This is a genomic window from Georgenia halophila, from assembly GCF_039541595.1.
Genome location: NZ_BAABGN010000011.1, coordinates 171,032 through 398,327 on the forward strand (window position 1 = coordinate 171,032; position 227,296 = coordinate 398,327).

General features: G+C 70.7%; 219 protein-coding genes and 3 pseudogenes (2 of these 222 cut by a window edge). 99 read left to right on the forward strand and 123 right to left on the reverse strand.

The features are described from left to right. The 4 genes from ABD907_RS12410 to ABD907_RS12425 all read left to right on the forward strand — a co-directional run. On the forward strand, positions 1-625 hold the 3' portion of the coding sequence (locus ABD907_RS12410; protein ID WP_345216568.1) for a DNA alkylation repair protein. Its footprint begins 101 nt before the window's first position; only the last 625 of its 726 coding nucleotides appear in the window; its start codon lies off the left edge, out of view; its stop codon occupies positions 623-625. Between the two features lie 160 nt (positions 626-785). Then, a complete protein-coding gene (locus ABD907_RS12415; protein WP_345216569.1) occupies positions 786-1,547 on the forward strand; it encodes a class E sortase in 762 nt (253 codons plus the stop codon). After that, positions 1,547-1,714 carry a hypothetical protein gene (locus tag ABD907_RS12420; RefSeq protein ID WP_345216570.1) on the forward strand — a complete coding sequence of 56 codons (168 nt, stop codon included), beginning with the start codon at positions 1,547-1,549 and terminating at the stop codon, positions 1,712-1,714. The genes ABD907_RS12415 and ABD907_RS12420 overlap by 1 nt, the downstream gene beginning before the upstream one ends. Before the next feature lie 196 nt (positions 1,715-1,910). Next, a complete protein-coding gene (locus ABD907_RS12425) occupies positions 1,911-2,534 on the forward strand; it encodes a hypothetical protein (protein ID WP_345216571.1) in 624 nt (207 codons plus the stop codon). A gap of 75 nt (positions 2,535-2,609) precedes the next feature. On the opposite strand, the gene ABD907_RS12430 is transcribed toward ABD907_RS12425, so the two are convergent. Further along, entirely contained in the window at positions 2,610-3,956 is a 1,347-nt protein-coding gene (locus tag ABD907_RS12430) for an FAD-binding oxidoreductase (protein WP_345216572.1), read from the reverse strand. Positions 3,957-4,061: 105 nt separating this feature from the next. Between ABD907_RS12430 and ABD907_RS12435 the strand changes: the two genes are divergently transcribed. Next, complete coding sequence (locus ABD907_RS12435; RefSeq protein WP_345216573.1) at positions 4,062-4,517, forward strand: MarR family winged helix-turn-helix transcriptional regulator; 456 nt, start codon at positions 4,062-4,064, stop codon at positions 4,515-4,517. A gap of 40 nt (positions 4,518-4,557) precedes the next feature. Here the strand turns inward: ABD907_RS12435 and ABD907_RS12440 are convergent. From ABD907_RS12440 to ABD907_RS12465, 6 genes and pseudogenes are all read right to left on the reverse strand, one after another. Then, positions 4,558-4,755 (reverse strand): annotated as a pseudogene (locus ABD907_RS12440) (mycothiol transferase); the annotation flags it as partial. A gap of 49 nt (positions 4,756-4,804) precedes the next feature. Further along, positions 4,805-5,380: a dihydrofolate reductase family protein gene (locus ABD907_RS12445; protein ID WP_345216574.1), complete on the reverse strand. Its 576-nt coding sequence runs from the start codon at positions 5,378-5,380 to the stop codon at positions 4,805-4,807. A gap of 120 nt (positions 5,381-5,500) precedes the next feature. Beyond that, complete coding sequence (locus ABD907_RS12450) at positions 5,501-6,004, reverse strand: SRPBCC family protein (protein ID WP_345216575.1); 504 nt, start codon at positions 6,002-6,004, stop codon at positions 5,501-5,503. Next, complete coding sequence (locus tag ABD907_RS12455) at positions 6,001-6,336, reverse strand: ArsR/SmtB family transcription factor (protein ID WP_345216576.1); 336 nt, start codon at positions 6,334-6,336, stop codon at positions 6,001-6,003. The genes ABD907_RS12450 and ABD907_RS12455 overlap by 4 nt, the downstream gene beginning before the upstream one ends. A gap of 189 nt (positions 6,337-6,525) precedes the next feature. After that, positions 6,526-7,746: an RNA polymerase sigma factor gene (locus tag ABD907_RS12460; RefSeq protein ID WP_345216577.1), complete on the reverse strand. Its 1,221-nt coding sequence runs from the start codon at positions 7,744-7,746 to the stop codon at positions 6,526-6,528. A 4-nt stretch (positions 7,747-7,750) separates the two neighbouring features. Further along, a complete protein-coding gene (locus ABD907_RS12465) occupies positions 7,751-8,170 on the reverse strand; it encodes a YciI family protein (protein ID WP_345216578.1) in 420 nt (139 codons plus the stop codon). A 204-nt stretch (positions 8,171-8,374) separates the two neighbouring features. On the opposite strand from ABD907_RS12465, the gene ABD907_RS12470 reads away from it, so the two are divergent. The 6 genes from ABD907_RS12470 (at position 8,375) to ABD907_RS12495 (ending at position 13,624) form a co-directional block, all read left to right on the forward strand. Continuing rightward, positions 8,375-8,992 (forward strand): ClpP family protease, encoded by a 618-nt coding sequence (locus ABD907_RS12470; RefSeq protein ID WP_345216579.1) that lies wholly within the window; start codon positions 8,375-8,377, stop codon positions 8,990-8,992. Then, complete coding sequence (locus ABD907_RS12475) at positions 8,989-9,597, forward strand: ClpP family protease (protein WP_345216580.1); 609 nt, start codon at positions 8,989-8,991, stop codon at positions 9,595-9,597. Before ABD907_RS12470 ends, ABD907_RS12475 begins: the two co-directional genes overlap by 4 nt. 177 nt (positions 9,598-9,774) lie before the next feature. After that, positions 9,775-10,239, forward strand: coding sequence for a MerR family transcriptional regulator (locus ABD907_RS12480; RefSeq protein WP_486334087.1), 465 nt, complete (start codon positions 9,775-9,777; stop codon positions 10,237-10,239). Positions 10,240-10,273: 34 nt separating this feature from the next. Next, complete coding sequence (locus ABD907_RS12485; RefSeq protein WP_486334088.1) at positions 10,274-11,269, forward strand: aldo/keto reductase; 996 nt, start codon at positions 10,274-10,276, stop codon at positions 11,267-11,269. 94 nt (positions 11,270-11,363) lie between these two features. After that, complete coding sequence (locus ABD907_RS12490; RefSeq protein WP_345216582.1) at positions 11,364-12,530, forward strand: Gfo/Idh/MocA family protein; 1,167 nt, start codon at positions 11,364-11,366, stop codon at positions 12,528-12,530. After that, a complete protein-coding gene (locus ABD907_RS12495) occupies positions 12,527-13,624 on the forward strand; it encodes a Gfo/Idh/MocA family protein (protein WP_345216583.1) in 1,098 nt (365 codons plus the stop codon). Before ABD907_RS12490 ends, ABD907_RS12495 begins: the two co-directional genes overlap by 4 nt. Before the next feature lie 49 nt (positions 13,625-13,673). Here ABD907_RS12495 and ABD907_RS12500 read toward each other — a convergent pair whose 3' ends face one another. Further along, complete coding sequence (locus tag ABD907_RS12500; RefSeq protein ID WP_345216584.1) at positions 13,674-14,849, reverse strand: epoxide hydrolase family protein; 1,176 nt, start codon at positions 14,847-14,849, stop codon at positions 13,674-13,676. An 88-nt stretch (positions 14,850-14,937) separates the two neighbouring features. Here ABD907_RS12500 and ABD907_RS12505 point away from each other — a divergent pair. Next, positions 14,938-15,162, forward strand: a pseudogene (locus tag ABD907_RS12505) (CGNR zinc finger domain-containing protein); the annotation flags it as partial. A 63-nt stretch (positions 15,163-15,225) separates the two neighbouring features. Here ABD907_RS12505 and ABD907_RS12510 read toward each other — a convergent pair. Beyond that, entirely contained in the window at positions 15,226-15,606 is a 381-nt protein-coding gene (locus tag ABD907_RS12510; RefSeq protein WP_345216586.1) for a VOC family protein, read from the reverse strand. 167 nt (positions 15,607-15,773) lie between these two features. Continuing rightward, complete coding sequence (locus ABD907_RS12515) at positions 15,774-16,142, reverse strand: helix-turn-helix domain-containing protein (RefSeq protein WP_345216587.1); 369 nt, start codon at positions 16,140-16,142, stop codon at positions 15,774-15,776. Between the two features lie 108 nt (positions 16,143-16,250). On the opposite strand from ABD907_RS12515, the gene ABD907_RS12520 reads away from it, so the two are divergent. Next, positions 16,251-16,637 carry a VOC family protein gene (locus ABD907_RS12520; protein WP_345216588.1) on the forward strand — a complete coding sequence of 129 codons (387 nt, stop codon included), beginning with the start codon at positions 16,251-16,253 and terminating at the stop codon, positions 16,635-16,637. Between the two features lie 177 nt (positions 16,638-16,814). Here ABD907_RS12520 and ABD907_RS12525 read toward each other — a convergent pair whose 3' ends face one another. Next, positions 16,815-17,459 (reverse strand): SRPBCC family protein, encoded by a 645-nt coding sequence (locus ABD907_RS12525; protein ID WP_345216589.1) that lies wholly within the window; start codon positions 17,457-17,459, stop codon positions 16,815-16,817. A gap of 132 nt (positions 17,460-17,591) precedes the next feature. On the opposite strand from ABD907_RS12525, the gene ABD907_RS12530 reads away from it, so the two are divergent. Both ABD907_RS12530 and ABD907_RS12535 read left to right on the forward strand, forming a co-directional pair. Then, a complete protein-coding gene (locus tag ABD907_RS12530; protein WP_486334096.1) occupies positions 17,592-18,065 on the forward strand; it encodes a GNAT family N-acetyltransferase in 474 nt (157 codons plus the stop codon). Between the two features lie 26 nt (positions 18,066-18,091). Further along, positions 18,092-18,634: a DinB family protein gene (locus ABD907_RS12535; RefSeq protein ID WP_345216591.1), complete on the forward strand. Its 543-nt coding sequence runs from the start codon at positions 18,092-18,094 to the stop codon at positions 18,632-18,634. A gap of 44 nt (positions 18,635-18,678) precedes the next feature. Here ABD907_RS12535 and ABD907_RS12540 read toward each other — a convergent pair whose 3' ends face one another. Beyond that, the gene (locus ABD907_RS12540) at positions 18,679-19,236 is read right to left on the reverse strand and encodes a glyoxalase superfamily protein (RefSeq protein ID WP_345216592.1); all 558 of its coding nucleotides are present in this window, start codon (positions 19,234-19,236) and stop codon (positions 18,679-18,681) included. A 342-nt stretch (positions 19,237-19,578) separates the two neighbouring features. Between ABD907_RS12540 and thrS the strand changes: the two genes are divergently transcribed. Beyond that, positions 19,579-20,838 carry a threonine--tRNA ligase gene (gene thrS / locus ABD907_RS12545; RefSeq protein ID WP_345216593.1) on the forward strand — a complete coding sequence of 420 codons (1,260 nt, stop codon included), beginning with the start codon at positions 19,579-19,581 and terminating at the stop codon, positions 20,836-20,838. A gap of 77 nt (positions 20,839-20,915) precedes the next feature. Here thrS and ABD907_RS12550 read toward each other — a convergent pair whose 3' ends face one another. The 4 genes from ABD907_RS12550 to ABD907_RS12565 all read right to left on the reverse strand — a co-directional run bounded on the left by ABD907_RS12550 (position 20,916) and on the right by ABD907_RS12565 (position 23,696). Beyond that, positions 20,916-21,287 carry a hypothetical protein gene (locus ABD907_RS12550; protein WP_345216594.1) on the reverse strand — a complete coding sequence of 124 codons (372 nt, stop codon included), beginning with the start codon at positions 21,285-21,287 and terminating at the stop codon, positions 20,916-20,918. Between the two features lie 321 nt (positions 21,288-21,608). Further along, entirely contained in the window at positions 21,609-22,241 is a 633-nt protein-coding gene (locus ABD907_RS12555) for an alpha/beta fold hydrolase (protein WP_345216595.1), read from the reverse strand. 53 nt (positions 22,242-22,294) lie between these two features. After that, positions 22,295-22,903: a GrpB family protein gene (locus tag ABD907_RS12560; RefSeq protein ID WP_345216596.1), complete on the reverse strand. Its 609-nt coding sequence runs from the start codon at positions 22,901-22,903 to the stop codon at positions 22,295-22,297. Positions 22,904-22,991: 88 nt separating this feature from the next. Then, on the reverse strand, positions 22,992-23,696 hold the full coding sequence (locus tag ABD907_RS12565) for a GntR family transcriptional regulator (RefSeq protein ID WP_345216597.1): 705 nt from the start codon (positions 23,694-23,696) through the stop codon (positions 22,992-22,994). A 142-nt stretch (positions 23,697-23,838) separates the two neighbouring features. Here ABD907_RS12565 and ABD907_RS12570 point away from each other — a divergent pair, with 142 nt between their 5' ends. Beyond that, positions 23,839-24,690: a fumarylacetoacetate hydrolase family protein gene (locus ABD907_RS12570; protein ID WP_345216598.1), complete on the forward strand. Its 852-nt coding sequence runs from the start codon at positions 23,839-23,841 to the stop codon at positions 24,688-24,690. Between the two features lie 41 nt (positions 24,691-24,731). Beyond that, on the forward strand, positions 24,732-26,273 hold the full coding sequence (locus ABD907_RS12575) for a Na+/H+ antiporter NhaC family protein (protein ID WP_345216599.1): 1,542 nt from the start codon (positions 24,732-24,734) through the stop codon (positions 26,271-26,273). A gap of 45 nt (positions 26,274-26,318) precedes the next feature. On the opposite strand, the gene ABD907_RS12580 is transcribed toward ABD907_RS12575, so the two are convergent. Then, complete coding sequence (locus tag ABD907_RS12580; RefSeq protein WP_345216600.1) at positions 26,319-26,969, reverse strand: cysteine hydrolase family protein; 651 nt, start codon at positions 26,967-26,969, stop codon at positions 26,319-26,321. 129 nt (positions 26,970-27,098) lie between these two features. After that, complete coding sequence (locus tag ABD907_RS12585) at positions 27,099-27,446, reverse strand: hypothetical protein (protein ID WP_345216601.1); 348 nt, start codon at positions 27,444-27,446, stop codon at positions 27,099-27,101. Between the two features lie 280 nt (positions 27,447-27,726). On the opposite strand from ABD907_RS12585, the gene ABD907_RS21280 reads away from it, so the two are divergent. Next, positions 27,727-27,858, forward strand: a complete 132-nt coding sequence (locus ABD907_RS21280) for a hypothetical protein (protein WP_486334089.1) — start codon at positions 27,727-27,729, stop codon at positions 27,856-27,858. A gap of 10 nt (positions 27,859-27,868) precedes the next feature. Here ABD907_RS21280 and ABD907_RS12595 read toward each other — a convergent pair whose 3' ends face one another. From ABD907_RS12595 to ABD907_RS12610, 4 genes are all read right to left on the reverse strand, one after another. After that, complete coding sequence (locus ABD907_RS12595) at positions 27,869-28,738, reverse strand: EamA family transporter (protein WP_345216602.1); 870 nt, start codon at positions 28,736-28,738, stop codon at positions 27,869-27,871. A gap of 34 nt (positions 28,739-28,772) precedes the next feature. Beyond that, a complete protein-coding gene (locus ABD907_RS12600) occupies positions 28,773-30,356 on the reverse strand; it encodes an MDR family MFS transporter (RefSeq protein WP_345216603.1) in 1,584 nt (527 codons plus the stop codon). A gap of 72 nt (positions 30,357-30,428) precedes the next feature. Next, on the reverse strand, positions 30,429-31,046 hold the full coding sequence (locus ABD907_RS12605; RefSeq protein ID WP_345216604.1) for a TetR/AcrR family transcriptional regulator: 618 nt from the start codon (positions 31,044-31,046) through the stop codon (positions 30,429-30,431). Positions 31,047-31,098: 52 nt separating this feature from the next. Then, entirely contained in the window at positions 31,099-31,347 is a 249-nt protein-coding gene (locus ABD907_RS12610; protein ID WP_345216605.1) for a hypothetical protein, read from the reverse strand. Between the two features lie 223 nt (positions 31,348-31,570). On the opposite strand from ABD907_RS12610, the gene ABD907_RS12615 reads away from it, so the two are divergent. The 3 genes from ABD907_RS12615 to ABD907_RS12625 are packed head-to-tail and all read left to right on the forward strand — an operon-like array spanning position 31,571 to position 34,862. Then, positions 31,571-32,278, forward strand: a complete 708-nt coding sequence (locus tag ABD907_RS12615) for a TetR/AcrR family transcriptional regulator (protein ID WP_345216606.1) — start codon at positions 31,571-31,573, stop codon at positions 32,276-32,278. Positions 32,279-32,286: 8 nt separating this feature from the next. Beyond that, the gene (locus tag ABD907_RS12620; protein WP_345216607.1) at positions 32,287-33,213 is read left to right on the forward strand and encodes an ABC transporter ATP-binding protein; all 927 of its coding nucleotides are present in this window, start codon (positions 32,287-32,289) and stop codon (positions 33,211-33,213) included. Further along, positions 33,210-34,862, forward strand: coding sequence for an ABC transporter permease (locus ABD907_RS12625; RefSeq protein WP_345216608.1), 1,653 nt, complete (start codon positions 33,210-33,212; stop codon positions 34,860-34,862). Before ABD907_RS12620 ends, ABD907_RS12625 begins: the two co-directional genes overlap by 4 nt. Here ABD907_RS12625 and ABD907_RS12630 read toward each other — a convergent pair. Further along, on the reverse strand, positions 34,852-36,462 hold the full coding sequence (locus ABD907_RS12630; protein ID WP_345216609.1) for a hypothetical protein: 1,611 nt from the start codon (positions 36,460-36,462) through the stop codon (positions 34,852-34,854). The genes ABD907_RS12625 and ABD907_RS12630 overlap by 11 nt on opposite strands. Before the next feature lie 139 nt (positions 36,463-36,601). On the opposite strand from ABD907_RS12630, the gene ABD907_RS12635 reads away from it, so the two are divergent. Beyond that, positions 36,602-41,584 (forward strand): NAD-glutamate dehydrogenase, encoded by a 4,983-nt coding sequence (locus tag ABD907_RS12635; RefSeq protein WP_345216610.1) that lies wholly within the window; start codon positions 36,602-36,604, stop codon positions 41,582-41,584. Positions 41,585-41,736: 152 nt separating this feature from the next. Here ABD907_RS12635 and ABD907_RS12640 read toward each other — a convergent pair whose 3' ends face one another. From ABD907_RS12640 to ABD907_RS12650, 3 genes are all read right to left on the reverse strand, one after another. Then, entirely contained in the window at positions 41,737-42,405 is a 669-nt protein-coding gene (locus ABD907_RS12640; RefSeq protein ID WP_345216611.1) for an arsenate-mycothiol transferase ArsC, read from the reverse strand. Then, the gene (locus ABD907_RS12645; protein WP_345216612.1) at positions 42,402-42,833 is read right to left on the reverse strand and encodes an arsenate reductase ArsC; all 432 of its coding nucleotides are present in this window, start codon (positions 42,831-42,833) and stop codon (positions 42,402-42,404) included. The genes ABD907_RS12640 and ABD907_RS12645 overlap by 4 nt, the downstream gene beginning before the upstream one ends. 62 nt (positions 42,834-42,895) lie before the next feature. After that, entirely contained in the window at positions 42,896-43,582 is a 687-nt protein-coding gene (locus ABD907_RS12650; protein WP_345216613.1) for an arsenate reductase/protein-tyrosine-phosphatase family protein, read from the reverse strand. Positions 43,583-43,809: 227 nt separating this feature from the next. On the opposite strand from ABD907_RS12650, the gene ABD907_RS12655 reads away from it, so the two are divergent. The 6 genes from ABD907_RS12655 to ABD907_RS12680 all read left to right on the forward strand — a co-directional run bounded on the left by ABD907_RS12655 (position 43,810) and on the right by ABD907_RS12680 (position 50,288). Next, positions 43,810-45,180, forward strand: coding sequence for an NAD(P)H-dependent oxidoreductase (locus ABD907_RS12655; RefSeq protein ID WP_345216614.1), 1,371 nt, complete (start codon positions 43,810-43,812; stop codon positions 45,178-45,180). A 17-nt stretch (positions 45,181-45,197) separates the two neighbouring features. Next, complete coding sequence (locus ABD907_RS12660) at positions 45,198-45,926, forward strand: FadR/GntR family transcriptional regulator (protein WP_345216615.1); 729 nt, start codon at positions 45,198-45,200, stop codon at positions 45,924-45,926. A 129-nt stretch (positions 45,927-46,055) separates the two neighbouring features. Beyond that, a complete protein-coding gene (locus tag ABD907_RS12665; RefSeq protein ID WP_345216616.1) occupies positions 46,056-46,553 on the forward strand; it encodes a GntT/GntP/DsdX family permease in 498 nt (165 codons plus the stop codon). Next, on the forward strand, positions 46,514-47,440 hold the full coding sequence (locus ABD907_RS12670) for a GntP family permease (protein WP_345216617.1): 927 nt from the start codon (positions 46,514-46,516) through the stop codon (positions 47,438-47,440). Before ABD907_RS12665 ends, ABD907_RS12670 begins: the two co-directional genes overlap by 40 nt. Positions 47,441-47,457: 17 nt before the next feature. Next, the gene (locus ABD907_RS12675; RefSeq protein ID WP_345216618.1) at positions 47,458-48,915 is read left to right on the forward strand and encodes a four-carbon acid sugar kinase family protein; all 1,458 of its coding nucleotides are present in this window, start codon (positions 47,458-47,460) and stop codon (positions 48,913-48,915) included. Between the two features lie 125 nt (positions 48,916-49,040). After that, positions 49,041-50,288 carry an MFS transporter gene (locus tag ABD907_RS12680; RefSeq protein WP_345216619.1) on the forward strand — a complete coding sequence of 416 codons (1,248 nt, stop codon included), beginning with the start codon at positions 49,041-49,043 and terminating at the stop codon, positions 50,286-50,288. 38 nt (positions 50,289-50,326) lie between these two features. Here the strand turns inward: ABD907_RS12680 and arsB are convergent, their stop codons facing one another. Both arsB and ABD907_RS12690 read right to left on the reverse strand, forming a co-directional pair. After that, the gene (arsB, locus tag ABD907_RS12685; RefSeq protein WP_425555767.1) at positions 50,327-51,349 is read right to left on the reverse strand and encodes an ACR3 family arsenite efflux transporter; all 1,023 of its coding nucleotides are present in this window, start codon (positions 51,347-51,349) and stop codon (positions 50,327-50,329) included. Positions 51,350-51,459: 110 nt separating this feature from the next. Beyond that, the gene (locus ABD907_RS12690) at positions 51,460-52,989 is read right to left on the reverse strand and encodes an FAD-dependent oxidoreductase (protein ID WP_425555762.1); all 1,530 of its coding nucleotides are present in this window, start codon (positions 52,987-52,989) and stop codon (positions 51,460-51,462) included. Between the two features lie 9 nt (positions 52,990-52,998). Here ABD907_RS12690 and ABD907_RS12695 point away from each other — a divergent pair, with 9 nt between their 5' ends. After that, the gene (locus ABD907_RS12695) at positions 52,999-53,370 is read left to right on the forward strand and encodes an ArsR/SmtB family transcription factor (protein WP_345216622.1); all 372 of its coding nucleotides are present in this window, start codon (positions 52,999-53,001) and stop codon (positions 53,368-53,370) included. Between the two features lie 72 nt (positions 53,371-53,442). Here ABD907_RS12695 and ABD907_RS12700 read toward each other — a convergent pair whose 3' ends face one another. Then, on the reverse strand, positions 53,443-53,808 hold the full coding sequence (locus tag ABD907_RS12700) for a hypothetical protein (protein ID WP_345216623.1): 366 nt from the start codon (positions 53,806-53,808) through the stop codon (positions 53,443-53,445). A 215-nt stretch (positions 53,809-54,023) separates the two neighbouring features. Further along, a complete protein-coding gene (locus tag ABD907_RS12705; RefSeq protein ID WP_345216624.1) occupies positions 54,024-56,396 on the reverse strand; it encodes a LamG-like jellyroll fold domain-containing protein in 2,373 nt (790 codons plus the stop codon). 124 nt (positions 56,397-56,520) lie between these two features. On the opposite strand from ABD907_RS12705, the gene lpdA reads away from it, so the two are divergent. After that, positions 56,521-57,921, forward strand: coding sequence for a dihydrolipoyl dehydrogenase (gene lpdA / locus ABD907_RS12710; protein ID WP_345216625.1), 1,401 nt, complete (start codon positions 56,521-56,523; stop codon positions 57,919-57,921). Between the two features lie 297 nt (positions 57,922-58,218). Beyond that, a complete protein-coding gene (locus ABD907_RS12715; protein WP_345216626.1) occupies positions 58,219-58,863 on the forward strand; it encodes a spermine/spermidine synthase domain-containing protein in 645 nt (214 codons plus the stop codon). 30 nt (positions 58,864-58,893) lie between these two features. On the opposite strand, the gene ABD907_RS12720 is transcribed toward ABD907_RS12715, so the two are convergent. Continuing rightward, positions 58,894-59,292, reverse strand: a complete 399-nt coding sequence (locus tag ABD907_RS12720; RefSeq protein WP_345216627.1) for a TFIIB-type zinc ribbon-containing protein — start codon at positions 59,290-59,292, stop codon at positions 58,894-58,896. A 247-nt stretch (positions 59,293-59,539) separates the two neighbouring features. On the opposite strand from ABD907_RS12720, the gene ABD907_RS12725 reads away from it, so the two are divergent. From ABD907_RS12725 to ABD907_RS12735, 3 genes are read left to right on the forward strand one after another with little or no spacing between them, the layout of a single operon-like run. Continuing rightward, positions 59,540-59,974 (forward strand): hypothetical protein, encoded by a 435-nt coding sequence (locus ABD907_RS12725; RefSeq protein ID WP_345216628.1) that lies wholly within the window; start codon positions 59,540-59,542, stop codon positions 59,972-59,974. 32 nt (positions 59,975-60,006) lie between these two features. Next, entirely contained in the window at positions 60,007-60,906 is a 900-nt protein-coding gene (locus ABD907_RS12730; RefSeq protein ID WP_345216629.1) for a sulfurtransferase, read from the forward strand. Next, complete coding sequence (locus ABD907_RS12735; protein ID WP_345216630.1) at positions 60,903-61,361, forward strand: SufE family protein; 459 nt, start codon at positions 60,903-60,905, stop codon at positions 61,359-61,361. The genes ABD907_RS12730 and ABD907_RS12735 overlap by 4 nt, the downstream gene beginning before the upstream one ends. A gap of 110 nt (positions 61,362-61,471) precedes the next feature. Here ABD907_RS12735 and ABD907_RS12740 read toward each other — a convergent pair whose 3' ends face one another. Beyond that, the gene (locus ABD907_RS12740) at positions 61,472-62,383 is read right to left on the reverse strand and encodes a ribonuclease Z (RefSeq protein ID WP_345216631.1); all 912 of its coding nucleotides are present in this window, start codon (positions 62,381-62,383) and stop codon (positions 61,472-61,474) included. A gap of 87 nt (positions 62,384-62,470) precedes the next feature. On the opposite strand from ABD907_RS12740, the gene ABD907_RS12745 reads away from it, so the two are divergent. Together ABD907_RS12745 and ABD907_RS12750 are read left to right on the forward strand one after the other, a co-directional pair. Next, positions 62,471-62,623 carry a zinc ribbon-containing protein gene (locus ABD907_RS12745; RefSeq protein WP_345216632.1) on the forward strand — a complete coding sequence of 51 codons (153 nt, stop codon included), beginning with the start codon at positions 62,471-62,473 and terminating at the stop codon, positions 62,621-62,623. Between the two features lie 97 nt (positions 62,624-62,720). After that, a complete protein-coding gene (locus ABD907_RS12750) occupies positions 62,721-63,650 on the forward strand; it encodes a metallophosphoesterase (protein WP_345216633.1) in 930 nt (309 codons plus the stop codon). A 32-nt stretch (positions 63,651-63,682) separates the two neighbouring features. Here the strand turns inward: ABD907_RS12750 and ABD907_RS12755 are convergent, their stop codons facing one another. The 4 genes from ABD907_RS12755 to ABD907_RS12770 form a co-directional block, all read right to left on the reverse strand. Continuing rightward, complete coding sequence (locus ABD907_RS12755; RefSeq protein WP_345216634.1) at positions 63,683-64,384, reverse strand: M23 family metallopeptidase; 702 nt, start codon at positions 64,382-64,384, stop codon at positions 63,683-63,685. A 396-nt stretch (positions 64,385-64,780) separates the two neighbouring features. Further along, on the reverse strand, positions 64,781-65,107 hold the full coding sequence (locus ABD907_RS12760) for a DUF6343 family protein (protein WP_345216635.1): 327 nt from the start codon (positions 65,105-65,107) through the stop codon (positions 64,781-64,783). A gap of 412 nt (positions 65,108-65,519) precedes the next feature. Next, positions 65,520-66,350, reverse strand: coding sequence for a phosphoenolpyruvate hydrolase family protein (locus ABD907_RS12765; protein ID WP_345216636.1), 831 nt, complete (start codon positions 66,348-66,350; stop codon positions 65,520-65,522). Positions 66,351-66,375: 25 nt separating this feature from the next. Beyond that, a complete protein-coding gene (locus tag ABD907_RS12770; protein WP_345216637.1) occupies positions 66,376-67,602 on the reverse strand; it encodes a Tm-1-like ATP-binding domain-containing protein in 1,227 nt (408 codons plus the stop codon). A 60-nt stretch (positions 67,603-67,662) separates the two neighbouring features. On the opposite strand from ABD907_RS12770, the gene ABD907_RS12775 reads away from it, so the two are divergent. The 6 genes from ABD907_RS12775 to ABD907_RS12800 all read left to right on the forward strand — a co-directional run bounded on the left by ABD907_RS12775 (position 67,663) and on the right by ABD907_RS12800 (position 73,928). Continuing rightward, a complete protein-coding gene (locus ABD907_RS12775; RefSeq protein ID WP_345216638.1) occupies positions 67,663-69,096 on the forward strand; it encodes an aminotransferase-like domain-containing protein in 1,434 nt (477 codons plus the stop codon). Between the two features lie 388 nt (positions 69,097-69,484). Beyond that, positions 69,485-70,651: an ABC transporter substrate-binding protein gene (locus ABD907_RS12780; RefSeq protein ID WP_345216639.1), complete on the forward strand. Its 1,167-nt coding sequence runs from the start codon at positions 69,485-69,487 to the stop codon at positions 70,649-70,651. A 102-nt stretch (positions 70,652-70,753) separates the two neighbouring features. Beyond that, a complete protein-coding gene (locus ABD907_RS12785) occupies positions 70,754-71,620 on the forward strand; it encodes a carbohydrate ABC transporter permease (protein ID WP_345216640.1) in 867 nt (288 codons plus the stop codon). Between the two features lie 4 nt (positions 71,621-71,624). Beyond that, entirely contained in the window at positions 71,625-72,449 is an 825-nt protein-coding gene (locus tag ABD907_RS12790; RefSeq protein WP_345216641.1) for a carbohydrate ABC transporter permease, read from the forward strand. Between the two features lie 7 nt (positions 72,450-72,456). Next, entirely contained in the window at positions 72,457-73,545 is a 1,089-nt protein-coding gene (locus tag ABD907_RS12795; protein ID WP_345216642.1) for a Gfo/Idh/MocA family oxidoreductase, read from the forward strand. Positions 73,546-73,553: 8 nt separating this feature from the next. Further along, on the forward strand, positions 73,554-73,928 hold the full coding sequence (locus tag ABD907_RS12800; RefSeq protein WP_345216643.1) for a cupin domain-containing protein: 375 nt from the start codon (positions 73,554-73,556) through the stop codon (positions 73,926-73,928). Between the two features lie 48 nt (positions 73,929-73,976). On the opposite strand, the gene ABD907_RS12805 is transcribed toward ABD907_RS12800, so the two are convergent. From ABD907_RS12805 to ABD907_RS12815, 3 genes are all read right to left on the reverse strand, one after another. Next, positions 73,977-74,396: a hypothetical protein gene (locus tag ABD907_RS12805; RefSeq protein WP_345216644.1), complete on the reverse strand. Its 420-nt coding sequence runs from the start codon at positions 74,394-74,396 to the stop codon at positions 73,977-73,979. A 314-nt stretch (positions 74,397-74,710) separates the two neighbouring features. Then, on the reverse strand, positions 74,711-76,366 hold the full coding sequence (locus ABD907_RS12810; protein WP_345216645.1) for an FAD-binding dehydrogenase: 1,656 nt from the start codon (positions 76,364-76,366) through the stop codon (positions 74,711-74,713). Positions 76,367-76,552: 186 nt separating this feature from the next. Continuing rightward, positions 76,553-77,698, reverse strand: coding sequence for an ROK family protein (locus tag ABD907_RS12815; RefSeq protein ID WP_345216646.1), 1,146 nt, complete (start codon positions 77,696-77,698; stop codon positions 76,553-76,555). Positions 77,699-77,844: 146 nt separating this feature from the next. Between ABD907_RS12815 and ABD907_RS12820 the strand changes: the two genes are divergently transcribed. The 4 genes from ABD907_RS12820 to ABD907_RS12835 are packed head-to-tail and all read left to right on the forward strand — an operon-like array spanning position 77,845 to position 83,283. Beyond that, a complete protein-coding gene (locus ABD907_RS12820; RefSeq protein ID WP_345216647.1) occupies positions 77,845-80,010 on the forward strand; it encodes an alpha-galactosidase in 2,166 nt (721 codons plus the stop codon). A 19-nt stretch (positions 80,011-80,029) separates the two neighbouring features. Then, complete coding sequence (locus ABD907_RS12825; protein WP_345216648.1) at positions 80,030-80,962, forward strand: carbohydrate ABC transporter permease; 933 nt, start codon at positions 80,030-80,032, stop codon at positions 80,960-80,962. A 7-nt stretch (positions 80,963-80,969) separates the two neighbouring features. Next, the gene (locus ABD907_RS12830) at positions 80,970-81,929 is read left to right on the forward strand and encodes a carbohydrate ABC transporter permease (RefSeq protein ID WP_345216649.1); all 960 of its coding nucleotides are present in this window, start codon (positions 80,970-80,972) and stop codon (positions 81,927-81,929) included. A gap of 7 nt (positions 81,930-81,936) precedes the next feature. Beyond that, entirely contained in the window at positions 81,937-83,283 is a 1,347-nt protein-coding gene (locus ABD907_RS12835; protein WP_345216650.1) for an ABC transporter substrate-binding protein, read from the forward strand. 126 nt (positions 83,284-83,409) lie between these two features. Here ABD907_RS12835 and ABD907_RS12840 read toward each other — a convergent pair whose 3' ends face one another. Beyond that, on the reverse strand, positions 83,410-84,243 hold the full coding sequence (locus ABD907_RS12840) for an LLM class F420-dependent oxidoreductase (RefSeq protein WP_345216651.1): 834 nt from the start codon (positions 84,241-84,243) through the stop codon (positions 83,410-83,412). 141 nt (positions 84,244-84,384) lie between these two features. On the opposite strand from ABD907_RS12840, the gene ABD907_RS12845 reads away from it, so the two are divergent. The 3 genes from ABD907_RS12845 (at position 84,385) to ABD907_RS12855 (ending at position 86,472) form a co-directional block, all read left to right on the forward strand. Next, a complete protein-coding gene (locus tag ABD907_RS12845) occupies positions 84,385-85,254 on the forward strand; it encodes an aldo/keto reductase (RefSeq protein WP_345216652.1) in 870 nt (289 codons plus the stop codon). A 114-nt stretch (positions 85,255-85,368) separates the two neighbouring features. Next, positions 85,369-86,001, forward strand: a complete 633-nt coding sequence (locus ABD907_RS12850; RefSeq protein ID WP_345216653.1) for a CYTH domain-containing protein — start codon at positions 85,369-85,371, stop codon at positions 85,999-86,001. Positions 86,002-86,130: 129 nt separating this feature from the next. Further along, complete coding sequence (locus tag ABD907_RS12855) at positions 86,131-86,472, forward strand: hypothetical protein (RefSeq protein WP_345216654.1); 342 nt, start codon at positions 86,131-86,133, stop codon at positions 86,470-86,472. A 134-nt stretch (positions 86,473-86,606) separates the two neighbouring features. Here the strand turns inward: ABD907_RS12855 and ABD907_RS12860 are convergent, their stop codons facing one another. The 11 genes from ABD907_RS12860 to ABD907_RS12910 all read right to left on the reverse strand — a co-directional run bounded on the left by ABD907_RS12860 (position 86,607) and on the right by ABD907_RS12910 (position 95,146). After that, positions 86,607-87,431 carry a DUF4097 family beta strand repeat-containing protein gene (locus ABD907_RS12860; protein WP_345216655.1) on the reverse strand — a complete coding sequence of 275 codons (825 nt, stop codon included), beginning with the start codon at positions 87,429-87,431 and terminating at the stop codon, positions 86,607-86,609. Positions 87,432-87,441: 10 nt separating this feature from the next. After that, a complete protein-coding gene (locus ABD907_RS12865) occupies positions 87,442-87,588 on the reverse strand; it encodes a hypothetical protein (protein ID WP_345216656.1) in 147 nt (48 codons plus the stop codon). After that, a complete protein-coding gene (locus tag ABD907_RS12870; RefSeq protein ID WP_345216657.1) occupies positions 87,588-87,740 on the reverse strand; it encodes a hypothetical protein in 153 nt (50 codons plus the stop codon). The genes ABD907_RS12865 and ABD907_RS12870 overlap by 1 nt, the downstream gene beginning before the upstream one ends. Before the next feature lie 11 nt (positions 87,741-87,751). After that, positions 87,752-88,252 (reverse strand): histidine kinase, encoded by a 501-nt coding sequence (locus ABD907_RS12875; RefSeq protein WP_345216658.1) that lies wholly within the window; start codon positions 88,250-88,252, stop codon positions 87,752-87,754. A gap of 155 nt (positions 88,253-88,407) precedes the next feature. Next, a complete protein-coding gene (locus ABD907_RS12880; protein ID WP_345216659.1) occupies positions 88,408-88,551 on the reverse strand; it encodes a hypothetical protein in 144 nt (47 codons plus the stop codon). Then, complete coding sequence (locus ABD907_RS12885) at positions 88,548-88,685, reverse strand: hypothetical protein (protein WP_345216660.1); 138 nt, start codon at positions 88,683-88,685, stop codon at positions 88,548-88,550. The genes ABD907_RS12880 and ABD907_RS12885 overlap by 4 nt, the downstream gene beginning before the upstream one ends. 332 nt (positions 88,686-89,017) lie before the next feature. Further along, positions 89,018-90,619 carry a patatin-like phospholipase family protein gene (locus tag ABD907_RS12890; RefSeq protein WP_345216661.1) on the reverse strand — a complete coding sequence of 534 codons (1,602 nt, stop codon included), beginning with the start codon at positions 90,617-90,619 and terminating at the stop codon, positions 89,018-89,020. A 159-nt stretch (positions 90,620-90,778) separates the two neighbouring features. Continuing rightward, positions 90,779-91,960 carry a carboxylate-amine ligase gene (locus tag ABD907_RS12895; RefSeq protein ID WP_345216662.1) on the reverse strand — a complete coding sequence of 394 codons (1,182 nt, stop codon included), beginning with the start codon at positions 91,958-91,960 and terminating at the stop codon, positions 90,779-90,781. Positions 91,961-92,137: 177 nt separating this feature from the next. Continuing rightward, positions 92,138-93,745 carry an NAD-dependent epimerase/dehydratase family protein gene (locus ABD907_RS12900; protein ID WP_345216663.1) on the reverse strand — a complete coding sequence of 536 codons (1,608 nt, stop codon included), beginning with the start codon at positions 93,743-93,745 and terminating at the stop codon, positions 92,138-92,140. Further along, positions 93,742-94,980: a zinc-dependent alcohol dehydrogenase gene (locus ABD907_RS12905; RefSeq protein ID WP_345216664.1), complete on the reverse strand. Its 1,239-nt coding sequence runs from the start codon at positions 94,978-94,980 to the stop codon at positions 93,742-93,744. Before ABD907_RS12905 ends, ABD907_RS12900 begins: the two co-directional genes overlap by 4 nt. A gap of 19 nt (positions 94,981-94,999) precedes the next feature. Next, entirely contained in the window at positions 95,000-95,146 is a 147-nt protein-coding gene (locus ABD907_RS12910; RefSeq protein WP_345216665.1) for a hypothetical protein, read from the reverse strand. 304 nt (positions 95,147-95,450) lie between these two features. On the opposite strand from ABD907_RS12910, the gene ABD907_RS12915 reads away from it, so the two are divergent. Beyond that, on the forward strand, positions 95,451-96,404 hold the full coding sequence (locus tag ABD907_RS12915; RefSeq protein ID WP_345216666.1) for a glycosyltransferase family 2 protein: 954 nt from the start codon (positions 95,451-95,453) through the stop codon (positions 96,402-96,404). Further along, positions 96,401-97,390, forward strand: coding sequence for a UDP-glucuronic acid decarboxylase family protein (locus ABD907_RS12920; RefSeq protein WP_345216667.1), 990 nt, complete (start codon positions 96,401-96,403; stop codon positions 97,388-97,390). Before ABD907_RS12915 ends, ABD907_RS12920 begins: the two co-directional genes overlap by 4 nt. A 120-nt stretch (positions 97,391-97,510) precedes the next feature. Here the strand turns inward: ABD907_RS12920 and ABD907_RS12925 are convergent, their stop codons facing one another. The 9 genes from ABD907_RS12925 to ABD907_RS12965 form a co-directional block, all read right to left on the reverse strand. Further along, a complete protein-coding gene (locus ABD907_RS12925) occupies positions 97,511-98,551 on the reverse strand; it encodes a glycosyltransferase family 9 protein (protein ID WP_345216668.1) in 1,041 nt (346 codons plus the stop codon). Positions 98,552-98,571: 20 nt separating this feature from the next. Beyond that, on the reverse strand, positions 98,572-99,288 hold the full coding sequence (locus ABD907_RS12930; protein ID WP_345216669.1) for an SDR family oxidoreductase: 717 nt from the start codon (positions 99,286-99,288) through the stop codon (positions 98,572-98,574). Beyond that, positions 99,285-100,856, reverse strand: coding sequence for a PfkB family carbohydrate kinase (locus tag ABD907_RS12935; protein WP_345216670.1), 1,572 nt, complete (start codon positions 100,854-100,856; stop codon positions 99,285-99,287). Before ABD907_RS12935 ends, ABD907_RS12930 begins: the two co-directional genes overlap by 4 nt. After that, complete coding sequence (locus ABD907_RS12940) at positions 100,853-101,524, reverse strand: D-sedoheptulose-7-phosphate isomerase (protein ID WP_345216671.1); 672 nt, start codon at positions 101,522-101,524, stop codon at positions 100,853-100,855. Before ABD907_RS12940 ends, ABD907_RS12935 begins: the two co-directional genes overlap by 4 nt. Further along, the gene (locus tag ABD907_RS12945; protein WP_345216672.1) at positions 101,521-102,747 is read right to left on the reverse strand and encodes a glycosyltransferase; all 1,227 of its coding nucleotides are present in this window, start codon (positions 102,745-102,747) and stop codon (positions 101,521-101,523) included. The genes ABD907_RS12940 and ABD907_RS12945 overlap by 4 nt, the downstream gene beginning before the upstream one ends. After that, on the reverse strand, positions 102,744-103,700 hold the full coding sequence (locus ABD907_RS12950; protein WP_486334097.1) for a glycosyltransferase: 957 nt from the start codon (positions 103,698-103,700) through the stop codon (positions 102,744-102,746). The genes ABD907_RS12945 and ABD907_RS12950 overlap by 4 nt, the downstream gene beginning before the upstream one ends. Before the next feature lie 5 nt (positions 103,701-103,705). Then, a complete protein-coding gene (locus tag ABD907_RS12955) occupies positions 103,706-104,728 on the reverse strand; it encodes a glycosyltransferase family 9 protein (protein ID WP_345216674.1) in 1,023 nt (340 codons plus the stop codon). Beyond that, a complete protein-coding gene (locus ABD907_RS12960) occupies positions 104,725-106,302 on the reverse strand; it encodes an HAD-IIIA family hydrolase (protein WP_486334098.1) in 1,578 nt (525 codons plus the stop codon). Before ABD907_RS12960 ends, ABD907_RS12955 begins: the two co-directional genes overlap by 4 nt. Before the next feature lie 95 nt (positions 106,303-106,397). Next, positions 106,398-108,077 (reverse strand): carbamoyltransferase family protein, encoded by a 1,680-nt coding sequence (locus tag ABD907_RS12965; RefSeq protein WP_345216676.1) that lies wholly within the window; start codon positions 108,075-108,077, stop codon positions 106,398-106,400. A 364-nt stretch (positions 108,078-108,441) separates the two neighbouring features. Between ABD907_RS12965 and ABD907_RS12970 the strand changes: the two genes are divergently transcribed. Beyond that, positions 108,442-110,094 carry an alpha-amylase family protein gene (locus tag ABD907_RS12970; RefSeq protein ID WP_486334099.1) on the forward strand — a complete coding sequence of 551 codons (1,653 nt, stop codon included), beginning with the start codon at positions 108,442-108,444 and terminating at the stop codon, positions 110,092-110,094. Positions 110,095-110,097: 3 nt separating this feature from the next. Next, positions 110,098-111,288, forward strand: coding sequence for a PQQ-dependent sugar dehydrogenase (locus ABD907_RS12975; protein ID WP_345216678.1), 1,191 nt, complete (start codon positions 110,098-110,100; stop codon positions 111,286-111,288). Between the two features lie 12 nt (positions 111,289-111,300). Here ABD907_RS12975 and ABD907_RS12980 read toward each other — a convergent pair whose 3' ends face one another. Beyond that, positions 111,301-111,702: a MerR family transcriptional regulator gene (locus ABD907_RS12980; protein WP_345216679.1), complete on the reverse strand. Its 402-nt coding sequence runs from the start codon at positions 111,700-111,702 to the stop codon at positions 111,301-111,303. 320 nt (positions 111,703-112,022) lie between these two features. Between ABD907_RS12980 and ABD907_RS12985 the strand changes: the two genes are divergently transcribed. Next, positions 112,023-113,624, forward strand: a complete 1,602-nt coding sequence (locus ABD907_RS12985) for a peptide chain release factor 3 (RefSeq protein ID WP_345216680.1) — start codon at positions 112,023-112,025, stop codon at positions 113,622-113,624. A 275-nt stretch (positions 113,625-113,899) separates the two neighbouring features. Next, the gene (locus tag ABD907_RS12990; RefSeq protein WP_345216864.1) at positions 113,900-115,360 is read left to right on the forward strand and encodes a SulP family inorganic anion transporter; all 1,461 of its coding nucleotides are present in this window, start codon (positions 113,900-113,902) and stop codon (positions 115,358-115,360) included. 55 nt (positions 115,361-115,415) lie between these two features. On the opposite strand, the gene ABD907_RS12995 is transcribed toward ABD907_RS12990, so the two are convergent. Further along, positions 115,416-117,002, reverse strand: coding sequence for a ribonuclease J (locus ABD907_RS12995; protein ID WP_425555770.1), 1,587 nt, complete (start codon positions 117,000-117,002; stop codon positions 115,416-115,418). 386 nt (positions 117,003-117,388) lie between these two features. Here ABD907_RS12995 and ABD907_RS13000 point away from each other — a divergent pair, with 386 nt between their 5' ends. After that, positions 117,389-118,288, forward strand: coding sequence for a hypothetical protein (locus ABD907_RS13000; RefSeq protein WP_345216682.1), 900 nt, complete (start codon positions 117,389-117,391; stop codon positions 118,286-118,288). Between the two features lie 57 nt (positions 118,289-118,345). Here the strand turns inward: ABD907_RS13000 and ABD907_RS13005 are convergent, their stop codons facing one another. The 4 genes from ABD907_RS13005 to ABD907_RS13020 form a co-directional block, all read right to left on the reverse strand. Further along, entirely contained in the window at positions 118,346-119,437 is a 1,092-nt protein-coding gene (locus tag ABD907_RS13005; protein ID WP_345216683.1) for a YihY/virulence factor BrkB family protein, read from the reverse strand. Positions 119,438-119,562: 125 nt separating this feature from the next. Continuing rightward, entirely contained in the window at positions 119,563-120,435 is an 873-nt protein-coding gene (locus ABD907_RS13010) for a hypothetical protein (protein ID WP_345216684.1), read from the reverse strand. Then, the gene (locus tag ABD907_RS13015) at positions 120,419-122,206 is read right to left on the reverse strand and encodes an NAD(P)/FAD-dependent oxidoreductase (protein ID WP_345216685.1); all 1,788 of its coding nucleotides are present in this window, start codon (positions 122,204-122,206) and stop codon (positions 120,419-120,421) included. The genes ABD907_RS13010 and ABD907_RS13015 overlap by 17 nt, the downstream gene beginning before the upstream one ends. 168 nt (positions 122,207-122,374) lie before the next feature. Further along, positions 122,375-123,952: a phosphatase PAP2 family protein gene (locus ABD907_RS13020; protein WP_345216686.1), complete on the reverse strand. Its 1,578-nt coding sequence runs from the start codon at positions 123,950-123,952 to the stop codon at positions 122,375-122,377. Between the two features lie 236 nt (positions 123,953-124,188). On the opposite strand from ABD907_RS13020, the gene ABD907_RS13025 reads away from it, so the two are divergent. Continuing rightward, positions 124,189-125,091 carry a metallophosphoesterase gene (locus tag ABD907_RS13025; protein WP_345216687.1) on the forward strand — a complete coding sequence of 301 codons (903 nt, stop codon included), beginning with the start codon at positions 124,189-124,191 and terminating at the stop codon, positions 125,089-125,091. On the opposite strand, the gene ABD907_RS13030 is transcribed toward ABD907_RS13025, so the two are convergent. Further along, entirely contained in the window at positions 125,088-125,876 is a 789-nt protein-coding gene (locus ABD907_RS13030; RefSeq protein ID WP_345216688.1) for an HAD-IIA family hydrolase, read from the reverse strand. The genes ABD907_RS13025 and ABD907_RS13030 overlap by 4 nt on opposite strands. A gap of 441 nt (positions 125,877-126,317) precedes the next feature. Between ABD907_RS13030 and ABD907_RS13035 the strand changes: the two genes are divergently transcribed. After that, complete coding sequence (locus ABD907_RS13035; RefSeq protein WP_345216865.1) at positions 126,318-127,724, forward strand: flotillin family protein; 1,407 nt, start codon at positions 126,318-126,320, stop codon at positions 127,722-127,724. 211 nt (positions 127,725-127,935) lie between these two features. Here ABD907_RS13035 and ABD907_RS13040 read toward each other — a convergent pair whose 3' ends face one another. The 3 genes from ABD907_RS13040 to ABD907_RS13050 all read right to left on the reverse strand — a co-directional run bounded on the left by ABD907_RS13040 (position 127,936) and on the right by ABD907_RS13050 (position 131,079). Next, entirely contained in the window at positions 127,936-128,292 is a 357-nt protein-coding gene (locus ABD907_RS13040) for a nuclear transport factor 2 family protein (protein WP_345216689.1), read from the reverse strand. Between the two features lie 26 nt (positions 128,293-128,318). Beyond that, positions 128,319-130,301, reverse strand: a complete 1,983-nt coding sequence (locus tag ABD907_RS13045) for a thioredoxin domain-containing protein (RefSeq protein ID WP_345216690.1) — start codon at positions 130,299-130,301, stop codon at positions 128,319-128,321. 109 nt (positions 130,302-130,410) lie between these two features. Continuing rightward, complete coding sequence (locus ABD907_RS13050) at positions 130,411-131,079, reverse strand: spermidine synthase (RefSeq protein WP_345216691.1); 669 nt, start codon at positions 131,077-131,079, stop codon at positions 130,411-130,413. A gap of 489 nt (positions 131,080-131,568) precedes the next feature. On the opposite strand from ABD907_RS13050, the gene ABD907_RS13055 reads away from it, so the two are divergent. Continuing rightward, on the forward strand, positions 131,569-133,413 hold the full coding sequence (locus ABD907_RS13055) for an HNH endonuclease signature motif containing protein (protein WP_345216692.1): 1,845 nt from the start codon (positions 131,569-131,571) through the stop codon (positions 133,411-133,413). A gap of 27 nt (positions 133,414-133,440) precedes the next feature. Here the strand turns inward: ABD907_RS13055 and ABD907_RS13060 are convergent, their stop codons facing one another. Then, entirely contained in the window at positions 133,441-134,520 is a 1,080-nt protein-coding gene (locus ABD907_RS13060; protein ID WP_345216693.1) for a zinc-dependent alcohol dehydrogenase family protein, read from the reverse strand. A gap of 199 nt (positions 134,521-134,719) precedes the next feature. Between ABD907_RS13060 and ABD907_RS13065 the strand changes: the two genes are divergently transcribed. The 6 genes from ABD907_RS13065 (at position 134,720) to ABD907_RS13090 (ending at position 139,351) form a co-directional block, all read left to right on the forward strand. Then, on the forward strand, positions 134,720-135,427 hold the full coding sequence (locus ABD907_RS13065; RefSeq protein ID WP_345216694.1) for a DUF4129 domain-containing protein: 708 nt from the start codon (positions 134,720-134,722) through the stop codon (positions 135,425-135,427). Further along, positions 135,424-135,939: a hypothetical protein gene (locus ABD907_RS13070; RefSeq protein WP_345216695.1), complete on the forward strand. Its 516-nt coding sequence runs from the start codon at positions 135,424-135,426 to the stop codon at positions 135,937-135,939. Before ABD907_RS13065 ends, ABD907_RS13070 begins: the two co-directional genes overlap by 4 nt. A gap of 5 nt (positions 135,940-135,944) precedes the next feature. Next, positions 135,945-136,940, forward strand: coding sequence for an AAA family ATPase (locus ABD907_RS13075; protein WP_345216866.1), 996 nt, complete (start codon positions 135,945-135,947; stop codon positions 136,938-136,940). Next, positions 136,937-138,295: a DUF58 domain-containing protein gene (locus tag ABD907_RS13080; protein ID WP_345216696.1), complete on the forward strand. Its 1,359-nt coding sequence runs from the start codon at positions 136,937-136,939 to the stop codon at positions 138,293-138,295. The genes ABD907_RS13075 and ABD907_RS13080 overlap by 4 nt, the downstream gene beginning before the upstream one ends. Continuing rightward, positions 138,292-138,840 carry a hypothetical protein gene (locus tag ABD907_RS13085; RefSeq protein WP_345216697.1) on the forward strand — a complete coding sequence of 183 codons (549 nt, stop codon included), beginning with the start codon at positions 138,292-138,294 and terminating at the stop codon, positions 138,838-138,840. Before ABD907_RS13080 ends, ABD907_RS13085 begins: the two co-directional genes overlap by 4 nt. A 73-nt stretch (positions 138,841-138,913) precedes the next feature. Further along, on the forward strand, positions 138,914-139,351 hold the full coding sequence (locus tag ABD907_RS13090) for a methyltransferase domain-containing protein (protein WP_345216698.1): 438 nt from the start codon (positions 138,914-138,916) through the stop codon (positions 139,349-139,351). On the opposite strand, the gene ABD907_RS13095 is transcribed toward ABD907_RS13090, so the two are convergent. Genes ABD907_RS13095 through ABD907_RS13105 form a run of 3 tightly spaced genes read right to left on the reverse strand, consistent with a single transcriptional unit; the run spans position 139,296 to position 141,381 of the window. After that, on the reverse strand, positions 139,296-139,871 hold the full coding sequence (locus ABD907_RS13095; RefSeq protein WP_345216699.1) for a hypothetical protein: 576 nt from the start codon (positions 139,869-139,871) through the stop codon (positions 139,296-139,298). The genes ABD907_RS13090 and ABD907_RS13095 overlap by 56 nt on opposite strands. Beyond that, positions 139,865-140,617: a formylglycine-generating enzyme family protein gene (locus ABD907_RS13100; protein ID WP_345216700.1), complete on the reverse strand. Its 753-nt coding sequence runs from the start codon at positions 140,615-140,617 to the stop codon at positions 139,865-139,867. The genes ABD907_RS13095 and ABD907_RS13100 overlap by 7 nt, the downstream gene beginning before the upstream one ends. Next, complete coding sequence (locus ABD907_RS13105; RefSeq protein WP_345216701.1) at positions 140,614-141,381, reverse strand: DUF1353 domain-containing protein; 768 nt, start codon at positions 141,379-141,381, stop codon at positions 140,614-140,616. The genes ABD907_RS13100 and ABD907_RS13105 overlap by 4 nt, the downstream gene beginning before the upstream one ends. A gap of 132 nt (positions 141,382-141,513) precedes the next feature. On the opposite strand from ABD907_RS13105, the gene ABD907_RS13110 reads away from it, so the two are divergent. After that, on the forward strand, positions 141,514-142,131 hold the full coding sequence (locus ABD907_RS13110) for a maleylpyruvate isomerase family mycothiol-dependent enzyme (protein WP_486334100.1): 618 nt from the start codon (positions 141,514-141,516) through the stop codon (positions 142,129-142,131). 86 nt (positions 142,132-142,217) lie between these two features. Continuing rightward, on the forward strand, positions 142,218-142,712 hold the full coding sequence (locus tag ABD907_RS13115) for a MarR family winged helix-turn-helix transcriptional regulator (protein ID WP_345216703.1): 495 nt from the start codon (positions 142,218-142,220) through the stop codon (positions 142,710-142,712). Between the two features lie 68 nt (positions 142,713-142,780). On the opposite strand, the gene ABD907_RS13120 is transcribed toward ABD907_RS13115, so the two are convergent. From ABD907_RS13120 to ABD907_RS13140, 5 genes are all read right to left on the reverse strand, one after another. Then, positions 142,781-143,218, reverse strand: coding sequence for a nitroreductase/quinone reductase family protein (locus ABD907_RS13120; RefSeq protein WP_345216704.1), 438 nt, complete (start codon positions 143,216-143,218; stop codon positions 142,781-142,783). A 53-nt stretch (positions 143,219-143,271) separates the two neighbouring features. Then, positions 143,272-144,372 carry an alkene reductase gene (locus tag ABD907_RS13125; RefSeq protein ID WP_345216705.1) on the reverse strand — a complete coding sequence of 367 codons (1,101 nt, stop codon included), beginning with the start codon at positions 144,370-144,372 and terminating at the stop codon, positions 143,272-143,274. Positions 144,373-144,517: 145 nt separating this feature from the next. Beyond that, positions 144,518-144,739 (reverse strand): hypothetical protein, encoded by a 222-nt coding sequence (locus tag ABD907_RS13130; protein ID WP_345216706.1) that lies wholly within the window; start codon positions 144,737-144,739, stop codon positions 144,518-144,520. A 58-nt stretch (positions 144,740-144,797) separates the two neighbouring features. Next, positions 144,798-145,226: an MmcQ/YjbR family DNA-binding protein gene (locus ABD907_RS13135; protein WP_345216707.1), complete on the reverse strand. Its 429-nt coding sequence runs from the start codon at positions 145,224-145,226 to the stop codon at positions 144,798-144,800. 119 nt (positions 145,227-145,345) lie between these two features. Continuing rightward, a complete protein-coding gene (locus ABD907_RS13140) occupies positions 145,346-146,176 on the reverse strand; it encodes an aldo/keto reductase (RefSeq protein ID WP_345216708.1) in 831 nt (276 codons plus the stop codon). A gap of 100 nt (positions 146,177-146,276) precedes the next feature. Between ABD907_RS13140 and ABD907_RS13145 the strand changes: the two genes are divergently transcribed. Further along, positions 146,277-146,852, forward strand: a complete 576-nt coding sequence (locus ABD907_RS13145) for a DUF1697 domain-containing protein (RefSeq protein WP_345216709.1) — start codon at positions 146,277-146,279, stop codon at positions 146,850-146,852. 173 nt (positions 146,853-147,025) lie between these two features. Here the strand turns inward: ABD907_RS13145 and ABD907_RS13150 are convergent, their stop codons facing one another. Next, positions 147,026-147,856, reverse strand: a complete 831-nt coding sequence (locus tag ABD907_RS13150; protein ID WP_345216710.1) for an aldo/keto reductase — start codon at positions 147,854-147,856, stop codon at positions 147,026-147,028. 111 nt (positions 147,857-147,967) lie between these two features. Between ABD907_RS13150 and ABD907_RS13155 the strand changes: the two genes are divergently transcribed. Then, entirely contained in the window at positions 147,968-148,804 is an 837-nt protein-coding gene (locus ABD907_RS13155; protein WP_486334090.1) for a metalloregulator ArsR/SmtB family transcription factor, read from the forward strand. A gap of 12 nt (positions 148,805-148,816) precedes the next feature. Further along, positions 148,817-149,416, forward strand: a complete 600-nt coding sequence (locus ABD907_RS13160; protein ID WP_345216712.1) for a dihydrofolate reductase family protein — start codon at positions 148,817-148,819, stop codon at positions 149,414-149,416. A gap of 31 nt (positions 149,417-149,447) precedes the next feature. Here ABD907_RS13160 and ABD907_RS13165 read toward each other — a convergent pair whose 3' ends face one another. Next, a complete protein-coding gene (locus ABD907_RS13165; protein WP_345216713.1) occupies positions 149,448-150,095 on the reverse strand; it encodes a GNAT family N-acetyltransferase in 648 nt (215 codons plus the stop codon). A gap of 101 nt (positions 150,096-150,196) precedes the next feature. Between ABD907_RS13165 and ABD907_RS13170 the strand changes: the two genes are divergently transcribed. Continuing rightward, a complete protein-coding gene (locus ABD907_RS13170; protein ID WP_345216867.1) occupies positions 150,197-151,105 on the forward strand; it encodes an NAD(P)H-binding protein in 909 nt (302 codons plus the stop codon). A 55-nt stretch (positions 151,106-151,160) separates the two neighbouring features. Continuing rightward, positions 151,161-151,529, forward strand: coding sequence for a RidA family protein (locus ABD907_RS13175; RefSeq protein ID WP_486334101.1), 369 nt, complete (start codon positions 151,161-151,163; stop codon positions 151,527-151,529). Here ABD907_RS13175 and ABD907_RS13180 read toward each other — a convergent pair. The 9 genes from ABD907_RS13180 to ABD907_RS13220 all read right to left on the reverse strand — a co-directional run bounded on the left by ABD907_RS13180 (position 151,490) and on the right by ABD907_RS13220 (position 161,792). Next, positions 151,490-152,761, reverse strand: coding sequence for an acyltransferase family protein (locus ABD907_RS13180; protein WP_345216715.1), 1,272 nt, complete (start codon positions 152,759-152,761; stop codon positions 151,490-151,492). The genes ABD907_RS13175 and ABD907_RS13180 overlap by 40 nt on opposite strands. A gap of 125 nt (positions 152,762-152,886) precedes the next feature. After that, positions 152,887-153,552 (reverse strand): response regulator, encoded by a 666-nt coding sequence (locus ABD907_RS13185; protein ID WP_345216868.1) that lies wholly within the window; start codon positions 153,550-153,552, stop codon positions 152,887-152,889. 62 nt (positions 153,553-153,614) lie between these two features. Further along, a complete protein-coding gene (locus ABD907_RS13190; RefSeq protein ID WP_345216716.1) occupies positions 153,615-155,006 on the reverse strand; it encodes a sensor histidine kinase in 1,392 nt (463 codons plus the stop codon). Positions 155,007-155,369: 363 nt separating this feature from the next. After that, positions 155,370-157,097, reverse strand: a complete 1,728-nt coding sequence (locus tag ABD907_RS13195) for a D-apionate lactonase family protein (RefSeq protein WP_345216717.1) — start codon at positions 157,095-157,097, stop codon at positions 155,370-155,372. A gap of 14 nt (positions 157,098-157,111) precedes the next feature. Beyond that, positions 157,112-157,864: an SDR family NAD(P)-dependent oxidoreductase gene (locus ABD907_RS13200; protein WP_345216718.1), complete on the reverse strand. Its 753-nt coding sequence runs from the start codon at positions 157,862-157,864 to the stop codon at positions 157,112-157,114. Positions 157,865-157,895: 31 nt separating this feature from the next. After that, on the reverse strand, positions 157,896-158,720 hold the full coding sequence (locus tag ABD907_RS13205) for a carbohydrate ABC transporter permease (RefSeq protein ID WP_345216719.1): 825 nt from the start codon (positions 158,718-158,720) through the stop codon (positions 157,896-157,898). Further along, complete coding sequence (locus ABD907_RS13210) at positions 158,717-159,565, reverse strand: carbohydrate ABC transporter permease (protein ID WP_345216720.1); 849 nt, start codon at positions 159,563-159,565, stop codon at positions 158,717-158,719. The genes ABD907_RS13205 and ABD907_RS13210 overlap by 4 nt, the downstream gene beginning before the upstream one ends. A gap of 44 nt (positions 159,566-159,609) precedes the next feature. After that, on the reverse strand, positions 159,610-160,908 hold the full coding sequence (locus tag ABD907_RS13215; protein WP_345216721.1) for an ABC transporter substrate-binding protein: 1,299 nt from the start codon (positions 160,906-160,908) through the stop codon (positions 159,610-159,612). After that, complete coding sequence (locus tag ABD907_RS13220; protein ID WP_345216722.1) at positions 160,905-161,792, reverse strand: nucleoside hydrolase; 888 nt, start codon at positions 161,790-161,792, stop codon at positions 160,905-160,907. Before ABD907_RS13220 ends, ABD907_RS13215 begins: the two co-directional genes overlap by 4 nt. Before the next feature lie 345 nt (positions 161,793-162,137). On the opposite strand from ABD907_RS13220, the gene ABD907_RS13225 reads away from it, so the two are divergent. Next, on the forward strand, positions 162,138-163,154 hold the full coding sequence (locus ABD907_RS13225) for a LacI family DNA-binding transcriptional regulator (RefSeq protein WP_345216723.1): 1,017 nt from the start codon (positions 162,138-162,140) through the stop codon (positions 163,152-163,154). A 106-nt stretch (positions 163,155-163,260) separates the two neighbouring features. Here the strand turns inward: ABD907_RS13225 and ABD907_RS13230 are convergent, their stop codons facing one another. The 8 genes from ABD907_RS13230 to ABD907_RS13265 form a co-directional block, all read right to left on the reverse strand. Then, on the reverse strand, positions 163,261-164,838 hold the full coding sequence (locus ABD907_RS13230; RefSeq protein ID WP_486334102.1) for an ABC transporter permease: 1,578 nt from the start codon (positions 164,836-164,838) through the stop codon (positions 163,261-163,263). Between the two features lie 89 nt (positions 164,839-164,927). Further along, positions 164,928-165,872 (reverse strand): ABC transporter ATP-binding protein, encoded by a 945-nt coding sequence (locus ABD907_RS13235; protein ID WP_345216725.1) that lies wholly within the window; start codon positions 165,870-165,872, stop codon positions 164,928-164,930. 137 nt (positions 165,873-166,009) lie between these two features. After that, positions 166,010-166,675 (reverse strand): TetR/AcrR family transcriptional regulator, encoded by a 666-nt coding sequence (locus ABD907_RS13240; RefSeq protein ID WP_345216726.1) that lies wholly within the window; start codon positions 166,673-166,675, stop codon positions 166,010-166,012. Positions 166,676-166,751: 76 nt separating this feature from the next. Beyond that, the gene (locus ABD907_RS13245; protein WP_486334103.1) at positions 166,752-166,955 is read right to left on the reverse strand and encodes a helix-turn-helix transcriptional regulator; all 204 of its coding nucleotides are present in this window, start codon (positions 166,953-166,955) and stop codon (positions 166,752-166,754) included. 76 nt (positions 166,956-167,031) lie between these two features. After that, positions 167,032-167,907 (reverse strand): ABC transporter permease, encoded by an 876-nt coding sequence (locus tag ABD907_RS13250; RefSeq protein WP_345216728.1) that lies wholly within the window; start codon positions 167,905-167,907, stop codon positions 167,032-167,034. Next, positions 167,904-168,794, reverse strand: a complete 891-nt coding sequence (locus ABD907_RS13255; RefSeq protein WP_486334104.1) for an ABC transporter ATP-binding protein — start codon at positions 168,792-168,794, stop codon at positions 167,904-167,906. Before ABD907_RS13255 ends, ABD907_RS13250 begins: the two co-directional genes overlap by 4 nt. A gap of 168 nt (positions 168,795-168,962) precedes the next feature. After that, positions 168,963-170,285 carry a cytochrome P450 gene (locus ABD907_RS13260; RefSeq protein WP_345216730.1) on the reverse strand — a complete coding sequence of 441 codons (1,323 nt, stop codon included), beginning with the start codon at positions 170,283-170,285 and terminating at the stop codon, positions 168,963-168,965. Further along, the gene (locus ABD907_RS13265) at positions 170,285-171,199 is read right to left on the reverse strand and encodes a PfkB family carbohydrate kinase (protein WP_345216731.1); all 915 of its coding nucleotides are present in this window, start codon (positions 171,197-171,199) and stop codon (positions 170,285-170,287) included. The genes ABD907_RS13260 and ABD907_RS13265 overlap by 1 nt, the downstream gene beginning before the upstream one ends. Positions 171,200-171,346: 147 nt before the next feature. On the opposite strand from ABD907_RS13265, the gene ABD907_RS13270 reads away from it, so the two are divergent. Both ABD907_RS13270 and ABD907_RS13275 read left to right on the forward strand, forming a co-directional pair. Beyond that, on the forward strand, positions 171,347-172,123 hold the full coding sequence (locus tag ABD907_RS13270) for a YqjF family protein (RefSeq protein WP_345216869.1): 777 nt from the start codon (positions 171,347-171,349) through the stop codon (positions 172,121-172,123). Continuing rightward, on the forward strand, positions 172,116-173,330 hold the full coding sequence (locus ABD907_RS13275) for an aminotransferase class I/II-fold pyridoxal phosphate-dependent enzyme (RefSeq protein ID WP_345216732.1): 1,215 nt from the start codon (positions 172,116-172,118) through the stop codon (positions 173,328-173,330). Before ABD907_RS13270 ends, ABD907_RS13275 begins: the two co-directional genes overlap by 8 nt. An 89-nt stretch (positions 173,331-173,419) precedes the next feature. Here the strand turns inward: ABD907_RS13275 and ABD907_RS13280 are convergent, their stop codons facing one another. Then, positions 173,420-174,442 (reverse strand): ABC transporter ATP-binding protein, encoded by a 1,023-nt coding sequence (locus tag ABD907_RS13280; protein WP_345216733.1) that lies wholly within the window; start codon positions 174,440-174,442, stop codon positions 173,420-173,422. A gap of 77 nt (positions 174,443-174,519) precedes the next feature. On the opposite strand from ABD907_RS13280, the gene ABD907_RS13285 reads away from it, so the two are divergent. From ABD907_RS13285 to ABD907_RS13295, 3 genes are all read left to right on the forward strand, one after another. Beyond that, positions 174,520-175,167 carry an ABC transporter permease gene (locus ABD907_RS13285; protein ID WP_345216734.1) on the forward strand — a complete coding sequence of 216 codons (648 nt, stop codon included), beginning with the start codon at positions 174,520-174,522 and terminating at the stop codon, positions 175,165-175,167. Then, positions 175,164-175,853, forward strand: coding sequence for an ABC transporter permease (locus ABD907_RS13290; RefSeq protein WP_345216735.1), 690 nt, complete (start codon positions 175,164-175,166; stop codon positions 175,851-175,853). The genes ABD907_RS13285 and ABD907_RS13290 overlap by 4 nt, the downstream gene beginning before the upstream one ends. 118 nt (positions 175,854-175,971) lie before the next feature. Further along, entirely contained in the window at positions 175,972-176,982 is a 1,011-nt protein-coding gene (locus ABD907_RS13295; protein WP_345216736.1) for a glycine betaine ABC transporter substrate-binding protein, read from the forward strand. A 59-nt stretch (positions 176,983-177,041) separates the two neighbouring features. On the opposite strand, the gene ABD907_RS13300 is transcribed toward ABD907_RS13295, so the two are convergent. Continuing rightward, on the reverse strand, positions 177,042-177,800 hold the full coding sequence (locus ABD907_RS13300; RefSeq protein ID WP_345216737.1) for a MerR family transcriptional regulator: 759 nt from the start codon (positions 177,798-177,800) through the stop codon (positions 177,042-177,044). Positions 177,801-177,888: 88 nt separating this feature from the next. On the opposite strand from ABD907_RS13300, the pseudogene ABD907_RS13305 reads away from it, so the two are divergent. Both ABD907_RS13305 and ABD907_RS13310 read left to right on the forward strand, forming a co-directional pair. Further along, positions 177,889-178,502: pseudogene (locus ABD907_RS13305) on the forward strand (putative immunity protein). Beyond that, positions 178,499-179,014: a putative immunity protein gene (locus ABD907_RS13310; RefSeq protein ID WP_345216739.1), complete on the forward strand. Its 516-nt coding sequence runs from the start codon at positions 178,499-178,501 to the stop codon at positions 179,012-179,014. The pseudogene ABD907_RS13305 and the gene ABD907_RS13310 overlap by 4 nt, the downstream one beginning before the upstream one ends. 33 nt (positions 179,015-179,047) lie before the next feature. Here the strand turns inward: ABD907_RS13310 and ABD907_RS13315 are convergent, their stop codons facing one another. Next, positions 179,048-179,815: a TetR/AcrR family transcriptional regulator C-terminal domain-containing protein gene (locus tag ABD907_RS13315; RefSeq protein ID WP_345216740.1), complete on the reverse strand. Its 768-nt coding sequence runs from the start codon at positions 179,813-179,815 to the stop codon at positions 179,048-179,050. An 81-nt stretch (positions 179,816-179,896) separates the two neighbouring features. Here ABD907_RS13315 and ABD907_RS13320 point away from each other — a divergent pair, with 81 nt between their 5' ends. Further along, positions 179,897-180,274: a VOC family protein gene (locus ABD907_RS13320; protein ID WP_345216741.1), complete on the forward strand. Its 378-nt coding sequence runs from the start codon at positions 179,897-179,899 to the stop codon at positions 180,272-180,274. 96 nt (positions 180,275-180,370) lie between these two features. Here ABD907_RS13320 and ABD907_RS13325 read toward each other — a convergent pair whose 3' ends face one another. Both ABD907_RS13325 and ABD907_RS13330 read right to left on the reverse strand, forming a co-directional pair. Further along, positions 180,371-181,165: an ABC transporter permease gene (locus ABD907_RS13325; RefSeq protein WP_345216742.1), complete on the reverse strand. Its 795-nt coding sequence runs from the start codon at positions 181,163-181,165 to the stop codon at positions 180,371-180,373. Further along, positions 181,162-182,205 (reverse strand): ATP-binding cassette domain-containing protein, encoded by a 1,044-nt coding sequence (locus tag ABD907_RS13330; RefSeq protein ID WP_345216743.1) that lies wholly within the window; start codon positions 182,203-182,205, stop codon positions 181,162-181,164. Before ABD907_RS13330 ends, ABD907_RS13325 begins: the two co-directional genes overlap by 4 nt. A 63-nt stretch (positions 182,206-182,268) precedes the next feature. Here ABD907_RS13330 and ABD907_RS13335 point away from each other — a divergent pair, with 63 nt between their 5' ends. Next, positions 182,269-183,273 (forward strand): helix-turn-helix transcriptional regulator, encoded by a 1,005-nt coding sequence (locus tag ABD907_RS13335; protein ID WP_345216744.1) that lies wholly within the window; start codon positions 182,269-182,271, stop codon positions 183,271-183,273. Here ABD907_RS13335 and pcm read toward each other — a convergent pair. Further along, positions 183,242-183,868 (reverse strand): protein-L-isoaspartate O-methyltransferase, encoded by a 627-nt coding sequence (gene pcm / locus ABD907_RS13340; RefSeq protein ID WP_345216745.1) that lies wholly within the window; start codon positions 183,866-183,868, stop codon positions 183,242-183,244. The two genes, ABD907_RS13335 and pcm, sit on opposite strands and share 32 nt — an antisense overlap. Positions 183,869-184,025: 157 nt before the next feature. On the opposite strand from pcm, the gene ABD907_RS13345 reads away from it, so the two are divergent. Then, on the forward strand, positions 184,026-184,820 hold the full coding sequence (locus tag ABD907_RS13345; RefSeq protein WP_345216746.1) for a 2,3-bisphosphoglycerate-dependent phosphoglycerate mutase: 795 nt from the start codon (positions 184,026-184,028) through the stop codon (positions 184,818-184,820). Between the two features lie 132 nt (positions 184,821-184,952). On the opposite strand, the gene ABD907_RS13350 is transcribed toward ABD907_RS13345, so the two are convergent. Beyond that, positions 184,953-185,426 carry a VOC family protein gene (locus ABD907_RS13350; protein ID WP_345216747.1) on the reverse strand — a complete coding sequence of 158 codons (474 nt, stop codon included), beginning with the start codon at positions 185,424-185,426 and terminating at the stop codon, positions 184,953-184,955. 146 nt (positions 185,427-185,572) lie between these two features. Between ABD907_RS13350 and ABD907_RS13355 the strand changes: the two genes are divergently transcribed. Beyond that, positions 185,573-186,289: a DUF3800 domain-containing protein gene (locus ABD907_RS13355; RefSeq protein WP_345216748.1), complete on the forward strand. Its 717-nt coding sequence runs from the start codon at positions 185,573-185,575 to the stop codon at positions 186,287-186,289. Positions 186,290-186,710: 421 nt separating this feature from the next. Here the strand turns inward: ABD907_RS13355 and ABD907_RS13360 are convergent, their stop codons facing one another. Both ABD907_RS13360 and ABD907_RS13365 read right to left on the reverse strand, forming a co-directional pair. Next, positions 186,711-187,274: a dihydrofolate reductase family protein gene (locus ABD907_RS13360; protein ID WP_345216870.1), complete on the reverse strand. Its 564-nt coding sequence runs from the start codon at positions 187,272-187,274 to the stop codon at positions 186,711-186,713. 246 nt (positions 187,275-187,520) lie between these two features. Continuing rightward, positions 187,521-187,808 carry a hypothetical protein gene (locus ABD907_RS13365; RefSeq protein ID WP_345216749.1) on the reverse strand — a complete coding sequence of 96 codons (288 nt, stop codon included), beginning with the start codon at positions 187,806-187,808 and terminating at the stop codon, positions 187,521-187,523. Between the two features lie 438 nt (positions 187,809-188,246). On the opposite strand from ABD907_RS13365, the gene ABD907_RS13370 reads away from it, so the two are divergent. The 3 genes from ABD907_RS13370 to ABD907_RS13380 all read left to right on the forward strand — a co-directional run bounded on the left by ABD907_RS13370 (position 188,247) and on the right by ABD907_RS13380 (position 190,945). Next, complete coding sequence (locus ABD907_RS13370; RefSeq protein WP_345216750.1) at positions 188,247-189,641, forward strand: hypothetical protein; 1,395 nt, start codon at positions 188,247-188,249, stop codon at positions 189,639-189,641. Positions 189,642-189,694: 53 nt separating this feature from the next. Next, complete coding sequence (locus ABD907_RS13375) at positions 189,695-190,213, forward strand: gluconokinase (RefSeq protein WP_345216751.1); 519 nt, start codon at positions 189,695-189,697, stop codon at positions 190,211-190,213. Positions 190,214-190,276: 63 nt separating this feature from the next. After that, positions 190,277-190,945: a histidine phosphatase family protein gene (locus tag ABD907_RS13380; RefSeq protein WP_345216752.1), complete on the forward strand. Its 669-nt coding sequence runs from the start codon at positions 190,277-190,279 to the stop codon at positions 190,943-190,945. 130 nt (positions 190,946-191,075) lie between these two features. On the opposite strand, the gene ABD907_RS13385 is transcribed toward ABD907_RS13380, so the two are convergent. Next, positions 191,076-192,017, reverse strand: a complete 942-nt coding sequence (locus ABD907_RS13385) for a phosphoglycerate dehydrogenase (protein WP_345216753.1) — start codon at positions 192,015-192,017, stop codon at positions 191,076-191,078. Positions 192,018-192,055: 38 nt separating this feature from the next. On the opposite strand from ABD907_RS13385, the gene ABD907_RS13390 reads away from it, so the two are divergent. Further along, positions 192,056-192,499, forward strand: coding sequence for a PPC domain-containing DNA-binding protein (locus tag ABD907_RS13390; protein WP_345216754.1), 444 nt, complete (start codon positions 192,056-192,058; stop codon positions 192,497-192,499). Positions 192,500-192,511: 12 nt separating this feature from the next. Here the strand turns inward: ABD907_RS13390 and ABD907_RS13395 are convergent, their stop codons facing one another. Together ABD907_RS13395 and ABD907_RS13400 are read right to left on the reverse strand one after the other, a co-directional pair. Then, positions 192,512-193,135: a copper resistance CopC family protein gene (locus tag ABD907_RS13395; protein WP_345216755.1), complete on the reverse strand. Its 624-nt coding sequence runs from the start codon at positions 193,133-193,135 to the stop codon at positions 192,512-192,514. 52 nt (positions 193,136-193,187) lie between these two features. Then, a complete protein-coding gene (locus ABD907_RS13400; protein ID WP_345216756.1) occupies positions 193,188-194,687 on the reverse strand; it encodes an MFS transporter in 1,500 nt (499 codons plus the stop codon). An 84-nt stretch (positions 194,688-194,771) separates the two neighbouring features. Here ABD907_RS13400 and ABD907_RS13405 point away from each other — a divergent pair, with 84 nt between their 5' ends. Then, complete coding sequence (locus ABD907_RS13405; RefSeq protein ID WP_486334091.1) at positions 194,772-195,164, forward strand: winged helix-turn-helix transcriptional regulator; 393 nt, start codon at positions 194,772-194,774, stop codon at positions 195,162-195,164. A gap of 2 nt (positions 195,165-195,166) precedes the next feature. On the opposite strand, the gene ABD907_RS13410 is transcribed toward ABD907_RS13405, so the two are convergent. From ABD907_RS13410 to ABD907_RS13465, 12 genes are all read right to left on the reverse strand, one after another. Beyond that, on the reverse strand, positions 195,167-196,609 hold the full coding sequence (locus ABD907_RS13410) for a DUF2079 domain-containing protein (protein ID WP_345216758.1): 1,443 nt from the start codon (positions 196,607-196,609) through the stop codon (positions 195,167-195,169). After that, complete coding sequence (locus ABD907_RS13415; RefSeq protein ID WP_345216759.1) at positions 196,606-197,394, reverse strand: DUF4352 domain-containing protein; 789 nt, start codon at positions 197,392-197,394, stop codon at positions 196,606-196,608. Before ABD907_RS13415 ends, ABD907_RS13410 begins: the two co-directional genes overlap by 4 nt. Continuing rightward, positions 197,391-200,072, reverse strand: a complete 2,682-nt coding sequence (locus ABD907_RS13420) for a lysylphosphatidylglycerol synthase domain-containing protein (RefSeq protein ID WP_345216760.1) — start codon at positions 200,070-200,072, stop codon at positions 197,391-197,393. Before ABD907_RS13420 ends, ABD907_RS13415 begins: the two co-directional genes overlap by 4 nt. 97 nt (positions 200,073-200,169) lie before the next feature. Beyond that, positions 200,170-200,952, reverse strand: a complete 783-nt coding sequence (locus tag ABD907_RS13425) for a CPBP family intramembrane glutamic endopeptidase (protein WP_345216871.1) — start codon at positions 200,950-200,952, stop codon at positions 200,170-200,172. A gap of 111 nt (positions 200,953-201,063) precedes the next feature. Further along, entirely contained in the window at positions 201,064-202,197 is a 1,134-nt protein-coding gene (locus ABD907_RS13430; RefSeq protein WP_345216761.1) for a glycosyltransferase family 9 protein, read from the reverse strand. 91 nt (positions 202,198-202,288) lie between these two features. Further along, the gene (locus tag ABD907_RS13435; RefSeq protein ID WP_345216762.1) at positions 202,289-202,963 is read right to left on the reverse strand and encodes an HAD family hydrolase; all 675 of its coding nucleotides are present in this window, start codon (positions 202,961-202,963) and stop codon (positions 202,289-202,291) included. Between the two features lie 36 nt (positions 202,964-202,999). Further along, positions 203,000-203,269, reverse strand: coding sequence for a hypothetical protein (locus tag ABD907_RS13440; RefSeq protein WP_345216763.1), 270 nt, complete (start codon positions 203,267-203,269; stop codon positions 203,000-203,002). A gap of 89 nt (positions 203,270-203,358) precedes the next feature. Then, positions 203,359-204,675 (reverse strand): alkaline phosphatase family protein, encoded by a 1,317-nt coding sequence (locus ABD907_RS13445; RefSeq protein ID WP_345216764.1) that lies wholly within the window; start codon positions 204,673-204,675, stop codon positions 203,359-203,361. After that, complete coding sequence (locus ABD907_RS13450; protein ID WP_345216765.1) at positions 204,672-205,412, reverse strand: glycerophosphodiester phosphodiesterase; 741 nt, start codon at positions 205,410-205,412, stop codon at positions 204,672-204,674. The genes ABD907_RS13445 and ABD907_RS13450 overlap by 4 nt, the downstream gene beginning before the upstream one ends. Positions 205,413-205,414: 2 nt before the next feature. Then, positions 205,415-206,800, reverse strand: a complete 1,386-nt coding sequence (locus ABD907_RS13455) for an extracellular solute-binding protein (protein WP_345216766.1) — start codon at positions 206,798-206,800, stop codon at positions 205,415-205,417. A 69-nt stretch (positions 206,801-206,869) separates the two neighbouring features. After that, on the reverse strand, positions 206,870-207,811 hold the full coding sequence (locus tag ABD907_RS13460) for a carbohydrate ABC transporter permease (RefSeq protein WP_345216767.1): 942 nt from the start codon (positions 207,809-207,811) through the stop codon (positions 206,870-206,872). After that, a complete protein-coding gene (locus ABD907_RS13465) occupies positions 207,808-208,782 on the reverse strand; it encodes a carbohydrate ABC transporter permease (protein WP_345216768.1) in 975 nt (324 codons plus the stop codon). Before ABD907_RS13465 ends, ABD907_RS13460 begins: the two co-directional genes overlap by 4 nt. A gap of 335 nt (positions 208,783-209,117) precedes the next feature. Here ABD907_RS13465 and ABD907_RS13470 point away from each other — a divergent pair, with 335 nt between their 5' ends. The 9 genes from ABD907_RS13470 to ABD907_RS13510 all read left to right on the forward strand — a co-directional run bounded on the left by ABD907_RS13470 (position 209,118) and on the right by ABD907_RS13510 (position 226,742). Beyond that, positions 209,118-209,330 (forward strand): hypothetical protein, encoded by a 213-nt coding sequence (locus tag ABD907_RS13470; protein WP_345216769.1) that lies wholly within the window; start codon positions 209,118-209,120, stop codon positions 209,328-209,330. Beyond that, entirely contained in the window at positions 209,324-209,650 is a 327-nt protein-coding gene (locus tag ABD907_RS13475; RefSeq protein WP_345216770.1) for a hypothetical protein, read from the forward strand. The genes ABD907_RS13470 and ABD907_RS13475 overlap by 7 nt, the downstream gene beginning before the upstream one ends. A gap of 25 nt (positions 209,651-209,675) precedes the next feature. Continuing rightward, entirely contained in the window at positions 209,676-210,371 is a 696-nt protein-coding gene (locus ABD907_RS13480; RefSeq protein WP_345216771.1) for a hypothetical protein, read from the forward strand. A 3-nt stretch (positions 210,372-210,374) separates the two neighbouring features. Next, the gene (locus tag ABD907_RS13485; RefSeq protein ID WP_345216772.1) at positions 210,375-211,772 is read left to right on the forward strand and encodes a type IV secretion system protein; all 1,398 of its coding nucleotides are present in this window, start codon (positions 210,375-210,377) and stop codon (positions 211,770-211,772) included. Then, a complete protein-coding gene (locus ABD907_RS13490; RefSeq protein ID WP_345216773.1) occupies positions 211,757-213,400 on the forward strand; it encodes an SCO6880 family protein in 1,644 nt (547 codons plus the stop codon). The genes ABD907_RS13485 and ABD907_RS13490 overlap by 16 nt, the downstream gene beginning before the upstream one ends. Then, positions 213,397-214,938, forward strand: a complete 1,542-nt coding sequence (locus tag ABD907_RS13495; protein WP_345216774.1) for an ATP/GTP-binding protein — start codon at positions 213,397-213,399, stop codon at positions 214,936-214,938. The genes ABD907_RS13490 and ABD907_RS13495 overlap by 4 nt, the downstream gene beginning before the upstream one ends. A gap of 50 nt (positions 214,939-214,988) precedes the next feature. After that, positions 214,989-215,564, forward strand: coding sequence for a hypothetical protein (locus tag ABD907_RS13500; protein WP_345216775.1), 576 nt, complete (start codon positions 214,989-214,991; stop codon positions 215,562-215,564). A gap of 27 nt (positions 215,565-215,591) precedes the next feature. Then, positions 215,592-217,025 (forward strand): M23 family metallopeptidase, encoded by a 1,434-nt coding sequence (locus tag ABD907_RS13505; protein ID WP_345216776.1) that lies wholly within the window; start codon positions 215,592-215,594, stop codon positions 217,023-217,025. Between the two features lie 336 nt (positions 217,026-217,361). Further along, on the forward strand, positions 217,362-226,742 hold the full coding sequence (locus ABD907_RS13510) for a DUF7927 domain-containing protein (RefSeq protein WP_345216777.1): 9,381 nt from the start codon (positions 217,362-217,364) through the stop codon (positions 226,740-226,742). Positions 226,743-226,829: 87 nt separating this feature from the next. Here ABD907_RS13510 and ABD907_RS13515 read toward each other — a convergent pair whose 3' ends face one another. Then, positions 226,830-227,296: the final stretch of a heavy metal translocating P-type ATPase gene (locus tag ABD907_RS13515; RefSeq protein ID WP_345216778.1), read on the reverse strand. Its footprint extends 1,948 nt past the window's final position; 467 of the gene's 2,415 nt are visible here — the last part of the coding sequence; its start codon lies off the right edge, out of view; the stop codon is at positions 226,830-226,832.

Below are 227,296 nucleotides of genomic sequence, written 5' to 3' on the forward strand. Positions count from 1 at the left end.
GATGCCTTTCCACGGCCTCACCTCCGCCGAGCTGACCAGGACCGTCCGGTCCGTCTACGCCGAGCACCGGCTCACCGAGCGCGCCAGGTGGGAGGCCACCGTTCGTGCGCTGTGGGACGAGGCCGGCCATCGGGAGGAGCGGTACGCGGCCATCGCACTCGCGGGTCACCGCCACTACCGGCCGTGGCAGGATCCGGACGCCCTCGAGCTGTACCGCCACCTCGTGGTCACCGGCGCCTGGTGGGACTACGTCGACGACGTCGCCACCCACCGTGTCGCGCCGATCCTCGCCGCCCACCGTGACGCCGTCACGCCGGTCATGGCCTCCTGGGCCCGCGACGATCACATGTGGTTGCGCCGGACGGCCGTGCTGTCACAGCTCAACCACAAGGGCGACACCGACGTCGCCCTCCTCGAGGACGTCGTCCGTGCCAACCTGCTCGACTCGCGGCACGGCCGCGAGTTCTTCGTCCGCAAGGCGGTCGGATGGGCGCTGCGCGAGTACGCCAAGACGGACCCGGAGTGGGTGCGCGGGCTGCTGGCCACCCTGGACGACCGGCTCAGCCCGCTGAGCCGACGGGAGGCCACCAAGCACCTGGCGGCGTCCGGCTCGGGAGGTTCGTGACCGGCACGGCGCACGCCGACCGAAACCGCGGCTACCGTCGACTCATGGACGTCGGCAGCGTGTGGGGTCGGGTCGCGAGGATCTCTGCGATGGCCGCCACGAACGGCCCGGCACGCCGGCCGTGTCGCCGGGGCACGCGCCGCCGACCTGGTGGCGTGGCATGACCCCCGGCGTGGCGACCCGGCGGGTGGCGCACGGGTCCTCGCCCCGGCGCCGTCCGTTGTACGTGAGATGGACCGGTTTCGTCGGCGAGCTCCTCCTGACAGCGGGAGTTCTGCTGGGCCTGTTCGTCGTGTGGCAGCTCTTCTGGACGGACGTCGAGGCGTCCCAGGACCAGCAGGAAGCCGTGGAGCAGATCCAGGAGTCGTTCACGCCCCCACCAGCAGAGCCGGACCCCGGCCCGCGGACCGGTGCCCCACCAGTCATGAATGCTCCCGCACACGGGGAGGACCTCGGCCTGCTGTACGTCCCGCGCTGGGGCGAGGACTACCAGCTACCGATCGCCGAGGGTGACGACCTGCCGGTGCTGAACGAGGGAGCGGCCGGCCACCGACAGGGCACGGCCATGCCGGGCGAGGTCGGCAACTTCGCGCTGGCGGCGCACCGGCAGACGTACGGCGCCGCGTTCCACCACATCGACCAGCTGGAGACGAGCGATCGGATCATCGTCTGGACGAAGGAGGCGTGGCTCGTCTACCGCGTGACGGACAGCTACATCGTGGCGTCCGACCAGACCGAGGTCGTGGCACCGGTCCCGGGCGAACCCGGCGCGGAGGCGACCGACCGGATGATCACCCTGATCACGTGCCACCCCCTGTGGAGCACGGCCGAGCGGTGGATCGTGCACGGCGAGCTCGTCGAGTGGTACCCGCCCAGCGACCCCAGGGACGGGCTGCCGGAGCCGCTCAGGGAGGGAGGCTGATGTACGCAGGTTTGTGGCGCATGCTGCCGGGGCCGCGCTGGTTCAAGGCGATCGAGGCCCTGGTGCTGGTGCTCGCCATGATCGCGGTCCTCTTCGAATGGGTCTTCCCGTGGGCGGCCGAGCAGCTGAACCTCCTCGACACCACGGTGGGTGGTGTCGGCCGGTAGCCAGGTGCACCTGGCCGCAGGAAACACATGGCCCGGGCGCCCGCGGTCCGGATACGGTCGCGGCCATGCAGTACTTCTTCCCGCTCCGCTGACACGCTCCCGGACCGGCGAACGCCGGTCCGTCCGTCAGCCATCCCGGACCCGACCGCACGGCATGCCGTGCGGCGGTCCGGCCTGCCAGTGAAGGAAGAACCGTATGTTGCTGCTCGTCTCCGGCGCCTCCGGCGTCGGCAAGACCACCGCTCGTCTACGCGTGCGCCACGTGCTCGGCGAGGACTTCGAGACCGCTGAGCTGTTCACTCTCGGCCCCATCCCCGCCGTGCCGACCGGTGCGTGGCGCCACGAGCAGGCGGAGAAGGCCGTCCGCATTGCGATCCAGCTGGAGGCAGAAGGACGGCACCTCCTGTTCGCCGGTGACCCCGTCCCGGCGGGGGAGGTCCTTGCCGCGCCGTCGGCGAACCGGGTCGACGTGGCCGTCTGTCTCCTCGACGCCGACCCGGACGCGCACAACGCACGCCTCGACGCTCGCCGGGACCCGCCGGAGCTTCGGGATCGCCATCTCGCGTTCGCGGACTGGATGCGACGCCACGCGACCGACCCCACGCACATGCCGGAGGTCGTCACGACGGACGGGTGGGACCAAATGGCGTGGGAGCGTTGGGTCGGCCGTGAGCTCGGCGAGGCGTGGGCGATGACGGTCGTCGACACCAGCGGTCGCGACCCGGACGAGGTCGCCGGGATGGTCGCCGAGTGGTGCCGATCCGCCGTGCGTGGTGAGGTCCCCGTCTTCCGCCGAGGCTGGCACCTCGGGCACGGCTGACGCGCCTGCAGCGGCCACGGCGAGCGCCACCGAACCGTGGCGCTCGCCGTGGCACGAGGTGGCCGACGCCGAGGTTCAGCCCGGCGTGATGTTGTGGTTCGAGCGGAAGACGTTGTCCGGGTCGTACGTGCGCTTGACCTGCCGGAGCCGATCGAGGGTGGCGCCGGGGTAAGCGGCGTCGACGTCGGCCTGGGTCGCCGTCGACATGAAGTTCACGTAGCCGCCACCGCCGATGCCCAGCGCGCCGGCCGTCCGGGTGGCCCAGTCGTTGACGTCAGGGGCGAGCGTCGCGTCGGGGAACACGCCCGCCACCGACGCCATGACGTCATGGTCGCGGTGGGCGAATGCTGTGGAGTCGCCGGCGACCCGGCCGATGGCACCACCCATCGGTCGGATGTTCACGGCCGCCACCGGGCTGACCGCTGCCGCGATGCCATCGATAGCGGCGGCGCCCCACGCCGCGTCCGGGCGGTCGACGAATCCCGTCCGCATGACCGGGTGGGCGACCTCCCCGGTGCTGGGCGGGCCCTCGAGCATCTCCGGGTACGGCCGCTCGGCGACCTGGTCGACGAGGGCGGGGCCCAACGCCCGCATCGGTGCGATGGCCGCCTCGGCCTCCTCGGGCGGGCCGGACCAGCACAGCAGCACGAGTACGAGCGGCTCACCGTGCATGGCCTCGGGCAGGAACGGCGCGGGCGGCGCCTTCATGACGTTGATCATCGCGGAGAGCCCGTCGGGGGCGTCCACCACCGCGTTCACCGCGCCGGCCACCAGCTCCGGCGTGGGCGGGAATGCCAGCATCCCGCCCGTGACCTGCTTCGTCGGCCGCAGGTGCAGGCCGAGGCGCGTCACGACGCCGAAGTTCCCGCCGCCGCCGCGCAGCGCCCAGAACAGGTCCCGGTGCTGCTCGCTGTCGGCGACGACGACGCGGCCATCTGCCAGCACCACCTCGGCGGACACGATGTTGTCGACCGTCAGGCCGTCCCGGCGGCTCAGGAAGCCGATGCCCCCGCCGAGCGCGACGCCCGCGACGCCGACCGTCGGCGCGTCCCCGAAGCCGGTGGCCAGACCGTGCGCGCCCGCCGTCCGCGTGTAGGCGCCGGCGGTCACCCCCGCCTGCGCCCACCCGGTCTGTGCCGCGGCGTCGATGTCGACGCCGTCCATGCGGCGCGTGTCGATGACGAGCGCGCCGTCGGCGAGCCCGTGCCGGGCGTAGCTGTGTCCGCCGGAGCGCACGGCGACCGGCATCCCGCCGTCGCGCGCGGCCCTGACGGTGGCCGCCACCTCTTCCGTGTCCGCCACCTGCACGACGGCGGCCGGCACCCGTTGCTCACCGGCGAACTCGACCTGGACGGCGGCGTCGAAAACGTCGGAGCTGGGCCGCAGCAGGCGCTCTCCGAGCTGGCTTTCCAGTACCTGCATGGTTGCCCCTCGTGTCCGTGTGGATCTGACGCCTAGAACCGTAGACGTCGAAGCGTTCGATGTCTAACGATTTGCGGTCGAAGTGTTTCCCGTAGTGTGCGAAGCATGGATCTTGGGCCCAACGCGCCGATCGCCGTCTGGCTCTGGCACACGGTGCAGCGGATGACGCGTGCCTTCGACGAGCTGCTCGCCGAGCACGGCGGCAGCCGACCGGTCTGGCACATCCTGCTGGCCCTGCAGTCCAACACTCACGCGACGCAGCGGGACCTGGCCGCCGAGGTCGGCATTCGCGAGGCGACACTGACGCATCACCTGCGCGCCATGGAGGAGCGCGGCCTGATCATTCGCTACCGCGCCGCGTCGAACCGCCGGGTTCAGCAGATCGAGGTGACGCCGGACGGGGTGGCGCTCTTCAAGGAGCTGAGGAAAGAGGCAATGGCGTTCGACCGGCAGCTGCGCAAGGTGCTCGGGTCCGAGGCCGACGTGGCCACCTTCCGTGACGCCCTCGACCGGATCGCCACTGCCCTCGACGACGGCCGGCCCGTCCCGCCGCTCGGGTGAGCGAACGGCGGAGGAGTCGCGCGGGAACATCGCCGGCTCGCTAGTCCTCGAGGATCTGCTCGCGCAGGATGTCCGCGTGCCCGCCGTGCTGGGCCAGCTCGCGGAGCACGTGGAGGTAGATCCACCGCAGCGGCAGCGGGCCGCGACGGTTGCCGCGGACGACGCTATCCAGCCCGAGCTCCGACGTCGCCCGGCGGGAGGCAGCGCACGCATCGCGGTGAGCCTGCTGGACGGAGGCAGGTGGGGCATGCTGTGAATCCTTCTCCGGCTAGTCTCCTGCTCGGTCGCTACCGCCCGGCCGGGACGTACGTGGCGAGGGTGACGCCGGCGCCGAACGGACGGCTGGCGACCGGCCTCAGGCGGACGCCCACGCCGTTGCCCGCCAGCAGCGGGATGCCCTCGCCGAGCAGGACCGGGTTGACCTTGAGGTGGTACTCGTCGATCTCCTCCACGAGCTGGCCCGCGAGGTTTCCGCCGCCGGCCAGCCAGATGTCCTTCCCGGGCCGCTGCTTGAGATCGCGTACGAGTGCTTGGGGATCGTCCCGGACAAAGGTGACCGCAGCGTCGGCGGGCCAGTCGGTCCGGTGCGTGACGACGTAGTGGTCGAGGTGCGGGTATGCGCTGGTCAGCCCGGCTTCGATGGCGGGCTCGTGGGTGCGGGCACCCATGATGACCGTGTCGAAGTGCTTGGGCTCGCCGGTGATGCCCAGGGCGTCGCGGGCGTGCGCCGGACAGGCCTCCGGGTACTCACCGAAGAAGGTGGCGAGCGTGTCGGGATGGTTGGGAAAGTCCTCGAAGGAGCCGTCCGTGCGCGCGATGAAGCCGTCCACGCTGGTCGCGATGAGATAGATCAGCTTGCGCACGGCTCTCCTTGGGGTCTTTGGGGCCGAGGTGAACCTATGGGGGAGCCGGCTCCGCCGTCGACCCGTTTTATGGGCTTTGCCGGACCGGCTCCCCGATCGTGGTGCGGTGATGACGCGGAGTCAGTGCGCGAGCTCGACCGCCAGCTCCTCGGCGGCGTCGTAGCTCTCCTGCATGCCGCTCTCCATGCCGGAGTCGATGATGGCGTCCCGGGTCTCCTTCGAGTCGCACGCGGTGAGCACCTCGAGCGTGGTGCGCCCGTCGTGCTCGGTGAACGTGTAGGTGTTCACCGTGGGCGGGGAGTCGCCCTCCGGCATGCCCTCGAAGATTTCCGTGCAGACGAGCCGTTCGTCGGGCGTGACCTCGCGGTACTCGCCGTGGAAGGCGACCTCGAAGCCCTTGTTGGCCACCATGACGTAGCGCCAGGTGCCGCCGACCCGCAGGTCGACCTCGGCGCTCGTCACCGTGCCGCGCTGCCCGCCCCACCAGCGCTTGATGAGCTCCGGCTCGGTCAGAACGCGGTAGACGAGGTGGCGCGGTGCGTTGAACTCGCGCGTGATCAGGATCTCGGTGTCGCTCGGCAGCGCGAGAACGGCGCTGCCCTTGGTTGTTGCGGTGCTGCTCATGATTCCCTCTCCTTCAGCTCCTCGAGGACGGCGTCGACCGCCTCGAACCGGTCGTTCCACATCTGCTCGTACCTGCTGACCCACTGGTGGATCGGTTCCAGCGGCCGCCCGTTCGTCCGGTACAGGCGCTGGCGCCCTTCGTCGCGCACGTCGACCAACCCCACCTCGCGGAGCACCCGCAGGTGCTTGGAGACCTGCGGCTGGGCGAGGCCGAGCAGCTCGACGAGCTCGCCCACCGGCCGTTCCCGGTCCGCGAGGGCGTCCAAGATCTCTCGACGTCGAGGCTCGGCGATGGCGTTGAACGCGTCCGTCGTCGTTGCTGCTCGTGCCATACGCACAATATATACCTATATGGGCATGTGGCAACGGTCCTGCGCCCTCGTCCTCCCCGCGCCGAGCAAGCCCTAAGTGGTCGAACCGGCGCCGAGACGGGCACGTAGAGCTTGGTCGGCGGACCTGCAGCGCCGTCGGCGGGCCTGCGCCGCGGGGTCAGCGGTCCTTCACTGCGCGGGTGGCCGTGCCTACCGGACGACGGCGGCGCGGCGCCGGGTCAGGTAGTCGCGCTGGGCGGCATCTTGGGTGAGGGAGATGGCCTTGTCGTAGGCCGCGACGGCGTCGTCGCTACGTCCCAGAAGGGCGAGCAGGTGTGCGCGGGTGGCCCAGGCGGGTTGGAAGCGATGGGTCTCATCGGCGACCTCGTCGAGGAGCTCCAGGGCGGCGGCGGGTCCGTCGGTCTCGGCGCGCACCGCGGCCAGCGCCGTGGCGCCACCGTTCGACGGCGCGAGGTGCTGCAGCGAGGTGTGCAGCGTCTTGAGGGTCTGCCAGTCGATTCCTGAGCCGTCGGTCCGTGCGCAGTGCACGGCCTGGATGGCGGCCTCCAGCTGGAACCGGCCCAGCGCGCGGCGGGCGTACGCGGCGCGCAGGTGCTCGTGCGCGCGCTCGATCCGCGCACGGTCCCACCGCTGCGGGTCCTGCTCGTCCAGCGGGACGAACTCGCCGCCGGGGCCGGTGCGCGCCTCCGCCCGCGCCGCCGAGAGCTGTACGAGCGCGGCGAGCCCACGCACCTCGGGGTCCTCGGGCACCAGGTCGGCGAGAATCTCCGCCAGCCGGAGCGCTTCCGGCGGCAGCGGCCGGGGCTGGGCCTCCGCCGTCGACCACTCGATGACGTAGGCGCCGTAGACCGCCTCGAGCACCGCGGTCATCCGGCCGGGCAGGTCCGCGCGGTCCGGCACGTGGAAGGGCAGGCGGATGTCTTTGATGCGGCGCTTCGCGCGCACCAGCCGGGTGGCCATCGTGGCGCTCGGCACGGTGAACGCCCGGGCGATCTGCTCGGCGGTGAAGCCGAGCACGGTGTTGAGCATCAGGGGAGTGCGCGCGGTCGGGGAGATGGCCGGGTGGGCACACACCAGCATGAGCTCGAGCCGCTTGTCCGGGATCGCGTCCGGGTCGATGTCGTCGAGATGGACGGGGGAGTGCTGGTCGACGTCCAGCGGCCCGGTCCGGCGGATCTCGGCGGACTTCCAGCGGTCGCGGAGTCGGTTGCGCGCCACGGTGAGCAGCCAGCCGTGGGGGTTGTCCGGGACGCCACGGTCGGGCCAGGACAGCAGGGCTCGCTCCAGGGCGTCGGCCAGCGCGTCGTCGGCGGCGTCGATGTCGCCGTCGGCGGCCGCGAGCAGCGCCACGAGGCGGCCGTAGCCGTCCCGGGCGGCCGCGGCCGCCGCCGATGCGACGTCGTCGGGCATGGGGTCAGGACGACGGCTGGTCGGCGTGCGTGGGCCGGCACTCGACCGGGCCCGCCGCGGTCCAGGTACCGCCGACGAACGACGTCGCTACGGGCCGGACCTCGACGGACCCGTAGGTCGCCCCGGGGCACTTCTCCGCCCAGGCGATGGCGGCGTCGCCGTCGGGCACATCGATGAGGAAGACGCCGGCGAGCGCCTCCCTGGTCTCGGCGAACGGCCCGTCCTGGATCTGCGTGTCACCGGTCCGACGGGTGACCGTGGTCGTGGTGTGGGAGAGGTTGAGGACGTCGGCGCCGACGAGGACGCCGGCGCTGTCGAGCGCCTTGCCGTACTCGTCGAACATCCGCTCCATCTCCTGCAGGCCCTCCTCGGGGATCTCGCCCGGCCCGGGCTCGGCGTTGTGCAGCAGCAGTGCGTATCGCATCGTCGTCTCCTTCGTCGTACCTCAAGTGTGGCCACCCGGATGGCGACCTGTACCTATGACGACCGTGCGACGTCGAGATCGTCACGTTCCGCGAACGTGTTCGCGGCTCACTGCTGCTGGCGACGAGATCGTCTCTGCTCACGGCAGATCTGCCACCAGCAGCATCGCTGGTCCGGCACGTACGCGCGGCAGCAGGCTCGAGACATGGCAGATGAGAGAACGAATCAGTACTTCACCGACCGGATGCGCGAGGAGCTCGCGCACCGCCGGGTCCTCGTCCTCGACGGCCCGCTCGACGACGACAACGGCAGCCAGCTGATGACCCGGCTGCTCACCCTGGCCTCCGACGACCCCAAGGCCGACATCTCGCTGTGGATCCACTCCCCGGGTGGTTCGGTGCCCGCGATGCTGGCAATCCGTGATCTCATGCGGCTGGTGCCGTGCGACGTCTCGACGCTGGCACTCGGGCTGGCGTGCAGCGCCGGACAGTTCCTGCTCTCGGCGGGCGAGCCGGGCAAGCGCTTCGCCCTCCCGCACGCCCGGATCCTCATGCACCAGGGCTCGGCCGGGATCGGTGGCTCCGCAGTCGAGGTGGAGCTGCAGGCGGACGACCTGCGCCACACTCGCGACACGGTCCTCGGGATCGTCGCCGAGGACACGGGGCAGCCCTTCGGCCGGGTCTTCGAGGACTCCCAGCACGACCGCTGGTACACGGCCGAGGAGGCTCGGGAGTTCGGGTTCGTCGACAAGCTCGTCGAAGGGTTCGACGAGGTCATGGCGCCGGCAAAGCGTCACCCGGTCGGCCTGGGGGCGCAGTCATGAGCAGCTACACGATCCCCAACGTCATCGCCCAGCACCCGCGCGGCGAACGGATCATGGACGTCTACTCGCAGCTGCTCACCGAGCGGATCATCTACCTCGGCACCGGCATCGATTCCGGGGTGGCCAACACGGTGATCGCGCAGCTGCTGCACCTCGAGTCGGAGTCGCAGGAGATCCCGATCAACCTCTACGTGAACTGCGAGGGTGGCGACCCGTCGGCAATGCTGGCGATCTACGACACCATGCAGTACATCAACGCACCAGTGGCCACCACGTGCGTGGGCCAGGCGTTCGCCGCCGGGGCCGTGCTGCTCGCCGGCGGCGCACCCGGGCACCGGTCCGTGCTGCCGCACACACGCATCGTCCTGCACCAGCCTGCCGTGCGCGGTCAGGGGACGATCCCGGACCTGATCCTCCACGCGGACGAGCTGGTCCGGGTGCGCGCCGAGATCGAGTCCGTCCTCTCCCAGCACACCGGCCAGCCGGTCGAGACGCTCCGGCGCGACACCGACCGCGACCGGGTGTTCACGGCGGAGGCCGCGCGGGAGTACGGGCTCGTCGACCAGGTCCTCAACCGGCGGGCGAGCCGGGCGCTGGCCGGCTGATCGGAGAGTGACCGACAAAGGATCCTTGGGGCGACTTCGGCAGGAAACACCTGCCGAAGTCGCTCCACGGTTGCCGAGGTGGCGAGCCACCGTTGCCGAGCCCGGCAAGTCACCGTTGCCCGGGCCCGCGAACGACCGCCCCCAGCCCCGCCAGCCGCACGACGCCGGAGCTAGACTTTGCGCGTGAGCGCACTGAGCATCGCGGAGGCCTCCGCGGTCACCGGCCTGACCGCTGACACGCTCCGCTACTACGAGCGAGACGGCCTGATGCTGTGGCCGGTGGACCGATCGCCGTCGGGGCACCGGCGCTACGGCGACCGGGACATCGACTGGATCACGATGCTCACGCGCCTGCGTGCCACCGGCATGCCGATCCGCGACCTGCGCCGGTACGCGGACCTGGTCAGGGCCGGTGAGGGGAACGAGGCCGAGAGGCTGGAGCTGCTCGAACGTCACCGCGGCCAGGTCCTCGCCCGGCTCGCCGAGGTCACGGAGCATCTCGACGCGGTCGACCACAAGATCGGCATCTACGTCGACTGTCTGGCATCCGGGGCGTCGTCGGCCGCCTCTGACAAGGCCGACACCCCTGACGCGTCCGCCCGCGACGTCACCGCCGGTGCCGGCCGCACGGTGACCGCTTGACCTGGAGCGCACTCCAAGGAGTTCGCTGAGCGTCATGAGCATCGAACGACGCACACTTGGCACGCAAAGCCCCCTCGAGGTCTCCACCATGGGCCTCGGCTGCATGGGGATGTCGGAGTTCTACGGCACGGGCGACGAGCCCGACGCCATCGCCACGATCGACCGGGCCCTCGACCTCGGCGTGACGTTCCTGGACACCGCCGACATGTACGGCCCCTTCACCAACGAGCAGCTGGTCGGCAAGGCGATCGCCCGCCGCCGCGACGAGGTTCAGCTCGCCACCAAGTTCGGCAACGAGCGCCTCCCCGACGGGACCATGGTCGGCATCAACGGCAGGCCCGAGTACGTCCGCCGAGCCGCTGACGCGTCCCTGCAGCGGCTCGGCGTCGACCACATCGACCTCTACTACCAGCACCGGGTGGACAAGACCGTCCCGATCGAGGACACCGTCGGCGCGATGGCCGAGCTCGTCCAGGCCGGCAAGGTCCGCCACCTCGGACTCTCCGAGGCCTCCGCGGAGAACATCCGCCGCGCCCACGCCGTCCACCCGATCACCGCGCTGCAGACCGAGTACTCGCTGTTCACCCGTGACCTCGAGGACGAGATCCTCCCGACGATCCGCGAGCTCCGCATCGGCCTGGTCCCGTACTCGCCGCTCGGCCGTGGCATGCTCACCGGCGCGATCACCTCGCCGAGCTCCCTGGACGACGGCGACGCGCGCCGTTCCGGCTACTTCCCGCGATTCGTCGGTGACGCCCTCGACGCGAACCTGTCGCTGGTCGCCAAGGTCCGCGAGCTCGCTGAGACCAAGGGCTGCGCCCCCGGTCAGCTCGCTCTGGCCTGGGTGCTCGCTCAGGGCGACGACGTGGTGCCCATCCCGGGCACCAAGCGGGTGCGGTACCTCGAGGAGAACATCGCCGCCGCGGACGTCACACTCACGACGCAGGACCTGGCCGCCCTCGAGGCCGCCGTGCCGAAGGGTGCCGTCGCCGGTGAGCGGTACGGCGACATGAGCAGCATCGACGACTGAGCGCCCTCCTGCTCGGCGCACGAGACGCCCGGACGTGACGCGGCGCACACCCGGTAGGTTGAGTCCTCGTGCCACACCGCAGAGCAGGAGGAACATGATCAGGGTCGCCATCGTCGGCACCGGCAACATCTCCCCGTCCCACATCAGCTCCTACCAGGCATTCGGGGAGCGCTGCGAGATCGTCGCGCTGTGCGACATCGCCCCCGAGAAGGCCGAGGCCGTCAAGCGTCAGCACGGTCTCGACGGCGCAAAGGTCTACTCCTCGCACGCCGACCTGCTGGACGCCGGCGGCGTCGACCTGGTGAGCGTGTGCACCCCGCCCGCCACGCACGAGCCGATCAGCGTCGACTTCCTCGAGGCCGGCGTCAACGTGCTGTGCGAGAAGCCCATGGCGCCCTCGCTCGCCGCCTGCGACGCGATCCTGCGCGCCGAGGAGGGCGGCGGGGCCGTCTTCTCCTCCATCGCGCAGAACCGGTACCGCGACGACGTGACGCGGCTCAAGGCCGCCGTCGACTCGGGTCTCGCCGGACCGGTCGCCCACGTCCAGGTCGACTCCGCCTGGTGGCGGGGCCTGAGCTACTACGACCTGTGGTGGCGCGGCACCTGGGAGCAGGAGGGCGGCGGCTGCACCCTCAACCACGCGGTGCACCACGTCGACCTGCTGCTATGGCTCCTCGGCGCCCCGCAGTCCGTGACGGCCGTGCTGACCAACGCCGGGCACGAGAATGCGGAGGTCGAGGACCTCTCCGTGGCGGTCCTGTCCTACGACCGCGCCATCGCCACGCTGACCAGCTCCGCCGTGCACCACGGCGAGAAGCAGCACATGGTCGTGCAGGGGCGCGACGCCAGCATCAACCTCAAGGGCGAGGCCATTGCCGAGGTCTCCCAGCCCAACGGCTTCCCCGCGCCGGGCGGCAACCGCGAGCTCGTCGAGGAGCTGGAGTCGCTGGCCCGAGGGGTCGAGCCGCTCGCGTACACCGGGCACAAAGGCCAGGTCGACGACGTCCTGACGGCGATCGAGGCCGGCCGCCGGCCCGCCATCGATGGTCACGACGGGCGCCGCACGATCGAGCTGATCACGGCGATCTACAAGGCGGGGATCGAGCGCCGCGCGATCGACCTGCCCGTGCCCCCCGACGACCCCTACTACGAGGCCGGCACCCTCATGGAGCGAGCACCACGCTTCTTCGAGAAGTCCGCCTCCGTCACCGAGCAGGCCGGCCCGATCAGCGTCTCCGGCGCCCAGGAGGAAAATCGATGACAGCGACGACCTCGTCAGATGGCGGAACCTACGCACCGGCAGCGATGCCCGATCCCGTGGTCGAGGAGGGTGAGTTCACCTTCGCCGCCATCGGCCTGGACCACGGGCACATCTTCGGGATGTGCCAAGGGCTCATCGGTGCCGGGGCCACGCTGAAGTCGGTCTACGACCCCGATCCGGCGAAGGTGGAGCGGTTCCTGGAGCGCTTCCCGCAGGCGCGGCGGGCCGCGTCCGAGGCGGAGATTCTCGACGACCAGGACGTGTGCCTGGTCGCCGGCGCGGCCGTCACGAGCGAGCGGTGCGCCCTCGGGATACGCGTGATGGAGGCCGGCAAGGACTACTTCACCGACAAGGCGCCACTGACCACCCTGGAGCAACTCGCGGACGCCAAGGAAGCGGTGCGACGCACCGGCCGCAAGTACGCCGTCTACTACTCCGAGCGCATCCACGTCGAGACGGCCGTGTTCGCCGACCAGCTCATCGAGCAGGGTGCGATCGGCAAGGTCATCCAGGTCGTCGGGTTCGGCCCGCACCGCCTCAACGCGCCGAGCCGGCCGGCATGGTTCTTCGACAAGGAGAAGTACGGCGGCATCCTCTGCGACATCGGCAGCCACAACGTCGACCAGGTGCTGCACTACACCCGCGCCACCGACGCGCAGGTCGCGCTGAGCCAGATCGCGAACTACGCGCATCCCGAGTACCCCGGACTCGACGACTTCGGTGACGCCAACCTCGTCACGAACACCGGTGCCACCGGCTACTTCCGCTGCGACTGGTTCACCCCGGACGGGCTGCAGAACTGGGGTGACGGGCGCACGTTCATCCTCGGCACCGAGGGGTTCATCGAGCAGCGCAAGTACATGAACATCGGTACCCAGGACGGCCCCGGGCACCTGTTCCTCGCCAACGGCGAGCGAGAGACGCACTTCCAGGTGGCCGGCAAGGTCGGCTACCCGTACTTCGGGCAGCTCGTCCTCGACTGCCTCGAGCGCACGGAGAACGCGATGACCCAGGACCACGCGTTCAAGGCCATCGAGATCGCCGTCCGGGCGCAGAACGAGGCGCGGGTCCTCACCGCATCGGCGGCCGGCTAGCGGCTGTCCCGGAGTCGCACCGGACCCTCGCCGGCACGCCGAGTCGCGCTCACCGATCAGCGGCCAGCACGGCCGCGAGGCCTTCTTGCAGGTCTTTGACGAAATGCTCGGGAACCTCGAGCGACGGGAAATGTCCCCCGCTCTCGGGCGACCGCCATCTCACGATCATTCGGTACCGCTCCTGTGCCCAGGGGCGCGGGCACTTCTCGATGTCCCGGGGATACATGGTGATCGCGGAGGGGACGTCGACCCGAAGCTCGGGGTCCATCGAAGCGTGGCTCTCGTAGTAGATGCGGGCCGCCGACGCGCCCGTGCGCGTCAACCAGTAGAGGGTGACGTCATCAAGGATGCGGTCCTTGGACATCGTCTCGAACGGGCTGTCGTCGGTGTCCGACCACTCGGCAAACTTGTCCAGGATCCAGGCAAGAAGCCCGACCGGTGAGTCGACGAGCGAGTACCCGATGGTCTGCGGCCGGGCCGCCTGCTGCTTCGCGTACGCCCCGCGGGGGCCCTCGTAGAAGTCGCGGGTCTCCTGGGTCCACCTGCGCTCGGTCTCCGTCAGCCCATCCATCGACAGCCCGGGCGGCGCATCAGCGAACGTGGTGTGGATGCCGAGAACGTGCGCGGGGTACCTGCCGGCCAGGACCGTCGTGATGTTGCCTCCCCAGTCGCCGCCGTGGGCCAAGAACCTGCTGTAGCCGAGCCTTCCCATCAGCTCCACCCAGGCGCCCGCGATCTTTTCGGTTCCCCAGCCGGTGGTGGTCGGCTTGTCGCTGTAGCCGAAGCCGGGTAGCGACGGAACCACGACGTGGAACGCCGGCGCGTCCGCGTCTTTCGGATCTGCCAGCTCGTCGACGACATCAATGAACTCGGCAACGCTGCCGGGCCAGCCGTGCGTCAGGATCACAGGAGTGGCATCTGCGCGCGCGGATCGGCGGTGCAGGAAGTGGATTCCCAGATCGTCGATGGTCGTGCGGAACTGGCCGATCCGGTCGAGGCGCGATTCGAACGACCGCCAGCTGTACCCGGTGCGCCAGTAGTTCACGACGTCGACGAGGTCGGCGAGAGGGACGCCCTGTCCCCACCGTCGGGGGCCGGGCGCGGCGCGATGGATCGTCTCGGCCTCCGGTAGCCGCGCCGCGGCCAGTCGCGCGCGCAGATCGTCGAGGTCGGCGTCAGTTGCGTGGTCTTCAAATGCTCGCACGTCGCTGGTCGAGCGGGGCATGAGACCTCCTGGCCGTCTGGGAGCCGGCCGCGACGGTCGCGAACCGGCTAAGACGGTTCTAGCAGGTCATCGTGTCGAGCTGCAGCGCGTGGAAGATGCCCTCAGCGTGATCGCCGCCGACGCGATCAGCCTCATCGCAGGTGAACGGGACGGGAAGCTGGCCTTGTGCGCGTCACCAACCTGCCAAGCCGCCTTCTTCGACGCCAGCCAGAGCCGCACCCGCAAATGGTGTGACATGAACACGTGCGGGAATCGCCAGAAGAAGGCGCGACTCAATGCCAACCGGCGCAAGGACCGCAGACCAGCGGAGTGATCGTTACGGTCGCGACGTCCAGGTGGGCCCGGCGAACTGGTGCCGCGGCCGGACCGTCGAACCTCAGAGCGGGGCGAGGCGCGCCTTGAGCAGGCAGAACTCGTTGCCCTCGGGGTCGGCAAGCACATGCCACTGCTCCTCGCCCGTCTGGCCGATGTCGGTGGGGCGCGCGCCGAGCTGCAGGAGGCGCTCGAGCTCGGCGTCCTGATCGCGGTCGGTGGCGTTGACGTCGATGTGCAGCCGGGACTTGCCCTTCTCCGGCTCGTCCCTGCGGCTGAGGATGATCGTCGGTTGCGGACCGCCGAAGCCTTCGCGGGGACCGATCTCCAGCATCTCGTCGTCCTCGCGGTCGAGGATGACGAAGTCCAGGACCTCGCACCAGAACTGCGCCAGCACCTCGGGCTCGCGGCAACCGAGGACGAGCTCACCGATACGACATGCCATGGCGAAACCTGCTCTCAGACGGGGAACGCTGCAGCGGAGGACACGGGCGAACCGCATCGCTTCCGAGCAGCGAAAACAACGCTGCGAACGTACCGGACGAGGCGCGCACCGGCCGACGTGATTCTCGGGACCGCCCCGTCCGGCGCGGACGGTCCGGTAGGCCGCAGTCAGGCGGCGAGAGAGAGTTGGACCGACGCCTGACCGTTGCCCGCACGCTGCGGTGGGGCCGGCGCCCGCATTGCCGGCGCCTGCTGCGAGCGGAGCTCCACGCTCACGTGGTCGGTCAGATCGAGCAGGGTCGTGCCCAGGGCACGGGCCACGGCGGCGATCATCTCGCTTGAGGGCTCCTTGCGTCCGCGCTCGACCTCGGAGAGGTACTGGGGCGACATGCCCGCGTCCTCCGCCGTCTCCGTCAGGGTGCGTCCCTGCGCCAGGCGCAGGTCACGCAACTTCTCGCCCAGCAGCTCTCGCCACAGCGGCTCCGCCTTCCTCGCCGCTCGGCGCCGGACATCACCGATCCGCCTGATCTCACCCATGGAGCCACCTAACCACCGGTACCGGAGCTACGGGCACCCGTTTCTGCTCACAGCAGACGCCAAGGCGGTATCTTGATATCGAGATAGTCGTCGACCGCCGGAGAAGTGATGCGACTCCACCACGTCCAGGTCGCCATGCCGGACGGCTCTGAGGACGATGCCCGACGCTTCTACGCAGACGGCCTCGGGCTGACCGAGGTGGACAAGCCCTCGGCACTTGCCGGGCGGGGCGGGTGCTGGTTCCGCGCACACGAGGGTGGCGCCGTCGTCGCGGAGATCCACCTCGGCGTCGACGACCTGTTCGTGCCCGCGAAGAAGGCGCATCCGGGTCTCGTGCTCGACGGCGTCGCCGATCTGGAAACGGTGGCCGCGCGCATCGCCAGCCTCGGGTTCGAGGTCGACTGGAAGGAACGGCACACCTTCGACGGGTACCAGCGCTTCCACTGCCACGACGGGTTCGGCAATCGGATCGAGGTGCTCGCACCCGCGAGCTGACGGTCGGGTCCGGCTGGCGTCGCCGTCCGTAGCAGTCGGCCGGGTCGTTGGCGTGACTCTGGCAGGGATGGCCTGCGGAAGTCCGACCACAGCCTGGCTCGGCGAGCCGGCACCGCGCGGGCTCGCGAGCATCGTCCGCGGCCGAGTACGCGCCGGCGAGCCGAGGCCCCGGAGCCGTCAGCCTTCCTCCGTCGGCACCTCGCCCGAGAAGAACGCGATCGTCTTGTCGGCGCGCTCCCGGGCCACCGACTCGTCGGTCCCGCTCGCGACGTCCGCCTGGAACCAGCCCTCGCCGCTGCGCCGCACGAACTCCTTGCCCTCGTCCGAGGCGCTCCAAGCCTCCTCGTCGAACTCGGCGAGTCCGTTCCCGCTGTGCAGATGCAGGGCAAGCCCCATCAGGCCCAGGTCCCAGCCGATCCCCACTGCACCGGGACCGAACCGCTTCCAGTGGTCGTCCTCGGTGGCGATGTGCTCCAGGGTCAGGCGCGTCCGGTCGGGCGCCTCGGCCTCGAGCCGGACCTCGATCCAGCTCATGCCACCCATGAACTCCCAGGTGGCGCCGAAGCTGTGCGGCGGGTCGCAGGACTCGATGGTGCCGCCCGCGTTGCCCTCGAACTGGTACGTCCCGCCGAGCCGGAGGTCACCGGAGACCGGGAGGAACCAGCGAGGGAGCCGTTCCGGGTTCGTGCACGCGTCCCAGACGTCCTCGATCGCGGCGGTGTAGGCCGTGCTGAGGACGACGGTTCGGGCCTCGCCGGAGGGAATGACACGGTTGCCAACCCTTCGGTCCACGGTTGATATCTGCTGGGTGACGTCGATCATCGTCTCTCTCCTCGAACGTAATGGTGCAGCCATCTCGAATATAGGCGTTCCCTTATTAAGAAGCAACCGGGTCTGTGGCCGTAAGGTCGGATCGTGCAAGAAGGAAGCGTCGTGGCCGGCAACATCCGTGCCATGGAACCGGCCGACTGGCCGGCGGTGTGGGCGTTCTTCGACGAGATCGTCCAGGCCGGTGAGACCTACGCCTACCCGCTGGACCTGATCTCTGCCGAGGCCGAAGCGCTGTGGACCGAACCGCCGCCCGGGCAGACGGTCGTCTACGAGGTCGACGGCGAGATCCTGGCCAGCGCGAAGATGGGACCGAACAAGCCCGGGCGGGGCAGCCACGTCGGTACGGCGTCGTTCATGGTCTCCTCAGCCGCCCGTGGGCGGCGCGTCGGCCGGACTCTCGGCGAGTTCGTCGTCGACTGGCACCGGGCCAACGGATACCGCGCCATCCAGTTCAACGCCGTCGTCGAGACGAACATCGGCGCGGTGCGACTCTGGGAATCCCTCGGCTTCCGCATCGTCGGCACCGTCCCCGAGGCTTTCGACTCGCGCACGCACGGCCTCGTCGGCCTGCACGTCATGCATCTCCAGCTCGCCTGAGCCGCCAGATTCGGCATGCTTGAGCCATGAGCGACGCACCCCCGAACGAGCCCGACACCAAGGACTGGACCTGGGTCCTCGAGCGTCCCTGCCCCGACTGCGGGTTCGACGCGCGCGCTGCCCCGCCGTCGGGCCTCGGTGATGCGATCCGCGGCAACGGCGCCGCGTGGGCGCCGGCGCTGGAACGGTCCGACGCCACCACCCGGCCGGCCCCCACCGTCTGGTCGCCGACCGAGTATGCGGCTCACGTCCGTGACGTCCACGGCGTCTTTGCCGAGCGGCTCGAGCTGATGCTCGGCGAGGACGAGCCACGGTTCCCTGACTGGGACCAGGACGAGGCCGCCGTCGCCGCGCGGTACGACCTGCAGGAACCGGCCCAGGTCCTTCCGGAACTGAGGGAAGCGGCCGAACGGGTCGCCGCCGCCTACGACGCCGTACCGGACGCTGCCTGGCAGCGCAGCGGCCTCCGGAGCAACGGCAGCGCATTCACGGTGGGGACGCTCGGCCAGTACCACCTGCACGACGTCGTGCATCACCTGTGGGACGTCACCCGGCCGACGACGCACTGATCCCGGGCTGCCGCCTGCCGGCCCGGCGAGGCTCATGGTGACTCCTACCTCTTTCCCCGGCCGGCTGGCTGGCAGAACCGGATGACGTTCGAGAACGGGTCGATGGCCTCCAGCGTCGGCCCGCCCGGGGCGGCGTCGTCGATCCCGGGCCGCAACCTGCTGTACGTCGTCGCGTGCAGCTCGCGATGCAGCGCACGGACGTCGACGACGGGCACCCACACCACCGAGCCGGGCGTGCCGTCACCGTGGTGCTCCGACAGGTCGAGCGTGAACGCGTCGCGGCGGAGCCGCAGGTACAACGGCAATCCGGGCTCGAACCGGTGCTCGAACTCCACCACGAAGCCGAGGTAGTCGACGTAGAACTCCCGGGCGACCCGCTCGTCCAGCATCCGCAGCACCGGCACGGGGTGCGCCATGCCGGTCGGCGAAGGATCGAGTGCATGCCCCGACTGGTCGAGCACGGCTGCGGCCGTGTTCCAGTCCCGGTGCCCGAGCTGATGGGCGACGATCTCCAGCGCCCGGCTGTGGGTGATGTCGACGCCCGTCCCGGCGAGGTCGTCGCGCAGGATCCGTGCTGCCCGCTTGGCTTTGGTCGTCATCATGTCGTTCATGGCAGTCCCGCCCGGTGCCGTCTCTCCTCCAGCGCCCGCGTTGCTGCGAAGGGCACCGTGTCGCGCAGGACGATGGGTGACCGCTCGATGTGTTCACCATGCCGGGGAGCGGCGCGGGCGGCAGGTCACATCGGAACCTGCTGCAGAGGCTACTCCCAGGCGGCACGACGGCGTATCGTCTTCGCCATGCAGCAGGCGCAGAGCACGACGACGCCGGAGCCCTCCGGCGCTGCCCTGCTGCACTGACCCACGGTCACCCACACCAGCCCCGGAGCCAGGCTCCGGGGCTTCTTCGTGCCTCGGCGCCCGGCTCCCCATTGAGAGGAGCTACCGATGAAGGACCTGCTCGACCACCGCGAGCTCAACCGTGACCTGGCCTTCTTCACCACCGACCCGCTCGCCGGCTCCGGTCTGCCGCTCTGGCTGCCGGCCGGCGCGGTCGTCCGGGCGGAGCTCGAGAAGCTCGCCAGTGACCTCGCCCGGCAGGACGGCTGCGAGGGCGTGTACTCGCCCGTCCTCGGCAAGCGCGCCCTCTTCGAGAAGTCCGGTCACTGGGCGAAGTTCAGCGACGACATGTTCCCCGCCATGCCGCTCGGCGGCGACGAGCTCGTCCTCCGCCCGGCGAACTGCCCGCACCACGCGCTCATCTACGCAGCGAACCGCCACTCCTACCGGGAGCTGCCCGTCCGGCTCCACGAGCTCGCGCCCATGTTCCGCGCCGAACGCTCCGGCGTGGTCTCCGGCCTGAGCCGGGTCCGCCAGATCAACCTCGACGACACCCACGTCTTCTGCCGGCCGGACCAGGTCGCCGACGAGGCGGCCCGCGCGCTCCGGTCCGTGCTCCGGGCGCAGGAGATCCTCGGGTTGCCGGTCGACCAGGTACGCCTGTCGAAGCGCGGTGACGGTCCCGGGTACCTCGGCGGCGACGGACAATGGCGGCAGGCGGAGGCCGCGCTGCGCGAGGCCGCGGACGCCGTCGGGCTGAACCAGCTGGGGCTCGACGTCGTCGAGGCGGACGGTGAGGCGGCCTTCTACGGTCCCAAACTCGACGTCCAGGTCCGCGACGGGTCCGGCCGCGAGGAGTCGATCGCCACCGTGCAGGTCGACTTCATCCAGCCGGAGCGGTTCGACCTCACCTACGACGCCGCGGACGGGACCCGGCCCCGCGTCGTCATGATCCACCGCGGCACCGTCGGGTCGATGGAACGGGTGGTGGCCGCCCTCCTGGAACGGCACCAGGGCCGCCTGCCGCTGTGGCTCGCACCGGTCCAGGTGCGTGTGCTCCCGGTCGAGCCCGCGCAGGACAACGACGCACGCTCGCTGGCCGACGACCTCGCCCGGGCGGGTCTGCGGGCGCGTCTGGATGCGAACGGCTCGCTGGGCGCTCGCATCCGGGCCAGCCGGCAGCGGCGCGACGCCGTGATCGGGGTCGTGGGTGCTGCCGAGGTGGCGGACGGGACCGCGGCGGTCACCGACGTCCGTGCCGGCTTCCGCGACCCGGTGCCGCGGGAGGAGCTTGTCCGGCTGGTTCGGCAGGCGTACTCAGGTCGGGCGATCACCATCGACTGGCCGAGTGCGCAGTCGCGCTCCTGAACGAGTTGCCCGGTCACCGAGAACGGAACGCCGCGGCGGTGTGCTGTTCGAAGACCCCCCAGCCGGTCAGGGCAACGTCACTGACGGGAGCCGACGAGCAGGGCCAATGCCATGATCGCCGCGGCCACCACCAGCCGCACCGGCAGCCGCCAACGTGCCCCGAGCGCCGCGCCCGCGCAGGCACCGCCGAGCCCGAAGAGGAGCCCGTACGCCGGCCCCGTCGGCGAGCGCATGACAAACGACAGCCAGGTGGCCGTCGTGAGCGCGGCGATCGCTGATGTCAACCACATCGGCAGGCTCGCGTTCCACGCGAGGGCGGCGACGGCCACGATCCCGAGGGTGACGACCGCCGGGATGATCGCGAAGATCAACACTTCGTACGCCACGAACACCGGCGGGAAGTGCAGCTCCAGTGATCGCGGCGTCGACTCGGCCGCGACGACCAGCACCACACCGAGCGACGCCCACAACGCCCGGCGCAAGCTGGCCCCGGCGGCACCGGTTCTGCTCGGCACCGCCGCGGCAGATCCCGGCCGCGCGTCCTTCACCATCCGTTGCACGCTACTCCGCGGGGCGTCGTCCCGACCGTGAACACGACAGCCGGCACACACCACCTCACCCGCTCAGGTGGTTTCGCGGGCGAGCACCCCGTCGACAGCTGGGCGTCGTAACCGGACGGACCGTTCGGGGACAGGTGGGACTCCTGGGGCCTAAGGGGCGGCACAACGCCCCGCCGGAGACCATTGGTCCGTTTGGCTACGGCGCCCGACCTAGAACTGAGAGGCGAGCGACACCTGCTCGGTCCACACCTCGGGGTGCGAGTGCCAGAAGTCGTGCGGAACGTCCGGGAGGGCGGTCAGGGTCGCTCCGGGGATCAGCTGGGCGAGCTGCTCGACTGGCCACGACGGCCGGATGTCCTGCCCGGCGACGAGGAAGGAGACCGGCACCGTCAACCGGCTGAGCCGTCGCAGCAGCGAAGGCTCCTTGATCCAGGAACGCCAGCTCGTCAGCAGGCTGCGGTGCACCTCGGGTGAGTACTCGATGTCGACGCGCGACGGGTCGTCGTCCTTGCGGGCGTGATAGGCCGCGCTCCAGTCCCGGTCGTGCTGGACCCCGGTGCCGCACGCCCCGATCACGCCGCGAATCGAGCGGGGACGCTCGACGGCGTAGGCCAGCGCGAGGTCCGCGCCGAAAGAATGGCCGACGACGGCCCAGTCCTCGATGCCGTTCGCGCGCCGGATCTCCTCGAGGTCGGCCAGCGCTCGCGCGATGTCGTGCGTGCCACCCTCGCTCGCCCCGACACCCCGCGGTTCGGGAGCGAACAGACGCACCGGTGCGTCGGCCGGCGCGTCCGGCAGGTAGTGGACGCACCCCGGCCCGCCGCTCAGCTGCAGTGTCGGCACCCCGTCCGGGTGACCGCTTGCCCGCACGGCGAGCCTCACGCCGTCGGAGATGATCACTCGAGGAGACCGGACGCAGTGAACGCACGGTGGTAGATCTCCCGGATCACCTGCTGCTTGCGGGCGTTGTACTGCATGACGTGCTCGCCGGCGGCGTTCGCCTCATCGGCCGCACCGAGCTTGGCATCGCGGTAGAGCGCCACGTCCTCGGGATGCTCGCGCAGCCAGTCGCGGAAGATCTTGTGGCGGGCCGCCTCCGGGCAGTCCGGGGCGAAGACGTGGAGGTTGGCGCGGGGTTCCGCGAAGCGCAGGCAGCGGTGCTCGTACCACCACGGCTCGCGGACCGTAAGGACGAACCCGGCCGCCTCGAGCTGCGGCAACCACGCGGGCTCGTCGGCGGAGCTGGCGACGGTGAGGTCGAGGTCGATGACCGGCTTGGCCGGCAGCCCCGGCACCGACGTGGAGCCCACGTGCTCGACGTCGAGCGCGAGCGGGCCGAGCGCTTCGCGGACGATCCCGGCCAAGAGCTCGAAGTCCGCGCTCCAGCGCGGCTCGGCCGGGACGATCGCGATGGCCTCGGCCTCGGGACCGCCTTGCACCCACGCCGTCCGGCCGGGTGGGGCCGGGGCGTCGTCGAACCGGACGATCTCGTCAGCGGTGAGCACGGCGGAAAGCCTAGTAGCGACGGCCGCCGGGGGAGCTCGCGCTGCCGCGGCCGGTCTCGCGCCGCCGCGGCCGGTGGAGACCAGGGCGTCAGTCGGTTTGGCCGGACCCCGGGAAGTCGTTCAGCATGGCGTTGAAGGTCGATCGCAGGTGGGCCTCCTCGACCTGTGCGGCGCGATCGGGGTCCCGGGCACGGACGGCGTCGAGCAGATCACGGTGCTCCCGATTTGCCCGAACCGGCAGCTCCGGGTCCGTCACGACGAGCCACCGGATGTAGGTCGCCGAGCTGTCTCGCAACCCGTTGAGGATCTGAATCAGCTTCGGCGAGTTGGCGGCATCGGCAAAGACCGAGTGGAAGGCGCGGTTGTCCTCGGCCCACTGGCCGGGAGTGACGACCGTGTTCATCCGTTCCCAGTACTGCTCCGCCCGTGTGATGCCCTCGTCGGCAATGCGCGAGGTGGCCTTGCGCATGGCGAGCGGCTCGAGCAGCAGCCGGATCTCGTACATCTCCCGCAGGTCGTCCTTGTCGACGCCGCGCACGATCGCGCCGCGGTGGGTGTCGATCCGGACGAGGTCCTCGCTCGCGAGCCGGCGGAGGGCCTCTCGCACCGGCGTGGTGCTCACGGACAGCTGCGTCGCGAGATCCGCTTGGGCGAGGCGGGTGCCGGCGGGCAGGTCGCCCCGCAGGATGGCGCTCCGCAGGACCTCGTAGGTGAGCTGCTGAGTGGTGCGGGGCACGCGACCACCGTCGAACGGCATGTCCAGCGTCAGCCCGGCAAGGGCCTTGTTGCTCATCGACACCCTCTCTCTGGGTCCGTGCTCGCTGACCTTATCCGTGCGCCAGCATCGACGGGCCGCTGTTTACGCTGGCAGATACATTGTGCATAATGTCGCGCACTGGCATCGAGTTTGATCAATGACGACAAGCGGGAGAGCCATGCGATTCCTGTCCTACTACGCCGACGGCGGCATCCACCTCGGGGTCGAGACGGAGGGAGGGGTGGTCGATCTGACCGAGGCGGACGGCACGCCGGCGTCGGCGCTCGAGCTCGTCGCCGGCGGCTCCGCCGCCCTCGACGCCGTCCGCCGCTACCTCGGCACCGCCCCACCGACCCGTGCGCTCGAGACCCTGGCCCTGGCGTCCTGCGTACCCGATCCCGGCAAGATCGTCTGCGTCGGCGCGAACTACCGGCGCCACTCCGCGGAGGCGGGCCTCCCGGTCCCAGACAACCCGATCTACTTCGCCAAGTACCGCAACAGCCTGTCGGGGCACCGGCAGGAGGTGGCGATCCCGCCCGGGACGGTGCGGGTCGACTACGAGGTCGAGCTCGTCGCGGTGATCGGCTCGCCGGCGCGAGGCGTCACCCCGGCCGCGGCGCTCGACTACGTCTTCGGCTATGCCACGGGTAACGACCTCTCGGCGCGGGAGCACCAGACGCGGACGAGCCAGTGGATGTACGGGAAGATCAGCGACGGCTTCGCGCCGCTCGGGCCGTACCTGGTAACGGCGGATGAGGTTCCCGACCCGCAGAACCTCGACCTGCGGACCTGGGTGAACGGCGAACTCCGTCAGGACGCCAGCACGAGCGACATGGTGTTCTCGGTCGCCATGCTCGTCTCGGACCTCTCCCAGGTCACGACGCTGGAACCGGGAGACGTCATCTTCACCGGAACGCCCGAGGGCGTCATCCTCGGCATGGACGAACAGGTCTGGCTCAAGCCGGGTGACCACATCGAGTGCGAGGTCTTGGGCCTCGGCCGGTTGTCGACGACACTCGTGAAGGGCTGAGTCCCATGGAACCGTCGATTCTCTCACTGCTCCCTCCACTCGTGACGATCGGCCTGGCGATCGTCACAAAGCGGATCATCATCGCGCTCCTCATCGGCATCGTCCTCGGCTCGCTCATGTCCACGGGCTGGAGCGTCACCGGCGCCGCCGAGCTGATCTTCGAGGTCGTCAGTGGGCTCGTCATCGCCGACGGCGCGATCGCCGAGGAGATGTACATCTCGCTCTTCGTCTTCCTCCTTGGCGTGCTGACGTCATTCATCTACATCGCGGGCGGAACCGGGGCGTTCGCGGAGTGGGTGACCCGCCGGGTGCGCGCCCGGCGCCAGGCGCGGCTGGTGCCGGTCGTCGTGGGCATGATCCTCTTCTTCGACGACGCCTTCTCCAGTCTCGTCGGCGGGAACGTGAGCCGATCGGTGACGGACCAGCGCCGCATCTCCCGGGCCAAACTCGCCTACCTCGTCGACTCGACGGCCGCACCTGTGATCATCCTGGTTCCGATCTCCGGCTGGGCGGCGTTCATCGCGGCGACGATGACCGGCATCTTCGAGGACAACGACATCTCCGAGTACACCGGGTACGAGGGTTACCTGTTCAGCGTCCCGGCGAACTTCTATGCGATCACCGCGCTCCTGTTCGCGATCGCCGTCGCGGTGCTCGGCATCAACTTCGGCCCGATGCGTCGCCACGAGGAGCGGGCGGCCTCCGAGGGGGTCCTCTGGGACGAGACCCGCGGAAAGGTGCCGGGAGAAACCGGCCGCGAGCTCCCGCAGCGCGACGACGGCCGTCCCCGCGACCTCCTGACGCCGGTCATCGCCCTGGTCCTCATCACGATCGTTTTCGCGGTGTGGATCGGCGTCTCCCGGACGAACGGCCCGATTACGCCGATGAACGTCCTCGCGAACACCGACGTCATCCTGGCCCTCTTCTACAGCGGTCTCCTCGCGTGCGTCATCGCGGGGGCGATGCTGCTCGCCAAGCGCACGCCGGCCCGCCAGGTCGGCCGTGCCGCTTGGTTCGGTGCCGGGTCGATGTGGGTGGCCGTCGTGGTCGTCTTCCTGGCCTGGGTGACGGCCGAGATCATCTCCGGACTCGGCATCGGTGAATACGTGGCGAGCTTCATCACCGGTGACGTCGCCCTCGCGCTGCTCCCGGCGATGCTGTTCGTCCTGGCCGCCTTCGTGTCGTTCTCGATGGGCAGCACGTTCGGGACCTTCGGTCTCATCCTGCCGATCGCGGCCCAGATCGTCGCCAGTACAGACATGACGTTCCTCATCCCGGCGTTCGGCGCCGTCCTCGCCGGGGCGATCTTCGGCGACCACACCTCTCCGCTGTCCGACACCACAATCCTGTCGTCCATCGGATCCGGTATCCAGGTGATCGAGCACGTGACGACCCAGCTGCCGTACGCCTTCATCTGCGGGCTCTCGTCGCTCGCCGGGTTCGTAGTCCTCGGGCTCACCAGAAACACCCTCGCCGGCCTCGCTGTCGCGCTGGCAGCGCTAGCGGTCGCGGTCGTGTTCCTCCGGGCGCGAACGCCACGGCTGCAGGAACGCACGGCGCCGGCCGGGTCGGCAAGCACCTGAGCACGCGTTGCGCAGCTCGCGGTGACTTGGTCCGTACCGCTGACCTCAGTGACCGGTCCGGATCGTCGAGAGCTCCGTGCTGAGTGCGCTCGCGGTCAGAGTCCGCACACCGATGCGCTCGAGGTCCGACAACCGCTCCGCGCTGGTCTGGGAGACGGCGTCACTGACGAGCGCGGCGCGGAAGTCTCGTTCACTGGCGTCGAACAGGGTCGCGCGTGGACAGTTCGGAAGGTTGCAGCCGGCGACGACGACGGTGTCGCAGTCGTGGTCGTGGAGCCAGGATTCGAGGGGAGTTCGATAGAAGGCGCTCCACCGCGGCTTCATGACGACGATCTCCCGGTCCCGCAGCACCTGAGGCCGTCCGCTTCGGAGGATCTCGACGTTCAGGTCGACCGGCGCGGGCAGCAGCGGATGGGGGATCTGTGACCCGGCCGTCCCCGGAGCGACCACGCGGGCACCGCGCTCGATCGAGTCTCGGCGAGGGAGGTCGACGTCGGAGCCGCCCGGCTCGTAGAGGCGGACGACGTGCGCGATCGGGCGGCCCGCCTCGCGGAAGACCTGGGTCAGGGCAGCGATGGCCGGCAACACGTCGGTCGTGCCGGGGATGGCGGCGGCGCCGTCATCGAGAAAGTCGTTCTGGACATCGACCACGACGAGCGCGGCCCGGCTCCAGTCGGGGCTGACGTAGTCGGCCATTCTCGGTTCCGTCCTTCCTGCCGAGCCTACGACCCAACGTAGCGTGTGCCCTGGCGGACGCCGCCTGGCACAACGGTGGCGGGGCCTCGTCGAACCTGACGGTGTCGCCGGGGACAGCACGCGAAGAGCCTAGTGATCCACGCGCCGGACGTGGTCCTCGATTCTGTCACGCATGGTCGCGAGCGTCGCAGTCCCGAAATGGACCAGCTCTTCGAGCGTGCGGTCGGGCGCCGCGTTCCACACCCACACCTTCTCCGGCGTCGCGTCGATGAATACGCTGTGGGTGGCCGGGACGTACCCGTCGCCGCTGGTGACCGGTCGAGGCCCGCTGTACGACGGCGGAACGTCGGGTGGGCTCGTCGCACGTCGTGCCGCGAACGCCACCGTGCCGAGAACGAGCGCAGAAGCCAGGACTCCGTTCGGCCACCGTGCGGTCCGTTCGGCCCCGGCCATGTCGACCTGCGTGCTATCGATCACCGGTATCTCCCTTTCGTGGGTGCTCAGCCCTCCGGCACGGTTGGCGTCCTCAACCTAGGTGCCGAGTTGACGACGTCAACCACTTCTAGAATGGCCGGACGACCTCGACCACGCCCTCGCACATCCCGCCCGGTTCCGCCTGGTGTATGGATCCTGGGCGACGGCGGCCGACGGGCTCGGGCCCCGCGGCCGCGGCGGCCTGGGAACAGCTGATGGCAGCCGTCGTGGCCGAGCAGGGCCGGGGCGGACTGCCCGCTGGGACCCGGCCCGTCTCGCCGACATGGTCCGAGCCATCGCCTACGGCGTCATCGACCTCAAGCTGGCGGGCCACCTCGCCAAGCACCAGGACCCGCAGGCGGCCCCTGCCGGTTTCGTCGCGGATTTCCTCGACGTGCTGGCGGGACGGACCTGAGAGTACGTCCTCAGTTGGGCGCCGGCGCCGGCGGGTTCCGTCGGGTGACGCCGACGCTGGCGATCACCACGCACGCCAGTGCTGCCCACTGCGCCAGGCTGAGGTTCTCCGAGACGATCACGAATCCCGCTAGTGCGGCGAAGGCGGGCTCCAGGCTCATCAAGATCCCGAAGGTCCCCGGGCGAAGAGATCGGAGCGCAACCAGCTCGGCGCTGTAGGGGATCACCGAACTCATGAGCCCTACGAGTGCTCCGACGGCCAGCAGGTGGCCCGACATCAGCTCCCCGGCGTGCCCGGACAGCTGGATCGGTGCGATCGCCAGGGTGGCGACCAGGGAAGCCATCGCGAGCCCGTCGAGGCCCTGCCAGCGTGCTCCGGTGGACTTGCTCAACAGGATGTAGCACGCCCACGCGGCGCCGGCCAGCAGGGCGAAGCCGACGCCGGCCGCAGTGATGTCGCCCGGGCTCAGACCGAGCAGCAGCACGCCGGTCGCGGCGAGCAGCACCCAGAGCAGGTCCCGCGGGCGGCGGGAGCTGAACAGCGCGATGGACAGCGGCCCGACGAACTCGATGGTGACCGCGATGCCGATGGGGATGCGGGCGAAGGACTGGTAGATCGCCCAGTTCATCGACCCGAGCGCGAGACCGAAACCGATGACCACGAGCCAGTCGGCGCGGCTGCGGCCGCGGAGCCGGGGACGTACGACAGCGAGCAGGATCAGCGTGGAGAAGGCCAGCCGGAGCCAGACCAGCGTGGTGGGGGATGCCTCGTCGAAGAGCGTCTTGGCGATACCGGCGCCGAACTGGACCGAGCAGATTCCCACGATGACCAGCACCACCGGGGCCCGCAGGAGCGAGCGTGCTGACAGACGAGGCGCCACCGGGCCAGGCTATGTGGTGTGAGGTGAGCGGCGTTCAGTCGGCCATGACGGCCTCGCCGCGCGCCACCATGCCGGCCTCGTTACCGAGCTTGACCTCACGCATGAACAGCGCGAGCACCAGGCCGAGCAGCAGCAGCGGGACCAGGTACCAGAACGCCGGGGCGAGGGCGTCGGCGTAGGCGGTGATGACCCCCTCCTTGAGTGGCTCGGGCAGCTCGCCGACCGCCTCCGGCGTGATCGACTCCGCGCCCGTCTCGGCGGCGCCCGCAGGCACGCCGGCGAAGACGTCCGTGAGGCGGTCCGTGAGCCGACCGGTGAAGATGGTGCCGAAGAGCGCGACACCCAGAGAGGCGCCGATCTCGCGGAAGAAGTTGTTGCTCGACGTCGCCGTGCCGATCTCGCGCGGGTCCACGGCGTTCTGCACCGCTAGCACCACGGGCTGCATGACCAGCCCGAGCCCCACGCCGAGGGTGAAGATCATCAGGCCGAACACGAACGTCGAGGTCTCCCCCGTCAACCGGGTCAGCCAGATCACCGCCAGCGTGGCGACGGCCATGCCGATGATCGGGTACTGGCGGTAGTGGCCGGTCTTGGTGATCAGGGCGCCGGAGCCGATCGCGGTGAGCATCATGCCCGCCATCATCGGGATCATCAGCAGGCCGGACTCGGTCACGCCCGCTCCGGTCGACATCTGCAGGAAGGTGGGCAGGAAGCTCAGTGCCGCGAACATGCCCATCCCGATGACGAAGCCGATCGATGTGGCGATGAGGAAGGTCCGGTTCTTGAACAGCCGAAGCGGGATGAGCGGCTCCTCGGCGCGAAGCTCGACGACGACGAACGCCACGATGGCGGCGATGGTCACCGCCACGAGGCCGATGAGGCGGGTGTCGGACCAGTCGTAGCCGGCCTCGCCGGACAGCGAGGTCCAGCTGGTCGTCAGGACCAGGCCGCAGGTGCCGACCGCCATCGTGAGGATGCCGAGCAGGTCGACGGGCCGGCGCGAGCGGTGGCTCGGGAGCTTCAGGGCGAAGAACGCCGCGACGAAGGCGCCGACGCCGACCGGGATGTTGATCCAGAAGCACCAGCGCCAGTCGGCGTGGTCGGTGAACAGGCCGCCCAGCAGCGGGCCGAGCACGGCCGAGATGCCGAACAGCGCCCCCATCGGGCCCATGTACTTCCCGCGCTCCCGCGCCGGGACGATGTCCGCGATGATCGCCTGGGACAGGATCATCAGACCGCCGCCGCCGAGGCCCTGCATGCCGCGCCAGAAGACGAGCTGGCCGAAGCTGTCGGTGAAGCCGGCGCCGGCCGAGGCGATGGTGAAGACGGCGATCGCCACCAGGAACGGGATGCGGCGGCCGAACAGGTCGCCGAACTTGCCGTAGAGCGGCATGACGATCGAGACACCGAGTATGTAGGCGGTCACCACCCACGCCTGGTGCTCGACGCCGTTGAGCTCGCCGACGATGGTCGGCAGCGCGGTGCCGACGATCGACTGGTCGAGCGAGGCGAGGAACATGCTCGCCATCAGTGCGGCGAAGATGGTCCAGACCAGCTTCTTGTTGAGCACGACGGGGGCGGCGTCGGCCGGCGCGGCGGCGTTCGGTTGCGTGGCCATGTGAGGTCCTTCGATCAGTTGCGGACTGCTTTCGGCGCCGTTGCCGGGTCTTGGCGTTGGGTCACGGCACGGTCAGGCCAGGACCTCGCGAAGGTTGGCGACGACGGGGCCGACGTGGGCGGCGACCTCGCCCTGCTGGTCGCTGGTCTCCCAGCGGACGAACGCCCCGTGCGTGACGGTCATGATCGTCATAGCCAGGAGCTCCACGTCTGCGGTGGTGCTCTCGTCGTCGAGGCGCTGGGTGGCGAGCGCCATGAGCTGCAACCGGTGCTCCTCGAACGCGGCGAGCTGGCGACCCCCGAGTCCCGGCTCCCGCCGGGCGAGCTCGATCGCACGGGCGATGCGCCGGCGGCCGAGCGGCGGACGGTCCACGAGGTGGCGCACGAGGTGCTCGATGTCCGTGCCGAGCCGGCCGGTGGGCCCGCCCTCGGTGAACGTCCGGGCGACCGTCGGGTCGATCTCCCACGGCTGAATCGCCAGGATGGCGTCGTCCTTGGAGGCGAAGTAGTTGAAGAACGTGCGCCGGGAGACGCCGGCCTCGGCGCAGATCGCCTCGACGCTGACGTTCTCGAGGCCGTGGGCCTCCACGAGATCGTGCGCAGCGTCGATCAGCGCGTCGCGGCGAGCGCGCTTCTGGCGCTCGCGAAGACCGACCTCCTGGTCGGGTGCAGCGGTACTCGTATCGGGCACCGGGATAGTCTTGCACTGAGTGCAGGTTTGCACCAGGGTGCAAAGGGTGTGATCAGCGTCGCACTACCGCGCTCGCCCAGACCCAGGCGTACCCCTCCCGGCCGTGGTCGTCGGTGTATCGGATGCGCGCGGCCTTCGGTGTCCAGGCGACGGCCACGCCCTCGACCAGGTGGTGGCCGGTGCGGGTCTGGATCCAGGCGCTGACCGCCAACGCCTCGTCAGGCTGGTGCACGGGTTGCCCGTACTGCGCGGGCCCCAGGCTGTACGCCTGCTCCCGCAGCGGCACCTGGTCGATAGCCATGCCTGGATCGTACTCGAACACACGTGCGATGTCGGCGAGCGCAGCGCACGACGCATCAACGGCTGATGTCTCGAAGGTTATGCCTTCGCTTTCCGCACCACGCCCCAGTCGAACAGGGGCGGCCGGGCCGACGCGCCGAGATCAGCGCCGCCGGGCCGACGCGCCGAGAATTGCCCGGCCGGGCCTCTGGTTGCGGATTGAACAAGCGTGTAAGGTACTGAACGTGCGTTCAGTCACCGAGGATAGAACTACCCGCGCGCGGATTCGTGACGCCGCGATCCGGCGGTTCGCCCGGGACGGGATGTCGGCGTCGTTGCGGGCGATCGCGGCCGACGCCGGTGTGAGCGCAGGCCTGATCGTGCACCACTTCGGGTCTCGGGCCGGCCTGCGGCAGGCCTGCGACGACCATGTCCTCACCCAGATCCGGGACGCGAAGTCCTCGGTGCTCGTCGGCCCGTCCGCGCCCTCGGCGCTCCTCGCCCAGATCGCCCAGGTCGAGGGGTATGCGCCGCTGGTCGGCTACGCCATCCGGGCGCTGCAGGCCGGCGGGTCCCTCGCCGATCGCTTCATCGACCACTTCGTCGACGATCTCAAGACCTACCTCCGCGCCGCCGAAGAGGCGGGCAACATCCGCCCCAGCCGCGACCCGGAGGGCCGTGCGGAGCTGCTGTCCGAGATGGCCATCGGCGCCATGATGTTCCGCTTCTCCCGCCTCGGACCGGACATCGACCTCGACGACCTGCCCCGGTGGCTGCGCGAGACCACCGATCGCATCTCGCTGCCCGCGCTGGAGCTCTACACCGAGCCGCTCCTGACCGACTCCAGCCTGCTCGACACCTATCTCGCCGCCCACGGCAGCGGCCACGGCGGTGGCGGCGCAGCGGCCCGCGACGATGCCGCAGCGGCCGACAAGGAATCGCACCAGCTCTGAGGAGAACCATGGCCACCTACGCGATCGAAGCCCGAGACCTCACCAAGACGTTCGGCGCCACCAAGGCGCTCGACGGCTTCTCCATGGCCGTCGAGACCGGCCAGGTCGCCGGCTTCCTCGGACCGAACGGAGCCGGGAAGTCCACCGCGATCCGCGTCCTGCTCGGCATGCTCCAGGCGGACTCCGGCAGCTCGCACGTGCTCGGCCTCGACCCGTGGAGCGACGCGGTCCAGATCCACGGACGCATCGCCTACGTCGCCGGAGACACGAGCCTGTGGCCGAACCTCACCGGCGGCGAGGCGATCGACATCCTCACCCGGATCCACGGCGGTGCCCGGCCGGAACGGCGCAGGGAGCTGCTCGAACGGTTCGAGCTCGACCCGACCAAGAAGGCGCGCACCTACTCCAAGGGCAACCGGCAGAAGGTCGCACTCGTGGCCGCGCTCGCCGTCGACGCCGAGCTCTACCTCCTTGACGAGCCCACCTCGGGCCTCGACCCGCTGATGGAGGCGGTCTTCACCCAGGAGGTGCGCCGGCTGCGCTACGAGGGCCGCACGGTCCTGCTCTCCAGCCACATCCTCGCGGAGGTGGAGAAGCTCTGCGACACCGTGACGATCATCCGGGCCGGACGCGACGTCGAGTCCGGCACCCTCGCCTCCCTGCGCCACCTCACTCGCTCCACCGTCACGGCGACGACGACGCCCGGCTCCGACGGTCTGGCCCGCCTCGAGACGGCGTCCGGCGTGCACGACCTGACCACCGACGACGGCCGTGTGCGCTTCGACGTCGACAACACCGCGGTCAACGAGGTGCTGCGGGTGCTGGCGGACACCGGCGTCGAGAACCTCACCATCGCACCGCCGTCGCTCGAGGAGCTCTTCATGCGCCACTACGGCGACGAGATCTCCACGACCGAGGGGGTGCCGGCCCGATGACCGCAGCGACCCAGGCCCCGGACCGGCCGGTGCACGAGGGCACCTCCGGCAGCCAGCCGTGGGCATCGACCGGCGCGCTGCTGCGGGTCTTCCTGCGCCTCGACCGGCTCCGCATCGTGATCTGGACACTCGCCGTCGGGCTCCTCACGGCCGGTTCCGTCGACGCCCTCGATGCCGCGTACGCGGGCCCCGAGGCGCTCCAGGCGCGCGCCGAGCTCCTGGAGAACCCGTCCGCCGTGATGATGACCGGCCCGGCGTTCGGCATGGACAACTACACCTTCGGCGCCATGGTGGCGAACGAGCTCTCCCTCTATCTCTTCCTGTCCACCGCGATCATGAGCGTGCTCATCGCCATCCGGCACACCCGCGCGGAGGAGGAGTCCGGGCGCATGGAGATCCTGCGCGCCCTGCCCGTCGGCAGGTACGCCGCACCGACCGCCACGCTCGTCACGGTCGCGCTCGCCAACCTCGCGGTGGGCGTCGGCATCGCGCTCGGCCTCGTGGGCACCGGCATGGAGACGGCGAGCTCGCTGGCCATGGCGCTCGCCTCGGCGCTGACCGGCCTGCTGTTCGGCGCGGTCGCCGCCGTGACGGCGCAGCTGACCGAGCACGCGCGGGCCGCCTCCGGGGCCGCGCTCGGTGTCCTGGCCGTCGCCTTCCTGGTACGCGGCATCGGCGACGTGATGGAGACCGGCGGCTCCTGGCTGTCCTGGTTCTCGCCGCTCGCCTGGGGCCAGCAGACCCGGCTCTACGTCGACCTGCGCTGGTGGCCGCTCGCGCTCACCGCCGTGGCCACAGCGGCCCTGCTGGTGGTCGCCGTCGCGCTGTCGCAGCGCCGGGATCTCGGCGCCGGGCTGCGCCCGCCCAGTCCCGGACCGGCGACGGCGAAGCCTGCCCTTCGGACGCCGGCCGGACTCGCTCGGCGCCTGCTCGAGACGGGGTTCCTGGCGTGGACGATCGGCCTCGCGCTGTTCTCCGTCGCCTTCGGCGCCCTTGCGAACTCCCTGGAGGACATGATCGACCAGGTCCCGGAGATGGGCGGCTTCATCAGCGGCGACCTGCTCGAGGACCTCACCACCGGCTTCACGGCGTTCATCGTCGCGCTCATGGTCCTCCCGGCGGCCGCGCTCGCCGTGGCCGGCGTCCTCCGGCTCCGCTCCGAGGAGTCCGAGGGGCGGGTGGAGGCGCTCGCGGTGACCGGGAGCTCGCGTCCGGGGCTGCTCGGCGGTTGGCTCGCCACCGTCGCGACCCAGGCGGTGATCAGCACGGCCGTGTTCGGCCTGTCCGTCGGGCTGGGCGTGGCCGCCGCCACCGGCGACGGCACGTGGGTCTGGCGCGCCGCCCTCGCCGCCCTCAGCTATCTTCCGGCCGTCGCCCTGACGGCGGCGGTCGCGGTGGCGCTGTACGGGCTCGTACCGCGCGCCGCCGGCTTGGCGTGGATCCTCGTGGTGTGGGCGTTCTTCGCGATGTACTTCGGCGACCTGCTCGACCTGCCCGAGTGGGCGAGGGCCGTCTCGCCGTTCCACCACGTCCCGCTCGTGCCGAACGAGGATTACGACGCGGCGCCGCTGCTCGTGATGAGCGGCGTGGCCGCCGCACTGGTGGCCGCCGGCTTCGTGGGCTTCCGCCGCCGGGACGTCACGAGCTGAGCCTGTCCAGTAAGCCTTGCAGCCGCTTCCCGATGAACCGCATCGAGCGGAAATAGACGTAGCCCACGACGACGAAGACGACGATCACGACGGGGATCATCACCAGCACGCTCCCGCCGTCGACGAGCTCGGCGACGCCCGGTATCAGCATCATCGGCACAACGATCGCGAAGAGCGCCAGACCGGCCGGCACCACGGCCCCGAGCACCGCGCCGATGTTGACCACCAGCATCGGCCCGAGCGAGACGGCCGGCGCGCGCCAAGTCTCCGACCGCCGCCGCTCATCGGTGGGGACGCCGCTCGCTGTCACGTCCCGGTTGAGCCATCTGTGGCTCACCAGGCCCCGTACGAGTGCCGGCACCACGGTGATGGCGACGGTCGCTGCGGCCGCGACGAGCGCCAGGCTGAAGGGCTCCGACTCGTCGATGTCGCCGCCATCCAGGACGGCCGTCAGCAAGACCATGAGCGGCAGCGTCCAGATCGCGAAGGAGCTCGGCCCGGCCAAGCCGGCGTACCTGAGCGAGTCGTCGCGACCGGTGCCTCGGCTGTCACGCAACAGGTGTCCGAGCCCGCGCCGGCGTTTGGTCCGGCGCTCGGGAGAGGTCACGATCCCCAGAGGTGCGAGGATGGCACCGACCACGGCCGGTTCCGCGCTTCCGAACCACTCGACGGGGTCGAGCTCGGCAAGGATCTGGTTGTCGTGACCGAGGAGGTATACCCGGTCCCGCGGTGGCCCGGAGATCTGGAGGTCCGGAGCGAGCTCTGCCCCACGCACGCCGAGGTCGTCGTCCCCGCCGCCCAGCCACAGCTCCTCGCCGGTGTCCGTGCGCAACCCGATCTCGTCGTCGCAGCGAAAGATCCGGGCTCGCCGAAGGAACCGGCGAGTGACCGGCTCGCCGGGCGAGGGGCGCACCACCGTGTCGACCTCGGGCTCGCCTTCGCGGAGCAGGCGGACGAACCGAAGTGCGTGCGCGCCCAGGGCGGTCGCGAGACATGTCAGCATCGACGCCGCCACGGAGCCGACCAGCACCCATCGCGGTGGCTCGACGTCGAAGATATCGATGAGGGCCGCACCCAGCAGCGGGGCGACGAGCAGCAGGCCGGCGAGGACGCCGCCCACCCGGACGATCGAGCGGCCGAGGGTGTCGCGGGTGCCCTCGGGACGCCATCTTCGACCGCCTTCGGTGGGCCAGGTCGAGCTGCTGGCCAGCGGCAGGCCGACCCGCCGAGCAACGGCCCGGCGCACATGGCGCGCGTCGCGCTCGGTCAACTTTCCGGGCCACCAGTCAGCCAGATACAGGTAGACCGGTGGATGCTCGCGCAGCAGCAGCCCGAGGGTGCCGGCCTCGCTCTCGGCCGTGTCGAAGAACCTGCTGCCGCTCACCTCGGTGAGCCCGTCCTCGACCACCCGCGGTGCCACGTCGACCGGGTCGTCGACCAGCCCCACGACGTCGAACGTCCGGGTCCCGCGCATGCCCGCCAGGTTGTGGCAGGTCACCTGTCCGGCGGTGAAGCGCAGCCGGGAACGGCGCACCGCGCGCCGTGCCCCCCGCGCCTTCGCCGGTGGCCGCAGGGTCGCGTGCCGGCCCGTGTCCGCCATCGTGCGGAGTATAGGGAGCCCGTTGCCGGCGGGCGGCGACCTGGTGGTGTGGCGCGGCTGAGAATCGGGCCGCCGACGGATAGGGTCGAAGGTGGCTGGGACGAGCCGGCCGAAGCCACACCGGAGGTGCCGTACCAGGATGTCCACCACCCTCGAGGCCGCCCGGAGCGAGGTGCTTCACCGAGCGGCCGCGACGGCGGAGACCCTGTCCGGCGCGCCGCCGGAACTTCAGGCCGAGGAGCTCCTCGAGGGCTATTACCACGACGTCCTCACCGAGGACCTGCTCGCCCAGGAGCCCCGTGACCTCCTCGGCGCCGCCGTCGCGCACCGCGCCTCCGCCGACGTCCGCCAGCCCGGCGAGGCGGTCGTCGACGCCTTCACCCCCACGACGGCGGAGCATGGTTGGTCCACCGGCCGCACCGTCGTCGAGATCGTCACCGACGACATGCCGTTCCTCGTCGACTCGGTACTGAACGAGCTCGGCCGGCAGGGAATGACCGTCCGCCTCCTCGTCCACCCCCAGCCGGCCGTGCGACGCGACGACCACGGCACCCTGACGGAGATCGTGCGTGGACGCGCCACCGCCGCCGTGGTCGGCGGCCGGACGCAGGGCGACCTCGTGCGTGAGTCCTGGATCCACGTCCAGGTCGGCGCCGTCCCCGACGAGCGCCTGCCGGAGCTGACCGACCGCCTCCGCCGGGTCCTCGCCGACGTGCGCGCCGCCGTCGAGGACTTCCCCGGCATGGAGGCCCGCGCCCGCGACATCTCGGCGCTGCTGCTGCAGGACCCGCCCTCCGGCGTCGACACCGACGAGATCCAGCAGGCCCGCCAGCTCCTCGACTGGCTGGTCGGCGGCCACTTCGTCTTCCTCGGCTACCGCGAGTACCGGCTACTGCGGGGCGACGGGCCGGACGAGGCGAGCCTCGGCGTCGTCCCGGACTCGGGTCTGGGCATCCTCCGCGGCGACGGGCCGGCCTCGACGGCGCTGCCGCCCGCCGTCGCCCGCAAGGCGGCCGAGCCACGGCTGGTCATCGTCACCAAGGCGAACTCGGTCTCGACCGTCCACCGCTCCCGCCACCTCGACTACGTCGGCGTCAAGATCTTCGACGAGAACGGCGAGGTCACGGGCGAGCAGCGGTTCCTCGGCCTGTTCACGCCGAGCGCCTACTCCGCCCCGGTGACCGAGGTCCCGTTCGTCTCCGACAAGGTCGCCCAGGTCTTCGAACGCACCGGCTTCGCGCGGCAGAGCCACCTCGGCAAGGACCTGCTCGCCGTCCTCAAGGCCTACCCGCGCAGCGAGCTGTTCCAGGACGACGTCGAGCACATCACCGAGGTGGTGAGCGCCGTCGTGCACCTGCGGGTCCGGCCCCGGACCCGGCTGTTCGTGCGCAAGGACGACTACGAACGTTTCACGTCGTGCCTGATCTACATCCCGCGCGACCACTACTCGGCGTCCGTGCAACGCCGTGTGGAGGCGCTGCTGTCCGAGGCGCTCGACGGCGAGAGCGCGCAGACCAACGAGATCGTCACGGAGTCCCCGCTCGCGCAGGTGCACGTCGTCGTCCGCGTCGCCCCGGGCGCCACCGCGCCCGACGCCGACGCCGATGAGCTCGAGCGCCTCGTCGTCGCCGCCGTCCGCACCTGGGAGGAGGAGCTCGCCGAGGCCGCCCGCGCACGGCTCGGCGACGACGGCCCCGCCCTGGTGGACCGATTCACCTTCCCGGGCGGCTACAAGGAGGACTTCACGCTCGACGAGGCCGTCGACGACCTCCGGCACATCGACGCGCTGCCCCGGGCGGACGACGCGCCCGACGCGCCCGACGCCGACGACGCCGACGGTGCCGGATGGCCGAACGCGCTCGGGTTGCACCTGTACCGGCCGGAGCGGGCGGTCGGCCGCGCGGTGAGCCCCGAGGAACGACGGCTCAAGCTCTACCGGCACGGCGACCTGCCGCTGTCCGCCGTCCTGCCGATCTTCTCCGGCCTCGGCCTGGAGGTGGTGGACGAGCGCCCGCACACCCTCGGAGACGGCGATGACGCACGCGCCTACATCTACGACTTCGGCCTGCGGGCACCGTCCGTCAGCGCCTGGGAGGGCGACCCCGACGACGTACGGTCGCGGCTCGAGGAGGCGTTCCTCGCGGTCTGGAACCGGCAGGCCGAGGCCGACGGGTTCAACGCGCTCGTCCTCCTCGCCGGCCTGACGTGGCGTCAGGTCGTCATCCTTCGTGCCGTGGCCGCCTACCTGCGGCAGACCGGGTCGATCTTCTCCCGCGAGTACGTCGAGAACACGATGCGGGAGAACCCGCAGCTCGCCCGCCTGCTCGTGCAGCTCTTCGAGACCCGGTTCGACCCGCACGGGCCGCTCGGCGCGCACGCCGGCGAGGAACGCGAGGCCGCCGAGCAGGACATCGTCGAGCGCATCACCTCCGGGCTGGAGGACGTCGCCTCGCTCGACCAGGACCGCATCATCCGTGCGCTGCTCGCCGTCATTCGGGCCACCGTGCGCACCAGCTACTACCTGCCGCCCGGACCGATCGACGAGCCACGGGCCGAGGCCTCGGCCGTGAGCGGGACGGGCGAGCAACCGTACCGGCCCACCGTGGCGCTGAAGTTCGACCCCAGCCGGCTCCCGATGCTGCCGGAGCCTCGGCCGTGGGCGGAGGTCTGGGTCTACGGGCGCGACGTCGAGGGCGTGCACCTGCGTTTCGGCCCGGTGGCCCGCGGCGGGCTGCGGTGGTCGGACCGGCGCGAGGACTTCCGCACGGAGGTCTTGGGCCTGGTCAAGGCGCAGGTGGTCAAGAACGCCATCATCATCCCGGTCGGTGCGAAGGGCGGGTTCGTCCCGAAGTACCTGCCCGACCCGAGCCACCGCGACGCCTGGCAGGCGACCGGCAAGCAGGCGTACCGCCTGTTCGTCTCCTCCCTGCTCGACGTCACCGACAACATCGTCGGCGGTGAGGTGGTCCCGCCTGCCGGGGTCGTGCGGCACGACGACGACGACCCTTACCTCGTCGTGGCGGCCGACAAGGGCACGGCGGCGTTCTCCGACGTCGCGAACGCCGTCGCCCGCGACTACGACTACTGGCTCGACGACGCGTTCGCCTCCGGCGGCTCCTCCGGGTACGACCACAAGGAGATGGGCATCACGGCCCGCGGCGCGTGGGAGGCCGTGAAGCGACACTTCCGCGAGCTGGGTCTGGACACCCAGAGCGAGGGGTTCACGGCCGCCGGGGTCGGCGACATGTCCGGAGACGTGTTCGGCAACGGGATGCTCCTGTCCGAGCACATCCGGCTGGTGGCGGCGTTCGACCACCGCCACATCTTCCTGGACCCCGATCCGGACCCCGCGATCACCTTCGCCGAGCGGCGACGCCTGTTCGACATGCCGCGGTCCACGTGGGCGGACTACGACACGTCCCTGATCAGCGCCGGCGGTGGGGTCTACCCGCGTACGGCCAAGTCGGTGCCCGTGAGCGCGCAGGTGCGCGAGCGGCTCGGCCTGGTCGACGAGATCGACAACCTCACGCCCGCCGAGCTCATCCGGGCGATCTTGCGCGCCCCGGTCGACCTGTTCTGGAACGGTGGCATCGGCACTTACGTCAAGGCCTCGACCGAGAGCGACGAGGACATCGGGGACCGGGCCAACGACGCCGTCCGGGTGGACGGTGACGAGCTGCGGTGCCGCGTCGTGGGTGAGGGCGGCAACCTGGGCCTGAGCCAGCTCGGGCGCATCGAGGCCGCGATGAACGGTGTCCGGCTCAACACCGACGCCATCGACAACTCCGCCGGCGTGGACTCCTCGGACCACGAGGTCAACATCAAGATCCTGCTGTCGGAGGCGACCGCCTCGGGCGAGCTGGCTCCGGAGGCCCGTGACGAGCTGCTCGAGTCCCTTACCGAGGACGTCGCCGCGCGCGTGCTGCGGCAGAACTACGAGCAAAGTGTCCTGCTCGGCAACGCCCGTACGGTCCAGCACCGGATGCTCGGCGCCCACGAGCGGCTGATGCACTGGCTGGAGGATCACGGCGGCCTCGACCGGAGCCTGGAATTCCTCCCCGATGACGCCGAGCTCGCGCGCCGGGCGGAGACCGGCGGCGGCCTGACCTCGCCGGAGTTCGCCGTCCTCGTCGCCTACGCCAAGCTCTCCCTGAAGGATGAGCTGCTGAGCTCCGACCTGCCCGACCAGCCCTGGTTCGCACGCGAACTCCACGGGTACTTCCCCGACGTGCTCCGCGACCGGTTCACCCCCGCCATGGACCGCCACCGGCTGCGTCGCGAGATCATCGCCACCCGCGTGGCGAACTCGGTGGTCAACCGCGGTGGCACCACGTTCGTCTACCGCGCGATGGAGGAGACCGGTGCCGACCCGGCCCAGGTGGCGCGCGCGTTCGTGGTGGCCCGGGAGATCTTCGGCATCTCCGAGTTCGTGGAGGCCGTGGAGTCCCTGGACAACGTGGTCGGCACCGACACCCAGGCCATGCTGTACCTCGAGTTCCGGCGCCTGCTCGACCGCGCGGTGCGCTGGCTCGTCCAGCGCCACCCCGACGGTATCGACGTCGCCGCCGAGATCGAGCGGCTCCAGCCCGCCGTCGCGTCGCTGGTACCGGCCGTTCCGGAGCTGCTGCGCGGGGACGCCCGCACCGGTGCGCAGGAGCGGCGTGACGCGATGGTTGAGGCCGGTGTGCCGGAAGACCTCGCCCGGCACGCGGCCACGCTGGTGGAGCACTACGTGGTGCTCGACGTCGTCGCGCTCGCGCAGCGCACCGGCCGGCCGCTCGAGCAGGTGGCCGCCGTGCGCGCCGCCGCGGAGGAGCACTTCGGCGTCGACGTACTGCTGACCCGCTTGGAGGGGCTGCCGCGGGAGGCACGCTGGGACGCGCTCGCCCGCGCCGCGCTGCGCGACGACCTCTACGCCGCGCTCGGCGAGCTCACCGCCGCCGTCCTCGAGGAGACCGACGACGCGCTGAACCCCGACGAGCGGCTCGCCAGGTGGTCGGCGGACCACAAGGCCTTCACCGAGCGCTCGCGGACCGCCGTCGACGGGGTGGCGCGCCTCGACGTCGTCGACCTCGCGCCGCTGTCGGTCGCGCTGCGTGCTCTGCGCGCCGGCATGCGCTAGCGGGTTTACGCCGGCAGCCCACTTCCCCGCCCGCAACCCACGCCCCGCCGAACAAGCCCTCAGGTCCCGTCTGACGACTCGGACGGCAAGCTAGGGCTTGTTCGGCGGGAGGGTTGTGTGCGACGAGCCGTCGGCGATCGCGACGCGCCAACCTAGGCCCGGTCTGGAGGCACCAGCTCCGCCAGGAGCTCACGGACCCGCGCGTCGATCTGGTCACGGACCAGGCGGGCACCGGCGGGCGTGGTCCCGGCGGGATCGTCCACGTGCCAGTCCTCGTAGCGCTTGCCCGGATAGATGGGGCAGGCGTCGCCGCAACCCATGGTGATGACGACGTCGGCCGCGCGGACGACGTCATCGGTCAGCGGCTTCGGGAACTCCTGGGACAGGTCGACGCCGATCTCCGCCATCGCCTCGACCACCTGGGCGTGGATGCCGGCACCCGGGGCGGAACCGGCCGAGCGCACGTGCACCCGGCCCGCGGCGTGATGGTCCAGGAGCGCTGCCGCCATCTGCGAGCGACCCGCGTTCTGGACGCAGACGAACAAGACCTCCGGCACGTTGTGCGCGGCGGCGCCCTTGGACTGGGCGAGCGCGGTGAGGCGGTCCCGCGCGAACTTGGCCGTGAGCGCCGGGAGGTGCGAGGTGATCTTCGCCGTCCGGGCGAGTGCGGTGTAGGACTCGAAGACGTACCGATCGACGGTCTCCTCGGCGAACACGCCGGAGAACCGTTCCGCGAGCTCGACCGCGATCGTGTGGAGCTCGTGCTGGGGGTTGACGAGGCCCGGCATGCTCTTGCGGCCGGTAGCGGGCACGGTGCTCATCTCATCTCCGAGGTCGTGGCCGGCACGAGCTCGGCGAGCAGGGCCTCGACGCGGCCACGGATGTCGTCGCGCACGCGGCGCACGGCCTCGAGGTCCTTGCCCGCCGGGTCCTCGAGCTCCCAGTCCTCGTAGCGCGTGCCGGGGAAGAACGGGCAGGCGTCCCCGCAGCCCATGGTGATGACGACGTCGGAGGCGCGGACGTCGTCGGGCGTGAGGATCTTCGGCTTCTCGGCGGTGATGTCGATGTTCTCCTCGGCCATCGCCTCGACCGCGACCGGGTTGATCTGTTCCGCCGGCATGGAGCCGGCCGAGCGGACCTCGACCCGCCCTCCGGAGAGCGCGGTCATGTAGCCGGCGGCCATCTGCGAGCGGCCGGCGTTGTGCACGCAGACGAAGATGACGCTGGGGCGGTTGTCGTTGGCGGTCATCGGGCTTCCTCCTGGGCGGTCAGCGGTCGGTCGGTGGGCGTGCGGGTCGGCGGGTCCGGTTCTCAGCGGGCAGGGTTGGCAGGCAGCGAGACGCGGGGCGCGAGGTTGCCGACCCGGCGGTCGAGCTCGCTGAGGGCGGCGTCGAAGGCGGCCCGGTCGGCGGTGCGGGCGGGGTCGGGTACGGACCAGTGGACGTCGACGGGCAGGTCGAGCTCCTCGTGCGCGCGGTCGCAGACGGTGACCACCAGGTCACCCTCGGCGCGTACCCCGGCGACGTGTCTGGGGGAGGTGTCCGGCAGGTCGAGACCGCGGCGGCGGGCACTCTCCAGCGCCCCCCGCGCGACGGCGTCCGCCGGATGCGTGCCGGCCGAGGCGACGGGCACCTCGCTGGCGAGCCGCCAGAGCGCGGCGGCGAGCTGCGAGCGGGCCGAGTTCGCGGTGCAGACGAACAACACGCGCGAGGCCGCCCGTGCGGCCGGGACGGTGAGCAGGTCGAGCACTTCGGGAACCAGGCGGAGGTAGGAGCGCCGCCCGTCGCCCTCGGAGCGGCTCCGGTCCACAAGGCCCGTCCGCTGAAGCACCTTGATGTGGTGGGCGAGGAGGTTCGACGACATGCCGAGCGCATCGCCGAGCTCCGACGGTGAGGCGTCACCCAGGGCGAGGGAGTCGATCACCCGCAGCCGTCCGGCGTCGGCCATCGCGGCGTGCAGGCCCGCGCGCCGCTCGACGGTAGTTACCTCAGTAGCCATTGAGGTAATGATGATGGGAGCAATACGTTCGGTCAAGTCCCGCAGCCCCCGGCCGTCTGCGGGACGGCGGTCGGCCAGGGCGCGCGACGAATCTTCCGTGCCGGCGTGCTGAACAAACCCAGGGTTTGACGGAACGTCATCGACCGGCATACGTTCGGTCCATTGGTCGGACCATCGGTCCAACGGCTCTGAACGTCAGCCGTCAACGACGAGGAAGGCAACCACCCGTGAATCTCTTCTCCCTCCTGCAGGAACGCAAGGATGCGGCCGGACCCATCCGGGTGGGCGTCATCGGCGCCGGCAAGTTCGCGTCGATGTTCCTGACGCAGGCAGCGGTCTCCGACGGCTTCCACGTCGTCGGGGTCGCCGACCTCGACGTTCCGAAGGCCCGGGGCGCCATGGCCCGCACGGGCTGGACCGAGGACCGCTACGCAGCCGAGAGCCTCGACGCCGCAGCGAAGTCGGGCACCACCTGCATTCTGGAGTCGGGCGACGACCTCATCGACCATCCGGCGGTCGAGGTCATCGTCGAGGTCACCGGCAACCCGCTGGTCGGCACCCACCACGCCCTCAGAGCGATCGGCAACGGCAAGCACGTCGTCATGGTCAACGTCGAGGCGGACAGCATGGTCGGACCGCTCCTGCAGCGCCGAGCGGAGGCCGCGGGAGTGGTCTACGCCATGGCCTACGGCGACCAGCCGGCCCTGATCTGCGAGATGGTCGACTGGTGCCGGACCGTGGGCTTCGACGTCGTGGCCGCCGGCAAGGGCACCAAGTACCTCCCCGAGTACAACCGCTCGACGCCCGACACCGTCTGGAACTACTACGGCTTTACCGACGAGCAGCTGGCGACGGGTGACTTCAACGCAAAGATGTTCAATTCGTTCCTCGACGGCACCAAGTCCGCCATCGAGATGGCCGCAGTCGCGAACGGGACGGGCCTGGAGCCCCAGGAGGAGGGCCTCTTCTTCCCGCCCGCAGGCATCGACGACCTCCCCGGCGTCTTCCGCGAGAAGGAGCGTGGCGGGGTCCTGACGCGCCGAGGCACAGTGGAGATCGCCTCCTCGATGAGGCGCGACGGCACTGAGATCGACAACCACCTGCGTTGGGGCGTGTACGTGTCGTTCGAGGCTCGCACCGACTACGCGGTGCAGTGCTTCGCTGAGTACGGTCTGCACACCGACGACAGCGGCCGATACGGCTCGCTCTACCGGCCGTACCACCTGATCGGCCTCGAGCTCGGCGTCAGCATCGCCTCTGCAGTGTTGCGTCGAGAGCCCACGGGACATCCCACCGGATTCCGTGGCGACGTCGTGACCACGACGAAGAAAGCGGTGCACCCGGGCGAGGTGCTCGACGGGGAGGGCGGATACACGGTCTTCGGCAAGCTCGCACCGGCCCGTACCTCCCTCGCGCGTGGGGCCCTGCCGCTCGGCCTCTCGCTGGGCGCGAAGGTCGTTCGGCCGGTTGCCGAGGGTGCCACCGTGACGTGGGACGATGTCGAGCTGGACATGTCGATCGAGGCCGTGCAACTTAGGCGCGAGCTAGAAAAGGAGTTCAGGGCTGACGACGACTCCGAAGCGACCGTTACCCACTAGCGCGACGAGGACAAGACGTGCCTGAGGCAGCCCCGGCGTGGAGCTCCGTCACGAAGAGTCGGACGTACCAGCAGGTGGTCGAGCAGATCCGTGAGCGAATCCTCGACGGCCGGCTCGGTCCCGGGTCCCATCTGCCGAACGAGCGCGAGTTCGCTCAGCAGCTGGGTTGCTCCCGAACCTCCTTGCGGGAGGCCCTCCGCATCCTGGAGTCCCAGGGCATCATCGACATTCGCGTCGGCGGGGGGCCGGACGGCGGCGCCGTCGTCACGAGCGCGGCCCGTAGCTCGATGGGTGGTGTCCTGGAGCTCCAGCTAGCCCTCGGCCAGTACTCCTACGACGAGATCATCGAGACCCGGATCGCCCTCGAGTCCTGGAGCTGCTTGCGGGCCGCCTCCTCGGCCGACAGGCAGAGCATCGGGCAGCTCGAGGAGATCCTCACCGCCATGGAGGACCCGGAGATCGATGTGCGCGAGTTCAACCGGCTCGACGTCGAGTTCCACGCGCTCATCGCACGGTCGGCGAACAACGCCCTCACGCAGGATTTCATGTCGATCATCCGCGATGCGATCCACTCGCAGATGATCGAGGCGTACAACGCCCTGCCCGACTGGCGCGGACGTGTCGTACCCGTCAAGTCCGAGCACCGCGCGATCCTCGAGGCGATCGCCAACCACGAGGGACAGCGGGCGTCGGAACTCGTGATCGCCCACATCAACGACTTCTTCCGTTCCGGAGTGGCCGAGTAACTCTCCGCTTCTTCAGCTGAGGCCCCCATTCCCGAGGCGCCGCGCCGGGTTCTCCCGGCGTGCCTACTTCGCACGCCCACAGCATCTCGTTATTCGCACATCGTCGTCCGAAGACAGGAACTTAACGTCATGGATACTGCAGTACTGGCGCATCTCGCGATCGCCGTCGTCGGCATCATCTGTCTGATCGCCGTCGGAAAGATCAATCCCGTCATCTCGCTCGTCTTCGGCGCTCTGTATCTCGGTGTCGCGGGCGGCCTGGGCTTCTCGGACACCGTCACCGCTGTCAGCACCGGGTTCGGCAACCTGATGGCGGAGATCGGCCTCATCATCGGATTCGGCGTCTTCATCGGCGCGATCCTGACCGCCAACGGCACGATGGTCCGCGTCGTCGACGCCTTGCTCAAGGTCGTGGGTCCACGAGGCTCGAAGTATGTGCTGGGACTGTCCTCCGGCGTCATCTTCCCGGCGATCTACTTCGANCCCTGGCGGGGGCTCTGGCCATCGGGCTACAGGTTGGCCTGCACCTCGTGGTCCCGGGCGCCGCCGCCCTCGCCATGGCGTCATCCCTGGCGATCGATCTCGGCATGCTGGTTGCGGTCGGCATTCCCTACGCGATCTTTCTGATCTGTGTGAGCGTCTCCGTGCACTCGTTCGTCATGGGGCGGACCTGGAATCCCGCCAAGGACGTCGAACACATCGAGGACGCGAGCACCGCTCCCGGTGCCGAGGTCGGCGCGCATTCGCGGCAGGCATCCAACACCGCGAGCATCGGCAACGGTGATCAGGAACGCAGTGCGGCCACAACCGCCGGCGTCCTGGACGAAGAGGGCAACACAGGCGCCACGGCGAGCACGCGGACGGCGGGTCAGTACCCGCTGGTGATCGCGATGCTGCCGGTGATCATCCCGCTCGTCCTCATCGTCACCCGAACGATCACTGTCATGGCTGGGGCGGGCGGTGGCATCGTCGGCTTCCTCGGCGAGCCCGTGGTCGCCCTGATGATCGGACTGCTCGTCGGCATCGTCATGGTCTGGCCCCAGATGGGCCGCAACAAGGTCGACGACATCGTCACTCGTGGCGCGCAGATCTCTGGCTCCATCCTCCTGTTCAACGGTGTCGCCGGCTCGCTGGGGCAGGTCATCACCGAGGTCGGGGTCGGCGACATGCTCAAGTCCCTGTTCTCCACCAACGCATCGGTGCCCATCCTCCTGACGTGGCTGATCGCGGCGCTCTTCCGGCTCGCACAGGGCTCCGGATCCGTCTCGGCGATCACGGCCGCCGCCCTGGTGGGCCCGATCGCGGCGAGCATCGACGCCCCCGTGATCCTGATTCTCCTCGCCGCGGGCACCGGCGCAGGCTTCGGGGGCCACGTCACGGACAACACGTTCTGGATCTTCAAGCAGATGCTCGGACTGACGACCCGAGGCACTGTGCAGGTCTACACGGTTGCCCAATCCATCATGTCGCTGGTGGGTCTCGCCAGCTGCCTGCTGCTCGATCTCATCTTCTAGCCTCAAGGAGTCACGCGATGCCCGTCGACGAAGGAACCAGCACCCGCACGCGAGCCGAGCTGCTGGACGGGATTCCCGATGCCCCGCCAGTCAGCGCCGCGGATGTCCTGCGTGCCCGGGGCGCGGATGCCCGCCGCCTCGTGGTACTCGACGACGACCCCACCGGCACCCAGTCCGTCGCCGACCTCCCCGTGCTCACCGGCTGGAGCGAGGACGACCTCGCCTGGGCCCTCGGCACCGGCGCGCCGGCCGTCTACGTCATGACGAACTCCCGCAGCCTCGATCCGGCGACGGCCGAAGAGCGTAATCGGGAGGTGGCCACCCACGCGCTGCGCGCCGCCGCCCGCGTCGGCGTCGAGATCGACTTCGTCTCCCGCTCCGACTCCACCCTCCGCGGGCACTTTCCGCTCGAGACGGATGTCCTGACCGCCACGCTCGCGGAGGAGACGGGCGCCCGTGTCGACGGCGTGCTGGTCGTGCCCGCGTTCGGCGAGGCCGGACGCATCACCGTCGGTTCCGTCCACTACGCCGGCTCGGAAGCCCGCGGCTACGTCCCGGTGGGCCAGACCGAGTTCGCGCGGGACGCCTCCTTCGGATACACCTCCTCCGACCTGCGCGAGTGGGTGTCCGAGAAGTCCGCCGGCCGGGTGGGCGCCGAGGATGCCGTCGCCCTGACGCTCGACGTCGTGCGCCGGGGGCCGGAGGCGATCGCCGAGGTGCTAGTCGGTGTGCGCGACGCCCGGCCAGTCGTCGTCGACATCGTCGAAGAGGCCGACCTGCGCCTCCTCGCCCTCGGCATCCTGCACGCCCAGCAGGCTGGGCGACGGTTCGTCTACCGCGTGGGACCGCCCTTCGGCCGGGCCTTCATCGGTCAGGACGTCCGCGCCCCGCTCTCCGCAGGCGACGTCACTGCGCTGCGCGACGGCGCGGACCGGGCCGCCGTCGCGCCGCACGGGCTCGTCGTGGTCGGCTCCCATGTCGGCCTGACCACCCGGCAGCTCGACGCCCTCCGCGGACGCCGCAGGCCCACCGAGATCGAGATCGACGTGGCCGAGGTGCTGGGGGAGCGGCGTGAGCGGCACCTCGCGGAGGTCGTCGGGCGAGCGGTGACGGCCCTGACGGAAGACACCGTCGTCGTGCGCACCTCCCGCACGCTGGTCACGGGCGACGACGCCGACTCGTCCCTGGACATCGCCCGGACCGTCTCCGACGCCGTGGTCGCCGTCGTGCGCCGCATCCTCGAGCAGGTCCCGCCGCGATTCGTCGTCGCGAAGGGTGGCATCACCTCCTCCGATGTCGCCAGCCGCGGTCTGTCCATCACCCGCGCCGTCGTCCGTGGCCCCATGCTGTCCGGCATCGTCTCCCTCTGGGAGCCGGTCGAGGGACCCGCTCGCGGCATCCCCTACATCGTCTTCGCCGGCAACGTCGGTGACGAGGACTCCCTCGCCGACGTCGTCGACAAGCTCACCGGCTGACCGCAGAAGCCGGACTCGCGGCCGCGGATGCCGCCGAGGATCGTCACCTGGTGGCTGGGCTCACGCTCGAGCAGCTCGGTCGGATGGTGGTTCGCGGCCGCGCGAGGATCTAGGTTGGGCCGGTGATGGACGGGGGGCCAGGAGGCGGCATCGGCTCGCCCGGCCGGGCGCGACCGACGCTGCGAACCGTCCTCGTCGCGCTCTGCGTCACCGAGATCGTCAGCTGGGGCGTCCTGTACTACGCGTTCCCGGTGCTGGCGCCGCGCATCAGCGACGAGACCGGCTGGTCGACGCAGTCCATCATGGCCGCCTTCTCGGCGGCGCTCGTGGTGGCTGCCGTGGTCGGCGTCCCGGTGGGGCGGATGCTGGACCGCCGCGGCCCACGTCTGCCGATGACCGCCGGTTCGGTGCTGTCCGCCGGCGCGCTGGTACTCATCGCCCTGGCGCCGTCCCTGCCGCTCTTCGCCCTCGGGTGGATGCTCGCCGGCGTCGCCATGGCGGGAGTGCTGTATCCGCCCGCCTTCGCGGCTCTCACCCGCTGGTACGGGCCGCGTCGCCTGACCGCGCTCACCGCCGTCACCCTCGTCGCAGGGCTGGCCAGCACGGTGTTCGCGCCGCTCACCGAGGCGCTCGCGGGCCAGCTGGGGTGGCGGCAGGTCTATCTCGTCCTCGCCGGCGGGCTCGCCGTCGTGACCATCCCGCTGCACGCCGTCGCGCTGCGCCGCCCGTGGCCCTCCGAGGCCCACCAGCACTCCGATCGGGCCGATACCGACGGCGGCTACGCGCGAGCGGTCACCCGGAGCCGGCCGTTCCTCTTCCTCGTGGCGGGCATGACCGTCGGCGCGCTGGCGATTTTCGCGGCACTGATCAACCTGGTCCCGCTGATCACCGAGCGCGGGCTCTCGTCCGGTGTGGCGGCCCTCGCGCTGGGTGTCGGAGGCGTCGGGCAGGTCGCCGGCCGGCTCGGCTACGGCGCGCTGACCCGCCATCTGAGCGTTCGCGCGCGGACGTTGGTGATCTACGGGCTCGTCGCGGTCACCACGGCGGCCTTCGCCACGGTCCCGGGCCAGGCGTTCTGGTTCCTCGCCGTGGCGGTCGGGGCCGGCGTCGCGCGCGGTATCGCGACGCTGCTGCAGGCGACGGCGGTCACGGACCGGTGGGGACCGCGGGCCTACGGGCGCCTCTCCGGCGTCCTCACCGCACCGATCATGCTGGCGACGGCGCTCGCCCCGTGGGTCGGGGCGACCGTGGCCGGTCTGCTCGGCGGGTACGCCGCCATGTACCTGGTGCTGGCGGCCATCGCGGTCGCGGCCGTGCTCATGCTGGCGGCGAGCGTGCCCAAGGAGGCGGTGCTGCGCCGTCGGACGCTGTAGGGCCTTGGCCGGATGCTGAGCCGGTCCGCAGCTCGGGGTCAGGCGCGAGCGAAATGACGCCGGCTGGCCAGGGCGACGTACACCAGCCCGACCAGCACCGGCACCTCGATGAGCGGGCCCACCACACCCGCGAGTGCCTGTCCCGACATGACGCCGAACGTGCCGATGGCGACGGCGATCGCCAGCTCGAAGTTGTTGCCGGCGGCGGTGAACGCGAGTGTCGTCGAGCGGGCGTACCCGAGGTTCAGCGCCCTGCCGAGCAGCATGCCGACCGTGAAGGTGATCGCGAAGTAGACGACGAGCGGCAGCGCGATGCTGGCGACGTCCCACGGCCGGGCGGCGATCTGCTCGCCCTGCAGCGCGAAGAGCAGCACGATCGTGAACAACAAGCCGTACAGCGCCCACGGCCCCAGCCGGGGGAGGAACCGATCCTCGTACCAGCTACGCCCCTTGGCCCGTTCGCCGAGCGTTCGCGTGAGGTACCCCGCGAGCAGCGGGACGCCGAGGAACACGAGCACGCTGAGCACGATCGCCCACACGGAGAATTCCGCGGTCGTCGTCTCCAGGCCGAGCCAGCCGGGCAGCACCTGCAGGTAGAACCAACCCAGGGCCGCGAAGGCGAACACCTGGAACACCGAGTTGAGCGCCACCAGCACGGCGGCCGCCTCCCGGTCCCCGCGGGCCAGGTCGTTCCAGATCATCACCATGGCGATGCAACGGGCGAGCCCGACGATGATGAGCCCGGTCCGGTACTCGGGCAGGTCGGGCAGGAACAGCCACGCCAGCGCGAACATCAGCGCCGGGCCGACCAGCCAGTTCAGCGTCAGCGAGCTGATCATCAACCGCCGGTCGCTCGCGACGTGCCGGGTCTCGTCGTAGCGGACTTTCGCCAGCACCGGGTACATCATCACGAGCAGCCCGAGCGCGATCGGGAGCGAGATCGATCCCACGCTGACGGCGTCGAGCCACCCCGCGAGACCGGGCACGAACCGGCCGAGCACGAGCCCGACGGCCATCGCCGCGAGGATCCACACCGGAAGGAACCGGTCGAGGGAGGACAGGCGGGCGGCAACGGCCGGCTCGCGGACGGGCTGGACCGCGGTGGCGGCGGGCTGGTTCACGTGATCCTTTCTGTGGTGGCCGGGTGGTGGGTTCGGGCGCTGAGAGTGTGTCAGGCGCCGGATCGGCCGTGCTGCAGGCCGGTCGGGATGCCGATGAGCTGGGGCTCGGACGGGCCGCAGCAGCCGCCGCCCGTCGCGGCGATCACCGGCTGGCCCTCGTCGTCGACCTCCGGCGCCGCCGAGGAGCAGACGCCGGTCTCGGGCAGGTTCAGCTCGATGTTGCCGGCGGCCTCCGCGTCCCCCGCCAGGTGCGCGCCGATGGAGCGCACCTGCTCGTAGCCGGTGGCCAGCAGGAATGTCGGTGCCCGCCCGTAGGACTTCATCCCGACGACGAAGAATCCCGCCTCCGGGTGGGCGAGGACGTCCGCGCCGTGCGCGGGGACCGTGCCGCAGGAGTGGAACTCGGGATCGATGAGCGGGGCCAGCTCGCTGGGCGCCTCGAGGCCGGGGTCGAGGCCGAGGCGCAGCTCGCGCAGCATGTCCAGGTCCGGGCGGAAGCCGGTGGCCCCGGCCACGGCGTCGACCAGGAGCTGGCGCGAGCCGTTCAGCTCGCCGGCGCCGGTGGCGGCCTCCAGGACGACGGCGACCCCTCCGCCGTCGTGCGGCTCCAGCGCGCCGATGGTCACCGAGGTGACCAGCTCGACGGTCCCGGCCTCGACGGCGCGGCGCAGGCGTGAGCCCAGCTGGCCGCGGGCCGGCAGGCCGTCCGCGTCGCCGCCGCCGAAGGCGCGCTCCGGCGACGCGCCGCGGATGGCCCAGGTGATGCGGGTGTCCGGCTCGTCCCTGGCGAGCTCGACGAGGTTGAGCAGCGTGTTCGTCGCGCTGTGGCCGGCACCCACCACGAGCACGCGCCGCCCGGCCACGCGGTCCCGGTCGCGCCCGAGAACGTCCGGGAGGGCGCCGAGCAGGAACGGTGCGACGTCGGTGCTGTCCTCGCCGGGCGCCGGCAGGCCGGCCAGGCCGAGCGGGTTCGGACGGGTCCAGGTGCCGGAGGCGTCGACGACCGCCCGGGCGTGGTGGTCCACGACCCGGCCGTCGACGACCGTCCGGACGAGGAACGGCCGGTCGTCCCGGCCCTTGGCGTGCGTCTTGTCGAGGCCGACACGGCTGACCGCGACGACGCGCGCGCCGGGGAGAATCCGATCCCGGAGCGGCGGCGTGGCTGCCAGCGGCTCCAGATAGTCGGCGACGAGCTCACCGCCGCTCGGCAGTCGCGTGGCGCGCGGCTCCTCCCAGCCGGTTGCCTCGAGAAGTCGCCGGGCGGCGCCATCGATGTTGTAGCGCCACGGGGAGAACAGCCGGATGTGGGACCACTCGCGGACGGCTGCGCCGACCCTGTCGCCCGACTCGAGGACGAGGGTTTCCAGGCCGCGTTCCAGCAGGTGCGCCGCCGCCGCGAGACCGACGGGTCCCGCGCCGATGACGACGACGGGGAGCTGGTCCGGTGTGCTGTGCGAGTCCGACTGGGACACGGGTCCTCCTGGTGTCTGAGACCGGCCGTCCGGCCGATGGTCGAATCGATGGGCGTCGATGGATGGCAAGCATGATCCTATCCATCGACGCTTGTCAATATGCGGCATACTGGACGCATGACCACGACCACCACCGCCTTCACTCAGGCCGACAGCGGCACCGATCGCGCCGAGGCGGCCTGCTGCATCCCGCTCGTCCGGGAACCGCTCAGCGAGACAGAGGCGGAGCGGCTCGCTGCGGGTTTCAAGGCGGTCGCCGACGCCGCGCGCCTGCGGCTGCTGTCGATCATCGCCGGGCACGACGGCGCCGAGGCCTGCGTCTGCGATCTCACGGAGCCGCTCGACCTGTCCCAGCCGACCGTCTCGCACCACCTGAAGATCCTCGTCGACGCCGGGCTGCTCACCCGCGAGAAGCGCGGCCGGTGGGCCTACTACGCCGTCGTGCCCGGTGCGCTCGAGAAGCTCGGGTCGGCGCTCGTCACACCCTGAGCCACCTGCCGCACGGAGCCGGCTACTCGCGTGGGCGGTCGGGCAAGGGGCGCTCGAGCGGCTGACGCGCGCCTACGACAAGTACGGAGTCGCCTGCGCCGTGCGCGGACGCAGCTTGGACGGCGCAGGGAACGGCAGGCGGTAGACCGTCACCTCCACATCCACGGCCCCGTAGTCCTCGCTCTGGACCGTGACCGCGTCCGGGCTGACGCTGACGATGCGCACGGGAACCGGGTAGCCGTCGTCGAGCTCGAGCTCCCACGGCTCGGCCAGCCACCGTAGACCCCGCTCCTCGAGGGTCTCCTCGGCGGCGAGCCAGTCGCGCGGGGTCGGGTCCTCGCGGCCGAGGATGTCGATCACGACGAAGTCCTCGCCCTCGGGCCTGATCCAGCCCACTCGCTCCCCGTCCTCGCGGCGGTGCTCTATCCAGTCACGCATCGGGAGCGACTCTACGGAGGGTGCCCTCCGCCGTCGTCCGATTTTGCGGGGCCCCTACCCCACACCCACGCACCCCTGCCCACCCCCGGTGAGATGTCACCCGCTCGGTGAGATGTCACCTGTTCCGGCGCACAGCGTCCTGACGTGCGAGCGAGCGGATGACGTGTGAGCGAGGCCATTGACATGTCAGGGACACGGGGCCAGCTGCTGTGCGGTCAGGGGGTGGCGAGCTCGGCGACCTCCTCGGGGGTGAGCGCCCCGGTGTGGACCTCCAGCTCGTCCATGGCGCCGTCGAACGGCGCGTCCCACCAGTTGACGCCCAGCGCGAAGGCTCCGTCCGCCGTCGTGAACACGTCCGGGAAGCCCGTGCCCTCATGGACGGCCTGGCCGTCCAGGTAGAGCGTGATCTCGCCGGCGGAGACGGTGAGCGCCAGGTGCGACCACTCACCGACGGGGAGCTGACTCCCGGCGTCACCGTCGTAGTAGGTCGTCGCGCCGGACCACACCATGGTGTTGCCGCCGACACCGTCGTGCCCCTGCGGCACCACGCTGACCCAGTTGTTCGGGTCCCGGGCGCCGAAGAACGTCGTCGTGTACTGGGTCAGCCGCTCGGGCCGCACCCAGAGGCTCACGGAGTACTCGTTGCCGGCGATGAGTCCGTCGGGCAGCCGCACGCCGCTCGCTCCGTCCAGCACCACGGCCTCGCCGTCGATCCCGGGGGCGAACGAGACCGAGCCGCCGGTGTTGTCGAGGCGGTTTCCGGTGACCTCGCCCGCCGGCACCCGGCCCTCCGCCTCGGCGAGATCGCCGTCGAAGTCGTACTCCGCGACGAGCCCGGGCTCCGGCTCTGCCGACACCGTGACCGTGTAAGTCACCCTCTCGGTGACCGTGCCCTTGGTGACCTCGGCGCTCAGGATCACGACGGCGTCGTCCTCATCGGCCGCCGGCCGTGTCACCTGACCGTCCGCACTGATGACCTCCGGCGCGCTCGACGTCCATTCGATGGTGGCGCCGTGCGTGCCCTCGGTGGGCAGGGTCAGGTCCGCGACGACGCCGTCGGTGTCGCCGAGGGAGAGGTCGGACACGACGGCGGAGACGACGGCCTCGTCGGTCATCGGCTCCGTCTGGCTGCCCCAGAGGGAGACTCCCGCGTCCGACAGGACGCTGAAGGTCATCACCCAGGACTGCGACGTCGGCTCCCACTGGCGCGTGAACACACCCTCGTAGGTCTGGTCCTCCACGGTGATCCGCGCCTGGTTCTGGTTGTAGAGCTGCCACCGACCCTCGGCCGCGCCGGTCACCGATCCGTCGCGGTTGAGGGTGACGGTCTCGGCCTCGATGATGTCGGCGGAGATGTCCTTGCTGTGGTCGATGAAGCGGTAGTCGCCCACGAGGTCCGGACGCAGGACGTGATCGGCCGCGGTGCCCGCGTACCGGTACGGGGCGACCACCGGCCAGCCGCCCGAGTTCATGTACATCTCGTGCACGCGGATCTCGTGCCGCTCACCCTGGCCGGGGAAGCGCGAGTGGAAGATGAGGTGCATGCGGCCCGTCTCCGGGTCGCGGTAGCTCGTGTTGTGGCCGGGGGAGACGTATCCGGTCCCGGGGCCCGTCCCCGGGTCCCCCACCTCGCGCTGGAAAAGGTGGTTGCCCATGAGCTTCGTGCCGAACGGCTCGATCGAGGCGTCGTCGAAGATCGGTTGCTCCGGGTCCGAGCGCACCTCGCGCATGTCGTTGCCCTCGGCGTCGTAGTAGGGCCCCGCCGGGTGCGCGGCGCGTACGACCCGCATGTTGTAGCCGCCGTCGGCCGCCAGACCGCCGAACGAGAGGAACATGTAGTAGTACCCCGAGTCCGGGTCGTACATGATGTTCGGGCCCTCGATGCGGCTGTGGTTGCCCCCGGTCAGGTGGGTGCCGTACCCCTGTCCCGGCTCCGGCAACCCGGTCTCCTCGTCCATCTCGAGGATGAAGATGCCGCCGGAGTAGGAGCCGTAGACCATCCAGAGGTCACCCTCGGCGTCGTAGAACGTGTCCGGGTCGACGACGTTCGGGTGGACGCGGGCGTCGTACGGCGTGCCGTCCTCGCTCGGGCCCTCACCCTCGCGGTGCCCGGACTTCAGGATGACGCCGAGGTCCTCGTACGGCCCGTCGACGTCGTCGGCGACGGCGACGCCCATGGCCGATCGCGGGGAGTCGCCGCGGCAGGCGTTGTAGTACATGTAGTAGCGGCCGTCCTCGATCTGGATGACGTCCGCGGCCCACAGCGTGTCGGACTCCGCCCACTCGAAGGTCTCGGCCAGCTCGGTGGTCACGTCCTCGAACAGCGGGTTGTCCGGCGTGACCAGGTCCGCCGTCTTCTCCCACTGCATGAAGTCCGTCGTCCTCGCGGCGGCCAGATGAGAGCCGAACACCCAGAACTCGTCCCCCGACTGCACCAGCGACGGGTCGTGGACCGAGGCATCGGCGAAGGTGGGCGGCTCCGGCTCCGGGCGGTCCGGAGTCGCGGCGGCGGATGTTGCCAGGGTCGACGCCAGCGCGGCGGCGCTCAGGGCCGCGAGCGGGCGAGGCCAACGGTGGCGGGCGGACATACCGGCTCCTTGGGTTCGTCGTCGAACATCGGGGCGGGCTCCGGAGGGCGGGCTCGGGCCACCGAGCCTACATCGATGTAGAACGGTTGGCGAGGGGCATCCCGGCTAGGGCTAGGCTGACCCGGTGACCACGCACTTCGATCTCTTGGTTCTCGGCGCCGGTCCCGGTGGGTACGTCGCCGCCATCCGCGCCGCACAGCTCGGCAGGTCCGTGGCTGTGGTCGAGGAGAAATACTGGGGCGGGGTGTGCCTCAACGTCGGCTGCATCCCGTCGAAGGCACTCCTGCGCAACGCCGAGATCGCGCACATCATCACCCAGGAGAAGAAAACCTTCGGGATCTCCGGTGACGCGACGATGGACTACGGCGCGACCCACAAGCGCAGCCGCGGCGTCGCGGACGCCAGCGCCAAGGGCGTCCACTACCTGATGAAGAAGAACAAGATCACGGAGATCGACGGCCGGGGCACGCTGACCGGCGCGACGTCGATCGACGTGAAGGCCGCCGACGGCGCGACCTCGTCCTACACCTTCGACAACCTGATCATCGCGACCGGCGCGACCGTCCGGCTCGTCCCGGGCGTCCAGCTCAGCGAGAACGTGGTGACGTACGAGGAGCAGATCCTCGACGAGACACTGCCCAGCTCCGTCGTGATCGGTGGCTCCGGCGCGATCGGCGTGGAGTTCGCGTACCTGATGAAGAGCTTCGGCGTCGACGTCACCATCGTCGAGTTCCTCGACCGGATGGTCCCGACCGAGGACGCCGACGTGTCGAAGGAGCTGCTCAAGCAGTACAAGAAGCTGGGCGTCGACGTGATGCTCTCGACGGCGGTGAAGAACGTCGAGGACACCGGCTCCGGGGTGAAGGTGACCGTGGCCCCGGCCGCCGGCGGCGACGAGCAGGTGCTCGAGGCGGACAAGATGCTCGCCGCTTTCGGCTTCGCGCCCCGGATCGAGGGCTACGGCCTGGAAGCCGCCGGCGTCGAGACCACCGAGCGTGGCGCCATCGCGGTGGACGCCCGCGGCCGCACCAACGTCGACGGCGTCTACGCCATCGGTGACGTGACCGGCAAGCTGATGCTCGCCCACACGGCCGAGGCGATGGGTGTGGTGGCCGCCGAGACGATCGCGGACGCCGAGACCATCGAGATCGACTTCGACATGATCCCGCGGGCAACCTTCTGCCAGCCGCAGATCGCCTCCTTCGGCTACAGCGAGGACCAGGCGAAGGAGAAGGGGTACGACGTCAAGGTCGCCACCTTCCCGTTCTCCGCCAACGGCAAGGCCCGCGGCATGGCCGAGACCGCCGGGTTCGTCAAGGTCGTCGCCGACGCGAAGTACAACGAGATCGTCGGCGCCCACCTCATCGGCCCCGAGGTCACCGAGCTGCTGCCCGCGCTCACGCTGGCGCAGAAGTGGGACCTCACCGCCGACGAGGTGGCCCGTAACGTCTTCGCGCACCCGACCCTGTCGGAGGCGATGAAGGAAGCCGTCGAGGGCATCGCCGGCCACATGATCAACCTCTGAGCCGAACGCCGAACGCCGAACGCCGAACGCCGAACGCCGAACGCCGAACGTCGAACGCCCCGCCGGCTCGCGGCGCGGGCCGCCAGCCCGGCGACCGTCGTCGTCGCACTGGTTCGCGCGGGCGGTCGGCCCGGCGACCGTCGTCGTACTGGCTGAAGGCCCGAAGGATATGGCTGCTGAAGTCGTGCCGTTGTACGGGGCTACGGAGGCTGCCGGCCAGCGGGCTGCGTACGGGACAGCCGTACGGCGGTGCCGGTCGGATAGACGCGTGCCGGTGAGACGGACACAATCCGGTCGATGACCGAGGTGCTTGAGCGGATCGACGGGGTGTGCGGTGAGCTGGTGCTGCGCAGGTCGGGCGCGGACTTCGAGGTGATCGCCAACGGGATGTTCCTGATGGACACCCGCAACGGCGAGTCGGAACGGCTGCTCGTCACCGCCGCCGCGGACGCGGTGGCCGGCACGGCCGCCGTGCTGATCGGCGGGCTGGGCGTCGGGTACTCGCTGCGGGCAGCGCTCGACCGCCCCGACGTCGGCGACGTGGTCGTGGTGGAGCGCGAACCGGCGATCATCGAGTGGAGCCGTACCGGACCACTGACGCGCGTGCACGGGGATGCGCTCGCCGACCCGCGTGCCCGGGTGGTGTGCGCCGACGTCCGGGGGTGGCTGCAACGTACCGACGAGCGGTTCGACGTGCTGTGCCTCGATGTGGACAACGGCCCCCGCTGGACCCTGACCGATGACAACCAGAAGCTGTACCGAGCAGACGGGCTGGACCTGCTGTTGAGCAGGTTGCGGCCGGGAGGAGTCCTCGCCGTCTGGGGCGCCGAAGCGGACGAGGCGTTCACCGGGGCGCTCGAGGCGCGAGTCCGCACGGTGACCGTGCTCGACGTCCCCGTGGCTCGAGGTGGACCAGATGTCATCTGGCTTGCCCAGGTGTGACGGGTGCGCCCGCACGGCTGCGGGCGGAGTTCAGAAGTCGAAGAGGTCGCCCAGGAACGAGTCCTTGCGGCGGCGCCTTCGGTTGCCGCGGTAGCCGCCGCCGTAGCCGTAGTCGTCGGGTGAGCCGGCCGACGCTGACGAGCCGTACCGACGCCTGGGCGGGTAGGCGAAACGTGGGTCCTGCCGTGCGGGCTCGGGGTACGGCGCCGCAGCGGGCCGCGCGGCGGGCTGCGGCGGGTACTGCGGCGTCGGTGAGGGAGGCGGTGCCTGCTGGGCGGCGGCCGATCCGAGCTCGTCGAGGCTGCGGTCGATGATCTTGTCGAGCTCGCCGCGGTCGAGCCACACGCCCCGGCAGGTCGGGCAGTAGTCGACCTCGATGCCCTTGCGCTCGGACATCACGAGCGTCGACTGGTCGTTCGGGCACTGCATGGGAAGCCCCTTCTTGAGTTTCCTGGGACGGGTGCGCGACGGTCCGGTGCGTCGGCGCCTCCACCGTAGCCCGGCCGGTACCGCGAGGCGTGCAGGCGCCCGACAAGCCCGACGACGGCGGCCGGCCCCGTTCGTTGCACCGGACCGGTGCAGCACCGCGCCGCCGTGGTGTGAGCCCACCCACCCCTACGTGTGTCGGTGCAGCCCGGTGACGCACAATGGAGGAACGAGTTCCGAGGAGGTTCCCGTGATCCGTCGTTTCGAGAACGACCCCCGACCCGCAGGCCGCGGCCGGTATGCCGCCGTCGGCCTGGCTCTGGCCCTGATGCTCGGTGGGTGCTCCGCCGGCGGGGCCATCGGTGACCAGGCCGACGAGGCCGTCGACCAGGCGGGTACCGCCGTCGAGGACGCGCGAGAGCGGCTGGCCGGCGAGGACACCGAGACCCGCGCGCTCGCCGAGGACGCGATCGGGGCGGCGAACGAGGCCATCGCCGCCGCCGAGGAAGCCGCCGGCAGCGAAGAGGCGGAGGCCGAGCGCGAGCGCGCGCTGGCCGCCCTCGAGGAGGCGAAGGAACGACTTGCCGCCGCCATCGAGGCCGCCGACGGCCCCGTACGGGACTCCCTCGACAAGCTCGCCGAGCAGATCGACAGGCTCGCCGACCGGCTCGGCGCCGAAGGCTGACCAACACCCGCGGGAAGAACCGGAGATAAGTCATGGCACTGCCGCACGACGACAACCCCAAGTTCGCTGCCTACGCCCACCCCGAACGGCTCGTCAGCACCGCCTGGCTCGCCGACCACCTGGGCGAGGACGGAATGGTCGTCGTCGAGAGCGACGAGGACGTGCTCCTGTACGAGACGGGACACATCCCCGGTGCCGTCAAGGTCGACTGGCACACCGAGCTCAACGACCCCGTCACCCGCGACTACGTCGACGCCGAGAGCTTCGCGCGCCTGATGTCCGCGAAGGGCATCGGCCGCGACACCACGGTCGTGATCTACGGCGACAAGAACAACTGGTGGGCCGCCTACGCCCTCTGGGTCTTCACCCTGTTCGGCCACCCGGACGTCCGCCTGCTCGACGGTGGACGCGCGGCCTGGCAGGCCGAGGGCCGCGAGATGACCACGGAGGTTCCGACGCCGGCCGTGGCGAGCTACCCGGTCGTCGAGCGGAACGACGCCCGGGTCCGCGCCTTCAAGGACGAGGTCCGCGAGTTCCTCGGCGGTCAGCTCGTCGACGTCCGCTCGCTCCCGGAGTACACCGGTGAGCGCACCCACATGCCCGACTACCCGCAGGAGGCCAGCCTGCGCGGCGGCCACATCCCCGGCGCACGGTCCGTGCCCTGGGCGCGGTCCGCGAACGAGGACGGCACCTTCAAGGACCGGGCCGAGCTCGAGGCGATCTACCTCTCCGAGCAGGGGCTGCAGCCGACCGAGCCGGTGATCGCCTACTGCCGCATCGGTGAACGGTCCAGCCACACGTGGTTCGTGCTCCAGCACCTGCTCGGGTTCGGCGACGTGAAGAACTACGACGGTTCCTGGACGGAGTGGGGCAACGCCGTGCGCGTGCCGATCGCGGTCGGAGAGGAGCCGGGGGAGGTTCCGAACCGATGAGCACAACGACGGACGACGCCCTGCCCGAGGCGTTCGCCGCCATCGTCGACGACTTCAACGCCGTCCCGGAGCCCGAGCGCCTCCAGATGCTCCTCGACTTCAGCCGAGGTCTTCCGCCGCTGCCGGAGCGGTACGCCCAGCACCCGGAACTGCTCGAGCCGGTACCCGAGTGCCAGTCGCCGATCTTCCTGGTCGCCGAGGTCGAGGGCACGGGCAAGGACGCACCCGTGCACCTGTTCTTCTCCGCCCCGGCGGAGTCCCCGACCACCACGGGATTCGCCGGAATCCTTCAGGAGGGACTGGACGGGCTGACCGCGGCCCAGGTCCTCGCGGTGCCGGCCGACGTCTCCGAGCGCCTCGGGCTCTCGCGAGCGGTCAGCCCGCTCCGGCTGCGCGGCATGGCCGGGATGCTGGGGCGCATCAAGCGGCAGGTTCAGGAGAAGTCCGCGGTCTGAGCGGGCCGCCCTTCGCGGCATCGGCCGCGAGGGCTACTCGAAACACCCGAGGGCTACTGTGGCAACGGTAGCCCTCGGTGCTAGCTGTAGCCCTCGCGACCGCGGCCCGCTCACTGCTTCAGCGCCCGCCGTCGCGGGAAGCCGAAGCGGTCCAGGTCCTCGGCCGCGACCACCCGGGTGCCGCCCGTCTGCGCGCGAGCGTCAGCCTGTGCCTGTGCCTGCGACACGAGCGGCGTGACGTCTTGGTACCGCGAGGAGAAGTGCGTCAGCACGAGCAGGCCCGCGCCGGCGTCGCCCGCGATCGCACCCGCCTGCCCGGCGGTCAGGTGCGAGTACTCGGCGGCCAGACCTGCGTCGTCGTCCGCGAAGGTGCACTCCGTGACGAGCATGTCGGCGCCCTCGGCGAGCTCGTCGGCACCCTCGCAGACAGCCGTGTCCATGACGAACGCGAAGCGCTGGCCCGGCCGCGGGACGCTGACGTCCTCCAGCCGCACACCGTCCACCTCGCCCTCGCGCTGCAGCCGGCCCACCGCCGGCCCGCTGAGACCGGCGGCGGCCAGCCGCTCCGGGACGAGCGATCGCCCCGCCGGTTCGCGCAGCCGATAGCCGTAGGTCTCCACCCGGTGCCGCAACGGCACGACGTCCAGTCCTTCGGCCACCTCACCCGCGGCGCCGTGCGGGCACAGCCGGAGGTCGACCGACCTGCCGGCGACGGCGACCAGGGCCCGCACGGTCTCCTCGCCCGAGGCGGGGTAGTGCAGGTGCACCGGTTGCTCGACGCCGTCCACGGCCATCCGCGACAGCACCCCGGGTAGGCCGAAGCAGTGGTCGCCGTGGACATGGGTCAGGCAGATCCGGCTGATCTGGGACGTCGCCACACCGGCGTGGATCATCTGCCGCTGCGTGCCCTCCCCGGGGTCGAGCAGCAGGCCCTCGCCGTCCCACCGAAGGAGGTAGCCGTTGTGGTTCCGGGTTCGGGTCGGCACCTGGGAGGACGTGCCGAGAACCACGAGCTCGCGCATGCCCGAGAGTGTGCCGACTCGCCCTCCGTGATGCGAGGCCCGTGGCGGTGCGGTGCACTGGAAGGGCGACCGGAAAGGAGGAGGCCGATGGCGGCACACGCGGGGGAGAAGGCCCAGAAGACCGGCGACTTCTACTGTGCCAAGTGTGACGAGAAGGTTCACGTCACGCAGGGCGACACGATCCCGGAGTGCCCGAACGGGCACAGCGAGTTCGAGACCAGGCGGGGCGAGCCGAGCTGAGCGCGCGGCACGGGGTTCACAAGCGGCGGCGCACGGCGACCGCCGTGGCTGGGCCCGGTTCATCGCCGTGTCGCCAGAGTCTGGTACACAGGCGAACGTGACTGCTGAGCCATCTGTCCCGGACGGCGCCGACGGCGGCGTCGTCCGGATCCTGCACCTGTCCGACACCCACTTCCTCACCGTCGGGCGGCACAACGGTGTCGTGGACACGATCGCCGCAACCGAACGTGTGCTGGACGCGTGCGAGCAGCTCGCGCCCCCGCACCTGGTCGTGGTCTCCGGCGACGTCTCCGACGACGGGTCACCCGACTCGTACGAGCTCGCCAGATCGGTCGTCGGCTCTTGGGGGAAGGAGGCGGGCGCGCCGGTCGTCTTCTCGATGGGCAACCACGACGCGCGCGGCCCGTTCCGCTCGGTGCTGGGCACCGGCCACCTCGACGTCGACGGCGGTCTCCCGCCGGTTCCGGACCCCGCACCGGGCGTGCCGGTCGATGCCCTCTCCTGGGTCGGCGGCCTGCGCGTCGTCACGCTGGACACCTCCGTCCCGGGCGCCGGCCGGGGCGAGCTCGACGGTGCGCAGCTGAGCTGGCTGGCCGGCGTGCTGGCCGAACCGGCGCCGGACGGCACCGTGCTGGTGCTGCACCATCCGCCGCTGCGGCCGGCGACAAGGCTGCACGAGGCGTTGCGGCTCCGGCGCCCGCAGGAACTGGCAGAGGTGGTCGGCGGCACCGACGTGCGGGTGATGCTGTCCGGGCACTACCACCACGCGATGACCGGAGTCGTGGCAGGCGTTCCCGCCGTCGTCACGCCCGGGGTGGCGAACCGGACGGAGACGCTCGTGCGGTACGGGACGGAGCGCTCCGTCCGAGGCAGCGCCGCGACGCTCGTCGAGCTCGGGCCGGGCAGCGATCTCACGGTGACGCCGCAGGTGGTCAGTCACCCCCAGGACGGCGACCCGGTGGTCCACCTGGACGCGTACGCCGTCGACGCGTTCGTCCGGGCGGAGTCTTCCTCGCCCGCCGACTGAGCCGCGGCGGCGTCTCTGCCCGGGGCGGCAGCTCAGAGGTCGCTGACGTCCACGGCCTCGGCGGCCTCGAGCCACGGGAGCGGGTCGACCGTCTCGCTGCGGGTGCCCGGATGGATCTCGAGGTGCAGGTGCGGGCCGGTGGAGTAACCGTTGTTCCCCACTTCGGCGATCACCTGGCCGGCGTCGACCTTCTGACCGGTCTTGACGTGGATACCGTCCGAGTACATGTGGTTGTACCAGCTTTCGACGGTCTCGCCGTCGATCTCGTGCTCGACGATGATGAGCATGCTGGACCGGCCGTCGATGCCCTCGCCGACATGGGTGACGACGCCGTCGGCGATCGAGTGGATCGGGGTGCCGAGGGGTGCCGAGAAGTCGGTGCCGGTGTGCATGCCGGCGCCGCCCCCGATCGGGTTGCTCCGGGGTCCGTAGTCGGAGGTGTGCCGGAAGGTGCCGGCCGCGAGCGGCATGGCCACCTGCGCGGGGTCGGTGACGGCCGCCGCGGCGCCGTCGGCGCCCTCTGCGGACTCGTCGGGCAGCGCCTCGCGAGCATCGGCGCGCGAGGCCGCCTGCAGCTGGGCGCGGCCGTGTGAGGTGGGATCGGCTGCCAGGGCATCCGGGGTCCGGACCGAGGCGTCTGCGGCGTCGAGAACACCGAGCACGCTCGGCACGATGGCCACCCGAGGGGCGGCACCGGCGGGCTCCGTCGTGATCACGGCGGTGCCACACGTCATCGCGGCGAGCGTCACGATCACCGCGACCTTTGCGGCAAGTCGGCGACGGGTCGCCGGGAGGGGTTCGGCGCGGTGTGAGCGTCGGGGCGTCTTCGTGTCGCGGCGGGCGGTCATGTCACACTTCCAGGGGTCGGCACCACCACACGCTCCCGGAAGCATGGTTGTGCCCACGGAGCAGGAGCGGGGATTGCGTCGCGAGGATAGACAGGTGCCCCGGCCGCAGGCCATGAAGTGGGTCACGACGTGCGTGGTCTCACAACTTGGGCGGGTCCTACCTGGCTCGCCGTCTCGGGCTACGGGCCGGTGGAGTAGCCGTTGCTGCCGGCGGCCGCGACGACCTTCACCCGCCTCCATCGCGGCGCGCACGGTCCGGCGGGGTCACCACTCCGGTGCTCATCAGCCCGGTTCGCCCCGGCGCTTGCGTCGGAGGACGACGAGGAGGTCGACGGCGGCCGTCACGGCCATCACCGCCGGCAGGATGATCCAGACGAGTGGTGCGTCCTCCGTGGCCGCCCACACGGCGAGCAGGATCCCGGCGATGAGTCCGATGTCGGCGAGGATCAGCCGCAGCGTCAGCGCGCTGCGCGCGGGAGGTGCGCCGCCGATACCGGCCGTGGGGTCGTGGTGGTCCGGCAGGCCGTGCCGGTAGCGCTCCCGATCGTGGCCCGACTGCCGGTCGTGCTGACCATCCCGACCGGATCTCTCGTCCTGCTCGCCGGTCATGTCACCGACGCTACCCACACGCGTACGGCCCCGCAGGACGAACGGGAGCGGCGACACGGGCGCTTGCGGATGCGGCACCTGGTGTGCGCTGTGACGGCGCCACGCAGCGTCACCGCCACGAGGCCCGGGCCCCCGAGCCTCGGGGATCTACGCGAGGCAGTCGGTCTGCTCCGGTCCCGACCCGTGCGCGGTAACGGCCGTATCGCCCGAACCGGCGAGCCGGCACGCTGCGGCGTGCGCTTCGTGGTGCCCTACCGCGCCGGCTCATCGGCCCTGCGGAGGAGCAATGCCGGAGACCGACCCAGCGCTGGCTCGCGAGGCTCCTGGACGCGGCGGCCGAGCTTCAAGCCGGTTATGCCGGCCCCCCGAGCTCTCCCGGCAGGTGGCCGGGTGCTGAGCGCGTCGCGAGAGCTCAGATCGTGAGCTCGGTGAACTCGCGCACGGCCGCGGTGAGCGCACGCTCGGTGGGCAGGCGTTCCATCGACGACGCCCCGTAGAAGCCGTGGACATGCTCCGCGTTGTTGAGCACGTACTGCGTGTCGGCCGGGTCGGCGATGGGGCCGCCGTGCACGAGCACGATCACGTCCGGGCGAACGGCTCGCGCGGCGGCCGAGCACTCGTCCGCGAGCCGGACGCAGTCGTCGAGCGTCTTCGACGTCTCCCCGCCGATCATGCCTCCCGTCGTGAGGCCCATGTGGCAGACGATGACGTCGGCTCCCGCCTCGGTCATCGCCACGGCGTCGTCGACGCTGAAGACGTACGGAGTCGTGAGCAGACCGGCCTCGTGCGCACGTGCGATGGTCTCGACCTCGAGGTCGTAGCCCATGCCCGTCGCCTCCAGGTTCGCCCGGAACTCACCGTCGATGAGGCCTACCGTCGGAAAGTTCTGTACCCCGGAGAATCCCTGCTGGCGCAGGCTCTCGACGAATCGGGTGGGATCGAAGAACGGGTCGGTCCCGTTGACCCCCGCCAGCACCGGCGTGCGCTTCGTGATGGGCAGAACCTCGCGCCCCATCTCGACGACGATGTCGTTCGCGTTCCCGTAGGCGAGGAGTCCGGAGAGCGAACCGCGTCCGGCCATCCGGTAGCGCCCCGAGTTGTAGATGATGATGAGGTCCGCGCCGCCGTCCTCCTCACACTTGGCCGAAAGGCCGGTTCCGGCGCCGGCACCGACGATGGGGCGGCGGTCCTCCACCTTGGCCCGGAGGTGGTCGAGGATCTCGGAGCGGGGAACGAATGGCATGTTTGTCCTCTTCTGGCGTCAGGAGTCAGCTGGCTGGTTGGTTGGTGATGGCTGCATGGAGCCGATCGACGATCGCCTCGGCGAACGTGGGATCGTTGATGTCGGTGTCGAGCTCGACGAGGGCGGCGTCCGAGCCCTCGAGACCCGAGCGGACGGCGGTGAAGAGAGCGTCATCCGCGTGCGGGTCGAAGAAGGGCCCGCCTGCGCCCGCTATGGCGGAGATCCCACGCAGCGGCAGCACGACCGTCACCGGTCCGCTCGCCGTGGACGCCTTGCGGGCGAGCTCCGCGCCCAGTCCCGCGCACTCGTCCGGCGTGGTTCTCATCAGGGTGACGCTGGCGTTGTGCTCGTACAGGTTGCGATCGGTGAACTGCGGGGGCACCGAGTCGCGCGGTCCGAAGTTCACCATGTCCAGCGCACCGACGGAGATCACCTGCGGAGTGCCTGTCGTGGCTGCGGCGGTGAGTCTGTCCGGCCCGGCGTCGAAGACGCCGCCCACGAGGTGGTCCGCCAGCTCGGTGGTCGTGACGTCGAGCACGCCCGCGAAGAAGCCCTGGGATATGAGCGACTCCATCGCCCTGCCGCCCGAGCCGGTCATGTGGAAGACGATGACCTCGTACCCGAGAGCCTCGAGCCGCTCCCGTGCCTGGGTGACGCACGCCGTCGTCACGCCGAACATGCTGGCGGCCACCATCGGGCGATCGCCCTGCTCCGGGAGCGGGGGCGCCGACACCATGCCGATGAGCGCCGCCGCCGCGTTCGCCAGCACACGCGTGGAGATGCGGTTGAGGCCCGAGATGTCGACGACGCTGGGAGCGAGGATGAGGTCGGTCTCGGACACGTACGGCTCGGTGTTGCCAGAGGCGGCGGTCGAGACGATGAGCTTGGGAAAGCCGAGCGGCAGCTGACGAAACGCGGCCGCCGCGAGGGAGGTCCCACCCGTTCCCCCCAGTGCGAGGGCGCCCTGGATGCGGCCTTCCTGGTGCAGCTCCCGGACGATGGCGGCAGCACCGCGCTGCATGACTGCGAGGGCGGCGCCACGGTCGCCCCCGGTCACGAGCTTCTCGAGGTCGCCACCGCCCGCGTCCGCGACACGATTCCGGTCGATATCGGGGCGAAAGCCTGGCTCGCCGAGAACTCCGGCATCGACGGTGACCGTCCCGATTCCGGTTTTCTGCAGGATTTCGCGCACAAATGCGTACTCGGTGGATTTGGTGTCGAGCGTTCCGAGCAGCACGACTGTGGGTTGCATCGAGAATACTTCCTGGGCGGGGCTAGACCCGAACCCTGTTGCGATGCGCACACTATGGCCATGACTGTGGAGCGATCGAGTGCCAATTCGTTCAGATTGGCTTCGATCGGCCCCAACCGGCTCGTCCGCCTCCTGGGTGACTGGCGGCGCGGTGAGGGTGCGCTGCACGACGAGCTTGCCAACCAGCTGCGGGACCTGATCCGCACGAGAGCCATGTCCTCCGGCACGCGGCTCCCGTCGGAGCGTGCATTGAGCACGGCGCTCGGCCTGAGCCGCAACAGCGTGACGAAGGCGCTCGACCTGCTGCGGGGCGATGGTCTGCTGTCCAGCAGAAGGGGTGACGGCACCTACGTCACGGCCTCGAGCCAGCCCCGGACGATGCGCGGCGAGCACCGGCTGCGCTCGTTCATGCCCGACGAGGGACCCGATCGGATCGACCTTCGAAGCGCTGCGCTGCCGGGCCTGCCGATGGTGGCGGACCAGCTCAACATGCTGGACGGTTCGCGAACACGCGAGCTCGTGGCCTCGCACGGCTACCTCCCATCCGGTCTGCCCGAGCTGCGAGCGGCGATCGCCGAGTACTACTCGAACCTCGGCCTGCCGACGGAGCCCGGACACATCCTCGTGACGTCGGGCGCGCAGCAGGCCCTTCGCCTGGCCGCGGAATCGTTCGTCACGCCCCGCTCTACGGTGATCGTCGAGGAGCCCTCGTTCCGCGGCGCGATCGAATCGCTGAAGGCGCTGGGCGTGCGGCTCGTCGGGGTGGCGTCGGGTGCCGACGGCGTCGACGTCGAGGAGCTCGCGCTCGCGATCTCGAGGGAGTCACCCTCGCTCGTCGTCCTGCAGTCCACGGTCCACAATCCGACCGGATCGGTCCTCGACGGCTTCCGGCGCAGCCGTGTCGCGGCCCTCGCGGCTCGGCACGGTGTCCCGGTGATCGACGACGCGACGCTCGCCGACACGATCATCGACGGCGAGCGCCGGCCTATCCCCCTCGGGAGCGGCGGTGACCTCATCGTGACCGTCGGTTCGGTGAGCAAGTCGTTCTGGGGCGGACTGCGGCTCGGATGGCTGCGTGCGAACCCGGACCTGGTGTCCGAGCTCGCCGAGGTCAAGGGCGCGATGGACCTCGGGACCTCGCTCGTCGCCCAGATCCTCGCCAGCCAGCTGCTGCCGGAGATCGAGCGTGCGCGCGACGAGCGCCTGATGATGCTGAGCGAGAACCGCCGGATCGCGCTCGACGCGCTGGCCGAGCACCTGCCGGAGTGGACGCCGCAGATACCCCGGGGCGGTGGGTCCCTGTGGATCCAGCTGCCGAGCGCCGGAGCGACGGCGTTCACGCAGCGGGCGGAGCGCGGCGGCGTCCGCCTCATGCCAGGGTCCACCTTCAGCGTCATGGACCGTCTCGACGACCATGTCCGCCTGTCCTACGCGGGCGCCCCCGAGCTGACAGTGCGCGGCATCGAGCTGCTCGCGCAGGTCTGGGCGGGCTAACGACGGTCCGCTCCCTCGGCCTGATTGTCCAGGCGAGGGCCATCAAGCCGGAATTGGCCCTCTCATCGCGCGGCGTGTTCGGCCACCATGAAGCGGGCGCTGCTCGTGGCCTCGCGACACCGTGGTCCCGACGACACCGCGGTCCAGCGACATCGTGGCCGCCCCGGCCGGGTCGACGACCAGGGGTTGGGGTGCGCGAACGTGCAGGCAGCTGTCCGAGCAGCCGACGACGGAGTTGAAACCACAGGGAGATGGAACCCGCATGAGAACCTGTAAAGGATTACCCGCTCTGCTGGCCGGATCGTGTCTTGCACTGTCCGCGTGCTCCAGCGCCGCACCGGGGGGCGGCACGGGGGGTGACGCCTCGGGAAACGGCGGAGAAGACGGCGTGCTGCGCATCAACTTCGAGCAGCAGCCGCATTTCGAGGCCGTTGTCGAGGAGTTCAGACGCCAGAACCCGGACGTCCAGGTGGAGGTGACGAATTCACCGCTGACATTCGAGAACGGCAGCGTGCAGAGCCACCTACGGTCGGGCGAAGGGGCTGACGTCCTTCTGGTGAACTCGGGCCCGGCGCGGGTCGGCATGCTTTCCGAGGCGGGCCTCGTCGCCAACCTGGACGACACGTTCGCCGAGTACGACATCACCGAGCGCTACTCGGAGGACGTCATCGCGCAGACCACCGCCCCGGACGGCAGCGTCTACGAGGTCGTCGAAGGGCGGGACATCTTCCAGCTCTACTACCACGCGGACGTCCTGGAGGCCGCCGGCGTAAAGCCACCGGAGACGTGGGACGAGCTCGTCGCGTCTTGCAAGCCCCTGGCCGAGAGCGGAGTCACGCCGCTCGTGGTGGGCGCCAGGAACCACTTCGCGGGCGGCTGGCTACTCGGGACGCTCGTCCAGTCCGCGGCGGGCCAGGATGTGATGAGGGACGTCCTGTTCGGGGACGGTGCCTTCACCCAGGAACCGATCGTCGAGGGGGCCGAGAAGGTCACCGAGCTCATCGACAACGGGTGCATCAACGGTGAGGACGCACTCGCGCTCGACCACGACCAGGCCGGGGTCGCTTTCGACGAGAAGGCTGGCGCGATGATGGTGGGGACACAGGCCACCATTCCGGGGCGGGAGGAGGACGGCTACGACACCGGCTCCATCGAGGTCACCCCGATGCCCTCCAACCGCCCGGAGTACGAGCACCCCACGTCCGGCCTCGCCCTCAGCTGGGTGGTCAACGCCGAGACCCAGGTGATGCCCGCAGCACAGAAGTGGCTGGAATGGGTCAGCAGCGAGGAGTACTTGTCGCTCGCCGTCGAGCACAACACCCCATGGGCGCCGGCGCGGCTGGTCGAGGACACCGGTGGTTTCCACCCCGCGATCGCCCAGGCGGTCGAGGCCGTCGAGCGCGGCACGGGCTACAACCCGAGCGTGTACCTGCCGGGGACCAGCGCAGAGGCCTGGTACGCCGCCGTGCAGGGCCTGCTCGCCCAGAACAGCGATGCCGCGACCCTGATGGGCGACATCGAGCAGGAGCTCTCCAGCAACCGCGACGCAGAGTGATCCAGCCCCATGGTCACGTCCACGACGCTCCCGCAACGGTCCGACTCACCCGCGTCCGCACGGCCCGGACGCCGTCGCCCACGTGCGAGGCGCCGGAACGCCGTGCCGATCGCCATCATGCTGCTGCCGTGCTTCGCGCTCCTCGCGGTGTTCGTCCTCGTGCCGCTCGGCCGCGGCATCCAGCTGAGTGTCCACTCGTGGGACGGCGTGTCACCGACGATGGACCCGGTCGGGCTCGGGAACTTCGCCTACGTCTGGACCGACCTGCGCTTCCTCCAGTCTCTGGGTCGCACCCTCGTGTGGTGGGTGATGCACCTGTTCCTAGCGGTGGGCGGAGCCCTCTTCCTGGCGGCGCTGATCAACGAGATTCGCTGGCCGCGGGCCCGAACGACCTTCCGAAGTCTGGCCTTTCTGCCCAACGTCCTGGCACTGTCGGTGGTGGGTGTGATCTGGGGCCAGATCTTCCACCCGAGCATCGGGCTGCTCAACGAAGTCCTGGGCGTCGTCGGGCTCGAGGCGCTCGGCCGGGCCTGGTTGGGCGATCAGGCACTCGCGCTCGGCGCGGTCGGCGTGGCCAGCGCATGGCAGGCATTCGGTTTCTATCTGGTCATCCTGCTGGCCGGGATGCAGACGATCGACGCGACGCTGTATCAGTCGGCCATGCTGGACGGGGCGGGGAGCTGGCAGCGGTTCAGGCACATCACCCTCCCGTCGCTCTACAACACGATGAGCCTGGTTCTCGTGTTGGCGTTCGTCAATGCGCTGAAGGGTTTCGGCACCGTGTGGGCGATGACCGGAGGGGGCCCTTCGAATGCGACGGAGCTGGCAGCGGTCTACGTCTGGCGTCAGGCATTCCAGTCGAATGACGTCGGAACGGCTTCTGCCGCCGGGCTCTCTATCGCCGTCATCGCGATCGTGGTGACGTTCGGGACAACCTGGTGGCGGGACCGCGCCGCGGAAAGGAGATGAGCACATGACTGCCGCAGTTCGGCGCAGCGCAATCATCAGCGCCCTCGTCGCGGTACTCGTAGGGCTGATCCTCGTACCGTTTCTATGGGTCTTGACGAACGCGTTCAAGAACGATTCCGAGATTTTCGGTGAAACACTTTCGTTGCCGGCGTCGTGGACCCTGCAAAATTTCGAGACCGCTTGGACGCAGGGCAAGTTTGCCGCCTACTTCGCCAACAGCGTGGTCGTCGCCATCTCCGCGACCGTGATCACCGTCGTGGTAGCCACGCCCGCGGGCTATGTGTTCGGACGCCTGGCGGGCCGGGGGACGGGCTGGCTCTTCTACGTGCTCCTCGTGACGATCACACTCCCCGTCGAGGCGATCGTCGTCCCCGTGTTCTACCAGATGCGCGCCATCGGCCTGATCGACAGCCTCACCGGCCTGACGCTGGTGATCGTCGCCACCGGGCTGCCCCTGGGCGTCTTCATCATGAGGAACTTCTTCCGGGATCTGCCTGACTCGCTGTCCGAGGCGGCGGCGATCGACGGCGCGTCGACGTGGCGAACGTTCTTCCTCGTGATGGCGCCGCTGGCGAAGCCCGCGATGCTGGCGGTCACGGTGTTCGCATTTTTGGGCGCCTGGAACGAGTATCTGCTGGCTCTGCTCCTGCTGTTCAGCAACGACACGATGACCATCCCGTTGGGGCTGACCCAGTTCCAAGGCCAGTACAGCTCCGACTACGGTGCACTCTTCGGCGGAATTACCTTGGCAATGATACCTTCGATCGTTGTCTATCTGGCGCTGCAGAGAGCATTTACCGAAGGCCTTCTAGCCGGATCGTCGAAATGAGTAGAGCGTGACCGACATAACGTACAGCTTCGAGTATGGAACCACTCTCCGGGCAGGGTTCATCGGTGCGGGTGGTCACTCGTTCCGCAATGTCTATCCGGCGCTGCAGTATGCCCCGATCGACCTCTGCGCGGTGTGTGACACGGATCTCGGCCGTGCCGAGAAGTATGCGAAGCAGTTCGGCGCGGGCCGCGCCTATTCCGATCACCACGAGATGCTCGCCGCAGAGCGCCCCGAAGTCGTATTCATCGTGACCGGGTACCACGAGGACGGTGAGGTCCAGGCGACGGAGCTCGCGGCCGACTGCCTGCGCGCAGGTGCGAACGTATGGATGGAGAAACCGACGGCATCGACGAGCGCGGCGGTGCGGGCGCTCGCCCGCACGAGCGAGGAGGCGGGTCGACTTGTCATGACCGGCCTCAAAAAGATGTTCACGCCGGCGATGCAGAAGGTCAGGGCGATCATCGACTCGGATGAGTTCGGCCCCCTGGCGTCGATATCCGTGCGATACCCGCAGTCGTTGCCGCCGGAGGGTGAGCGGTTCGACGGCCGTGCCATGCGGGGGTTCCTCGACCACATCTACCACCCGGCGGCCGTGCTGACCTATCTGGCCGGTGCGGTCTCACGGATGAGCTATGAATGGGAGCCCGCGAACGAGGGAAGTGTCGCGGCCCTGAAGTTCGAGTCCGGCGCGGTCGGGTCCCTCCACCTGGCCGCGGGCTCGGCATCGACCAGTCCGCTCGAGCGGGTCGAGGTGGTCGGGCGCGGCGGGAACGTGGTGGTGGAGAACGGTGTGCGCGTGACCTACTACCGCTCGGGAGCCAAGCAGACCTACGGACGATCGGCCTCCTACGTCGTACCGGACGAGGTGGCTCCCCTGACGTGGGAGCCGGAGTACTCCCTCGGCCAGCTGTACAACAAGAATCTCTTTTACCTCGGTTACGCGCCCGAGATCCTTCACTTCTGCGAAGCGGTGCGTGGTTCGGCCGACCTGACCCTGGGGACGTTGGACCAGGTGGCCCAGATCATGGCCCTGTATGAGACATACCAGCGACTGCCGGCCGGTGAGGTCGGATCTGTCAGAGAACACCGTTGAGGAGCAGCATGAGCGACGTGACCGACACCCACCCGACCCTGAGCCGACCGGAGAGCTTTGTCGTCCAGGAGCAGCCATGGGGCCGACTCGTCTGGATGGTCTCCGGCGAGATCGGCAACTCCGAGGTGCTGACCGTGGGCCGGTGCTACATCGAGCCCGGCCAGGCAAACCCGCGGCACTATCACCCGAACTGTGACGAGGTGCTGTACGTGCTTCGCGGCACCATCGAGCACACGGTCGGTGACGACGTGTTCGCGATGCGGGCCGGCGACGTCGTCAGCATCCCGCAGGGGAGCCTTCACAACGCGCGCAACGTCGGTGACGACGTGGCCGAGTTCGTCATCACCTTCGACACGGCGGACCGGCAGGCGGTCGGGGAGTAGCCGCCGTCGTCCCGGGACCGCCGGCGCACGGCGGTCCCGGGACGCGAATCATGCGGACAGGCAGTCCCCGACCGCGTCCTCGAGCAGCGGGCCGAGGATCGAGAAGTCGAGGTAGGAGATCGGTGGTGCAGCCCGACCCCCACGCTCGGGCCCGCCGCCGATCGTGGCACGGGAATGGACAAGCGGCTCCGCGTCCAGCCCCGTCATGGCGACGTAGTCGTCGACGACGCCGTCGACGACGTACGCGCACTCCGGCAGACCCATCTCCACGGCGACGACGTACTCGCCGAGGTCGCTCATGGGTAGCCACGCGGTACCGCCCTGGCTGAGCCGGGCATGTGCCGCGTCGCTCCAGTCCTCCTTGTAGCACTCGTGGGCGGAGGCGGTCGTTGCGAGAGCGAGGGAGAACGCGGCCGCGCCGGCGACCGCTCCGATACAGCGTCCGAAGACGCGGGTGGTTCGGGACATCTCTGTCCTTTCGGCAGGTGGCCGAGGGCTCGGCCGGTCACGGTCCCGCGGTCGCGGAACCGATCTCACGCTGCGGGGTTGGCCGAAGGCGTCCGTCGCGGCAGCACGCGGCGGACTCGGCGAAGTGGTCGGACGCTTGCCCGCCCGACGCGGTGCGCAAGGGCCGACAACGGCGTCGGCCCGGCGACCGCACCCCCACGGTCGCTAGGAGAAGTAAAGCGCGCGCAGGCCGCTGTGGCGACGACTTTGACGCTCGATTTCGACGTCTCGTCCGGTGGGCGGCCGTGGCGGCCTCCGGCGCGGTACTCGGCAGGTCAGCCGGCGGCCGCGCCCCGGCCCGCCTGGCGCCCGGAGAACAGACACCCGCCGAGGAAGGTGCCCTCCAGCGAGGCGTACCCGTGCATCCCTCCGCCACCGAAGCCCGCAACCTCCCCGGCGGCGAAGAGTCCCGGCAACGGCTCGCCGTCGGGCCGGAGGACCCGGCCGTCCAGGTCGGTCTCCAGGCCGCCGAGGGTCTTGCGGGTGAGGACGTGGAGCTTGACGGCGATGAGCGGGCCGGCGTCCGGGTCGAGCAGCCGGTGCGGCGGCGCGACGCGGATGAGCTTGTCGCCGAGGTAGGAGCGCGCCCCGCGCAGGGCCGTGATCTGCGGGTCCTTGGAGAATGCGTTGGCCGTCTCGCGGTCCCGCGCCACGACCTCGTGCTCGACCTGAAGCGGGTCGAGGAGCGGCGCGGGGGTCAACGCGTTCATGCCGGTGACGAGCTCGACGAGCGAGTCCGCCACGACGAAGTCCTCGCCGCGCCGCAGGAACGCCTCCACCGGGCCGGGTGCGCCGGCCTTGAGCCGAGCGCCGAGCAGGCGCAGGTCCCGGCCGGTCAGGTCCGGGTTCTGTTCGGAGCCCGAGAGCGCGAACTCCTTCTCCACGATCCGCTGGGTCAGGACGAACCAGCTGTGGTCGTGCCCGGTGGTGCGCAGGTGACCGAGCGTGCCGAGGGTGTCGAAACCGGGGTAGTTCGGCGCGGGGAGTCGGCGGCCGGTGGCGTCCAGCCACAACGACGACGGGCCGGGCAGGATCCGGATGCCGTGACCCGGCCAGACGGGGGAGTGATTCGCGATGCCCTCGGTGTAGTGCCACATGCGGTCGCGGTTGACCAGGCTCGCGCCCGCCCGCTCCGCGACGCCGAGCATGCGGCCGTCCACGTACGCCGGCACCCCGGTGAGCATCTGCTCCGGCGGTGTGCCGAGCCGGTCCGGCCAGAACTGTCGTACCAGGTCGTGGTTGGCGCCGATGCCGCCAGAGGTGACGACGACGGCGCCCGCATGCAGCTCGAACTCGTCGACACGGCCGCGTGACGACGCGACCCCGCGTGCGGCGTCGGACGGTTCGAGGATCGTCCCGGCGACGCCGTCGACCGCACCGTCGGTGATGGTGAGCCGGTCGACACGGTGCCGCATCGCGAGCGTGACCTGCCCCGAGCCGACGGCGGCACGGACCCGCCGCACGAACGGCTCGAGGAGTCCCGGACCGGTGCCCCACACGATGTGGAACCGCGGCACGGAGTTCCCGGGGCCGGTGGCCCCCTGGCCGCCGCGCTCGGCCCAGCCGACGACGGGGAAGAACCGCACCCCGAGACCGTGCAGCCACGCACGCTTCTCCTCCGTGGCGAAGTCGACGTAGGCGCGCGCCCACCGGCGCGGCCAGTGGTCCTCGCGCTCGCGGTCGAAGCCGGCGGTGCCGTCCCAGTCCTGCCAGGCCAGGTCGAAGGAGTCGCGCACCTGCAGGCGTCGCTGCTCGGGCGAGTCGACCAGGAAGAGACCACCGAAGGACCACCAGGCCTGCCCGCCCAGGTTCGCCAGGTTCTCCTGGTCGAGAAGGAGCACCCGCCTGCCGGCGTCGACCAGCTCGGTGGTGGCGACCAGGCCGGCCAGGCCCGCTCCGACGACGATGACGTCGGCGTCATCCGTGGCCATGCGCGCTCCCTCGGGACGTGGCGGAGGAGGCGAACGTACCAGCGGGGGCTGGCGCACGGCGTGGCGGTCGCTGCTCACGCCGATGCGTCCTGCGATAAATGTGCTGTTCTTGTCCTTCCCAGCCACACATAGGGCAAACTTTCGTGACCGGCGACGCTCGACGGCCGAGCCCGGGCGCGGGCGGGCTCAGCCGCCAGTCACGAATGCCTGGATCGCCACTACCGCGGCTCCGCGCGCCCACTCGTCGAAACCGGCGCTGCGCGTCTCGATCGTCACGGGCTCGGCCATCGGGTGCCGAACCTCGCGGATGCCGGCCCGGACGGCGTCGTGCGCGGCGTCGGCCAGGCCCACCTCTTCGCCGCTGAGCACGACGGTCGACGACAGCGAGAAGGAGGCCGCGGTGCCGACCAGGCGACCGAGCGCCCGGCCCGCATCGCCCACGACCCTCCGCGCGACGGCGTCGCCCTCCCGCGCCAGCCGCAGGATCTCGTCCGTACGCAGCCAGCGACCGGTCGCCGTCGCGACGGCGGCACTGAGGGCGTGCGCGGTGAGGACCGCCGCGGCGCAGCCGCTGTGCCCGGCGCCGCATCTCGGGCCACCCGGCGCGACGAGGGCGTGCCCGACCGGGCCGAGGCCGGCGTCACCGGACGTCACGAGCCGGCCGTGGGACACCAGCCCGTAGCCGATGCCGGCCCCGATGGTCAGCACGGTGAAGGTCTCCCGATCGCGCCCGGCACCGAACCAGCGCTCGGCCTCCGTCAGGGCGGTCACGTCGTTCTCGACCACGACCGGCAGCCCCGTCCGCTCCGCCAGGACGTCGGCGAGCTGCACGTCTTCCCACTCCAGGAACGTCGCGTGCTCGACGACGGCTCCGTCGCTGACGAGCCCGCCGACGCTGACGCCGATGCCCGCGAGGTTTCCGACCTCCTCGTCGGCCTCAGCGGCGAGCCGCTGCACCAGCTCCACCACGGAAGGCACGCCGTGGTCCGGGAGCGGCGCTGACGCCTGCCCGACCACTCGCGCCCGCATGGTGGTGACCACGGCGTGCGCCCGGTCGCCGGTGAGCTTGACCCCGAGGAAGTGGTGAGCGTCCTCGACGACGTCCAACGGTTGTTTCGGTCGCCCCATCCCGGCGGGCCGGGGCGAGCTCATGCCCTCCACGAGCAGACCCGAGGACACGAGCGGTTTGGTCAGCCGCGAGAGGCTGGCGTGCGAGAGGTGGACCCGGCGCGCGAGCTCGGAGCGCGACAGCGGGCCATGCAGCAGCACCTCGAGGGCCACCGCTTGGCTCGAGCCCTCGAGGGGCATCCACGGCGAGGCGTGATCGTTCACGACGGCGCCTCCATTTCTTCCGGCAAAAACCAATGCTCACGCATCATGTCCCCCGATACGGGGCTCGCAGCCGTTCGGAGCGGGTGTTGACGCCGACATGATGTTGCCGCAACACTAACTGGGCGCCGACCAAGGAGTGCTTCCCCGTGACAGAGCCGTCCCGCCAGACCAGCTGGAACGATCATCTCAACCTGCGAGCGGCGGGCACCTCGTTGGTCCTCGACTGCGCCGGTGACGGCCTGCCCCGGGTCCTCCACTGGGGCACCGACCTCGGCCGACTGACCGACGAGGACGTGGCCCAGCTCCGGCTCGCTCAGCAGCAGAGCCCGCGCCCCTCCCAGACCGACACGCCCGTCCCGCTGGCCCTGCTCGCCGAGCAGTCCTCGGGATGGATGGGCACCCCCGGCCTGACCGGGCACCGCGCCGGCACGGACTTCTCCACCGCGTTCACCGTCACGGCGATCGAGGAGGTCGACACCGGACCGAACGTGGCCACGGCCGTCACCGTCACGGCTACGGACACCGACGCGGGGATCGACCTGGCCCTCGGCATCGAGCTGCTCATCTCCGGCCTGGTCCGCATGCGCGCGGCGGTCACCAACACCGGCGTCGGCGTCTTCGACCTGCACAGCCTCGACCTCAATCTTCCCGTCCCCAGCGAGGCCGAGGAACTGCTCGACCTCACCGGCCGGTGGGGCCGCGAGCGCGCGCAGCAGCGGCACACCTTCACCCAGGGCACCCACCTGCGCGAGTCCCGGCGCTCCCGCGGGCTCGACGCCGCACTCATCATGGCCGCCGGACGGCGGGGTTTCTCCTGGCGCAGCGGCGAGCTCCGCGCCGTTCATGTCGCCTGGTCTGGCAACACCCGCACCTACGCGGAGCGGCTCAACCACGGCGCCTCCACCCTGGCCGGCGGGGAGCTGCTGCTCGCCGGCGAGATCCGGCTCGACACCGACGAGACCTACACCGGCCCATGGCTCTACTACAGCCACGGCGAGGGTCTGGACGAGTCGGCGAGCCGCTTCCACCGCTACCTGCGCTCGCGACCGGAGCACCCGACGTCCACCCGTCCCGTCCAGATCAACGTCTGGGAAGCGGTCTACTTCGACCACACCCTCGACAAGCTCAAGGAGCTGGCGGACGTCGCCGCCTCCCTCGGTGTCGAGCGCTACGTCCTCGACGACGGCTGGTTCGGCTCCCGCCGCGACGACACCTCCGGCCTGGGCGACTGGGTCGTCTCCCGGGACGTCTGGCCGGACGGGCTCGGCCCGATCATCGACCACGTCCACGGCCATGGCATGGAGTTCGGGCTCTGGTTCGAGCCGGAGATGGTCAACCCCGACTCCGACGTCGCCCGCGCCCACCCGGAGTGGATCCTCGCCGCGCGCCCGGACCGGTGGCCCCCCGAGGCCCGGCACCAGCAGGTCCTCAACCTCACCATCCCCGAGGCTTACGCCCACGTCCGCGACCAGATGCTCGCGATCCTGCGCGAGTACCGCATCGAGTACATCAAGTGGGACTTCAACCGCGACCTCATCGAGGCCGGCACCCAATCCACCGGCCGGGCAGCAGTCCACCAGCAGACCCTGGCGGCCTACCGGCTCATGGACGAGCTGCTCGCCGCGCAGCCCGGGCTGGAGATCGAGTCCTGCAGCAGCGGTGGCGGCCGTATCGACCTCGGCGTCATGGCGCGCTGCGTGCGCATCTGGGCCTCGGACTGCAACGACCCGCTCGAGCGCCAGCTCATCGAGGCCGGCACGTCGATGCTGCTGCCACCCGAGATGGTCGGCTCGCACGTCGCCTCCCCGGTCTCGCACACCACCGGGCGGGCGCACACGCTGGACTTCCGCGCCGGCACCTCCTTCTTCTCCCACATGGGCATCGAGTGGGACATCACGAGCGCCGAGCCCGAGGAGCTCGACCGGCTCCGCCAGTGGATCGACACCCACAAGAAGCACCGCCAGCTGCTGCACAGCGGAGACGTCGTGCACGGCGACCATCCCGACGACGCCTACTGGCTGCACGGCGTCGTCGCAGCCGACGCCGGCGAGGCCATCTTCGCCGTCGCCGCCGTCCGCTCCTCACCGCTGAACGCGCCCGGCGCGGTCCGGGTGCCCGGGCTGGACCCCACGCGCCGGTACCGCGTCACCCCGCTCGTGCCCGGCGCCACCGGTCGGCGCCGGCGAGACGGCAAGACCGCGTGGTGGGAGCACGGACTGACCCTTCCCGGTCGCGTCCTCGACCGCGTCGGCGTCCAGATGCCCAACCTCAACCCGGAGCAACAGGTCCTCCTGCACCTCAGTAGCGTCTAGAACCCGAGGGAGACGGTCGATGGCAACGATGCCGGCGACAACGACCACCGCACCACCGAACGAGCCGCCACGACGACGGAAGAGACGGCGGGACGACACCCGGCTCGCCCTGGTCTTCATCGCCATGGCCTCGATCGGGCTCGTGACGTTCTACGTGGTGCCGCTGGTCCGCGGCATCGTGCTCAGCTTCCAGCAGTGGGACCTGCTCTCCGAACCGCGGTTCGTCGGGCTCGACAACTACACCCGCATGCTCGCGGACCCGGTGTTCTGGAACGCGGTCAAGGTGACGCTGCAGTACGTCGTCATCAACATCGGCGTCCAGACCGTCGTCGCGCTCGGCATCGCGGTCCTGATGCAGCGCCTGGCGACCTCGACGTTCTGGCGCTCGATCGTCCTCGCGCCGTACCTGGTCTCCAACGTCGTCGCCGCGATCCTCTTCCTCTGGATCCTCGACTTCCAGCTGGGCATCGGCACCACGATCCTCGAGTGGTTCGGTCTCGGGCGCATCCCGTTCCTCACCTCCGAGGCCTGGGCCATCCCCACGATCGCCATGATCAACGTGTGGCGGCACATGGGCTACACGGCTCTGCTGCTCTTCGCCGGCCTGCAGACCATCCCCCCGATCCTCTACGAGGCCGCCCGGGTCGACGGCGCCTCCGAGTGGCAGATGTTCCGCTCCATCACGCTGCCGGTGCTGCGGCCGATCCTCGGCATGGTCCTCATCGTCTCCATCATCGGCTCGTTCCAGGTCTTCGACACCGTGTCGGTGACGACGAACGGCGGACCGGTGGACGCCAGCCGCGTGCTCCAGCTCTACATCTACGAGAACGCCTTCGCGCAGTTCGACTTCGGCTACGCCTCGGCGCTGAGCGTGGCCCTGCTCCTCATCCTCCTCGTGGTCACGGTGATCCAGTACCGCGTCACCCGAGCCGGCCAGACCGACCTGAAGTGAGGCCGTGATGTCGATCCAGCAAGCAACCCTGCCCGAGACCGACGAGTCCCTGGCCCGAGGTGCCAGGCCGGACGACGGCGGACGGCGGGGACCGCGCCCCGGCGCCGGCCGCGTGGTCGCCTGGGCGGCGCTCGTCGTCGTCGTGATCGTCACGCTGTTCCCGTTCCTGTGGATGTTCCGCACGGCGTTCTCCTCCAACGGCGCCCTCTACACCGATCCGACCTCGCCGCTTCCCGTGGGTTTCAGCTGGGGCGGCTTCGAGCGGGTCTTCGGCCTGCAGTCCACGGAGGAGGCGATCGCGCAGGGCGGCTCGGGCGCCCAGCTCGACTTCTGGCTCTACCTGCGCAACTCGGTCATCGTCTCCACCGGCATCACGATCTGCCAGGTGACGTTCTCGGCGATGGCGGCCTACGCGTTCTCGCGCCTGCACTGGCGGGGGCGCGACGCGGTGTTCGCGATCTTCCTGCTCTCCCTGATGGTGCCGGTGATCTTCACCCTGCTGCCGAACTTCCTGCTGGTGAGGGACCTGGGGCTCATCGACAACCTGCTCGGGATCATGCTGCCGAGCATGTTCATGACCCCGTTCGCGATCTTCTTCATGCGGCAGTTCTTCATGGGCGTGCCGGCGGACCTGGAGGAGGCCGCCTACCTGGACGGGGCCAGCAAGGCCCGCGTGTTCTTCACCATCATCGTGCCGCTCAACATCGGCCCCATCGCGACGATCTCGATCCTGACCTACATCAACGCGTGGAACGACTACCTGTGGCCGCTGATGGTCTCCTACACCGACGACTCCCGCGTCCTCAACGTGGCGCTGGGGACCTTCACGGCGCAGACGCCACAGACCGGTCCCGACTGGGCGGGCCTGATGGCGGCGACCATCGTGGCCGCGCTGCCGATGCTGATCCTCTTCAGCGTCTTCGCCCGCCGGATCGTCAACTCCATCGCTTTCACCGGGATCAAGTGAGGTCACCATGCGCACGACGATCAACAAGTCACGTGCCCTGCCCGCTGTGGCCGCGCTCGGCGTCGCGCTGGCCGGCTGCAGCGCCGTCCAGGGATCCGAGTCCGACGTCGTGGACTACTGGCTGTGGGACGCCAACCAGCTGCCCGCCTACCAGGAGTGCGCCGAGGCGTTCCAGGCCGAGTCGGGCACCGAGGTCCGCATCAGCCAGTACGGGTGGGACGACTACTGGAACAAGCTCACCGCCGCCCTCGTGGCCGGTGCCGGCCCGGACGTCTTCACCGACCACGTCGCCCGCTACCCCGAGTACGTCACCCGCGGCGCCCTCCTCGACCTCGAGACCCAGCCCGCCACCCGAGACATCGACGCGTCGGAGTTCCACGAGGGCCTGGCCGACATGTGGGTCGGGCCCGACGGCGGCACGTACGGCGTGCCGAAGGACTTCGACACCATCGCGCTGTTCTACGACAAGAACCTCGTCGAGGAGGCGGGGCTCACCGAGGAGGACATGCAGAACCTCACCTGGAACCCCGAGGACGGCGGCACCTACGAGGACGTCATCGCCCACCTGACCGTGGACGAGAACGGGGTCCGCGGCGACGAGGAGGGCTTCGACCCGGACAATGTCGCCACCTACGGTCTCGGCTCCAACGGCTCGGGGAGCTATCAGGGGCAGACCGAGTGGTCCCACTACGCCTACAGCACCGGTTGGCACCACACCGACGAGGAACTGTGGGCGACCGAGTATCAGTTCGACGAGCCGGAGATCCAGGACACGCTCGGGTGGTACTTTGGGCTCGTGGACAAGGGCTACATGCCGCCGTACGAGATGGTCGGCGAGGCCCCGGACACCGCGCAGCAGCTCGGCACCGGACAGGCCGCCATCATCCCGAACGGGTCGTGGATGATCAGGACGTTTGCCTCGCTGGAGGGCATCGACCTGGGCATCGCCACGCTGCCGGCCGGTCCGGTCGGTCATCCCGTGTCGATGTACAACGGGCTCGGCGACTCCATCAATGCACAGACCGACAACTCGGCGGCAGCGGCCCAGTGGGTCGCCTTCCTGGGGTCCGACGCGTGCCAGACGATCGTCGGCGAGCACGCCATCGTCTTCCCAGCCCGGCCGGCGGGCACTGACGCCGCGATCGAGGCCTTCGCCGAGCAGGGCATCGACGTCACGCCGTTCACCGACCTGGTTGACAAGGGTTGGACGTCGCTCTACCCGCTGGCCAGTCACGGCTCCCGCGTGGAGTCGATCATGGGCCCGGTGATGGACGGCATCTACCTGGGCCAGCGCGACGTCTCGACGCTGACCGAGGTCAACGAGCGCGTCAACGCGCTGTTCGAGAACGACTGACGCCTCCCGCCGAGTGCTGACAGCTGCGCCAAAGGTGGACGTTTGAACATCCGCTTTTGACCCAGGTGTCAGCGCTCGGCGGGGACGGCGGCCGCCCGGAAGTCACCGCGGCGGCTCCGAGGCGAGTCAGACCAGATTCAGCTCCTCCGCGAGCTCGCGCAGCACCGGGACCGGGTCGGTGCCGCGGGGGAGGACCTGCGCGCAGACGTGATCCGCCCCGGCGTCGAGGTGCGCGTTCAGCCCGGCGGCGACGGCGGCGGTGTCCCCGTGCGCCACCAGGGCGTCGATGAGTCGGTCGCTGCCCTGGCCGGCCATGTCCTCCTCGGTGAAGCCCAGGCGCAAGAGGTTCGAGCGGTAGTTCTTCAGCCCGAGATAGGGGCGGGCGACGGTAGGACGTGCGGTGTCGCGCGCCGTCGCCGGGTCGGTCTCGAGCACCACCTTGTGCTCCGTGGCCAGCAGCGCGTCGCCCAGCGCCCGGCGGGCCTCGCGGGTGTACTCGGCGCTGACGAGGTAGGGCAGGCTGCCCGCCGTGCGCTCCGCGGCGAGCGCGAGCGCCCGCGGCCCGAGCGCGGCGAGGATGCGGCCGTCCTTGGGGACGTCGGCGGCGTCGAGCCGGTCGAGGTAGTCCACCATCGTGGCGTACGGGCTGCGGTACTCGGCCGTCGCCTCGGGATGACCGATGCCGACACCGAGGAGGAACCGTCCGGGGTGGTGGCCCTCGATGCGGTGGAACGACGCCGCGGCCTCCTCGGCCGGCGTCTTCCACATGTTCACGATGCCGGTCGCGACCGCGATCCGCTCCGTCGCGTCCAGCATCTCGTCGACGACGGACAGGTCGCCCGAGGGTGAGCCGCCCACCCAGATCGTGCCGTAGCCCAGCTGCTCCACCACGCGCGCGAGGTCGGGACCTAGCTCGCCCACCGGTGCCCAGATGCCATATCGACCGAGTTGAGTTGTCATGGCAGCGGCAACCTGGCCGTACCCGGCCTCATTCCCGACGGCGGCCGTCGGTTGCGTCCCTCGGACGTTCACCGGTCTCGGGTTGTGCCTCGCTCGCGGCCTGGCCGAAGATGATGATCACGCACCGGACGAGGGAGCTTCATGAGCCAGACGACCAGCACGAACCCGCAGATCCGTCTCAACGACGGCGTCACCATCCCGCAGCTGGGCTTCGGCGTCTTCCAGGTTCCGCCGGAGGACACCGAGCAGGTGGTGACCCACGCGCTGGAGGTCGGGTTCCGCAGCATCGACACCGCGGCCGGCTACAAGAACGAGGAAGGGGTCGGAGCGGCCGTCGCCGCTTCCGGACTCGCCCGGGACGAGATCTTCGTGACGACGAAGCTCGCCAACCCCGACCAGGGCCACGACTCCGCGCTCGCCGCCTTCGACGCGTCGATGGGCAAGCTCGATCTCGACGTGCTCGACCTCTACCTCATCCACTGGCCGTCACCGGCGCGCGGCGAGTTCGTCAACACCTGGAAGGCGTTCATCGAGCTGCAGCAGGCAGGACGCATCCGCTCCATCGGCGTCTCCAACTTCCTGCCCCACCACTTCACCGAGCTCTTCGAGGCCACGGAGGTGGTGCCGTCGGTCAACCAGATCGAGCTGCACCCGTACCTCCAGCAGAAGGAGCTGCGGACCTTCCACGCCCAGCACGGCATCCTCACCGAGGCGTGGAGCCCGATCGCGCAGGGCGACTGCCTCGACGACCCGATCATCACCGGCATCGCCGAGCGGCTCGGCGCCACCGCGGCGCAGGTGGTGCTGCGCTGGCATCTCCAGCTCGGCAACATCGTCATCCCCAAGTCCGTGACGCCGTCGCGCATGCGGGAGAACCTCGGCGCTCTCGAGATCACGCTCGGCGAGGAAGACATTGCCGCCATCGAAGGGCTGGACCGGGGCGAGGACGGCCGCCGCGGCTTCCACCCGGACCGCTTCAACGCCTTTCCCGAGGACTTCGAGAAGCGCTGAGCCGCACCCAGCGCCGAGTGCAGACGATTGCGCCGAGAGCAGCAGCCTGAACACCTGCTCTCGGCGCAGGCGTCTGCTCTCGGCGTGACGGCTTTGCGGCGGTACGGTCGGGCCATGAGTGACACCGGTTACGGAGACTTCGAGTTCGAGCGGAAGTTCTTCGTCCGCTCGCTGCCCGACGTCGTGCTCACCGAACCCGACCCGGTCCTCATCGTCCAGAGTTACTTCCTCGCTGCCGAGGGTTACGCGCTGCGGATCAGGCTCCAGGCCCCGGCACCGCGCGAACCCGTTCCGGCCGGCGCCGGGGTCGACGAGGTCCTGGACCGGATGGGCGACATCTCGTTCTGCGCGCTCACCGCTAAGGGCCCGGAGATCAGCGGCACACGCTACGAGGCCGAGCGTGAGCTGGACGTCTCGGTCGGTCTGTCGATGGTGCGCCTCGGCGGCGACAAGGTGGTCAAGTATCGCCACTCGCTCTGGCTCGGCACCGACGGGTGGGTGCTCGACGCGTTCCTCGGCGAGAACGGACCGCTGATCGTCGCGGAGTGCGAGCGCGGCGGCCCCGTGACGGACCTGACCATCCCCGAGTTCTGCGTCACCGAGGTCACGGACGACCCGCGCTTCTCGAACGACTCCCTGGCGGTCCGGCCCTACTCGACCTGGTGGCAGGACTTCGAGCGCGAGCTTGCGGTGAAAGGCCCGCGATTCCTCGAGTCGTTCGGCCACAACGAGCTCGGCGCGTCCTGACACGCCTGGGCGGGTCGCAGTTCCGAAATGTTCAAGCCGGCGACCGGGGTGGGCCGGCAGTCTGGAACCACCGGCGCCACGGGGCGTGAGGCTACGACCCGGGACGACGACCGCACCACGGAGGGACGCATGGCAACGCTGGACGATCTTCTGGACCTTGATCGCGAGCTCGCGACCGGCAACGGCGAGACCTACCGGCGACTCTGCCTGCCGCAGGCCGTCTTCGTCCTCCCCGGCATGATGCTCGACCTCGAGCAGTGCGCCGAGGCGATGGACAGCTCGCCCGGCTGGGACGAGGTCGACATCAGCGACGGCCGGCTCCTGCCCGCCGGTCAGGGCGGATACGCCGTCGTCTACACGTTCGTCGGGCGCCGGGGCCAGGACGTCTACCGAGCAACGATGACGACCCTCTACCTCGAGCACGACGGCGAGCCGCGCGCGGTCCTGCACCAGCAGACGCCCCTGGGCTGATTTCTCCATAGCTCGGCTGCTCGCCGGTCCGGCCGGGCAGGTGGGGCTGGCCGGGCAGGTGGGGCTGGTCGGGCTGGTCTGTCCGGTCTGTCCGGTCGGGCTGGTCGGTGGCCCCGTGGAGGTGGCCGGACGGCTCAGGTGGTGCGCTGCACGCGGACGTTGCCGCTGACCGTACGGGCGCGCAGGACGAGCGTGGGCTCGTCGGGTCCCGGTTCGCCACCGGGCTCGAGGCTCGAGGTGACGCGGCCGGAGACGCTGGAGCAGTCCAGCATCACCGCGGTTCCCTCCACCACACGCACGGACACGTCCCCGGACGCGGTCTTGGCATCGAGATGTCCGTGCACGGCGCGGCGCACGTCGACGTTGCCGGAGGCGGTGCGTACGTTCGCACTCCCGCGCAGCTCTCGGACCAGCAGGTCGCCGGAGGCGGTGGTGGCCTCGAGCTCGGTCAGGTCCCCGAGGGAGACGTCGCCCGAGCCCGAGCGGCTTCGCAGCAGGCCGGAGGCCGACCGTACGCTGACATCGCCGCTCCCGGTCTGCACCCGGCCGGTGCCGAGTGACGTCACGGTGACATCACCAGAGCCCGTGTCGATGTCGGTCTCGTCGGCATGTCCCAGGTCCACGTCTCCGGACCCGGACTTCACCGCGACCGAGGAGAGCGGACCGCTGGCGGTGACATCGCCAGAACGGGAGGCGACGTCCAGGAGCGACCACTCCGGGACCGAGACCGTGATGCGCAGGCTCGAGCCGCCCGAGAACAGCCTCGGGCGCGACGGTGGGACCTCGATGCGCAGCACCTCGCCGGTGAGAGCGACCCGGACGGTGTCGACCGAGCCGTCGTCGCCGCCCTCGACATCGACCGTCACCAGGTCGACGTGCGAGGCCGTGACCAGCAGGTCGCTCGATCGGACGCCGGCGTGGACGCGCACCGGGCCGACCACCGGAAACTCGTGCCTCATCAGTGCTCTCTCAGATCGAGTCCGACGCGTCGCGTCGGCGGACGGGGGCGTACGGTGTCGTGCGCCACCTGGGTGTGGTGCGGCGACGGTGGGCGAGCTCGGCCTCGCGAATGAGGTCACGCGACCGCAGCTCGTGGAGCTCCAACCACTGGTCCATCACAGGTTCCTCCTCTCCAGGTCGTCGTCGACACCGCGGCGCGCTCGGCGTTGTGGCCGTGCTCGCGCGGATCGGCTTTCGTGCATCAGGTGGTCGTCCAGCGACCTGTGCAGCATCTGCGCCGCAAAGGCGTTGAGGACGTCGTAGCTCATGGCAGTCCCTTTCAGCGCGCCCAGCCGCTCAGGCGGGACGAGACGTTCTCCGTGGTCGTGGACCGGGCGGGATCCGCCCGGTCGTTCAGGGCCTGCTGAGCCGCTCGGACCAGCCAGGCGTTGACAGACACGCCGCCCTCGGTGGCCGCCTTGTCGACCTGCGCCTTGAGGCCGTCGGGGAGACGAAGCGAGATCCGCGCGGTGCCGCCGTCGTCCTCGGCCGCGGGAGGCGCCGGCGGCGGAGGTGGCACAGGGGCGTCAGCTGCTCGGGGACGTTGCTGAACGACCACCTCGGGGCTACCGCCGCGCAGGCGGACCTCGACGAGGTCACCGTCGAGCTGGACCGTCGTCTCGTCGGCGACGTCTGCCGCCAGCTCCATCAACGTGAGCCGCAACGCGGGCTCCAGACTCTGGACGAGGCGGTCTGCTGCTTCCTGCACCTCCGTGGTGGACGCGCGGGCGGTCGCGGCGAGCGCCTGTTGCAGTGAAGACAGATATGGTCCGAGATCCATGACGCCAGTGTGGCGTCACTGTGGCGTCATGTCAACGTCATAGTGCGGTTGCCGGCGCGAGTCGGTGCTCGCAGATCCGACGTACCGATGCGGTGGGGCGGAAACCCCGCACCCACCGCATCGGCTGTGTCCGGGACATGTGCCTCGCGCGCATGTCAGAGCGAGTCGGAGGCTCGACGGAAGAGGACGAACGGCGTCGTGCGCGGGCGGCGCGTGGCGCGCCGGCTGTGCAGCGCCTCCGCCTCTCGGACCATCTCGCGGTAGCGGAGCAGATGCAGCTCCGGGGTGTGGTCGATCACAGGATCCTCCTCTCGTCGTTCTTGTGGTTGCGGGCCCGCCCGTGGCGACGTTGTGGGCCGTCGTCGCCGAGCTGCTCCTGCCGAATCTGGCGCAGCATGTGGAAGGCCAGGGCGTCGATGAAGTTCTGACTCATCGGAGTCCTTTCGTCGGACGCGCCGCAGACGCGCGGGTGCCTACGGCGTGGGTCTCGTGCTGGGTCGAGCCCGAGGGCGAACTGCCCTGGGCGTGCGGGCGCGCAGAGGTCTGCCGTCCGAAAGAGGCGGTGGGGTGCGGGGTCGTGGCGCCGTCGCCGACGGACCCCTCAGCCCTGCGTCAGACCTATGCGGTCACAGCGAGCACGAGCGGAAAGGCTCCGCCGACCACGGTGGCACGAGCGCAGGCCATCGCCTTGCGGGTCGTGGCATCGGTCGTGGTCATGGGTTCATCACAGCAGGTGCCGGCCCGGGCGGGCAACGTTATTTCTGGTCAGGACCAGCTCGGGTCCCGATCGACGTCGAACGCGTGCTTCTCGAACGTCTGCCACCACGAGTCCGCGCCCGGTGGGAGCCTGTCGGCCGGGACGCGGGTGACCATGGCGCGGAGTCGGCGCTTGAGGGCGACGAGCTCGTTCGTCTCGGTGTCCGACCCGCTCGTGTCCGGTGGGAACGCCGCGGCCTCGTCCTCGGTCCCGTTGTCGGCCTGCTCGTCGACCAGCGGGAACGTCTCGAGCAGACCCCGCTCGCGCTCCCAGATCTCGCGCCGGAGCAGGACGATCTCGCGGGTCAGGCGGGCCTGCTCCGGTGTCGCGCCGTGGACCGCCTCGGCCGCCCGGAGGTAGCCGTAGTCCATGGAGATCGCCGTCAGTCCGGGATCGACGGTGAGCATGTCGTGGATGTCCAGCTCGGGGGCGATGACGACGGCGCCGTCGCGGCGGGCGCGCTCGATCTCGTCACGCAGGCCCTCGTCGGCCATGATCCCGGCGGCGGAACGCACGACGACGGAGATCATGTCCTTGTCCGCGTAGCTGCTCTCGCGCGGCACGCCCAGAGGGGACGCGACGACGGCGAAGCAGCGGGTCACGTCGAGGTGATCCATCGCGATCTCGGCGGGCAGGGTCTCGCGGACCCCGCCGTCGACGTAGTTCTCGTCCAGCAGCGGCACGGGCGCGAAGACGGCGGGGATGGCACACGAGGCACGGATGCCGTCCACGATGTCCACCGTCTCGTCGCCGAGCGGCCGGTTCTCCCGGTCGACCAGCGTGCCGGCCTCCGTGACGTAGCGCAGCTCGCCGGACTCCAGGCTCACGGCCGCGACCCGCAGGGTCACGCCGGAGGCGGCCACCCGCGTCCCGGCAAAGACGTCCGGGTTCAGCAGCCGGTCGACGAAGGGCCCCGGCTGGTACATGGCCCGCTCGCGCTCGGCTCCGCGGAGGATGATCTCCAGGTCCGGCCGGGCGCGGCCGACCTCGCGCAGCGCGGTGAGGAACTCGACGACACCGATCGTGCCGCCCGTCTCGCCGTGGTCCTCCCGCGGCGGGGGCCAGGGCCGGTTCGCCGCCATCGTGCGCAGCCGGTCGCGAACGGCGCCCGGGTCCAGCGGGCCGCCGGGTGCGAAGGGCCCCGACGTCGGACGGGCGGGCAGCGTCCCGGATCCGGGTGCTCGCGGGCTGCTGGCAGCGGTCGCCGTGGTGGTGGTCGTGGCGGCACGGGCGAACGTCCGTCCGAGCGGGCTCTGCCGCTGCTGGCGCTTCTGGAAGGCGGCCATCCACTCCGGGCCCCGGCGCCGGAGCCGGTCGAACCAGTCGTGCGGGGCGAACATGTCGGTGCTGTCCTGCATCTCGCCCCAGAGGCGCTCGAGCGCGGCGAGGGAGCGGCGCTGACCGGCGTGGTCGGCGGACTGGGCGAGCACCGACGCGAGGATCGATCCTGCTGAGGTGCCGACGACGACCTCCGGGGTGACGCCGACCCGGTCGTAGAGGTAGCGCAGTGCGCCGATCTGGAAGTCGGCACGTGACCCGCCACCGCTCAGGACGAGCCCGGTGACCTCGCGGCGCTGGTGCCGGGCAGGCCCGGGGAGCACGTCGCGCATGGGCTCACTCTACGGTCGTACGCCCACGCGAACCGGGCGCGACCTCCATCGACGTCGTCGCGGTCCCGGGCACCGAGGGGGAGAAAATGGTCGCGCGCAATAACCACTTCCTCCCCCTCGGACCTCGAACGTTCGCTTGGAGCGGCGCGCGGCGTCGCCTCAGTGCTCCATCCCCGCGGTCACCCGGACGGTGTCGGCGACCACGTCCTCGAGCGACCCGGTGCGCTGGTACACGCGCCGCTGGCGGGCGGCTCCCGTGCCGTGCAGACGTATCCGTTCGAGACCGTCCTCGACCAGCGTCTCGTCACCGTTGGCGCGCAGCGCGGGCCGGAGCCGTTCGAGCAACACTTCCAGGACCTCCCATGCGGGCGCGGGCCGCATGGTGACGGGGTCGAGGAGATCGCCGGATATGCCCTGTCGAGCGGCCTGCCACCCGGCCAGCCGCAGCAGCGTCACAGGCACCTCCAGCGGCTCCTCGCCGGCGCTCGCCTCGGTGGCCGCACGGTCGACCAAGGCCCGGCACAGGGCCGCGATCAGCACCGTGTCGGCGACGTCGAGGCAGACGTCCGCCACCCGGATCTCGACGGTGGGGTAGCGCTGGGACGCGCGGGCGTCGAAGTAGACCATGCCCGCGTCCATGATGACGCCGGTGTCGACCATGTCCGCGACGAGCTTGTCGTAGGCCTCGGCGGAGCGGAAGAGCTCGGTCGGGCCGGCCGAGGGCCACCTGCTCATCACCAGTGAGCGGTAGCTGGCGTACGAGGTGTCCCTGCCCTGCCAGAACGGCGAGTTGGCGCTGAGTGCGACCAGCGCCGGCAGCCAGGCGCGGATCCGGTCGATGACGGCCACGGCCTCGGACCGGTCGGCGATGGAGACGTGGACGTGGCAGCCGCAGGTGATCTGTTCGGCAGCCGTGAGGCCGAACTGCTCGGTCAGTCGGCGGTAGCGCTCGTCGTTGACCTTGTGGGGAACGATCGGCACGGGCGAGAGGCCGACCGCGGCCACGCGTGCCCCGAACTGGCGGGCCGCCCGGCCGGCACGTCGGCGCCAGCGCTGGAGCTCGGCCGCCAGCGCTGCCATGTCCGTGTGCGGCTGCGAACCGACCTCGATCTGCTCCTCGTTGAGCTCACCCTCGAGGACGCCCCCGAGCACGTCACCGGGCTCCTCGCCCTCCTCCACGGCGAGGGCCGAGCGCTCCGCGACCTCGGCGAGAACCTGCCCCGCGAGCGTCATGCCTTGCCCCGTCTGGCCCTCCACCAGCAGCATCTCCTCCTCGACACCGACGGTGCGGACCTGGCGCGCGGGGGCTTCCGTGGTGACCGGCGCGTCGGGTGTGGTCACGACTGTGCTCTCCGTGTTCATGCCGCCCGACGCAGGGCGAGAAGGGGCGTGCGGGGACGGCCCTGGTGGGGTCGGACGATGGGTTCGAGCATGCGTCACTCCGTGGTCTCGGGAGGCTTCGATGTGAGTCTGCGGTCCTCGGCGCGATCGCGCCATCGGAGCCGCCGAGGCAAGCGTTCAGGCGCCGGCGTGGAACGCCGAAGTGTGCACCCGGCCGTGGAGCGACTCCAGCCTGGCCTGGAACTCCAGGCTGCGCTCGGCCAGTGCGGTGAACCGCGCCCGCTCGAAGCCGAGGTCGTCGGCGAGGTCCGCCATCGTCTGCCACAGGGAGGCCTGACCGGCGACGGCGGAACGCATCAGCTCCAGCTCGAGCACCACCGTCAGCGGCGAGCGGCCCAGCACGCGCCCGTTGAGCTTGAGGCGCCCGGCATGCTCGGCGACCCATGCGAGCGCCTGGCGATGGGGCTTGGTGGGCAGGCCGAGCTCCTCGATCAGGGTGTGCAGCTCCTGGCGTGCCTGGGCGATCTCGGCCGCCAGCAGGGTCAGCTCGGGTCCCAGCTCGGTGTCCGCGTACGCCTTCGCCATGCGGTCGATGCGCTCGACGCCGCCGGTCGCGCCGGCGAGGTGGTCACCGAGGTAGATGCCGAGCAGCTCCCGGTCCACCGGACCCTCGCTCGACCCGACGGCGCCGGCGCGTGCGCGCAGAGCCGGCCGGTGTCCGGGCACACCTTCGAACGCTCTGTCGTGCGGCCGCATCGGGACGCTGGCACGACCCCGCCGCTCCACGATGCCGTTGAGAAGCTCGCGCACGGAGGACACGGCGTCGTGCCTCGGCTGCCAGCCGAGCTCTCGCCGGATGCGCCCGCTGTCCATGACCGGCAGTGCGGTGGCCATGTCCAGCCAGCCGGCATCGGAAGCGAACAGCCGTGCGCGCCAGGCGTAGTGGAGCAGCGGCCTCGCCGCGCGTGCGGGGACGGGGATGGTACGGCCGTGGTCGAGGATCCTGGCGAAATCCTCGGCCAGCAGCACCTCGTCGGTGCTGACGTTGAACGCCCCGCCCGCCCGGCGGAGCACGACCTCGAGATAGGCGCGGGCAGCGTCCTGTGCATGGACGACCTGCGCGCGGATACCGGTAGGCGCCGGCAGCGCGGGTAGCACGCCGATGCGCAGCAGGCCGCGAGGCACCCAGGGACCGAGGAAGTAGCGGCCGACCTGGGCCCCGGCGTCACCGCCGAAGATCAGCGCGGTGCGCATCCGGGTGACGACGATATCGGGGTGCTCGGCCTCGAGCTCGTCCAGGACCCGCTCCTGCGCGGCCTTGTCGACGGAGTAGTGCGACGACGGCACGCCGCCGGTGGGCCATGATTCGTCGCGCGGCGTCAGGTCGGGGGCGGGGGAGTAGGCGGCCCATGAGGACGCGCACACCAGCTGCTTCACCCCTGCCCGCGCGCAGGCCTTGGCCACCCGCGCCGTGCCATCGACGTTGGTGCGGCGCAGCAGCTCACGCTGGTGGTTGGGCTGGAGGAGCCAGGACAGGTGGATGACGGCGTCGACACCGGTGAACGCCTCGGTGAGCGAGGCGACGAGCTGCTCCTCGCCGGCGTCGTCCCGCGCCTCGGCGCCGACGTCGAGGCTGACCCACTCGGCGTTCGAGTAGGGCTCCGCCGACCGGTCCGGCATCCGTCGCGCGATCCCGACGACGGAGCTGATCTCGTCTGCCCGGCTCAGCTGCTCCAGCACGGACGTCCCGACGTTGCCGGTTCCGCCGACGACCGCGACCCTCATGACTCTCCGTCCTCCGACGACGACGCCGACCCGGCACCGCGCGGCAGGGTGGGATCGAGGACCACCTTGATGGCGCCGTCCTCCTTCTTCTGGAAGATCTCGTAGCCGTGCGGGGCGTCCTCGAGGGACATGCGGTGAGTGCGCAGGTCGAGGACACCGAGCGGGTCCGCGGTATCGCTGACCAGGGGCAGCACGTCGTCGACCCAGCGGCGCACGTTCGCCTGCCCCATGCGCACGGAGACCTGCTTGTCGAAGAGCTCCATCATCGGGATGGGGTCGACCATGCCGCCGTAGACGCCGGACAGGGAGATCGTGCCGCCGCGTCGGACGATGTCGATGGCGGCGTGCAGGGCGGCGAGGCGGTCCACGCCGGCCGACGTGAACAGCGGCCTGGCCAGGGCGTCCGGGAGCCAGTTGGCGCTCGCCTGGATGCCGTGGGCGACGGGGGAGCCGTGGGCCTCCATGCCGACGGCGTCGATGACGCTGTCGGGTCCGCGGCCGCCGGTGATCTCACGGATCGTCCCGGCGAGGTCGTCGGTGCTGGTGAGGTCGAGCGTCGAGACGCCGTGACGGCGCGCCATGGCGAGACGCTCGGGCACGAGGTCGACGCCGATGACGTTCACGGCACCGCGGTGCCTGGCGATCCGGGCCGCCATCTGCCCGATCGGACCGAGGCCGAGCACGACGACGGAGCCTTCCCGGGGGATCTCGGCGTACTCGACCGCCTGCCACGCTGTCGGCACCACGTCGGAGAGGTAGAGGTAGCGCTCGTCGGGCTCGCCGTCGTCGGGAACCTGGATGGGCCCGTAGTGCGCCATCGGCACCCGCAGATACTCCGCCTGTCCGCCCGGCACCTGGCCGTACAGCTTGGTGTAGCCGAAGAGGGCCGCACCCTTGTCGTGCTCGCGCACCTGGGTGGTCTCGCACTGGGTCTGCAGCCCTCGAACGCACATCCAGCACGAGCCGCAGGAGATGGTGAAGGGGACCACGACCCGGTCACCGGGCCGGATGTGCGTCACCTCTTTGCCGACCTCCTCCACGGTGCCCATCGGCTCGTGGCCGAGGACGTCACCGGGCTCGAGGAACGGTCCCAGCACTCCGTACAGGTGGAGGTCCGACCCGCAGACAGCGGTGGACGTGACGCGCACGATGGCGTCGGTCGGTTCCTTGATCGTCGGGTCCGGGACGTCCTCGACGCGGACGTCCTCGCGGCCCTGCCAGGTCAGTGCACGCACGGCTGTCTCCTGGGGCGCATCAGGCGCCGCTGGTCTCTTCGGGCTTGTCTTCGCCCTCCGCCTGGTCCGGCTGGCGGTGCCGCGGGCTGGCCTCGAGCTCCTCGGGGTCGGCGTCCGGGTCCTCGGCGGGGTCGTACGGCTTCTCGGACGGTGTGGTCTCGCTCATGCGACCAACGGTGGCACCGGTGTGAACGGCCCGCATCCGGTGGCGCCGTCGACCTCCGGGGCGGGAGCCTCGTCGAAGAGAAGAGTGACCGGCCCGGCCAGCCGCCTCTCGGCGGATGGCCGCTCGCAGCGGCGAATGGTGAGGCCCGGGGGCTTGGGTCCGGGCCGGCCACCGGGGTCAACGGATCACCCCGTCCGGGCATTCCCGCTCCGGGTGCGGCGCGTCGTGGTGCGTGTCACGGTGACGACATAGTGCCCGGCAACGCCGTCGTCGGGCCGCCTGACGGAAGGGACAGTACCCAGGGATGAGTGCCGCGCAGACCGAGGACCCGCGGATGACAGTCGTCGTGGCCAGCCGCAACCGCCGCGACGAGCTGCTGTCCTCGCTCGCCCGGCACCGCGCCCCGGTCGTGTACGTCGACAACGCCTCCACCGACGGCAGCCCGGAGGCGGTACGGGAGGCGTTCCCGGACGTCGAGATGGTGCGGCTGCGGCGGAACGCCGGTGCCTATGCCCGCACGGTCGGCGTTCGGAGGGCACGGACCCCGTTCGTCGCGTTCGCCGACGACGACTCCTGGTGGGCGCCGGGATCGCTCGCGTCGTCGGCCGAGCTGCTGGCGGCCGACCCGCGCCTTGCGCTGCTGGCCGCACGGATGCTGGTCGGTGACGAGGAACGGCTCGACCCGATGTGCGAGGAGATGTCGCGCTCTCCGCTGCCCGGCGGCGACGGCCTTCCGGGGAAGCCGGTGCTGGGCTTCGCCGCCTGCGGCGCCGCGCTGCGCCGGGACGCCTTCCTCGAGGTGGGCGGATTCGACCCGGTGGTGCGCTTCCCCGGGGAGGAGGACCGCGTCGCCATGGACCTCACGGCCGCCGGCTGGGCGCTGCAGTACGTGGACGACGTCGTCGTTCACCACCACCCCTCGCCCGTGCGGCACAGCCCGGAGCGGCGGGTGCGTGCCATCTCCCGCTCGAGGATCCTCACCGCAGTCATGCGCCTGCCGCTCCGGGACGTCGCTGCCCGGGTACGCGAGGCGTGGTCCGGGGGGCCGGCGAAGCGGGCCGGTCTGATGGACGCCTGGCGCGACCTGCCCGCGGCGGTACGGGCACGGCACGTCACGACGCCGGAGGTGCTGCGGCTGATCGCCCTGCTGGAGGGGTACGTCCCCGCGGCGGGCACCCCGGCCCCAGCACCCGATACCCGTGGGAAGCCACTGCCGCGCGGCACATCCGGTGGACGAGAGGACGGAGGGACGACATGAGGCCCGTACGGGATGTGGAACGGTCCGAGCGACGCGCCGTGGTCACCGGTGGCGCCGGCTTCCTGGGCAGCCACCTGTGCGAGGCGCTGCTCGAGCAGGGTTGGCAGGTGGTGTGCCTCGACAACTTCCTGACCGGCACACCGGCGAATGTCGCTCACCTGACCCGGCGTCCCGGCTTCGAGCTGATCCACTGCGACGTCACGGAGAACGGCCACGTGCGCGGGCCGGTCGACCTCGTGCTGCACTTCGCCTCGCCGGCCTCGCCGGTGGACTACCTCGAGATGCCGATCGAGACGCTGCGGGTCGGCTCCGTCGGCACCGAGCGGGCTCTCGCCCTCGCCCGCGACAAGGGCGCCCGGTTCCTGCTCGCCTCCACCTCCGAGGTCTACGGCGACCCACAGGTGCACCCGCAGCCGGAGGACTACTGGGGACACGTGAACCCCATCGGCCCGCGCGGCGTCTACGACGAGGCGAAGCGGTACGCGGAGGCGCTGGTGACCGCCTACCGGTCCACCCACCTGGTGGACACCGCGATCGTGCGGATCTTCAACACCTACGGCCCCCGGATGCGTCCCTACGACGGCCGGGCGATCCCGACGTTCATCCGCCAGGCGCTCGCGGACGAGCCGATCACCGTCTCCGGTGACGGCAGCCAGACCCGGTCCGTCTGCTACGTCGACGACCTGGTCGCCGGGATCTTGGCGCTCGCGCGGAGCGACCATCCCGGACCGGTGAACATCGGCAACCCGCACGAGCGGTCGGTGCTCGAGATCGCCGAGAACGTGCGTGCGGCCGCGGGTTCCAGCTCGGAGATCTCCTTCGTCGGCCGTCCGGTCGACGACCCGAAGGTCCGCCGGCCCGACACGACTCTCGCCGAGGAGGTGCTCGGCTGGCAGCCGGTCGTGCCGTGGGACGAGGGACTGGGCCGGACGGTGGCCTGGTTCCGTGAGGCACTGCGGGCGGACCTCGCCAGCGCCCCCGCGTGACGAGCACCGCGGGGCGATCACAAGCCTGACGACGGCGGTCCCGCGGTCGCGAGGGCTACTCGCAACGCCGCGGGCGCCTGTTGCACCTGTAGCCCAGGTGTGTGTCGAGTAGCCCTCGCTCTACCGGCTGAGCTGTGCCTCGGCGGCGGACAGCACCTCGTCGACAGTGACCGCCTCCAGCGCCGGGTCGATGGTGTCCGCGTGCGGGTCGCCGGGCTCCTCGGCGTGCCACAGCACGGTGTGCAGGTGCGGGTCGATCGCCGGGCCCCACCACGACGGCGGGATCGGTCCGAACAGCACCACGGAGGGCGTGCCGTAGGCGGTCGCGAGGTGCGCGACCCCGGTGTCGCCGCTCAGCAGCAGCCCGGCGCGGGCGACGAGGTCCGCCAGGCCGGGGAGGTCGAGCCCGCCGGCGAGCGAGCGCACCTCGGGTGCGGCCGCCGCCACCTCCTCGCACAGCCCCGCCTCGCCTGCCGATCCGGTCACCGCAACCGGCCGGCCCGTGCGCGCGAGGGCGCGCGCAACCGTGACCCACCGGTCCACGGGCCAGCGGCGTGCGCCGGACGCCGCCCCCGGGTGCAGCACGACGTCGGAGGACCGCTCGCCCGGCGGGTCCAGGCGCAGGTCCTCCGGCGAGCAGTCCCCGCCGGCGGAGCGCACCAGCCGGCACCATCGGTCGACCTCGTGCTCCTCCTGGTCCCAGGCGGGCCCGTCGTGCCCGGCCTCCGTGCAGCCGAACGCGATCAGCCGGGCCGGATTCGTGGCGGTCAGCAGCCGGTGGCTCTGGGGCCCGCGCCCGTGCAGGTTCACGGCCACGTGCGACTCCCCGCCGCCGGCGCCGCTGTCCCCGTTGCCGTCCCGGTCGGAGATGCTCTCACCGTGCCGGTCGAGCGGTTCGAGCCCGCTCGAGGGCAGCACCTCGTCCACGATCCCGAGATCACGCAGCCAGCCGCCGGTCACCCGCGGCGCGGCCAGTACCAGGCGGCGGCCGGGGAATGCCCGGCGCAGCCCGCGCAGCGCGGCGATGCCGGCGACGGCGTCCCCCAGCCCGAGCGCGCGCAGCACGAGAACGTCGCTGGTGTCGCGCTCGCCGTGGTCCGGCTCCGCGTCCGGGTGCGCGCCACCGGGCAACTCCTCGCCACGCCGCGCAGGCCCGGTCACCCCACGCCGCGCAGGCCCGGTCACGGCCAGGACGGCTCCCCGGAGGCCATCACCAGCATCTCGCGTATCTCGCAGCCCACCGGCTGACGCAGCGCCGTGAGCACCGCCGACGCGGTGTTCGCCGGGTCGTTGAGCTCCTGGTCGGGCGCCGGCTTGAACCGCTCCTCCCGACCGTCGAAGAACGCCGTCCGCATGCCGCCGGGCAGCAGGCAGGTGACACCGACCCGGCCGGCATACTCCACCGCCAGCGATTGGGTGAACCCGCGGATACCGAACTTCGACGCGGAGTACGCACTCGCCGCGTCCGCTCCCTTGAGCGCCAGCGTCGACGCCACCGTCACCACCGTCCCGTTGACCTTCTCCAGGTGCGGCAGGCAGGCCCGGACGACGGCGACCGTCCCGAACAGGTTGACGCGCACCACCCGCTCCCAGGACTCCTGGTCCACGGACAGCAGCTCGCCCACCGCGTCGGTCCCGGCTGAGGTGACCACCGCCGACGGCGGGCCGACCCTCGAGACGAGCTCGTCGACCGCTTCGGCGGCGGCGGAGGAGTCCGCCAGGTCCGCCACGACGTGCTCGACGTCGCCGGCCGGCGCGTCCCGGTCGATCACCGCCGGTGTGCCGCCGGCCTCCCGGACGGCGTCGACGACGGCGGCGCCGAGGCCGCTCGCTCCACCGGTGATGTAGACGGTGCCGACCTCACGTGGGGTTCGGGACTGCGGCGCGGGTGCGCTCATGCGGTGCTCCTTCCGGTGCTGCTTCTCGCTCGGGCGAGTCCCGAGCGCTGGATGATCGAGGTGGTGGACCGCCCGTCCAGGAAGGGCAGGACGACCACCCGGCCGCCGCGGCGGCGAACGATCTCCGCCTCCGGCAGCGGCGCGGTGTAGTCGCCGCCCTTGGCCCACACGTCGGGACGCATCCGGTCCAGGACGGCGCGTGGGTCGTCCTCGTCGAAGACGACCACGGCGTCGACGCAGTCGAGCGCCTCGAGCACGCGGGCACGGTCCGCGGCGGGGACCACCGGTCGTCCGGGTCCCTTGAGCCGGGCCACCGACGGGTCGGAGTTCATGACGACGACGAGGTGATCGCCGAGCCGCCGGGCTGCCTCGAGGGTGGCGACGTGACCGGCGTGGACGATGTCGAAGCAGCCGCCCGTCGCCACGAGCGTGCCGCCGTCCCCGCGCAGCCGCGCGACCAGCCGGTCGAGCGCGGCCGGATCGGCCGACCACGGCCGGCCCCGCAGGGCGGTGCTACCCGCGCCGCCGTCGCCGGTCACGCCGTCGGCGGTCCGGCCGTCGCCGACCATCCCGTCGCCGGTAGACCCGTCGACCCGCGCGTTGGTGCGCGCGGCGTCCTTGCTGGCCAGCCGGTACCGGAACCCGTCCGCGCCCCCGGCGGCCACCCAGGCCGAGGCGTCGGCCACCGCCTGCTCCAGGGCCTGCGTCACCGGCGCGCCCCCGGCCAGGGCGACGGCGGCACTTGCGACGAGCTGGTCACCGGCACCGCAGGGGTCGCCGTCGGCGGCGGCGGCCGGGAAGAACACCGGCTCGTTCCCGGGGCGGACCAGGTAGGCACCCTCCTCGCCCGCCGTGACACAGACGGCGGCGGCCTGCCACCGGGTGAGCAGGTCGGTGGCGAGAAGGTCCGGCGACGCCGTGTCGTCGGGCGCCCCGGCCCGGGCCTCGGAGACGTTCGGGGTCACCAGGAAGGCACCGGGCACGGGCTCGCCGCCCTTCGGGTGCGGGTCCCACACGAGCGGTGTCGACGTCGCCGCCTCGGCGAGCAGGGCGCGCAGCCCGTCGTCGCGGGTGACACCGGCACCGTAGTCGGAGACGAGCACGAGGTCGGCACCGTCGAGGACGGAGCGCACCTCCTCGAGCGGCAGCTCACCGGGCGTGCCGGGGCCGCCGCCGTCGACCCGCACCAACGACTGGCCGCCGGAGCGCACCCGCGTCTTCGTCCGGGTGTCGCCCTGGTGCGGGAGCGCCACCAGCGTCAGGTCGCGGCGCAGCCGCTCGGCGAGGCGCCGGCCGGGTTCGTCGTCGGCCACGGGAGCGACGAGCGTCACGCGGGCGCCGCGCTCGGCGCACAGCAGGGCCGCCAGGCCGGCACCGCCGGGGCTCTCCCGGGTGGCGGAGACGTCGACCACGGGCACCGGGCCGTCGGGGCTGAGCCGCTCGGAACGGCCGTCGACGTCGCGGTCGAGCATCACGTCGCCGACGAGGACCACGCGCGGCAGCCGCGCGCCCCCGATACCCGTCACGTTGCCGGTCGTGCCGTTGCCCGTCGTGCCGTTGCCCCTCACGCCGACCACCTCCCGTTCGTCGCGGCCTTCGTCGTCTGCGGTAGGGCCGCCTCCGGGACGGCGACCTTCGTGGTGGTGCGGCGCACCAGGCCGTCGAGCGAGGCCAGCTCGGCGTCGACGGCGGCGCACAGCGCGTGGATCGCGACGAGGTGGACCTCCTGGACCGCCGCCGTCGACGGCGCCTGCACGCACAGGGAGTCGTGGCTGGCGGCCTGCAACGGGTTCGGCGCCGGCCCCGTCATCGCCCACACGTGCAGGCCCAGCTCGTGGCCACGCTCGGCGGCGCGCAGCACGTTCGCCGACGAGCCGGAGGTCGACAGCAGCATCAGGACGTCGTCCCGGCGGCCGTGGCCCTCCACCTGCCGGGCGAACATCTCGTCGGGCCCGTAGTCGTTGACGATAGCGGTCAGCGACGAGGTCTCGGCGCTGAGGCAGATCGCCGAGAAGGGTCGGCGCTCGGTGAGGAAGCGGCCGACGAGCTCGGACGTGAGGTGCTGGGCCTCCGCGGCACTGCCACCGTTGCCGACGGTCAGGAGCCGCCCGCCGGCGACGAGGCGGTCGGCGAGCAGCCGTGCCCACCGGGACACGGTGCCGGCGTCGCCGCGCAGCGCGTCGAGCCCGCCCTGCAGCTCGCGTCGGTGGTCGTCCAACCAGGTCAGCGCGGTCATGCCATCGCCTCCTTCAGTGCCGGGTGGGTGGCCTCGTGGTAGGCGTCGAGCGTCCGGGCGGCGACGGTGCCCCAGGCGAACTGCTCCAGGGCTCGGCGCCGGGCCGCGTCGCCGTACCGCTGCCGCATCACGGGGTCGGCCAGCAGCCCGCCGATCGCGACGGCGAGCGCCTCGGGGTCGCGGGCCGGGACGAGCCGCCCGGTCACGCCGTCCTCGACGCTGTCGAGCAGCCCGCCGACGGCCGAGCCCACCAGCGGGCGGCCGCAGGCCGCCGCCTCCAGCGGCACCATCCCGAACGGCTCGTACCAGGGCGTGGTGACGACGACGTCGCTCGCGCGGATCAGGGCCGGCATGTCGCCGCGGTCGACCGAACCGAGGAAGCGGACGCGGTCGGCGACCCCGTGCTGCCGGGCGACGTCACGAAGCCGCCGGATCTCGGGCTCGTCGTCCACCCGGTCGGCGGGCGGGCCCCCACCGATCAGCAGCTCCGCCGTCGGGAGCTGGGCCAGCGCCTCGACGACGGTGTCGATGCCCTTGCGAGGGACGAGGCGACTGACGCTGAGCAGCCGGTGCGGCCGGTTCCGGGCGCCCGCCGGGTCGTGCCCGTCGTCGGACGGCTGGTCCGTGAAGCGGCCGACGTCGACACCGCAGGGCACGACGCGCACGGTGTCGGGCGGCACGCCCATGCGGCGCAGTTCATCGACCTCGTCGCGGCACGTGGCGACGACCAGGTCGACGCTGCGCCCGATCCGGCGCTCGGCCCGGATCCGCCCGGGCGGAGAGGTGTCCGCGGAGCCCTGGTGGCGCCGCTTGACAGTGCCGAGGGCGTGGTACGTGTGCACCACCGGCACCGGGACGTGCTGCGTCGCCTCGAGCGCGGCGAGCCCGGACATCCAGAAGTGCGAGTGCACGACGTCGGGCCGGCCGTGGCTCAGCCAGTCCCGTGCCAGCCATCGGCCGAACGCCGGCATGTACGGGGCCAGCTCGTCCTTGGGCAGCGCCGTGGCGGGCCCCGCCGGGACGTGGACCACGTCGACGCCGGCGTGCGTGCGCACCCGATCGGCCAGGTCGGCGTCGTCACGCCGGGTGTAGACGACGACGTCGTGGCCCTGGTCGGCGAGCTCGAGGGCGAGGGCGGCGATGTAGACGTTCTGCCCGCCGGCGTCGACCCCACCCAGCGCGGCGAGCGGGCTGGCGTGCTCGGAGATCATGGCGATCCTCATGCGACTACCTCCTCGAGCTGGTGGTGCCACTCGGTGACGAACCGGTCCAGGCCGAACCGCTCCAGGGCGTGCCGGCGCCCGGCGGCGCCGCGCTCGCGGGCCTCGTCCGGGTCGGCCAGCCATCGCTGCGCCGTCTCGACGAGGACCTGCGGACGGGAGCTGACGACACCGGCCTCGGGCGGCACGGCCTCCGGGGCGGCCGTGGTGGCCAGCGCCAGCACCGGCATCCCGAGCGTCATCGCCTCGATGAGCGACAGGCCGAGCGAGGTCCACCGGTAGGAATGCAGGTAGCCGCGGTGGTGGGCGAGCTCGGCGTGCATGTCGTGCTGACCGAGGTTGTGCAGGTGGTCGGCCAGGTCCGGGTTCTCGCGGGCGAGCGGCTCGACGCCCATCCCGAAGACGGAGGTCGGGACCTGCTCCGAGAACCGCAGCAGCACGTCGGTGCCCGCGACCCGGCGGCGCCGCACCGGCTCGTTGACGACGGCACCGATGCGCTCCAGCTCGCCGGTGTAGCGCGGGCCCGGGTCGGGGACGCCGTGGTCGATGACGCGGGTGGGCGCGTCGCCGTTGTCCCACATCAGCGCGTTGAAGTCGGTGACATGGACCAGCGTGATGTCGTCGCGGTCGGCGACGTGGTGCCGCGTGGCGGCTGCCGGTCCGGCGGGGGTGTTGTGCTCGACGTACACGGCGGGCACGTCCACACCGGCGCGCAGCCCGGTCCACCGGTGCAGCAGCTCGATCTCCTCGGGCCGCTGCAGCACGACGACGTCGAACCGCTCCTGGCGCAGCTCCTCGGGCGTCACCTCCCGGGCGCTCGCCGGCCATTCCCAGGTGTCCGCACGGCCGCGCCCCTCCGGGCCACGGCCGGGGACGACGGGCAGCAGGTACTCGTCCGGGCCGCCGAGGAACGCCGTGAGCCACGAGCCGTGCATGTGCCAGACGAGGACTCTCATGGTGCTCATGCCGCCTCCCTGCTCATGCTCAGCTCGGCCACCGCTGCCACGACGGCCTCCGGCGGCACGCCGGACAGGCACGGGTGGCCGGGCACCGGGCACTGCCGTGCGCGGGTGCCGGCGCACGCGGCGTGCTGGTCACCGAGCAGGACGACGTCGACGCCGTACGGCGCCCACAGGTCGGCGGGCACGACCGGGGAGAACAGGGAGACGACCGGGGTGCCCACGGCCGCTGCCAGGTGCGCCGGACCGGTGTTGCCGACGACGACGCACTCCGCGTGGGCGAGCACCGCGGCCAGCTCGTCGAAGCTCGTCCGCCCGCCGAGGTCGACCGCGTCGCTGCTGCCGGCCGCCGTCGCCGTGAGGTCCTGCTCGCCGTCGGCGCCCGTGACGACCACCGTGCGACCGGTGGCCGCGATCGCCGCCACCATGGCCCGCGCGTGCTCGGGCAGCAGGGCCCGGGACGGCACCGAGGCGCCGGGATGGACGACGACGTAGCGCTCGTCCGGCACGAGGTCCGTGACGTCGGGTAGCGGCCCGCGCACCGAGAGCCGCCCGTCGTCGCCGGCGGGCAGCCGGCCGCCCGCGGCGTAGGCGAGGTCGAGGGCCGCGTCGACCTCGTGCACGCCGTCGGGGCGTTGGTGGCGCACGTCGAGGAGCGAGCCGGGGTAGTCGACGGAGGTGGCCACGACGTGGTCGATCCCGGCGAGCCGCGCGAGGAGCGCCATCGGCAACGGACTCTGATGGAAGGAGGTGAAGATGACGCACCGGTCGTAGCCCCGGCAGGCGAGGGCGCCGACGAGGTCCCGGGTGGCCGCCGCGTCCACCGGCGGCGGGGCGAACCCGCTCCACGGCGCGTCGAACTCCAGCTTCTCGGACACGCCCGGCAGCAGCTTGGCCGCGGAGGATCCGGCGGGAGAGACGAGCACGTCGAGGATGTCGGTGGTGGCCGCCAGCGCACGCAGGGCGGGCCCGGTGAGCAGGACGTCACCCTCGTTGTCGAGGCGGACGGCGAGCGTGCGGCTCACAGGACCACCGCCTCCCGCGTGGGGGCCGGCCGGCGGGCCTCCGCCCGGGCGGCCGAATGCCTCCTGCCGAGGAGCAGGTCCACGGCAAAGGCGAGGTCGGGTGCGACGTCGGCCGTGGCGGCGGCGTGCTCGACCTCCTCCGGACGCGTCTGCGGCGTGGGCACCAGCACGGCACGCGCACCGGCGGCCGCGGCCGCCGCGATGTCGGAGCCGATGTCGCCCACGACGGCGCACTCGGCCGGCGTGACACCCAGGGCGGCGGCGCCGGCGAGGACGAGGCCGGGCGCGGGCTTGCGGCAGGTGCAGCCGTCGTCGTGGCCGTGCGGGCAGACCTGCCAGGTCTCGAAGGGGCCGATCCGGGCTTCGACGCGGGCGTTGACGGCGGCGACCTCGTCGGGCGTCACGAGGCCGCGGGCGATGCCGGACTGGTTGGAGACGATCCCGACCTTCAGGCCCGCGCGTCGCAGCCGGTCCACTGCCGCGAGGGCGCCGGGCACCGGCCGAACCTGCTCGGGGTCGCCGTTGTAGGGCACGTCCTCGACGAGCGTGCCGTCGCGGTCGAGGAGCACGGCCCGCACGGGCGGTGGCCAGGCGGAGGCGCCGCGGTGCCGCAGTGCGCCGCGCACCCGGTGGATGACGGCAGCGAACGGGATGGCGGCGCTCGTGGCGGCCATCCGTGCCACCTCGGCGGCCCATCCGTCCTGGCCCGGTCGCGGTCCTGGTCCGATCCGGCGGGCGGCGAACTCGGTGGTCAGCGCGGCCCACGCGGCCGCCGCGGTCGTGGCCACGCGGCGCCTCCCGCCCAGGGCGGCGGCCGCCGTCACCGCGGCGGCCCCGACCGTGGCGACGTGCCAGCGGAACCGGCCGCGGCCGGTCTCGGCCTCGGCGCGCCAGCTCGGGCCGTGCACCGCGCGAAGCAGGGCGTCGTCACCTGCCCCGGCCTGGACCCGGACACTGACCCGCCAGTCGGCCGGCCGCACGGGGTGGACGATCTGGTGGTCGCCGCGTGTCAGCCGCCACCCGGCCCGACGGACCCGCAGCGCCAGGTCGGCGTCCTCGCGGAAGGCGCGCGGGAACCGCTCGTCGAACCCGCCGACGGCCCGCAGGACGGTGCGCCGGTAGGCCATGTCCGCCGTCGCCCAGGCGGCGGTCTCCAGCCCGGCGGTGTTGCGCTCCCAGTCGGTGGGGCGGCGGTGCGCCGGTAGCGGGACCCGCAGACGTCCTTGCACGCCTGCGACGTCCTCGGCCGCACGGGCCAAGTCCGCCGCGAGCCTCCGGGACCAGTCGGCGGGGACCTCCACGTCGTCGTCCAGGAAAGCCACCCACTCGGCGGTGGTCGACCGCCAGCCGGCGTTGCGGGCCGCCGCCGGACCACGGCCGCCGGAGCGGACCACGTGCAGCGGCCACGGCAGGGGCGGCAGGTCGAGTGCGTCGGTCTGCGTCAGCGGACGGTCGTCGACGACCACCACCTGGGTGGGCGCGACGGGGTCGCGCTGCGCGGCGAGGCCCCGCAGCAGCGCCGCCAGCGAGGGCCGCCCAACGCTCGGGACGACGACCGCGTACTCGGCGTCCACGGGTCGGCTGCGTCGCGCAGGTGACAGGTCGGAGGCGGGATCGCCCGCTCCTGACCTGCGACGAGACGTCACGTGCGCGGCGTGTGCGTCGGTGCTCACGTGGCGGCTCCGACGGTCGCGCTCACCTCGGCGGCGGGTGAGAAGACGTGAGCGCGGCGGACCAGGTGCGGCCCGACGACGAGCGCGTCGACCGGTGCCGAGCCGAAGAGCTCGAGCGCGTCCCGTGGGTCGTCCACCATGGGGCGCCCGGCGGTGTTGAGCGAGGTGTTGATGACGACCGGCAGGCCGGTGCGGGCAGCGAACGCCTCGAGCGTGGCACCGAGGCGCGGCTGCGTCGCCGCGTCGACCGTCTGGATGCGGGCCGTCCCGTCGACGTGGACGGCCGCGGGGATCCGGTCGCGCCACTGCGGGGCGACCTCGTGGACGAACAGCATGTACGGGCTCGGGATCGGACCGCCGGAGAAGATCTCCGCTGCCCGGTCCAGCAGCACCATCGGAGCCACCGGCCGGAACTGCTCACGCCCCTTGACGTCGTTGAGGCGCTCGAGGTTCTCGGCGTAGGCGGGGTTGGCGAGCAGCGAGCGCTGCCCCAGTGCCCGGGGGCCGTACTCGCTGCGCCCCTCGAACCATCCGACGACGCCGTTGTGGGCCAGGATGTCCGCCACCTCGGCGGCGAGGTCGTCCGGCGTCGTGAACGGGACGGCGGCGCCGCGCAGCCGGGCCGCCAGCTCGTCGTCGGACCAGCCGCGGCCCAGCGCGGCGCTCGGCATGGGCTGTGGCTCGTCACCGCCGTCCGCGCAGGCCTGCAGCGCCGCGCCGAGGGACGTGCCGGCGTCGCCCGCCGCGGGCTGGACCCACACGTCCTCGAACGGGGTCTCGCGCCAGATCCGGGAGTTCGCGACGCAGTTCAGGGCCGTGCCACCCGCCATGGTCAGCACCCGCTCACCGGTCTGCTCGTACAGCCACGTGGCGAGGTCGACGAGCACCTCCTCGAGGCGCGCCTGGACCGAGCAGGCGAGGTCGGCGTGCTCGCCGCCCCACGTGCCGTCGTCGACCCGGGGCGGCGCCCACCGGTCCCAGTCGGGGATCGGCGCGACGAAACCGCCGTCGTCGGTGGCGTAGATCGTCTCCCGCAGCTCCTCCAGGTGGGTGGGCCGGCCGTAGGAGGCCAGCGCCATCACCTTGTACTCGTCGGAGGAGCGCAGGAAGCCGAGGTGCTCCGTCAGGGACTCGTAGAGCAGCCCGAGGGAGTGGGGCAGGTCCTGGCTCGCGAGGACCTCGAGCCGGCCACCCGTGTACCGGCCACCCAGGTGGGAGGCGTGCTCACCGCGCCCGTCGAGCACCAGCGTCGCGCTGGACAGGTGCGGGGACGCCAACGCCCCGGAGGCGGCGTGCGCCACGTGGTGGGGCACGAACCGCACCTGCTCCGGGTCCAGGCCCGGGAGCGCGGCGGCGATGAACTGCGGGGCCCGCTCGGCATAGGTGCGGCGCAGGTGGTCCCAGGGATCGTTCATCCCCATCTCCTCGGCGGGCCGGGCCAGGCTCGGGTCGAAGGAGTAGGCCACCGCGTCGAGGTCCTGCGGCTGCAGGCCGGCCTGCTGCAGGCACCAGCGCATCGCCTGCTCCGGCTGCTCCCAGGCCGCGAACGGGACAGGGCGCTTGCCGTGCTTCCGGCGGGAGAACCGCTCCTCCTCGGCCGCCGCCACCGGCTGGCCGTCGATGACGAGCGCGGCCGAGGGATCGTGGAACAAGGCGTTGACACCGAGTACTCGCATACTTTTCCGGCTCTCCCGTCGTGGCGGACCCGTCCGGGTCCCGTTATCGCTGGCCTCGAGAACCACTGTGGAGGCGAGCAACACTTCTCGCACTTCGAAGTGGTTCTCCCGTGGCCCCATGAGCCCGTTCGCCGGGGCGCCGAGACTCCGGATGCCGCCAGGACTGCAGATGCCGACGTGGTCCTTTCGTGGTGCCCTGGGGTGCATGACCGACCAGGACCGTGACCGGGAGCCTCGTGACGCGAAAGACGAGTCCCAGGACGCCCTGGAGGGCGAAGAGCGCTTCGACGCCGGCTGAGGGGGCAGCGTGACGAGCACCTCATCGACCCAGCAGCCCGCGCCGTCGCCGCCGAAGAGCAACAAGCTGCCCGAGGCGGGGCGCACCCCGGCCGCGGGCGGCCAGGACGACCGGCCCTGGTACGCCGATGCGGTGATCTACCAGGTCGACCCCAACCTCTTCGTCGACTCGAACGCCGACGGCCGGGGTGACCTGGTCGGCCTGACCCAGCGCCTCGAGCACATCCGCGAACTGGGGGCCACCTGCCTGTGGATCCTGCCGTTCTACGAGACGCCGTACCACGACGGCGGCTACGACGTCAGCGACCATCGGAAGGTCGATCCCCGGTTCGGGACCGTCGGAGACTTCGAGAACCTGGTCCGCCGTGCCCACGAGCTCGGCCTGCGCGTCGTCATCGAGCTGGTCGTCCAGCACACCTCGGACCAGCACCGCTGGTTCCAGGAGGCACGGCGTGACCCGAGCTCGCCGTACCGCGACTACTACGTCTGGGCCGACGAGCCGGAGGAGAGCGACGTCGAGCCCATCTTCCCCGGCGTGGAGGACAGCGTCTGGGAGTGGGACGACGTCGCCGGTCAGTACTACCGCCACGTCTTCTACTCGCACGAGCCGGATCTCGACCTCAGCAAGGACGTCGTCCGGCGGGAGGTCGCCGACATCGCAGACTTCTGGCTCGAGCGAGGAGTCGACGGCTTCCGGCTCGACGCCGTGCCCACGATCATGGAACGTACGAGGGCGGCCGATCCGACCGACGACGGGCTCTGGTGGCTGAGCGAGTTCCGCGACCACCTCGATGCGGGGCGGCCTGGCGCCGCCATCATGGGAGAGGTCGACGAGTGGCCGGAGAAGTATGCCGACTACTTCGGCGACAACCGGCGGCTGAACCTCATCCTCGACTTCTGGGTCAACAACCACATCTTCCTCGCGCTGGCCCGCAACGACGCCGAGCCGCTCGTCGAGGCGCTCCGGCAGCAGCCCGAGCCGCCCCCGGGCGCCCGGTACGCCACCTGGCTGCGCAACCACGACGAGCTCGACCTGGAACGGCTCTCGGACGAGGAGCGCGAGGAGGTCTACGCCGCTTTCGCGCCCGAGGAGGAGATGCGGATCTACGGGCGGGGGATACGCCGTCGGCTCGCCCCCATGCTGGAGGGGGACGACCGCCGCATCGCGATGGCCCACGCCGTCATGCTGAGCCTGCCCGGCGTGCCGGTGCTGCGTTACGGCGACGAGGTCGGGCAGGGCGACGACCTCAGCCGGCCCGAGCGGACCTCGGTGCGCACACCGATGCAGTGGACCGACGGTCCCCAGGGTGGCTTCTCCAAGTCTGACGACGGGCTCGCGGCTCACCTGATCACCGACGGCGAGTTCGACTACCGACGGCGCAACGTCGTCGACCAGGCCCGGGAGGCCGATTCCCTGCTCGACCGGCTCCGTGACCTGGTGCACGCCCGGCGCGCGGTCCCCGAGGCGGTGAACCGGGCGTACCACCCCGTCGACGTCGGCGTGCCCGGTGTCCTGGCGATGCGGCACGACGGCGACGGGACGAGCGTCCTCATGCTGGTGAACCTGACGCCGGACAAGGTGGTGGCCCGCGCGCCCGAGTTCTCGCTCGACGGTGCGCAGGAGATCCTCGTCGACCCGGCGAGCAAGGGCAGCGGCCGGGACGGCGACGGCCTGGCGCTGGCGGGCTACGGCTACCGCTGGATCCGCGTAGGGGTGTGACCCGTGGGCGTCCGTCACGTCGGCGCGACCGGCACCGCGTTCCTGGTCGCTCTGCTGCTGACCGCCTGCGGACCGGACGAGCCGGCCGGCGAGACACCCGCAGCGGCAACGGCGTCGCCGGACGCCGCGTCTCCCGGCACCGGCACCGGCACGCCGGAGACCAATACGCCGGGGGAGACGACGACGCCCACGGACCCGGCCACGCCGCCGGTCGCGGAGCCCGGCGTGCTCGCCACCGACCTGACGTCACCGTGGGACGTGGAGTTCCTGCCCGACGGCGACGCCCTCGTCACCGAGCGCGACACCGCCCGTGTGCTGCGGGTCAGCCCCGACGGCGATATCACCGAGGTCGGGACCGTCCCGGACGTTCGGCACGGCGGCGAGGGTGGACTCCTGGGCCTCGCCATCGACCCCGTGGACGCCTCGAGCGTATACGTCTACGCCACCACCGCCGAGGACAACCGCGTCCTGCGGATGCGGCTCGACGGCGACAGCCTCACCGGGGACGGCGTGGTGCTCGAGGGCATCCCGAGCAACCCGACGCGACACAACGGCGGACGGATCGCGTTCGGCCCCGACGGGTACCTGTACGTCGCCACCGGCGACGCCGGCCGGGCCGAGCTCGCCCAGGACCCGAACTCCCTCGCGGGCAAGATCCTGCGGGTCGAGCGCGACGGCGACCCGGCACCCGGCAACCCGACGGACGGTTCACCCGTGTGGACCCTGGGGCACCGCAACGTCCAGGGTCTCGGCTGGGTGCCCTCCGGCCCGGCAGCGGGCTCGATGTTCGCCAGCGAGTTCGGCCAGGACCGGTGGGACGAGCTCAACCGCATCGAGCCGGGGCAGAACTACGGCTGGCCGGAGGTCGAGGGCATCGCGGGCGCCACCGAGCGGGACGGGTTCACCGACCCGCTGCACGTCTGGCGGCCGGCCGAGGCCTCACCGAGCGGCGTCGCCGTCACCGCGAACCACGTCTACCTCGCCACGCTGCGCGGCGAGTCGCTGTGGCAGGTGCCGCTCGACGGCGACGAGATCGGCGAGCCGCGACGGTTGCTGGAGGGGGAGCACGGCCGGCTGCGCGCAGTCGAGGTCGACGCCACCGGGCAGCTCTGGATCCTGACCTCCAACATCGCCTGGGGCGAGCCGGTGCAACCCGTCGACCGGATCGTCGTCGTCGACCCCGCCGACCTCTGACGAGCGTCTCGACTAGTCGTCGGTGACCCGATGCTCGCCCAGCGTCGTGTCCAGCAGCGCGACGAAGCTCTCCGCCGCGTCGAGCTTCGCGCCGAGCCGGCGTCGACGCTCGTCGGCCATGGCCCTCATGCCGGCGAGCCGGTCGGCCAGGTGGTCGTGCTGCGTCCCGCCCCGGGGCCTGCCCAGCTCGGCGAGCGTGGCGATGACCTCGCGCATCTCCTCGAGCGTGAAGTCGAGTGGCTTCATCTTCTTGATGAGCTCGAGCTTCTCCACGTCCGCCTCGGTGTAGAGACGAAAGCCGCCCGCCGTGCGCCGGGACGGCTCCGCGAGACCGACCTCGCCGTAGTAGCGGATCGTGCGCTGGGACAGGCCCGTGCGCTCGGCGACCTCGCCGATCTGCATGTGCTCAGCCATGCGCTCTCCCATCGCGGTGTGGTTGACGACCTTATCGGCCGTTCACCGGGCGAGCCCGCGAAATTTCCGTTACGTGAGGGTAGAGTTGCGGGTTCGGCAGGATCGATGCGCCGAGTGCCGAACACGGAAGTCATCCGCCAGGAGATACCGTGGGCAGTTCTCCCGTTGGCCGACCACCGACCGTCGTCGCACTGCTCGACCGCCGTGGCGGCCGGCGCACGGCCCGCGATGCTCGGGCCGTGGCGCGGCCCGCCGAGAACGTGCCCGCCGCTCGCCGGACGGGAACCGAAGCTCGAGGAACTGACGAGGAACGAGAACTGGTGCGCCCCGACGGACAAGAACCGACACCGCATACCGACGCCTCGACGGCGGCGCGGCGGCGGCGCACCTTCGCGGTGATCAGCCACCCGGACGCCGGGAAGTCGACCCTGACCGAGGCCCTGGCCCTGCACGCCCAAGCCATCGGTGAGGCGGGCCACATCAACGGCAAGTCCGGCCGCCGGCACACGGTCTCCGACTGGATGTCGATGGAGCAGGCTCGCGGGATCTCGATCACGTCCGCGTCGCTACAGCTCACGTACCGGGACACCGTGCTCAACCTTCTGGACACACCAGGGCACGCCGACTTCTCCGAGGACACCTATCGGGTCCTCGCCGCAGTGGACGCGGCGGTCATGCTCATCGACGCGGCGAAGGGCCTCGAGGAGCAGACCATGAAGCTGTTCGCGGTGTGCAAGCACCGTGGCATCCCGATCATCACCGTGGTCAACAAGTGGGACCGGCCCGGGCGCGAGCCGCTCGCGCTGATGGACGAGATCGCCAGGCGGACGGGCCTCACTCCGACGCCGCTGACGTGGCCCGTCGGCATAGCCGGTGACTTTCGCGGCGTGCTCGAGCGCGACACCGCCTCGTACGTGGGTTTCAGCGCGACCGCCGGCGGCGCGCACGTCGCGCCAGAGGTGCGTCTCGCCCCGGAGGCCGCGGCCGAACGCGAAGGAGAGGCCTGGACCACCTGCGCGGAAGAGTCGGACCTGCTCGCCGCCTCCGGTGCGGACCACGACCAGGAGGCCTTCTTGGCCGGCGTCTCGACGCCCGTGCTCTTCGCCGCCGCGGTGAAGAACTTCGGTGTCGGGCGGCTTCTCGACACGCTCGTGGACCTGGCCCCGCCACCCGGACCGCGGGAGGACAGGTCCGGTCGCCCGCGGCCGGTCGATGCCCCGTTCAGCGGGTACGTGTTCAAGCTCCAGACGGGCATGGACACCGCTCACCGCGACCGGATGGCCTTCGTCCGGGTCTGCTCGGGAGTCTTCCGCCGCGGCACGGTGGTCACCATCGCGAGGACCGGCAAGCCGTTCGCGACGAAGTACGTGCAACGCACGTTCGGTCAGGGCCGCGACGTCGTCGAGACCGCGTACCCGGGCGACGTGGTCGGGCTCGTCAACGCCTCGGCGCTGCAGATCGGTGACTCGATCTACACCGACGAGCCGGTCGAGTTCCCGCCGTTGCCGACGTTCGCGCCGGAGCACTTCGCCGTCGCTCGTGCCAAAGATGTCGGCCGGTACAAGCAGTTCCGCCGCGGTATCACGCAGCTGGAGGCCGAAGGAGTCGTCCAGGTGCTTCGCTCCGACCTGCGGGGTGACCAGGCTCCGGTGCTCGCCGCCGTGGGTCCGATGCAGTTCGAGGTCGCCGAGCACCGCATGGCGGACGAGTTCGGCTCCCCGGTGGACCTCGAGCGCCTCGCCTACACCGTGGCGAGGCGGACCGACCGCGAGTCTGCGAGCGACCTGAGTGCCGAGCGGGGCGTCGAGGTGCTGCAGCGCGCCGACGGCGATCTCCTCGCCCTCTTCCCGGACGAGTGGCGCGTGCGTTCCGTCCAGCGCTCCCTGCCGGACGCCGAGCTCGAGTCGCTCGTGGCGACATGACTCACATTCGGAACGAGGAAGACTCTACCCTCGCGTAACGTTAGAGTTGCTGAACCTCGATGCGTTCGATCCGAGAGGCCCAGCGTCTCTGCGCGATCGCTCGACCGTCGAGCAGCGTGCCCCCGGTGTGATGACGCGCCGCCCGACCGTTTGTCCGACCGCCGTGCGAACCGCGCGCCCCAAGACCTGGAGCCTGCTTGCCCCTCATCGACGCCCCGCGCCCCGCCCGCTCGCCCGAACGTCGCAGCAGGGTCGACCGAGACGAGGCCGGGTCCGTGCGCGCCGCCCTGCGCGACCCCCGCCGCCTGCGCACCGAGGTCCTCGGTGGCCTCGTCGTCGCCCTGGCGCTGATCCCCGAGGCGATCTCGTTCTCGATCATCGCCGGAGTCGACCCACGCGTCGGCCTGTTCGCGTCCTTCACGATGGCGGTCTCGATCGCCTTTCTGGGTGGCCGCCGGGCCATGATCAGCGCCGCCACCGGCGCCATTGCCCTGGTCATTGCTCCGCTGGCGCGCGAGCACGGGCTGGACTACCTCATCGCGGCAGTGATCCTCGCCGGGATCGTCCAGGTGCTCTTCGGCGTGCTCGGCGTCGCGAAGATGATGCGGTTCATTCCGCGCAGCGTCATGGTCGGCTTCGTCAATGCGCTCGCGATCCTCATCTTCCTGGCGCAGCTGCCGCACCTGAGAGGCGTGCCGCTCATCGTCTACCCGATGGTTGCCGCGGGAATCGCGCTGATCGTCTTCCTTCCCCGGCTCACGAGGGTCGTCCCCGCACCCCTGGTCGGCATCCTGGCCCTCACCGCGGTCACCGTCGGCTTCGGCCTCAGCGTGCCGAACGTCAGTGACCAGGGCGACCTGCCCGAGTCACTGCCCGCGCTGCTCGTGCCGAACGTGCCGCTGACCTTCGAGACCCTGCAGATCATCGCCCCCTACGCCATCGCCATGGCGCTCGTCGGCCTGATGGAGTCGCTCATGACGGCCAAGCTCGTCGACGACATCACCGACACCCACTCCAACAAGACCCGGGAGGCCTGGGGTCAGGGTGCCGCCAACGTCATCACCGGGTTCTTCGGCGGCATGGGCGGCTGCGCCATGATCGGCCAGACCATGATCAACGTGAAGGGTTCCGGTGCACGCACCCGCCTCTCGACCTTCCTCGCCGGCATCTTCCTGCTGATCCTCGTCGTCGGCCTCGGCGACATCGTCGGCCTGATCCCGATGGCCGCACTCGTGGCCGTGATGATCATGGTCGCCGTCGGGACCTTCGACTGGCACTCGATCCGCCCCGCCACGCTGCGCCGGATGCCGAAGTCCGAGACGGCCGTGATGCTCTCGACGGTCGTGGTGACCGTCGTCACCCACAACCTCGCCTACGGCGTCATCACCGGCGTCGTCGTCGCTGCGCTGATGTTCGCCAGGCGCGTCGCCCACTTCACCCAGGTGATCGACGTCGCCCACCCCGACGACGACACCCGGGTCTACGCCGTCGTGGGGGAGCTGTTCTGGGCCTCGAGCAACGACCTCGTCTACCAGTTCGACTACGTCGGTGACCCGGAGAACGTGGTGATCGACCTGTCGCAGTCCCACATCTGGGACGCCTCCACCGTTGCCACCCTGGACGCCATCACCACGAAGTACGCCGCCAAGGGCAAGACGGCCACGATCGTGGGGCTCAACGACTCCAGTGCCGAGCGTCACGGGCGCCTCGCCGGCCACCTGGCCGGCGCTCACTAGCCGCTGAGCCGATCAGCCGACGAGGTCCTGAGGCCGAGGTGCCGCCACCTCGGCCTCAGGCGTCGATGGCGACGGTGATGACGGCTGGTGGCTGCCGATAGATCCGCCGAAGACGGCGGGTGATGGCGCTGCTGATCACGTTCTCGACGTCACCGAGGTCATCGATCTTCCCCGTCTTCTCCCGCGCGAGCGCCGCCTTCGCGGCCTCGGCGGCCGCCTTGAGCGCGCCCTGGTTGTCGACGAAGCCACGGGTGAGGAACTCGAGCGGTTCGGCGAGGTTGTTGGTGTCGGGGTCGATGATCGCCACGGCGGTGATGACTCCGCTGTCGCGCAGCGTCCTTCGTTCCGCCAACGTCCGCTCGTGGGTTCCGGAGACGGCGGCTCCGTCGACGTAGACCAGGTCGGCCCGGACTTTGCCCGAGATGCTCGCCCTGCCGTCGAGCAGGTCGACGGTGACGCCGTCACGGGCGACGACGACGTTCTTCTCGGGGATGCCGGTGCGGATGGCGAGCTCGGCGTTGGCCTGCAGATGCTTCGACTCACCGTGGACGGGCATGACGTTGCGGGGCCGGACGATGTTGTAGCAGTAGACGAGCTCACCGGCGCTGGCGTGGCCGGAGACGTGCACCTTGGCGTTGCCCTTGTGGACGACTGTCGCGCCGAGGTCGATCAGCTTGTTAATGATGCCGTAGATGGCGTTCTCGTTACCGGGGATGAGCGAGCTCGCCAGCAGGACGGTGTCGCCCTGCGCGAGACTGATCTCGTGGTCGTTGTTGGCCATGCGCGCCAGGGCGGCCATGGGTTCGCCCTGCGAGCCGGTGCAGATCAGCGTGATCTTGTTCTCGGGCATCGACCCGAGCTTCTTGAAATCGACGACGAGTCCGCGCGGGATGTTGAGGTACCCGAGGTCTCGCGCGATCTTCATGTTGCGCACCATCGAGCGGCCGACGAAAGCGACCTTCCGGCCGCTGGCGTGCGCAGCGTCGAGGACCTGCTGGATCCGGTGGACGTGGCTGGCGAAGCTGGAGACGATCACGCGGCGAGGTGCCGTCGAGAAGACCTCCTCGATAGCGGGAGTGAGATCCCGCTCGGACATGAGGAAGCCGGGCACCTCCGCGTTGGTGGAGTCCACCAGGAAGAGGTCGACCCCTTCCTCGCCGAGGCGGGCGAAGTGCCGCAGGTCGGTCAGCCGCCCGTCGAGCGGGAACTGGTCCATCTTGAAGTCGCCGGTGTGCAGCACGAGACCGGCGCTGGTGCGCACGGCGACGGCGAGGCCGTCGGGGATCGAGTGGTTCACGGCCAGGAACTCCAGCCCGAACGGGCCGGCCTGATGGGTGTCACCGGCTTCGACGTGGACGGTCCGGGGCTGGATCCGGTGTTCCTTGAGCTTGGCGGCGACGAAGGCAAGGGTGAGCTCGGAGCCGATGATCGGGATGTCCGGGCGCTCCTTGAGGAGGTAGGGCACGGCCCCGATGTGGTCCTCGTGCCCGTGGGTGAGGACGAGGGCGGAGACGTCGTCGAGGCGGTCCCGGATGGCGGTGAAGTCGGGGAGGATGACATCGACGCCGGGTTGGGACTCGTCCGGGAAGAGGACGCCGCAGTCCACGATGAGCAGCTTGCCCGCGTGCTCGAAGAGCGTCATGTTCCGCCCGACCTCACCGAGCCCGCCGAGTGGCGTGACGCGCAGGGCGCCGGCGGACAGTGGTGCGGGAGGCTTGAGGTCGTTCAGTAGCGGCACGCGGTCAACTTTCTCGTGGTTCGGATATGGGGTGGCGCCCGGGGCGAGCGTCGGCCTGCGGGGGTGGTGCCGGGCGAGCATCGCACCGTCGACGTCGGAACTCCGCCCGGGCGGGGCCCTCGAGCCCGGCGGACGGCGATGGCAGCCGCCGTTCCCACGTGAGCCTACGGCGGGTCCGAGGCTAAGCCTGCGTGCCACACATTACCGCGACGTAAGAATCACTCGCTGCCACGGAGGTGACGTCGCGGAGCGTGCGGAACGCGGCCGCGCCGACGCGCGTTGTGCAAGGCATGAAGCCGACTCTGCACATCGTGGTGCTGGCCGCCCTCTCGCTCCTCCTCGCCGCCTGCGGGGGTACCACCCGCGTCACGGACCCCGGACGGTCGGAGCCAGGGCCCGGCCCCACGGCGGCCGATGGGTCGACCGTCACCACGCGCCTCCCGACGACGGTCCTCGACGACGGCGATGGTGCGGAGCTGTGCCTCGGCGCCGTGGCGGAGTCGCTGCCGCCCCAGTGCGGCGGGCCGAAGCTGCTCGGCTGGGACTGGGCCGATCAGAATGGATCCTTCGAGGAGGTCGACGGCGTCCGCTGGGGCCAGTTCCTGGTAGTGGGGGAGTACGACGGCTCGGACATCACCGTGACAGACGTGACCCGGGCGGCCGTGTGGCAGGGCCCCGCGCCCGAGGAGCCGGGCTTCAGCACCCCGTGCGCCGAGCCGGACGGCGGCTGGCAGGTGGTGGACCCCCAGCTGACCGGCGAGGAGGCCATGAACGACGCCCTCGCCGTCACCGCCGGGCTCGAGGGATATGCGGGCTCGTGGGTCGACCAGTCGGTCAACCCCGCCTCCGGCGGCGACCCCGAGGAGGTCGAGCGTGCCATGAACGACCCGACGAAGCTCGTGCTCAACGTGCGCGTCGCCGGCGAACCGGCCGTGGCCGAGGAACGCCTGCGCGAGGTGTGGGGCGGGGCGCTGTGCGTGAGCGCGGCAGAGCGGACCGAGGCCGAGCTGCTCGAGCTGCAGGAGCAACTGGGGGATCTGCCCGGACTGCTGAGCAGCGGTGTGTCGGTCGTGCAGAACCGGCTCGACGTCCAGGTGACCTACGACGACGGCACGCTCCAGGAACGGCTCGACGCCGAGCACGGCGATGGTGCCGTCCACGTCGAGTCCGCCTTGATCCCGGCCATGTGACGGGCCTCGGGCTCGTCTCGCCCGCACGGGGCGCGTGAGGTTCGCGTGCCGGCTCCGTCAGTGACGGCGGCGCTCCTCCCGGTGGGAGGTGTCGGTGACGTCGTCGACGCGATCCGGATCCTGCGTCCGCCCGTGTGACCGGCGCAGGGCTCGGCCGCGAGCGAGGTCCTCCCTCGTCTTCGCTGCCTTCTTGTCGCTGGCCTTGGTGTCGCGGGCCGGCAGCTGGATGTTCTCCTCGGCGGGGATGCCGGACTGCAGCTCCCGCGAACGCTCGAGCTCGGCGTCGAACTCGGCGCCCAGGAGCAGCGCGACGTTCATGAGCCAGATCCACAGCAGCGCCATGATCACACCGGCCAAGGACCCGTAGGTCTGGTTGTAGCTGCCGAAGTTCGCGAAGTAGAGCCCCAGCGCGACGGAAGCCAGGATCGCTACGACGATCGCGATGACGGCACCGGTGGAGATCCATCTGAACTTCGGCTGCCGGACGTTGGGGGTGGCCCAGTAGAGCAGCGCGATGGCGATGATGACGACGAGGAGCAGCACGGGCCACTTCGCGATCTGCCAGGCCGTCACGGCGACGCTGCTGAGGCCGATGTAGGACCCGAGGGTCTCGGCGATGGGTCCGGAGACCACGAGGATGACGGCCGCCGCGGCGACGAGTACCAGCATGACGAGGGTCAGCAGGTACATGAGCGGACGCAGCTTCCAGAAGGGCCGGCCCTCCTCGACCTCGTAGACGCGGTTCATCGCCCGGGAGAACGCGGTCACGTAGTTCGAGGCCGTCCACAGCGCGACGAGGAGACCGACGATCAGGCCTATCCCGGCGCCCGGCGCTGTGGTCAGGGACTCGATGAATGGCCCGAGGGTGTCCATGGCGCCCGCGGGCGCGACGTCGCGGGCCATGTTGGTCAGCGCGTCCGTCGCCCCGCCCTGCCCGACGAGGCTGAGCAGGGACACCAGCGCGATCAGCGCGGGGAAGAGGGAGAGCACCGAGAAGTACGTCAGAGCCGCTGCCTGGTCGGTGCAGTCGTCGTTCAGGAACTCGCGGAAGGCCTTGCGGGTCGTGTAGCCCCACGAGGGCTTGTGGAGGTCGCGGGGGGAGTCGGCCTTGTCCGCGTGGTCCGCCTCGGTGCTGTGCTGGCTGCTCATCGGTCCTCCTCTGCTCCCGACACTGTGCGGGGTGAGCGGGGTCCCGGCAACCGGAAGCCGAGATCGCCCGGGGGCTGGATTTGCCGACGCAGCCTCGACACTTGCCGACGCAGCCTCAGCAAGAGTCAGGAGCTTGCCAGCGCCGATCGAGCCTTCGGCACCCGGTTCAGGGAAACCATCCATCCGCCCGCGACCCCGATGGCGAGCAGCACAGCCAAGAACCCGACGGCCGGCGCGCCCGCCCACGTGACGTCGTCGCCGTGCCGCAGCAGCGCGACGGTCTGCAGGACGACGAAGGCGATGGCGGTCAGGCCGAGGGGCCGCACCGTCCGTGCGTCCCCGCTCAACCGGGCGTGCGCGGCTGCCCACCCGAGGCCGACCGACCATGCGCCCACGGCCCGCGCCGTGAGCTCGGTCAGCATCCACGGCCACAGCGTGGCCGCCTGCGTGGGCGCTGCCAGCAGGCCGGCCCCCACGAGCACGAGTACGGCAGCGATGACCACCAGGAGCAGGCGAAGGCCGGCGGGCAGCGCACCGGCGGCCGCAGCTATGGAGCCTGTGGGCGTATGGCGTGCCCGGGACTGGATCGAGCCGATGGTGAGCATCGCGATGGGCACGGCGATGTAGATCGCCAACCAGCCCCAGGTGACGGCCCGGGCACTGATCGGATGCTCCGCGGACAGGTGGAACCGATCGAGGTGGACCAGGGTCACGGCGAGCGTCAGTGCCGTGAAGACGAACACCGTCCAGACGGACAGTCGCGCCCGGCCCCAGTCGGCGGAGCGGGCGCCCGCAACCTCCAGGACCGCGCTGGACCAGTACGCCGCGCCCAGGAAGACGGCGGTCATCGGGGGATCGACCGTCCACGCGAACCAGTCGGCGGTGTGGAGCGGGAGCACGAACAGCTGGAGCCCTGCGAGGAAGACCAGGAACGCCGCGACGTAGAGCAGCCGCCGCATCGGCGGGATCAGTGGCGCGCCGTCAGTCGATGCGCGCATCGTCGACCAGCTCCTTGCGCACGGTCGTGCCGTCGTCGGCACGCCGGTCGGGAAGCGGGTCGTCGGCCAGATATCCGTGCACCAGCGAGATCACGGTGGCGCCGTCCCCGACCGCCGTCGCCACCCTCTTGATGGTGCCGGCTCGGACGTCGCCGATGGCGAAGACGCCCGGCACGCTGGTCTCCAGCGGCAGCGGTGGCCTCGCCGGTTCGTTCGCCGGTTCGTTCGCCGGGCCGGGGGGACCGGTATCCCCGGACGGCCAGGCCTCCCCTGTGCGCAGGAATCCGGCACGGTCGCGCCGCACCGTGTCGGGCAGCCACGACGTCCGCGGCGCCGAGCCGATCAGCACGAACAGGCCGGTCGCCTCGATCTCCTCGGTAGTTCCACCGTCCGATTCGCCGGTGGGTGCGACGACGACGGCGGTCAGGCACCCCTCCACGTCGCGACCCCCCACGACCGTGGTTCCGTAGCGGACGGTGACGTTCGCGGTCGCCTCGAGCTGGGCGATGAGATACGCCGACATGCTTGTCGCCAGCGTGGGCCCGCGCACCAGCAGCGTCACGTGCCTCGCGTACTTCGCGATGTGCAACGCCGCCTGGCCCGCCGAGTTGCCGCCGCCCACGACGCAGGCGTCCTGTCCGGCCATCGACGGCGCCTCGGAGATCGCGGCGCCGTAGAAGACGCCTTTGCCGACCAGCGACTCCAGCTCCGGCAGGCCGAGGCGGCGGTAGTCCACGCCGGTGGCCACGACGACCGTGCGGCCCCGCACCACGCTGCCGTCGGACATCGCCACCGTGCGCACGCTGCCGTCGGTGCCGAGGCCCTTCACCTGCCGCATGAACAAGAACTCGGTCCCGAATGCCCAGGCCTGGTGGAAGGACCGGTAAGCAAGGTGGGCACCGCTCACCCCGCGGGAGAAGCCGGGGTAGTTGCGGATCAACGAGCTGGTGCCGGCCTGACCACCGACGGCCTGCTGCTCCACCACCATCGTGGAGAGGCCCTCGGACGAGGCGTACACGGCCGCCGCCAGACCGGAAGGGCCGGCGCCGACGACCACGACGTCGAAGACCTTGTCCGTCGGTGCCGGCCGGGTCAGCCCGAACGCGTCCGCGATCTCCAGGTCGCTGGGGTTCTCCAGCGTGGTCGGTGGTGAGGTGAACTGCAGCACGACCACCGGTAGCGCGGGGTCGTGCAGGCCCAGGCTCTCCAGCATCCGCTGCCCGGCCCGGGACCCGGCCTGGTGGAAACCCACGGGGATGTGATTCCGACCGAAGGAGTCGCGCAGCGAGTGTGTCCGTGCGTCGCGCTGCTCGCCGATGATACGGACTGCCTCGAACCCCACTCCCTGAGCCAGGTGCCAGTCGTCGAGGGCGTCGGTGATCGCCCCGTGGAACTCCTCGTCGCGCGGCCGTTCCGGACGCACCACGAACAGCTCGGCGTGGCCCTGGGCAACAGCCTCGAACACCGTGGGGGCGCTGGCGAAGTCACCCCACGTGACCGCGACGACTCGTTTGGCGGCCGGGTGATAGACGTAGGCATGACGCAGGAAGTCCAGTCCGCCGCGGTCGGCCGGGCCGTAGCAGGCGACGATGAGGACGACAGTGCGGCTCGTGCGCCGGAGCTCGTCGAGCATCGTGCGCCCGTCCGGGTGGTCGGCGCAGACGATCACTTCGTAGTCGGCGCCGTAGCGCCGGTGCAGCTCGTCGCCGAGAATCCGCCGAGAGATCGGATCCTTGGTCGCGACCAGCATGACCGGAACCGACTGGTCCATGGCCGCCACCTCCCGAGGGGCCCCTGCAGCGACGACAGTACTCGCACCAGTGTCGGCAGACGAGGGGTTCGGGGCCAAGAGAACCTCGGACGTCCACCGGGTGCCGGACAGCTCGCGGCGCCCTCGGACGAGGCGGTTGAGTCTCGAAGGCGTGGGGTCAGCCGGGTCTCATGTGTTCGCCGATGGTGGGGAAGCTGGCGGTTGCCACCCGTGAAGTGCCGGGCCGGTGTGCCACGTCCACGACGAGGGTTCGCCCGTCCGTGGCGCCAGGACGTATCGGTGCAAGCCGGCCAGCCACATCAGGCTCAGGAGGAGTCCGCCGATGGTGTCGGTGGGGTAGTGCGCGGCGAGGTAGACGCGGCCGACCATGATGCTGATGATGACGAGTGTGGCCGCGGCGACGATCAGCCAACGCCACCGGCCGTGACCGTAAGTCAGCACGATGAGGCACAGGGCTCCGTAGACGGCCGTCACCGCAGCCACATGCCCCGAGGGAAAGCTCGCGCTGGTCGGCAGTCCCTCGGTGAGGTCCCGTACGTCCGGGCGGGTGCGGGCGACGACCTGGCTCACCACACCGTAGAGAACCACCTCTCCGGTCACCGCGAGGACGGTGAAGAGCACCGGACGCCAGCTCCCCCGGTGGGCGAGGGACAGCACCGCGACCGCCACGGTAGCCGTGACGATGCCCCACAGGCCTCCGAGGCTGCCTACTGCATTCACCACCTGCGTGAGCTGCCCGGATCGCAGGCTCACCAGCTGTTCGAGTGCCAACGTGTCCCACCGTCCGACCGCGGTCCCGGCCAGCGGGCCCGTGACCAGCAACCCCATACCCGCGACGACGAGACACGTGCCCAGCGCCGCCAGGCCGATCCGCATGGCAGATCGTCGGCCACCGGGAAGGGCTGCTTCGTCGATCGTGCGCAGATGCATGCCAGGTGCAGGCTCCTGACCCAGTCCGGCTTGCCCGACCCAGTCGCCCCGCGCGCGCAACCAGCGCCGGAAGGCCATCGTGGTGACGGCGAGCCACGCCGTGCCCAGCGCCCAGCCCGCAAGGACGTCGGTGACGAAGTGCACCCCGAGCGCCAACCGCGTGAAGCCGACGAGCACGACCAGAGCGGTGGCGCCGAAGATCAAGAGGCGCCGCCGCGAGGGCTTCACCACCGGCAGGGCGACCAGGGCCAGCGCGCCCCAGGTCACCAACGACGTCATCGCATGCCCGCTGGGAAAGCTCGCATTGGTCGGGAGGTCCACGACCGGCAGGGCCAGCTCCGGACGAGCACGTCCGATGAGTGCCTTCGTCACGGGCACGAGGATCGCCAGACCGATGCCCGTCACTGCCATGTATGCGGCGAGCCGGCGCCGGTGGCGGATGAGCAACCAGAGCACGGCAATCGCCATCACAAAACCCGCGGTCGATCCACCACCAGCCTCGGTGAGAATCTGCAGCACTCGGACGGCGCCCGGCCGCGCAGCGAGAAGGTCGTTGAGTCCCTGTGCCACCGCGCGGTCCAGCTCGTGGAGCGGGGTCCACCGGGTCTCGACGAGCACGAGCAGCACCAGAAACGGCACTGCTCCCACGACGACGACCACCAGGCCCATCACGCTCAGACCCCCCAGGCGCCCACTGCCCGAGAGGTCTTCGCCGGCACTCTGGTCCTCGTCGAGCGCAGCGTCCGTGTGCGGGTCCGTAGTGGGCGGGACAGCCCCGGCGGGGTGCCGTCCCTTACCCGGTGTGCGTCGCTTCACAATGTGCGGCCCCTCAGTCGCCAGGTCGAACCCTGGCGACGCTACGCGGCGTCCATCGGCCCTGCCCATCGGGCAGACAGCACCGGCTCAGGAGCAGGAGCGGGTGCACACCGTCGTTCAGTGGGTGAGGATCGCTGGACGTTCACCGCCACGGACAACGGATCGCACCATGCGCGTTTCCTGCCGGGCGAGTGGCCGGCATCGAGCACAACAACACAGATCGGAGGTGCGGGCACGTGAGCGAAAAGCACCGGACCAGGAAAGTCCTGAGCCGGTCTGTGGGTGTGCTCGCGCTCATCGGCCTGTTGCTGGCCGTCTATGGCACGGCAGTGGAGCCACGGTTCATCCTTGATGAGCGTCGATACCAGGCCGAGATCCCCGGGTTGGGCGCGGGCTGGGACGGGGCAGAGCTCGCCGTATTCTCCGACCTGCAGGTCGGCATGTGGTGGGACAACACCGCGATGGTGGAGCGCGTGGTGGACCGGGTCGTCGAGGAAGAGCCGGCGGCCGCGCTGATCGCCGGTGACTTTCTGTACAGCACCAGCCCGAGCATCCCGCAGCAGGTGCAGACCGTCATGGGGCTGCTCGAGCCGCTGCGTGCGGCGGGGATCCCGACGTTCGTCGTCCTGGGCAACCACGACCACGCCGTGGAGGCCGCCGAAGAGCTCACGGCCGCTTTCGACGAGGCCGGGATTGTCGTGCTTGAGAATGAGGCGACCGAGATCCCAGCCCCGGACGGGCAGTCAGCCGAGACTGAACCGTTGTACGCCGTGGGTCTGGCAGCGACCCGCCCCGGGCGCACCGATGCCGCCGCGGCGCTGAGCGGTGTGCCGGCTGACGCCCCGCGCGTCGTGATGATGCACAACCCGACCGCCTTCGCACGGCTGCCGGCACATTCGGCGCCGTTGGCCGTCGCCGGCCACACCCACTGCGGTCAGATCGTCCTGCCGGGCGCGCCGCGGTGGTCGTACGTCGGGCTGACCGAGGACGAGGAAGTCGTTGCGGACGGGTTCGCACCTCCTGGCCACGGCGCAGAGGGGAACAGCATGTTCGTGACCTGCGGTATCGGGTTCAGTCTCCTGCCCGTGCGTATCAACGCCCCGCCCCAGCTTGTGTTCTTCGAGCTCGTTCCTGGTTAGATCCGGTCCGCCAACCAGGTCGGCAGGTCGGCGACGCTGTCGAGGATGGCGTTGGGATCGCCGTCGGCCCTCTCGAGCGCCTCCTGGCGGAACTTGCCGGTGCGCACCAGGATCCCGGTGAGCCCGGCGTCCTGACCCGCGAGCACGTCGACGTCCACGTCGTCGCCGACCATCACCGTCTCCTCCGGCTCGGTCCCGACGACGTCGAGGGCGGCGGCGAAGAACTCCACCGCCGGCTTGCCGACCACCTCGGCCGTGACGCCGGCAGCCGCTTCCAGCCCTGCCACGAACGCTCCGGCGTCCGCCTGCAGCCCCTCGTCGGTGCGCCGGTACATGTTCTTGTTCAAGGTGACGAGCCGAGCGCCCCGGTCCAGGTGTCCGAAGGCGGCATCGAGGGCCGAGTAGTCGAACTCCGGTCCGGCCCCTCCGACCAGGACGACGTCGACGTCCTCGGCGTCTGGACCCACGAGGTCGATGCCTGGCAGGTCGGCCGAGACGTCCCCGCTGGTCAGCAGGAGGCAGCGTGCACCGGGATGCCGCTCGGCCAGGTAGTGCGCCGCGGCGACCGGGCCCGTGATGATCTGCTCGTCGTCGACTGCGAAGCCGGCCTCGCGCAGCGAGGCACCGATGGAGGCGCGGGTCCGGGACGTGGTGCTGGTGGGAAACCCGGGCCGGAGGCCGGCAGCGCGCAGCGCTTCCACCGCCTCGACGGCGCCAGGGATCGGTCGCCACGAGACGGTCAGCACACCGTCGATGTCGAGGAGGACGCCTCGTACCGGACTCAAGTCCGGTGTGTTGGCCGTACGGTTCGCTGGCTCCGGCATGTGTTTCGGCTGCCTCCTGGTGTCGCTGGAGATCTCCGGACGACATTCTCGCGGACCGATCGAGTCCCCGCCGGACAGTTCGTGTCCAGCACCTGGTCCTCGCGGACGCAGCCCTGGCTCTAGCGTTTCGGCCGCGTCCCCCCGGATCGGCGATGTGGCGGCGCCGCGTGTCCTGTCTTGCGGTCAGCATTGCACAGACGCTGGCGTCCCACTCTGCACCGTCGCGCGGCGGCAGGTCGCTGCCGAGGACCTCGGACCAGAATCTATCCTGCTCGTCGATCTCCGAAAGCATTGTGTTTCTTGTGAAGATAAAAACGTGCCGGACAAAGAATCCGCTATTGCCCAACATGGTAGCCTATATTTAGCATATTGCGTAAACATCGGAAGGCGGCCAAAGTGGAAATGGGATTCCTGGCAACGGGGCTTGGCGCGCTCGCCGTGCTCGTGCTTGCCGCGCTCATCGGATACATCGTGTTCCGTCGTGCCTATCGCGTTGCAGCACCGAACGAGGCGCTCGTCATCACGGGTCGCTCACCTTCGAAGTCTCAGGGTGGTGACATCGACCTCGAAAGTGGGACGCGCATCGTCGTGGGCTCCCGCGCTTTCGTCCGCCCACTCTTCGAACGCTCCCACTCGATCTCCCTGTCCTCGCGTCAGATCGTCGTGGATGTCGAGAGTCAGTCGGTGGACGGCATCTTCCTCAGCCTGCAGGCCGTCGCGCAGGTCAAGATCGGTGAAGAGGTCGGGGAGATTCGCAAGGCGGCACAGCGCTTCCTCGATCAGCAGAACAAGATCGACTCCTACAGCCAGGAGATCCTCTCGGGTGCGCTGCGCGCGGTCGTCGGCACGCTCACGGTCACCGAAGTCCTGCGCGACCGCACCACGTTCGCCAAGCAGGTTCAGGAGAACGCCGTCGACTCGATGAACAACCAGGGTCTCGTCATCGACACTCTCCAGGTCATTTCGGTCACGGACGAGGGTGACTACCTCCGCAACCTCGGACGTCCCGAAGCTGCGAAGAAGGAGCAGCAGGCGCGCGTCGCGGAGTCCGAGGCTCGCCGCTCCTCGACCGAGGCGGAGAACCGCGACGGGCAGAAGATCGCGGAGTCGCAGAAGGAACTCGATCTGCGCAATGCCTCCATCGCCAAGGAAACGGCAGAGGAGCGAGCCGAGGCTCAGGCCGCGCAGGAGCTCGCGGAGGCGCGTCAGCGTCAGCGCGTCCTCGATGAGCGACAGAAGATCGCTGAGCAGGAGAACGAGCTGCGTGAGCGCGAGCTCGTCCGAGAGGTGCGCAAGCCGGCGGACGCCACGCAGTACGCCGCAGAGCGCGAGGCCGATTCCCAGCGCTACACGCGCGAGCAGGAGTCGCAGGCGGCACTCATCGAGGCGCAGAACGACTCCCAGGCCGTCAAGGCTCGCGGCCAGGCGGAAGCCGACTCCACGCGCGCCAAGGGCGAGGCTGAGGCGGCAAGCGTGCAGGCCAGCGCAGAGGCGTACAAGCAGTTCACCGAGGCCGCGGTCCTCTCCCAGGTGCTGGAGGCGCTCCCGCAGATCGCCCGTGAGATCGCGGCTCCGATGAGCAACATCGATTCACTCTCCATCGTCTCCTCGGACGGGGAGAGTCGCCTCGGGGAAAACGTGGCCTCGGGTATGAAAAGGACCTTTGACGCCGTGAAGTCCACGACGGGCCTCGACATCCAGTCCCTCATCGAGAGTGCCAAGGAGGCCAACCCTGACGAGGTAGCGGAGCCGTCGCCGCTCACCCGCGAGAATGCCGTCGCCGACGAGGTGGCCAGCGAGGCGAAGTGACACTGTGACGGTGTCCTTCTGACGCGCCACGCAGAGTCCAGCCGGCTTGATCAGGGAGGTGCTGTGCCATAGGGGTCCATCACCGCAGGAGACCGACGCTTCCGCGTGCCGACGAGCGGATTCAGCCGCTCAGCCCTGGACCACCGGCCCTCTCCGTACCGCACACGGCCGGGCTTCGCCGTGCCACGCCACCACAAGCCAGCGACCGACATCACGACGCTTCGCCGTCCACGACGTAGAAGATCGTCTGCGCCGCGATCCGACCGTCCCGCACGACGAACGAGTCCACCCCGGTGCGCACCCTCAGCTCATCCTGCTCGCCGGTCCACCGCAGCATGCCGACCTCGCCCTCGACGAGGAGCTCCTCGTAGCGGAAGGCTCCGTGGCCGAGGTACGAGGACAGCACCTTCGCGCGATGGCGCACCGCGTCCAGCCCGCGGTCGGCGCCCTCACCCCAGGAGAGGAGCAGGACGTCGTCGTGGTAGTTCTCGGCGAGGTCGCCCTCGAGGGTGCCTTCCTGGCGGTGGGCGAGGTGGGACTCGAGAACCTCACGGGTGCTGCGGGTCATGCCGATGTGTCCTCCTCGGGTCGTCCTCAGGCCGTTCCGCGAGCGAGACGCTGTTCCAGGTCCGCGGTCGAGATGACGGGGCGGTCGCAGACGAAGCCCCGGCACACGTACGCCGCGGAGCGGCCATCGACGAGCGGCCGGTCGGCCAGCAGCGGGGCACCGGGCGCATCCGGCTCGCCGGCCGTCATGACGAGGCCGGGTGACGGCGAGCTGCGGACGGTGCGCGCCAGGGCGGCGGCGTCGTCGTCCGTCCCGACGACGGCGACCTGCAGCGGACCCGTGAGTGCCGCCTCGGCGACGGCGAGCGTCCACCCGGCGAAGCGGGGTGCCTGCCCGACGATGCCGCCCGCTGCCGCGATGGCCGCGTCGGCCGCGTCGCGGTGCCGGGTCGAGCCGGTCAGGGCCCCGTAGGTGAGCAGCGCGCCGGCCAGGGACGACTGGCCGGACGGTTCGACGTTGTCGGTCGCGTCCTTCGGCCGGGTGATCAGCCGCTCGGCGTCGTCGGCGACGTCGAAGAACCCGCCCGCGCCGTCGCCGAAGCGGGCGAGTGCGGTCTCGAGCAGGCCGCCGGCTCGGTCCAGCCAGCGCGGGTCGCCGGTGGCCTGGTGGAGGGCGAGGAGTCCTTCGGCGAGGTCGCCGTGGTCGGCGGCGACGGCGGCCGCGGATCCGACGCTCCCGTGCCGGGAGGCGCGGCGGAGCCTGCCGTCGACGAGGTGAATGCCGACGAGGAACTCGGCGCAGGCTCGTGCCGCGTCGAGATACGACGGCTCGCCCAGGATCGTGCCGGCCTCAGTGAGTGCCGCGACGGCCAGTCCGTTCCAGGCGGTGACGACCTTGTCGTCGCGGGCCGGCTGCGGCCGGCCGGCTCGGGCGGCGAGGAGGCGGCTTCGCACCTCCGCCCACCACTGCGGGTCGGGGTCGCTGCGCAGCTGAAGCGTGGACGTGCCGTGCTCGAAGGTGCCGGCCTCGGTGACGGAGAGGGCCTCCGCCGCACGTGCGCCGTCGTCCGGGCCGAGGACCTCGGCGAGCTGGTCGGGTGTCCACGCGTAGGTCAGGCCCTCGACGCCGTCCGCATCGGCGTCCAGGGCGGAGGCGAACGCGCCCTCCTCGGTGAGCATGTCGGTGAGCAGGAAGTCGGCGGTCTCCCGGGCGACGCGCGCGGCCAGCGACGACCCGGTCGCGCGGTGGAGGTGCAGGTACGCCCGCAGGAGCTGGGCGTTGTCGTAGAGCATCTTCTCGAAGTGCGGCACCACCCACTCGGCGTCCACGGAATACCGGGCGAAGCCACCGGCGAGCTGGTCGTACATGCCTCCGCGGGCCATCGCCTCGCACGTGTGCTCGGCCATGCGCAGCGCGTCGGGCTCGCCGGTGCGGGCATGGTGGCGCAGCAGGAACTCGAGCACCATCGACGGGGGGAACTTCGGCGCCGTGCCGAAACCGCCGTTGGCCGGATCGAAGTCGCCGGCGAGCGTGTTGACCGCGTCCGAGACGGCACCGTCGTCGATGGGGGCGGCCGGTCCCGCGGCGGACATGCCCGCGAGCGCGTTCGTGATGTTCGCGCTGGAGCGCAGTACCTCCTCGCGGCGCTGCGTCCACGCCTCCCCGACCGCGGCGAGGAGCTGGAGGAACTGGGGACGCGGGTAGTACGTGCCGCAGAAGAACGGCTCGCCGTCGGGGGTGAGGAAGCAGGTCATCGGCCAGCCGCCCTGACCGGTCATCGCGGTGGTGGCTGTCATGTACACGGAGTCGACGTCCGGGCGCTCCTCGCGGTCGACCTTGACCGAGACGAAACCGTCGTTCATGGCTGCCGCGACGGCGTCGTCCTCGAAGGATTCGTGCGCCATGACGTGGCACCAGTGGCAGGCGGCATAGCCGACGGAGAGCAGGACGGGAACGTCCCGCCGTCGGGCCTCGGCGAAGGCCTCTTCGCCCCACTCCTGCCAGTGGACCGGGTTGTCCGCGTGCTGCAAAAGGTACGGACTGGTCGCGTCACTCAGACGATTGGCCATGTCTCCAGCCTGTCAGGGTGACGCAGAGCGGGCATCGCGAGCCGAGTCTCGGGCGGGTGCAGCAGTTTGCGCCGAGGAATGCTGGGCCTTCACCCCTGGCGGGCGCAGCTCAGTTCGTGACGGCCGGAGTGCGTCGAGCCAGGTAGACCGTGTTGCTCGACTCGTCACCGGTGAGCGGGTTCGGGAAGGTCACCAGCTCCGCGGACGTCTCGGTGAACACCTCGTCGAGGAACGCCTGAAAGGCGGCGTCGGGCGGGTCGTCCGACCACAGGGCGAAGACGCCGCCGCCGGTCAGGTGACGGGACAGCGCTCGCAGGCCCTCCGCGCTGTAGAACGGCGCGTGGTCGGGATGGAGCAGGTGACCGGGAGTGTGGTCGATGTCGAGCAGGATCGCGTCGAAGTGGGCCAGCGGTTCGTCGCGGACCAGGCGGAAGAAGTCGTCGTGGACGAGGCGGCAGCGCGGATCGTCGGCCAGCCCGGCGGTCTCCGGCAGCAGCTCGCGACGGTGCCAGTCGAGAACCGGCTCGGACGCCTCGATCACCGTCAGCTCGGTGACGCGGGGATCGTCCATCGCCGCGTGTGCGGTGTAGCCGAGCCCGAGGCCACCGACCAGTACCGTCAGATCCGGGCGGTCGAGGGTGGCGAGGGCGCGGGTGGCGAGCGCTCGCTCGGCGGCGGTGAAGAGGCTGGACATGAGGTACTCGTCGCCCAGCCGCACCTCGTACACCTCGACCTGCGCGGTGAGGTCGTAGCGGCGGCGGAGGCTGATTTCGCCCATGGGTGTCTCTTGCCAGTCGAGCTCCTCGAAACGCGCCAAGGTTGCCCTCTCTCGGGGGGGTGGTCGATCTGCTCGTCGCGGTGTGTGACCAACGTAGACGGTCCCGCTGAGCACCGTTCGACTCACACCTACGGACAGTTGTCAGGGCCCAGGTCCCATGACCTCAGTGCTTGCCCGGCCGGCACGGCTTGCCAGTCGGGCGCGGCCCGACGTCCGACCATCGGCGGGGTGCCGGGTCAGGGTGTCGGCGTCGTTGGGCACGCCCCGACCGTTCACTCCGGGAGGTCCCGCCTCTCTACGGGGAGGTCCCGCCTCTCGGTCCCGAGAGGGCGTGTAGCCGGATGTGACGTGTTGTCCACAGTGGTCGTGAGGTGACTTCGTGTCCACAAATTCGTTGCAATACCGCCAAAAGGCTTGCCTGTAGTACATCTGTTCGATACCGTCGAAGCAGCATCGAAAACGACGAAAACCCGCCGGAGGGAGGGCACCGTGGCCGCCATCGGAGCCGAGACCACCACTTCCGGGGAGCACGCCATTCGCCAGGTCGGCGGCAACGGCGCCGCCGTCCCCGGCAACGCGTACGGTGGCGCCTCGATAGCGGATCGTTTGGCCGCCGTCAGCGCCGAGCTGGCCGAGCTGGCGGGTCTCGATCTTGCCTCGCTGGGCCCCGGCGAGCTGATCGAGACGATCGATGGTGTCGAGAGCACCCACCGCCAGCTCGAAGGACTGACGAACCGCGTCCTCGTGGCCGCCGAGGCCGACGGGATGTGGGCCACCACCGGTGCCCGCAGCTTCGCGTCCTGGTACGCCGCCCGCACCGGTCGCCACCTCATCACCTCCCGGCGCATGGTCCGCCACGCCCGCCGCCTGCGTGATGACCTGCCCGCCACCTCGACCGCGCTCGAAGCCGGGCAGATCAGCGCCGAGCACGCGGACGTGATGGCTAAGTACGCCACCGCCCGCCCCCTGCTGCTCACCCAGCTGCGCGACCCCGACCTCGGCGAGGACTTCCTCATCGGCCAGGCCACCACGCTGGATGCGACCCGCTTCCAGAAGGTGGTCCACCACTGGGCCATCCGCACCGATCCCGACGCCGCCGACCAGAACTGGCGCGCGGACGCCGCCAAGGAAGAAGTCTCCCTGTCCGCGACCCTGGGTGGTTACCACCTTAAGGGCTGGCTCTCCCCGGAGTCCGGGCAGGTCCTCCAAGAAGCACTCGACGCCCGCACCGGTGTCCCCTCCAAGAACGACTCCCGGACCCCGACCCAGCGCCGCGCGCACGCCTTGACCGCGCTGGCCCGCATCGGTCTCGACTCCGGCGTCCTGCGTCCCGGGTCCCGCATCCGCCCCCACCTGAGCATCCACGTCCCCTACGAGACCCTCACCCGCCTCACCGACGCCACCGGCCCCACCGGCCCCGGCAGCGGCCACCCCGGACCGGCCGACCCGGCCGGTCCGGACGATCCGGCCGGTCGGGCCGGTGCGGCTGATCCCGGTCACGCGTTCGGGCCCGGCGCCACCATCGAGCACCCCACCGCGTCCCCGACCGCTGACGGCCAGCCCGCCGACGCCGTGTCGATCCCCGCCGGGGTCGACGAGACGCTGATGCACGGTGCCGAACCCGCGACCCTGGCGGACGGGACCCCCATCCCCCACGCCCAGCTCGCCAAGATCGCGTGCCAGAGCCAGCTGCACCGCGTCATCTTCGGTCCCGACTCCGAGATCCTGGACTCCGGCCGCGAGGAACGACTCTTCACCCCCGGCCAGACCCGCGCCATCATCGCCCGCGACGGGCTCTGCCAGTTCCCCGACTGCCAAGCACCACCCGGCGAGGGCGAGATACACCACTCCCTCTACTGGTACGAACACGGCGGCACCACCACCGCGAGACTCGGCGTGCTGCTGTGCTGGCACCACCACGACTACGTCCACCTGCACAACATCACCATCGAACGCCGCACCGGCACCTGGACCTTCCTCCGCGCCGACGGCACCCCCATCACACCCGTCCGCCCGCAACGCACCGTCACGCGCCCCACCCCCTTCGGACCCGTCATCCCCGGCACGGCCACCAAGCCAACGACGAAGACCGCGACGAAACCGACGCCGGCGATGACGAAGATGGGGACTCCAGCGACGGCAGCGACCGCGCCGACCCCGGCGACGACGACGAAGTCGAAGGTGACCACGACGAACGACCCGGCGGCGACGAGCGCGACGAGCGACCCGCCCAAGGCATTCGTGAACAACCCGACCAAACCGCCGACAACACCGGCCACCGTCCAACACACCACGCGAGCAGGCCCCAGACCGAACCCGACGCCACGGACATAACACTCCGCACGGCCGTTCGCCGCCGAACTAAGCCAGATGCGGGTCGATCATCGTCATGCCGGCGACCGTCGCACGGTCGAACACGGGCAGCAGCGCGGCCGCTTCCTCCAGCCCGACGACGCGCTCGATCAGTTCCTGCGGCTTCAGCGCACCGTTCTCGATGAGCGCGAGCATCGCGGGGTAGTCGACGGCGGACATGCCGTGGCTGCCGAGGACGTCGAGCTCCCACCCGATCACCCGCGACATCGGCACCCGCGGATGGCCGTCCACGGGTGGCAGCAGCCCGATCTGGACGTGCCGGCCCTGCCGCCGGAGGCTGTGGATCGCGTCGCTGCAGCTCTGCTCGCCGCCCACGGCGTCGACGGACACGTGACTGCCGCCGCCGGTCAGCTTGTGCACCGCCGCGGGGACGTCGGACCCGCCCGCCCCGCCTGCACCGTCGCTCCCAGCAGCGCCATCCACGGTCAGCACGTGGTCCGCCCCGACCTTCGTCGCCATCGCGAGCGCCTCCCGATGCCGGTCGACGGCGATCACCCGGGCGCCGAACGCCTTGGCGATCATCACGGCGCTCAGGCCCACGCCTCCGGCGCCGACGACCGTGAGCCATTCCCCCTCGGCGAGGCGGGCACGCCCGACGAGGCCCCGGTACGCCGTCGCGAACCGGCAGCCAAGGCTCGCGGCAGCCTCGAAGCTGACGCCGTCGGGGATCGCGACGAGGTTGGTGTCCGCGGCATGCAGAGCGACGTACTCGGCAAACGAGCCCCAATGGGTAAAGCCGGGCTGCTGCTGGTCCGGGCACACCTGCGTCTGGCCGGTGCGGCACCATGCGCACCGGCCGCAGCCGCACACGAACGGGACGGTGACGCGCTGACCCTCCGACCAACGACGCACGCCCGGCCCGACGTCGGTGACCACGCCCGCCAGCTCGTGGCCCGGGACGTGCGGCGGGACGACGTCGTCGTCGTGGCCCGCCCAGCCGTGCCAGTCGCTGCGGCACAGGCCGGTAGCCTGCACCCGCACGACGACGCCGTCGTCCGGGACTCGGGGCTCCGGGACGTCACGGACCTCGGGCGTGGCGCCGATGGCGTCGAAGATGACAGCTCGCACCCGTCCATTCTCTCGCGGCCCGGTACGGGCGGTGCGGGCCGCTGAGCAGGGGTCATCAGGACCTGTGCGGCCGTGGTGATCGCCTCGCACGACCGTCAGCTGCTGCGCGACCTCACCCACTGGGACCGGCTGCCGGTCGCCGCGTCCGGGCAGCGGTAGCGGGGCCCGCCGGCCCGCTCGTCGCCCGTAGTCTGGCGAGATGCGCGAACGACGAGGTGTGCTGGCCGCGGCATTGACCGCGGTCGCGCTCCTCGTCCTCGTCTGGGGCTCGAGCGGGCAGCTCCGGCTGCTCCCGCAGCCGGTCACCGGCGACGGCGGCCCTCCGCAGAGTCGGGACCGCCCGACCGTCCCGGCGGATCAGATGACGCCGTTGCTGCCTCCGCCGTCGACCGGGGAGCAGGGCGCGGAGGCACTGACCGTGGAATGGGACCTGGTCCTCGCCGTCGGGATCCTCCTGGCCCTCGCGCTGCTGCTGGTGGCGTGGCGAGTGTGGCGCTGGTGGCGCCGGCGCGAGACCGACCGTTCCCTTCCGGACGACGACGAGCCGGACTTCGAGGTGATGCTGCGAGCGACCGGGGCCCAGGCCCAGCGGCGCGCGGCCGAGGGCGACCCCCGCAACGCCATCGTCTCCTGCTGGGTGAGCCTGGAGGACGCCGCCGAGCGCGCCGGGCTGGACCGGCAGGCCTCCGAGACGGCGACGGAGTTCACCTCCCGCGTCCTGACCGCGTGGGACGTCGATCCCGCCACGATCACCGAGCTAGGTGACCTCTACCGGGCGGCCCGGTTCTCGAGGGAACCGATCACCGAGGCGGACCGACGGCGGGCCGTCGCCGCCCTGGGCCGGGTCCACGAGGCCATCACCGCGTACGAGGCCGCCCCCGACGGACGCAGCGAGGTGCCGACGTGAGCGACGGCCTGCGCCGGTGGAGGCGCCTCACCATCGCCGCCGTCGTGACGATGGCCGTGCTGGGCACGACGCTCTGGCAGGGCGGGCTCCTGCCCGCGCCGTGGCCGGTCGGGGTGGCGGTCACCGTCGTGGCCGGGCTGGCGCTCGTCCTCGCGGTCTGGACCCTGGTCCAGAACCTGGACCTGTTGACGCCCGCGTCGTGGTTCGGCCCGCAGGACCTGGAGGTCCCGCCGTCGCGGCCGGGGCTCGACGCCCGGCTGGCACGGCTGCGTCGCCACCTGCGCGACACCGTCGAGCGGGACGACCGCCCGGACGCGATGCAGGAGTTGCTGCGAGAGCTGGCGGCCGACCGGCTCGCCGCCCGAGGGGTCGACCTCGACGCCGACCCGCAGGCCGCGGAGGCGCTCATGCACCCGTCCCTGACCCGCTATCTCGCCCATTCACCGCAGGACACGAGACCACGCAACCGGCGCGAGCTGGCCGACGTCGTCGGACGAATCGAGGAGCTGTGACCACCATGCCTGAGCCGCGTCCCGAGCTGAGCGTCGAGGAGGTGACCCGGCAGGCGGCCGCCGTGCTCGACCGGGTCGAGCAGGCCGTCGTCGGCAATCGCGAGTCGCTCACGCTCGTGCTCTCCGCGGTGCTGGCCGGGGGCCATGCGCTCCTCGAGGACCTGCCCGGCCTGGGCAAGACGCTCGCCGCGCGGTCCTTCGCGCAGACGCTCGGGCTGAGCTTCGCGCGTGCCCAGTTCACCCCGGACCTGCTGCCCGCCGACCTCACCGGTGGGTTCGTCTTCGACCAGCGGGAGGGCAGCTTCGAGTTCCGCAAGGGTCCGCTGTTCACCGGTCTGCTGCTCGCTGACGAGATCAACCGCACGCCCCCGAAGACCCAGTCCGCGCTCCTCGAGGCCATGCAGGAGCACCAGGTGACGGTCGAGGGGGAGACCTTCCCGCTGCCGCAGCCGTTCCACGTGCTCGCCACGGCCAACCCGGTCGAGTACGAGGGCACCTACCCGCTGCCCGAGGCCCAGCTCGACCGATTCCTCGTCCGCCTCTCCTTCGGGTACCCGAGCGAGGAGGACGAGCAGGACGTGCTGTGCCGGCGCCTCGACCGCCGCCAGGAGGACATCCACCTCGAGGCGGTTACCGACGCCGCCGGGCTGCTCGGCATGCAGCGCGCCGTGGAGACGGTGCCGGTCGAGGACGACATCAGCCGGTACTGCGTGTCCCTCGCCGCCGCGACCCGCCGGCACCCGGCCGCCCAGGTCGGCGCCTCTCCGAGGGGATCGCTGGGCCTCGTGCTGACCGCCCGCGCGTACGCCGTCGTCCACGGCCGGTCCTACATCGTCCCGGAGGACGTCAAGGCCGTCGCGCACGCCGTCCTCGGGCACCGGATCGCCATCAAGCCCGAGCTTTGGATGTCCGACGTGTCCGAGCTCGGCGTCGTCGCGGCCGCGCTCGACCAGGTTCCCGTGCCGGCCGCGCGCGAGGTGCCGGCGACGAGCGGGCCGTGACGACGCCGGAGCTTCCCCGGCCCGCACCGGGTGGCCTCTCCGGCGCCGGACGGGACGAGGACCGGTGGGTGGTCACGCACAGCCACGTCCGGGGCGTCCTGGTCGCCGTCGTGGGGACTGTCGCCGCCCTGGTCCTGCAGCGCCCCGACCTGCTCGTCCTCGTCACGCCCGTCGCGCTCGTCGTCGTCTGGTCGAGCGTGGAGCGCCCGCGCCGACGGACCCGGGCCTGGTCAAGGCTGGGCCGGACCGTGGCCACTGAGGGCGACCGGCACGCCGTCCGGGTCGGGGTGACCACGGTGCCCGGCGCGGAGCTCGTGAGCACGTCGCTGGCACCCAGGCCGTGGATCCGGCGGCGACCCGAGCACGGGGCCCGGGTCGGCCTCGTCGATGCCGAGGACGTCGAGCGTGGGGAGATCCGGCTGGTCACCGGGGCCGACCCGCTGCGCTGGGGCTTCCACGCCGTCGGTCCCGTGCTCGTCGGTGCGGTGAGTCCCTGGGGCGCCTTCCGGTGGGGTCCCGTCCCGCTCGCCGAGGCCCGGATTCGGGTGCTTCCCGATCCGGCCGCGTTCGACGCGACGGCGCCGGCGCCGCACCCGCGGGGGCTCGTCGGCCGGCACCGGTCGACGCGGCCCGGGGAGGGCAGCGAGTTCGCCTCCATCAGGCCCTTTCAGTGGGGCGACCGCCTGAAGCGGATCCACTGGGCGCGGTCCCTGCGCTCGGGGGAGCTTCACGTGACCTCCAGCTACGCCGACCAGGACACGCACGTGGCGGTGCTCGTGGACGCCCACATCGACCTGGGCCGCTCGGAGGGGACCGGCGGAGCGGCGAGCTCCCTGGACCGCTCGGTCCGGGCGGCGGCGGCCATGGCGGAGCACTTCCTGCACGGCGGTGACCGGGTCAGCCTGCAGGTGTTCTCCGGCGAGATGCCCCTGCGTGTCCCGCCCGGGACAGGGCGGCGGCACAGCCATCGCGTGCGTGAGGTGCTGAGCCGGGTGGCGCCGGCACACCAGCACGACGGCGGCCACCGGCGGCTGCGTCTCGGGCTGGGCGACGGAGCGCTCGTGGTGATGGTGTCGGCACTGGTCTCGCCCGAGGCCCTGACCCACGCGGCCGCCCTCGTCCGCAGCGGCCTGACAGTGGTCGTTATCGACGCCCTCGGTGAGGACTTCGAGCTGCCCAGCGACTGGGAGCCGCTGGACGTGCTCGCGTGGCGCGTCAGGCTGCTCGAGCGCGACCGGGAGGTGCGGCGCATCCAGCAGGCGGGTGTGCCGGTCGTCGCCTGGAAGGGACCGGGCAGCCTGGACCCCGTGCTGCGCAGCCTGGCGCGGCGCGGTCGCTCGAGGGTGTCCCTGTGAGCGGGGCGTGGGAGGAGTTGCGCAGCGCCGGCCGCGAGCAGCTCGCGCTGCGTGGCGCCATCGTGGTCGCCGGCCTCGTCTTCGCCGTCGCCGCTGCCGCCACGGGCGGGGCGGATCTCTGGGCCGACCCGTGGTTCGCGGTCGCCATCCCGGCGCTGGCGCTGCTCGCCGCCCTGAGCCCGCACACGTTCCTGCCGGCCGTCCTCATGCTCTACCTGGTCGGGGTCTGGATCACCGGGACGCCAGAGCTCTGGACCCCGTGGGCCCCGCTGGCGGCCGCCTGTCTACTGGTGATCCACACCGCTGCAGCGATCGCGACGAGCGTGCCCGCCCAGGCCACGCTGCCCGCCCGGCTCTGGCGGCTATACCTGCCGCGCGTGGCGGTACTGCTCGGGGCGGCCGTCGCCGTCTGGGCCGTCGTCGGGCTCGTCCACGGGCGGACTGTTCCGGGCGGACCCGCGGCCATGGTGACCGGCCTCGCCGTCGTCACCGCCGGACTGCTGGCGCACCAGCGGGCGGTCATTCGCCGGACTCGGCAGGACTGAGCTGCCCGGCGGCCTGGCAGCCCCACTCGAACCGGCCTTTCGGGGGAGTTGGCACGGGTGTTTCCTGGACGCCATGCGCGCGCTGTCATCCCGCCTGGCACAGATCGTCGATGCGCTGCCGCTGCGGCCGGGTATGCGGGTGCTGGAGATCGGCGGTGCCCCGGGAGCCGCGGCACGAGCGGTGGCCGATCGGATCGGCGACGGCCACATCTTGGTGATCGACCGGTCCGCGAGGGGCGTGGCACTCACGGAGCGCAACGCCGCAGCGGAGATCGCTGCCGGCCGGATGAGCGTTCGCGCGGTCGCCGCGGAGGACTTCGAGCTGCTGCCTGGTGAGCCGCCGTACGACCTGGCGTTCGCAGTGCGCGTCGGAGCACTCGACGGCCGGCACCCGGGGGCCGGCGAACGTGCGCGTCGTCGGATCGCTGCTGCGTTGGTCCCCGGCGGACGGCTGTTCATCGACGGCGGTGACCCGCTGCGTGGGGTCGAGCTGCCTCGCGGTCCCGCGTAGCGCCACCGAGCGCGCTCGCATCACGCTGCGGCGTGCCGCGGCGTTCGTCCCCGCGGTGACGTTCCGCAGGTCGCGTCGCTTGCACGTAGGAGACGACCATTCTGACCGTCACGTACAGGGCGAGGACGCCGAAGACGCCGTGCCTCCACTGCCAGCCCACGCCGAGGCCGACGAAGCCGTCGAGGACGAGGACCGCCGCCCCGGCCGCGAAGGCGAGAGCGGTCAGACCGAGCGCCGCCAGCATCAAGGGCCGCGGCACCGCGCGCCCGACGCGCGTGACCGTGGCGAGGGCGACCACGGCCGCGACCACGCCCGTGGCCGCGGCGGACCACTGTGCTGCCGCGACGCCCATGACGGCGTCGGCGTACTGCGCGTGATCGGCGACGGTGGGCACGGGCCCGCTGGGGAACCCCAGCCGGCTCTGAGAGGCGTACACGGCCTTGCCGGCGGCGTAACCGAGAAAGAGCACCGCCATCGTCAGCGCCGGCCACCGTGTCTGCTGCTGGCGAGGAATCAACATGGACCGAACCTATGGCGGCCCGACGAGCCGTCGGATCCACCTCGAGGGCTACTGAGCTTCGACCTGTGGATGACCTTCCCGTCCAAGCCCGACGCAACGTGCGACGCGGAAGCCGACGTCGTCGATCCGGAGGCTGGGGTGGCTGCGCCGCCTACCGACGCTCGGCAGCTCCAGTGCTCGTCGAACCAGCCGCCGCCGCGGAGCACGCGGTAGGCCCCGTAGACGTCGGCGTCGTAGAGGTCCGAGCACCACTCCCACACGTTGCCCAGCATGTCGTGCAGTTCCCACAGATTCCGCTGCTTCGTCGCCACGTCGTGGCTGCGCTCGCCGGAGTTGCCCCGGTACCAGGCGACCTCGTCCAGGTCGCCGTAGCGCGGTCCGGACGTGCCGGCCCGGCAGGCGTGCTCCCACTCCGCCATGGGGAGCCGATACCCGTCGGCCGCGGCGTCCAGGGCCGCGTGCCCGCGGATCTCGTCCATGTCGTAGGCGGCGCTCAGGCCTTCCTGCGTGGACAGGGCGTTGCAGAACGTGACGACGTCCCACCACGAGACGCTGTCGACAGGGCGGTCGGCGAACTCCGTCGGTGGATCGAGCCCCAGCACGGCGGCGTACGCCCCGCGTGTGATCTGGGTCCGGCCGAGCCGGTACGGCGCGATATCGACCAGCCGCGATCGCTGCGTCCGCCGATCGTTCAACGTCACCCGACCGGCAGGGACGAGAACCGTCTCGACCGTCGGGGCGGTCACGGCCGGTGGCCGGACGCTCGCCGGTCGCGGATCCGCACGCCGGAACGATCGGCGGGACCGCTGACCAGCCGCTCCAGCATCAGGTAGACGCCGAAGAGCACCGCGATGACCACGGTGACGTGCAGCAGCACGGCCAGCGCGATGCCGAGAATCATCCCCGCCTGCCAGAAGCGCCCCCACGTCAGCGAGAGCACGGCCGGGACCACCACGGCCGCGACCGCGCCGCCCGCCAGCTCGGCGCCGAAGCCCCGGTCTCCCATCCACGGCAGCACGTCCCACACGTCGAGCAGGTCCACCGAGGAGAGCGTGCCGAGCGCCACGATCGCGCCGAGCACGCCGACCAGCGCCAGCCGCAAGGCCAGCCGTCCGGAGTCCCACATCGTCGCCGTGGACGTCCCCGCCCACATCATCCACGCCCGCACGCGCCCGGTTCCCAGGCAGATCATCGCGTCGCGGAAGACCCGGTCCGCCTCGACCCGGTCGATCCTCGGCCCGAGGTGCTGACCGTCGACCAGGGCGTCGTGCAGGACCGCGGCGGGCAGGAAGTCGCCGCTCTTCGGTACGAGCCAGACGAACACTCCCGGCACCGACGCCAGGTCCGTGGAGAAGGTGTCGAGATCCGCCGGTACGACGAACGGCTGGTCGTGGTCGTCGCCGCGATACCCGAACTGGCGCAGCAACGTGAAGTCGTTCCCGTCGATGCTGCGCATCTCCAGGCGCAGCGGACCGCCGTCGAGGACGTCGTAGAAGTGCCCGCCTGCCATCGGGCAAGGAAAGCCTGTCGGGGCGGTCGCTGCCAACTTCTTCCACGGGTCGATCCGGGAAACGTTGATGTCGTGGTGACGTCCTTGACTGCCGCTGTGGCAGAAGCCGTGAGCCGTACCGAGCTGTGGGCGATGATCCACGCCGAGCGGGCGGCCCTGGCCGAGGACCTCGCCGCCTTGAGCGACGAGCAGTGGCGGCAGCAGTCGCTGTGCGGGCTGTGGGTGGTCGAGGAGGTCGTCGCCCACCTCACCGCCGCCGCGAGCATCGGCACGGTGCGCTGGGTCCGGAGCATCGTTGGCGCCCGGTTCGACGCCGACCGCCACAACCGGCGCCGTCTGGCCGAGCAGCGAGGGCGAGATCCGGAGGAGACGCTCCAGCGGTTCCGCGCGGTGATCACGAGCACGACGGCGGCATCCGGCCATACCCCGGCGTGGCTCGGCGAGGTGGTGGTGCACGCACAGGACATCCGCCGCCCACTCGGCATCGAGCGGACGCCCGCCCTGACGGCGGTCGGCGCGGTCGCAGCCTTCTACGCCGGTCGCGACTTCGCCGTGGCGAGCCGCAGCGCCATCAAGGGCTTGCGCCTCGAGGCGACCGACGGATCCTTCCAGGCCGGCACGGGATCGCTCGTGCGCGGGTCCACCTTGGCGCTGATCATGGCGATGGCGGGCCGCGCACCGTACTGCGACGACCTCGTCGGCGACGGCGTCCCCATCCTGCGGGAGCGCTGCTCGCCGGCCGCGACATGAGTGGGACGCCGTTCATCGGCTCCCCTGAACGTCGGGATGGTCAGTTGTCCGAACAATGGCTCGGGCGATCTGCGTAGTCTCTGACGGTGAACGACTCGGGAGAGGCGGCCGGTGAACCGCCGCAGGGCTCGGTCGCCGGCCTGGGGCCGGTGAGCCACGCGATCTTTCGCGTCGCACGGTTGCACAAGGCATTCGCAGGTCAGCTCCTCAGGCGCGTGGGTCTGTACCCCGGTCAGGAGCTGCTGATGATTCGACTGTGGGACCACGGGCCACAGCGTCAGGTCGACCTCGTGCGGACTCTGGAGTCCGACGCGCCGTCGGTCGCCCGATCCGTCCGCAGGCTCGAGAAGGCCGGCTTCGTCCGCCGCAGTCCCAGCCCCGACGACGGCCGAGTGACGATCGTCGAGGCCACACGTGCCAGCCTGCCGCTGAAACGCAGTGTCGAGCAGATGTGGGCCGACCTGGAGGAGCTGACGGTCGGAGCGATGAGCGACTCCGAGCGGGACCGGACGCTGCGCGTCTTGGATGCCCTGGAGCAGAACCTGGATGACGCGGAACGAGGGCGAGACCGACCCGAGTAGGACCGCCGAGATTGCCGCGAAGGGGTGCCGGTGCGGCGGTGGACCGCCGTACCGGCACCCGCGCAGTCCTAGTGCGGACCGTCGGACCGGCTCTCTGCGCGACGAGCGAGGCGGATCACCGGCAACAGTCGAGGAGCCTTGCTCTGGTATCTACCGAAGGCGGGCGCCATCTCCACGAATCGAGCGAAGGCCGCCTCCCGCTCCTTTCCGGCCAGCTCGAAGGCCCGCACCGGTACGGCGGCGAGGGCGCCGTCGACGACGGCCTCGATCTCGACGTCGGGGTGTGCCCGCAAGTTGATCGTCCAGGCCGGGTCCCGGGGCGCACCCATGGCTGAACCGACGACCAACCAGCTGTCGCCGTCGCGGAGCGACATCGCGGGGTTGACCCGTTCGGTCCCGCTCCGGGCGCCGCGGTGATGGATGAGGACCAGGTTGGTGCCCCAGGCGCCGACCTGGCCGTCCTGTGCGCGAAACTCCGCGATGACGCGGTCGTTGAACTCGGTCATGCTCTCTCCCTCGAAGCTGGGCTTCCCTCCGGCCATTCGCGGCTAGGCCGCGTTCAGCGCAGCCTGGGGTAATCGGTGTATCCGGTGGCATCGCCGCCGTAGGCCTTTGTCAGGTCGGGCACACTCAGGGGTGCGCCGACAGCGAGGCGGTGCGGCAGGTCAGGGTTGGCGATGAAGAGGCGGCCGAAGGCGACCAGGTCTGTGGCGCCTTGCTCGATCAACGTCAGGTGCTGCTGATCGGTCGTTGAACCCGGTGTGGCCGGGTTCAGCATCAACGTCCCGGGCCACCGCTCGCGCAGGACGCCCGTCAGGGCGGGGTCTGCTGACTCCAGCACGTGCAGGTACGCCAGCGGCAGGTGGTCGAGCTCGCCGAGCAGCAACGGGTACGTATCGGTGTAGTCGTCCTCAGTGATGTCGTTCAACGGGTTCGCCGGCGAGATCCGCAGGGCTGTGCGCTCGGCTCCGATCGCATCCACCACCGCACGGACGGTCTCCACCGTCAGGCGGATCCGGTTCGCCGGCGTCCCGCCCCACTCATCCTCGCGCCGGTTGGCGTTCGTCGAGAGGAATTGGTGGAGCAGGTAGCCGTTCGCCCCGTGCAGCTCGACGCCGTCGAAGCCGGCCTCGATCGCGTTGCGAGCGGCCGCGGCGAAGTCTGCGACCGTGTCCCAGACCTGCTGACTCGTGAGGGGTGTGGGCCTCACAAAGTCCTGCTTCCCGTGCGCGGTGAAGATCTGACCGGCGGCCTGGACCGGCGACGCACCCACCGGCGTGGTGGCCTCGGCATAGTTGTCCGGGTGACCGACTCGGCCCGTGTGCATCAGCTGCGCCACGATCCGGCCGCCGTTCTGGTGCACCGCCTCGGTCACCCTTCGCCATGCCGCGACCTGCGCAGCGCTGTGCAGCCCTGGTGTGCTGGGGTAGCCCTGGCCGATCCGGTTGGGCTGGATGCCCTCGGTGACGATCAGGCCCGCACTCGCACGCTGTGCGTAGTACTCCGCCATGAGCGACGTCGGGCTCGCGTCGGGACCGTACGCGCGGCTACGCGTCATCGGAGCCATCACGATGCGGTTCTTGAGCGTGAGGGCTCCTGCCGTGAAGGGCTCGAACGGGTTGGTGCGGGTCACCTCGAGGGTGCTTGTGGTGGCGGGCATGCTTGCGTCCTCTCTTGTTCGGCTAACTACTTAGTAGTCCGAACAAGGAGTTGCCTGACCTATTCCCGGGGATGCGCACGACGCGCGGTAGTCACCCGTCGTTCGGGATCGGCAGGCACCTGCCGGGGTGCAGGACCGCTGAGCGTCAGGCGCGGCGACCCGGGTTCTTCGATGCCTCGGAGCCTTGACTCGGCTTGCCCGTCGAGCCGAAGGCGGTGGAGAGGCCGACGCCCATCCCGACCCCTACGACCAGCCCGTAGAGAAAGTTGTCGAGGGCCATGCCGACCGCGACACCGACGCCGATACCGATCGTGATGCCGATGCCCCACGCGGCGCGGCGCTCCATCGGCAGCTCTTCGTCGTTCATGGCGTCAACGCTATTGGCGCGTCCGCGCGCTGCCATCACCCTGTGGTCGGAACGAAGGTCAACCTTTGGGCGGAGACGGGCCCGTCGCCTGTCCGGCGGTTCCCGGGTCTGAGGCGTCGGCGGACGGGCGGTCCACCAGTGCTGCGAGCCGCTCGGGCGCCTGGACGCAGTAGGAGTCGACGAGGAGCTCGGTCAGCTCCTCCCAGTCGGTACTCTCGTCGAGGACCAGGCCGACGGCATCGTCGCCCCAACTGGCCCTGAAGTATGGCGGTCCGAGGTGCTCGAAGGCCAGCACCTCGCCGGGCTCGGCGCGGAACGTGATGCGGAACAGTCCGTCCTCGCCGCCGAATACGTGCGCCACGGTCGCCCCGTGCACGCGCCAGCGAACGCCCACCCAGGCGTCGGACTCCACGCATTCGGGCAGCATCTCGAGCACCGCGGCGATGCGGTCGATCCATTCCGCGGGTACGTGGGGTCGTTCTGGCACCGCACCAGTCTCCTATGCGTCGCGGCCATCGAGGACGTCCTCGTCGCTGACGCGAATGGGCCCGCTTCGGGGCGGGGCCCATCCGCACCACCCGGGGTGCTGCGTGCTCGGAGGATCGGTCAGAACGTCGCGGTGTCCGGGTCCGACCCGACGCGCGTGCCGTCGTCGAGCGAGTCGATCGCGGCCATCTCCTCCGCCGTCAGCTCGAAGCCGAAGACGTCGAAGTTCTGCTTCATGCGATCGGCGTTGTTGGTCTTCGGGAAGACGATGACGCCGTTCTGCAGGTGCCAGCGGATGACGACCTGGGCCGGGGAGGCGCCGTGCGCCTCGGCCGCCGAGCTGACCTCCGGCGTCTCGAACAGCGGGTACTTGGCCTGGCCGAGCGGCCCCCAGGACTCGATCGCGATGCCGCGGGACTTTCCGAACGTCCGGAGGCCCTGCTGGGCCAGCTTCGGGTGCAGCTCGATCTGATCGACCGCCGGCACGGTGCTCGAGGCCTCGATGATCTCCTTGAGATGGTGCTCGTGGAAGTTCGAGACGCCGATCGAGCTCGCTTTGCCAGTTGCCTTGATCTCCTCGAGCGCGAGCCAGCTCTCCACGTACTTCCCGCGCGTGGGGCTGGGCCAGTGGATGAGGTAGAGGTCGACGTGGTCGAGGCCGAGCTTCTCCAGGCTGCGGTCGATCGCGTCGTGCGCGGACCGGGTTCCCTGGTCCTCGTTCCACAGCTTGGTGGTGATGAACAGCTCGTCACGCGGGATGCCGGACTTCGCGATGGCGCGGCCGACACCCTCCTCGTTCTTGTAGATCGCGGCGGTGTCGATGTGGCGGTAGCCGGCCTCGAGGGCGTCGGTCACGATGCGCTCGGTCTCGGGAGGGTCGACGAGGAAGACTCCGAAGCCGAGCTGGGGGATCGAGTGGCCGTCGTTGAGGGAGATCGTGGGAACAGTCATGGGCGTCATGCTGGCACGAACGACGTGTGGTCGACCGAGCGTGCCGTCAGCCGGACGAAGGGCGGTCGGCGATGTGGGCGCGGCGTTCTAACGTGGCGCCATGACGTCCTACTGCGCGCTGCTGCGCGGGATCAGCCCTGGCAACCCGAACATGCGCAACGACAAGTTGCGCGGGGTCTTCGAGCGGCTCGGGTTCTCCGGCGTCGCCACGGTGATCGCCAGCGGCAATGTCGTGTTCACTACCGATGACGATGACGATGACGATGACGATGACGACGACGTCGCCGAGCTCGAGGACCGGATCAAGGGTGCGCTCCAGGCGGATCTCGGCATCGGCGGCGGGACGATCGTCCGTAGCGGCGCCGAGCTCCAGGACCTGGTGGACCGCGCGCCGTTCGACGACCTGGAGCACGGCAGGGCGACGTATCTGACCGTCACGTTCCTCAGGCACCCGCTCGACCCGGTGCCCGAGCCGTTCCCAGAGCCGGACCAGCCGGAGGTCCGGCTGGTCGGCTACGACGCCGACGCGCGCGCCGTCCTCGCCGTCACCGACACGACGGCGGCGAAGACTCCGGACTTCATGTCGTGGCTCGAGAAGGCGTTCGGCAAGGACATGACCACCCGCACCTGGCTGACCGTCACGCGCATCCTGAAGAAACTGCCTGCCCCTGCCTGACCTGCGGGCCGTACCTGTCCGGCCTGACGCGCCGAGAGCGGAGACCTGTACCAGAAGCGGGCGTTCAAACAACCGCTCTTGGCGCAGGTGTCCGCTCTCGGCGAGGCGGGTCCGGCGAGGCGGGTCAGGCGAGGCGGGTCGGCGGCGGGTCGGCGGCGGGGCAGGAGGTGGTGTCAGAAGGTCGCGGTGTCCGGGTCGGCGCCGACGCGGGTCCCGTCGTCGAGCGAGTCGATCGCGGCCATCTCCGCCGCCGTCAGCTCGAAGCCGAACACGTCGAGGTTTTGCCTGGCGCGCTCCGCGCTGTTGGTCTTCGGGAAGACGATCAGGCCGTTCTGCAGGTGCCAGCGGATGACGACCTGGGCCGGGGTGACGCCGTGTGCCTCGGCGGGCGCCGCCACCTCGGGCAGGTCGAACAGCGGGTACTTGCCCTGGCCGAGCGGGCCCCACGACTCGATCGCGATCCCGTGCTCCCGCCCGAACGCCCGGTTCTCCCGCTGCGTGAACCGGGGGTGCAGCTCGACCTGGTTGATCGCCGGGACGGTCTCAGTCGCCCTGAAGAGGTCCTCGAGGTGGTGCGGCTGGAAGTTCGAGACGCCGATCGAGCGGGCTCGGCCCGACGCCTTGATCTCCTCCAGCGCCTGCCACGTCTCGACGTACCGGCCGCGGGTCGGGCTCGGCCAGTGGATGAGGTACAGGTCCACGTAGTCCAGCCCCAATTTTTCGAGCGAGCGCTCGAACGCAACCGGGGCCGACTCCTTGCCCTGGTCGTCGTTCCACAGCTTGGTGGTGATGAACAGCTCGTCGCGCGGGATGCCGGAGCCCGCGATGGCGCGGCCGACGCCCTCCTCGTTCTCGTACAGCGCCGCCGTGTCGATGTGGCGGTAACCCGCCTCCAGGGCACCGCCGACGATCCGCTCGCACTCGTCCGGCTCGACCAGGTAGACGCCGAAGCCGAGCTGGGGGATCGCGTTGCCGTCGTTGAGTTTGTTCGTGGGAACCGTCATGGCGCCGATGCTTTCACGGTGCCCCACCCTCGCGCCCGCCGGCGGCGCGGCGGCGACGCGGTGGTCGAATAGTCGTTGACAGGAATATTCCATACCGGGCATAGTCGTCGCGTGGAACCGATCATGGCTGCTCTTGCCTACCCGCGCCGCTGGCAGATCGTCGAGCTCCTTGCCGAGCGCCCCCGCTCCGTCGGCGAGCTGGCCGCGGTGACCGGGCTGCGTCAGCCGCAGACCACGAAGCACCTGCAGCACCTCGCCCGGGCCGGCCTGGTGACGGTGTACCCGCTAGCACAGCGCCGGGTCTACGCACTCGAGACCGCGCCGCTGGCCGACCTCTGTCACCGCCTGCACGAGCTGGTGGCGACGGCCGAGGAGAACAGCGGCGAACGAGACGTCGTCGAGCGGTACCGCGACGCCATCGCCGCCGAGACGACCGCCGCGGACCGTGAGCGTTGGGCTGACGAACGGACGTTCGCGTTCGACCGCGAGCTGGCCGCGCCCCGGGACATCGTCTGGCAGCACTGGACCGACCCTGCGCTGCTCGCCGCGTGGTGGGCCCCGCCGTCGATGGTGGTCTCGGACTGCGTGCTCGAGCCCACCCGCGGTGGCCGCGTCGTCCTCGAGTACCGCGACGCCGAAGGCCGCTACCGCGCTGAAGGCGTGGTCGACACCGCCGCAGAGCCGGAGCACCTCGCCTTCCGACTCGCACCCCTGAACGCGGCCGGAGACGTCACGTTCACCGGCCACTACGACGTGACGCTCCACGAGATCGGGCCGGGAACCCGCCTCGAGGTCCGTCTGCGGATCACGGACACCGCGCTCGAAGCGGTCCCCTACATCGCCGGCATCCAGACCGGCTGGAGGCAGGTGCTCGACAACCTCGCTCGCGCAGTCGTGCGCACCGACACAGCCACCGATGCACGTACCGACCAGAACACGACGAGCTGAAGGAGCCTTGCCATGAACGGATCGACCGGCCGCCGAGTCGTTACCAACATCAGCCTCACCCTCGACGGCTTCTACCACGGGCCGGGCGGACCCGGTGACCTGAGCGCGATCGTGCCGTACGCGGTGACCGAGACCGCTCGAGACCACCTGACACGGCTGTGGGAACCGGCGACGACGGTGCTGCTGGGGCGGGGCAACGCCGAGGGGTTCATGGGCTACTGGCCCGCCGTCGCCGACGACGAGAGCGCCGACCCCCGGGACCGCGGCTTCGCCAGGTGGCTGGTCGAGACGGAGAAGGTGGTGCTCTCGTCGACCCTCACCGAGGCGCCCTGGGAGCGCACCCGTGTGCGCAACGCCCCCGCCGCCGACGTGGTCGCCGAGCTCAGGAGCGAGGGGGACGGCGACATCCTGGTCGCCTCGAGCCCGAGCGTGATCACATCGCTGCTCGCCGCGGACGTCGTGGACCGGTTCAGTCTCATCATGTGCCCCGAGATCGTCGGTGGCGGGACGCGCCTGCTCGAGAACCGCCTGCCGGGGTCGAGATGGGCGCTCGCGCGCCACGAGGCCGGAGAACGCGGCGAGCTCAGCCTCGCCTACGACCGGGTTGGCTGAGGGCCGCCGTGCCTCACGGACAGGAGCGGTGTCAGACGTCCAGCTCGAGGAACCTCAGCAGCGGCTCGGTACCCTCGACCGTGACCGGCTCGCCCCGTACGAAGTCCTCCGGCGTGAGCACGAGGTCCTGCAGGACGGCGACCGTGCCCTGGCGGCTCAGTCGCCTCGTGCCGTTCGGTCGGTAGCCGACCTTCCGGCTGACCGCGAGCGAGGCGGGGTTGTCCTCGAACGCGCCCGAGGTGATCTCCTCGGCACCCAGCACGTCGAACGCGAACGCGCAGATCATCTGCCGCATTCGTGTCCCGATGCCGCGGCCCTGGTGCCGCATCGCCAACCACGAACCCGTCTCGCCGGTCCGGGTGATCTTGAAGTCCTTGCCACCGAAGCCCTGCATGCCGACCACCTCGCCGACCCGGCGCACCACGAGCTCCAGCGACGGCGACCCTGTGTCGAAGTTCGCCTTCAGGCCCGAGACGAACCGCAGGTAATTCGCCGGCAGCTCCTCCCGGGGCGCGGCCGTCCACGGGAAGTAGAACGGCATCGAGCCGATCGGGTGCACGCCGTCCAGAACGAGGTCGACCAGCTCGGGCACGTCGGCCTCGCGAACGGTCCGCATCTCGAGGTCACCGCACGTCACTCGCAGCGCGTAAGGCGGCCAGATCTCCTCCAGGGTGAGCATGCGGTGCAGTCCACCGCCTCCGCCGTCGTCCGGGCAACCGGATATGCCAAGCCGGAGCGGTTCCGTCCCCGCAGCAGGCGCGACAAGATGTGCGGGTGGCCATGTCGATGCGTCGCCACCACCGCGCGTACGCCGTCCGGGCGCACCTGCTCGAGATGTCCGGCCGGTTCGAGGCGGCGGCCGAGGACTACGCCCGCGCCGCGGCGCTGAGCACCTCCATCCCCGAGCAGCGCTATCTCAACCGTCGCGCGAGGAATGCTCCCGGCGCCCGTAATGCTGAGGAGGCGTGGAGACGGCGAGAGGCTCCCGGCGACTGCGCCGCGCGGCAGAGAACGGAGCAAGCAGGCATGAACGTCTTCATCATCGGCATCACCGGCGGCGTCGGAGGTCTGCTCGCGGAGAAGCTGCGCTCCCACGGAGACGCCGTCCACGGGCTCGTGCGCCGGGAGGACCAGCAGGCCGGGCTCGCAGCACAGGGCGTGGACGCACGCGTCGGCGATCTCGCCGGGATGACCGCGGAGGAGCTCGCGGCGGCGTTCGCCGGCAGCGACGCGATCGTCTACACCGCCGGGTCGAACGGTGGGAGCCGGGAGGTCACCACGGCGATCGACGGTGACGGGGTCGCGAAGGCGATCGAGGCCGCCCGCGTGGCCGGGGTCGACCGTCTCGCCCTGGTGTCCGTGCTCCCGGAGTCGTGGCGCGAGCACGACCTCGGCGAGGAGGTGGAGTACTACTTCGCCGTGAAGAAGGGAGCAGACATCGCGCTCACCCGCAGCGATCTGGACTGGCTGATCCTCCGCCCGTCGCTCCTGCTCGACGAACCCGGTTCCGGCACCATCTCGCTCGGACCGGCCGAGGCCCACGGCCAGATCTCCCGCGACGACGTCGCCGAGACGCTCGCCGAGCTGCTCCACGAGCCGGGCATCGGGCGGCAGATCCTCGAGCTCAACGCCGGATCCACGCCGGTCCGCGAGGCGGTCCGCGCGAACGTCCGCGGCCCTCTACCGTGACGCCGTGACCCGATTCCTCGAGGCCGGCGAGACCGCCGTCGCCGGCCGGCCACCCTTGTCCGACGCCGCCGAGTACGCATACGCCGCCGTCAGCCCGCCGGGAACGACGTTCGTCCACGTCGCCGGCGCATGCCCGCTCGACCCCGACGGCGCGACGACCCCGGTCGGTGACGTCGCCGGCCAGGCCGCGGTCGCCATGGCGAACCTCGAGCAGTCCCTCGCCGCTGCGGGCTGCGGCCTGCACGACGTCGTCAAGACGACGATCTACGTGGCCTCGTCCGCCCAGCCGGACCTCGTCGCGGCGTGGACCGTCGTGCGGGACACCTTCGCGCCGCACCGTCCGCCGGGCACGCTGCTCGGCGTCAGCGTGCTCGGCTACGACGATCAGCTGGTGGAGATCGACGCCGTCGCCGCCCGCGGCTGACGCCGCCTGCTGCTCGGCCGCTCGAACCTGCCGAACACGCGCACGAGGAGCGCGAGCACGAGGACGAACGCGCCGAACCAGGTCGGGCGGCTGGCCCACCAGTCGGCGCTCCACGGCTCGGGGAGCGTCACGTCGAGGGCCAGCAGCGCCACACCCACGACGGCGAACATCGCCGTCAGATGCCACAGGTAGATCGTCATCGAGTGGCGTGCGAGGGTGTGCACGACCGCCCTGCCCCTGCGGCGGGCGGCCCACCGGACGAGGGCCGTTCGGGCCAGCAGCACGGCGCAGACCTGCATCACGGCCTGGGCCACGATCGCCGCGGTCGGCGGGCCGAGATTGGAGATCGGGTCCCCGGGCATGCCGATCATGCTCGGCGGGTACGGCCCCTCGGCCACCAGCAGCGCCATCGCGGACAGCCCGGCGAGGGCACCGGCCAGGAGCCAGGTGGAGGCGTCGGCCGGGGCGCGCCGACCGGCCAGGCGGTCCGCCGCGTAGGCGATCCCGGCGAGGAACGGCACCGCCCACACGAGCACCAGGTTCGCCCAGGCGAGCTGTTCTGCGCCGGCGGCGAACCGCACGGCGTCGACCGCGAGCGGGAGTGTGAGGGCGGTGCCCATCGCGGCCCAGCGCCAACGCCGCCACGCTCGCAGGAACACCGGGGCGACGACGATCAGCGCGACCCACACGCCGAGGAACCACAGCAGCTGAGGGGCCATCCGGGCGATCCGCCACACGGCCGAGTCGGGAACGCCGAGCAGGAGGAGAACGGGGATCGCGACGGCCCAGGCCGCCACGAAGGCACCGACGGGGCGGGCGATCGCGCGGAGCCGCGTCCCCAGGGTGGCGAGCCACCGGCCGTCCGGCGTCGTCGCGAGCTGGTACGCCGCGGCCGCGCCGGCGGCGAAGAACAGCAGCGGCAGGACCTGCAGCACCCAGGTGAGCACCCAGGCGTACTCGTGGCCGAGGGCGTTGCCGATGTGGAGGGTCTCGCCGTACCAGGTGGCCTCCGGCATCAGCCAGTGCACGAGGACGACGCAGAGGGTGCCGAGCGCACGGGTGGTGTCGATGAAGACGTCGCGGCGGAGGTGGCGCCGACGTCGGGCCGGTGGTTCGGTAGGTCGCCCGCTGGTGCGCCTGTTGTCGGGACGCTCGATCGGCGCGGTGACGGGACGAGGGAGGACGTCTGGTCGGCGGGTGTCGGCAGGGCTGGTGTCGAGGTTGATGGCCACGACTTCAGTCTTCTGACCTGCGGCGATGCCCGGTATGGGTGCTTCCCCCGGTTCTCGGCGGCGTTTCCCCTAGGTGGGTGGAGGGCCGGCCACCGTGGTGTGCGGGGGTTGTCCCCCCGGAGGTGTCAGTCGCCGGCGCCGAGGTAGCGCAGCACGGCGCGCACACGGCGGTGGTCGGCGCCGTCCTGGGAGAGGTCGAGCTTGGTGAAGATGGCGGCCACGTTCTTCTCCACCGCTCCGTAGGAGAGGTACAGCCGCTCGGCGATCGCACCGTTGGACCGGCCCTCGGCCATGAGCCCGAGCACCTCGCGCTCCCGCGCCGTCAGGCGGCTCAGGCCGTCGTCCGCCTGCGAGGCACCGAGGAGCTGCGTGACGACATCGGGGTCGAGCACCGTCTGCCCGGACGCGACGCGGGCGAGGGCGTCCATGAAGTCCCGGACATCGGCCACCCGGTCCTTGAGGAGGTACCCCATGCCCTGGGCGTTGCCGGCGAGCAGGCGTGAGGCGTACCGGGTCTCGACGTACTGGGAGAAGAGCAGCACGCCCAGGCCCGGGTGGTCCTCACGCAGGGTGAGGGCAGCGCGCAGGCCCTCGTCGGTGTGCGTCGGCGGCATGCGGATGTCGGCGATGACGACGTCGGGCAGCGCGCCGTCCGCCGCGAGCCGGGTGATCTCGGCGAGCAGCGCGTCACCGTCGGCGACGGCGGCCACCACCTCGTGGCCGCGGCGGTTCAGCAGCGCGGCGAGCCCGTCGCGCAGCACGGCGGAGTCCTCCGCGAGCGCGACGCGCAGGGGCGGCGGCTGCTGTGCCGTGCTCCGGGAGGGTTCCGCCGGGGACTGCCGCGGGGGCTCGGTCACGGGCGGACGTTCTCCGGCAGGGTCACGGTGACCACGGTAGGCCCTCCGGCTGGGCTGGAGACGTCGAGCCTGCCGTCTACGGCGTGCACCCGCTCCGCCAGACCGGAGAGACCGGAGCGGTGACCTGAGCTCTCGGGCGGCGTGACGGCGGCACCGCCGCGTCCGTCGTCGCGCACCCGGACCCGGAGGTCGCCGTCGTGGCGCTCGACCAGGACGTAGACGCCGGAGGCGCGGGCGTGCTTGGCGGCGTTGGTGACCAGTTCGGCCACGCAGAAGTAGACGATCGACTCGACGGCGGGCGCGAGCCGTCCGCGGTCGGCGACCTCCGCGTCGACGTCCATGGTCACCGGCAGCGGCGAACGGGCGGCCAGCGTGTCGAGGGCGACGCCGAGACCGTCGTCGAGCACCGGCGGGTGGATGCCACGGGCGAGCTCGCGCAGCTCGACGAGCGCGTCCTTGGTCGAGGCGTGCGCGGTGCCGACGAGTTCGCTCACCTGGTCCGGGTCGGTGCCGGAGTCGAGGTGGTCCTTCGCCTCGCCGAGCTGCATGGCGACGGCGACGAGACGGGCCTGCGTGCCGTCGTGCAGGTCCCGCTCGATGCGGCGCAGGCGGGCGTCGGCGTCCTCGACGGCCCCGGCGCGGGACTGCTCGAGGTCGGCGACCCGGAGGCTCTCGCGCGTCGGGCCCAGCAGGCTCTGGCTCAGCAGCCCCGCCACCTGGGTGAACAGCCACGGGATCCACGGCCAGACGAAGAACAGCACGATGCCGATCCCCGCGAAGGCGAGCTGGCGAGCAGGGGTGTCGACGAACCAGTCGGGACCGAGCTGCGCGCCGCGGTGCCAGGACCCGTCGCCGGCCTGCTGCTCGGGAAGGTAGCGACCCCAGATCGAGTGCGTGACGGCGCCCAGGGAGGCGACCAGGACGGCGGTGCTCGTCACGAAGCCGACGACGCTCAGCGGGAACATCACGAACATGAAGAGCAGCGCGCGCCAGCCCGCGCTGTCACCGAGCATGGAGCCGAGGCCCCGCCAGAAGCCACGACCACGGCGGAACGGGGGGACCTCCGGGACGCGGTTCCCGAGGAATTTGCTCGCCATGCCGCGGTACGTCGTCGCCCATCCGCGGGCGCCGACGATCAGGGTGCCTCCGACGAACAGGCCGACGACCGTCACGGCGAGGCCGACGGTCAGGACCACGCTGACGAGGGCGTAGGCGAGGGCGAACGGAGCCATGAGCACCGCCACCCAGAGGTAGCCGTACCGCAGCCAGCTCCGGCGGTCGAAGGGAGCGCGGAGGAAGGCGGGACTGGCGGCCGGGTCGGCGACCGGCCGGGCGGGGGTGGTTGCGGCTGGCCCTGCGCGGTGCACGGCCGGTGTCATGGAGGTCATGGTCTCAAGTCTGGGCCGGGCGAGGCGTCCCTCCCAGGGTGGGTTCCGCCGTCGTGCGCGGGGGATGTCCCCCGTGCCCAGGATGGTCGGGCACCTCGTACCGACCCTCGGTCACGGCGGGACCATCGAACCTGTCTGCCAGGGCCTGCACGAGCTGACCGTCGTGCCCGGCGTCGTTGCTGCCGCCGCGGAGCCGGAGAGATTGGCAGCGCTACGACGGCGACGAGCCGTACGCCGGCCGGGACCCGCCCCGACCGCAGTGAGGGACCCACGACGCGAAGATCCTCGCGCGGGTCGAGCGGTACGTCGCCGGGATCCAGGTCGGCGACCGACAATTCGTCGCGCTCCCCGCCGGGGCTCGTCTCAGGCCTGGTGGACGACGGCGTAGGGCGCGAGATCGACGGCGCCGAGCGGCGTCCCGATCGACCGGTGCTCGGGCGTGACGTTCGCGGCAAGGACATGCACCGTGCCGTCGACCTCGGCGGCCAGCGCGGCGACCCCGTGCGGGTCCAGCGGGGCGTCGACCAGAGGCGCACCGGCGAGGCCGTGCAGCAGCCGCACAGCCTCGGCGACCGGGTACTCGCCGTCCACATCCCCCAGGCCTCGCGGCCCGGAGGTCTCGAAGTAGGTGACCGCCGCCACGCCGGGTACGCACAGCGCCGCGGCGCTGGCCACCGTCCATGCCGCCAGGGCGGGGCCGGCCTGGCGGGGGTCTGTCGCAGTCGGCAGAAGCCCAGGCCCGTACCCGTCGGTGACGTCGTCCCCGGGGGGCTCGGCCTGTGCGCTGGTGGCGACGGCGTTGAGCCGCGGCCGCAGCGTGACCGGGCCGACGTCCACCGGTCGGCCGCCGGCGATGCGGACGGCGTTTTCGGCGACGACCCGCTGCATCGCGAGCGACTCGACGAGCTGCGACCGTTCCCGGGCGTGCATCTGCGGCGTGATGCTGAACGACAGCGCGGGCAGGTCTGCGGGCAGCCGGTGATGTTCCCGGTTGAGCTCGGTGAAGTGCGTGCGCGCGCCACCGACGCGAGGAATCTGGGCGCCATGGCGGGTGAGCGCTGTCGTCAGCGCCTCCCACAGCTCTGGCTCGGTCATGTGCGAGGTGGCGTCGAAGACCCCGATCCGCGTCACAGAGTGCTTCAGCGCCGCGATGACGGCCTCCTCGACCTCCTCGGTACCGGCGGCGACGAGCCGTACGTCCAGTGGCCGCCTGCCGGCCTCGCGGGCGGCCCGGGCCAGCGCCGCCGGCCACCGGCGGCCGCGCAGGTCGAGCTCGACCAGCAGCGCCGCGGCGTCGGGCGCGGGGCGCAGGTGCCGCTCGGCCGCGGTCGACGCGCCTACCTGGATCTTCGGCACCCTCGCACGGGCCGACTGCACGCGCATCGGTCCGGGCGCCGGCGCGGCCTCGGCCACCACCCGGCTCGCCAGGCGCACGCTCTGCCGGACGGTCTCGCCCTCGCGCACCAGGACCGGGAACGGCAGGTCGAGCGGCGTCGAGTAGGTCTTGAACGAGGCGTCGGTCCAGTTGCGCTGGTCCTCCATCTCGAACACGTCGCCGGAGAACGCCAGTTCGCTCGCGACGCCGTCGTGGGTCCAGCGCATCCGCGCCACGTCCCGTGCCGGCTGGTGCGGGGCGACCTGGGTGGGAAAGCTGGTGACCGTCCCGTCGCCGTCGGTCGCGACCACCTCCAGCCGCTCGCCGGAGACCTCGGGCGGGTGCAGCACAACGAGCCCGATGCGGTTGCGCCAGAAGCCCGACCGCGACCGCACCTCCGTCTCGAACACGAGCACGTCCGCCTCGGCCCGGACGACCAGGTCGGCGTCGAGCGCGGCACCGAAGCCCTCCAGCGCCAGCCGGACCCGCAGTGCCGAGCCGTCCGCGTCGACGTCCCGCACCTCGGCCGGGACGGTGTTCCAGTCCCGGTCCCGGGCCACAAGCCGCACCATGCGCAGCACCAGGCGGCCGGCGTGGCGTACGTCAGCGATCTCGTCGCCGCGGCGCTCGAACGACCACTCGCCCGCCGCCCACGGCGCCGGCACCGGCTCGGCGAGGCCCCAGGCCCGGTCCGCGACCTCGTGCGGCGTGTTCACAGCGTCATGCCCGGTCACAGCGTCGTCATCCCGCCGTTGACCTCGAACAGCGCGCCCGTCGCGAAGGCCGACTCCTCGCTGGCGAGATAGACCATGACCCCTTCGACGTCGGCCGGCGAGCCGGCGCGACCCATCGGGATCCGCCCGACGATCGCGGCCCGCTCGGTCTCGTTCTCCGTCAGCGTCCGCACCAGGGGCGTCTCCGTGTAGGCGGGGACGACGCAGTTGGCCCGGATGCCGTCGCCCGTGTACGCCGCGGCGACCGTTCGGGTCATCCCGTGGATCCCGGCCTTGGACGTGCTGTAGGCGGTGAAGTCGTTGCCCTCGCCGCGCATCCCGGTCGGGCTGCCGGTGAGGATCAGCGAACCGCCACCGAGGCGCAGCATCCCGCGGACGGCGTGCTTGACCGTGAGGAACGTGCCGGTGAGGTTGACGTCGATCGTCCGGCGCCAGACGTCCAGATCGAGGTCGGCGATCTTCGCGTCCTGGCCGAAGAGCTGCACGCCGGCGTTCGCCACGACGACGTCCGGAGTCCACCCGTCGGCCTCCAGCTCGGCGAACGTACCCGCGACGGCGGTCTCGTCCGAGATGTCGACACCGACGGCACGGGCCTCGCCCGCGGCGGCCTCCGCGGCCGCCGCGGCGGTGTCGCCGTCGCGGTCCGCGTAGACCACACGGGCGCCCTCTCGCGCGTACCGATCGGCCACAGCCCGCCCGATCCCCGCGGCGGCGCCGGTCACCAACGCCGTCCTCCCGTTCAACCGCACAGCTACCTCCTTCGATGAGCCGTCGCCGGCGTCAACCCTTGGTCGCCCCGGCGGTCAGGCCTCCGACGATGAACTTCTGCAGAAACATGTACAGCACCAGGATCGGTACCACGGCGATCAGGATGCCGGCGGCAAGGCCGGTGTGATTCGTCGCGAACTGGCCCTGGAAGTTCAGCAGACCCAGCGGGATCGTCTGGTTCTCCTGCGAGCTCAGCAGAGACAACGCGAGGAAGAGCTCGTTCCAGGTCGCGACGGCGTCGAGGATCGCCACCGTCAGCAGTGCCGGGACGGAGAGCGGCAGCACGATCCGGAAGAAGATCCGCAGGTCACCGGCGCCGTCGACGCGGGCCGCTTCCAGCAGCTCGTCCGGGACGCGGCGGAAGAAGGCGTGCAGGATCAACACCTGGAGCGGTAGCCCGAAGGCCACGTACGGTCCGACGATCCCCGGGATGCTGTCTGTGAGCCCGACCCCGCGAAGCATCGTGAAGAGCGGCACGATCGAGATGTAGATCGGCACGCTCACGCCGATCACGACGAAGAAGAGCGTGACGCCCTTCAGCCGGATCCGCAGCTTGGCCAGCGCGTAGGCCAGCAGCGCCGCCAGCAGCACGCCCAGCGGCACCTTGATGACCAGCAGGAACAGACTGTTCGTGTACGAGGTGCCGAAGTTCCCGACGTCCCACGCCTCGGGGAAGTTCGACGATGTGAAGGTCTCGGGCCAGGAGATCGGTCCGTTGCTCAGGAAGTCCGACAACGGGCGGACGGCCGAGAGGACCAGCAAGACCAGGGGCGAGATCCACACCAGCCCGGCGACCAGGATGCCGCCGGTGAGCAGGATCGACCGAAGTCGCTTCATGAGTTCCTCACCTGGGATCGCACGTAGGGGGTCCCGACGGCGACCGCGACGACGGTGATGACGACGGCGATCGCGGTGCCGTACCCAGCCTCGAAGTACTGGAAGACGTTGGCGTACATCCACGTCCCCATCACCTGCGTGGCATAACCCGGGCCGCCGTACGTCATCGCGTAGACGAGGTCGAAGACCTTGAGCGACTCGATGAGCGAGAGGGCAAGGACCACGAAGTGGGTGTCCTTGAGGCTGGGGAAGGTCACCTGCGTGAAGCGCTGCCACCTGCTCGCGCCGTCGAGCGCCGCGGCCTCGTAGAGCTCCTCGGGGATGCTCTGCAGCGCGGCCAGGTACAGCAGCATGGGGAATCCGGTGCGCACCCACACGGCGGGGACCATGACCGCCCAGATCGCCGTCGAGTCCTGACCGAGCCAGCTCTGTGCCAGGCCGCCGAGGCCGACCAGGTCCAGTGCCTCGTTGATGGCGCCGTCGGTCGGCTCGTACAGCCAGGCCCAGATCGACGCGATGGACACCAGGGGGAGCACCGCGGGGGCGTAGAAGATCGTCCGGAAGAATGCGGAGCTCCGGGACTTCCGGTTCAAGACCACTGCGAGCGTGAGCCCGAGGATCATCGGGAACGCGATCGTGACGACTGTCCACAGCAGGTTGTTTGAGGCAGCCGTCGCGACGACTGGGTCGTCCATCATCCTGCGGTAGTTCGCCAGACCGATGAAGCTCTGCTCGTTCGAGAGCCCGTCCCAATTCGTCAGGCTGATCCAGAACGCCTGCAGGGCCGGCCAGACCAGGAACAGGACGTAGAACGCCAGTCCGGGCAGGACGAATCCCCACGGCACCACCGATCGGCGCGTTTGTGAGCGCGCCCTCGTTGCCTCCGCCGTCATCGCGACCTCCGCCACTCGCTCACGATGCGCTGCATCTCGCGAGCGGCTTCCTTGCCAGACATCTGGGACTGAAGGACCTGGCTCTGGACCGCGAAGTACTGGTCGGACACCGCCTTGGGAAAGGCCTGGTCCTGGATCGTGTAGATCTCGCTGTGGGTGCGGATCTCAGCCCACTTGGCGCTCAGCGGGAACGTCTCGGGGTCAGGCGGCGCAGCCAGCGTCGCCGACTGGGAGTTGCCCAGTGCGCTTTGGGTCTCGGGCTGGATCAGGAAGTCGAGAAGCTCGGCAGCGGTGTCCGGGACGCCGGAGGCCGACGAGATCATGTACCCCTCGATGAACCCGGAGTGCCGGACGTTCTCGTGCCCGGTCGGTAGCAGGAAGGTGCCGAACTCCGACGGCGGCCGGTTCGAGGGGATGATGTACTGCGCCTCGATCCACGGCCCGCTGAACGTGTAGGCGCTGGTGCCCTGGACGAAGCTCCGCTCGGCGTCCGGGGGCGCCACGCCGAGCGCGCCGTTCGTGATCCAGCGGCGGTCGTTCCACTTCTGGAACAGGTCGAACGACTCGACGACGGCGGGCTGGTCCCAGGAGGCTTCGCCGCGCAGGAGCTCGTCGTGCAGCTCAGGCCCTGCCGTGACCTCCAGGAGGTACTCGTAGAGCCGCATGATGTGCCATCCGTACTTGCCTCCGAAGCCTCCCGGGGTCACGCCGCTCGAGAGGAGCCTCTCGTTGACGGTCTCGAGCTCGTCGTAGGTGGTCGGGATGTCGGCGCCGGCCTCGTCGAAGGCCACGGCGTCGAACCAGGCGCCGAGGGAGGAGACGTTCAGGGGCACGCCGTGCAGCTCGCCGCCGAACGTCATGCCCTGGATCCCGGCAGAGTTCAGCATGTTGTGCCAGCCGTACTGCTCGTAGTAGTTCTCGAGCGGCGTGGTCAGCCCTGCCTCGACGAACGGGGCGCCGATCTGGCCGCCCCAGATCTGCCAGACGTCGGGCGACTGCCCGCCCAGGATCCGCGTCCGCAGCTTGTCCGGGAACTGCGCGGCACCGGAGCCGGGCACCGTGCTCATCGTTGTTCGATGGCCGGTCTGTTCGCGGAAGCGCGCGAGCTGCTCACGCAGCCGGGCGGCGGTCTCGACGTCGTCGTAGGTGAGCATCGTCAGGCCGCCCGCCGGGTCGGTCGTGCCGATGCCCATCGCGCAGGCGGACGTCGTCCCGGTCGCGGTCAGCGCCGCGGCCAGCCCCAGAAGTCGCCGCCGGCTCAGCGTGCCGGCGATCGGTGCGGACCCGTGCGTCACTGCCGCTCCTGGTGTGCGGCGAAGCGCCGCAGCTTCGCGAAGAAGTCCTCCAGCAGGTACCTGGTGTCGAGCTGCTCGTAGACGCGGACGGTGTGCTTGCCTCCCGGGAGATACCCGCCCTCGCTGCTGAACGTGGGCGCGGCGACCGGGCGGTAGATGCCGGCGGCGGGGTTCAGCATCAGCCCGATGGCGGGGGAGTCGCCGAGCGCACGGTGCTCGATGGGTTGTGCGACCCACGTCGCGTTCCACTCGTGGAGCTGGTCCACGAGGTACCTGCCCAGCGGGCCGCACGGGGCCACCTTCTCGTCGAGCTCGGCGTACCCGACGGCGGTCCGGACGTAGGTCGACCACGGCACCTGCCAGAGGTCGATCCCCGAGCGGAAGACGACGTTGGCCGCCGCGACGTCGTTGGACAGATTGAATTCCGGCCACTTCTCCGGCTCGTAGTCGCCGTACGGAGGCCCGCCGATCCAGATGACCGTCACGTCGGCGTCGGCGATCGACGGCTCCATGAGCAGGGCGGAGGCCATGTCGGTCAGCGGCCCGAGGAAGGCGACGAGGAGCGGGCCCTCGTCCTTCTTCGCCTCGTCGATGATGAGCTCGGCACCGGCGGACGGTGCCGCCGTCTGCTCGTCCGGGATCGGGCCCTCGGCGCCGTTCTCGACCCGGACGTTCATCGACAGGTGACCGAGCAGCAGGTCGATCTCCTTCCGGCTGTCCAGCATGGAGGTCGAGGACCGGGAGTCACCGAAGTGGGCCGCGATCAGCCCCCGGACGTCGAGCGTCTCGGAGAGCAGGGCATGCACGATGGCGAACTGATCATCGGCCTCGTTCTTCGCGTCGGTGTTGATGAGGACTCGTCGGGTCGGCTGCCTGGCGTTCATTCGTGGGGCCTTTCGTCGGTGCGGTTCTGGACAAGACTCGTCGCGGCGGATGCCCTCGCCGGCGCGCATGACGACGCTGGCGTCGTGCGCTCTCGCAGCTCGGACCGAACCGGGCGCCGTGTCCGGGGACGTCCTGCGAGAAAGCAGGGCCCGAGTCGCTTCGATGGCGGGCGGGGCGGGTGCGGTCGTCCGTCGGGGATGCACGTCATCGTCGTCCTCCACAGCATCGTTGCGTGCTATCAACCGGTTGACCAAATAGGTTATCGGTAACCTAGTGGCACGCCGTCGTGGCTGGCAAGAGCCCGCCGCTATTCGATGACCGACCGTGATCCCGAGGAGAGCCCGATGCGCCGAGCGCGACCGAGCATGACCGACGTCGGCCGCGCCGCACAGGTCTCCGCGCAGACGGTGTCGCGCTACTTCACCGGGCAGGGGTACGTCAGTGCCGCGACCAGGGCGCGGATCGCCGCGGCCGTCGACGAGCTCGGCTACCACCCCAACGCCTCGGCGCGGTCGTTCCGTTCGCAGCGTTCGTCGATCGTCGGCGTACTGACCATGGGGTCGCTGGAGTTCGGCAGCATCGACATCCTCACCGGGCTGGGCCGCTCGGCGCGCACGCACGGATATACGCTCGCGATCACTCAGATCGAGGTCGGGTTCGAGCCCACGGGGTGGGAAGACGAAGCCGGGCGCGCTCTCGCGCACTTCGTGTCGATGCCGGCGGACGGCGTGATCATCCTGTCGCCGATCACCGGCGTGGAGGACGTCGTCTCCGAGGTCACGGGGGAGACGCCCGTCGTCGTCGTGTCGGAGCGCCCCAGGGAGACGGCCGGATCCGTCGGTGCGCACTCGTACACGGCAGGAGTTGCGGCCACGCGACACCTGATCGAGCTGGGTCACCGGGAGATCGCCCACGTCGCCGGGCCGGCAACACGGAACGAGGCGCACGAGCGTGAGCGCGGCTACCGCGCGGCGATGGCCGGCGCAGGTCTGGACCCGATCGTGATCGCCGGTGCCTCCGACTGGAGCGCGGTGTCCGGTTATGCGGCCGCCGACCATCTCGGCGACGTCACGGGGGTGTTCGCCGTCAACGACGAGATCGCGCTCGGGGTCATGAGCGCGATGGCCCAGCGGGGCAGGATGGCGCCGCGCGACTACTCGATCGTCGGTGTGGACGACATGCCGTCGGCGGCGTACTTCTCGCCACCCCTGACCACGATGCGGCTCGACTTCTTGACGCTCGGAGCGCGAGCGTTCGACGTCCTCGCCGACCGGATCGAGGGGACCAGCAGATCGTCGGATGCGCCGCTCGAGCCGGCGCTGATCGTGCGGGCGTCGACCGGCTCACCGCGCGGCGCCTGACGGCCCGGCACCGCGCGGGAGCTGTCGTCACGCCGACGAGAGCTCGACGTCGGCTACACGGCGAAAAGCCTCGGTGGACCTTCGGGACGGATCGTGCGCCGACCTGCTACGCCGTGATCAGGTCTCGCCGCCGGAACGCCGCAGCCGCCGCGGCGATCAGCACCGCGGCGGCGGCCGTGAGGACCGCCACGGCCCCCCACGAGATGTCCTCCAGCGGGTGCTGACCGATGTGCGCGAACGGGGACAGGTCCAGGGCGGCCTCCGGCATGTCGAGCGTGCCGCCGAAGAAGCTCATGAACGCGCCGTAGGCGAAGAGCAGCCAGACGAGTCCGACCAGTCGTGGCACGGCCCCGTAGAGGACGACGGCGACGGCGAGCAGGAGCCAGACCGCCGGAGTGTGCGCGACGTGCCCCAGCAGGACCGGCCAGAACAGGTCACCCCGGCCGGTCGCCACCGCGGCCCCCGTGGCATCGCCCAGCCCTGCCAGGAACAGCAGCCACAGCGCCCCGAGCGCCGTGACGGACGTCCACGAGAGCAGCCACGCCGGGCGCCCCACCGCGGTGGCCAGCACGGGCTCGGTGTGCAGGGAGTACTCCTCCCCGCGCAGCGCCTGCACGGACAGGATCGCGAAGACGGCGATGACGATCGCGTACATCAGACCCATGAGCCCCATGTACCCGTTGAGCAGGTTCACCTCCCCGCCCATCATCTCGAGCATGATGTCCGGGGCGTCGTCGAACCCCTCGACCATCAGCTGGCCGAAAGCGCCGTAGGTGACGCCGGTGACCACCATGACGATCGACCACCCGATGAGGGAGGACCGCTGCAGCCGGAACGCCAGGCCCAGCGGGCTGCCGAGCCACCCGGCGGCGCGCGGTGAGCCCCCGCGTGCGGCGATGAGCCCGGCGCCGAGGTCCCGGCGGGACTCCAGCCAGTAGGCCGACGCGGCGAGGGCTGCGGCGAACAGCAGCGAGAGGCCGAGCGGCCACCAGCGGTCCTCCACGAAGGCGGCGACCTGCTGCGACCAGCCGATCGGCGACAGCCAGGACAGCCAGGCCAGGGGCCCGTCCTGCAGGCGTGACATGTCGCCGAGCCCGCGTAGCACGTAGGCCAGCCCGAGCACGGCCCCGGCCATCCCGGAGGCGGCCCGGGAGAACGGGGAGAGCTGTGCCGTCACGGCGGCCACACCGGCGAACGCGATGCTGCAGGCCGCCACGGCCATGGCGAAGAGGAACGCCGAGCTCATGGGTTCCGGCTCCATGGCGGAGAACGCGAGGGCCACGCCCATCAGCACGCCGGTCACCAGGCTCAGCAGGACCGCCATGGTCAGCGCGGCGGTCAGCTGGGCGTGCCGTCCGACGACGCTCGCCCGGATCAGCTCGGCGCGGCCGGACTGCTCCTCCACCCGGGTGTGGCGGGACACCGTGAGGATGCCCATCAGCGCGCCGAAGAGGAGCAGGTACAGGCCGTACAGGTCGACCATGAACCGCGGCAGGGTGATCGCGTCGAACCCGAAGCCCGGGCCGCCGAGGAGCGCCATGAACGGGCTCGCGCCGACGCCGGCCACGAAGCCCTCGAGCGCCTCCTGGGTCCACACCTCGGGCAGCAGGTTCCCGAAGTACGCCATCATCAGCGTCATGCCCAGCGCCCAGGCGGGGAACCGGATGCGGTCGCGGCGCAGCATGAACCGCAGCAGCGTCCCGGTCCCCGTCAGCGACGAGGTGCGCTTCTCGGCGCCCGCCGTGGTGCGCGGCGCCGTCGTCGTCGCGGCGCTCACCGCTCGCTCCCGGTCAGCTCGTCGCCGTAGTGGCGCAGCAACAGCTGCTCGAGGGTCGGCGGGGTGGCCGTGATCGAGCGGATGCCACGGGCGGACAGCTCGCGCATGACGGCGCCCAGCTCGCCGCCGTCGACGTCGAAGTGCACCTGCTCGCCCTCCTCGTGGAGGTTGTGCACGCCCGCCATGCCCGCCAGGCCGTTCACCGGCCGGTCGGTGACGGCGCTGACCGCGGTGCGGGTCAGATGGCGCAGCTCACTCAGCGAGCCGGACTCCACGATGCGGCCCTGCCGGATGATCGAGATCCGGTCGGCCAGGACCTCGACCTGGGCCAGGATGTGGCTGGAGAGCAGCACCGTGCGGCCGTCCGCCTTGGCCTCGTGGATGCACTCCTGGAACACGGCCTCCATCAGCGGGTCCAGGCCGGCGGTCGGCTCGTCCAGGAGCAACAGCTCGACGTCGCTGGCGAGCGCCGAGATCAGGGCGACCTTCTGCCGGTTGCCCTTGGAGTAGGTCCGGCCCTTCTTCGTGGGGTCGAGGTCGAACCGCTCGCACAGCTCGTCGCGCCGGGCCGTGTTCACACCTCCGCGCAGGCGGGCGAACAGGTCGATCGCCTCGCCCCCGGTGAGGTTGGGCCAGAGCTCGACGTCGCCCGGGACGTACGCGAGGTGGCGGTGCAGGGCGACGGCATCCGTCCAGGGTTCGCCACCGAGCATGCTGACCGCCCCGCCGTCGGCACGCAGGATGCCGAGGAGGATGCGGATCGTGGTGGACTTGCCGGCGCCGTTCGGGCCGAGGAAACCATGCACCTCGCCGGGAGCGACCTGCAGGTCCAGGCCGTCGAGGGCGGTCACGGTACCGAAGCGCTTGGTGACACCGGCGATGTCGATCGCGGGCGAGGTGGTGGAGCTGGGCGGCGTCGTGGACTTTGTCGTTGTGGTCATGGTCGGCCTTCCGTAGCAGGGGAAGTCGCGGGAGTCGGTGAACGAGGGCGCGCGGGGATGCGGTAGGTGCGCGTGGAAGCCGCACGTGCCGAGAGCAGACGGGCGGTGGGCGGACGGGTCGGGGAGCGCGTGGACCGTCAGGCGGAGCGCTCCTCCGACTCCGGCGGATCGCTCATGTACAGGAGGTACTCGTCCAGGATCGTGCCGTCGGTCAGGAAGCCCTCGGTGAAGATCTCGAGGGCGGGCAGTGCCATGTCCGCCATGGTCCGGGCCCAGAAGTCACGGTCCAGCGAGGCGAGATCCCGTTCCTCGCGCATCACGGCCAGCATCATCCCGCCGACGGAGGCGCCGACGAGGTAACGAACCCGGGCCTCCTCGTCGCGGCTGGGCACGAGCTTTCCCGCGGCGACGGCTTCCCGGACGTACTCGACCGCGTCGCTGACCATGTGCTCGATCAGGTGGCGGGCGACCTCGCCGCCCGTCATGAAGCTGCGCATCATGTACAGGAAGACCGGCTGGAACTCGTCCAGGAGGGCCATCTGGGACATGAAGGCGCCGCCGAGATCGTCAGCGGTCATCGTCTCGCGCTTGTTGTCGCGGATGAAGGCGAGGACGTGCTCGTCGCACGCCTCGTGGAGCTTCTCCTTCGAGCCGTACTGCTTCACGATCGTGGCCGCGCTCACGCCGGCGTCGGCGCCGATCGCACGGAGGCTGGCGTCGAACCCGTCACGACCGAAGCGCTCGATCGCGGCGTTGCGGATCCGGGCCCTCGTCGTGAGTTCTGCCGGCCGTGGTGAACGCATGTTTACGAGAGTAAACGTGTGTTCACCGGCTACGCAAGCGTAATCGCGGGGGCGCGCGGCGAGCGGCGGAGACCGCTCAGTCCTCCTGCTCGCCGAGGCGCCGGAACGGGCGCGTGGAGAAGATGACCTCGACGGCGACGCCGAAGTACTCGGCGATCCGCAGCGCCAGGTGCAGCGAGGGGCTGTACTCGCCGCGCTCGAGATAGCCGACCGTCTGATAGTGCACGCCCAGCGATTCCGCGAGCTCCCGCCGGGAGATCCCGCGCTCCGCCCGCAGCATCGTGATCCGGTTGTAGACGGTGTCGGACTGAGGTCGGCCGGTCGCTCCGCCGTCGTCCGGTCGTTCCTCGAGGCTCTCAGTAGCCACGGTTCATGAACCGCTCTCGACGCTCGGCCACCGACGACCCGGACTCGCGCCGGGCCATCCGCCGCAGCAGGATCGGCGCGAGCACCATGCCGGCGATCGCCCACGCTCCGAGCGCGCCCACCATCTCGACCGTGCGCCAGCTGTCGCCGATCTCCGCGGTGACCATCTCCGCGGGCAACAACGCGGAGCGCGCGCCGAGGCCCAGCCAGTAGAACGGGAACGCCTGGCCGACCCACTGCAACCACTCGGGCAGCGCCGTGATCGGGTAGAAGATCCCGGACGGCGCGATGAGCAGCATGGAGCCCATGAACACCAGGCCGGTCTGCGACGTCTTGGTCAGCAGGGAACCCAGTGCCGCACCGACGGGGACGGTCGCGACGAGGCCCAGGACGAAGATCGCGACGAGGATGAGCCAGGCGCGCGGCTCGCCCGCTCGCAGCTCGTCCCGCACCGTCCAGGCCGGGATGATGAGCACCACGAGACTCACGAACGTGGTCAGCGCGATGTTGACGATCTTGCCGATCAGGTAGCCCAGCATCCCGTTGGGTGTCGCCTTCGCCCGCAGCAGCGTGCCGTCCTCCCGCTCGATGGCCAGCACGCTGGCCGGACCGGAGAGCCCACCGAAGGCGATGCTCATGCCGATCAGGCTCGGCAGGACCATCGCGCCGAGGGCGAAGTCGGTCCCCGGCACGGTGGAGCCCTGCATCATCAGCAGCACGGCGGCGAAGATCACCGGCATGAGCAGGTACCAGATGATGTCGCCCGCGCTGGTGAGGGAGTGCCTGGTCTCTGTGAGCCCGCGGGAGAGCCCGGCCCGCACCGCCACCGCTCGGGCGTCCGGTGGGCGCACCGTTGCCTGTGTCATGACAACACCTCCTGCAGCGGCGGTTCCGATCCCTGGTCTTGGCCGCTCTCCACCCGCTGGACCAGGGTTATGTACGTGTCCTCCAGGCTCGCGCGCCTGACCTCGAGCTCGCTGACCGCGTCGGCGTCCGTGGCCAGCAGGTCGCGGACGAAACCGGTGGGGTCGCCCGTGGTGACGGCGTGCACGTGGCGCTCGCCGTCGCTCGTCCAGCGCACCTCGGCGGCGGTCGACATCTCGCGGGCGAGCTCGTCCGCGGAGCCGTTCGCGACGATGTGGCCGTCGGCGAGGATGATGATGCGGTCCGCCAGCTTCTCCGCCTCGGCCAGGTCATGCGTGGTGAGCATGATCGTGGCGGACTCGAAGTCGGCCAGCCGGTGCACGAGGTCGTGGAACTCGCGGCGGGCGTGCGGGTCGAACCCGGCGGTCGGTTCGTCGAGGAAGATCAGCTCGGGGCGGCCGACGATGCCGATGGCGACGTCGAGGCGGCGGCGTTGCCCGCCGGAGAGGTTCTGGATCTTCTGGTCGGCGTGCTCGGTGAGGCCGACCAGTCCGAGGAGCTCGTCGGTGTCCCAGGGGCGGTGCTGCGTCGGTGTGGAGTACGGCTCGTAGAAGCGTCCGAGGTAGTTGAGCAGCTCCCGGACGCGCCACCTGCCGTGGTCACGCCAGGACTGCAGGACGACGCCGATCCGCGCCCGCCAGGCCTCGTCACCGTGGGCCGGGTCGCTGCCCAGGACCGAGACCGTGCCCGCAGAGCGCATCCGGAAGCCCTCGAGGATCTCGATCGTGGTGGTCTTGCCGGCCCCGTTGGGTCCGAGGAGGGCGAGCACCTCGCCGCGGTGGGCGCCGAAGGTGACGCCGGTGAGGACGTCTTTGGCGCCGTAGCGCATCTGCAGGTCGTGGACCTCGATGACGGCGTCGGTCTTGGTGCCGGCGCCACTCGCGGACTGCCGTGGCACCGCGGCGCGTGTTGCATGTTCGCGACTTCCCATAGCAGGAATACTACATACGGCCGTAGACATGTACCAGGGGCTTCTCGAACTTGGGTGTGCGGCGGCTCAGCCGGCTGCTCTGCGCGCCAGATGAAACCGCAGCCGGTTGTGTGCCAGCGTCCGGGGCATCGCGCGTTCGGACCGGATTCGCACCGGCGGCGCCGCCGCGACGTCGAACTGGCTGACGATCCCGGCGAGCAGCTCGCTCGTCACGTCGAGCACCAGCGTGCGGCCCGGGCACTGGGCGGGGCCGGCGCTGAAGGGGACGAGCGCTCGGGAGATCTCGGCGCGGCCGTCGTCCCAGATGGCGGGCTCGAACTCGTCTGCCCACGGCAGCCGGCTCCGGTCGCGGTGGAAGAAGGTCGAGATGATCGCGAACCCGGTGCCGGGTGCCGCGGTGCCGCCCGACCAGTGTGTCTCCTCGACGCCGTCACGCAGGATCGTCAGCGTGGTCGGCCACAGCCGCAGCGACTCGAGCACGGTGGCCCTCGCCAGTGGCCGGAGCCCTCGGTGGGTCGGCAGGTCCTCCTGGCGAACCTCCGCCATCGCGGCGGGATGGCCGGTGAGCAGGGCCAGCGCGCGGTAGGTCGCGATACCGGCGGCGTCGAAGGCGAAGAGCCACTGCGGTATCTGTCCGAGCTCGGCCGTGCCCGGCACGCCGGGGGTCCGGGCGACCACGCCCGCGATGCTCTGCGGGTCGGCGTCCGCGACGTACGTGCGGAGCCGCCGTCCCAGCTCACGGAGCCGGCGGGTGCTGCGTGGGCGCAGGAACGCCCAGTTCGCCTGCGCCCGGAGGGCGACCATGAGGTCGGTGATGGCCTCGTCGTCGCGGGCGGCGTCGCCGAGGACGACGCGGCGCACGATGCGCCAGAACACCGGCGTGAACCGGTCCCAGGTGAGCACCGGAGCGTCGCTCGGCAGCAGACCCTCCAGCTCCTCGGCGACGACGGCGACGATGTGGTCGTGGAGGCGGTGCAGGCTCTCGCGGTGATCGAGCACGTCCTCGTTCCAGGGGCGCCGCAGGGCCCGTCGCTCCTCGCCGGAGATCAGGACACCCATCGGCTCGAAGTGGCGCAGCGCCGTGACCTTCTCCCGGTTCGCCGGCGTGAACGGCCGCGGGGAGCCGTCGAGCAGCGTGGCGACGTCGTCCGGGTCGAGCACGACGGCGAGCTCCCGGACGGGGAGGCGCAGGAGCACCGGGCCTGCTCCGTATCGCTCCCGCAGGTCACCGAGGATCCGGCACGCGTGCCGGTTGGTATCGAGCGAGTCGGCGAGCGAGACGACACCCGGTCGGCGGATGATGACGCCCTGCGCGAGCATCGGTGCCAGGACCCCGACGGCGACCCGCACGGTCTCGCCGACGGACAGCCGCGGCAGCGTCGCGGGCATCAGGCCTCCTCGGCCTTGACGCGTTCGGCGAAGGCCTCGATCTGGTCCCGGCGCCCGGTGCCCAGCCCCCGCCTGGTGACGTTCAGGGCTCCGGCGGCCGCGCCGAGGCGGACCGCCTCGAGCAGGTCGGCACCGTTGGCCAGGGCGACGGCGATGCCGGCGGTCATGGAGTCCCCGGCGCCCTTGTGCTCCCGGGAGCTGACCGTCGGGGTGGTGAGCAGGCAGACGCGATCGTTCTCCACGACGAGCGTCCCGTGCTCCGCCATCGAGATCACGAGAGCGGAGAGTCCGCCGTCGAGCATGCGGCGGCCGGCGTCCCGCAGGGTCGCGACCTCCGTGTCGTCGGCGAACCCGCCGTCGACCATCTCCCCGTGGCTGAGCTTGAGCACCACGCCGCCGGCCTCGACCACGCCGGGGACGTGCGCGCCGGAGAGGTCCGCGACCACCGGTTTGCCGTCCGCCCGCAGATCCGCGGCGAGCCGCCCGAAGAAGTCGTCCGGCAGCCCGACGTCCGGGTCCGCGCCGGTGAGCACGCAGAGATCGGCGTCCAACGACCGCACCAGCATCGTCCCGTACAGGTCGTCCTGGTCGTGCCGATCCAGCGCTGGGCTGCGCATGACGGCGATCTCCTCCCGCTCTCCGGCGCGGTAGTCGAGGAGGTGCGCGCTCACCGCGACCGTGTGGGTCGACTGGATCTCCAGCCCTTCGGCTCGCGCCAGCGCGGCTGCCGCGACGCCCGTCTCGCCGTCGAAAGGGCCGCAGACCACCACCTGCCCACCGAGGGTGGCGATCATGCGGGCCACCCACAGGCCCTGGCCGCCGGCGTGGACGTGCACGTGCGGATCGTTGTCCCGGACGGTCTCGAGGGTGACCTCGAGCAGCGGCGCGGCGGCCAGCACGGACAGGAACGGCATGGGCGCCAGTATCGCCAGGCATGTCACGAGGCGCACCCGGTGCGCGGGCCTCGTGACGACCGGGCGATCGTGCGTTCGTGAGCGAGAATCCGCCTGCCGCCCGAGAGATGATCGGTCTGTCCGGCGTCGCCGAGGGAGGTGGTCGTGATGGTCGGCAGACTGCCCGACCGGTCCGTGGCGCGGGCCGTGACCCACCAGCGCTGGGAGCAGATCACCTTCCTGCACTGGCGGCTTCCCGCGGCCACCATCACGCCGCTGCTCCCGCCCGGCCTGACGCCGCACACGTTCGACGGCGACGCATGGCTGAGCATCACGCCGCTGCGGATGCACGTACGCGCCGCGTTCACCCCGCCCGTCCCGCACCTGTCCCACTTCGCCGAGGTCAACGTCCGGACCTACGTGCGCGGACCCGACGGCGGAGACGGCATCTGGTTCTTCTCGCTCGAATGCCCGCGACTCCCCGTCGTCGCCGCCCTTCGCGGGCTCGGCCTGCCCTACACGCTCGCCCGGACGGCCCTGAGGACGGCACCCGACCCCGCCCGCTCCCGGCAGCTGCACCCGCCGCCCCGGGACCCGGACTCGCCAGCCCGTCAGCTGGACGCCGGGACCCGACGCCCCCACGGCGGACCGGGGATGCGCTCGCGGACCACCATCGGCGAATCGATGGAGCCGGACGAGGCGACCGACTTCCTCACCGGTCGCTGGTCGGCCTACACCTGGCGGTTCGCACGGCTGTGGCGGGTGGACGTCGACCATCCGCCCTGGCCGCTCCACCGCGCGGAGGCCCGGGCGGACGTGAACGAGCTCGTGCTGGCCAACGGTCTGCCGCCGGTCACGGGCGAGCCGCTCGTGCACTACTCGCCCGGTGTGCCGGTACGTATCGGACTCCCGGTCCGAGCCAGGCACAATGGCCGGCATGGTTGAGCCCCGATGGCACGACGTGGCCCGCGCAACCGGCCTGCTCGCTCCCGACGGCACGGTCGCCGCCACGATCTTCGCCGAGATGACCGCGCTCGCCGGCCGCACCGGCGCGGCGAACCTCGGCCAGGGCTTCCCCGACGTCGACGGACCGGACTTCCTCAAGGAGGCGGCCGTCGCCGCCATCAGGGACGAACCCAACCAGTACGCACCCGGATCCGGTGTCCCCGCGCTGCGCCGCGCCGTCGCCGCACACCAGCAGCGCCACTACGGCCTCCAGGCCGACCCCGACACCGAGGTCCTGGTCACCGTCGGCGCCACCGAGGGCATCGCCGCCTCGATCATGGCGTTCGCCGGGCCAGGCGACGAGGTGCTCACCCTCGAGCCGTTCTACGACTCCTACGCCGCCATCATCGCGCTGACCGGCGCCACCCACCGCACCGTGCCGATGCGGCCCGCCGCCGGCGGCTTCCGCATCGATCCGGACGACGTCGCCGCCGCCTTCACCGACCGCACCCGCGTCCTGCTGGTGAACAGCCCGCACAACCCCACCGGCACCGTGCTGAGCCGGGAGGAGCTCACAGCCCTCGCGGAGCAGGCGACCGCCAACGACGTCGTCGTCGTGACCGACGAGGTGTACGAGCACCTCACCTACGGTGCCGAGCACATCCCCATCGCCACGCTGCCCGGCATGGCCGAGCGCACGCTGACGATCTCCTCGGCCGGCAAGACCCTGAGCTTCACGGGCTGGAAGGTCGGCTGGGTCCACGGACCCGCCGAGCTCGTCACCGGCGTCCGCACCGTCAAGCAGTTCCTCACCTACGTCGCCTCCGGACCCTTCCAGCACGCGGTCGCCAAGGGCCTCGACGACGACGGCCGGACCGCCAGCTACGTCTCCGGCCTGCGAGACTCGCTGTGGCAGCGTCGGGACTTCCTGGTCGGTGCGCTGGAGGAGGCGGGCTTCGCGCCGCTGGCCCCGCAGGGCACGTACTTCGTCGCCGCCGACGCCGCCGGCCTCGGCCACGACGACGCAGCCACCCTCTGCCGGGAGCTGCCCGAGCTGGCCGGCGTGGTCGGCGTGCCGATCTCCGCCTTCTGCACCCCCGGCGGCGCCGTCGCCGAGTCGTTGCGGTCGTGGGTGCGGTTCACCTTCGTGAAGTCGCCCGAGGTGCTCGAGCGGGCCGTCGAAGGCCTCCAGCGCCTGCGAACCTGACGTCTCACGGGAGCGACCCGCCCACCACCGTGACCTGCCCACCACCCGGTGAGTTGTCATTCGCGTGCTGAGTCGTCACTCACGAACGTTCAGGAACCGTTCGCGGTGACCGCACCGCGCAGGGCGGCGTGCAGGCTCGCCGGCGTCAACCTCCCGACGGCGGCTCCGCCGTCGTCCAGCACCGTCACCTCGCCGGCCGAAGCGCCGGCCAGGACGGAGAAGCAGGCCTCCAGCGAGGACCCGAGCCGAACCGTCGGCCGTTCGTTGCCGTTGCCGTCGGCTGCGCCTGGCCCGCCCCCTGCTTCCGCCGGCTCGACGTGCCGGCGGTCGAGCTCGGTGACCGCCAGCAGCTTGATCGCCCGCGCCTCGCCGATGAACCCCTCGACGAACGCGTTCGCCGGGCGGGAGAGCAGCGTCGCCGGCGTGGCCAGCTGCTCGAGGTTGCCGCCCTGGCTGAACACGGCCACCCGATCCCCGAGGAGCACCGCCTCGTCGATGTCGTGCGTCACGAGCAGCACCGTGGTGCCGAGATCGTCGTGGATCCGCCGGAACTCGGTCTGCAGCGACCGCCTGCCCTCCGGATCCACCGCGCCGAACGGCTCGTCCATGAGCATGATCGCCGGGTGCGTGGCCAGCGCCCGCGCCACGCCGACCCGCTGCCGCTGGCCGCCCGAGAGCTCGTGCGGGTAGCGGGGCCCGTGCAGCTCCGGGTCCAGGTGCACCAGCGACAGCAGCTCCGCGACCCGGTCGCGCGTGCGCCGCCTGTCCCACCGGAGCAGCCGGGGCACGGTCGCGACGTTCTCGGCGACGGTGCGGTGCGGGAAGAGCCCGACGTGCTGGATCACGTACCCCATGCCGCGGCGCAGCCGGACCTCGTCCACCCCGGCCACGTCGTCGCCGTCGACGAGCACCCGGCCGCTCGTGGGCTCGACCAGGCGGTTGACCATACGCAGCAGCGTCGACTTCCCCGACCCGGACGGGCCGACCAGCGTCAGCAACTCGTGCTGGGCGACATCGAGGTCGAGGCCCGCGACCGCGACCGTGCCGTCCGGATACTCCTTGCCCACCTCGTCGAAGCGGATGTGGGCACGGTTGCTGTTCTCGGTGGGCACAACGACGACGTTATCGGCACGCGCCCATGACACGGGCGCCGCGGATGAGCCGGCCACCAACCGGTAGCGTCTCGCCGGTGAGCGACAACCCGTGGTTCTCCTGGCGATACCTCGAGAACAACTGGCGCAACCTGGCCGAGCTCACGGGTCAGCACGTCAGTCTCACCGTGCAGGCGGTGCTGATCGCACTGCTGCTCGCCGTGCCGCTCGCGGTCCTGGCCCGTGGCCGCCCGGTGATCTCCGGTGCGGTGCTCGGCTCCTCGGCGGTCCTGTACACGGTGCCCTCGATCGCGCTGTTCGGTCTCCTTGCGCCGTTCACCGGCATCGGCCGCACCACCGTGCTCATCGGGCTCGTCGCGTACGCGATGCTCGTGCTCGTCCGGAACACGCTCGTCGGGCTGCGCGGTGTCCCGCCCGACGTGGTGGACGCCGCGCGCGGCATGGGCTACTCGCCGCTGCGCCGGCTGCTCGCCGTCGAGCTCCCCCTCGCGCTGCCCGCCATCATCACCGGCGTCCGGCTCGCGACGGTCACCACGGTCGCGCTGGTCACGGTCGGAGTGGTGGTCGGGTACGGCGGCCTGGGACAGGCGATGTACAGCGGATTCAACTCCTCCTACCGGGCCGAGATCCTGGCCGCGACCGTGCTGTGCGTGGCGATCGCGCTCGTCGCCGACCTGCTGCTGCTCGCACTGGGCCGGCTGGTCGTCAGATGGCGGCGCGCATGAGCGGCGGCTCGGCGTTCGAGAACGCCTTCGTCTACCTCAACGACCCGCTCAGCTGGACGGGCGAGGGACGCATCCTCGACCTGCTCGGGGACCACCTGTGGATGACCCTGGTCGCCGTCGTGCTCGCCGCCGTCGTCTCGCTGCCGATTGGTGTCTGGTTCGGGCGCACGGGCCGCGGCGGCGGCGTCGTCATCGCGACGGCGAACCTCACCCGGGCCGTGCCGACCCTCGCCCTGCTGTACATCTTCACCGCCGGGCTGGGGCTCGGTCAGTGGCCGACCATCCTGGCCGTCGCCGTCTTCGGTGTGCCACCGATCCTGTCGAACACGTGGACCGGGCTGCGCGAAGTCGACCCGGCCGCGCGTGACGCCGGCGCCGGCATGGGCATGTCGTCCGCGCGGCTGCTCCGTGAGGTCGAGCTGCCACTGGCGCTGCCGCTCATCGCCGCCGGGGTGCGCACCGCCGTCGTGCAGATCGTCGCCACCGTCTCTCTCGCCTCCCTGGTGGGCGGCGGCGGCCTCGGGCTGATCATCTCCAACGGGCTGTTCACCCAGCGGTGGGGTCAGGCGCTCGCGGGAGCCCTGCTCGTGGTGGTCGTCTGCCTCGGGCTCGAAGCGCTCCTCGGCGCGGCGCAGCGCTTCCTCACGCCCCCGGCCATGCGTGCGGCGGCCCGGACCGGGGGATAGGCGCCGGCGGGCATTCCGCCGATTCCGACGCGGCCCTCCGATAACGCGTGGTGCATGTCGGCGCCGCACGTTAGCGTCCCTCGAGACCAGCTCAGCAGACCGGCCCCCGGAGGGACCCATGCGCCGTATGACCGCCTTCGCCGGAGGGCTCGCCATCCTCGCCCTAGCAGCCTGCGGTGAACCCGGCTCGGCCGGCGGCGGAGGTGGCGGCCAGCCCGACCGCGAGACGGCCGGCGGCACGACCGCCGAGGCCTGCGAGCCGATCGCGGGAGAGCAGCTCGTCGTCCTCGAGGACGACAAAAACCTGCAGACCGTCGACAACATCATCCCGGCGATCAACGCCGAGGTCGCCGAGCCGGCCATGATCTCGGCGCTGGACGCCGTCTCTGCGGCGCTCGACACCGAGATCCTCATCGACCTCAACAAGGCGGTCGACGTCGAGCGGAACACCTCTGCGCAGGCCGCCGCCGACTTCTACGCGGACGCCGGCATCGAGGTGCCCGAGACCTCCGGCTCCGGCCGCGTCGTGATCGGTGCCGCCAACTTCTCCGAGTCCGGCACGCTCGCGGAGCTGTACGCGCTGGCGCTGACCGACGCCGGCTACGACCCCGAGGTGCGCACCATCGGCAACCGCGAGACCTACGAGCCCGCGCTGGAGGCCGGTCAGATCCACATCGTGCCCGAGTACGTCGGGACGCTGACGGCGTTCCTCAACACCAAGATCAACGGCGCCGACGCCCCGGCCGAGAACCCGAAGGCCAGCGCGGACCTGGAGGCCACCACCGAGAACCTCAGGGAGCTCGGCGAGCAGGTCGGCCTGGTCTTCGGCGAGCCGTCCGCCGCGGCAGACCAGAACGCCTATGCCGTCACGGAGGCGTTCGCCGAGGAGCACGACGTCTCGACGCTCTCGGAGCTCGCGAAGGAGTGCGGATCGCTGAGCCTGGGCGGCCCGGTCGAGTGCCCCGACAGGCCGTTCTGCCAGCCGGGCCTCGAGGAGACCTACGGGCTCACCTTCTCCGAGTTCGTCTCGCTCGACGCCGGGGGCCCGCTGACCAAGGAAGCCCTCAGGTCCGGTCAGATCGCCCTGGGCATGGTCTTCTCGTCCGATGCGGCCCTCGCCACGGACTGACCGTGGTCGCGTCACGCTCACCTCTGCCGAGAGCAGCCGATAGCGCCGAGAGCAAACGTTCAAGCGCCCGCTTTCGGTGCAGGAGTCCGCTCTCGGCGGGCGTTTGAGCCGGTGCTCGCCCGCCGGTCCAGGGCGTCGAGGTAGGCGGAGAGCTCACCGGCGGCATGGAGCTGAGCCCGCCCGCGCGACGTCAGGTCGCGCCGCCACCGGTCCAGCGTCGTGAGTAGCGCGTCGAGGCTGCCGGCGTCGCGGAGCTCGCCGAGGACGGTGGCGATGGTGTCCAGGGGCCGGCCTCCCCGGCGCAGCAGGTGTGCCAGCTCGGCTTCGCGGACGTCCGACGCCAGGTACTGGCGGTGGCCGGTGCGCGGATCGCGTCGCGGGACGAGGACGCCGGCGCGCTCCCAGGTGCGCAGGGTGGCCGGGCTGAGCCCGAGGTGGCGGGCGAGCTCTCCGACGCTGTACGGCAACCGAATGCCCACGGCGGTCTCCGGCGCTCCGGGCCCGAGATCCGTCAGCGCCGTCTCGACGGTCCGCAACGTGCTGCGGTCGCGTGCCAGCAGCGCGTGTCCGTCGTCGATGTGCTCGAGTGCCTCGTCGAGGCGGCCGGCGGTGACGGCACGCATGAGGCGGCGGCTCGTCGAGGAGTCGAAGGCAAGAACCAGCGCCAGGTAGGCCGCGAGGCCGGCGGCATGAGTGGCGGTGTAGTCCCGGTAGCTCGTCCGGCTTCGGCGGGCCGGCGGGATGATGCCGGCAGCCTCGTAGTTGCGGATCGCCTGTGTCGAAAGACCGTGCCGACGGGCCAGATCCACGGGCCGCATCTGGCCTCCTATTGAGAGTTTTCTGCGCAGGTCGGCGGAGTCTCGTCAGCAAGTTTCCACCGGGCGTTCAAGGATACGATTCATGGGCATGACCTCGAGCGCACCCGTCGTGTCTGGCGATTTCGACCTGACGATGGACGAGCTGCGCGTCGTGGCTCGCTACGTGGTTCAGCATGCAGAGGACGTCCTGCCGGTGTTCGAGCAGGCTGTCCCAGACGATCCGCGTCCTCGGGCGGCGATCGATGCGGCCTGGGCGTTCATCGACGGCGCCGGCAGGGCCAGACGGCAGCGCGTCACGTCTCTCGACGCTCATCGGGCCGCGCGCTCGGCGCCCTCCGAATCCGCGCGGCTCGCCGCCCGAGCTGCCGGTGACGCCGCGTCGGCCGCGTACCTGCACCCGATCGCCAGGCCGACCAGGTCGGCCACATCCTCCGAGCGGCCGCGAGCGTCGCGCGCATCGGGGAGCTGGAGGCCGGCGGCGACCCGGCGGTCGGCGACGCCCTGCTGGAACGGTCGCGCCAGCGTGCGACCCCGGTGATCATCGACGTGCTCCACCGCTACCCGGCCGCATCGGGAGGCAGCGGTCCTATCACCCGGCTGATGAGCACCCTGGACCAGTCCCTGCGCTCGGTGGCCAAGCGGTTACCTGACGACCCCTCGGGCAGTGCCGCCGATGGGCGTGGGACGGGGCGGGCGTCATGATCCTCCCCAAGGTGCGGGACCCGCGCTTCGTGACATTCCGCCGAGGCGGAACACTCACCGACGCGGACCACCACCTCCTCGCGCTCTGGGCCGCATCGTGCGCCGAGCATGTGCTGGTTCACTTCGAGTCCGCACGGCCGGCCGACCCGCGACCCCGCCAGGCGATCGAGCACGCACGGGCCTGGGTGCGCGGCGAGGTCAGGATGATGACTGCTCGTGCGGTGGGCGGCCACGCCATGGGCGCCGCCAGGGACCTGCAAGGGGCAGCCCGGTACGCCGCATATGCCGCCGGCCAGGCCGCGGTCGTCGCACATGTCGCCGCGCACGAACTCGGCGCGGCCGCCTACGCGATCAAGGCGGCACGCGCCGCGGCCACGGACGGCCACCGCGAGACCGCAGGGCGGCTCGAGTGCCAGTGGCAACGCGATCAGCTCCAGGAGAAGATCCGCGAGCTCGTCCTCGACGACCAGAGGTTGCGCAACGACCTCTGCTGGTCGGTGTTCGCCTGCTGAGGCCTGAGGTGTCGGTCGGCCGTGCGAGGTCGGTCAGCCGCGCTTGATCAGCGGTGTCAGCCCGTCCAGCACGCGTTCCCGCCCGAACTCGAACGCGCGGCCGGGATCCCAGGCGCCGCCCTGCGCCTGTCCGGACGCCGTGCCCACCCGACTGGCGAGCGGGTACGCGGCCGGGTCCATCGCCCGCTCGAGCAGCGGGCCGGCCGTCGCCCACCACTGCTCCTCGTCCATGGCGGTGTCCTGGCGAGTTGCGGCGGCGGCCGCGGCCGACCTCGCCCAGCCCTGGACGAAGGCGAGCACCCAGTCCAGGGCGGCGTCCATCGTGACGTCGTCGAGGCCTAGTCCGTCGAGCGCGGCGAGCTCGTGGTCGTACTTCGCCGTGGCGCCGGGGCCCAGCGTGGGGCGGGTCGTGGAGACCGACGCCGCCCAGGGGTGGGTCTCCAAGAGTTCACGGTTCTCGTCGGCGACGGTGCGGACCCGCTCGCGCCACGGCAGGCCCGCCACGTCGGCGCGGGGCATGCGCGCGTAGAGATGGTCGAGCATGAGGTCGATCAGCTCGGCCCGGCCAGGGACGTAGGTGTAGAGCGTCATCGGTGCCGTGCCGGCGACGGAGGCGACCTTCCGCATCGTCACCGCCTCCAGCCCATCGGCGTCGGCGAGGGCGACCGCTCGCTCGACCAGCAGGTCGACGTCGAGGCCCTGCCGCGGTCCGCGCCGGGGCGACGGCGTCGGCAGCGCGTGCCGCCAGAGCAGAGCGATCGTGCGCGCCGGATCGCCGCTGCCGGCCCGTGGAGTGGTCACGGGAATACTGTCGCACACCGTACGTTGTACGACGTACGCTGTACGACCTAACAGCGCTTCGTCCGTCAACCGAGGAGAGTCATGAACATCAGTTCGTCCGCGATCAGCCTCAACGTCACCGACCCGGCCGCTTCCGCCCAGTTCCTCGTCGAGCACTTCGGCTTTCGAGAGGACATGGCGGCCGAGGGCTTCCACTCCCTCAGCCGGTCCGACTCCGGCATGAACGTGATTTTCCTGCGCGTCGGCCTCCCGACGCTGCCGGACGACCAGCGCGAGGTCCATGCCCAGGGGCAGATCCTCGCGTTCGTCGTCGACGGCCTGGAGGCGGAGCTCGACCGCCTCCAGCGGGAGGGCGTCGCCATCACCATGCCGCTGACCGTCGAGGAGTGGGGCGAGCGGGCCTTCCAGGTCCGTGACCCCAACGGCGTCATCGTCCAGCTCGTCGACTGGAACGGCTGACGGTTCCCGCCGAGAGCAGGCGATCACACCGAGAGCGGGTGTCCAAGCACCCGCTCTCGGCGCAGAAGCCTGCTCTCGGCGCAGAAGGCTCGGCCGTCAGATGCTGCGCCGCATGGTCCGAATGCCGACCACGATCCCTGCGGCTCCGACGATCGCTGCCGCCAGGGCGCCCTGCCACACGTCGTGGCTGGTGAAGATGCCGTTGAACAGGTCGCGCTGCGCGTCGACCATGTAGGTCAGCGGGTTCGCCATGGCGAGGATCTGCATCCACCGCGGCCCGGACTCGAGCGGTAGCAGCATGCCGGAGAGCAGCATGAGTGGGAACAGCAGGGTCTGCTGCACGGTCCAGAACAGCCAGTCCCGGTCCCGCGAGACGATGCCGAGCGCGTAGCTGAAGGCGCCCAGCCCCATCCCGAAGACGGCCAGCAGCACCAGGCCGACCAGCATGCCGGGGATCGAGGGGCGGAATCCGAAGATGGCCGCGATCGCCACCAGCACCACCGACTGCAGGACCAGTGGCACCATCTCCTTGAAGGCCCGACCCAGAAGCAGCGCGGCCCGGGAGACGGGGGCCACGAGCATGCGCTCGTGCGCGCCCATGATGATCTCGTAGAGCAGGTTCGAGCCGGTCATCGCGGTCCCGAACAGGGCCGTCATGACGATGATCCCGGGCACGAACCACTGGAACGCCTCGGCGATCGGCTGGCCGGTCATGCCGCCCAGCAGCGGACCGAAGAACGCCAGGAACATCAGCGGCTGGATCAGGGAGAACACCAGGCTGAACGGGTCGCGCAGCGTCGGCTTCAGCTCGCGGTTGAAGACGTTGATCGAGTCCCTGATGACGCCCGAGGGCTTGGCCCCCGGGCGCTGCGTCTGGGTCGTGGTGCTCATCGGGTTGCTCCTGCGCTGATCGGCTCGGCTGTGGGTTCGTCGGTGGACTGGTTCTCCTCGCGCAGGCTGCGGCCGGTGAGCGTGAGGAAGACGTCATCGAGGGTGGGCTGGTCGAGGTCGGCAGTCAGCACGGTCGAACCGGCGGCGTCGAGCTCGCGGATGAGGCGGGGAAGGACCTCTTCACCGTGGTTGACCGCGACCACAATCCGGCTGTTCTCGCCATCGGCGGTGACCTCGGGCTCGGGATGCGCGGCGCCGGAGTCCTCGGCCGCCCGCCGGACGATCGTGGCGGCCGGCTCGGCGCCGCCGGTGACGGTCAGGGTGATGCGGTCGCCGGCGAGCGTGGCCTTGAGCCGCGGCGCGGAGTCGTCCGCGATGATCTTGCCGCTGTCGACCACCATCACTCGTTCGGCGAACTGGTCGGCCTCGTCCAGGTAGTGCGTGGTCAGGAACAGCGTCATCTCGTGCCGCTGCCGCATCCGCAGGATGTGGTCCCACAGGTTGGCCCGTGACTGCGGGTCCAGACCGGTCGTCGGCTCGTCGAGGAAGAGCAGCCGTGGGTGCGGGATCAGGCCGAGGGCGATGTCCGCCCGACGGCGCTGCCCGCCCGAGAGTGTGATCGTCTTGCGGTTCGCGACCTCGGCAAGGTCGAGTGCCTCGATCAACTCCTCGGTGCGTCGCCGCGACTCGACCCGCCCGAGCCCGTACATCGCACCCTGACTGAGCAGCTCGTCGCGCAGCCGCTGATACTGGCCCGCGCCGTTCTTCTGACCGATGTAGCCGATCCGGGCTCGCACCGAGGCCGGGTCGCGGGCGATGTCGTACCCGCACACGGTCGCGGTCCCGGAAGTCGGCTCGAGGAGCGTGGTGAGCATACGGAGGGAGGTGGACTTGCCCGCACCGTTCGGGCCGAGGAACGCGGTGAGAGACCCGGGTTTCACGTCCATGGAGATGTCCTCGACGGCGACCACGTCCTTGCCGCCCTGACCGCGGAAGACCTTGCGGAGCCCGCGTGCGCTGATGATCGGTTCTGTACCCATGGAAACCAGACTAGAAAGCCATGCGGACAGATCCTGGCCGCAAGGACGGTTATCTTTTTCGACGTGTCCGATCCGACGTCCCGCGCCCTTCGGCTGCTCTCCCTCCTCCAGACCCACCGGTTCTGGACGGGTCCGGAGCTCTCCGCCCGCCTCCGCGTCTCCGAGCGCACCCTGCGCCGCGACGTCGACCGGCTCCGCGAGCTCGGCTATCGCGTTGCCGCCAACCCCGGCATCGCCGGCGGCTACCAGCTCGAGTCCGGCGCCACGCTCCCGCCCCTGCTGCTGGACGACGACGAGGCGGTCGCCATCGCCGTCGGCCTGCGCACCGCAGCGGTCCAGGGCGTGGGCGACGGCGAGCACACCTCGCTCAGTGCCCTGGCGAAGATCGAGCAGGTGCTTCCGCGGAATCTCCGGCGCCGGGTCCGGGCCCTGCAGGACCACACGATCCCGGCCGTCCGGTCGGAGGAGCGGGTCGCGGCGGACGTGCTGGCCCAGCTGGCGCTAGCCTGCCGCGACCACGAACGACTGCGGTTCCGGTACACCGCGCGCTCGGGGGAGGAGACGTCCCGGCACATCGAGCCGCACTCCCTCGTGCCACGTGAACGCCGCTGGTACCTCGTGGCGTGGGACGTCGGTCGGGACGACTGGCGCACCTTCCGCGTCGACCGGCTCTCCGGACTACAACCCACCGGCGTGCGTGTGGCACCGCGCGAGCTGCCGGCCGAGGACGCGGCCGAGTTCGTCCTGGCGGCCCACTCCCCGACCTCGTCGAACTACCAGGCGATCGCGCGCATGCAGGCATCCATGGCACTGGTGCGGGAGTACTTCGGTGTGTGGGCGCAGAACGCCACGGAAGGTCCCGACGGCACGGTGGACTGGCCGCTCGCCGCCCGGTCCGTACCCGAGCTGCTCATGGCGCTGCTGTGGATTCCGTCGGACATGGGGTGGGAGCTGATCAGCGACGATCCGGCCGTCCACGAGGCGCTGCGCACCTTCGCCGAACGCGCGACGGCGGCCCTCGGCCCGGACCGGGCGGTCACTCCGCCGCCCGCAGCGGGACGAAGCTGAACGAGCCGAACTCCCGGGTGGTGACGTCCTCGCCCTGCCGATCGGCGACCACCATCTGGCTGCGCACGGGGATCACGAGCCGTCCGCCCTCGGCGAGCTGGTCCACCAGGCCCTCGGGCAGCTGCCGCGCCTCGGCCGAGACGAGGATCCGGTCGAACGGAGCCTCGCCCGGGAAGCCGACCCGCCCGGGTTCGGCCTGCTCGATGTGGACATCCGCGTCCTCGGTGATGCCGGACCCCAACAGATTGTCGCGGCCGTCCTCGACGAGGCCCGGCTCGATCTCCACCCCGACGACGGACCCGCCGGGCGCGACCAGATGGGCGAGCAGCGCCGTCGTCCAGCCGGAGCCGGAGCCGACGTCGAGCACCTCGTCACCCGGCTGATGGTCGAGCAGCTCGAGCATCGCGGCCACGGTGCTGGGCTGGGAGCAGGTGGCGCCGTGCCCGATCTGTAGGGGCAGGTCGGCGTCGGCGAAACGCAGCTGGTCCGGGGGCAGGAACGCCCTTCGGTCGACGGCGGCCATGGCCTCCCGCACCCGGTCGGCGGGTGAGACTGGTCGGTTCGCGCCCGAACCGGTCGTGGGATCGGCGCTCATCGTGCACACCCCCTTCGGCGGGTTGGTTCACGTCCATCGTCGCGCGAGCGGGTCGACCGCGCCTCTCGTCGGCGGCGGGCCCCAGGCGAGGCCCGAAGCGCGACGGCGTCCAACAGCGCCCGAGCCACCGCCCGGTCGGCCGTGCCAGAGTGAGTCCGTGAACAGCTCCTCGGACGCCGGTGGTGCCCGCATGGGGACACTCGTCCTCCTGCGTCACGGCGAGTCCGTCGGCAACGCCCGCGAGATCTTCACGGGCGTGCTGGATGTCGACCTCACCCTCGACGGCGAGCAGGCCTGCCGCGACGCGGGTTCCCGGCTCATCGAGGCGGGCTTCACACCGGATCTGGTCCTCACCTCCGAGCTGGCCCGCGGTTGGCGCACGGCCGAACTCGTCACCGCCGCCCTCGGCATCGACCGCCCGATCGCCCGCACCTGGCGCCTGAACGAGCGGAACTACGGCGCCCTCTCCGGTCACCTCAAGGCCGACATCCGGGAACGCCACGGCAAGGAGCTGTACCTCCACTGGCGCCGCTCGCTCGACGGCCGTCCGCCCGCGCTCGACCAACAGACCGTGGACCTGTGGCGCCGCCTCAGCCCGTTCGACCGCCTCCCGGCCGATGCCCTGACGCCGACCGAGTCCCTCGCCGACGTGGTTGAGCGGCTGCAGCCTTGGGTGCCGGACCTGTTCACCGAGCTGCGCGCGGGTCACGACGTGCTGCTCGTCGCGCACGGGAACTCGCTCCGCGCGCTCTGCGCGATCCTCGACGACCTCACCGGCGAAGAGCTCACCACGCTGAACGTGCCCAACGCCCGGCCGCTGCGGTACGACTTCGCCGAATTGCCCGACGACGGGGGCGGCCGGCTGCGTCCGGAGGTGCGCGGTGGTGTCTACCTCGACCCCGAGATGGCCCTCCTGGAGGCGGCGGTCATCGCACGGCAGGGCGGGACCTGACGGCACGTCACCTCTCTAGCGTCGGCGCAACGATTCGCGCGCCCGCCCCCTCGACGGTCCGGCGGCGGCGGGCACCGGTGCGTCGGATCGCGAGGTCGCGCTGCCCAGAGTGGGGCGCACGTAAGGCGACCGTCAGCGGAGCGTCTCCCCGCCAGTACCGGGCTCGCGGCCGGCTTTGTTCAGCTCCTCGGCAAGCATCACGATGATGCCGCTGGGGCCGCGGACATAGGTGAGCTTGTAGACGTCTCCATAGGTCGCCACGCCGCGCAGCGGGTGGCAGCCGTGCCTCGCGGCGATCTCGAGGGCCTCGTCGATGTTGTCGACCGAGAAGGCGACGCGGTGCATGCCGATCTCGTTGGGTCGGGTGGGCTCCGTCTCGATCGCGCTCGGGTGGATGTACTCGAAGAGTTCGAGGCGACCGTTGCCATCTGGGGTCTGGAGCATGGCGATCTTGGCGTGGTTGCCGTCGAGGCCGATGGCGGTGTCGGTCCACTCTCCACTGACCGTGTCCCGGCCCAGCACGATCAGCCCGAGGTCGGCGAAGAAGGCGATCGTCGCCTCAAGGTCGCGGACCGCGATTCCGACGTTCTCGAGCTTGATGGGCATGCGCTGCACGTTACCGAGTGGCTGCGATCCGCTCGGGCTGACGCTTCCCCGAGTTCCGGAAGAGGATCGGCCATCCGGGATCTCGTCGGCGCGCTTGGTTGGCACTACTGGGCCATCAGCGAAGTGCCGCGTGTCAGCATGACCGCGTGCTTCTGTGCTTTGTCGACGAGTCGGACCAAGGGGACTTCCACGGCTTTGCCGGTCTGATGGCCGACGAGCACGCGACCAAGGCGATCACCGATTCTCTGAACCGCACCATGCGCCAGGTCGCCGTTGACTGGGGGATACCGGCGACCACCGAGCTTCACGGCCATCCAATCTTCCACAACAAGGAGGACTGGAAACACGTGCCGACTCGCGTGCGAGTGGGTGTCTTCCACAAAGTCTTCGAGGCCATTGTCGCCGAGGACGTCGTCATCTTGTTGCGCTGGGTGCACGTCACCCGCTTGGCTGAGCGACAGGCCCGCAACTTCTACCCAGTGAACTTCCCGCCGGAGCAGGTCTGCTTCCAGCACATATTGCAGCGAGCGCAACAGGTGTCCGCGACGCGCGACACCTACACCCTCATCATCGCTGATGATCGTCACGACCGAGATCGTCACCGAGAACGTTTCGCCACCTACCAGACCGAGGGAACCCCGGGCGTCTACATGCAGACCAACCTTGACCGTCTACTCGACACCGTTCATTTCGCGCCCAGCCACATGTCACGGATGCTCCAAGCCGCCGACATGCTGGCCTTCATCTATCGACGAGTGCACACGGTCACCGAGTCGGATCCCCGTGCCTCGCGGGAGATGGCGAAGCTATGGAACACCCTGGTCGACTCGGGGCGAGTACACAACGAAGGCAACTGGCCGTAGATGCACGACAGCCCCCGCGATGCGGGGGCTGAAGGCGATGCGGGCGGCAGCATGGCTGCGGCCTGCACGTTGAACCTAGCATCGGTCACCGACAACGCACGAACGCACGTTTAGGGCGCGTCGCGCATGGGGTTGCACAACGAACCGGCAGCGGCGCTCTCGTCATCTGACGTCGGTGCTGATCCAGCATGCTCACGCGTATCACCGTCTTGATCGGAGCGTTATGAGCAACACAGATACCGGGGACTGGGGACATCCGACACCGCGCCGTGCCGTTCCAGGCAATGGTGTCTACGTTCGAAGCGGTCTGGGCCAGTGTCTAAGGTTCCAGTACGGCACCCGGCATAACGGACGGGAGTGTCCCCTAACGGCCACGGGATCCTCGGGTGGCCCGAGCCCGCGCCGATCGGAGGTCGGACGCTCAGCGTCTGGTCTCGTACCCGGTCAGGAGCACGCCGTCGGGAAACGTACGGGTCTCCACCAGGTTCAGGTTTACCCAGTTGTCCAGGGGCGTGAAGAACGGCGTGCCGCCGCCTACCAGGACCGGGTGGGTGACGATCGCGTACTCGTCGATCAACCCGGCCCGCATGGTCGCCGCGGCGAGCGTGGCGCCGCCGACGTCCATGGGACCGCCATCCTCAATCTTGAGCCGGGTGATCTCGGTGACAGCATCACCGGTGACCAGGCGGGCGTTCCAGTCGACCGCGCTGGTCGTCGAGGAGAACACCACCTTCGGCATGTCCCGCCAGCGGCGGGCGAACTCGATCTGCGCCGGTGTGGCGCCAGGCTGCTGGGCGGCGGTCGGCCAGTGAGAGCTCATCGTCTCCCACAGTTTGCGCCCGTACAGCGCCAGGCCCGTCGTCTCGACCCGGTCGGACCACCACTGGAACAGCTCGTCGCTCGGCACGCTCCAGCCGAGGTCGTCGCCGGGCGCGGCGATGTAGCCGTCCAGGCTCACGTTCATGCCAAAGGTCAGTTTCCGCATGGCGTCAGCCTCCCGTGAGTCGGTATTCGGCGTACAGACCAACACCGCGGGGAAATCCATTGGTCACACCACATAAAGTGCCGGTTGACCACCGCGCCAAGCGGATGCTGCGTACGGAAGAGAACCGTCTGCGGCAACGTTCCGGCGGTTGTTCGATCCCAGCGCCGGCGACCCGCAAGGGATCCCTCGGCGGGTCTGTTCGGACCCTTCCGGATCGCCGGACGACTCGCTGTCGTTGTGGCGTGTTCACGCCGGTTCGCTCCCGGATGAGTCCGCTCGTTCGGTGAGCCAGCGGACCTGCGAGCGCTTGCTGATGCCGTCGTAGACCACGTCGGGGGCGTCCGCTAGGTGGAGCAGGCAGAGGGCGAAGAGCCAATAGAGTTGCTCGGCGAGGAGGTGGTCTCCAGCGGTGCCGTCGCTTCTAAACTGTTCGCGGTGGTGTGCGAGGTCGTCGCGGATGGTGACGACTCGTTCTACCCACAGGTCGGGGTGGATGACAATGGGGTCGAGGAACGGTTGACCGGCGAGGTCCACGCATTGCTTGATGCGCTTGGCGTACCGTCGATTCCTCCGTGGTCGTCGAAGGTGAAGTACATGTCGTGTCGCTTGATCGGGTTGCACGGGGCAGTCCGGTTGGACCAGCGGATGTAGTAACGATCCACCGCAAGGTGAGCGGCATATGTGACAACGAGGGGTGCGGCCGGGTCGTATGGATTGGTGCGGACCATCGCCGGCGGCAGGTAGCGACCCCGCCTTGTTAGGTCTTGCACCATATGAGGCGACGACTGGAGCTGACGCTCGAGGCACGAACGACAGCGAGCACTGGTGTGGGTCGAACAGTCTCCCTGGCTCCGCGCAGAACTCGGCCCGCGTTTGTACTGCTGACCAGATCAATGACGTGCGCGTGCCCGAAGCCGCTACGCCAACGGCTGTCCGCGGATAGCCTCGATCGTCCGACCAATGGAGGTATAGATGACCGAGGAGACCTGGCACGAAGCCCGGCTCATCCCCACGTCCGGCATCAACGGCGCCGAGGAGCAGGAGCGCCGAGCGACATCGGCGCTTCTCGCTGTCATGAGCTCGGTGCGCGAGTTCGGTCGGACACTCACGAAGCCGTTCGGTGCACCCGCCGGAACGCTCGAGACGTATATCGAGGTGCCGTTCCAGCTCGCCGAGCAACGACTCTTTCCTGACGGACTGATTCGTGCGAGCCGTGGGAAGAAGTCGTGGACCGCGCTCGTGGAGGTCAAGACCTCGAACAACACGTTGCAGACCGCCCAGATCGAGAACTATCTCGACATCGCCAAAGAGAACGGCTTTGACGCACTGATCACCATCTCGAACGAGATTGCTCCCGTGGTGGACCAGCACCCGACGAAGGTCGACAAGCGCAAGTTGCGGAAGGTGAGCCTTCACCACCTCTCCTGGACGCGAGTGTTGACCGAAGCCGTGATGCAGAAGGAGTTCCGCGGCGTTGCGGACCCCGATCAGGCATGGATTCTCGGAGAACTCATTCGCTACCTGGAGCACCCACGGTCCGGAGCCATGGAGTTCGAGGACATGGGTGACTCCTGGGTGTCGGTGCGCGACGCGGTCCGGACGGGAACTCTACGGGCGTCGGACAAAGGACTGCGGGAGACAGTTTCGAGGTTCGACGCACTTGTTCGGTACGCCAGCCTGCAGCTCGGGCGCCGGCTCGGCGCCGAGGTGTCGCCCGTGCTGTCCAGGAAGGAACGGGCGGATCCGTCCCTGCACACCGCGTCGCTGACCAAAAGCTTGGTCGACGAGGGTGTCCTCGTGGGCGAGATCAAGATCCCGAACACGGTGGGAACACTCGTGATGACCGCTGACCTGCGTGCCAGGTCGCTCACGTGTCATGTGGACATCGATGCACCCCGTGAGGGCAGGCCCAAGACGCGCGTGAACTGGTTGCTCAGGCAGCTCAAGAATGCGCCGGACCAGCTGCGGGTGGAGGTGTTCTCGGCTCGTTCCCGCGGACCGGGCGCCACTGAGCTGATCTCCTTGGCCCGGGAAGATCCGATGGTGCTGCTTCCAGATCCTGCGCGCGAACCCAAGAGTTTTCGGATCGCTCTGTCCACGTCCATGGGACTCAAGCGCGGAAGGGGTCAGGGAGCGTTCATCGACTCTGCCGTCGATCTCATCGACACGTTCTATGCGGACGTGATGCAGAACCTCAAGGCGTGGGCGGCCGCTCCACCACGTATGCGTGCTGAGCCGGTGACTCCCGTTGAGGAAGAGATCGACCCGCCGACGTTGGCTTCGACGGCCTACTCCTCCCAAGACGGCGCGCATACGGCCAACAGCGAGGTCGGCAGCGAGAAGGAGGCGCATCCGCTGCAAGCCTGACCGCTCCCGGCCCGATAGGTTCATCTAGGACCAGGAGACGATCGGGAGCAGGCATGTCAGAACACGATGGAGCACGGCATCTGGTCGTCATGGGAGTGTCCGGCAGTGGCAAGACGACGATCGCGGTCGATCTCGCCAAGGAGCTCGGCTACGTCTTCGCCGAGGGGGACGAGTTCCACAGCGACGCCAACCGGGCGAAGATGAGCTCCGGCGTCCCGCTCGACGACGACGATCGTGCGCCTTGGCTCGCCGCCATCCGGGACTGGATGACCCAGCAGGCTCGCGAGGGGCAGTCCACGGTGTTGACTTGCTCGGCGCTCAGGCACCGGTACCGCGACGTGCTCCGCGCCGCCGAGGGCCGGACGATCTTCGTGCACATGGCTCCGCCGGCCGACGTGACCACCGGCCGCATCGGTAGCCGGAAGGGGCACTACATGCCGCCGAGCCTGCTGCAGAGCCAGATCGACACCCTCGAGGAGCTCGGTCCAGACGAGGAGGGCATCGCCATCCGCAGCACCGGCACGCCCGAGGAAGTCCTCACCGAGGTGCTGGACCGGCTGCCGTCCATGTGATGTTCACGTGGACGTGACCAGGCCCACGCGACTCCGCGTCGGTCATTGCGAGAGGATGAGCGCATGCGACTGATTCTCGTTCGGCACGGCCAGACCAGCTCGAACGTCGAGGGGCTCCTCGACACCGGTGAGCCCGGAGCCGACCTGACCGAGCTCGGCCGCAAGCAGGCCGCGGCCCTGCCCGAGGTCCTCGGTGACGAACCGGTCGGCCTCATCGTCACCTCGACCCTGGTGCGAACCCAGCAGACCGCGGCGCCGCTCGCGGCCGCGCTCGGGCTCGAGCCGTGGATCCGCGACGGCATCCGAGAGGTGACCGCCGGCGACCTCGAGATGCGCGGCGACATGGAGGCCGTGCACGGCTACCTCGAGGCGATCTTCAGCTGGGGCAACGGAAGTCTTGACGGGCGGGTGCCCGGCGGCGAGAGCGGCGAGGAGTTCTTCGCCCGCTACGACGCGGTCATCGACGAGGTCGCCGCATCCGGGGTGGACGCCGCGGTCGTCGTCAGCCACGGCGCCGCCATCCGTTCCTGGGTGCCCGGGCGCGCGGACAACGTCAGCACCGAGTACGCCTCCGTCACGCCGGTGGGCAACACCGGCGTCGTCGTCCTCGAGGGCGACCCGACGAACGGCTGGACGGCGCTCACCTGGGAGGGCTACGCCGTCGGCGGGCCGGAGATCGACACCTCCCTCGCCGACGGTCCCGCCGGCGAGCCGGTCGACGTCGACGCCTGAGCGCCCGCCCGAATCAGCTCGCCCTCGCCGAGAGCAGGCTCCCGCGCCGAGAGCGGGTGTTGAAGCAACCACTCTCGGTGTTATTGCCTGCTCTCGACGGAGGGTTGGTGCGCGCCACTCGACGACGGCCTCAGCGTTCGACGACGTTGCGGAGCTCACGCCCGTCCAGCAGTGCCGCAAGGTTCTCGGCGATGAGCTTGTCGCCACCCACCGGCCGCCCACCGGCGGCGTGCGGGCTGATGACCAGGTTCGGCGCCTCCCAGAGCGGTGAGTCCTCGGGGAGCGGCTCGATCGCGGTGACGTCCAGTGCGGCCCCGGCGATCGATCCCGACTCGAGCGCCTCCAGCAGCGCCGCCTCGTCCAGCGTGGCGCCGCGTCCGACGTTGACGACGTAGGCGTGCGACGGCAGCTCCGCCAGCCGCTTCGCGTCCAGGGCCTTCTCCGTCGCCGGCGTGGCCGGCAGGATCATCACGAGCACGTCGGTCTGTGCCAGCTCGGCCTCGAGGTCGCTCTCGGCGACGACGTCGAAGCCGGAGCGCTGACCGGCCGAGCGCGCCACGCCGCGGACCGTGGCGCCCAGCCCGCTCAGCAGCGGCGCGAGCGTCTGCCCGATGTTGCCGAAGCCCCAGACGAGCACCCGCGCCCCGATGAGCGAGGTCACGGCACCTTCCGGACGCAGCGGCTGGGGGCCGCCGAGTCGGCGGTCCCAGCGGTGCTCCTCCTGTGCGCGCAGGATCTCCGGCACCCGACGCAGCAGCGTCAGCGTGAGGGTGAGGGCGTGCTCGGTGACCGGAGCGTCGTGCAGCCCGGCGCCGGACGTGATGAGCACGTCCTCGGGGAAGCCCGCAGCGAGGACGGCGTCCGGGCCGGCGGCCAGCGTCTGCACCCAGCGCAGGTTCGGCATGCGCCCGGCCACGGCGGGGACCGTCGGGCCGGCGTTGGCCCACAGGACGAGCGCCTCGGCGTCGAGGTGCTCCTCGGGGACGGGCGCGTCGACGTCGTAGGTGACTACGGTGACGTCGTCGGGCACGTCGGGATCGAGCGGGACGTTGTCAGGTAGCAGTAGCTTCACGAGAAGGACTCTGCCAGAACGTCACCAGAAGGAGCATCATGCAGTACTTCTCCGGTGCCGCACCGACGGCCTCGCACGTCCTCAAGCTCGACCCGGGCGACGACGTCCTGCAGGCCGTCCGCGAGTTCGTCACCGCGGCACGGATCCGCACCGGGGTGGTGGTGTCCGGCATCGGCACTCTCGACCACTGCAGGATGCACATGGTCACCACCACGGACTATCCGCCGGTCGAGGTCTTCCCCACCTGGGAGGACGAGGCGCTCGAGCTGGTCGAGATGCAGGGCGTCATCGCCGACGGCGTCCCGCACATCCACATGACGGTCTCGGACCAGCACTCCGCCGTGAGCGGGCACCTGGAGGAGGGCTGCCGCATCCTCTACCTCGGCGAGATCGTCATCCTCGAGCTCGGCGGCCACGACCTCACCCGGGTGCCGAACGAGCACGGGATCCCGCAGCTGGCCGAGAAGAGCTCCCAGGCCTGAGGCGATGCGGGATCAGCGGCGCGAACGGACCAGGCGCACGATGGCCATCACCAGGCCGGCCAGGATGGCCAGGCCGACGGCGATCGCGGCCCAGGGCGGCAGGTCCAGCGGCGGGCCGGTCGCCTCGCTGTCCTCTCCGGCGAGCTCGCCGGACGTGCCCGCCTCGTCCGGGGTGGCGGTGCTCTCCGGGACGCCGGCCGTGGTCGTCGACCCGCTCGCCGATGTCGCTTCCTCGCCGTCGTCTGCTGCGACGGTGAACGGGTACTCGCCCTCCACCCGGTGCCCGTCGGAGGAGACGACGGACCAGGTGACGGTGTAGTCGCCGTCGGCCAAGGGCTCCGGAACCTCGAGGGTCGCGGTGGCGCCGTCGAGGGCGGGAGCACCCTCGGCCACCGTCTGTCCGGACGAGTCGGTGACGACGATGGCCCGGTTGCTGTCGATCAGCTCGTTGCTGAAGGTCAGCGTCACCTGGTCGGGTGCCTCGGTGAGGGTTTCGCCGTCGGCCGGGCTGGCCTCGAGCAGCACGTCGTGCGCGGCGGCGCGCGGGGCGGTCGCGACCATGACCAGGCTCGCGAGAACCGTCGCGACCATGACCAGAGACGTCAGAAACAGGCTGCGGGCACGAGCGTCAGGCACACGGCCACGCTACGCCCGGACCACCGGGCTGTGCCGTCGGGCGCGGCGTGACTCACGCCACGGAGCCATCGCTCTTCGGGATCCGCGGAAGGAAGATGGCGACGACCAGGAGGGCGGCACCGACGAAGACCAGGCCGGCGGTGAAGCCGTCCTGGAACACGGTGGTGCGCGCCGCGGCGATGAGCCGGGGGTCGCCCTGAGTATCGGCCGTGAGCCGGCTGACCTGACGGAACGCAAAGGAGGCGGCGACGGCGACGCCGAGAGCGCCACCCACCTCCTGGCTGGTGTTGATCAGTCCCGCGGCGAGACCTGCCCGCCGCTGTGGGACTCCGGCCTGCGCGGCGATCTGCAAGGGCACGAACGACAGCCCCATGCCCAGCCCGATCGTGACGAATGCGGGAAGGATCCAGGTCAGGTACGGAGCGTCGGTGGGAACCTGCGCCAGGGCGGCGAGGCCGACGGCCACCAGCAGCAAACCCACCGAGAGGATCACCTTCATGGGTCCCCTGCTGACGAGGTTCGACGCGATACCGGCTCCCACGGCCACCAGGACAGCCAGCGGCACGTACGCGAGGCCTGTGTCCATCGGGCTGTAACCGAGCACCTGCTGCAGGAGCAGGCTGGTGAAGAAGAAGAGCGTCACGACGGTGCCCAGCAGGAACAACGTGGCGACGTTGGCGTAGCGCACAGTCTTCGAGCGGAAGACGTCGAACGGCACCAGCGGTGCCTGCGCACGGCGTTCGACCGCGGTGAACGCTGCCAGCAGCACGGTGGCGGTGACGAGACTCCCGAGGACAAGGCCGCTGCGCCAGCCGTGGGTGATCGCCTCGTCCAGCCCGTAGATGAGCGCAAGCAGCCCGGTCGTCAGCAGCACGGCCCCGGGAACGTCGAACGGGTGCCGTGGCCCCCAGCTCTCCGGCAGGACGCGCCGGCCGGTCGCGATCGCGAGGACGGCGATCGGGACATTGATGAAGAAGATCCAGCGCCATCCGGGGCCGTCGGACAGGACGCCACCAAGGACCACACCAGCCACCGATGCGATCCCGGTAAGGGCACCCCAGACGCCGAGCGCCTTGCTGCGCTCGGCGCCGCCGACGAACGTCGTGGTCAGGATCGACAGAGCGGCCGGCGCGATCAATGCCGATCCCAACCCTTGTGCCCCGCGAGCAGCGAACAGCACGAGCTGGTCCTGCGCGAGTCCACCGGCCATCGATGCCAGCCCGAACAGGATCAGGCCCGCCTGGAGCAGCCTCCGACGGCCAAAGGTGTCCGCGAGCCTTGAGCCGAGCAACAAGAAGCCGCCCAGAGTGGTGCCGTACAGCGTCACCATGTAGGGCAGGTGCTCTTCCCTGATGCCGAGGCCCTGCTGGATCGACGGGAGTGCGACATTCACGATGCTGACGTCGAGGAACACCATGAACTGGGCGATGCACAGCAGCGCCAGCACCAGCCGGGGCCGTCGGACACCTGGTGCGATGCCCGGGCGCTCGCCGCCGGGCGACGGGGAAGTTGGAACGGTGCCGGCGGAAACCGGCGGGTCAGCGTGCGACATGGGTCGTCTCCTCGACGTGAAGATCAGTACGACCGCACGCTAGTTGCGCTTTAATAGTAGGTACCTAGGAGAAACTGAGGCAGCATGGTCAACGTCACATCCACCGAGCCAGTCGATTCGCCTGCGACTGGCTGTCCCATCGCTCCCGTGGTCGATATCGTCTTCAGTCGTTGGACCACGCCGATCCTGTGGCAGCTCAACAGCCACGGGCGGCACCGATTCAACGACCTGCGTGACCTGGTCGGCGGCATCACGGCAAAGGTGCTGACCCAGCGCCTTCGCCAGCTCGAGCGCGATGGCCTCGTCACTCGGACCATGCACGCCGAGATCCCTCCCCGCGTGGAGTACGAGATCACCGACCTCGGACGCAGCCTCGCGCCCGTCTTCGCCGCCCTGGTCAGCTGGTCCGACGAGCACCTCCGTGACGTGGGCGACGCCAGAGCATCCTACGACCGCAGCGGCAAGCCCCAGACCTGAGCTCACGCCACTCGGGTGGCCACCTGGTAGCCGTCCGCCTCGAGGACCAGCTCGTAGTCCGTCCCGGGGTGGCGGCTCTCGGCGAGCTCGGCCGTGTCCGAGACGTCGGTGCCCGGCCACGTGCGCCGTCTCGTGTCGAGCACGACATAGTCAGGGGCGGGGTTCGCTGGGCCGCCGGAGTTGCCGATCCAGTACACCTGGGCGCGCGGCACCAGGTACGCCATGAGGTAGATGTCCGTCGCGACCGTGCTGTCCTCCGCGACAGCCTCGATCGCGGCGGTCGCGCCGTCGGCCCGCGGCGACGGCGCGTAGGTGGCGGGCTCGGCAAGCCGGGCCATGGGTCCGGTGACCGTCATGACCGCGGTGGTGGCGACGGCGACGGCGGTCCCCGCCGTCGCCCATCTGTGCGAGACGGACACCATCGGTCGGCCGAGGTGGCCCTGCCCGGTCCGGCCACTGACGACGTCGAGGAACGCGGCGGCGGCCACCGGCATGAGGATCGCCGAGTAGTGCCAGTCCCAGCCCCAGTAGTACTCGACGTTGCCCAGGAACCTCCACGCGAGGGTGGGCACCCACAGCCACACCAGCGGCGAGCGCAACCCGATGATTCCGGCGGCGAGGACCAGCAGCAGTACCGTCCCGTACTTCTCCGCGGGCACGAAGAACCCGCCCAGCACCTGCAGGACGCTGCGCCCCTCCTCGCCGCCGAGCCGGCCGTAGTAGTCCCACGTGCCGCCCGGGTTGAGCGCCGGCAGGATCACCACGATGGCGAGCACCACCCACACGAGGCCCCAGGCGAGCAGTGCGCTGCCCACCCGTCGCTGGCCGGCACGCCACCACAGCACGACGCCCAGGGCGGCCACCGTCAGGCCCAGGTCCTCCTTGACGAAGACGAGCGGCGCCACCCATGCCGCGCACGCCCACCAGCGGCCGCGCAGGTAAGCGGCGAGCGCGGCGGCCAGCAGCGGGACGGCGAACGCGATCTCGTGGAACTGGGCGGCGACCGCACCCTGTAGGCCCCATCCCAACGCGTACGCCAGGCCCAGCGCGGTGCCGCGTCCACCGCCGAGCAGCTCACGAGCCACCGCGGTGACGGGCACCGCGGAGATGCCGATCAGCACGGCTTGCGCGACGAGGAGGGTGAGCCCGGAAGGGTGCAGCGCGTACAACGGTCCGAGCAGCACGAGCAAGGGGTGGAAGTGGTCGCCGAGCAGGTTGAAGCCCTCGCCCTTGATCGTCACGATCGGGGCCTCGAGATCGGCGTATGCCTTGGCCAGCTGCGTGAAGATACCCAGGTCCCACGACGGCGACTCGAGCAGGCGCCACTGCGTCACGGCGAAGGTGACGTACACGGCCGTGGCCAGCGCGGCGACGAGCCACGGAACGAACCTGTGGCCGACCGTCCCGCTGGTGCGTGCCGCGGCGCGAGGAGCTGCCCGCGTCATGACGCGGGCAGCGAGACCGGCACACCCGTACTGGCCTCGTCTGCGCGGACCACCAGGTTCGCCGGCACCGTACCGGGCGGCACGTCGAAGACCACGACGCCCTGCGCGCTCTCACCCGCCGCGAGGTCCGCGAAGAAGAGCTGGTTGCCGTCGATCACCGCCGGTGCCGTCGCATGCGGACGGTGCTCGCCGCCGCCGGCGTCGGTGAGCCGCTGGTCGATGTCGAGGAACGTCGCCGGTTCCGTGGCCGTGACCCGCAGTCGCACGACGACGAACGTGCCCTCCGCCTCGACCGCCCCGGCGTCGCCGGACAGCTCCGAGATCCCGGTCGCGACCGCCGCCACCTCGACCTCGAACGGTCCGTCGGTGACGGTCTTGCCGACGGAGGTCTCGCCCGGCAGCGGCGCCACCTCGCTCGGAACCTCCGGCGTCGGCAGCGGTGCCGGCGCGGACGACGACACGGTCGACGACGCGGACGGGGACGGGGTCGGGGAGGGAGCCCGGGACGGGGCCGTCGCCGTAGGGCCGGTGGTCGAGCTCGCGCCGGTGCTCGTCGGCGCCGCGGCCGGCCCGGGCTGGCGCAGGTCGTCGACGAGGTCGGCGACCAGCAGGATCGCGGCCAGCACGAGTGCCCCGGTCACGGTGGCCAGCAGCACGAGGACACCACGAGGTGTCGGCGGCGCCGTCCGACCGGTCAGGCTCTGCCGCTCCTGGTCGGCGGGCTCGCCTCCCTGATCGCGATGCCCGGCCTGTCCCGGGGACCGCGGCGGGTGCTCGTTCGTCACAGGGACTCCTTGCGCTGCAAGTGACGCAGCGCCGCCCAGCCGAGCGGTGCGCGTCCCCAGAAGGTCAGCACACGGAACAGGATTGCCACGGAAACCGCTGAGCCGGCGGGGATACCGGCCAGCGTCAGGCCCGTCGTGAGCGCGGCCTCCACGGGGCCGATACCGCCGGGCGAGGGTACCGCCGCACCGATGGAGTTGGCCGCCAGGTAGGTGATGGCCAGGTTCGTCACGGGCAGCGTGTAACCGAAGGCCGCGAGCGAGGCGCCGAAGGCGGCGACGTACCCCACGGTCATGATCAGGTTCCCCGCGATACCCATCAGCAGGCGGCCGGGGTTCGACCCCACCCAGACGACGCGTGGCCACACCTGCCGCAGCGTCGGCGCCACCCGGCGCCACACCCAGGCCCGCAGCGACGGCACGAGCAGCATCACCGAGACCGCCAGGAGCACCAGGCCGACGGCGATGACCACCGATCCGGAGGGTGCGCTCAGCGTCCCCGCGGAGCCGGTGACCAGCGCGACCGCCACCAGCAGAAGGACCGTGGTGATCAGCTGGGAGACCTGGACGAGACCGACCGTGGCGACCGCCATTGGTGTGGCGATCCGCCGCTTGTTGAGGAACCGCAGGTTCAGCGCCGCCGGGCCGATGCCGGCAGGGGCGACGAGCGAGATGACGGATGCGGCCACCTGCACGAGGGTCGTGCGCCACAGGCCCAGCTTCTCCGGCGCGAACGCCTCGAGCGTCATGGCGGAGCCGGCGTAGGTGAGCAGGCCGAACACGAACGCGACCACGATCCACACCGGGCTGGCGCTCGTGACGGCGTCGGCGACCTCCTCGAAGTTCATCCAGGACAGCAGCGCCCAGACGGCGACCACCGCCACGGTGAGCGTGATGACCGTGCGTGGCGCGAACCGGGCGAGCTGCAGGGGCGCGACGTCCGCCGTCGGGATGAGCGAGACGAGCTCGCCGCGCAGCGCCGCGAGCATCTCGCGCTTGGCGGCCGTGCGGGTGGGCGACGGCATGGCGACCGGCTGCAGCAGCGGGGCGATGGAGGCGAGCTGGTCGCGCGTGAGCATCCGGGCCGCCGAGCTCAGCGCGCGCTCGGTGCCGACCAGGACGGCCAGCATGGCGAGCAGCTGGGCGAGGTCCATGCGACGGGAGACCTCGCTGGAGATGATCTCGCCGTTCTCCCAGTCGAGGACCCACGCGTCGCCCCGGGCGTCCACGACCACGGCGTCGGCGTGGAGATCGTGGTGTGCGAGGCCCTTCGCGTGCGCGGACTGGACCTGCGACCACACCTGGTCCAGCAGGCGGTCGTCCAGCTCCTGCGGCGAGAGCTCGGTGAGGCGTCGGGCGCCGGCCACGTGCTCCGTGACGATGATGACGCTGTCGCGAGACTCGGTGATCCCGACCAGCTCGGGCGTGCGGACCCCGGCGTCGCGGGTCGCCAGGGACATCAGGGCGGCGCGGTTGGCGGCTTCCCGCAGGTTCGTGGCCGGGCGGCGGTCGAGGCCCCGCAGGCGCACGCTGTCCCAGAGCGAGGACAGCACACCCACGACGTGGCGGTCACCGTCGAGCACCGTGACGTCGTGGCGGCGTCCGTCGGCGTCCCAGATGGCGTAGAGCCGGTGCGCGCTCTCGACGTCGAGCGTCTTCGCCGCGGAGGAGGAGGCCTCCTGCAGGACCTGTCCGGGTTCGACGGTGGGGTCGGGGACGACCGCGTCGGCCACGTTCTCCGGCTGCTTCGTGGTGGCGAGCAGGTCCGGCGCCCCGTCCTCCGAGCTACGGCTCCCGGCATCGGTGGTGGCGCGCTGGCTGGGCTCCCTGAGCCGCTCGGTGTAGCCGATGGGGCTCGCGGAGCTGATTCGCCACGCCTGCGCGTACGTCCCGGACAGGACGGGGTCCATCCGCACGACCGTCACCGGGTCCAGACCGGCGCGCCGCAGCCCGCGCACGAGGTGCAGGCCGGTGGCGCGCTCGTGCAGCACCCCGGAGGCGTACCGCATGCCCAGGCCCGCGGCACGGCCGAGGAGCACCGCGACGATCGCGCCCGGCAGCGTCTGGTCGCCCTGGACGACCGAAAGGCCGAGCACGACCCACAGCAGGTTCCACGACCATCGCAGCAGCCGGTTGTGCGAGCGGTCGCCGACGGCGGTCAGGACCCCGGTGAGCCCGGCGATGTAGACGTTCAGCGCGATGACGGTGTCGCCCTCGGAGGTGATCGTCAGGCCCTGGGAGAGCGCGGCGGGGGCCACGTTGTCGAGCAGCCAGAGGGCGCCGGCGGCGAGCAGCACGGCGACGACACCCGTGGCCAGCGCCTCCAGCGCCGAGCGCCAGGAGCGACGCACGACCCGGTCCACGAGCACCACCAGCGGTACGAAGAAGGAGACCAGGCCCTCGAGGACCGTCACCGGCAGCAGCAGCACCTGCCGCAGCACGTCGGTGACGACCGACTGCACGTCCTCGGTCACGCCCTGGGTTGTGGCGTGGGCGTAGACGGCCAGGGTGAGCACGAACGCGATGCCGAGCAGGCAGGCCAGCAGGGCCAGCAGATCGCTCGGCCGGCGGACACGGGTCTCGGGTGCGTCGACCAGCAGGACCTCGCGACGCGGCGGGACGTCCTCCACCGGGACCCGAGCGGGCGCAGGGGCACCGCGGTCGCCCGGATGCAGGCTCATGGGCGCGAGTCTACGGGCCACACTCGTGCGCAGGTCACAGCGGCGCGGCCGGTGGACACCAACGGCGGTCGCGGCGCCGAGGGCCTGCCGGGATGCCTCAGAGACCGAGGAAGCTCAGCACCTGCTCGGGAAGCAAGGTGTAGCCGACGAACGCGACCACGTCGATGAGGGTGTGGGCGATGACGAGCGGCATGGTCCTGCGCCTTCGACGGTAGTACTCCGCGAATATCAGGCCCATGACCAGGTTGCCGAGGAACGGGCCGAAGCCCTGGTAGAGGTGGTAGGCGCCCCGCATCAACGCGCTGGTGACGAGGACGGCCGCCGGGCGCCACCCGAGCTGTTCGAGGCGCTCGACGAGATACCCCGCGACGACGACCTCCTCCAGCAGCGCATTCTGCAGCGCCGAGAGCAGGAGGACGGGCACGGTCCACCAGTACGCGTCGAGGGTTGCGGCCTGGACCTCGACCGTCACGCCGAGCTCCCGGCCGGCCAGGTAGAGGCCGAGGCCGGGCACGCCGATCAGTGCCGCGAGCACGACACCCGCACCCAGGGTGCGCCAGGGCCGGGCCAGGTTCAGCCCGATGCGTGCGGTGGCGCGGCGGCCCGGCTCGGACAGCAGGTACAGCGCGAGCGCGACCGGAACGAGGGCGAAGCCGATCGAGAGCAGCTGATAGGTCAGATCGAGGTACGGCCGGGGGGAGCGGGAGGGGTTGAGTGCGGTCGCCTGCTCGGCGAGGGGCGCCTCCTCGGCGAGCCGGGCGACGATGTTGACGAGCGCGTAGACGGCGGACTGGCCGAGGGACAGACCCAGGACGATGAGGACCTCGGCACCCAACCGCGGCCGGTGCCTGCCGTACGGCTCCGTCGCACGGCTGTCCACCTGGCCCCCGGCCGCCGGGCGGTCGGCCACTATCGGGCCTTCACCTGCGGGGGCGTCTGGGCGTGCGTCTGCGGGTCCTCGGGTGCCATGGTCAGCATTGTGCCTCGCACCTCACGGCGCGAGCCGCGACAGCAGGTCCTCGACGTCCTCGACGACCGGGGCGGCGGCGATGTCGGCAACCAGCGAGTCGTCGTGCTCGCAGCGTGGGGCCGTCATCACGTCTCGGCCGCAGACCGGGCACGCCGTCATCTGTCCGGCATGCACGCGGTGATAGGTCCGGCTCAGGGGAGCCGCGTTGATGACGTTCCCGAACAGGTACAGCCCCACGGTGGCGGTGCCCACCGCCTGTGCCATGTGGCGAGGGCCGCTGTCGTTGCCCACCAGCACGTCGGCCTCCGCCAGTACGCCGGTCAGCTCCGAGAGGTCCAGCGCTCCGGCGAGCGAACGGACTTGGGAAGCGGTCCGCGGGTCGAGGACGTCGCCCGCCCGGCCGACGATCTCGTCCCCGGCCGGGACGTCCTCCGCGGCACCCACGACGAGAATGTCTGCTCCCGACCGGGCTAGGGCGGCGGCCACCTCGGCGAAGCGCTCGGCAGGCCACTGTCGTCGTGGGTCCGTCGCACCGGGATGAAGCAGCACGAGTGGGCGGCCCGCCGTCCGCCTCTCTCGGGCGGCGGCCCGTTCCGCCGCCGTGCTCTCCAGCCGCGGCTCGAGCTGCGTCGGCGCCGCACCGGCAAGGCCGACCACCTCGAGCGCGCGCAGCACCTCGTGCTGGTAGTAGACGTACGGGATCGTCCGTTCCAGGTGGGCCGCGTCGGGAGTCCGGGTGCCGATGGTGTGCCGCGCGCCGAGCCGCAGCACGAACGGGTTGGAGAACCGGCCGCCGCCGTGCATCTGGACCGCCAGGTCGTGGTGTCGTGCCGCCAGGCGATCGACGAACCGCGCGGTGGCCACCGGGTCCTCGTCCCGCCCCCGGACATCGTGGACCCCTCGGGCCACCGGCAGCACCTCGACCTCGTCCACGGGGCTCGGGCGGCCATCGAGCAGAGCGGCCTGCAGGGGCGTGCCGAGCAGCGTGATGCTGGCGCCGTAGGCGTCGACCAGGGACTGCATCGCCGGCATGGCGAAGAGCAGGTCACCCAGCCCCTGTCCCGGCAGCACCACGATGCGATCGACGTCGGGGAAGCGTGGGGCGAGCGCGCCGACGGTGACGGAGGCGGCCGAGGCGGTGGACCGGCTTGCCATGAGCCCTGCTCCTCTCGTCACTCCGGCGGCGGCGCCTGCCGGATCTCCTCTTACTAGCGCCCGGCAGCGCCGTCGGCAACTGCGCTCGGACTCAGCCGAGCGAGGCGACGAGCTCGGGCGTAAGCTCGTCCAGGCTGCCGAGCCGCACCGCTGCGAGCGCGAGGGCGTCTCCCGCCGGAGGGTGGCCGGGGTGCGGCACGGCCACCACTCGCATGCCGGCCGCGGAGGCCGAGCGCAGACCGTTGGAGGAGTCCTCGACGGCGACGGCGGTCGCCGGTTCCACGCCGAGCAGCTCGCAGGCGCGGCGGTAACCGTCGGGCGCGGGTTTGCCGGCTTGGACCTCCTCGGTGGAGACCGTGGCGCGGAAAAGCGGCGTCAGGTCGAGCATGTCGAGGATGGCGTCGATGAGGCGCCGCGGCGACGACGAGGCCAGCCCGAGGGGCCACCGGGACGCCATCCGCTCGACGGCGGCCACGGCGCCGGGCATGAGCGGCAGGTGCTCGCGGTACCGTTCGGCGACCCGGGAGACGGCCCGTTCCGCGACCGCAGCGGCGTCGCCATGAAGCCCGACCGTGGTGGCGAGGTACTCCGACCACTCGGCGGTGGACATGCCCATCATCCGGTCGGTGGCGTCGTCGGGCCACGCCGCGCCGTCCTCCGCGGCGAGGCCGCGCCGGACGTCGTCCCACACCGCCTCGGTGTCCGTCAGGACGCCGTCCATGTCGAAGACGACGGCGGAGATGCGGCTGACCGGTTCAGAAGGCACCCCACCATCCTGCCGCACGCCTGCAGGACGACGGCGCTAGCCGGATCGGGCATCGTCGTCGGGCTCGCCAGATTCGTCGTTCCCGGTCTCCTCCGACCTGCTCGACCGGGCGGTGCCGATCGCGATCCCGACGACCATGCCCATCGGGATCCCCAGCGCGACGCCCATGCCGATGTTGTCGAGGGCGACGCCGAGCCCGGCGCCCATTCCGGAACCCATGGCGATGCCGACTGCCATCCATGTGCCGACGATTGGGTTGCCGCCCGACTGCTTCGGCTTCTCCGGCTCCTGCGGTTGGTCTGTCACGTTTCGACGTTAGCGAGGCCTTGGCCGGCGGCGGATCCCCCGCCGGACGGAGATCTGTCCGTCCGGCGAGGGAGCCCGCGTGGCCGGGGTCAGGCCGGCTCGGCCACCGGGGCCAGCAGCTCGGACATCGCGGCCCCTTCGGCATCCGGCAGGTCGAGCCCGAGCACCGCGGCGAAGGTCGGGGCCTCGTCGAGCATGCTGCGCCGGCCGGCGTCGGCACCGGGCACGAAGGCCGGGCCCGAGGCCAGGAACACCGGCTGCCCTCCGTGCCGCGGCGCGTGGCCGTGGGCGCCGACGGGGCCCGGATCGTCGCTCTCGCCCGCGAGGACGATCGGACGGCGGTCCCACAGCATCCCGACGATGACGCCGGGCTCGGACTCCACGACCCACTCGAAGGGGCCGCCGAGCCCGTAGTCGCGCCGGGCCTCCTCGGTGGTCCAGAACTTCTCGATGCGGTACCGAGGGTCGGCCTCGATCTCGTCGAGCAGATCCTCGACCTCGGCGCGGCGTGCAGGCGTGACGTCCTCGCCCAGGAAGAGCTGGCCCGAGAGCCCGGCGCCCAGGCAGAACACGTCGTAGTCGACGAGCCGGTCGTGCTCGTCCACCCGGAGGAACCCACGCTCCTTGAAGACGGTGTTGAGGTTCGTGTGCTGCTCGATGTCGACGTGGCCGTGGTCCGAGACCAGGACGATGTTGGTCCGCTCGAGGTTGCCCGTCTCCTCGAGCGCCGCCAGGTACGTCCCGAGCGTGGCATCCACCTCCCGGAGCGCGTCGTGGACGTGCGCGCCGTAGGAGCCGCCGGCGTGCCGCGCGGTGTCGACCTCGACGAGGTGCACGAACATCATGTCCGGCTGTTCCGTGCGAAGAATCTGCTCGGAGACGGCGTTGACGAACGCGAAGTACTTGCCCTTCTTGCGGTCCGTCTCGACGAGGTCGAGGTTCGGGAGGATGTACCGCTCGAGCGTCTGCTCGTTCGTGGTCTGTCGGTACTGGTCCTCGAGACCGGCGAAGACCTGCGGGCTCGTGATCTCGGGGACGAGCCAGTCGATGGACCGTTCCTTGGCGGTGACCGGCCACTGCACGGCGGCCGTGGTCAGGCCTGCCCTTGTGCCGGCGTCGAAGATCGTCGGGACCTTGATGAGCCCGGCGTCCCAGAACCACTCCGAGCCGTCGCCGAGGCCGGGCTGGAACTGGAGGTTGTTGAAGATGCCGGACGTGGCGGGCGGGCAGCCGGTCGTCTGCGCCGTGTGGTTCGGGTAGGTGACGGACGGGTAGATGCCCTCGATCTCGGCGACGGCGGCCTTCTCGAGGATCCGTGCGAAGGCCGGCAGGGTCTTCGCGAACGGGATGTCGTCGAAGTGCATCGCGTCGACGGAGACGACGAGGAGCTTGTCTGGTGCGCTCACCGGGTTCCCCTCGCCTCAGCCGGCGGGTGGGGTTCGGTCTCGAGCACCGAGCGGCACCAGGCCGGATCGTCGGCGGCGATGAGGTCCACCCCGGCGGCCACGGCGGCACGGACGGCGTCCTCCGTGACCGCGGTCCAGCAGCAGACCTGCACGCCGCGGCCCTGCAGGGCCGCGACCTGCGCCCGATCGAGGTGCGGGATCTCGACGGAGAACATCGCCGCGCCGAGCTCGTCCACGAGCGTGCGGGCCTCCGGCGTCGGCCGGGAGACGACGACGCCGACGGCGAGGTCAGGGTCGGTCTCCCGGACTGTGCGCAGCACCGCGGGCTGGAAGCTGATCAGGGTCACCCGGTCCGCGAGCCCGGCGCCGCGGACCATCTCGGCGGCCGGCCGGGCCGCGGCGAGCGCCTTGACCTCGAGCTGGATCGGCGTGGTGATCGCGTCCAGCGCCTCGCTCAGCCGCGGGATGCGCTCGCCGTCCGGCAGCTCGACCTCTTGTAGCTCGGCCCAGGTGAGGTCCGCGATCTCGCCCGACGTCCGGCCGCCGACGGCCGTGCGACCGACCGCCTTGTCGTGCATGACGACGATCTGCCCGTCCGCCGAGGCGTGCACGTCGAGCTCGATGACGTCCGCGCCGTCGGCGATGCCGCGGGCGAAGGACGTGAGGGTGTTCTCCGGCGCGAGGGCGGCGGCACCACGGTGCCCGACGACGCCGATGGTCTGCTCATTCACCGTCACGCTCAGATACCGTACTGCTCGAGGTCTTCACGGTTGTCCTCGATGACGGCTTCGTGCTCCGCCCGCAGCGACGAGATGACCTCGTCCACGTCGGCGTCGTCACCGGTGATCGAGGCGAAGGCCGCGCTCGTCTCCGTGGTGCCGGCCTGAAACCAGTGCACCGGATCCACCGTCTGGGCGTTCTCCAGCTGCTCGACGGCGACCGTGAAGTTCGGGTCCGACGAGTGGAGCTCGCGGACCTCCGGCTCCTCGATGGCGGCCTGGACGATCGGCACGTAGCCGGAGTTGATGTGCCACCACCCCGACATCTCCGGCGTCGCCAGGAACTTGAGCAGCTCGGCCGTCGCGTCCTGCCGCTCCTGGGACTCGGTCCGCACCAGCGAGAACCCCGACCCGCCGGTCGGCACCTTCGGGGGCTGGTTGACCTCGCCCGGCATGAACGCGGCGCCGAGCTCGAAGTCGACCGCGTCCGTCAGGCCGCGCATCGAGGCGGTCGAGCCGTGGACGGCGGCCACCACCCCGTTCTGGAAGTCGGTGTGCGAGGACTGCGCCTGGTAGGCGTTGCCGTCCACGTGGACCCACTCCTTCGCGAACGACATCAGCTCGCGGACCCGGTCCTCGGTGGGCATGACCTCGAGCCCGTCGGACCAGCGGCCGTCGAACGCCCAGAGCCAGGCGTTGGTGTACCAGATGTCATTCTGGCCGTAGGCGAAGGTTCGCACGGGCTGGCCCGCGTTCGTCAGGGAGGCGAACTCGGCGCCCCACTCCCGCAGCTGGGACCAGGTGTACTGGGTGTCCACCGGCAGACCGAGCTCGGAGAACATCGTCTTGTTGTAGTAGAAGAGCGGCGTCGAGCGGGCGAACGGGACCACGAAGGTCTGGTCACCGGCCAGGCCCTCACCGACGAAGTTCGGGATGTAGATGTCGGTGTTGAAGCTGTCGTCGAAGTACGAGTCGAGCGGCGTCAGCGCGTCCGCGAAGTAGAACTGCAGCCACTGCATCTCCGGGAAGCACACCATGTCCGGCACGGCCTTCGCCTGCAGAGCCGCGGTGAACTGCGTGTTCAGGTCCTCGTAGCCGCCGACCGATTCGATGCCCGCGAAGATCTCGTCCTGACTGTCGTTGAACATCGAGAACAGCTCGGACGCGGCGTCGAACAGCCCGCCCGTCCACGGTGCCCAGAACAGGATGTTCGTCCGGCCCTGGTACTGGGACGGGATCTCCGGCAGGGCGGCCTGGCTCATGTCGCTGCGCAGGTTGCTGCTCCCACCACCGCTTCCTGCGCCGGCCGAGGTGGTGGGTGTGGTGCAGGCCGCGAGGGCCGCGGCGCCCGCGGAGAGGCCCATGGCCGACAGCAGACGGCGCCGGGTGAGGAGTGCGTTGTGCACGGATGTGCTCCTTGATCGTTCGAACGCGGACAGAGCGGACAGGTGGGTGGGACAGGTGGGTGCGGCGGCTCAGCCCTTGAGCGCACCGGCGGTGAGGCCGCCGATGATGCGCTTCTGAGCGATGAAGAAGACGATCAGCATGGGGAGCGCGACGATGACGGTTCCGGCCATGACCGGCCCCCAGGCGTCGTAGCCCTCCTGGCTCCGCAGGAACATCAGGCCGATCGGCAGGGTGCGCATCTCCGACGTCGACGTCACGATCAGCGGCCAGACGAAGTCGTTCCACTTCGCGATCAAGATGATCAGCGTCGCGGTGAGGATCATCGGTCGGCAGATCGGGATGACGATCGTGCGCATGCGGCGGAGGTGGCCGGCGCCGTCCATCATCGCGGCGTCCACGAGCTCGGCCGGCACCTGTCGCATCTGCTGGTAGATGAGGAACATCGCGAACGCGCTGCCGATGCCCGGGAGGATGAGGCCCTGGTAGGTGTTGAGCCAGCCCAGGTTCGACACGGTGATGTAGTTGACCAGCAGGGTGATGTGGCCCGGCAGCATGAGCGAGCCGACCATGATCCCGAAGACGATCATCTTGCCGCGGAAGCGGACGAAGGCGAACGCGTACGCCGACAGGATCGCGACGCCGATCTCGAGCGCCGTGCCGACCACCGTGGTGAGGATCGAGTTCCTCAGGAAGGCCCCGAACGGTGCGGAGCTCCAGGCCTGCGCGAAGTTGCCCGGCTCCAGCGAGTCGGGCAGCAGGACGGGCGGGAACTGGTAGATCTGGTTCTCGGGCTTCACGGCCGAGCTGAAGAGCCAGTAGAGCGGCACCGCGAACACCAGGAACGTGAACGCGACCAGGGCGTAGAGCGCTACCGTGGCGGCGAGCGAGCGCCGCGGCCCCGTGCGGCGCCTCCTGCTCGGTGGGTGCGCCGTCGGGCCGTCGGCGGGCGGGGCGGGCGGCCGAACGCCCGTGCGGGTGTCGTCGTCGCGTTCCTTGACGGTGAGGCTCATGAGTAGTGCACCCGCTTGCTCGCGTACTTCGTCTGGACGAGGGTCACGATGAGGAGCAACACGAACATGACCGTCGCGGTCGCCGCCGAGGTGCCGATGTTGAAGTCGACGAACGCCTGGTCGTAGATCAACCACGGGAGTGTCGTGCTGGAGTTGCCCGGGCCGCCGTTGGTGAGGGTGGCGATGATGTCGAAGGTCTGGGCGGCGGCGATGACGCCCGTGACGGTGAGGAAGAACGTGACCGGGCTGAGCAGCGGCAGCGTGATGTTCTTGAACAGCGGCCAGCCCCGCGCGCCGTCGAGCTGGGCAGCCTCGAAGACGTCCTTCGGCAGGTCGAGGATCGCGGTGTAGTAGATGATCGCGACGAACCCGAGGCGCTGCCAGGCGTAGGCGATGGTGATGGACCAGAGCGAGAAGTCGGACGTCGTCGTCCAGTGCGGCGAATCCATTCCGAACAGCCCGAAGAAGAATCGGCTCAAGCCGTAGTTCGGGTCGAACATGAAGAGCCAGAGGACGCCGATCGCGGCGCCGGGCAGCATGTGCGGTGCGAACGCCAGGGTGCGGACGAGACCGGTGAACCGGAGTTTCTGGGCAAGCAGCGCACCGATCGCCATACCGCCGAAGAGCGTGCCGACCACCGCGACGGAGACGAAGATAGCCGTGTTCTTCAGCGCCTCCATCAGGATCGAGCCGGACCGGAAGAGCTCCACGTAGTTGTCGAACCCGACGAAAACGGGAGCCGGGTCGACGAAGTCCCACTCGGTGAAGCTGAGGACGAAGTTGTAGAGCGTCGGGTAGTACCCGAACACGACGATCGCCGCGAGGTTCGGGAGGATCAGGAGCAGGAAGAGCAGCGCCTCACGCCGGTTCCGGCGCCGCAGCTGCTTCGAGCGCGGGCGTCCCGACGCCCCCCGTGCCACCGGTCGGCGGGTGTCCGCGTCCGGTGCGCGGACCTGGCCGATTGCCGCCATCCGTCCTCGTCTCCGGTCGAGGAGCCGGGCGCCGCAGATTCCCCGACGCCGGCCGGCAGGGGGTGCCGACCTCCCCGGCTCCGGGGTGCGGTCCCACCCAATCGAGCAAAGATGACCTGCGGACGACGAGAGTCGGAAACCCCGGCTATCGCTCGATGAACGACGAGGTGGGCTTGGCGGACGGCTGCCGGAGCAGCAGATCCCGCCCGCTCGGGACGGCGCCCGGTCGCTTCGGGCACGACTGCGGCACATGTGTGTCCGTAAATCGTCAACGGACCTCGCGATCGTGTGTGATGCTTCAGGCCTGTGGCGTTCGACGCTCGGGGGGCGGGCAGATGGGCGAGCTGTTCAGTGGTGCACAGCAAGCGGGTGAGTTCGACGAAGCCTGGGAAGGGTCGGCGGAGGCCGGCGTCCTGGAGGCAGAGGCGTCCGACGCTGCGCTGCTGGCGACCATGCGGACGAACGTGACGGCGATCAAGGCGCTCGTTGTGCCGGCAGTCGGGCGGAGAGTGTCCGCTCGGGAGAGGTTGAGGGAGCCCACATGGTGACGGAACTGCTGAGCACCGTCCGGGGCGCGGCGTACGCGGGGATAGACAACCCGATCGGTGGCGAGAGTCCGAACTTCGACGTCCTCGGGGTCGCGTTCGACAACTGGTTCACGCGCATCTTCGGTGCCCTGTGGGCGATCGCGATCCTGGTCGCGATCGTCATGCTGCTCTGGGGGATCGTCACGATGGCGATGGCGAACGACAACCCGCACGACTACGCCTCGGGCCGCGGCCGTGTGCTGAAGTCGCTCATCGCGCTGGTCGTCCTGGCGGCGTTCGGCGTCATCGTGGGCGCGATACTCAACGTCGCCGGCGGCTGAACTGACCACGAGGAGGTCGAGCACGGTGAGTCAGACGCAGGTTCGGGCCCCACGCCGTTGGGGCTTGCGCCTGTTCGTGCTCGTCGTCGTGGCGGGTGTGCTCGCCGCGCTTGCGACCTGGGTCTACGGGCTCACTCGTGAGGCGGAGCAGACATCGACACCCTCGCCATCGGGTCTTCCGTCGTCCGGTCAGAGCGACGGCGACGGTGCCCGGGTCGCGAACGGCTGCCTGGGTGGGCAGGCCGTGACGGCGCAGACGGTGCTGACCGCCCAGGGCCAGGCGCCGCTCGACGACGTCGGCGCCGCCGAGTTCGCGGCCACCACATCGCGGTGGCTGGGAGTTTCCGACGCCACGATCCCACCGGCGAACGAGATTCCGACAGTGATGGAAGCCGTCACCGCTCAGCGCGCCACCGACGCTGTCACACAGGTCGCGGAGCGGCTGAAGGAGCTCGGCGCCGGGGCGGTCCGCAAGGGCCCGCCGGTCGCCACCACGCACGGCGGCTACTACATCGAGTCCTCAGCGAACGACGAGGTCGTGGTGTCCGTTCTGGTCACGGTTCCCCGGTGGAGCGACGAGAATACCGATGAGGTGTGGGCCTCGTCAGGGACCTTCACGCTCGATCGGTCATCTGGGAAATGGCTGTTGGTCGACTTCTCCGGAACTCGAGAGCCGGACGATCTCCGCTCGGTGATGACGCCCTACGTTGGGGGGTGCTGATCGATGACGACGCAGGACGATCCTCCTGCCGAGGATTCCGGTGGCGCACTCGGCGGCTGGTCCCAGGACACCGTCGACGTCCAGGAGGGCGCTCGCGGCACAGCGGGCGGGCTCGACAACGCGGTGTCGTTCACGAGCGACCCCATCGCGTACCTGTTCGATCAGACGCGGCAGCTGGCGCAGAGCCTGGCGGAGACGGTGCTGCCGGCGCTCTTCGAGGCGACGAAGCCCGACTTCTCGATGGACTGGTTCCTGGAGGCGTACCGCGTCTCGTACGCGGTGGGGGTGTGTCTGTGGATCGTGGTGCTGCTGTACACGATCACGCAGTCCGCACTCGGGCGGTACACGGCGAACGACGTGATGGAAGCGTTGACCGTCCGTTCGGTGCAGTTCTTCGCCCTGTGCACGTTCGGGCCCGCCGCCGGGTGGGTGCTGATGCAGACGTTCAGCGCGCTGGCGGAGGGGATCGCGGGCTGGGCGACCAACTCTTCGGTCAACGACGCCGTCGAGGCGATGGCGCAGATGATCGCGGACGCCGACGGCGCCGGCGTGGTCGGCGGGGTACCGATGGCGCTGCTGCTGATGATCTTCATGGTCATCGGGCTCGGGCTGGTGGCGATCATGCTGTTCGTGACGATGGTGGCCGTCTACATCGGCGGAGCCCTGGCTCCGGTGGCGTGGTCCTGGCTGGTCAGCCCGGAGCATCGGCCGATCGCGAACCGGATGATCGGGCTCATTATCGGGGTGATGGCCGCGAAGCCGGTGCTGTTCCTGGTGCTGGGGATCGCGTACCGGATGCAGGCCGGGAACGTCACCTGGCTCTCGGGCGGTGGTGAAGGCCTGCAGACCCTCGCGAACATGCTCGGCGCAGCCGCCGCGATGGTGATCGCCGGGCTGACACCGGTCCTGCTGTTCAAGCTCGCGCCGGCCTCGCGCACGGGTACCGGGCAGGCCGGGTCAGCCCTGCACACGGGTGCCCAGAACGGTGCCCGCCACGGTCAGACCGGGTCGCAGACGCAACAGGTCGCGTGGCACAACGCACGGCGGCGCAGCGAGTACCCGCACTGGGACGGAACGCCGGTCGAGGGCGGCATGGGCGGCCGGACGGTGCTCGGCTCCGGTGCCGGCCTGTCGCGCGGCCGCCATGAGCCGGGGCCGCTGCAGAGGGCGCTCGAGCAGAGACAGCGCCACAACGCCAAGGTTCACAAGGCCGGTGCGAGCCCGCGGCCGGTCAAGGCGCCCGCCGGTCACCACAACGGCGTGCCCGGCAAGCCGGGCACCGAGGCAGAGACAGGGACGTCGGCAGGCATGGCGCCGGTGGCGACGACGACGGAGGAGAACACGCAGGACGGCGTGATCCCGGCGCGGGACACGGACGAGAACGGATGGGGGAGCAGCTGATGGTGCGTACCTCGGTGCTGGGCGGTGAGGCCGGCTACCGTTCCACCCTGGGCGGCAGCGTGCCGCCCTGGCGCCTGTCGGTGCTGGGCGGCGCCCTTGCGGTGCTCATCGCCCTGACTGCGGCCTACGCGGAACCTGGCCTGGTGGTCGGTGCCGCTGTGCTGGTGCTCGCCTGGGCACTGACGCAACCGACCAAGCACGGCTCGATCCTGGACCGGGCCGTGGCCCGGCGTCGTCGGCGGGACAAGCTGCGCGACGGCACGGTCTACTACCAGCCGTTCGAGGCGGAGGACTGGGAAGCTCTGGCCGCCCAGTCCCGCGCGAGGAGCCGGAAGGTCCGTGCCGCCGCGGTGCGGCAGGCCGCGGCCGTGCGCGAGACGCCCGACGGCGCCGACGGCATGGGATGGCTCGAGCGTCGGCCGGAGCAACCGGGGATCGCCTACCACGGTCCTCGGGGCGAGCAGCCGTACCTGTCGGTGGCGTTCGAGGTGTCCGGTCAGCTGCGCGGTCTCGAGTCGGAGGCGGCGACCGACGGCGCCGCCGCCAAGTGGGGCCGGTTCCTGTACCGGTTCGGGGACACCGATGCGCCGGCACGGATGGTGCAGACCGTCACGCGGGTCCTGCCGCCAGATCTGGCGCGACACCAGGCGTGGATGCTGGAGCAGCTGGACCCCGACGTACCGATCGAGCTGGCGGCGTCCTACGACGAGCTGGTGCACCTGGTCGACCAGTCGACCATGATCCAGCGCCACTTCGTGGCCGTGCGGTGGCCGCTGACCGGCCCGTTCTACCGGGCCGCGGAGCGCTACGGACCGGGCAAGGAGGGCTGGCGCCGGCTCATGGCCGAGGAGGTCCGGTCGGTGAGGTCGGCTCTGCGGGCCGCGGGGCACGAGAAGGTCGAGCCGTTGACCGCCGCGCGGCTCGCGGCCGTCATCTTGCACATGCAGGACCCGTCCCGCCCGATCGACCGGGTCCACGACGCTGACCCCGAGCGGATCGGTGTCAAGAGCCGCGACGAGTATGCCGCTCACGTGGTGGAGGCGATCGACCCGGTTACGGGGGAGGCGCGACAGTGGTGGCACCGCACCATGCGTATCCGCGCCCAGGACATGGCGACCATCGAGCGGTCATCCATGTGGCTGACTCCGTTGCTCTCCCGCACCGACGACGGGACGCTCCGGACGGTCTCGATCAACTGCTGGATGGTGCCGGCCTCGCAGGCGCGCACGTTCGCCCGGCTGGACCGGACGCGCGACCAGGCGGACGCGGTCGCGCGCAGCAGCCGCGGGCGCATCGACAGCGAGGAGGGCGGTGTCCGGCTCACGGCCGTGCAGCGCCGCGCCCGCGACCTCGCGCCGGGGAATCAGAACGCGGGCGTGGAGTGGGTCGCGCACGTGACGATCACGGCCCGCTCGCGTGAGCAGCTGGCTCGTGCATGTCGATCTCTGGGAGAGGTGGTCCGCCGTGACCTCGGTGTCGAGGGCGCGTTGGAGTGGCTGGACACCTACCAGTCCGCGGCGTCGGGATGTACCTGGCCCATCGCGAGGGGTCTGAAGCCGCCGTCGATCAAGACGCGCGACAAGGCGACGGATGCGTTGGCCGGCCACGGAGCGAAGGAGGCGCTGTGAGCGAGACGACCAGGGTCTCCCGGGCGCAACGGCGAGCGAGCACCGCCGACAAGAACGCCGACGGCAGCGCCGTCGGGGTCGAGCGGGACGGCGGGCGCGACCAGGACGAGTCGAAGCGCAGGAAGGAAAGGCGTGGCCTGTTCGGCGCGCCGCCGGGACTGACGCCGCGCGAGGAGGGGCTGGACCCGTACAACGCGGCCGGGACACAACGCCGCGGGAGTCAGTGGTTGGCCGCGCGGGGCTACTACGCGCCGGTCCTCGTCGGCGGTCCCACGACGACCCGGCAGGCGGAGGTGCTGAACACCGCGGTGATCGCCGGCTCGAGCGACATGGAGGCGCCGATCCTCGGCGTCGACCAGCTCTCGGACAGCGTCGTCAAGCACGATCCCTTCCTCGCGTACGACGCGCGCCTGGTCACCTCACCGAACGTGCTGCTCGTCGGCGACGTCGGATCGTCGAAGTCCTCGACCTGCAAGACCGTCTACGGGCTGCGGCCCGCTCTCCAGCGCGACCGTCGCGTGGTGGTCTTCGACAAGAAGGAACGCGACGAGGACGAGTACGGCAACGAGATCGTCCACCAGCACGGCGAGTATGCCCAGCTGGTGCGGGTCTTCGGTGGTGAGCCGATCACGTTCAACCCCAACGGCGGCGGCGTCGTGCTGAACGTCCTCGATCCGGTCATTGCCGGGACCGGTAACCAACGCCTGCTCCTGATGACGGTCGCCGAGCTCGCCCAGGGCGGCAAGGAGCTGACCGCGTGGGAGCAGGAGGCGATCCGGTCCGCGCACCGCATCGCGGTCCGAGAGGCCGAGCGCGCGGCACGGGTGCCGGTCCTGCCCGACGTGCTCGCGGCCCTGGGGCATCTGGAAGACGACCCGTTGCGGGCGTACGAGGACCTGTGGCCGCGTGCTCGCGAGCGGTTCCACGAGGCGGGCATCGGGGTCCGGTTCCTGCTGAACGGGCTGCTGGAGGAGTACGGCGGTCTCTTCGACGGCGAGACGTCGTCGTCGGTACGGCTGGACAAGAAGATCACCTCGTTCGACATGTCCCCGTTGCCGGACTCCGGGCCGGCGGTGTCGATCGTGATGGCGATCGCGCACACCTGGTTGCAGGGCATGGGCCGCCGTCGCGTCAAGACGAACCTGATCGTCGAGGAGGGATGGCACCTCGTCTCGAACACCACGGCGCCGCTGCTGCAGGAGAACATCAAGCTCTCCCGGGCGCGAGGGATCGCGCTGATCATGGCGATCCACAAGATCGCGGACATCCCGACGGACTCGCCCGCGATGGCCGTGCTCCAGGAGGCGCACACCGTGCACATCTACAGCCAGTCCCGTGCCACCGACGTCGAGCGGTGCGTCCACGAGTTCAACCTCGACGGGGCCGCGCTCGATCTGATCCCCGATCTCGAGCAGGGCTTCCACCTGTTCAAGCGGGGCAGGTCCCCGGAGATGTACGTCCAGCACACCCGGTCGAGCCTCGAGGTCGCCCTGACCGACACCGACGGGGCCATGGTCTCCCGGAGGGAGATCCCGTGAAGCCGACGCGGTCCTCGCCGGAGCGGCCGCCGTCCGGGAGGAGCTCCGCGGTGATCTGCCGCACGATCGTCGCGGCGTTCGCCGTCGGCCTCGCGCTGACGGTGGCCGGCTGCGCCGGCGGCGAGGCGTCGTCAACCCCGGAGCCGACCACCGCCGAGGAGACCACCCCGGCCGCCGAGCGGGCTACTCCGGCGGAGGCGACGACGTCCACGCCGTCGCCGGAAGGAGCCTCCACCGACGGTGGTGAGCCGATGGAGGAGATCACCGGCGCCGAGCAGAATCCGACCGAGGCGGCACCGACGTGGGACGCCGAGGCCGAGCAGGCCGCCGCCGACCGGGCCGAGGCCTTCATGCGGGCATTCGCCCGCCCCGACCTCGGTGCGGACGAGTGGCTCGCCGGCATGGCCGGTTTCATGACCGACCAGGCGGTCGAGCTCTTCTCGTACGTCGACCCGGCCAACGTGCCCGCCACCTCGCTCACTGGCGAGGTAGCGATCGCGGAGAACCAGCCGCCGACGTTGGCCGAGGTGCTCGTCGGAACCGACGCCGGCACCTATCGGGTCACGCTCTCACGCGTCGCCCAGGGGGACCCGTGGATGGTCGAGTACGCCGAACCGGCCGAGTGAGGGCCGAACCGTGCCGGGGAGAAGGGAATGAAGAAGCTCGCCGTCTGGACCGTGCCGCTCCTGGCCTGCGGCCTGCTCGGCGGCGTGCTCCTCGTCCTGTTCTTGGGCGCCGGGCTCAACGCGGGCGCCCAGCAACGCACGTGTGCGCAGGGCCAATCGATCCAGGCGGTCGGGACCGTCCCGGCCGGTCTGGAGGTGGCCGGCTACACCGGTGAGCAGCTGCACAACGCGTCGATCATCATGCAGGTCGGGGAGCAGCTCGGCATCGACGCGCACGGCCAGACGATCGGTGTCATGACCGCGATGGGCGAGTCCTCCCTGCGGAACATCAGCCACGGCGACGCGGCCGGTCCCGATTCTGCCGGCCTCTTCCAGCAGCGCCCCTCACAAGGCTGGGGCACACGCGAGCAGGTGATGGATCCGGTCCACGCCTCGGAGCAGTTCTTCGACCGTCTCCGGCACGTGGATGGGTGGCGCGACCTCGAACCGACGCTCGCAGCGAACCGCGTGCAGCGGAACGCGGATCCGCTGCACTACCGCGAGCACTGGGACACCGCCGTCGAGGTCGTCACCGCACTGGCGGACCAGGGACCCGGCGGTGACGCCCTGCCCGTAGCGGACGAGGGCGGGTACGACATCGGAGCGGTCAAGCCGCAGACGCAGGCGCTCGCTGACGAGGTCGGCGCCCACTTCGGCCTCGACCCGGCCGACGTCGGTGGCTACCGCGACAGCGCCGCGGACTCCGGCGGCCACCCCGCCGGCCTCGCGGTCGACTTCATGACCTGGGAAGACCTGGCGCTCGGGGACGCCATCGTCGACTACGTCATGCAGAACGCCGAGCGGCTGTCGGTGGAGTACATCATCTGGCGGCAAGCCATCTGGATGGCGGACCGCGCCGACGAGGGCTGGCAGCCCATGGAGGACCGCGGCTCCGACTCGGCGAACCACTTCGACCACCCCCACGTGAACCTCCGGTCGACGCCCTCCGAGGCCGCCGACCTGAGCCCGGTCGGCTGCCTCAACGCCTCGATCAGCCTGGCCGGACTGAGCCCGACGGGGGACTGGGTCAAGCCGACGGACGGGCCGATCAGCTCCCGTTACGGACCGCGGTGGGGCAGCTTCCACGCGGGCACCGACTTCGCGGCCGCATGCGGGATGCCGATCTATGCCGCCACCGACGGCGTGGTGACCTACACCGGCAGCGGCCACCCCCGCTACGGCCTCTCGGGACACGTCATCGTCGTCGACCACGGTGAAGGTCTGGAGACGACCTACAACCACATGTTCGCCGCAGGCGTCCACGTGCGCCCCGGCCAGCAGGTCAGCGCCGGTCAGCAGATCGGGGCGGTCGGCGACGAGGGAAACTCGACCGGATGCCATCTCCACTTCGGGGTCTACGTCGGCGGCCAGCACACCGACCCCGGGTCCTTCATGGCGGCCCAGGACGTGCCGCTCGGCTGATCGGGACCAGGGGTACGCATGCCGCCGGCCGATTCGCCGCCGTGGCCGCCAAGAACCGTTCGCGAGCGTTTGCGCCAAATGGGGGCGGTGGCGGTATCGCGTCACCCCGTCGAGGGTGAAATGGAGGGTGAAGTTCCCTGCCACTAGGTCGTGCGTGCTAGCCAGCCAGATGCTCCTTGCGTTAGACCGGGCACACGGTCGAGTGAAATCTTTCGGACTGCGGTGGCGCAGTTCGCATGGGGGGGCGTCGTGGCTAAAACATCTCCGCGGTCGACTGTGAGCGCATCCGCGCGGCGGCGTCCTACGAGATCGACTGCGCTGCGCCGGTGGATCAGCATGGTGATGACTCTGCTGATCGCGGTGTTCGGCGCAGGAGCGGTGGCCGCACCGGTTGCGGCCGCGCCGGCAGCGCCGGACGTCTCGCAGTCCACCGAGGAGCCGGCCGACGAACAGTCGAGCCCGCCCGGGGGCTCCGACGAGTCGAGTACCGCCGCAGACCCGACGACGTCCGAGGACACGGAGTCGACAGACCCCGCACCCGAGGACACAACGACGACCGAGCCCACACCGGAGGAGACCCCCTCTCCCGGCCTCGAAGAGTCACCGAGTACGGACGCCACGACGAGCGACGAGACGACTAGCGCAAAGAGCACCCCGGAAGACGCCGAAGGCGCTGAGGCCGAGCAGCCGGGTGCGGACGCCGGAGTCATAGCTCCGCTGTCAACCAGCCCCGGGACATCGTGGATCCGGACTGAGAACACGTTCTACGCCTACGTCGCTGCCGGAGAGAACCTCGACATCAGCTTCGCCAAGCATGCGGACGGCAACAACGACACCGACGCGGATGTGACGGTCCGTGGTCCGGGTGGTGTGATGGAGACCTGTACGGCACTGGCTGCCGACGGAGCCGACAGCGGCTGCTCATGGACCGACTTGAGTTCGGGCACGCCGGGCATCTGGCAGATCGACTTCACTCCCGTGGGCGAGACCTCCGACTTCTACGACTGGACGATCGACGTCCAGGACGGATCGGGCACGATTTCCGGACGGGTCTACTCGGAGCGCTACGGGATCTCGCAGCGGTCGGCGGAGACCTCCGGGGTGACGCTGTGGTACGTCAGTGAGCAGGGCTTCCAGTACCGGGCCGACTACAACAACTACAACGGGATCAACTCGAGCTTCGCCTCGAACGCCACAGGCGTCGCCGAGATCGACACGTGCGTCTCCGCCTACCGGAGCATGCAATCGGACGTGGGGCAGTACTCCGACGCCTCAAGCCTCTGGGTCCCGCCCCCAGGTGAGTGCGGTGACCCGTACAAGATCTTCTTCGAGACTCCCTCGACCTCGCTGCCGGCCACCGCCGAGCTGTGGGACGGCACCACCCAATGGCTTCAGCCGCCCGTGACTCGGCCCACGCTCGACAACCTCGCCTTCACCCGGAACAGCCCGAGCACCTCGGCGGGCGAGTTCACCTTCGACGTCGCCGACTTCACGGGTCAGCTCACCATCCTGATCGACGCCAACGACGACGGTGACTACACCGACGCGGTGGACACCACAGTGCCCGCGGCCGTCACCCAGGACGGCACCGTCACGGTGGCGTTCGACGGCCTCGACGGCCAGGGCGACCCCATTTCCTCGACCGAGGCGATCAACGCGCGGGTGGCGATCACCCAGGCCGGTGAGATCCACTTCGTCAACGGTGACGTGGAGACCCGGGACGGACTACAGGTCGAAGCGCTCAACGGGCCGGGCGTCGGGTCGTCCACCCTGTACTGGGACGACACCGACCTCGAAACCGACGGACGCATCTGTCAGACACCGGAGCTGGACGGCACCGCCGGCGTGGACAGCGCCGGTGGTGTACACGGCTGGCCCTGCAGCCCCACCGCGGGGAACCAGAACGACGGCGAGAGCGGCTCCTGGGGCGACACCCGGAACATCGACGACTGGACGTACCAAGCCGTCGACGTGTCCGACGAGGCCGCGATCCCCGGCGCGGGGCTGCCGTCGCCGTACCCGCAGTGTGTGGGGACTGCCTTCATGGTGATCAACGACCCCTCGGATTGGTATGACGTCGACCTCGTCACCGGAGAGCCGGGGCTGCTGGAGGACGATCTGGGCGGCGCCGACGACATCAGGGTTAACGCGATCGGCTACAGCATGGTGGACGATCGGGTGTACGGCATCGATCTGACAGCCACCTCGCCTGTCGAGCGGACTGGGTACGTGGTCGTGATCGGGGCCGATGGGGCCGCACAACGCATCGGCCCTGTCGACGGTCTCGCAGGTGCCGGCTTCGTGAACACGGGTGACGTCTCGCCTGACGGCACGCTCTATGCCACCGCGGGCTCCGGCGGCACGACGATCTGGGCGATCGACGTCGACCCGAACAGTCCGGACTTCTTGACGATGTCGACCGTCACCCGTAAAGACACCGATGGCGACGCCGGGGGCACCGACATCGGGTCCGACTGGGCGTTCGGTCCCGACGGCGTGCTCTACTCGATCAGAAACGATGGGAGCCTCGTCACTGTCGACCCGGCCACCGGCGAGGTGGACCTCGTCGGACCGATCGACGGGCTCTCCGGCGGCGGTGGGGCACAGTTCTTCGACGGTGAAGGCTTCATGTACGTGTACGGCTCCGGCGTGCTGTATCGCGCCGATCTCGACGCGCTGGAAGCGACCGAGTTCGGCACGGGCCCGTCCGTCACCGAGGCGGATGGCGCGCGTTGCCCCCTGGCGCCGCTCCCGGTCGACTTCGGTGACGCCCCGGACGGCTACGGCACGCTGCTGGCCGACGACGGGCCGCGGCACGCCATCCCCGGATACGACGTCGACGCCAACACGGCGCCGCTGATGCTCGGGTCATCGATCGACATCGAGGACGACGGGCAGCCGAACGCTGACGCCACCGGCGACGACGCGAACGGTACCGCCGCCGAAGACGGTGTCGGGAGCCCGATACAGGTCACGGCAGGGCAGACAACCACCGTCACCGTCTCGGCGACGAACAACACCGGAGACCCAGCCACGCTCGTCGGTTGGATCGATCTTGACGGAAGCGGCACGTTCGACGACGGGGAGTCGGTTGTCGAGCCCGTACTCGCGAACTCCGGCACCGACGAGTATGACCTTGTCTTCCCCGCCGCGAGCACGGGTGCCGATAGCTACGCCCGGTTCCGCCTGTTTCCAGGAACCGTCGCTGACGCTGATGCCTCGCCTACTGGGCCAGCCGCCGCCGGCGAGGTCGAGGACTACACGGTCGAGATGCTGCCGGCACCCCCGATCTTCCTCGGCTGCTCCAACCTCGTGACGTTCGACGAGGACAACGCGGGTTGGCGCGCGGCCACGACGGTTCGTGGCGACGAGATCCAGATGCAGCCGCAGCCGGTCGAGTGGGGTGCCGACGCCGGTAATCCGGGTGGCGGACTGATCGAGGACGACCTGGACGGCCAGTGGACCGAGCTGTGGACGCCCGAGCTTGCGGCCAACGGCTACACAACGGACTACTCGTTCGCCATCGGCGAGTCGCTCCAGTTCGACTACCGCAACAACACCGGCATCGACGTCGACGTCTACGTGGGGATCGTTGGAGCGAACGGCTCGTACTACTGGTACAACTTCCGGCCACAGATCGCGGACGCCACCCAGTGGACCCGGGTGATCGTGCCGATCGATGCGTCGCAGTGGCACACCCAGTTCAACAACGCCACCGGACCGTACGGACCGGCGCCGACGGCGGCGGCGTTCGAAGCAGCGATCGCGAACGTGGATCGCTTCACCTTCTCGATCGAAGGCCAGACCGGGCCCGACCGTACGGCGTTCGACAACTTCGGTCAGCCGTGCGACGACCGCGGCGACGCTCCGGCATCTTACGGAACACTCCTCTCAGACGATGGCCCGTCCCACCGAGCCATCGGCTACGACGAGGACGCGAACACGGCGCCGGTGATGCTCGGCTCGGCGATTGACATCGAGGACGACGGGCAACCGAATGCTGACGCCACCGGCGACGACGCGAACAACGCCGCTGACGAGGACGGTGTCGCGTTCAACCCGGCGCTCGGGTATCCGAACGCCACCCTGCGGACGGGCGTCGACCCGACGTCGCTCCAGCAGATCGAGAACACCCTCGAGGTCGAGGCATCGGCGGACGGGTTCGTGTCGGTGTGGGTGGACTGGAACATCGACGGGGACTTCGACGATGCCGGGGAGCAGGTCGCTTCCGCGGAAGCGGTCACGGCCGGCGTGAACGACATCACGTTCGCCCAAGGCACCAACCCGCCCGACATCGAGACCTACGTACGGGTCCGGTACAGCACCGACGACACGGCGATCGCCGATCCGACCGGCCCGGCGCCCGACGGCGAGGTCGAGGACTACCAGGTCCTCATCGAACGTCTCGTGCAGCCAGACGTGTGTGTCGACACTGGCAACGAGTACTACGCCTTCACCTTCAATCCTCCTGCCCCTGCCGATCTCGAGGGCACCGGAGGGCCGGGCAGCTCGGTGCGATTCCGTGACGTCGCCGTGGTCGAGGGCGTGCCGGTCGATCTCTTCATCGAGACGATCTCCGGGACGATGAACGCGAACCAGGCGCCGCCGAACGGCTACCGGAGCGGCGACGGAATCAGCTTCGGCGCCGATGACGCCCAGTGGCAGGTCGCTACCGACGCGGTGCTCCGGTACGCCTTCTACGAGGCCGGGACCAACAATCCGACGCCCGTGAACGCGGTCTTCACCGTCAACGACATGGACGACCATGGCGGTGGGAGGCTTGAGAGCGCCACCTTCTCGGCGGCGGACCTCGCCAGCTACGCCGTGACCCAGGGCAGCGCCGTCACCATCACGGAGACCGGCGGGAACGTCGAGTTCACCGGAAACGCGAACTCGGCGGGAGCCCCGGAAAGCAGGTTCCAGGTCGTCCTCGAAGGTGTCGACACGATGGACGTCGGCTGGACCGGCTTCGGCGGATCTGGGTACGGGTTCGACGGCGACAAGGACCTGGCGCTCGACCCGGCATGTGAGGACTTCGGCGACGCGCCCGACACGTACAGCACGACGCTGGCCGACGACGGGCCGCGGCACACCATCGTGCCGGGTCTGCTCCTCGGCAGCGAGATCGACTTCGACGCGGACGGCCAGCCCGGCCCGGACGCTGACGCCGACGACTCGGACCGCCTCGCCGACGAGGACGGCGTCGCGGACGAGGTCGTCGTGACCGTCGGCGACGAGACGACCGTGACGGTGTCCGCGACGAACACCACCGCGGACGACGCCACGTTGGCTGGGTGGATCGACCTGGACGGCAGCGGCACGTTCGATGCCGGTGAGCTGGTCACCGTGGCCGTTCCCGCGGGATCGGGTACCGCCGACTACGACCTCACGTTCCCCGCCGGCACCACGTCGGCGGACACGTTCGCGCGGTTCCGGTTGTTCCCCGGCACGGTGGCGGACGCCGACGCGTCGCCGGTCGGGCCGGCGGCTGCTGGTGAGGTCGAGGACTATCCCGTCACGGCGGTGCCGTTGCCGCCGTTCCAGTGTGGGACCAACGCGCCCGGCATCTTGTTCCAGCGGGAGCCGGTCACGGCGTTTGCCATCGAGATGGTGACAGGTGAGGACGAGGTCATCGCGCCCGACTTTCACGAGAACAACATCAACGCGATCGGGTACAACGTCCTCGACGACTACGTCTACGGATGGGACATCCGCGACGGCTATATGGTCCGCGTCGGTAGCGACGGCAATGTCGAACCCCTCGATGTTCCGACAGGTGATTACACCGGTGACGGCTATTCGATCATCGGTGACGTCGACGACAACGGCCATTACTGGTTCGTCTCCGATGGTCGCTTGTACCAGGTCGACCTGGATTCCACGTCGCCGGACTTCATGTCGGTGCTGCACGCTCAGGACTACACCGGCGGGACCTTGGTCGCTGCTGACTGGGCCTACGTGCCCGGTACCGACGCCCTCTATGGCATCGGTACGAATGCGAACGGCGACCGGACCCTGGTTCGGTTCGACCGCACGACCCACACGTTCACGACGGAGGGCGTGCTCACCGGTGACGTGGCCGCAGGTGGCGCGATGTACGCCGACGCGGACGGCTTCCTGTACGTCTCCAACAACGGCAACGGCGTCATCAGGCGGGTCGACATCGACAACCTGACCATGACGAAGTTCACCGAAGGGCCGGCGTCGGGCAACAACGACGGCGCTCGCTGCCCCAGCCCGATCTACACCGACTACGGAGACGCCCCGAACGACTACGACACCGAGCTCGGCGATGACGGTCCCCGTCACGGGATCCCGGATTATGACGAGGCCGCCGGCACGGCCCCGTTGATGCTGGGCGCGACGGTCGACTTCGAGACCGACGGTCAGCCTTCGTCGGCCGCTGATGGTGACGCCGCTGACGAGGACGGTGTCGCGGACGCGATCGAGGTGGAGCCGGGGTTGGAGACCACGGTGTCGGTCTCGGCGACCAACAACACCGGTGAGGCCGCCACGTTGGCTGGGTGGATCGACCTCGACGGCAGCGGCACGTTCGATGCCGGTGAGCTGATCACCGCGACCGTTCCGGCGGGATCGGGTACGGCTGACTACGACCTCACTTTCCCGGTGGGTACCACGACGGCGGACACGTTCGCGCGGTTCCGGTTGTTCCCCGGCACGGTGGCCGACGCCGACGCCCTGCCCACTGGGCCGGCGGCGGCTGGTGAGGTCGAGGACTATCCGGTCACGGTCCTGGAGCGTGAGCTCGAGATTGAGAAGACGTCGGACGCGACGGAGGACGCGCGTCCGGGTGATGTGGTGACGTACACGGTCACGGCGAGGAACACCGGTACGGCGGACTACACCACCGAGAACCCGGCGGTCGTGCTGGACGACCTGTCGGGGGTGCTCGACGACGCCGCCTACAACAACGATGCCCAGGCATCCGATGGGCCGGCGCCGTCGTACGCCGACCCCCTGATCAGCTGGGTGGGTGAGCTGCCGGCGGGGCAGGCGGTGACGATCGAGTACACCGTGACCCTGGCCACCGGTGGTGACGGCGAGGTGCGCAACGTCGCGTTCGGCCCGGAATGTGACCCGGCCGATGCGGATTGCGACACCACGACGCCGGAGTGCGACCCGCCGCAGGACGGCGTGGACCCGGACACCGGTCTGCCGTGCGCGGAGACGGAGCTGCTGCTCCCGCACCTGGAGCACACCAAGGTCGCCGACACCACCGAGCTGCCGGAGGACGGCGGCGTGGTGAACTACACCATCACGGTGGAGAACGTCGGCCCGGGCGTGTTCACCGCCACGGCACCCGGCACGCTCACTGACGACCTGTCGGCGGTGCTGGACGACGGGACCTACAACGGTGACGTGTCGGTCGATGTCGGCGCCGTGACGTTCGACCAGGCCGGCGAGTCGATCGAGTGGGAGGGCGCGCTCGGTGTCACGGACACCGCGACCATCACCTACTCGGTGACCTACGACTCCTCCACCGGTGACAACCGGCTGGTCAACGTGGCCTGCGTCCCGGCCGAGCTGGCTGTCGACCCGGCGGACCCGTGCCGCTCGGTGCGGATCCCGGGTTCGGAGCTGCAGGACCGCAAGACCGTGAACCCGGCCTCGGGGACCTCGGTGGTCGCCGGCCAGGACGTCACCTACACCCTGTACTTCGAGAACACCGGAGAGGCCGACGCCACCGTCGACACCTTCGACGACATCTCGGACGTGCTGGACGACGCGACGCTGTCGGGCGGACCGACGACGTCGGACCCGGCGTTGACGGCGGTGCTCAACGGTGACCAGATCGACATCACCGGCACCGTGCCGGTGGGTGCGACGTACACCGTCGAGTACACGGTCACGGTCGACGCGTTCGCCGATCAGGGCGACCACGTCCTGGGCAACGTGCTCGGCGGCGAGGAGGGCTGCCCCGAGGTTGATCCGACGTGCCGCACGACCAACCCGGTCCGGCACCTGAGCGTGGAGAAGACCTCGGACGCCGCGGCGGACGTCAACACGGGCGACACGGTGGAGTACACCGTCACCGTGACCAACGACGGCGAGGGTGACTACACCGCCCAGACCCCCGCGGTCGCGCAGGACGACTTGACCGGGGTGCTGGACGACGCGACCTACAACGGTGATGCGTCGGCGTCGGCCGGGACGGTGTCGTACGCGGCACCGGTGCTGACCTGGACCGGTGCCCTGGCCGCCGGCGACAGCGAGACGTTCACCTACACCGTGAGCGTCACCAATGCCGGTGACCACATCATGGAGAACGTCGCGGGCCCGGTGTGCTCGGACCCGGAGATCTGCGACCCGCCGGTGACGGTGGTGACCGAGCTGCCGCACATCGTGCCCGACAAGTCCTCCAACCCGGCGTCGGGTGAGGAGCTGCTCGCCGGTGACGTGGTGACCTACACCCTCAGCTGGACCAACGATGGCGAGGCCGAGGGCCCGGTGGACTCCACCGACGACCTGTCCGACATCCTCGACGACGGCGACGTGACCTCCGAGCCGGTGTCCTCCGACCCGGCGGTCACCGCGGTGCGCAATGGCGACGAGATCCGGGTCACCGGGCTGCTCCAGCCGGGTCAGAGCGTCACGGTCGTCTACGAGGTCACGATCAAGGCGGACGGCGAACGCGGCGACAACATCGCGGGCAACGTCCTGACCCCGGACGTGCCCCCGCAGGTGTGTGCGGACGACGCGGAGGACTGCGAGGAGTTCCCGCCGCCGACCACGGAGCACCCGATCGGTGAGCTCGAGGACTGGAAGAGCGTGGACCCGGCCTCCGGTGGGACCGTGCAGCCGGGTGAGGAGGTCACCTACACGCTGTCCTTCGAGAACACCGGGGAGGCGGATGTGCCGGTCGACCGCGACGACGTCCTGACCCAGGTCCTCGATGACGCGACGCTGACCACGACCGCGGCCAGCTCGGACCCCGCGCTGACGGTCTCGCAGCTCACCGGCGAGCGGTTCACGATCACCGGCACCCTGACACCGGGCCAGGTGGTCACGGTGACCTACACCGTGACGGTGAACGCGGACGGTGACCGTGGTGACGACCGGCTCGGCAACTTCCTGGTCCCGACCGGGCAGGAGCCGCCCGAGGAGTGCGAACCCGCGGACGACGAGCGTGCCGACTGCACGGTCAACCACGTCTCCAACGTGGTCCCGTCCAAGACGGCCGACCCAGAGTCGGGCACCGAGGTCGACCCGGGCCAGGACGTGACCTACACGCTCACGTTCGACAACGTCTCGACCAACCCGGACGCGGCGGCCGCGCCGATCGGGTACACCGACCACCTCGGTGACGTCCTGGACGACGCCGAGCTGACCGACGGGCCGGTGTCCTCCAGCTCCGACGTGGACGTCACCACCGAGGACGAGGCGATCCTGATCACCGGGGCGGTCGCGTCGGGCGAGACGGTCACGGTGACCTACACGGTGACCGTGGACGAGTACGAGGGCCAGGACGACCATCACCTGGGCAACGTGCTCGCCGTCACCGGGGAGGACCCGGTCTGCGCCGAGGACTCCGACCTGTGCACCTCGCACGACCTGGTGCCCCCACCGGCCGACCCCGACCAGCCCCCGTCCCTGCCCGACACCGGCACCGACGCCTGGATCTACGCCAGCGCCGCGATCCTGCTCACCCTCACAGGTGCCCTGATCCTGACCACCCGGCGCCGGAACGCCGACTGAGGCGATCACCAGACCGGGCCTGCCCTGCCACCGGCCCCCGTGGTGGCGGGGCAGGCCCGTCGCCGGTGATACGCAACCTGCATCGGGTCAGGCCGCGCGGCGCAACCGTAGCGAGTTGGTCACCACGATGACCGAGCTGGCAGCCATCGCGGCGCCGGCGATCATCGGGTTGAGCAGCCCGAGCGCCGCGAGGGGCAGAGCGGCGACGTTGTAGGCGAAGGCCCAAAAGAGGTTCTGCTTGATGGTCCGCAAGGTCCTCCGGGAGATGCGGATCGCCGTCGGCACGGCGCGCAGGTCACCTCGGACCAACGTGATGTCACTGGCCTCGATGGCGACGTCGGTCCCGGTACCCATGGCCAGCCCGAGCCCCCGGCTGCCCGCCTGGGCGAGGGCGGCGGCGTCGTTGACCCCGTCGCCGACCATGCCGACCACCCGGCCCTGTTCCTGCAGCCGGGCCACGACGTCGAGCTTGTCCTCAGGCAGGACCTCGGCGATCACGTGCTCGGGCGCGATGCCGACCTCGGCGGCGACCCGTTCGGCGGCGGCGCGGTTGT

Bases quoted from the DNA above. Each gene is read 5' to 3' on its own strand.
- ABD907_RS13045 (WP_345216690.1), bottom strand. From the start codon at position 130,301: ATGGCCAATCGTCTGAGTGACGCGACCAGTCCGTACCTTTTGCAGCAC.
- ABD907_RS13370 (WP_345216750.1), top strand. From the start codon at position 188,247: ATGACCGAGGAGACCTGGCACGAAGCCCGGCTCATCCCCACGTCCGGC.
- ABD907_RS12625 (WP_345216608.1), top strand. From the start codon at position 33,210: ATGACCGCAGCGACCCAGGCCCCGGACCGGCCGGTGCACGAGGGCACC.
- ABD907_RS12865 (WP_345216656.1), bottom strand. From the start codon at position 87,588: ATGGACCAGTGGTTGGAGCTCCACGAGCTGCGGTCGCGTGACCTCATT.
- ABD907_RS13400 (WP_345216756.1), bottom strand. From the start codon at position 194,687: ATGTCGCACGCTGACCCGCCGGTTTCCGCCGGCACCGTTCCAACTTCC.
- ABD907_RS13490 (WP_345216773.1), top strand. From the start codon at position 211,757: ATGGGGGAGCAGCTGATGGTGCGTACCTCGGTGCTGGGCGGTGAGGCC.
- ABD907_RS13110 (WP_486334100.1), top strand. From the start codon at position 141,514: ATGATCCACGCCGAGCGGGCGGCCCTGGCCGAGGACCTCGCCGCCTTG.
- ABD907_RS13275 (WP_345216732.1), top strand. From the start codon at position 172,116: ATGGTTGAGCCCCGATGGCACGACGTGGCCCGCGCAACCGGCCTGCTC.
- ABD907_RS12495 (WP_345216583.1), top strand. From the start codon at position 12,527: ATGACAGCGACGACCTCGTCAGATGGCGGAACCTACGCACCGGCAGCG.
- ABD907_RS12425 (WP_345216571.1), top strand. From the start codon at position 1,911: ATGTTGCTGCTCGTCTCCGGCGCCTCCGGCGTCGGCAAGACCACCGCT.
- ABD907_RS12630 (WP_345216609.1), bottom strand. From the start codon at position 36,462: ATGGCGGACACGGGCCGGCACGCGACCCTGCGGCCACCGGCGAAGGCG.
- ABD907_RS12450 (WP_345216575.1), bottom strand. From the start codon at position 6,004: ATGAGCAGCACCGCAACAACCAAGGGCAGCGCCGTTCTCGCGCTGCCG.
- ABD907_RS12705 (WP_345216624.1), bottom strand. From the start codon at position 56,396: ATGTCCGCCCGCCACCGTTGGCCTCGCCCGCTCGCGGCCCTGAGCGCC.
- ABD907_RS12810 (WP_345216645.1), bottom strand. From the start codon at position 76,366: ATGGCCACGGATGACGCCGACGTCATCGTCGTCGGAGCGGGCCTGGCC.
- ABD907_RS13255 (WP_486334104.1), bottom strand. From the start codon at position 168,794: ATGCGCTACGGCGCCAAAGACGTCCTCACCGGCGTCACCTTCGGCGCC.
- ABD907_RS12465 (WP_345216578.1), bottom strand. From the start codon at position 8,170: ATGCGATACGCACTGCTGCTGCACAACGCCGAGCCCGGGCCGGGCGAG.
- ABD907_RS12755 (WP_345216634.1), bottom strand. From the start codon at position 64,384: ATGACGTGTGGCACCGCCGTGATCACGACGGAGCCCGCCGGTGCCGCC.
- ABD907_RS13010 (WP_345216684.1), bottom strand. From the start codon at position 120,435: ATGCGCGCATCGACTGACGGCGCGCCACTGATCCCGCCGATGCGGCGG.
- ABD907_RS13260 (WP_345216730.1), bottom strand. From the start codon at position 170,285: ATGCCCGCGACGCTGCCGCGGCTGTCCGTCGGCGAGACCGTGCGGGTC.
- ABD907_RS13270 (WP_345216869.1), top strand. From the start codon at position 171,347: ATGGTCGGCAGACTGCCCGACCGGTCCGTGGCGCGGGCCGTGACCCAC.
- ABD907_RS13505 (WP_345216776.1), top strand. From the start codon at position 215,592: ATGAAGAAGCTCGCCGTCTGGACCGTGCCGCTCCTGGCCTGCGGCCTG.
- ABD907_RS12695 (WP_345216622.1), top strand. From the start codon at position 52,999: ATGACCACGACCACCACCGCCTTCACTCAGGCCGACAGCGGCACCGAT.
- ABD907_RS13405 (WP_486334091.1), top strand. From the start codon at position 194,772: ATGGTCAACGTCACATCCACCGAGCCAGTCGATTCGCCTGCGACTGGC.
- ABD907_RS12610 (WP_345216605.1), bottom strand. From the start codon at position 31,347: ATGGCTATCGACCAGGTGCCGCTGCGGGAGCAGGCGTACAGCCTGGGG.
- ABD907_RS12490 (WP_345216582.1), top strand. From the start codon at position 11,364: ATGATCAGGGTCGCCATCGTCGGCACCGGCAACATCTCCCCGTCCCAC.
- ABD907_RS13005 (WP_345216683.1), bottom strand. From the start codon at position 119,437: ATGAGCAGCCAGCACAGCACCGAGGCGGACCACGCGGACAAGGCCGAC.
- ABD907_RS12500 (WP_345216584.1), bottom strand. From the start codon at position 14,849: ATGCCCCGCTCGACCAGCGACGTGCGAGCATTTGAAGACCACGCAACT.
- ABD907_RS12950 (WP_486334097.1), bottom strand. From the start codon at position 103,700: ATGAGAGTCCTCGTCTGGCACATGCACGGCTCGTGGCTCACGGCGTTC.
- ABD907_RS13410 (WP_345216758.1), bottom strand. From the start codon at position 196,609: ATGACGCGGGCAGCTCCTCGCGCCGCGGCACGCACCAGCGGGACGGTC.
- ABD907_RS12775 (WP_345216638.1), top strand. From the start codon at position 67,663: ATGACTGTGGAGCGATCGAGTGCCAATTCGTTCAGATTGGCTTCGATC.
- ABD907_RS12675 (WP_345216618.1), top strand. From the start codon at position 47,458: ATGCCCGTCGACGAAGGAACCAGCACCCGCACGCGAGCCGAGCTGCTG.
- ABD907_RS13145 (WP_345216709.1), top strand. From the start codon at position 146,277: ATGACGTCCTACTGCGCGCTGCTGCGCGGGATCAGCCCTGGCAACCCG.
- ABD907_RS12700 (WP_345216623.1), bottom strand. From the start codon at position 53,808: ATGCGTGACTGGATAGAGCACCGCCGCGAGGACGGGGAGCGAGTGGGC.
- ABD907_RS12875 (WP_345216658.1), bottom strand. From the start codon at position 88,252: ATGGATCTCGGACCATATCTGTCTTCACTGCAACAGGCGCTCGCCGCG.
- ABD907_RS13015 (WP_345216685.1), bottom strand. From the start codon at position 122,206: ATGGACCAGTCGGTTCCGGTCATGCTGGTCGCGACCAAGGATCCGATC.
- ABD907_RS13465 (WP_345216768.1), bottom strand. From the start codon at position 208,782: ATGGCGGCAATCGGCCAGGTCCGCGCACCGGACGCGGACACCCGCCGA.
- ABD907_RS13240 (WP_345216726.1), bottom strand. From the start codon at position 166,675: ATGCGTTCACCACGGCCGGCAGAACTCACGACGAGGGCCCGGATCCGC.
- ABD907_RS13310 (WP_345216739.1), top strand. From the start codon at position 178,499: ATGATCCTCCCCAAGGTGCGGGACCCGCGCTTCGTGACATTCCGCCGA.
- ABD907_RS12870 (WP_345216657.1), bottom strand. From the start codon at position 87,740: ATGAGCTACGACGTCCTCAACGCCTTTGCGGCGCAGATGCTGCACAGG.
- ABD907_RS13350 (WP_345216747.1), bottom strand. From the start codon at position 185,426: ATGCCCATCAAGCTCGAGAACGTCGGAATCGCGGTCCGCGACCTTGAG.
- ABD907_RS12535 (WP_345216591.1), top strand. From the start codon at position 18,092: ATGAGCGACGCACCCCCGAACGAGCCCGACACCAAGGACTGGACCTGG.
- ABD907_RS12790 (WP_345216641.1), top strand. From the start codon at position 71,625: ATGACTGCCGCAGTTCGGCGCAGCGCAATCATCAGCGCCCTCGTCGCG.
- ABD907_RS12435 (WP_345216573.1), top strand. From the start codon at position 4,062: ATGGATCTTGGGCCCAACGCGCCGATCGCCGTCTGGCTCTGGCACACG.
- ABD907_RS13125 (WP_345216705.1), bottom strand. From the start codon at position 144,372: ATGCCCGCCACCACAAGCACCCTCGAGGTGACCCGCACCAACCCGTTC.
- ABD907_RS12525 (WP_345216589.1), bottom strand. From the start codon at position 17,459: ATGATCGACGTCACCCAGCAGATATCAACCGTGGACCGAAGGGTTGGC.
- ABD907_RS13160 (WP_345216712.1), top strand. From the start codon at position 148,817: ATGAACGGATCGACCGGCCGCCGAGTCGTTACCAACATCAGCCTCACC.
- ABD907_RS12980 (WP_345216679.1), bottom strand. From the start codon at position 111,702: ATGGCTGAGCACATGCAGATCGGCGAGGTCGCCGAGCGCACGGGCCTG.
- ABD907_RS12855 (WP_345216654.1), top strand. From the start codon at position 86,131: ATGGCAACGCTGGACGATCTTCTGGACCTTGATCGCGAGCTCGCGACC.
- ABD907_RS13065 (WP_345216694.1), top strand. From the start codon at position 134,720: ATGCGCGAACGACGAGGTGTGCTGGCCGCGGCATTGACCGCGGTCGCG.
- ABD907_RS13205 (WP_345216719.1), bottom strand. From the start codon at position 158,720: ATGAAGCGACTTCGGTCGATCCTGCTCACCGGCGGCATCCTGGTCGCC.
- ABD907_RS12420 (WP_345216570.1), top strand. From the start codon at position 1,547: ATGTACGCAGGTTTGTGGCGCATGCTGCCGGGGCCGCGCTGGTTCAAG.
- ABD907_RS12475 (WP_345216580.1), top strand. From the start codon at position 8,989: ATGAGCAGCTACACGATCCCCAACGTCATCGCCCAGCACCCGCGCGGC.
- ABD907_RS12485 (WP_486334088.1), top strand. From the start codon at position 10,274: ATGAGCATCGAACGACGCACACTTGGCACGCAAAGCCCCCTCGAGGTC.
- ABD907_RS12415 (WP_345216569.1), top strand. From the start codon at position 786: ATGACCCCCGGCGTGGCGACCCGGCGGGTGGCGCACGGGTCCTCGCCC.
- ABD907_RS13090 (WP_345216698.1), top strand. From the start codon at position 138,914: ATGCGCGCGCTGTCATCCCGCCTGGCACAGATCGTCGATGCGCTGCCG.
- ABD907_RS12640 (WP_345216611.1), bottom strand. From the start codon at position 42,405: ATGAGCACCGTGCCCGCTACCGGCCGCAAGAGCATGCCGGGCCTCGTC.
- ABD907_RS13250 (WP_345216728.1), bottom strand. From the start codon at position 167,907: ATGACACAGGCAACGGTGCGCCCACCGGACGCCCGAGCGGTGGCGGTG.
- ABD907_RS13040 (WP_345216689.1), bottom strand. From the start codon at position 128,292: ATGACCCGCAGCACCCGTGAGGTTCTCGAGTCCCACCTCGCCCACCGC.
- ABD907_RS13300 (WP_345216737.1), bottom strand. From the start codon at position 177,800: ATGCGGCCCGTGGATCTGGCCCGTCGGCACGGTCTTTCGACACAGGCG.
- ABD907_RS13420 (WP_345216760.1), bottom strand. From the start codon at position 200,072: ATGAGCCTGCATCCGGGCGACCGCGGTGCCCCTGCGCCCGCTCGGGTC.
- ABD907_RS12650 (WP_345216613.1), bottom strand. From the start codon at position 43,582: ATGGCTACTGAGGTAACTACCGTCGAGCGGCGCGCGGGCCTGCACGCC.
- ABD907_RS13295 (WP_345216736.1), top strand. From the start codon at position 175,972: ATGCGCCGTATGACCGCCTTCGCCGGAGGGCTCGCCATCCTCGCCCTA.
- ABD907_RS12930 (WP_345216669.1), bottom strand. From the start codon at position 99,288: ATGAGCGCACCCGCGCCGCAGTCCCGAACCCCACGTGAGGTCGGCACC.
- ABD907_RS13095 (WP_345216699.1), bottom strand. From the start codon at position 139,871: ATGTTGATTCCTCGCCAGCAGCAGACACGGTGGCCGGCGCTGACGATG.
- ABD907_RS12530 (WP_486334096.1), top strand. From the start codon at position 17,592: ATGGAACCGGCCGACTGGCCGGCGGTGTGGGCGTTCTTCGACGAGATC.
- pcm (WP_345216745.1), bottom strand. From the start codon at position 183,868: ATGAGCGCCGATCCCACGACCGGTTCGGGCGCGAACCGACCAGTCTCA.
- ABD907_RS21280 (WP_486334089.1), top strand. From the start codon at position 27,727: ATGGTCCGAGCCATCGCCTACGGCGTCATCGACCTCAAGCTGGCGGGC.
- ABD907_RS12940 (WP_345216671.1), bottom strand. From the start codon at position 101,524: ATGACCGCGCTGACCTGGTTGGACGACCACCGACGCGAGCTGCAGGGC.
- ABD907_RS13485 (WP_345216772.1), top strand. From the start codon at position 210,375: ATGACGACGCAGGACGATCCTCCTGCCGAGGATTCCGGTGGCGCACTC.
- ABD907_RS13165 (WP_345216713.1), bottom strand. From the start codon at position 150,095: ATGCTCACCCTGGAGGAGATCTGGCCGCCTTACGCGCTGCGAGTGACG.
- ABD907_RS13245 (WP_486334103.1), bottom strand. From the start codon at position 166,955: ATGCTGCGGGCGGAGCGCGGGATCTCCCGGCGGGAGCTCGCGGAATCG.
- ABD907_RS13475 (WP_345216770.1), top strand. From the start codon at position 209,324: ATGGTGACGGAACTGCTGAGCACCGTCCGGGGCGCGGCGTACGCGGGG.
- ABD907_RS13105 (WP_345216701.1), bottom strand. From the start codon at position 141,381: ATGGCAGGCGGGCACTTCTACGACGTCCTCGACGGCGGTCCGCTGCGC.
- ABD907_RS12720 (WP_345216627.1), bottom strand. From the start codon at position 59,292: ATGCAGTGCCCGAACGACCAGTCGACGCTCGTGATGTCCGAGCGCAAG.
- thrS (WP_345216593.1), top strand. From the start codon at position 19,579: ATGAAGGACCTGCTCGACCACCGCGAGCTCAACCGTGACCTGGCCTTC.
- ABD907_RS12730 (WP_345216629.1), top strand. From the start codon at position 60,007: ATGGCACTGCCGCACGACGACAACCCCAAGTTCGCTGCCTACGCCCAC.
- ABD907_RS12745 (WP_345216632.1), top strand. From the start codon at position 62,471: ATGGCGGCACACGCGGGGGAGAAGGCCCAGAAGACCGGCGACTTCTAC.
- ABD907_RS12995 (WP_425555770.1), bottom strand. From the start codon at position 117,002: ATGACGCTCTTCGAGCACGCGGGCAAGCTGCTCATCGTGGACTGCGGC.
- ABD907_RS12890 (WP_345216661.1), bottom strand. From the start codon at position 90,619: ATGCGCGACGTGCTCCCCGGGCCTGCCCGGCACCAGCGCCGCGAGGTC.
- ABD907_RS12565 (WP_345216597.1), bottom strand. From the start codon at position 23,696: ATGAGCAACAAGGCCCTTGCCGGGCTGACGCTGGACATGCCGTTCGAC.
- ABD907_RS13150 (WP_345216710.1), bottom strand. From the start codon at position 147,856: ATGACGGTTCCCACGAACAAACTCAACGACGGCAACGCGATCCCCCAG.
- ABD907_RS12580 (WP_345216600.1), bottom strand. From the start codon at position 26,969: ATGGCCGACTACGTCAGCCCCGACTGGAGCCGGGCCGCGCTCGTCGTG.
- ABD907_RS13000 (WP_345216682.1), top strand. From the start codon at position 117,389: ATGAAGCCGACTCTGCACATCGTGGTGCTGGCCGCCCTCTCGCTCCTC.
- ABD907_RS12670 (WP_345216617.1), top strand. From the start codon at position 46,514: ATGCTGGTTGCGGTCGGCATTCCCTACGCGATCTTTCTGATCTGTGTG.
- ABD907_RS13470 (WP_345216769.1), top strand. From the start codon at position 209,118: ATGGGCGAGCTGTTCAGTGGTGCACAGCAAGCGGGTGAGTTCGACGAA.
- ABD907_RS12945 (WP_345216672.1), bottom strand. From the start codon at position 102,747: ATGAGGATCGCCATGATCTCCGAGCACGCCAGCCCGCTCGCCGCGCTG.
- ABD907_RS12570 (WP_345216598.1), top strand. From the start codon at position 23,839: ATGCGATTCCTGTCCTACTACGCCGACGGCGGCATCCACCTCGGGGTC.
- ABD907_RS12455 (WP_345216576.1), bottom strand. From the start codon at position 6,336: ATGGCACGAGCAGCAACGACGACGGACGCGTTCAACGCCATCGCCGAG.
- ABD907_RS12515 (WP_345216587.1), bottom strand. From the start codon at position 16,142: ATGGGTGAGATCAGGCGGATCGGTGATGTCCGGCGCCGAGCGGCGAGG.
- ABD907_RS12600 (WP_345216603.1), bottom strand. From the start codon at position 30,356: ATGGCCACGCAACCGAACGCCGCCGCGCCGGCCGACGCCGCCCCCGTC.
- ABD907_RS12830 (WP_345216649.1), top strand. From the start codon at position 80,970: ATGTCGATCCAGCAAGCAACCCTGCCCGAGACCGACGAGTCCCTGGCC.
- ABD907_RS12885 (WP_345216660.1), bottom strand. From the start codon at position 88,685: ATGAGTCAGAACTTCATCGACGCCCTGGCCTTCCACATGCTGCGCCAG.
- ABD907_RS12740 (WP_345216631.1), bottom strand. From the start codon at position 62,383: ATGCGCGAGCTCGTGGTTCTCGGCACGTCCTCCCAGGTGCCGACCCGA.
- ABD907_RS13230 (WP_486334102.1), bottom strand. From the start codon at position 164,838: ATGCTGCGCCGCGACCGCATCCGGTTCCCCGCCTGGGCGCTGGGCATG.
- ABD907_RS12520 (WP_345216588.1), top strand. From the start codon at position 16,251: ATGCGACTCCACCACGTCCAGGTCGCCATGCCGGACGGCTCTGAGGAC.
- ABD907_RS13035 (WP_345216865.1), top strand. From the start codon at position 126,318: ATGGGATTCCTGGCAACGGGGCTTGGCGCGCTCGCCGTGCTCGTGCTT.
- ABD907_RS12430 (WP_345216572.1), bottom strand. From the start codon at position 3,956: ATGCAGGTACTGGAAAGCCAGCTCGGAGAGCGCCTGCTGCGGCCCAGC.
- ABD907_RS12680 (WP_345216619.1), top strand. From the start codon at position 49,041: ATGGACGGGGGGCCAGGAGGCGGCATCGGCTCGCCCGGCCGGGCGCGA.
- ABD907_RS12920 (WP_345216667.1), top strand. From the start codon at position 96,401: ATGAGGCCCGTACGGGATGTGGAACGGTCCGAGCGACGCGCCGTGGTC.
- ABD907_RS13360 (WP_345216870.1), bottom strand. From the start codon at position 187,274: ATGCGGAAACTGACCTTTGGCATGAACGTGAGCCTGGACGGCTACATC.
- ABD907_RS12540 (WP_345216592.1), bottom strand. From the start codon at position 19,236: ATGATGACGACCAAAGCCAAGCGGGCAGCACGGATCCTGCGCGACGAC.
- ABD907_RS12770 (WP_345216637.1), bottom strand. From the start codon at position 67,602: ATGCAACCCACAGTCGTGCTGCTCGGAACGCTCGACACCAAATCCACC.
- ABD907_RS12635 (WP_345216610.1), top strand. From the start codon at position 36,602: ATGTCCACCACCCTCGAGGCCGCCCGGAGCGAGGTGCTTCACCGAGCG.
- ABD907_RS13050 (WP_345216691.1), bottom strand. From the start codon at position 131,079: ATGGGCGAAATCAGCCTCCGCCGCCGCTACGACCTCACCGCGCAGGTC.
- ABD907_RS12850 (WP_345216653.1), top strand. From the start codon at position 85,369: ATGAGTGACACCGGTTACGGAGACTTCGAGTTCGAGCGGAAGTTCTTC.
- ABD907_RS13120 (WP_345216704.1), bottom strand. From the start codon at position 143,218: ATGACCGAGTTCAACGACCGCGTCATCGCGGAGTTTCGCGCACAGGAC.
- ABD907_RS13140 (WP_345216708.1), bottom strand. From the start codon at position 146,176: ATGACTGTTCCCACGATCTCCCTCAACGACGGCCACTCGATCCCCCAG.
- ABD907_RS12470 (WP_345216579.1), top strand. From the start codon at position 8,375: ATGGCAGATGAGAGAACGAATCAGTACTTCACCGACCGGATGCGCGAG.
- ABD907_RS13190 (WP_345216716.1), bottom strand. From the start codon at position 155,006: ATGACCTCCATGACACCGGCCGTGCACCGCGCAGGGCCAGCCGCAACC.
- ABD907_RS12620 (WP_345216607.1), top strand. From the start codon at position 32,287: ATGGCCACCTACGCGATCGAAGCCCGAGACCTCACCAAGACGTTCGGC.
- ABD907_RS12645 (WP_345216612.1), bottom strand. From the start codon at position 42,833: ATGACCGCCAACGACAACCGCCCCAGCGTCATCTTCGTCTGCGTGCAC.
- ABD907_RS13225 (WP_345216723.1), top strand. From the start codon at position 162,138: ATGCGCCGAGCGCGACCGAGCATGACCGACGTCGGCCGCGCCGCACAG.
- ABD907_RS13375 (WP_345216751.1), top strand. From the start codon at position 189,695: ATGTCAGAACACGATGGAGCACGGCATCTGGTCGTCATGGGAGTGTCC.
- ABD907_RS12845 (WP_345216652.1), top strand. From the start codon at position 84,385: ATGAGCCAGACGACCAGCACGAACCCGCAGATCCGTCTCAACGACGGC.
- ABD907_RS13170 (WP_345216867.1), top strand. From the start codon at position 150,197: ATGTCGATGCGTCGCCACCACCGCGCGTACGCCGTCCGGGCGCACCTG.
- ABD907_RS13460 (WP_345216767.1), bottom strand. From the start codon at position 207,811: ATGAGCCTCACCGTCAAGGAACGCGACGACGACACCCGCACGGGCGTT.
- ABD907_RS12765 (WP_345216636.1), bottom strand. From the start codon at position 66,350: ATGCCATTCGTTCCCCGCTCCGAGATCCTCGACCACCTCCGGGCCAAG.
- ABD907_RS13510 (WP_345216777.1), top strand. From the start codon at position 217,362: ATGGTGATGACTCTGCTGATCGCGGTGTTCGGCGCAGGAGCGGTGGCC.
- ABD907_RS12840 (WP_345216651.1), bottom strand. From the start codon at position 84,243: ATGACAACTCAACTCGGTCGATATGGCATCTGGGCACCGGTGGGCGAG.
- ABD907_RS13320 (WP_345216741.1), top strand. From the start codon at position 179,897: ATGAACATCAGTTCGTCCGCGATCAGCCTCAACGTCACCGACCCGGCC.
- ABD907_RS12735 (WP_345216630.1), top strand. From the start codon at position 60,903: ATGAGCACAACGACGGACGACGCCCTGCCCGAGGCGTTCGCCGCCATC.
- ABD907_RS13430 (WP_345216761.1), bottom strand. From the start codon at position 202,197: ATGGCAAGCCGGTCCACCGCCTCGGCCGCCTCCGTCACCGTCGGCGCG.
- ABD907_RS13220 (WP_345216722.1), bottom strand. From the start codon at position 161,792: ATGAACGCCAGGCAGCCGACCCGACGAGTCCTCATCAACACCGACGCG.
- ABD907_RS12910 (WP_345216665.1), bottom strand. From the start codon at position 95,146: ATGAGCGAGACCACACCGTCCGAGAAGCCGTACGACCCCGCCGAGGAC.
- ABD907_RS13265 (WP_345216731.1), bottom strand. From the start codon at position 171,199: ATGCCGTTCCTGTCCGTGCTGGCCGCCGCGCCGCTGCTCGAGGTCACC.
- ABD907_RS12805 (WP_345216644.1), bottom strand. From the start codon at position 74,396: ATGTCCCGAACCACCCGCGTCTTCGGACGCTGTATCGGAGCGGTCGCC.
- ABD907_RS13390 (WP_345216754.1), top strand. From the start codon at position 192,056: ATGCAGTACTTCTCCGGTGCCGCACCGACGGCCTCGCACGTCCTCAAG.
- ABD907_RS13290 (WP_345216735.1), top strand. From the start codon at position 175,164: ATGAGCGGCGGCTCGGCGTTCGAGAACGCCTTCGTCTACCTCAACGAC.
- ABD907_RS13330 (WP_345216743.1), bottom strand. From the start codon at position 182,205: ATGGGTACAGAACCGATCATCAGCGCACGCGGGCTCCGCAAGGTCTTC.
- ABD907_RS12690 (WP_425555762.1), bottom strand. From the start codon at position 52,989: ATGCCGCATATTGACAAGCGTCGATGGATAGGATCATGCTTGCCATCC.
- ABD907_RS13325 (WP_345216742.1), bottom strand. From the start codon at position 181,165: ATGAGCACCACGACCCAGACGCAGCGCCCGGGGGCCAAGCCCTCGGGC.
- ABD907_RS12965 (WP_345216676.1), bottom strand. From the start codon at position 108,077: ATGCGAGTACTCGGTGTCAACGCCTTGTTCCACGATCCCTCGGCCGCG.
- ABD907_RS12915 (WP_345216666.1), top strand. From the start codon at position 95,451: ATGAGTGCCGCGCAGACCGAGGACCCGCGGATGACAGTCGTCGTGGCC.
- ABD907_RS12900 (WP_345216663.1), bottom strand. From the start codon at position 93,745: ATGAGGGTCGCGGTCGTCGGCGGAACCGGCAACGTCGGGACGTCCGTG.
- ABD907_RS13130 (WP_345216706.1), bottom strand. From the start codon at position 144,739: ATGAACGACGAAGAGCTGCCGATGGAGCGCCGCGCCGCGTGGGGCATC.
- ABD907_RS12825 (WP_345216648.1), top strand. From the start codon at position 80,030: ATGGCAACGATGCCGGCGACAACGACCACCGCACCACCGAACGAGCCG.
- ABD907_RS13380 (WP_345216752.1), top strand. From the start codon at position 190,277: ATGCGACTGATTCTCGTTCGGCACGGCCAGACCAGCTCGAACGTCGAG.
- ABD907_RS13075 (WP_345216866.1), top strand. From the start codon at position 135,945: ATGCCTGAGCCGCGTCCCGAGCTGAGCGTCGAGGAGGTGACCCGGCAG.
- ABD907_RS12860 (WP_345216655.1), bottom strand. From the start codon at position 87,431: ATGAGGCACGAGTTTCCGGTGGTCGGCCCGGTGCGCGTCCACGCCGGC.
- ABD907_RS12460 (WP_345216577.1), bottom strand. From the start codon at position 7,746: ATGCCCGACGACGTCGCATCGGCGGCGGCCGCGGCCGCCCGGGACGGC.
- ABD907_RS12760 (WP_345216635.1), bottom strand. From the start codon at position 65,107: ATGACCGGCGAGCAGGACGAGAGATCCGGTCGGGATGGTCAGCACGAC.
- ABD907_RS13235 (WP_345216725.1), bottom strand. From the start codon at position 165,872: ATGACCACAACGACAAAGTCCACGACGCCGCCCAGCTCCACCACCTCG.
- ABD907_RS12715 (WP_345216626.1), top strand. From the start codon at position 58,219: ATGACCGAGGTGCTTGAGCGGATCGACGGGGTGTGCGGTGAGCTGGTG.
- ABD907_RS12835 (WP_345216650.1), top strand. From the start codon at position 81,937: ATGCGCACGACGATCAACAAGTCACGTGCCCTGCCCGCTGTGGCCGCG.
- ABD907_RS12510 (WP_345216586.1), bottom strand. From the start codon at position 15,606: ATGGCATGTCGTATCGGTGAGCTCGTCCTCGGTTGCCGCGAGCCCGAG.
- ABD907_RS12800 (WP_345216643.1), top strand. From the start codon at position 73,554: ATGAGCGACGTGACCGACACCCACCCGACCCTGAGCCGACCGGAGAGC.